The sequence below is a fragment of the Enterobacter asburiae genome, assembly GCF_007035645.1.
GTDB classification, from domain to species: Bacteria; Pseudomonadota; Gammaproteobacteria; order Enterobacterales; family Enterobacteriaceae; genus Enterobacter; species Enterobacter asburiae_B.
In genome coordinates this window covers 3,550,875-3,781,560 of record NZ_AP019632.1, presented here as the reverse complement: position 1 = coordinate 3,781,560, position 230,686 = coordinate 3,550,875, and the positions used below count along the sequence as shown (strand labels likewise).

Genomic DNA, 230,686 nt, shown 5'->3' with positions numbered 1-230,686 from the left:
CTTGCGGGATCGTAATCGCCTATTTTTTTAATTCATTCTGGCTTTTAAATTGTCCTTTTAAAGAACATGCGGGCGATTTTAAACAGCTATCTTTGTATTATTTTGTTACAAACCCTCTTCGGTCGATGAATATTCAGACGTTTTTCCTCTTACTGCTTCAGCTTACGTGGCAACCTCCGCGCTTACCGGGCACCTGGATGAATCTGGCGCTGTTATCCCCTGAGAATCTGTCATAAAATGCTGCCCGCGTCGCAAACTGACACTTTATATTTATCTGCGATGATATTGAGTGAGCTTTAACGCTAGTGTGCATATTCGGTTTTTTTCTTACAAATATTCATAACGTTAATTTTGCCTCGCCAGTTGTGCAGTTATTAACCAGGACTGTTTATCTCTGTAAATAGAGGGCTTTCGGGTCCTTATAGGGAGAGTCCTGGCTTGACAAGCTTTTCCCTCGCTCCGTAAACTCCTTTAGGTGGGAATTTGTGGGTTAAAGTGGTGAGGAGGGGTGAGACTGGCATGTTCCGTGGAGCTACGTTAGTCAATCTCGACAGCAAAGGGCGTTTATCGGTACCAACCCGATACCGCGACCAGCTGATTGAGAACGCTGCGGGTCAAATGGTTTGCACCATTGACATTAACTCCCCCTGCCTGCTGCTTTACCCCTTGCCTGAATGGGAAATTATTGAGCAAAAGCTGTCGCGACTGTCGAGCATGAACCCGCAGGAACGCCGCGTGCAGCGGCTGTTATTGGGACATGCCAGTGAATGTCAGATGGATAACGCAGGGCGGTTACTGATTGCCCCTGTGTTGCGGCAACATGCCGGTCTGACCAAAGAAGTGATGCTGGTCGGGCAGTTCAACAAGTTTGAACTGTGGGATGAAACGACCTGGTATCAACAGGTCAAGGAAGATATCGACGCTGAGCAGTCTGATTCCGCGACATTATCGGAACGGCTGCAGGACTTGTCTCTATAAATATGATGGAAAATTATAAACACAAAACGGTGTTACTGGACGAGGCCGTAAACGGTCTGAATATTCGTCCGGATGGCATCTACATTGATGGCACGTTTGGTCGCGGTGGTCACTCGCGTTTGATTCTCTCCCAGCTTGGAGAGGAAGGACGTCTGCTGGCAATCGATCGCGATCCGCAGGCAATTGCCGTTGCACAAACCATCAATGACCCACGCTTTTCCATCGTGCATGGACCTTTCTCTGCGCTCGCGGATTATGTTGCCGAGCGTGGCCTGACGGGCAAGATCGACGGGATTCTTCTCGATCTTGGCGTCTCTTCACCCCAACTTGATGATGCTGAACGTGGTTTCTCCTTTATGCGTGATGGTCCGCTGGACATGCGTATGGACCCGACGCGCGGTCAGTCTGCCGCTGAGTGGTTACAGACCGCTGACGAAGCCGATATTGCATGGGTCATCAAAACGTTTGGCGAAGAGCGCTTTGGCAAACGTATTGCGCGCGCCATCGTTGAGCGCAATCGCATTGAGCCCATGACCCGTACCAAAGAGTTGGCCGAAGTGATCGCGGCGGCGACACCGGTGAAGGATAAGCACAAACATCCCGCGACCCGTACCTTCCAGGCGGTTCGCATCTGGGTAAACAGTGAACTGGAGGAAATAGAGCTGGCGCTAAAAAGCTCGCTCGACGTGCTGGCCCCGGGTGGGCGGTTATCCATCATCAGCTTCCATTCGCTGGAAGACCGTATTGTGAAACGCTTTATGCGTGAGCAAAGCCGCGGTCCACAGGTGCCAGCGGGGCTGCCGATGACGGAAGAACAACTCAGGAAACTGGGTGGCCGTCAGTTGCGAGCATTAGGCAAGTTGATGCCGGGCGAAGAAGAAGTGGCAGAGAATCCACGCGCCCGTAGTTCAGTGCTGCGTGTTGCAGAGAGGACGAACGCATGATCGGCAGAGTGACAGAGACCCTAAGCAAAGTTAAGGATTCGTTAGGAAGCAACGAGCGCCATGCCTTGCCTGGCGTGATCGGCGACGATCTTTTGCGGTTTGGGAAACTGCCACTCTGTCTGTTCATTTGCATCATTGTCACGGCAGTTACGGTGGTGACCACCGCCCACCATACACGTTTATTGACTGCGCAACGCGAGCAGATGGTACTGGAACGCGATGCGCTGGATATTGAATGGCGAAATCTGATCCTTGAAGAAAACGCGCTCGGCGATCACAGCCGGGTTGAACGGATCGCAACGGAAAAGCTGCAGCTGCAGCATGTTGATCCTTCGCAGGAAAATATCGTAGTACAAAAATAAGGGAAAACGCGACGCATGAAAGCAGCGGCAAAAACGCTAAAACCAAAACGTCAGGAAGAACAGGCCAACTTTGTCAGTTGGCGTTTTGCGTTGCTTTGCGGCTGCATTTTACTCGCTCTGGGTTTTCTGCTGGGACGCGTGGCCTGGCTGCAAATCATCGCCCCTGACATGCTGGTGCGTCAGGGCGACATGCGCTCCCTGCGCGTCCAGGAAGTGTCGACATCCCGCGGGATGATCACCGACCGTTCGGGTCGTCCGCTGGCGGTGAGCGTGCCGGTGAAGGCGATCTGGGCCGATCCGAAAGAGCTGCACGACGCTGGCGGTATCACGCTTGATAACCGCTGGAAGGCGCTTGCGGATGCGCTGAAGATGCCGCTGGACCAGTTAGCTTCACGCGTAAATACGAACCCGCGAGGGCGCTTTATCTATCTGGCGCGTCAGGTGAACCCTGACATGGCGGACTACATCAAAAAATTGAAGCTGCCTGGGATCCATCTGCGTGAAGAATCCCGTCGTTACTATCCATCCGGCGAAGTGACTGCTCACCTCATTGGCTTTACTAACGTTGATAGCCAGGGGATTGAAGGCGTTGAAAAAAGCTTTGATAAATGGCTCACCGGCCAGCCCGGCGAGCGCATTGTGCGTAAGGACCGCTATGGTCGCGTGATCGAGGATATTTCCTCTACGGACAGCCAGGCCGCACACAATCTGGCCCTGAGTATTGATGAGCGGTTACAGGCGCTGGTTTACCGCGAGCTGAACAATGCCGTGGCCTTCAACAAAGCGGAATCGGGCAGTGCCGTGTTAGTCGATGTCAACACGGGTGAAGTGCTGGCGATGGCCAATAGCCCGTCCTACAACCCTAACAATCTTACCGGTACGCAGAAGGATATTATGCGTAACCGTACCATCACCGACGTGTTCGAACCGGGTTCGACCGTTAAGCCGATGGTGGTCATGACTGCCCTTCAGCGCGGTATCGTCAATGAAAACACCGTCCTGAATACCATCCCATACCGAATTAACGGCCATGAGATCAAAGACGTGGCGCGCTACAGCGAATTGACCCTGACCGGGGTGTTACAGAAGTCGAGTAACGTCGGTGTTTCAAAGCTGGCGTTAGCGATGCCGTCCTCAGCGTTAGTAGAGACTTACTCACGTTTTGGGCTTGGAAAGGCGACCAATTTGGGGTTGGTCGGAGAACGCAGTGGCTTATATCCTCAAAAACAACGGTGGTCTGACATAGAGAGGGCCACCTTCTCTTTCGGCTACGGGCTAATGGTGACACCGTTACAGTTAGCGCGAGTCTACGCAACGATCGGCAGCTATGGCGTTTATCGTCCGCTGTCGATTACCAAAGTTGATCCACCGGTTCCCGGCGAGCGTATCTTCCCGGAATCAACCGTCCGTACGGTTGTTCATATGATGGAAAGCGTGGCGCTGCCCGGCGGCGGCGGCGTGAAGGCGGCAATCAAAGGTTATCGCATCGCCATCAAGACCGGCACGGCGAAAAAAGTAGGGCCGGACGGCCGCTATATCAACAAATACATTGCCTATACCGCAGGCGTTGCGCCTGCAAGCAATCCGCGTTTTGCGCTGGTGGTCGTGATAAACGATCCACAGGCGGGGAAATACTACGGCGGCGCCGTCTCCGCGCCTGTGTTCGGGGCTATCATGGGCGGCGTGTTACGCACCATGAACATCGAACCGGATGCGCTGGCGACGGGCGAAAAAAGTGAATTTGTAATTAATCAAGGCGAGGGTACAGGTGGCAGATCGTAATTTGCGCGACCTTCTCGCTCCGTGGGTGCCAAATGCACCGGAGCGAGCACTGCGAGAGATGGTACTGGACAGCCGCGTGGCTGCTTCTGGCGATCTTTTTGTGGCGGTGGTCGGTCATCAGGCGGACGGGCGTCGTTATATCCCGCAGGCGATTGCGCAAGGTGTGGCTGCCATTATTGCTGAGGCCAAAGATGAGGCAACCGACGGTGAGATCCGTGAAATGCACGGGGTGCCGGTCATCTATCTCAGCCAGTTAAACGAGCGTCTTTCCGCGCTGGCGGGACGTTTTTATCACGAACCTTCCGACCAGCTGCGCCTGGTAGGCGTCACGGGTACGAACGGTAAAACCACTACCACGCAGCTGATGGCGCAGTGGGCCCAGCTGCTGGGTGAAACCGGTGCGGTGATGGGTACCGTGGGTAACGGCCTGCTGGGCAAAGTGAGCCCGACGGAAAACACCACCGGCTCGGCCGTAGACGTACAGCATGTGCTTGCCGGTCTGGCAGGGCAGGGGGCAACCTTTGCTGCGATGGAAGTCTCTTCGCACGGTCTGGTTCAGCACCGCGTCGCGGCGCTGAAATTTGCCGCTTCCGTGTTTACCAACCTGAGCCGCGATCATCTTGATTATCACGGTGATATGGAGCATTACGAAGCCGCGAAATGGCTGCTGTTCTCTACTCACCATTACGGACAAGCCATCATCAACGCCGACGACGAAGTGGGCCGCCGCTGGCTGGCGAAGCTGCCGGATGCGGTTGCGGTGTCGATGGAAGACCATATCAATCCGAACTGCCACGGCCGCTGGCTGAAGGCGGTTGAGGTGAATTATCACGACAGCGGGGCGACAATCCGCTTTGCCTCTTCCTGGGGTGAAGGCGAAATTGAAAGCCGCCTGATGGGCGCGTTTAACGTCAGCAACCTGCTGCTGGCGTTGGCAACGCTGCTGGCGCTGGGTTATCCGATGGCTGAACTGCTGAAAACCTCAGCGCGTCTGCAGCCGGTTTGCGGCCGTATGGAAGTGTTCAGCGCGCCGGGGAAACCGACCGTTGTGGTTGATTATGCCCACACGCCGGATGCGCTGGAAAAAGCGCTGGAAGCGGCGCGCCTGCACTGCGCCGGTAAGCTCTGGTGCGTGTTTGGCTGCGGCGGCGATCGCGATAAAGGCAAACGCCCGCTGATGGGGGCTATTGCCGAGCAGTTCGCAGATATTCCGGTTGTGACCGATGACAACCCGCGTACCGAAGAGCCGCGCGCCATCATTAATGACATTCTGGCGGGCATGCTGGACGCGGGCCGCGCTCGCGTGGTGGAAGGGCGTGCGGAAGCCGTGACCAACACCATCATGCAGGCGCAGGAGAATGATGTTGTCCTGCTGGCGGGCAAAGGCCATGAAGATTATCAGATCGTTGGCAATCGCCGTCTGGACTACTCGGACCGCGTAACGGCAGCTCGTCTGCTGGGAGTCGTGGCATGATTAGCATCACGTTAAGCCAGGCAGCTGCCATTCTTAAGAGCGACCTGCACGGGCTGGACCTGACCATTGATGCCGTAACGACGGACACCCGCAAAATCACCGCAGGCTGTCTGTTTGTGGCGCTGAAAGGCGAGCGTTTTGACGCGCATGATTTTGCGGAACAGGCCAAAGAGAACGGCGCCGGTGCGCTGCTCGTCAGCCGCAAGCTCGATATCGATCTGCCACAAATTGTGGTGAAAGATACGCGTCTCGCGTTCGGTGAGCTGGCCGCCTGGGTTCGCCAGCAAGTCCCTACGCGCGTTGTCGCCTTGACCGGTTCATCAGGCAAGACGTCGGTGAAAGAGATGACGGCGGCGATCCTCAGCCAGTGCGGGAATACGCTTTATACCGCGGGCAACCTCAATAATGACATCGGCGTGCCGATGACATTACTCCGCCTGACCAAAGAACATGAATTTGCGGTAATCGAGTTAGGGGCAAACCACCAAGGCGAAATCGCCTGGACCGTGAGCCTGACTCGCCCGGAAGCCGCGCTGGTGAATAACCTCGCGGCGGCGCATCTGGAAGGCTTTGGCTCGCTGGAAGGCGTAGCGAAAGCCAAAGGTGAGATTTACACCGGTCTGCCGGATGACGGTATCGCCATCCTGAACGCCGACAACAACGACTGGCTGAACTGGCAAAGCATCATTGGTTCGCGTAAAACCTGGCGCTTCTCGCCGAATGCGGCAAACAGTGATTTTACCGCGACCAATATCCACGTGACGTCGCACGGCACGGAGTTCACCCTCACCACCCCAACGGGTGGCGTCGATGTGCTGCTGCCGCTGCCGGGTCGCCATAACATCGCCAATGCGCTTGCGGCGGCGGCGTTGTCGACGGCGGTGGGCGCGTCGCATGAAGCGATTAAGACCGGGCTGGCGAACCTGAAAGCCGTGCCGGGGCGTCTGTTCCCGATTCAGCTTTCGGAAAACAAGCTGCTGCTGGATGACTCCTACAACGCGAACGTGGGCTCGATGACGGCGGCGGTGCAGGTGTTATCTGAAATGCCGGGCTACCGCATCATGGTGGTGGGCGATATGGCAGAGCTGGGCGACGAAAGCGAAGCCTGCCATTCCCAGGTCGGTGAAGCGGCGAAAGCGGCAGGGCTGGACTGCGTGCTGAGCGCAGGAAAACTGAGCCAGGCGATTAGCCAAGCCAGCGGCGTTGGCGAGCATTTTGCTGATAAAACCGCGTTGATAGCGCGCCTTAAGGCGTTGATTACCGAAAAACAAATTGTGACTGTGTTAGTGAAAGGTTCACGTAGTGCCGCCATGGAAGAGGTTGTGCACGCATTACAGGAGAACGGGACATGTTAGTTTGGCTGGCCGAACATTTGGTCAAATATTATTCAGGCTTTAACGTCTTTTCGTATCTGACGTTTCGCGCCATCGTCAGCCTGCTGACTGCGCTGTTCATCTCATTGTGGATGGGCCCGCGCATGATTGCCCGTCTGCAAAAACTCTCTTTCGGCCAGGTTGTGCGTAACGACGGTCCGGAATCGCACTTCAGCAAGCGCGGCACGCCGACCATGGGCGGGATCATGATCCTGACCGCCATCGTCGTTTCCGTGTTGCTGTGGGCCTATCCCTCCAACCCGTACGTCTGGTGCGTTCTGACAGTACTGGTGGGTTATGGGATCATCGGTTTTGTGGACGATTACCGCAAAGTCGTCCGCAAAGATACCAAAGGCCTGATCGCGCGCTGGAAGTATTTCTGGATGTCGGTGATCGCGCTGGGCGTGGCCTTCGCGCTGTATCTGGCAGGCAAAGACACGCCTGCCACCGAGCTGGTCGTGCCGTTCTTTAAAGACGTGATGCCGCAGCTGGGGCTGTTCTACATCCTGCTGGCCTACTTTGTGATTGTCGGTACCGGTAACGCCGTTAACCTGACCGACGGTCTGGATGGCCTGGCCATTATGCCAACCGTCTTTGTGGCCGCCGGTTTTGCGCTGGTGGCGTGGGCGACCGGTAACATGAACTTTGCGAACTACCTGCACATCCCTTATCTGCGCCATGCGGGTGAGCTGGTGATCGTCTGTACGGCGATTGTCGGCGCGGGGCTGGGCTTCCTGTGGTTCAACACCTATCCGGCGCAGGTCTTTATGGGTGACGTCGGTTCTCTGGCCTTGGGCGGTGCGCTCGGCATTATCGCCGTACTGCTGCGTCAGGAGTTCCTGCTGGTGATCATGGGCGGCGTGTTTGTGGTTGAAACCCTGTCGGTGATTTTGCAGGTCGGTTCCTTCAAGCTGCGCGGTCAGCGCATCTTCCGTATGGCGCCGATTCACCACCACTATGAACTGAAAGGCTGGCCGGAGCCGCGCGTTATTGTGCGCTTCTGGATTATTTCGCTGATGCTGGTGCTGATTGGCCTGGCAACGCTGAAGGTACGTTAATCATGGCAGATTACCAGGGCAAAAAAGTCGTTATCATCGGGTTGGGCCTCACGGGGCTCTCCTGCGTGGACTTTTTCCTCGCACGCGGCGTGACGCCACGCGTGATGGATACGCGTGTCTCTCCGCCGGGTCTGGACAAACTGCCGGAACAGGTTGAACGCCACCTTGGTGGTCTGAATGATGACTGGCTGCTGGCAGCCGATCTGATTGTCGCAAGCCCGGGTATGGCGCTGGCGCATCCTTCGCTGAGCGCTGCTGCGGATGCGGGCGTTGAGATTGTCGGCGATATCGAGCTGTTCTGCCGCGAAGCGCAGGCACCTATTATCGCCATTACCGGTTCTAACGGTAAAAGCACCGTCACCACCCTGGTGGGTGAAATGGCGAAAGCGGCGGGCATGAACGTCGGCGTTGGCGGTAACATTGGTTTACCCGCTCTGATGCTGCTGGATAAAGGCTGCGAGCTGTATGTTCTCGAGCTTTCCAGCTTCCAGCTGGAAACGACCTCCAGCCTGCACGCTGCGGCTGCGACGATCCTCAACGTGACTGAAGATCATATGGACAGGTATCCATTTGGTCTGCAGCAGTACCGTGCCGCCAAGCTGCGCGTTTATGAAAATGCCAAAGTCTGCGTTGTAAACGCCGATGACGCGCTGACCATGCCCGTACGCGGTGCAGACGATCGCTGTATCAGCTTCGGTATCACGATGGGGGATTACCACCTGAACCGTCAGCTGGGCGAAACCTGGCTGCGCGTGAAGGGTGAGAAAGTGCTGAACGTGAAAGAGATGAAGCTCACTGGTCAGCACAACTATACCAATGCCCTGGCGGCGCTGGCGCTGGCGGATGCAGTAGGGCTGCCGCGCTCCTCCAGCCTGAAAGCGTTAACCACGTTTTCTGGTCTGGCGCACCGTTTCCAGCTGGCGCTGGAGCACAACGGCGTGCGCTGGATTAACGACTCCAAAGCTACCAACGTCGGAAGCACGGAGGCCGCGCTGAACGGTCTGCACGTTGACGGCACCCTGCATTTACTGCTGGGCGGCGACGGTAAATCAGCTGATTTTTCCTCCCTGAAGCCGTATCTCGCCGGAGATAACGTCCGCCTGTACTGCTTCGGCCGTGACGGCAGGGAGCTGGCTGAACTGCGCCCTGAGGTTGCCGAGCAAACTGAAACCATGGAACAGGCGATGCGGCTGATTGCCCCTCGCGTGAAGCCAGGCGATATGGTGCTGCTCTCTCCGGCCTGTGCCAGCCTCGATCAATTCAAGAATTTCGAACAGCGTGGTGATGTCTTTACCCGCCTGGCGAAGGAGTTAGGCTGATGCGTTTATCTCTCCCTCGCCTGAAAATGCCGCGCCTGCCAGGATTTGGGATCCTGGCATGGGTGTTTGCGGCGCTCAAAGGCTGGGTGATGGGCTCTCGTCAAAAAGATAACGACAGCCTGGTCATGTACGATCGCACGCTGTTCTGGCTCACGATGGGGCTGGCGGCGGTCGGCTTCATTATGGTGACGTCAGCCTCAATGCCCGTCGGGCAGCGTCTGGCGAACGATCCTTTCCTGTTTGCCAAGCGAGATGGTCTTTACATCATCCTGGCGTTCTGCCTGGCGCTGGTGACCTTGCGCCTGCCGATGGAGTTCTGGCAGCGGCACAGTACGGCGATGCTGATCGCCTCGATTATTATGCTGCTGATCGTACTGGTGGTGGGGAGCTCTGTTAACGGGGCTTCACGCTGGATCGCCTTTGGCCCGCTGCGCATTCAGCCTGCAGAATTTACCAAGCTCTCCCTGTTCTGCTACCTGGCTAACTACCTGGTGCGTAAGGTAGATGAAGTGCGTAACAACCTCCGCGGCTTCTTAAAACCGATGGGCGTGATTCTGGTGCTGGCGGTATTACTGCTGGCGCAGCCTGACCTCGGTACCGTTGTCGTGCTGTTCGTTACCACCCTGGCCATGCTGTTCCTGGCGGGCGCGAAGCTGTGGCAGTTCATCGCTATCATCGGGATGGGGATTTCGGCGGTTGTGCTGCTGATCCTCGCCGAGCCTTACCGTATTCGCCGTGTGACCTCGTTCTGGAACCCGTGGGAAGATCCGTTCGGCAGCGGTTATCAGCTGACGCAGTCGCTGATGGCCTTTGGTCGCGGTGAAGTCTGGGGACAGGGGCTGGGTAACTCGGTACAGAAACTGGAGTATTTACCGGAAGCGCACACTGACTTCATCTTCTCCATTATTGCGGAAGAACTGGGTTATATCGGTGTGGTATTAGCGCTATTAATGGTATTCTTCGTCGCTTTCCGCGCCATGTCTATCGGCCGGAAAGCGCTGGAGATCGATCACCGCTTCTCAGGATTCTTAGCCTGTTCAATTGGTATCTGGTTTAGCTTCCAGGCATTGGTTAACGTCGGGGCCGCAGCGGGTATGCTGCCGACCAAAGGTCTGACGCTGCCGTTGATCAGTTATGGTGGTTCGAGTCTGTTGATTATGTCGACGGCCATCATGTTTTTGTTGCGTATAGATTATGAGACGCGTCTGGAAAAAGCCCAGGCGTTTACACGAGGTTCACGATGAATCAACCGAAGCGGTTAATGGTGATGGCAGGCGGTACCGGTGGACACGTGTTCCCGGGGCTGGCGGTTGCGCACCATTTAATGGATCAGGGCTGGCAGGTACGCTGGCTGGGAACCGCAGACCGCATGGAAGCCGATCTGGTACCGAAGCACGGTATCGAGATCGACTTTATTCGTATTTCCGGCCTTCGGGGCAAAGGCCTCAAGGCAATGCTGCTGGCTCCGGTGCGTATTTTTAACGCCTGGCGTCAGGCGCGCACCATCATGAAGCGCTTTAAGCCAGATGTGGTGCTGGGCATGGGCGGCTATGTCTCTGGTCCTGGCGGGCTGGCGGCGTGGTCGTTAGGCATTCCCGTTGTGCTACATGAACAGAACGGTATTGCTGGTCTGACCAACAAGTGGCTGGCGAAAATCGCTACCAAAGTTATGCAGGCGTTTCCCGGTGCGTTCCCGAAAGCGGACGTGGTGGGTAACCCGGTGCGTGTGGACGTGCTGGCGCTCCCGCTGCCGGACGCTCGCCTGACGGGCCGTGAAGGGCCGGTTCGTGTACTGGTCGTCGGCGGCTCTCAGGGGGCGCGTGTTCTAAACCAGACGATGCCGCAGGTTGCCGCAAAGCTGGGGGATACCGTGACCATCTGGCACCAGAGCGGAAAAGGCGCTCAGCAGACCGTTGAGCAAGCTTACGCAGACGAAGGCCAGCCGCAGCATAAAGTCACAGAATTTATCGACGACATGGCGGCAGCGTATGCCTGGGCCGATGTCGTGGTCTGTCGTTCAGGCGCGCTGACGGTGAGCGAGATCGCCGCCGCCGGTCTGCCGGCCCTTTTTGTGCCGTTCCAGCACAAAGACAGACAGCAGTACTGGAATGCGCTGCCGCTTGAGAAAGCCGGTGCCGCGAAGATTTTTGAACAGCCACAATTTACCGCCGACGCGGTCGCCACCACCCTGGCGGGCTGGAACAGAGACGCACTGCTGGAGATGGCGCAACGCGCACGCGCGGCCGCTATCCCTGATGCGACGGAACGGGTGGCAAAAGAAGTGAGCCTGGCAGCCCAGGCTTAACCCTCGCAGCGCGTTTTGCGCTGCACGAATTTTAAGTAGTCGATGGCGTTTAGAGAATGAATACACAACAACTGGCAAAACTGCGTTCAATCGTGCCCGAGATGCGTCGCGTCCGGCACATTCACTTTGTTGGCATCGGTGGTGCTGGCATGGGCGGTATTGCCGAAGTGTTAGCTAACGAAGGTTATCAGATCAGCGGGTCTGACCTGGCGCCAAACCCTGTTACGCAGCAGCTGGCGTCGCTTGGGGCGACTATCTATTTCAACCATCGTCCGGAAAACGTGCGCGATGCGAGCGTGGTGGTGGTCTCCAGCGCCATCTCCTCTGACAACCCGGAAATCGTTGCCGCGCACGAAGCGCGCATTCCGGTGATCCGCCGTGCAGAAATGCTGGCGGAACTGATGCGTTTCCGTCACGGCATCGCCATTGCCGGGACCCACGGTAAAACCACGACCACGGCGATGGTCTCCAGTATTTATGCGGAAGCGGGTCTCGACCCGACGTTCGTCAACGGCGGTCTGGTCAAAGCCGCAGGCGTACACGCGCGTCTGGGCCACAGTCGTTATCTGATTGCCGAAGCGGATGAGAGCGACGCGTCGTTCCTGCACCTGCAGCCGATGGTGGCGATTGTCACTAACATCGAAGCTGACCATATGGATACCTACCAGGGCGACTTCGAGAACTTAAAGCAGACCTTCATCAACTTCCTGCACAACCTGCCATTCTATGGACGCGCGGTGATGTGCGTAGACGATCCGGTGATCCGCGAGCTGCTGCCGCGCGTGGGTCGTCAAATCACCACTTACGGCTTCAGCGAAGACGCTGACGTCCGCGTGGAAGAGTACAAACAGATTGGTGCGCAGGGGCATTTCACGCTGGCGCGTCAGGACAAAGAACTGCTGCACGTCACGCTGAATGCGCCAGGTCGCCATAACGCCCTCAATGCCGCAGCGGCTGTGGCCGTCGCGACGGAAGAAGGCATTGATGATGATGCCATTCTGCGCGCGCTGGAAAGCTTCCAGGGCACCGGCCGTCGCTTCGACTTCCTCGGTGAATTCCCGCTGGACGCCGTGAACGGTAAAGCCGGCACTGCGATGCTGGTGGACGACTATGGCCACCATCCGACCGAAGTCGACGCCACCATTAAAGCCGCACGTGCAGGCTGGCCGGACAAAAATCTGGTGATGGTCTTCCAGCCGCACCGCTTCACGCGTACGCGCGATCTGTACGACGATTTCGCCAGCGTCCTGTCACAGGTAGACACCCTGTTAATGCTGGACGTGTACGCCGCAGGCGAGACGCCGATTCCGGGGGCCGACAGCCGTTCCCTGTGTCGTACCATCCGTGGACGCGGTAAAGTTGACCCTATTCTGGTTTCTGACCCAGCACAGGTGGCGGAAATTCTGGCACCGGTCCTGACAGGTAATGATTTGATTCTGATTCAGGGCGCGGGAAATATCGGCAAAATCGCCCGTACCTTAGCTGAAATCAAACTGAAGCCGCAAACCCAGGAGGATGAGCATCATGGCTGATAAGATTGCTGTCCTGTCTGGCGGCACCTCCGCCGAGCGCGAGGTTTCCCTGAATTCCGGCGCGGCTGTGCTGGCGGGCCTGCGCGAAGGTGGCGTCAATGCGCACCTGGTCGACCCAAAAGAGGTCGACGTGACGCAATTAAAAGCCATGGGTTTCGATAAAGTCTTTATCGCTTTGCATGGTCGCGGCGGCGAAGACGGCACCCTGCAGGGGCTTCTGGATTTGCTCGGCATGCCGTACACCGGCAGCGGCGTGATGGCCTCCGCTATCTCTATGGACAAACTGCGCAGCAAGCTTCTGTGGCAGGGCGCGGGGTTACCCGTTGCGCCATGGGTAGCACTGACGCGTCGCGAATTTGAATTGGGCCTGCCGGATAGCGTTAATACACGCATTGCTGAGCTGGGCTTACCGGTTATTGTAAAGCCCAGCCGGGAAGGTTCGAGCGTGGGAATGTCCAAAGTCGAGAAAGCTGAAGATCTTTCGTCCGCTTTAGCACTGGCATTTCAACATGATGAAGAAGTTCTGGTTGAAAAATGGCTCAGCGGGCCGGAATTTACCGTCGCGATGCTTGGCGAAGAAATTTTACCGTCAATTCGTATCCAACCGGCCGGAACCTTCTATGATTATGAGGCGAAGTATCTCTCTGATGAGACGCAATATTTCTGCCCTTGTGGTCTTGAAGCTGAGCGTGAAGCAGATTTACAGTCCCTGGTGCTTAAAGCCTGGCATATTCTGGGTTGTCAGGGCTGGGGACGCATCGACGTGATGCAGGACAGTGACGGACAATTTTATCTGCTGGAAGCGAATACCTCTCCGGGAATGACCAGCCACAGCCTTGTGCCGATGGCCGCGCGTCAGGCGGGGATGAGCTTCTCGCAGTTAGTCGTACGCATTCTGGACCAGGCGGGCTGATATGTCTCAGGCTGCATTGAACACGCGCAACCGCGATGACGAGGACGAATACGCCTCCTCACGCCGCAGTAATGGAACGCGTCTTGCAGGCATCATTTTCCTGCTCGGGGTGCTGTGCACCGTGTTTATCAGCGGCTGGATGGTCCTGGGCTGGATGGAAGATGCGCAGCGGTTGCCGCTTTCTAAGCTGGTGGTCACCGGTGAGCGTCACTACACGCGTAACGACGATATTCGCCAGTCAATTCTGGCGCTGGGCTCGCCTGGCACTTTTATGACGCAGGACGTCAACATTATCCAGAGCCAGATAGAACGTCTGCCATGGATAAAACAGGCGAGCGTAAGAAAGCAATGGCCTGATGAATTGAAGATTCATCTGGTTGAATATGTGCCCATTGCGCGTTGGAATGATCAGCACATGGTTGACGCAGACGGAAACTCCTTCAGCGTCCCGGCCGATCGTGTCAACAAGCAAAATTTACCGATGTTGTATGGCCCGGAAGGTAGCGAAAACGAGGTGTTACAAGGTTTTCGCGAAATGGGTCAGGTGCTGGCGAAGGACAGGTTTACGTTAAAAGATGCTGCCATGACGGCGCGCCGTTCCTGGCAGCTGACGTTAACGAACGGCATTAAGCTCAACCTGGGACGCGGCGACACAATGAAGCGTCTGGCGCGTTTTGTCGAACTTTACCCGGTTTTACAGCAGCAGGCACAGACTGACGGCAAACGGATAAGCTACGTTGATTTGCGCTATGACTCAGGCGCAGCAGTCGGTTGGGTACCGGCTCCGGTCGAGGAACCTAATCAGCAACAGAATCAGGCACAGGTACAGGCAGAACAACAATGATCAAGGCGACGGACAGAAAACTGGTAGTTGGACTGGAGATTGGCACCGCGAAGGTTGCCGCTTTAGTAGGGGAAGTTCTGCCCGACGGTATGGTCAATATCATTGGCGTAGGCAGTTGCCCGTCCCGTGGTATGGATAAAGGTGGGGTAAACGATCTTGAATCGGTGGTGAAATGCGTTCAGCGCGCCATCGATCAGGCTGAACTGATGGCAGATTGCCAGATTTCTTCTGTCTATCTGGCCCTTTCTGGTAAGCACATTAGCTGCCAGAACGAAATCGGTATGGTGCCGATTTCCGAAGAAGAAGTGACGCAGGAAGACGTTGAAAACGTCGTGCACACGGCGAAATCCGTGCGTGTCCGCGACGAGCATCGCGTGCTGCATGTCATTCCGCAGGAATATGCGATTGACTACCAGGAAGGGATCAAGAACCCGGTCGGTCTTTCTGGCGTACGTATGCAGGCAAAAGTGCACCTGATCACATGTCACAACGATATGGCGAAGAACATTGTAAAAGCCGTTGAACGTTGTGGCCTGAAAGTTGACCAACTTATTTTCGCCGGTCTGGCGGCAAGTTATTCCGTGCTGACCGAAGATGAACGTGAACTGGGTGTCTGTGTGGTCGATATTGGTGGTGGTACAATGGATATCGCCGTGTATACCGGCGGTGCGTTGCGCCACACGAAAGTGATCCCTTATGCCGGGAACGTTGTGACCAGCGATATTGCTTACGCTTTTGGTACGCCGCCGAGCGATGCAGAAGCGATTAAAGTGCGCCACGGCTGCGCGCTGGGGTCTATCGTTGGCAAAGATGAGAGCGTTGAAGTGCCGAGCGTCGGTGGTCGTCCACCGCGTAGCCTGCAGCGCCAGACGTTGGCAGAGGTGATAGAGCCGCGCTATACCGAGCTGCTCAACCTGGTCAACGAAGAGATTTTACAGTTACAGGAACAGCTTCGTCAGCAGGGCGTTAAACATCATCTTGCGGCGGGGATTGTATTAACCGGCGGTGCAGCGCAAATTGAAGGTCTTGCGGCCTGTGCTCAGCGCGTGTTCCATACGCAGGTGCGTATTGGTGCGCCGCTGAATATCACCGGTTTAACGGATTATGCTCAGGAGCCGTATTATTCAACGGCTGTGGGCCTGCTCCACTACGGGAAGGAATCTCATCTCAGTGGTGAAGCAGAAGTGGAAAAACGCGTCTCAGTGGGGTCGTGGGTCAAACGACTGAACAACTGGTTGCGAAAAGAGTTTTAATTTTTTTAAGAGACCGGAGAGAATTAGCGGTCTCGGGCGACAGGCACAACGGAGAGAGAAATTATGTTTGAACCTATGGAACTGACCAACGACGCGGTGATTAAAGTCATCGGCGTCGGTGGCGGCGGCGGTAACGCCGTAGAGCATATGGTGCGTGAACGCATTGAAGGTGTTGAATTCTTCGCAGTTAACACCGATGCGCAGGCACTGCGTAAGACAGCTGTTGGCCAGACTATCCAGATCGGCGGTGGTATCACCAAAGGGCTGGGAGCAGGGGCTAACCCGGAAGTCGGCCGTAATGCGGCTGAAGAAGATCGTGAAGCGCTGCGCGCTGCACTGGAAGGTGCGGACATGGTCTTCATCGCAGCAGGCATGGGTGGCGGTACCGGTACCGGCGCAGCACCTGTTGTGGCTGAAGTGGCAAAAGATTTAGGTATCCTGACCGTTGCTGTCGTGACCAAGCCTTTCAATTTTGAAGGCAAGAAGCGTATGGCCTTCGCGGAGCAGGGTATCACCGAGCTGTCCAAGCATGTGGACTCGCTGATCACCATCCCTAACGACAAGCTGTTGAAAGTTCTGGGTCGCGGTATTTCCCTGCTGGACGCATTCGGTGCAGCAAACGACGTGCTGAAAGGCGCGGTTCAGGGTATCGCTGAACTGATTACCCGTCCTGGCCTGATGAACGTTGACTTTGCAGACGTTCGCACCGTGATGTCCGAAATGGGCTACGCGATGATGGGCTCTGGCGTGGCGAGCGGTGAAGACCGTGCTGAAGAAGCGGCTGAAATGGCTATCTCTTCTCCACTGCTGGAAGATATCGATCTGTCTGGTGCGCGCGGCGTGCTGGTCAACATTACCGCTGGCTTTGACCTGCGTCTGGATGAGTTCGAAACCGTGGGGAACACCATCCGTGCGTTCGCCTCTGACAACGCTACCGTGGTAATCGGTACTTCCCTTGACCCTGAAATGAACGACGAGCTGCGTGTTACCGTTGTTGCGACCGGTATCGGTATGGACAAGCGTCCTGAGATCACCTTAGTGACCAACAAGCAGACTCAGCAACCGGTAATGGATCGTTACCAGCAGCACGGTATGTCTCCTCTGACTCAGGAGCAGAAACCGGCCGCGAAAGTGGTGAACGACCCAACGCCGCAAACGGCGAAAGAGCCAGATTATCTGGATATCCCGGCGTTCCTGCGTAAGCAAGCTGACTAAGAATTGGCTGGAATTAGGGGATTTGCGCTCTTTGTGCTAAACTGGCCCACCGTTAGTGATATACACTCTCGGTTGGATAGTTAATTTGGCGAGATTATACGATGATCAAACAAAGGACACTTAAACGTATCGTTCAGGCGACTGGTGTCGGTTTACATACCGGCAAGAAAGTCACGCTGACGTTACGCCCTGCGCCGGCCAATACCGGGGTCATCTATCGTCGCACCGACTTGAATCCACCGGTAGATTTTCCGGCCGATGCCAAATCTGTGCGTGATACTATGCTCTGTACTTGTCTGGTGAACGAGCATGACGTGCGGATTTCTACCGTAGAGCACCTGAACGCCGCCCTGGCGGGTCTGGGTATCGACAACATTATTGTTGAAGTCGATGCGCCAGAAATCCCGATTATGGATGGCAGTGCTGCACCGTTCGTCTATCTGTTGCTGGATGCCGGCATCGAAGAACTGAACTGCGCGAAGAAATTTGTACGCATCAAAGAGACCGTTCGCGTCGAAGATGGCGACAAGTGGGCTGAATTCAAACCGTACAATGGTTTCTCGTTGGACTTTACCATCGACTTTAACCATCCGGCGATTGACTCCAGCACCCAGCGCTATGCGATGAACTTCTCTGCCGATGCGTTTATGCGCCAGATCAGCCGAGCCCGTACATTTGGCTTCATGCGTGATATCGAATATCTGCAGTCCCGCGGCCTGTGCCTGGGCGGCAGCTTCGATTGTGCCATCGTTGTTGACGATTATCGCGTACTGAACGAAGACGGCCTGCGTTTCGAAGATGAATTCGTTCGTCACAAAATGCTGGATGCTATCGGCGACCTGTTCATGTGTGGTCACAACATCATTGGTGCATTTACCGCGTTCAAATCCGGTCATGCGCTGAACAACAAACTGTTGCAAGCCGTCCTGGCAAAACAGGAAGCCTGGGAATATGTGACCTTCGAAGACGAAGCTGAACTGCCGCTGGCTTTCAAAGCACCAAGCATGGTTCTGGCGTAACGGTTCAAACCGTTTCGTAAAAAAATCGACTGGTTAACCTGGTACTCTCTCCGACCAGGAAGACCAGTCGTTTTTATTTTTACCCTTCTTCGTTTACCCCTGCGGTATCTCTCGTTTGTCTTACTCAGAAAATTATGTGCGTTAGCTGCATTCTTGACCGTTTTTCTCCGCGGCGGCACCTCATTCCTGCTGATGTATATTGGCTTTAGTGGTACTATCTGGGCGCTAAAATGAATAACTGAACTCAGCCTCTGCAAGGCTGGCTTATTGGGTGGAGCAGGTGAGCGGAATACTGACGCGCTGGCGACAATTTGGCAGACGTTACTTCTGGCCGCATCTCTTATTAGGGATGGTCGCGGCGAGTTTCGGCTTGCCTGCGCTCAGCAACAGTGCCGAAGCGGCGGCGCCCGCAAAAACCTCCACCACTAAACACGATCTCAACACGCGGGTTAACTTTACTAACCTCGCGTGGCTTGAAGCCAGTCGCCGCCCAAACTTCACCGTCGATTACTGGCACCAGCACGCTATCCGCACCGTTATCCGCCATCTGTCCTTTGCGATGGCACCGCAGGCCATGCCTGTTGCGGAAGAGGCGCTGCCGGTGCAGGCTCAGCATCTTGCCCTGCTGGACACGCTCAACGCGCTGCTCACGCAGGACAGCCAGCCGCCGGTCATGGTTCGTCAGACAACGCAGCGTGCGTTTGTTTCACCAGCTTCATTCTCTGTTTCAACCTGGATTAGCCAGGCTCACGGCATTCGTGCCGGGCCGCAACGCCTCAGCTAAATTAACTTTTTCAATACCTTAATTTATCTGCCCACAATGGGGCGTTTGAGAATTTATTATGCTAATCAAATTGTTAACTAAAGTTTTTGGTAGTCGTAACGATCGTACCCTGCGCCGTATGCGCAAAGCTGTTGCCGTCATCAACGGTATGGAACCGGCGATGGAGAAGCTCTCTGATGACGAGCTAAAAGCGAAAACGGCGGAATTCCGTGCGCGTCTGGAAAAAGGTGAAACCTTAGAAAGTCTGATCCCGGAAGCGTTTGCTGTCGTGCGCGAAGCGAGTAAGCGCGTATTCGGCATGCGTCACTTCGACGTCCAGCTGCTGGGTGGTATGGTGCTCAACGAGCGCTGCATCGCGGAAATGCGTACCGGTGAAGGTAAAACCCTGACCGCAACGCTGCCGGCTTACCTGAACGCGCTGACCGGTAAAGGCGTTCACGTGGTTACCGTCAACGACTATCTGGCGCAGCGTGACGCCGAAAACAACCGTCCACTGTTCGAATTCCTCGGTATGACCGTCGGCATCAACATGTCCGGCCTGCCTGCGCCAGCCAAGCGCGAAGCGTATAACGCGGACATCACCTACGGCACCAACAACGAATACGGCTTCGACTACCTGCGTGACAACATGGCGTTCAGCCCGGAAGAGCGCGTACAGCGTAAGCTGCACTATGCGCTGGTGGATGAGGTTGACTCCATCCTGATCGATGAAGCGCGTACCCCGCTGATCATCTCCGGCCCGGCTGAAGACAGCTCCGAGATGTACCGTAAAGTCGACAAAATCATTCCACACCTGCTGCGCCAGGAGAAAGAGGACTCGGATACCTTCCAGGGTGAAGGTCACTTCTCCGTAGATGAAAAAGCGCGCCAGGTGAACCTGACCGAACGTGGTCTGGTGAAAATTGAAGAGCTGCTGGTAGCTGAAGGCATCATGGAAGAGGGCGAGTCCCTGTACTCCCCGAGCAACATCATGCTGATGCACCACGTGACCGCTGCACTGCGCGCCCACGCGCTGTTCACCCGCGACGTCGATTACATCGTTAAAGACGGCGAAGTGATCATCGTCGATGAACACACCGGCCGTACCATGCAGGGACGTCGCTGGTCTGACGGTCTGCATCAGGCTGTGGAAGCCAAAGAAGGTGTGGATATTCAGAATGAAAACCAGACGCTGGCGTCTATCACCTTCCAGAACTACTTCCGTCTGTACGAGAAGCTGGCGGGGATGACCGGTACTGCTGATACCGAAGCGTTTGAATTCAGCTCCATCTACAAGCTGGATACCGTGGTCGTTCCAACCAACCGTCCGATGATCCGTAAGGATATGCCGGATCTGGTGTACATGACCGAAGCGGAAAAAATTCAGGCGATCATCGAAGATATTCGCGACCGCACTGCCAATGGCCAGCCGGTTCTGGTGGGGACCATCTCCATCGAGAAATCTGAAGTGGTTTCTCACGAGCTGACTAAAGCAGGTATCAAACATAACGTTCTGAACGCCAAATTCCACGCCAAAGAAGCGGACATTGTTGCGCAGGCGGGTTATCCGGCTGCCGTAACCATTGCCACCAACATGGCGGGTCGTGGTACCGATATTATGCTGGGCGGTAGCTGGCAGGCTGAAGTGGCGGAGCTTGAAAACCCAACGCCAGAACAGATTGCGCAGATCAAAGCCGACTGGCAGGTTCGTCATGACGCCGTCCTGGCTTCCGGCGGTCTGCACATCATCGGTACAGAGCGTCACGAGTCTCGTCGTATCGATAACCAGCTGCGTGGCCGTGCGGGTCGTCAGGGTGATGCCGGTTCATCCCGCTTCTACCTGTCTATGGAAGATGCGCTGATGCGTATTTTCGCCTCCGACCGCGTGTCCGGCATGATGCGTAAGCTGGGGATGAAACCTGGCGAAGCCATTGAGCACCCGTGGGTGACTAAAGCGATCGCTAACGCACAGCGTAAAGTGGAAAGCCGCAACTTTGATATTCGTAAGCAGCTGCTGGAATATGATGATGTGGCTAACGATCAGCGTCGTGCAATCTATACTCAGCGTAACGAACTGCTGGACGTGTCCGACGTGAGCGAAACCATCAACAGCATTCGTGAAGATGTGTTTAAAGCCACCATCGACGCGCATATTCCACCGCAGTCTCTGGAAGAGATGTGGGATATCGAAGGCCTGCAGGAACGTCTGAAAAATGACTTTGACCTCGATCTGCCAATCAAAGAGTGGCTGGATAAAGAGCCTGAGCTGCACGAAGAGACCCTGCGCGAACGTATCTTTGAAACCGCGCTGGACGTCTACAAGCGTAAGGAAGAGGTTGTTGGCGCTGAAATGATGCGTCATTTCGAAAAAGGCGTAATGCTGCAGACGCTCGACTCCCTGTGGAAAGAGCACCTGGCGGCGATGGACTACCTGCGTCAGGGTATTCACCTGCGTGGCTATGCGCAGAAAGATCCGAAGCAGGAATACAAGCGTGAATCCTTCTCCATGTTTGCCTCGATGCTGGAATCACTGAAGTACGAAGTGATCAGCACCCTGAGCAAGGTTCAGGTGCGTATGCCGGAAGAAGTGGAAGCGATGGAGCAGCAGCGTCGTGAAGAAGCCGAGCGTCTGGCACAGATGCAACAGCTGAGTCATCAGACCGACGACAGCGAAGCCGCAGCGGCGATCGCCGCGCAGACCGGCGATCGTAAAGTGGGTCGTAACGATCCTTGCCCGTGTGGTTCCGGTAAAAAGTACAAGGCGTGCCACGGCCGCCTGAGCTAAGTTCATAAAAAAACAAAAAGGCGCAGATATCTGCGCCTTTTTTATGGAAGTGACAATATGAAAATACTGCAAATTGCCGTCGGGATTATTCGCAACCCGCAAAACCAAATCTTCATCACTCAGCGCGCCGCCGACGCCCATATGGCGAACAAGTGGGAGTTTCCAGGCGGTAAAATCGAGTCAGGTGAAACGCCGGAAGAGGCGCTGGTTCGGGAGCTTCAGGAAGAGGTGGGGATCACGCCGCTTAGCGCAACGCTGTTTGATAAGCTTGAGTACCAGTTTCCGGACAGGCACATTACGCTGTGGTTCTGGCTGGTGGAAAACTGGGAGGGAGAACCCTGGGGAAAAGAGGGACAGCCGGGTAACTGGGTGGAACTTCAGGCAAGTGATGCCGAAAAATTCCCGCCAGCTAATGAACCCGTGATCCTGCGGTTAGTCGCACAACCGTAGGCCTGCTGAGCGAAGCGCCAGCAGGCTTTACAGATTACTGCTGGGTTTCACTCCAGTCATCGCTGTCCGAGAGATCGCCTTCGCTAGGTATGCGTTTCTCTTCCGCCGCCCATTCGCCCAGGTCAATGAGCTGGCAGCGCTTGCAGCAGAATGGGCGGAACGGACTGACTTCGCCCCAGACAACGGTTTTGCCACAGGTTGGGCAGCTTACGGTGGTGACATCAGACATCGGCACTCCTTAACAACAGGCCAGTTCAAAATCGAGACGTTCCGGCACGGTGCCATTTTCACTGTCCAGCGGCATAAAGCGAATCGCAAAGCGGCTCTTATGCCCGGAAATCTGTGGGTAAAGCTGTTCGCCGAGAGACAGGTTGAGACGCAGAAGATCGGCATCATCACCGTTATCCTGGAAGAAACCATTCAGGCTGGTTTGCTTGCGGAACGGCGCAGAGTTACGGATCAGATCGAGGATCAGCGACAGCGTCTGGTGCATTGGCTCCAGGCTTGCCAGCCAGCTGTTTACTTGTGCGTCACGCTGCGCCTGTGGCATATGTAGCCACATATGCAGCGTCGGCAGGTCGAAGCTACAGCAGCCGCCAGGGATGCTCAGACGCTGGCGCACCAGGCCAATCAGGCGGTCTTCACGCAAAAACTGCCCGACGCGCGGCGCGGCCATCAGGACGGCACTGCTGCTTTTCAACTGCTGGCGGAGCGCGTCGATACGGCTCTGATCTACGCCGGGGACCTCCGTCCATGCCTGTAATTTACGCTGCTGGCGCTCCAGCTCTTTGAGTAATTCTGTGCGGACATCGCCGCGTTCAATCACATCCAGCAGATCGCCTACGTTGCGGAAGAAGTGCAGCGCGGTGGCATGATCGTTAACAGGCAGATGTTGTGAAAGTTGTTGAATAAGGAATTCGATGCGCAGCCAGGTGCGCATTTTTTCGTTGAGCGGATGCTCAAAAAGGATGTGTGTCGACATTATGGTTTTTCCTGTGCAACGGCCTGCGCGGCGAACGTCAGATACTGCGCGTGCAGACGGGCAACATCCGATGCAATGGCATCTGGTGCGCCGTTATTATCAATAACATCATCCGCCACGGCAAGGCGCTGAGCGCGCGTAGCCTGAGCGGCAAGAATTTGTTCAGCATGCTCCCGCGAGACGCGATCGCGCGTCATGGTTCTCTGGATTTGCGTTTCGGGTGCGACATCAATCACCAGCACACGATCGGCTTTCTTCTGCAGCTGATTTTCAACCAGTAGCGGAACCACCCACAGGACATAGGGCGAGCGGGCTGCGGCTATCTGACGTTGAGTTTCCTGGTGGATGATGGGGTGGAGCAGGGCATTAAGCCAGTCTTTTTCCGCAGAATCAGAAAAAATACATTCGCGAAGCTGACGGCGATTCAGTGTGCCATCGGCACTGATGACTGCCTGACCAAAATGTTCTGCGATGGCCTTTAGCGCGGGTGTATTGGGCTCTACCACCTGGCGGGCAATGATATCGGCATCAATAATCGTGATACCCAAACGAGAGAACGCGTCCGCAACGGTACTTTTGCCACTACCGATGCCGCCGGTTAATGCGACGATATACCCCATTAATTCAAATCCTGGGAATTATTCATTATTAAAATCAATTAATTAAAACGCTTAGGTGCGCCGGCAACTGTTTGGCCCTATTTACCTGCTTTTTACCAGGTAAATTTATAGGATTGTAGCGTAAAAAAAGAGAATTTCGCAGTCTTGCGGAGCAGGTATTAGTGCGTATGATAACGTCACTGGAGTTGTGCTTTTAACATATTTGCCTCTAACCCCAGGAATCCGCACATGCGTATCGAAGAAGATCTGAAGTTAGGTTTCAAAGACGTTCTTATCCGCCCTAAACGCTCTACACTGAAAAGTCGCTCAGACGTTGAACTCGAACGTCAATTCACCTTTAAGCATTCCGGTCAGACCTGGTCTGGCGTGCCGATCATCGCTGCCAACATGGATACTGTGGGAACCTTTGAGATGGCAACCGCCCTGGCACAGTTCGACATTCTCACCGCCGTGCACAAACATTACAGCCCTGAAGAGTGGAATGCGTTTGTTGCGTCCGCGCCTGCTGACGTGGTGAAGCATGTGATGGTTTCTACCGGCACTTCCGATGCGGATTTCGAGAAGACCAAACAGATCCTGAACGCTAACCCGGCGCTCAACTTCGTTTGTATTGACGTGGCGAACGGTTACTCCGAGCACTTCGTGCAGTTCGTCAGCAAGGCGCGTGAAGCCTGGCCGACGAAAACCATCATCGCGGGCAACGTGGTGACCGGTGAAATGTGTGAAGAGCTGATCCTTTCCGGTGCAGATATCGTGAAAGTGGGTATTGGCCCGGGCTCCGTGTGCACGACCCGCGTCAAAACCGGCGTCGGTTATCCGCAGCTCTCTGCAGTCATTGAATGCGCCGACGCGGCGCACGGTCTGGGCGGCCAGATCATCAGCGATGGCGGCTGCACCATGCCGGGCGACGTTGCGAAAGCTTTCGGCGGCGGCGCCGACTTTGTGATGCTCGGCGGTATGCTGGCTGGACACGAAGAGAGCGGTGGTACCGTTGTTGAAGAAAATGGAGAGAAATTTATGCTGTTCTACGGCATGAGCTCTGAATCCGCGATGACCCGTCACGTCGGGGGCGTGGCAAAATACCGTGCGGCAGAAGGCAAAACCGTGAAGCTGCCTCTGCGCGGCCCGGTTGAATACACCGCGCGCGATATCCTCGGCGGCCTGCGCTCGGCCTGCACCTACGTTGGGGCATCCCGCCTGAAAGAGCTGACGAAACGTACGACGTTTATTCGCGTTCAGGAACAGGAAAACCGCGTATTCAATAGTCTGTAATGGCTTCTGCTGGCGCATGCCCGTGCGCCAGCACTGTTTAGCACTAACCCGCGCTCATCGCATCTCCCAGATGGAAAATCGGCAGGTACATTGCCACCACCAGCGTGCCGATGATGACCCCTGTCACAATCAGAAGCACTGGCTCGAGAAGTGCCGCCAGATTATCTGCCCGTTGAAAGGTCTGTTCCGTGTGGTGCCGGGCGAGATTTTCCAGCATGATGTCCAGCGCACCTGACATTTCGCCGGTTCGTAAAAGCTGAATACACAGCGGGGTAAAGATGGCCGCTTTCTGAAAGGATGACCAGACGGGGAGACCTTTTTCAATGTCCTCGCGAACGCTGCGGAGTATTCCCCGCCAATAGCGACTTTCAACGGTCTCCTCTGCGCTCTCCAGGCCCTGTAAAAAGGGGATACCTGCCTGCTGCGTGAGTGACAGCACGGTAAAGATGTGTCCCAGCTTTTGGCCTTTTGCCAGCGCGCCCATCACGGGCGTATGGATCAGCATGCGCTGCCAGCGAGGGTTCTGCCTCAAAGCCCAGGCGGCGGCTAAGGGCATTAATAACGCGACGAACAACGCGAGGGCATAGGACTGGATAAATGCGGCCATCCCCATGACCATTTGTGTCAGCATCGGAAGCGGCGTGTTAAACGTTTTGTAGATCGCGGCAAACTCGGGCAAGACCAGAATGACCATCGCCAGCACCACGAGTACGGCCAGCGTCAGGACGATCGCCGGATAGCGCAGGGCCTTTTTCACCTTATCTCTGAGCTGCTGCTGCGCTTTTTGCTGCTGCGCGAGCTGGCGGCAGCACTCCTCCAGTTTCCCTGTGAGCTCACCGGTTTTCACCATCGAGACATGCAGTGGGCTAAACACCGCTGGCCACTTTTTTAGCGACTCAGAAAAGGGGGATCCCTCACTGAGCTCATCGGCAATGCTTTGCAGCAGCGCCTGCCACGGTTTTAACGGATGTTGCTCTGCCAGCATCTGCAGGCTGTGGGACAACGTCAGCCCCGCCTGCAGAAGCGTTGCGAGCTGGCGAAACATCTCGTAGCAGTGATGCGGCCGCCAGCGGTGCCGCTGAGCGCATCGGGTAAGCGCCAGAGGATGGAGATCGCTACGCATCAGCCTGGTGAAGGCGGCATTGCGGTCTGTGGCCCAGAGTGTTCCGCTTTGGGGTTCACCTTCTTTGGTGAGCGCTCGCCAGCGCCAGAGCTGATTAGCAGCCATCCGGCATTCCCAGCACGCGCACCAGCTCTTCGATCGTGGTCAGCCCTTTTTCGACGGCCATGCAGCCGTGCTCAAAAAGAGAAATCATTCCCGCCTGCCGGGCACTCGCCTCTATCACTTCGATTCCCGCCCCGCTGGCAATGGCCTGGCGCAGGGCATTGTCGATCGCCAGTACTTCAAAAATGGCAACGCGGCCATAAAAACCGTGATAACAGCGATCGCAGCCGGTGGGCTGCCAGCGTGGAAGCGGTCTGGACCATACGGCGCGCGGTAATTCAGCATGCTCGCTGGCTTCCCGGCGACAGTGCGGACACAAACGCCGGACCAGTCTCTGGGCAATCACCATCGACAGCGCGGAAGATATCATCCAGCGCGCGACGCCCATCTGCTCCAGGCGAATCAGGGTTTCCGTCGTCGAGTTGGTGTGCAGCGTTGACAGCACCAGATGACCGGTCTGGGCGGCATTAATGGCAATTTCTGCCGTTTCACCGTCACGGATTTCGCCGACCATAATGATGTCTGGATCCTGACGCAGCAGCGCCCTCAGCACGCTCTGGAATGTTAAACCCGCCCGGGGATTAATCTGCGTCTGGTTTAATCCCGCAAGGGGGATCTCAATCGGATCCTCCACGCTACAGATGTTGACGTCAGGGGTATTACGCGCCTGCAGCGCGCTGTACAGCGTCACGGTTTTGCCGCTGCCGGTAGGGCCGGTGACCAGAATCAGCCCCTGCGGCTGGTGGAGAACCTCATTGAAAAAGGCCAGTTGTTCTGCGCTCATGCCAAGCGCTTTCGGCTCAAGAGCCTGTTGAACCTGATGCAGGAGACGCAGCACAATTTTCTCGCCACCGCTGCAGGGAAGCGTCGCGATCCGAAACGAGACCGGCTCGTTTGCCAGCTCAATCGTAAACTGACCGTCCTGAGGTAAACGACGTTCAGCAATATCCAGGTTACCCAGCACCTTTAAACGTGCGCTGAACAGGCTTGCCAGCGAGGCGGAAAGCGGAGGCTGGGGGCAAAGAACCCCGTCGATGCGTAACCGAATCTGGCATGCATGCTCCATCGGTTCGATATGAATGTCGGAGGCGCGCTGGTTGATTGCCTGCTGCAGCGTGTGGTTGAGGATATCCACCGTCGAGTGTGTTTGCGAAACGACGGGCAGATGCGATTGTGACGTTAGCTGCCGGTGTTTTTCCATGCGCTCAGCGCTCCAGCACTCAATATCAATCCGTTTCTGGGTCGCGAAGCGCAGCGCCTCCATGAGTTCAGCCGCGGGGCTGCCCACGACGGCGATGCTGACCATGTCACTGTCGCTGGTGAGCAGCAGTGCGTGATGGCGCTGACAAAGCGCCACGAGTTGATCGGTATTCATTATCCGCTCCTCAGTTATTGTCGAAGCGGAAAACGTCTTCGCAGGCCTGTTTCAGGGCGCTGTCAGCACTGATGTTGCAGTCGCGCGTCCAGCCCGTCATACCGTTGCCGTCGCTCCACCGTGGCGTCATGGTTACCGTCAGCCCGTTAAGACTCTCCTGTCCTGTTAAGGTCACGGTCCCTTTCGCCACGCTCATTCCTGAAACGTAGCGTGTCGTGGTGGGGGAAGGGATACCGTTACTGCCGGCGTCGCAGCTCTCCACGCCACCGTGATCCAGCGCGCAAAGCTCGATGGCCGTGCGGTAGGGAACGAAGGTTTGCAGCATATCGGTCAGCGCCGCCTTGCGCAGGTAGTTCTGATAGGCGGGAACGCCGATAGCGCTCAGAATCGCAATGATGCCAATGACCACCATCAGCTCAATGAGTGTGAAGCCTTGTTGTCTGTCCATATCTGCTCCTTATGCAAAGTGGCGCTACTTTGTCAGCGAGAAAGAGCAGAAACGAGAGGCAAAAAGGGGAACGGGAAGGAGGCTTCAGAGAATTTATTCAGTGTTGCAGGGAAGAACAGCGGATCTGCGAGCGGGGCTGAAATTCCCCTCTCCGGGTGGAGAGGGGAGAATGCGTTATTTGAAGCGCATTGAGAGGTCGAGGGCGCGAACGTGTTTGGTCAACGCGCCGACGGAGATGTAATCCACGCCGGTTTCGGCGAATTCACGGATCGTTTCGAAAGTGACGTTCCCGGACACTTCAAGCTGGGCCCGGCCGTTAGTCAGTTTTACCGCCTCGCGCATCTGCTCTGTTTCGAAGTTATCGAGCATGATGATATCGGCCCCGGCCTTAATCGCCTGCTCCAGCTCTTCCAGACTTTCGACCTCTACCTCGACAGGCACATCCGGGTGCAGCCAGAAGGCTTTCTCCACCGCCTGACGCACGGAGCCAGAGGCAATAATGTGGTTCTCTTTAATCAGGAAGGCGTCGGATAAGCCCAGGCGATGGTTTGCGCCGCCGCCGCACAGCACCGCATACTTCAGCGCGGTGCGCAGGCCCGGCAGCGTTTTGCGGGTATCCAGCAGCTGGGTGCGGGTACCGGCCAGCAGGTCAACGTAGCGACGCACTTCGCTGGCCACGCCAGAGAGCGTTTGTACAAAATTGAGCGCGGTACGTTCGCCGGTCAGCAAGACGCGGGAAGGACCGTCCAGTTCAAACAGCGGCTGGTTTGCCGTAATTGCATCGCCGTCTTCAACGTGCCAGATAATCTGCACATCATCACCCGCCAGCTGGGTAAAGACCTCTTCAACCCAACGCTTGCCGCAAAAAACGCCGTCTTCACGGGTGATAATGACCGCGTGCGAGCGCGTCTCTTTTGGCAACAATTGTGCGGTAATATCCTTATCAGCGTTAACGTCACCGCCCAGATCTTCTTTCAAAGCATGGGAGACGCTTGCCGGAATATCCATATTAATACGTTCCAGAAGCGCTTCACGTCGGTGGTCGGGGTTGTAGCGGCGAGGCGGCATGATAAAACTCCAAATTGGTAACGAATCATAATATTGAAACATGCTACTCTGAACCGAGTCATTGCACCATACAGAAGGAGTTCCAGCATGTTGTTAGAAAACGGATGGCTGGTGGATGCGCGGCACGTGCCCTCGCCGCACCACGATTGCCGCCCGGAGGATGAAAAGCCCACACTGCTGGTGGTTCATAATATTAGTCTCCCGCCGGGTGAATTTGGCGGCCCGTGGATCGATGCGTTATTCACAGGAACGATTGATCCCGATGCTCATCCCTTCTTTGCTGAAATTGCACATCTGCGCGTATCGGCTCACTGCCTGATTCGTCGCGATGGTGAAGTGGTTCAGTATGTTCCCTTTGATAAGCGCGCCTGGCATGCCGGCGTGTCGATGTATCACGGGCGCGAACGGTGCAACGATTTTTCTATCGGAATCGAACTGGAAGGCACGGATACGACGCCCTACACCGATTCACAGTATCAACAGCTAGCGGCAGTGACCCGCACGCTTATCGGACTCTACCCGGCTATCGCCGAAAATATCACGGGACACAGTGATATAGCCCCGGAGAGAAAAACCGATCCCGGCCCGGCCTTTGACTGGTCCCGGTTTCGCGCCATGCTCACCGCGTCGTCAGAATAAGGAGATACCATGACGTTGTTTACCATGCTGCTGGTTATCATCGCTGAACGCCTGTTTAAGCTCGGCGAGCACTGGCATCTGGATCACCGGCTGGAGGTATTATTCCGCCGTATCAAACATTTTTCCATGCTGCGCACGCTGCTGATGATGGCAGGGGTGATGGCCATTACGTTCCTGCTCCTGCGTTCGCTGTACGGACTCTTTTTCAACGTGCCGCTGCTGGTGGTATGGATCCTGCTTGGGGTGCTGTGCATTGGCGCAGGCAAGGTGCGTTTACACTATCACGCATACCTGAAAGCCGCCTCCCGTGACGATGCCCATGCGCGCGGTGCCATGGCGAGCGAGCTGACGATGATCCACGGCGTGCCGCCGGACTGTGACGAGCGCGAATTCCTGCGCGAGCTGCAAAACGCGCTGCTGTGGATTAACTTCCGTTACTATCTTGCGCCGCTGTTCTGGTTTGTAGTGGGGGGCCCGCTGGGGCCGGTACTGCTGATGGGATATGCGTTCCTGCGCGCCTGGCAGACCTGGCTTGCCCGTTATCTGACGCCGCATGAACGCCTGCAGTCCGGTATTGATGCCATCCTGCACGTGATCGACTGGCTCCCGGTGCGTCTGGTAGGCGTGGTGTACGCGTTAATTGGTCACGGTGAAAAAGCGCTGCCCGCATGGTTCGCTTCTCTTGCCGATCGCCATACGTCGCAGTACCAGGTGCTAACGCGTCTGGCGCAGTTCTCGCTGGCGCGTGAGCCGCATACCGACAAGATTGAAACGCCGAAAGCCGCTGTTTCCATGGCGAAGAAAACGTCGTTTGTGGTGGTGGTTATCGTGGCGCTGCTGACTATCTACGGCACGCTGGTGTAGGCCAGCGCGCCGCAAAGGCTAAAGCGTATCCGCGGGCGGGATGCCGAAATCAGGCATCCCGCTTTCATTCCAGCGGACAAGCTTCAGTCGGGTATGGCGATTCGGATCGTACAGCGAGTCGCCCTCAATTTCGGTGTAATTCCGCGCGTGATACACCAGCACATCGTCCCCTTCCGGCGTTTGCGTAAAGCTGTTATGGCCCGGGCCGTACTGGCGATTTTCGTAGCTGGTCACGAATACGGGATGCGGAGATTTTTGCCAGTTCAATGGGTTTTGCGGATCCGCGTTCAGGTCTATCCACAGCAGCCCCATGCAGTAGTTCTCGTCGGTAGCGCTGGCGGAATAGCTGATAAACAGCTTATCGCCGTGAACCAGTACCGCCGGGCCTTCGTTGACCCAAAACCCGCGACGCTCCCAGTCGTATTCCGGCTTGCTGAGCATCACCGGCTCGCCTTTCAGCGTACACGGGTCCGCCATTTCACACAGATAAAGGTTGGAGTTTCCGGTGATATCCGGCGCTTTTTGCGCCCACAGATACCAGCGTTTCCCCTGATGCAAAAAGGTGGTGGCGTCCAGGGCGAAGGTATCGAAAGGCGTTTTGATCTGCCCTTTTTCCACCCACGTGCCGGTAAGCGGATCGCTGTCGGCACATTCAATGGCAAACATGCGGTGCTGGAACATCCCGAGCGCGTCGAGCGCCTGGGTGTGCGCCGCAGCAAAATAGATGTACCACTTCCCGTCAATGTGGTGCAGTTCCGGCGCCCAAATCAGCTGGCTCATTGGTCCGGTCTCGGGTTTACACCAGACCACCACTTCTTCGGCATGACGTAAGCCTTCCAGCGACGCTGCGCGGCGGATCGCCAGCCTGTCGTACTCCGGCACGGAGGCGATAAAATAGTACTGCCCCTCGTGATGTAAAATGTACGGATCGGCGCGTTGTTCGATAAACGGGTTTGGCCAGGTTTGCATTCGGCTTTCCTTATTTAGTCTCAGCAGCTTTCAGTTCCTGATAATCGTTCAGCTCTTGATAGTTGTTGCGGCGTTTTTCCAGATCGGACTGGATCTGCTTCATGGTTTCACGATCCACCTTCAGCAGTCGTACTACACCCGCGGTAATTAAGTATCCAATGCCGGGAATGACGGTAAAGAGCAGCACGATCCCGTTAATGGCGTCCGCGCTCTGCGCTTTTGCTCCCGCATCATAACCGTACCAGGAGAGCAGGAAGCCGACCATCGCCCCGGCAATCGCTAGCCCCAGCTTCAGGAAGAAGATGTTGCCGGAGAAGCTGATCCCGGTGATGCGCTTACCGGTCTTCCACTCGCCGTAGTCGTCCACGTCGGCCATCAGCGACCAGTGCAGCGGAGACGGGATCTGGTGCAGGATGTTCAGCAGGAAGTAGAGCACCACGATGGTGGCGGTGGCTTTCGGGTCGAAGAAATAAAAGGCGGTTGAGAAAATCGCCAGAACGATATTGGTCCAGAAGAAGACCTTGAGCTTGCACCAGCGGTCGGTCAGCACTTTTGCCAGCACGCTGCCGAGCATCATGCCGACCACGCCCAGGCTGATAAACAGCGTGGCGAAATGGGTGCTCTGGCCCATCACCCAGGTGACGTAATACATGGTGGCTGCCATGCGGATAAAGCCCGGGCAGACGTTGCACAGGGTCAGGAGCAGAATACGTACCCACTGGTCGTTCTTCCACACGTCTTTCAGATCGTTTTTCAGCTCGTCGTTGGTCTGTACCGCCGGGCGCACGCGCTCGCGCACGGTGGCGAAGCAGAACAGGAACATGCAGGTTCCAATCAGCGCCAGGACGGTCATCGCCATCTGGTAACCTTTGGCTTTGTTATCCCCGCCAAACCAGTCGGCCATCGGCAGCAGCGTTAATGAGAGCAGCAGCGTGGCGATGCCGACCAGCACGAAGCGATACGACTGGCAGGCCACGCGTTCTTTTGGATCGTTGGTGATCACCCCGCCCAGCGAGCAGTAGGGAATGTTGATGGCCGTATAGGTCAAAGAGAGCAGGAAGTAGGTGACAAACGCATAGATAACTTTGCTGTTATAGCTCCACTCCGGTGTGGTGAACATCAGAATGCTGAACAGCGCGTAGGGGAAAGCGATCCACAGCAGCCATGGACGAAACCGACCATATTTGCTGCGGGTACGGTCAGCAATCGCGCCCATGATCGGGTCCGTTACGGCGTCAATCACTCGCACGGAAAGCAGCAGCACGCCAACCAGCGCAGGGGCGAGGCCAAAAATATCCGTATAAAAATAGTTAACAAACAGCATGATGGCACCGAAGATGATGTTGCATCCCGCGTCGCCCATCCCATAGCCGATCTTTTCTTTTACTGACAGTGTGTTGTTATCCATCGACAGCTCTCCGGTTTACGGTATGGAGAGAATTATTTGCTGGCAAAGGAATATATGCGTTGCAGTATCAGGGCGGTGATATGGATAAATGGGCTGTGGGCGTGAAAGTGTGAGGGAGGTAACAACGCGCGGCACCCGCAAAAGCAGGCGCCGCGGAGAGAGGCTTAGTGTGCTTTCATGGCATTACGACTTTTCTGGCTGAAGAGATAGCCTACGCCAAGGATCGCAATCCAGACCGGGATCAGGTAGACGGAAATCGCCATACCCGGGGTGATCAGCATGATCACCAGCACGGCCGCCATGAACACCAGGCACACCCAGTTGCCCAGCGGATAGAGCAGGGCAGGGAAGCGGGTGGTGACGCCCTGCTGCTGCTTGGCGCGGCGAAACTTCATGTGCGCCAGGCTGATCATCGCCCAGTTGATGACCAGGGCAGAGACCACCAGTGCCATCAGCAGGCCAAACGCCGATTCCGGTGCCATATAGTTAATGAGCACGCACAGCGCGGTCACAACCGCCGAAACCAGAATTGTGTTTACCGGCACGCCGCGTTTATCGACGTTGAGCAGCGCTTTAGGCGCGTTGCCCTGCTGGGCCAGGCCGAACAGCATGCGGCTGTTGCAGTATACGCAGCTGTTGTAAACGGAGAGCGCTGCTGTCAGAACAACCACGTTGAGTGCGTTTGCTACAAAGGTATCGCCCAGCTCGTGGAAGATCAGCACAAACGGGCTGGTGTCGGCGGTCACGCGCGTCCACGGCAGCAGGGAGAGCAGCACGGCCAGCGAGCCCACATAGAAGATCAGAATGCGGTAGATAACCTGGTTAGTGGCTTTTGGAATGCTCTGCTCCGGGTTGTCGGCTTCAGCGGCGGTGATGCCCACCAGCTCGAGTCCGCCGAAGGAGAACATGATGATGGCCATCATCATCACCAGGCCCGTCATGCCGTGAGGCAGGAAGCCGCCCTGTTCCCAGAGGTTGCGCACGGTTGCCTGCGGGCCGCCGTTGCCGCTGAACAGCAGCCAGCCGCCGAAGATGATCATCGCCACAACGGCAATGACCTTGATGATAGCGAACCAGAACTCCATCTCACCGAACACTTTTACGTTGGTCAGGTTAATGGCGTTAATAATGACGAAGAAAGCCGCTGCGGAGGCCCAGGTTGGGATCTCGGGATACCAGAACTGAATGTATTTCCCGACGGCGGTAAGCTCGGCCATGGCAACCAGAACGTACAGCACCCAGTAGTTCCAGCCCGAGGCGAAACCGGCAAAGCTGCCCCAATATTTATAGGCAAAGTGGCTGAAGGAGCCTGCGACCGGCTCTTCAACGACCATTTCACCCAGCTGGCGCATAATCAGAAAGGCAATAAAGCCGGCAATCGCGTAACCCAAAATAATGCCGGGACCGGCTGACTGGATAACGGATGCGCTGCCCAGAAACAGGCCGGTACCAATCGCACCGCCCAGTGCGATGAGCTGTATATGGCGGTTTTTAAGCCCGCGCTTTAGCTGATCGCCGTGCTGTTGAGCTTCCATTTGAAACCTCGTGTGTGGTTGTTATGTTCACGCTGTGCGTGTGTAATTATGAAAATCCATATTCTGTATTTATTTCTTTACGGTTAACGAGACCGAAAAAAGCGGACATGACTTCCGTAAGCGCAAGAATAGTGGTAAGCGCCTGCGAATGCACCTGCTTTATGAAGGGGTGATGACGACTTGAATAAAAAGAAAGCATTTGTAAATCGGCCCGCTCATTCTTCCTAACCCAACCTATAGAATAGAAATGCTCCATAAGTGGGCGAATTTTCATTATTTGCCTTGTTGAATCGCTTCAGATTGCAAAAGCCCTCGTTTCATTATGGTTAAAACTCCCTCTTTGGGAGTAATCAACTCATTTGTGCAAAGTTACATTTCTGAAACGTTATTTCTGTAAGGTTGTTAAAATGTGCAGGGTTTACTGATTTCAATCAAAACCAATATGGACAGAAGGTGAATACTTTGTTACTTTAGCGATACGAAATAGAAATTGGTAAGACCAATTGACTCCGGGCAAAAAGGCGTAAGACAGGGAATATGGCCTACAGCAAAATTCGCCAACCAAAACTATCTGATGTGATTGAGCAGCAGCTGGAGTTTTTAATCCTCGAAGGGACTCTGCGCCCGGGTGAGAAACTTCCGCCAGAACGCGAGCTGGCAAAACAGTTCGACGTTTCACGTCCCTCTCTGCGTGAGGCGATTCAACGTCTCGAAGCAAAGGGCTTGCTGCTTCGTCGCCAGGGCGGCGGAACCTTTGTGCAAAACAGCCTGTGGCAGAGCTTCAGCGATCCGCTGGTAGAACTTCTCTCTGACCACCCAGAATCCCAGTTTGACCTGCTTGAGACCCGTCACGCGCTTGAAGGTATTGCGGCCTATTACGCCGCCCTTCGCAGCACTGATGAAGATCGCGTGCGTATCCGCGAACTGCATCAGGCCATTGAACGGGCACAGCAGTCCGGCGATCTAGACGCCGAGTCCAGCGCCGTCGTCCAGTATCAAATCGCCGTCACCGAAGCGGCCCACAACGTGGTGCTCCTCCATCTGCTACGCTGCATGGAGCCGATGCTGGCCCAGAACGTTCGTCAGAATTTTGAATTGTTGTATGCCCGTCGGGACATGCTCCCACTGGTAAGCAACCATCGCACCCGAGTATTCGAGGCGATAATGGCCGGGGAACCGGAGCAGGCGCGCGAAGCGTCGCACCGACATCTGGCTTTCATTGAGGAAATCTTGCTGGACCGCAGCCGTGAACAATCGCGTCGCGAACGTTCATTACGCCGCATACAGCAACGAAAGGATTAAGCGCCAGGTACTTTTAGAGCGCGGCAACTAAACGCAGAACCTGTCTTATTGTGCTTTTGGTTGTTCAAATAGTTCGGGTTATATCGCGGCGGCAAGCGCGCGAATCCCCGGGAGCATAGCGAACTATGTGACCGGGGTGAGAAAGCGCAGCCAACAAAGAGATAACCCGAAATATTAAGAACAAAGAGCACAATGGGACAGGTTCCAGACAAATCAACGTATTAGATAGATAAGGAATACCCCCATGTCAGAACGTCTCCAAAATGACGTGGATCCGATCGAAACTCGCGACTGGCTACAGGCGATCGAATCGGTCATCCGTGAAGAAGGTGTTGAGCGCGCTCAGTATCTGATTGATCAGCTGCTTTCTGAAGCCCGCAAAGGCGGTGTGAAGGTTGCTTCAGGTGCAGGGGCTAGCAACTACGTAAACACGATTGCCGTCGAAGACGAACCGGAATACCCGGGCAATCTGGATCTGGAACGTCGTATCCGTTCTGCAATCCGCTGGAACGCCATCATGACCGTTCTGCGCGCATCCAAGAAAGACCTGGAACTGGGTGGCCACATGGCGTCCTTCCAGTCTTCTGCAACCGTTTACGAAGTGTGCTTCAACCACTTCTTCCGTGCAGCGAACGAGAAAGACGGCGGCGATCTGGTGTACTTCCAGGGCCACATCTCTCCGGGCATCTATGCACGTGCATTCCTGGAAGGTCGTCTGACTGAAGAGCAGATGAACAACTTCCGTCAGGAAGTACACGGTAAAGGTCTGTCTTCTTACCCGCACCCTAAACTGATGCCTGAATTCTGGCAGTTCCCGACCGTATCTATGGGTCTGGGGCCAATCGGTGCGATCTATCAGGCTAAATTCCTGAAATACCTGGAACACCGTGGTCTGAAAGACACCTCTGAGCAGACCGTTTACGCCTTCCTGGGCGACGGCGAAATGGATGAGCCAGAATCCAAAGGTGCGATCACCATCGCAACCCGTGAGAAGCTGGACAACCTGTGCTTCATCATCAACTGTAACCTGCAGCGTCTGGATGGTCCGGTAACCGGTAACGGCAAGATCATCAACGAACTGGAAGGCATCTTCGCTGGTGCTGGCTGGAACGTGATCAAAGTCATGTGGGGCGGTCGTTGGGATGAGCTGCTGCGTAAAGACACCAGCGGTAAGCTGATCCAGCTGATGAACGAAACCGTTGACGGTGACTACCAGACCTTCAAATCCAAAGACGGTGCCTACGTGCGTGAGCACTTCTTCGGCAAATACCCTGAAACCGCAGCACTGGTTGCAGACTGGACTGATGAGCAGATCTGGGCTCTGAACCGCGGTGGTCACGATCCGAAGAAAGTCTACGCTGCACTGAAAAAAGCGCGCGAAACCAAAGGTAAAGCGACTGTAATCCTGGCCCATACCATCAAAGGTTACGGCATGGGTGATACCGCAGAAGGTAAAAACATCGCTCACCAGGTTAAGAAAATGAACATGGACGGCGTGCGTTATATCCGCGACCGTTTCAACGTTCCAGTGACCGATGAGCAGGTAGAAAACCTGTCTTACATCACCTTCCCGGAAGGTTCTGAAGAGCACAAGTACCTGCACGAACGTCGTCAGGCGCTGAAAGGCTACCTGCCAGCTCGTCAGCCTAACTTCACCGAGAAGCTGGAACTGCCGGCGCTGGAAGACTTCTCTCAGCTGCTGGAAGAGCAGAACAAAGAGATCTCCACCACTATCGCTTTCGTTCGTGCCCTGAACGTGATGCTGAAGAACAAGTCGATCAAAGATCGTCTGGTTCCAATCATCGCCGACGAAGCGCGTACTTTCGGTATGGAAGGTCTGTTCCGTCAGATCGGTATCTACAGCCCGAACGGCCAGCAGTACACCCCGCAGGACCGTGAGCAGGTTGCATACTACAAAGAAGACGAGAAAGGTCAGATCCTGCAGGAAGGTATCAACGAGCTGGGCGCAGGCGCATCCTGGCTGGCTGCTGCGACCTCTTACAGCACCAACAACCTGCCGATGATCCCGTTCTACATCTACTACTCCATGTTCGGGTTCCAGCGTATCGGTGACCTGTGCTGGCAGGCAGGCGACCAGCAGGCTCGCGGCTTCCTGGTAGGCGGTACCTCCGGTCGTACGACTCTGAACGGTGAAGGTCTGCAGCACGAAGATGGCCACAGCCACATTCAGTCTCTGACTATCCCTAACTGTATCTCTTACGATCCGTCTTACGCATACGAAGTGGCAGTCATCATGCATGACGGTCTGCAGCGCATGTACGGTGAAGCGCAAGAGAACATTTACTACTACATCACCACCCTGAACGAAAACTACCACATGCCGGCAATGCCAGCAGGTGCCGAGGAAGGTATCCGTAAAGGTATCTACAAACTCGAAACCATCGAAGGTAGCAAAGGTAAAGTTCAGCTGCTGGGCTCCGGCTCTATCCTGCGTCACGTACGTGAAGCAGCGCAGATTCTGGCGAAAGACTACGGCGTGGGTTCCGACGTGTACTCTGTGACCTCCTTCACCGAACTGGCGCGTGATGGCCAGGATTGTGAGCGCTGGAACATGCTGCACCCACTGGAAACTCCACGCGTTCCGTACATCGCTCAGGTGATGAACGACGCGCCAGCGGTGGCGTCTACTGACTATATGAAACTGTTCGCTGAGCAGGTTCGTACTTACGTTCCAGCTGATGATTATCGCGTTCTGGGTACTGACGGCTTCGGTCGTTCTGACAGCCGCGAAAACCTGCGTCACCACTTCGAAGTTGATGCTTCTTACGTGGTTGTAGCAGCACTGGGCGAACTGGCTAAACGTGGCGAAATCGATAAGAAAGTGGTTGCGGACGCAATCACCAAATTCAACATCGATGCAGAAAAAGTTAACCCGCGTCTGGCGTAAGAGGTAAAAGAATAATGGCTATCGAAATCAATGTACCGGACATCGGGGCTGATGAAGTTGAAATCACCGAGATCCTGGTCAAAGTAGGCGACAAAGTTGAAGCTGAACAGTCGCTGATCACCGTAGAAGGCGACAAAGCCTCTATGGAAGTCCCGTCTCCTCAGGCTGGCATCGTTAAAGAGATCAAAGTCTCTGTTGGCGATAAAACCGAGACCGGCAAACTGATCATGATTTTCGATTCCGCCGACGGTGCAGCAGCTGCTGCACCTGCGCAGGAAGAGAAGAAAGCCGCTCCGGCCGCCGCTGCTCCAGCAGCTGCCGCGAGCGCGAAAGAAGTGAACGTGCCTGACATCGGCGGTGACGAAGTTGAAGTCACTGAAATCCTGGTGAAAGTGGGCGACACCGTTGCGGCTGAGCAGTCACTGATCACCGTAGAAGGCGACAAAGCCTCTATGGAAGTGCCGGCTCCGTTCGCGGGTACCGTTAAAGAGATCAAGATCAACACCGGCGACAAAGTGTCTACCGGCTCCCTGATCATGGTCTTCGAAGTGGCGGGTGCTGCACCTGCTGCAGCGCCTGCGCAGGCCGCTGCTCCGGCTCCGGCTGCTGCACCAGCAGCTGCTGGCGGCGCGAAAGATGTTAACGTACCGGACATCGGCGGTGACGAAGTTGAAGTGACCGAAGTGATGGTGAAAGTGGGCGACAAAGTTGCCGCTGAACAGTCACTGATCACCGTTGAAGGCGACAAAGCTTCTATGGAAGTGCCTGCGCCGTTCGCGGGTACCGTTAAAGAGATCAAGATCAGCACCGGCGACAAAGTGTCTACCGGCTCTCTGATCATGGTCTTCGAAGTGGAAGGCGCTGCGCCTGCCGCAGCTCCGGCTGCCGCGGCTGCTCCAGCACCGGCTGCTGCACCGGCTCAGGCTGCTAAACCAGCCGCTGCCCCTGCTGCTAAAGCAGAAAAATCTGAGTTCGCTGAAAACGACGCTTACGTCCACGCTACCCCGCTGATTCGTCGCCTGGCGCGCGAGTTCGGTGTGAACCTGGCGAAAGTGAAAGGGACCGGCCGTAAGGGTCGTATCCTGCGCGAAGACGTTCAGACCTACGTGAAAGACGCGGTGAAACGCGCCGAAGCTGCACCAGCTGCAGCCGCTGGCGGCGGTATCCCGGGCATGCTGCCATGGCCGAAAGTGGACTTCAGCAAGTTCGGCGAAATCGAAGAAGTGGAGCTGGGCCGTATCCAGAAAATCTCTGGTGCTAACCTGAGCCGTAACTGGGTGATGATCCCGCACGTTACGCACTTCGACAAAACCGATATCACCGATCTGGAAGCGTTCCGTAAACAGCAGAACGCTGAAGCTGAGAAGCGCAAACTGGACGTGAAATTCACCCCAGTGGTCTTCATCATGAAAGCCGTTGCCGCTGCCCTTGAGCAGATGCCACGCTTCAACAGCTCCCTGTCCGAAGACGGCCAGAAGCTGACGCTGAAGAAATACATCAACATCGGTGTTGCGGTTGATACGCCAAATGGTCTGGTTGTTCCGGTCTTCAAAGACGTGAACAAGAAGAGCATCACTGAGCTGTCCCGTGAACTGACCGTGATCTCCAAGAAAGCGCGTGATGGTAAGCTGACTGCCGGCGAAATGCAGGGTGGCTGCTTCACTATCTCCAGCATCGGCGGCCTGGGTACCACCCACTTCGCGCCGATCGTTAACGCGCCGGAAGTGGCTATCCTCGGTGTGTCCAAGTCCGCGATGGAGCCGGTGTGGAACGGCAAAGAGTTCGTGCCGCGTCTGATGATGCCAATCTCTCTGTCCTTCGACCACCGCGTGATCGACGGTGCTGATGGTGCGCGCTTCATCACCATCATCAACAACATGCTGAGCGACATTCGCCGCCTGGTGATGTAATCGAAAAGCCGGCCAGTCGGCCGGCTTTTTTCTGATAATCTCATGGTGTTTGTGAGGTTATTGGCGAAAGCGACAATTCGTGAGCCGTTTGTTGTTTCAAAATTGTTAACAATTTTGTAAACTGCGGGCGGATAGAACGACCCGGTGGACGACGGGTATAAATTAAGAGGTCATGATGAGCACAGAAATCAAAACTCAGGTCGTAGTACTTGGGGCAGGCCCGGCAGGTTACTCCGCAGCATTCCGTGCAGCGGATTTAGGTCTGGAAACCGTCATCGTAGAACGTTACAGCACCCTCGGCGGTGTTTGTCTGAACGTCGGCTGTATCCCTTCTAAAGCGCTGCTGCACGTAGCGAAAGTTATCGAAGAAGCCAAAGCGCTGGCTGAACACGGTATCGTCTTCGGCGAGCCGAAAACCGATATCGACAAAATTCGTACCTGGAAAGAGAAAGTTATCACTCAGCTGACCGGCGGTCTGGCGGGTATGGCCAAAGGCCGTAAAGTGAAAGTGGTAAACGGTCTGGGTAAATTCACCGGTGCGAACACCCTGGAAGTGGAAGGCGAAAACGGCAAAACCGTGATCAACTTCGACAACGCGATCATCGCGGCAGGCTCTCGCCCAATCGAACTGCCATTCATTCCGCATGAAGATCCACGCGTGTGGGATTCCACCGATGCGCTGGAGCTGAAAACCGTTCCTAAGCGTCTGCTGGTCATGGGCGGCGGTATCATCGGTCTGGAAATGGGTACCGTGTACCATGCGCTGGGTTCAGAGATCGACGTGGTTGAAATGTTCGACCAGGTTATCCCGGCTGCCGACAAAGACATCGTTAAAGTCTTCACCAAACGCATCAGCAAGAAATTCAACCTGATGCTGGAAACCAAAGTGACTGCCGTTGAAGCGAAAGAAGACGGTATTTACGTTTCCATGGAAGGCAAAAAAGCCCCATCCGAACCACAGCGTTACGACGCCGTGCTGGTGGCTATCGGCCGTGTGCCGAACGGTAAAAACCTCGACGCGGGCAAAGCTGGCGTGGAAGTGGATGACCGTGGCTTTATCCGCGTTGACAAGCAGCTGCGCACTAACGTGCCGCACATCTTTGCTATCGGCGATATCGTCGGTCAGCCAATGCTGGCGCACAAAGGTGTCCACGAAGGTCACGTTGCCGCTGAAGTTATCGCCGGCATGAAGCACTACTTCGATCCGAAAGTCATTCCATCTATCGCGTACACCGAGCCAGAAGTGGCATGGGTGGGTCTGACTGAGAAAGAAGCGAAAGAGAAAGGCATCAGCTACGAAACCGCCACCTTCCCGTGGGCTGCTTCTGGCCGTGCTATCGCGTCCGACTGCGCTGACGGTATGACCAAACTGATCTTCGACAAAGAGACTCACCGCGTCATCGGTGGTGCGATTGTCGGTACCAACGGCGGCGAGCTGCTGGGTGAAATCGGTCTGGCTATCGAAATGGGCTGTGACGCTGAAGACATCGCGCTGACCATCCACGCTCACCCGACTCTGCACGAGTCCGTGGGCCTGGCGGCAGAAGTGTTTGAAGGCAGCATCACCGACCTGCCAAACGCGAAAGCGAAGAAGAAATAAGTTTCTTCAGATGAAAAAAAGCGGCCAATGGCCGCTTTTTTTATGCGCTGCGTTCAGGGGGCCACAGGCTGCCAGGTTTTATCAGGGTTATAGGCGGCTAGCGCCCGGGCTTTCTGCTCTGAATCGCTGCCGAGATCGGACTGGTACACCTTGTCGTCCTGGTTTATCACAAAGCTCATGACGCCCGTCTGACCATAGCTGACCGGCCAGGCCACCATCGCGAAACCGTGATTGTCCGGCAGGATGCGGAAGCGATAGCCGTGATAGCCGGTACCTGGCTCTTTTGGGCTAAATGCCGGGCCGAGCGGGCTGGGCGCTTCGCCGGGCGAGGCAGGCCAGTACAAACCGTCTTTTTTGCCTTTCGAGCTGACAATCTTCTGCGCATATTTCTGGTTCATCGCAAAATAGCTTTGCTGCGCATCAACATAGGCATGCAAGGCTTCAATGGCGGCGAGCTCGTTACGCCCGATTTCACGGGTCAGGATCTCTTCAGCGCCTTCTTTGATGTCGAACTGCCAGCCTGCCGAGGTTTTGATCACCGGGATGGGAAGCTGCCAGCCGCTGTCTCCGACAACCAGATGCGCCGTATCTCCCTCGACAACCGTGGTATGACGGACGTTCCAGTCGCGCAGGAAGCGATCGACAGCATCCGGATCAACGCCCTCAGGCGGGAGAAAATCGCGCCAGTTCTCTCCAAGCAGGTTGGTCATCGCGCTCTCATTTTGCTCACTGATGGCTTTGGTCAGCGCATCGGTTGCCTGAGCGGGTGTGCTAAAAGACTGCTGCGCCATCACCGGGGCCGAAAGCATAAATAACACCATTCCGCTGAGTAGTTTACGTTTCATGTCGGTTCCCTTAGCGATGTCGAATTTCACGGCGTTCAGCACGTCCACCAGACGCCTGACGCGGCTGCTGCTGGCGAGCTGCGAGCTGTCTGCTTTGCGCACCGCGCTGCTGCTGCGCCTGCCAGTTCGCCGAGCGGCTGTCGTTACCGCTCAGCGCATTGGCCCGCGGCTGGCTGCTTCGCTGCTGGAGCGTGCGTTGCTGCGCGGGCTGCGAAGCCCGCTTCTCTTGTCTCTGCGCGGTGGTCTGGCGGTTTTCTCGCTGCTGCGCGGTGCTCCGCTTCGCCATCTGCGGTTTAGTGTCGTAGCCACGGTAGTTATTGCGCTGCGAAATCTGCTTCAGCTGTTCGCCTGAGGCCTGACGCTGCACGTCTTTCGTTCCGGTGCGCGCCGTTTGGGGGAAGGTTTTGCCCGTGGATTTCTCCATCTGGCTCAGCGCGGCCTGACGCTGGCTATCGCGATTTACCGGTTTTTGCTGCGCTGAGCTGAGCCCTGTGGCCGTGTTGGTGGCGTGGAAGCGAGTGTTAAGCTGGTTAGTCGGGTAGGGCACGCCTTCCCGATAGGCCGGGTTGTGCTGCCAGGTGCGGTTGGCGTCCGTCAGGCGCTGTCCGCTGATTTTATTGAAGTTCTCAACGTTGATATTGATATTGTTATCGCCGTTGCGGTTATAGCCGCCGTGATTATCCCAGTCGCCATGGTGATGATCCCAGTCATCGTCATCATCCCAGTCGATGTTGCTGAAGATGGCATAGGTTGTGGCGACGCCCAGGCTGAAGCCTAAACCGTTTACGAAGCTGTTGCCAAACTGCTCCCCGGGTGCAGGCGGGAGATAGGTGGGCGGATAGGCGGCGTTTGGCCAGGTCCCGTAAACCGTATTGGGGTTATAGGTCGGGACGTAAACAACCTGCGGGTCGGCAGATTCAATTTTGATTACCGTTGGGGCGGGCGCGGACGTCTTGGTTGTCGTTGCCTCGGCGGTGCTGGTTTTCGCTGGCGCCGGTTTAGTCACGGTGGTGACGGTCTGCTGGGGCGTGGATTGTAAAGCGCCGGTCTTCTGCGCCAGCGCGCGCAGGCGCTGAACGGAATCCATCACGTCCTTCGGCTGCGCGAGAAACGCATCACCCAGATTTTGTACCCACGGCGGGTTTTCACCCATCAGGGACATAAGCTGAGGAAACGCGACCAGCGATTTTACGCTGGGATCCCAGGGCTGGCTGGCAACGGCCTGAATCGCGGCGTCCCCTTCCATTTTAGGGTTGTCTTTGGACCACTGCGCCGCCTGGATCACGTTGGCCGGATAGGTCGACGCCATTAAAATTTGCGACAGCAGGGCATCCGGGTAGAGCGCGATGGGAGCAACCCATTGATCGATTTGCGCGGCAGTGTAGGCTGGCGCGACAACAGGGGCGGGCTGGGCTGCTGCAGGCGCAGGTGCAGCCTGTTGTTGTGCGACGGGAGCCGGCGCAGCGGGCTCCGTGGCGCGGCCTTTGACAAACATGACGCCCGAGGCGGCAAACAGCCCGGCACTGCACACAAGGACGAGCAGATGTGGCTTAAAGGGCAACTTCATAAAATGACTCCAACGAGACAAGCGCTGTGCCGTGAGGCGTTACGGTTGGCGTGAGTATTATTCACCCGTCTTTTACTGTTTTGACTTTTATTGGGAAGCGTCCGGGACGTCCGGATAAAGAGAGTGAGTATTTATTACACAATTATATCTGATGAAGAAAAAACTGAAGCGTCACGGTGCAGAAGATATCGCAAAAAGATGCCCTGAATCCCCGCTACACCATGCTTAACGATTCAGCAAATTTTTTAATGTTGCTTTTTTGTAAACGGATTAACACTGTGCAGAAATCCTGCTATGCTGCCCGACGCGGTATCGGGCATTTACCCTACAAACTGCTGTCTCACAGGAGCGTGAAGAGAACGCCCGCCGCATATGACAATGAGAGCGAGGAGAACCGTCGTGCTAGAAGAATACCGTAAGCACGTAGCAGAACGTGCCGCCGAGGGAATTGTACCCAAACCTTTAGATGCAACCCAAATGGCCGCGCTCGTCGAGCTGCTGAAGAACCCGCCTAAGGGCGAAGAAGAATTCCTGTTAGATCTGCTGATCAACCGCGTACCGCCTGGCGTAGATGAAGCTGCCTACGTAAAAGCCGGATTCCTTGCTGCTATCGCCAAAGGCGAAGCCACCTCCCCACTGGTTACTCCTGAAAAAGCCATTGAACTGCTCGGCACCATGCAGGGTGGTTACAACATTCATCCGCTGATTGACGCGCTGGATAACGACAAGCTGGCACCGATTGCCGCTAAAGCGCTCTCTTCCACGCTGCTGATGTTCGATAACTTCTACGATGTGGAAGAAAAAGCCAAAGCAGGCAACGTCTATGCGAAGCAGGTGATGCAGTCCTGGGCTGATGCCGAATGGTTCCTGAACCGCCCTGCGCTGGCTGAAAAAATCACCGTTACCGTCTTTAAAGTGACCGGTGAAACCAACACCGATGACCTCTCTCCGGCACCGGACGCGTGGTCTCGCCCGGATATCCCTCTGCACGCTCTGGCGATGCTGAAAAACGCCCGTGAAGGTATTGAGCCGGATCAGCCGGGCAGCGTCGGCCCGATCAAACAGATCGAAGCCCTGCAGAAAAAAGGGTTCCCGCTGGCCTATGTGGGTGACGTTGTGGGTACCGGTTCTTCCCGTAAGTCCGCAACCAACTCCGTGCTGTGGTTCATGGGCGACGACATTCCGCACGTGCCGAACAAGCGCGGCGGCGGCCTGTGCCTCGGCGGCAAAATTGCGCCAATCTTCTTCAACACCATGGAAGATGCGGGCGCCCTGCCGATCGAAGTGGACGTTTCTAACCTGAACATGGGTGACGTGATTGACGTTTACCCGTACAAAGGCGAAGTGCGCAACCACGAGACCAACGAGCTGCTGGCAAGCTTCGAGCTGAAAACCGACGTGCTGATCGACGAAGTGCGCGCCGGTGGCCGTATCCCGCTGATCATCGGCCGTGGCCTGACCACCAAAGCGCGCGAAGCGCTGGGGCTGCCGCACTCAGACGTGTTCCGTCAGGCGAAAGACGTTGCTGAAAGCAACCGCGGTTATTCTCTGGCACAGAAAATGGTGGGGCGCGCGTGCGGCGTAGCCGGTATTCGTCCTGGCGCGTACTGCGAGCCTAAGATGACCTCCGTGGGCTCTCAGGACACCACTGGCCCAATGACCCGTGACGAACTGAAAGACCTGGCGTGCCTGGGCTTCTCTTCTGACCTGGTGATGCAGTCCTTCTGCCACACGGCGGCCTATCCGAAGCCGGTTGACGTGACCACGCACCACACGCTGCCAGACTTCATCATGAACCGCGGCGGCGTTTCCCTGCGTCCGGGTGACGGCGTAATCCACTCCTGGCTGAACCGCATGCTGCTGCCGGATACCGTCGGTACCGGCGGTGACTCCCATACCCGTTTCCCAATCGGTATCTCCTTCCCGGCGGGCTCCGGTCTGGTGGCGTTTGCTGCTGCGACCGGCGTGATGCCGCTGGATATGCCGGAATCGGTGCTGGTGCGCTTCAAAGGTAAAATGCAGCCGGGCATCACCCTGCGCGACCTGGTTCACGCGATCCCGCTGTATGCGATTAAACAGGGCCTGCTGACCGTTGAGAAGAAAGGGAAGAAAAACATCTTCTCTGGCCGTATCCTGGAAATTGAAGGTCTGCCGGATCTGAAAGTGGAGCAGGCGTTCGAGCTGACCGATGCTTCCGCCGAGCGCTCTGCGGCTGGCTGTACCATCAAGCTGAACAAAGAGCCGATTATCGAGTATCTGACCTCCAACATCGTGCTGCTGAAGTGGATGATTGCAGAAGGCTACGGCGACCGTCGTACGCTGGAGCGTCGTATCCAGGGCATGGAAAAATGGCTGGCCGATCCGCAGCTGCTGGAAGCCGATGCTGACGCAGAGTACGCGGCGGTGATCGACATCGATCTGGCGGATATCAAAGAGCCAATCCTGTGTGCGCCGAACGATCCGGACGACGCGCGTCCGCTGTCTGAGGTTCAGGGCGAGAAGATCGACGAAGTGTTCATCGGATCCTGTATGACCAACATCGGTCACTTCCGTGCTGCCGGTAAGCTGCTGGATACCCACAAAGGCCAGCTGCCAACCCGTCTGTGGGTAGCGCCGCCAACCCGTATGGACGCGGCTCAGCTGACCGAAGAGGGCTACTACAGCGTGTTTGGTAAGAGCGGGGCGCGTATCGAAATCCCTGGCTGTTCCCTGTGTATGGGCAACCAGGCGCGCGTAGCCGACGGTGCGACGGTGGTTTCCACCTCTACCCGTAACTTCCCGAACCGTTTAGGTACCGGTGCGAACGTCTTCCTGGCCTCTGCGGAGCTGGCGGCGGTTGCGGCGCTGATTGGCAAACTGCCAACGCCGGAAGAGTACCAGACCTTTGTGGCTCAGGTGGATAAGACCGCGGTGGATACCTATCGCTATCTGAACTTCGATCAGCTTTCTCAGTACACCGAGAAGGCCGACGGGGTTATCTTCCAGACGGCGGTATAAACAGCAAAACCGTCTCCATGAGACGGTTTTTAGTGTTTGCACCCTCTCCCGTGGGAGAGGGACGGGGTGAGGGCATCAGGCCGCAGGGTCTTGCTCTCACCTTTTTATTTTCATTCCTCCCACCTCTCCCGCTTTTTTTCTTCCTCGCTGCTGCGATAATTACCTTAATGGCTTTGCAGAGGAAAACACTATGGATTACGAATTTCTGCGCGACATCACCGGAGTGGTGAAAGTGCGTATGTCGATGGGCCACGAAGCCGTTGGACACTGGTTTAACGAAGAGGTGAAAGAAAATCTCGCACTTCTTGATGAGGTTGAACAGGCGGCAAATACGGTGAAAGGCAGTGAACGATCCTGGCAGCGCGCCGGGCATGAATATACGCTGTGGATGGACGGTGAAGAGGTCATGGTGCGTGCCAACCAGCTCGAGTTTTCAGGTGACGAGATGGAAGAGGGGATGAGCTACTATGACGAAGAAAGCCTGTCGATGTGCGGCGTAGAGGATTTCCTTCAGGTGGTAAATGCCTACCGCGACTTTATGAAACAGAAATAACAGCCCGGAGCATCCCTGCTCCGGCTTGCTTTTACACGGCCGGAATATTGCGGCCGTAGTAAATCTCGCGCATCTCTTTCCAGAGCAGGTCAGTAATCGCCTTACGCTCTTCTTCGCTCAAATCTTCCGGCTTCGTGTGGAACATATAGTGCTTAAGGTCGAATTCCTTAAGTAACATCTTGGTATGGAAGATATTTTCCTGATACACGTTCACGTCCATCATGTCGTACAGCGATTTCATGTCCTCGGACATAAAGTTCTGGATGGAGTTGATTTCGTGGTCGATGAAATGCTTCATGCCGTTGATATCGCGGGTAAAACCACGCACGCGATAGTCAATGGTGACGATGTCCGATTCCAGCTGGTGGATTAAATAGTTCAGCGCGTTCAGCGGTGAAATCACGCCGCAGGTCGACACTTCAATATCGGCGCGGAACGTGCACAGCCCGCCTTCCGGGTGACTCTCCGGGTAGGTGTGCACGCAGATATGGCTTTTATCCAGGTGGGCCACGACCACTTCCGGCAGCGGGCCCGGATGTTCAGTTTTGTCGATAAGCTTCGGGTCGACCGGCTCTTCGCTGACCAGAATAGTCACGCTGGCGCCCTGAGGTTCATAATCCTGTCGGGCGATGTTCAGGATGTTTGCGCCAATAATGGAACAGGTTTCTGACAGGATCTCGGTCAGACGGTTGGCGTTGTAGAGTTCGTCGATATAGGCGATGTAACCATCGCGTTCTTCCGCTGTTTTGGCATAGCAGATATCGTAAATACAAAAACTCAGGCTTTTCGTCAGGTTGTTAAAGCCATGCAGTTTAAGCTTTTTCAATTAGCTCACCCCCTTAGTGGATAATGCGTCTTGCAGGTACTGCGGCAGAGCAAACGCTGCGGTATGGATAGCCGGATTGTAGTATCGGCACTGAAGACCGGCCTGATGGAAGCGGGCCTGAATAATTTCGGTGGAGAGATGGCGTAATACGTCGTTATCGGTCGCCCAGGCAAAGGTCATGATCCCGCCGTAGTACGTCGGAATAGCGGCCTGATAGAAGCTGACATCATCGAAATAGGTGCTCAGCTTACGATGGCTGTCGAGCGCTTCATCCTGCTGCAGGAAGCAGACGCCATTTTGTGCGACGAAGATCCCGCCCGGGTTCAGGCAGCGCTTGCAGCCTTCGTAGAAGGAGGAGGTAAACAGCGACGCGCCGGGGCCGATTGGGTCGGTGCAGTCGGAGATAATGACGTCAAAGGTCTGCGAGGTCTGGTTAACAAAGTTAACGCCGTCGTCAATCACCAGGCTAAAGCGCGGATCGTCATAGCTACCGGCATTGTGGTTGGGCAGATACTGGCGGCAGAAAGAGACGACGCCCGCATCGATTTCCACCATGGTGATGGTTTCAATGGAACGATGGCGGGACACTTCACGCAGCATTGCGCCGTCGCCGCCGCCGATAATCAGAATATGCTTCGCGTGTCCGTGCGCCAGCAGCGGAACGTGGGTCATCATTTCGTGATAGATAAACTCGTCGCGCTCGGTGGTTTGCACCACGCCGTCCAGCGCCATCACGCGGCCAAAGGCGGCGTTTTCGAAGATAATGAGATCCTGGTGATCGGTTTTCTCATGATAGAGCACGTTATCAACGGCAAAGTACTGACCAAACTGGTCATGCAGTGTTTCATGCCACAACGTGTGGTCGGCCATACGCGGACTCCTCCTTTGTTAACATCCGTTACGCTCACAAAAAATGAGCGAAACATGATAGCTAACTATAACCGTGGTTGCACGGCTATAGGTTCAACAGGGGGCGTCGGGAAGGTTATTTGACGTAGGCGAGCAGGCTGAGTGAGTCGCGAGCCAGCGCTTTACATTTTTTGGCGGTGGGAATACCAATACCGCTCAAGTCACGGTAGCTGTCTTCGCCGAGGGCCTTCATGTCGAAGCTGTCGTAGTTGCTGAGATCCCACTGGTTTTGCTGGGCAAAAAAGACCAGCGCGCGGCGAATCTGCCCGTTGGGTAAATTCTGGTAGCCACAATCATTTTTCAGGAATACAAAAACCGCCGTTAAATCGGCCATATCTTCCGCTTCATTTTCACTTAGCGCATAGCTGTTCGCACACATTGCCATCAGGCTTCCGAACAAAATTGTCCTGAAAAACGTCTTCATTGCTTCTACCACTTCTTCACGGAAAATTAACGTTAGCATACTTGATGCCGGTGCGACGATCTTTATTATTGCCGCTTTACTTGACCTTCCGGTAAGGGGAGGGTTTATGCTCAAAAGATCGCCTGCTGGAAATAAGGAAATGAACATGCAACGTCGTGATTTTTTAAAATATTCCGCTGTGCTGGGGGCTGCCAGCGCATTACCTCTCTGGAGCCGCGCGGTTTTCGCGGCCGACAGGCCTGCCTTACCCATCCCTGACTTACTGACCGCTGACGCCCGCAGCCGTATCCAGCTTGTGGTTCAGGCCGGTAAAACGACGTTCGGCGAGCACAACGCCACGACATGGGGCTATAACGGCAATTTGCTCGGTCCGGCGCTTCAGCTACGTAAAGGGAAAGCGGTGACGGTGGATATCCACAACACGCTCGCCGAAGAGACGACGCTGCACTGGCACGGGCTGGAAGTGCCGGGCGAGGTGGACGGCGGGCCGCAGGGCATCATCAAAGCGGGCGGTACGCGCAGCGTGACCTTTACGCCCGATCAGCGCGCGGCGACCTGCTGGTTCCATCCGCATCAGCATGGCAAAACGGGCCATCAGGTGGCGATGGGGCTGGCGGGGCTGGTGCTGATTGAAGACGACGAAAGCCGCCTGCTGCGCCTGCCGAAACAGTGGGGCATTGACGACGTACCGGTGATTGTGCAGGACAAGAAATTCAACGCTGACGGGCAAATTGACTATCAGCTGGACGTGATGAGCGCGGCGGTAGGCTGGTTTGGCGACACGTTGCTGACCAACGGAGCCATTTACCCTCAGCATGCCGCGCCGAAAGGCTGGCTGCGCCTGCGCCTGCTCAACGGCTGTAACGCGCGCTCGCTGAATTTCGCCGCCAGCGATAAACGCCCGCTGTATGTGGTCGCCAGCGACGGCGGGCTGCTGCCGGAGCCGGTGAAGGTGAGCGAGCTGCCGATGCTCATGGGCGAACGCTTTGAGGTGCTGGTGGATATCAGCGACGGCAAGCCGTTTGACCTCGTAACCCTGCCGGTGAGCCAGATGGGGATGGCGGTCGCACCGTTTGATAAGCCGCATCCGGTGCTGCGTATTCAGCCGCTGCTGGTGGCCGCTTCCGGCACGCTGCCTGATACGTTAACCACCCTGCCAGCCCTCCCGTCGCTGGATGGGCTTACGCAGCGCAAGCTGCAGCTCTCCATGAACCCGATGCTCGATATGATGGGCATGCAGGCGCTGATGGCGAAATATGGCGATAAGGCGATGGCGGGGATGCAGCACGGCCAGATGATGGGCCACATGAATATGGACCACGGCAAAATGGGCGGCATGGGGAACATGAATCACGGCGACCATGGCTTTGATTTCCACAACGCCAACATGATCAACGGTAAAGCGTTCGACATGAATACGCCGATGTTTACTGCGACAAAGGGTCAGCTTGAGCGCTGGGTGATTTCAGGCGAAGGGGATATGATGCTGCATCCGTTCCATATCCACGGCACACAGTTCCGCATTCTCACAGAAAACGGTAAAGCGCCGGATGCGCATCGCGCGGGCTGGAAAGATACGGTGAGAGTGGAGGGCGGCGTCAGCGAGGTGCTGGTGAAGTTTGACCATGAGGCGCCGAAAGAGTTTGCCTATATGGCGCACTGCCACCTGCTGGAGCATGAAGATACGGGGATGATGCTCGGCTTTACCGTATAAAAAAAGCCGGGTGGCGGCTTCACCTTACCCGGCCTGGATTTCGCAGGTGCGGCCTGATGCCCTCACCCTGACCCTCTCCCACAGGGAGAGGGAACAAACACAAAAACGGCAACCGAAGTTGCCGTTTTGCTTTTATTTGCCTTCGTCAGGCAACGCATACGCGACGATATAGTCGCCCATCTTCGTGCCAAACGAACCGTGACCACCCGCTGAGATGACAACGTACTGCTTGCCATTCACTTCATAGGTCATCGGCGTGGCCTGTCCACCCGCCGGCAGACGGCCCTGCCACAGTTTTTCACCGTTGGTCATGTTGTACGCGCGCAGGTAGTTATCTGCGGTTGCCGCGATGAACAGCACGTTACCGGCGGTGGAGATTGGGCCACCCAGCATTGGCATACCCATATTGAACGGCACCGGAACAGGCATCGGGAACGGCATGCTGTCCTGTGGCGTACCAATACGTTTTTTCCATACGATCTGGTTAGTTTTCAGATCCAGACCGGAGATATAACCCCAGGCAGGCTGTTTACACGGCAGACCAAACGGCGACAGGAACGGGTTCAGCGTTACGCCAAACGGCACGCCGTACTGCGGCTGAATGCCGGCTTCGGTACCGCTGCCTTTCGCGTCTTTCGGCTGCTCCATTGGGTTGCCCGGACCGCGTGGGATCAGGCGGGAAACGAACGGCAGCGCCATCGGGTTGGCAATCGCCACCTGACGGTTAGGGTCAACGGAGATCCCGCCCCACTCGAACATCCCCAGGTTACCCGGGAAGACCAGCGTGCCCTGCTCAGACGGCGGCGTGAAGATGCCTTCATAGCGCAGCTGGTGGAACATCACGCGGCACACCAGCTGGTCAAACATGGTGGCGCCCCACATGTCCGCACCGCTGAGGTCTTTCTTCGGACGGAAGCTCAGGTCAGAGAACGGCTGGGTTTTGCTGACGTAATCGCCTTTCGCCGCGCCCTGCGGAACCGGTTTTTCCGGTGCTGGCACAACCAGCTTACCGTTGCTGCGATCCAGCACGAAGATGTTGCCCGTCTTGGCCGGCGCGTAAATCACCGGAACGGTTTTGCCATCAACGGTAATGTCCGCCAGCGTCGGCTGGGACGGCATATCCATATCCCACAGATCGTGGTGAACGGTCTGGTAGCTCCATGCCAACTTGCCGGTGGTCGCGTTCAGCGCCACGATAGCGCTCGCATAACGCTCCTGCTCCGGCGTGCGGTTACCGCCCCAGATATCTGGCGTGGTCACACCCATTGGCAGATAGACAAGGTCCAGCTTCGCGTCATACGCCGCGGGTGCCCAGGAGTTTGGCGAGTTAAAGGTAAAGGTGTGCTCGTCCGACGGGATCGCGTTGGGATCTTTCGCGCCCGGGTCGAAGGCCCACAGCAGTTTACCGGTGTTCACGTCGAAACCACGGATTACGCCGGAGGTTTCACGCGTGGAGAAGTTATCCGTTACCGAACCGGCAATCACGATAGTTTTATCGGTGATGATTGGCGGTGAGGTTGGCTCATACAGACCCGGCGTGGTGTCCGGCATGTTGGTCTGCAGGTTCAGGATCCCTTTGTTGGCAAAGGTTTCACACAGCTTGCCCGTTTCGGCATTGATGGCGAACAGACGGCCATCGTTCACCGGCAGCATGATGCGGCGAGGACAGTCGGCAATGACTTCCGGGCTCGCATTATCGGCACGCGCTTCGTGGTAAGAGACGCCGCGGCAGGTGACGTGCTGGAAGGACGGGTTGGAATTCAGCTGCGGATCGAAGTGCCATTTCTCTTTACCGGTGGCCGCGTCGAGCGCGAACAGACGCTGGTGCGCCGTACACAGGTAGAGCATATTGCCGACTTTAATCGGCGTGACTTCGTTGGTCAGTTCACCCGGATCGTTCGGCATCTTCAGATCGCCGGTACGGAATACCCAGGCTTCCTTCAGGTTTTTAACGTTGTCCGCGTTGATCTGCTTCAGCGGGGAGTAACGTTGACCTTCCTGGTTACGACCATACGCTGGCCAGTCGCCGTCAGCGACCTGGGAGATAGCTGCCGCAGGCGTGGATTCCGCGTTCAGCGTACCGTTGATTTCCTGCGGGTCATTAAAGCCGGCCCAGGTCAGAATGCCGCCGGTAATCAGCAGGGCAACAACCAGGCCCGCCACAGCACCGCTGGAAGGCACAATCAGGCGACGCCAGACGAACGGCAGGATCAGCCAGATACCGAAGAAGACCAGGATGTCGCTGCGCGGCGTCAGTGCCCAGAAGTCAAAACCAACTTCCCAGACGCCCCAGATCATGGTGGCAAGGAGGAGGGCGGCATACAGCCACAGTGCAGATTGTTTTCTACGCAACAGCAGGACGGTTACGCCAACCATAACCAGACCCGCAATCGGGTAGTACCAGGAGCCGCCTAAAGCGACCAGCCAGACGCCACCGATTAACAGATACAGCGCGCAGAAGGCTGCGAATGCGGCTGTTAATGTCACCAGTAGACGCGGCTGTTTAGAGTTTGTTTCAGCCATAGAAAGTGTACTCGTCAGTTTTTGTTAATAATTTGCTAGCAACTAATTATAGGTATTAACAAGTGTGATCGGAATCACAATATTTGCTTTTTATAACTCATACGCCAGGCTTATCCATTTGCTGATATAATGGCTGGCTTGCGTATCAGTGCTGGATATTAACTCATCCGTATTGAGAGATTTTCACTAAAATCATTTGGTTAGTAATATGAAACATACTGTTGAAGTGATGATCCCGGAAGCCGAGATCAAAGCGCGTATCGCCGAACTGGGTCGTCAAATCACCGAACATTACAAGGACAGCGGCAGCGAAATGGTGCTGGTCGGTCTGTTGCGCGGCTCTTTCATGTTCATGGCAGACCTGTGCCGTGAGGTGCATGTGCCCCATGAGGTCGATTTTATGACCGCCTCCAGCTACGGCAGCGGCATGTCCACTACCCGTGATGTGAAAATCCTGAAAGATCTGGATGAAGATATTCGTGGCAAAGATGTGTTGATCGTTGAGGACATCATCGACTCCGGCAACACGCTGTCAAAAGTGCGCGAGATCCTGAGCCTGCGCGAGCCAAAATCTCTGGCGATTTGTACGCTGCTGGACAAACCCGACCGTCGTGAAGTGCAGGTGCCGGTAGAGTTCGTGGGCTTCTCGATTCCTGACGAATTCGTCGTCGGTTACGGCATTGACTACGCGCAGCGCTATCGTCATCTGCCGTATGTTGGGAAAGTAGTATTGCTGGACGAGTAATCGAGGGCTGATGCCCTCACCCCGGCCCTCTCCCACAGGGAGAGGGAGAAAATCCCCGGCTTTATTTATGATTTACATGCTTAAGCTGAAGGTTGGCAATCCCCGAACGGTAACGCTGCTCCAGCGTTTCGCGGTTGGTGGCGGTCACTTCCAGATTGCGCAGCAGGCCATCGTGAATCCCGTACGCCCAGCCGTGGATAGAGACCTTCTGCCCGCGTTTCCACGCTGATTGCATGATCGTTGAGTGGCCCAGGTTATACACCTGCTCCATCACGTTGAGTTCGCAAAGGGTATCCATACGACGCTCCTGCGGCATTTCGCCCAGCAGTGAGCTATGTTTGAACCAGATATCGCGGATGTGCAGTAGCCAGTTATCAATGAGCCCCAGTTCCGTGTTTTCAACCGCCGCCTGCACGCCGCCGCAGCCATAATGGCCGCAAATGATGATGTGCTCGACTTGCAGAACGTCCACGGCATACTGAACAACAGAAAGACAGTTGAGATCGGTGTGAATCACGAGATTGGCGACATTGCGGTGAACAAACAGTTCACCGGGTTCAAGGCCGGTCAGGCGCTCCGCCGGTACGCGGCTGTCGGAACATCCAATCCAGAGAAAGCGTGGGTTCTGAGCCTGCGCGAGTTTTCCAAAAAATCCGGGGTCTTCCTCCACCAGCATTTTTGACCATAGTGCATTGTTGCTGATGAGTGTATCTATGTTGTTCATGGAGGTTAGCGACCTGTAACCGAGTTATTGCGTTGCGCTACTATAGGGTAACCCGACTTTTAATGAAACCACACAACGTGTGTAAGAACTGAAGGTAAGTTAATTTCATGGCAATTGCACTGGAGCTTGAGCAGCTTAAAAAAACCTATCCGGGTGGCGTTCAGGCGCTACGCGGAATAGATCTGAAAGTAGAGGCCGGCGATTTTTACGCGCTTCTGGGGCCGAACGGGGCCGGGAAATCGACCACCATTGGGATTATCAGCTCGCTGGTCAATAAAACGTCCGGCCGGGTGAGCGTCTTTGGGTACGACCTGCAAAAAGACGTGGTGAACGCCAAGCGCCAGCTGGGGCTGGTTCCGCAGGAGTTCAACTTCAACCCGTTCGAGACGGTGCAGCAGATTGTGGTTAACCAGGCGGGCTATTACGGCGTTGAGCGTAAAGAGGCCCTGGAGCGTAGCGAAAAATACCTTAAGCAGCTCGATCTGTGGGAAAAGCGTAACGAACGCGCGCGCATGTTGTCCGGCGGGATGAAGCGCCGCCTGATGATTGCCCGTGCGCTGATGCACGAGCCAAAGCTGCTGATCCTCGATGAACCGACAGCGGGTGTTGATATCGAACTTCGTCGCTCCATGTGGGGCTTCCTGAAAGATCTCAACGACAAAGGCACCACCATTATTCTGACCACCCACTATCTGGAAGAGGCTGAAATGCTGTGCCGCAATATCGGCATCATTCAGAACGGCGAGCTGGTGGAAAACACCTCGATGAAGAATCTGCTCTCCAAGCTGAAATCCGAAACCTTCATTCTCGATCTGGCGGCGAAAAGCGCGCTGCCAAAACTTGAAGGCTACAACTATCGTCTGGTAGATACCTCGACGCTGGAAGTGGAAGTGCTGCGCGAGCAGGGGATTAACAGCGTGTTCTCGCAGCTGAGCGCGCAGGGGATTCAGGTTTTAAGTATGCGTAACAAAGCGAACCGACTGGAAGAGCTGTTTGTCTCTCTGGTGCATGACAAACAAGGAGACAAGGCATGACGCATCTTTACTGGGTCGCGCTGAAAAGTATCTGGGCGAAAGAGATCAACCGCTTTATGCGTATCTGGGTGCAAACCCTGGTGCCGCCGGTCATCACGATGACGCTCTATTTCATCATCTTCGGTAACCTGATTGGTTCCCGGATTGGTGAAATGCACGGCTTTACCTATATGCAGTTTATCGTGCCGGGCCTGATTATGATGGCGGTGATCACCAACGCCTATGCCAACGTGGCGTCGTCATTCTTCAGCGCTAAGTTCCAGCGCAATATTGAAGAGCTTCTGGTCGCGCCTGTGCCGACGCACGTCATTATCGCGGGCTATGTTGGCGGCGGCGTGGCGCGCGGGCTGTGCGTGGGGATCCTGGTCACGGCGATTTCGCTGTTCTTCGTGCCGTTCCAGGTCCACTCGTGGCTGTTTGTCGCGCTGACGCTGCTCCTGACGGCGATCCTCTTCTCGCTGGCCGGTCTGCTGAACGCCGTGTTCGCCAAAACGTTTGACGACATCAGCCTGATCCCGACCTTCGTGCTGACGCCGCTGACCTATCTCGGCGGGGTGTTCTACTCCCTGACGCTGCTGCCACCGTTCTGGCAGGCGCTGTCGCACCTGAACCCGATTGTCTACATGATCAGCGGGTTCCGCTTTGGCTTCCTCGGCATCACCGATGTGCCGCTGTTTACCACGGTGGCGGTGCTGGTGGTGTTCATCATCGCCTTCTACCTGCTCTGCTGGTCGCTGATTCAGCGCGGACGCGGGCTGCGCAGCTAATCTTTTGCCCGGCGACGCTCTGTTTGCCGGGCACTTTCTTTGACAGTTATCACCGTAAGCTAACCTTCACTCCGCTAAACTACTTGCCTGCTAAGGAGGGAGTTATGCTGGGATGGGTTATCACCTGCCACGATGAACAGGCGCAGGAAATGCTGGATAAGCTTGAAGCCAGATTTGGCCCGCTGGTGCAATGCCGGGCGGTAAACTACTGGCGCGGGTTGAGCACCAACATGCTGAGCCGCATGATGTGCGATGCCCTGCATGAAACGGACACCGGGGATGGCGTGATTTTTCTTACCGATAAATCGGGCGCGGCGCCTTACCGCGCAGCCGCGTTGCTGAGCCATAAGCACGCGTGCTGTGAAGTGATCTCGGGTATTAACCTCTCCCTGCTGGCGTTAATGTATCCGCAGCGTGGATCCTTAAGCAGCGCAGAGTTTCGCCAGGCCATCGTGGCGCAGGGCGTTCCGGGCGTCAGCAGCTTGTGGCATCAGCAGCAAAAAAATCCTCCCTTCGTCCTGCTCCACGATTTGTATAAGAATTAAACGTGGGTATTGATGTCTCATTTGTTACAATAGCGGCAGTTTTCCGCACCGATTAAGACACCATGCTACCGCGCATTCTTTTCTTGCTATTGATGCTCATTTCCGGCGTCAGCTCAGCCAGTTTACTCAGTCAGCAAACGCTGCCTGCCCAGTACATGCAAACCACCGAAGACGCGGCGATCTGGGCGCAGGTGGGGAACAGCGTGATCAACGTCGGTAACGTCCGCGCCGGGCAGATCCTGGCCGTCGTGCCCGCGGCGGCGGACTACTACGAATTTCGCTTCGGTTTTGGCACGGGGTTTATCGACAAGGGGCACCTGGAGCCGGTTCAGGGGAAACAGCGCGTCGAGGACAGCCTTGGGGATCTCAATAAGCCCCTGAGCAATCAGAACCTCATTACCTGGAAAGACACGCCGGTGTATAACGCGCCGTCGAGCGGCAGCGCGCCGTTCGGTACATTAAGCGCCAATCTGCGCTATCCCATACTGAATAAACTGAGAGACCGTCTGAATCAGACCTGGTTCCAGATCCGCATCGGCAATCGTCTGGCGTGGATCAGCAGCCTGGACGCGCAGGAAGATAACGGACTTCCGGTTCTGACCTACCACCATATTTTGCGTGATGAAGAAAACACGCGCTTTCGACATACGTCCACAACGACCAGCGTACGTGCGTTCAACAACCAGATGGCCTGGTTACGCGATCAGGGCTATACCACCCTGACGATGTACCAGCTTGAAGGGTACGTGCGTAACAAAATGAACCTGCCTGCAAAATCGGTGGTGATTACCTTTGACGACGGCCTGAAATCCGTCAGCCGCTATGCCTATCCTGTGCTGAAAGAGTACGGCTTCAAGGCAACCGCGTTTATTATCTCTTCCCGCATAAAAGGCCATCCGCAGAAGTGGGATCCAAAATCGCTGCAGTTTATGAGCGTGCAGGAGATTAAGGGGATTCAGGATGTGTTCGATATTCAGTCCCACACCCACTTCCTGCACCGCGTGGATGGGTATAAGCACCCGATTTTACTGAGCCGCAGCTATCACGTGATTTTGTTTGATTTTGAACGCTCGCGTCGCGCGCTGGCGCAGTTTAATCCACGCGTGCTCTATCTTTCCTATCCGTTTGGCGGCTACGACAATAAAGCGATAAAGGCGGCGAATGATGCCGGTTTCCATCTGGCGGTGACGACGGTGAAAGGGAAGGTGAAGCCGGGGGATAATCCGTTCTTACTGAAACGCCTGTACATCTTAAGAACGGATTCGCTGGAGACAATGTCGCGGCTGATCAGCAATCAGCCGCAGGGATAGTGCTTATGCAACCTGAACCGGAATCGCCTTCGCGGTACGTTTCATGTCGTTGTCGCCTTCAAAGTAGGCAACTTTCGGCTGCCAGCGGCGCGCTTCTTCATCAGACATCATCACGAAGCTGGCGATAATCACAATATCGCCCACGTCCGCGCAGTGCGCTGCCGCGCCGTTAACGGAGATGATTTTAGACCCGCGCTCGGCGGCGATGGCGTAGGTTGAGAAACGTTTGCCGTTGTTAACGTTCCAGATATCAATCGCTTCGTTTTCAAGGATGCCCGCAGCATCAAGGAAATCCTGGTCGATGGCGCAGGAGCCTTCATAGTGCAGGTCGGCCTGGGTGACTTTCACACGGTGAAGCTTACCTTGCAGCATTTTGCGAATCATTACGTTTACCTTTCATCTTCCGGGTAGAGAAACCTACGCCAGTTCAACCACTTTGTTGTCGATTAGGCGGGCCTGACCAAGCCATGCCGCCACCAGAATGACCGCACGTTTGCTGGTCTGTGTAAGCTCCAGAAGCGTATCGGCATCGCGAATTTGAATATCATCAGCGCGGAAGCCTTTATCGTTCAGCGCCTGTTCAGCCAGAGCAATAATCTCTTCGGCCGTTAACTCTTTCGCCAGCAGCTGTTCTGCCATGGTGTTCATGACCTTGCTTAAGCCCGGCGCGATTTTACGCTGGTCCGCGGTCAGATAGCCATTTCGCGAGCTGAGCGCCAGACCGTCTTTGGCGCGTACAATCGGTACGCCGACAATCTCGATATCGTAGCCCATATCCGCAACCATCTTGCGGATCAGCGCCAGCTGCTGGAAATCTTTCTCACCGAAGCAGGCAACGTCCGGCTGCACCAGGTTGAACAGCTTGCTGACGATGGTCGATACGCCGCGGAAATGACCCGGGCGGCTTGCGCCTTCCAGCATGGTGGAAATGCCCGGTACGTCAACGTAAGTGGCCTCATCGGTACCCTGAGGATAGACATCCGCCGGTGCCGGAGAGAAGACAATATCCGCATGGCGTTTTTTGAGCTTCTCGCAATCTTCCTGCAGGGTGCGCGGATAGCGTGCCAGATCGTCGGCGCGGTCAAACTGCATTGGGTTAACGAAGATACTGACCACCACGATATCTGCACGGGCTCTTGCTTCGTCAACCAGCTTCATATGGCCGTCATGCAGGTTGCCCATGGTCGGGACCAATGCGATACGTTTACCTTCCTGACGCGCACGACGGATATGCTGGCGCAGCAGCGGCAGGGTTTCAATGATTAGCACAACGAGACTCCTTAATGGAAACTGTGTTCTTCACCCGGGTAAACACCGGATTCAACGTCGGCAATATACTGCCTGACCGCAGCGCGCATGTCGCCCGCTTCGGTGAGGAAATTTTTGGCAAACTTCGGAATATGCCCGCCGGTGATGCCAAAGGCGTCGTGCATCACCAGGATCTGACCGTCGGTCACGTTGCCTGCGCCAATACCAATCACCGGAATCGACAGGGCTTCAGTAATACGCTTCGCCAGCTCAACCGGCACGCACTCCAGCACCAGCAGCTGGGCGCCTGCGGCTTCCAGCGCCAGGGCATCATCAAACAGCGTCTGGGCGGCGTCACCGCGGCCCTGCACTTTATATCCACCAAAGATGTTGACGGACTGCGGCGTCAGGCCCAAATGGCCGCACACCGGCACGGCGCGCTCGGTGAGCATCTTCACCGTATCCACCAGCCAGGCGCCGCCTTCAATTTTGACCATGTTAGCGCCAGCACGCATGACCGCTGCCGCGTTTTCGAATGCCTGCTCCGGCGTGGCATAGGCCATAAACGGCAGATCGGAAAGCAGCAGGCAGGCTGGAGCCCCGCGGCGCACCGCACGCGTGTGGTAAGCGATATCCTCAACCGTGACCGGCAGGGTGGAATCATGTCCTTGTACCGTCATCCCTAACGAATCTCCGACCAGCATGACGTTGATACCCTCTTCGGCAAAGAGTTTGGCGAAGCTGTAGTCATACGCGGTGATGGTGGCGAAGCGTTTTTTTTCCTGTTTGCATTTCTGCAGTAAGGAGATGGTGGTTGGTTTCATACTGTTTCCTGATAGCCCAAAAGCGAATCTTTGCGCATTCTAACAGTAACATTCGGGGGAACAATGATTTTAGGTAACCGATTAGCCACAATTATTTTGAGGTTAATCGGCAGGGGAACCGGATCACCAGCGGGCGGGTCTTTCCGCGCTGAGGTTGTCCAGAATGGTCCGGAGTGGGATGCCATCCGGGAAGATGAGATCGGGGGCCACTTCAAACAGCGGCCAGAGCATAAACCCGCGGTTTTTCATGTCGTAATGCGGAACGGTGAGACGTTCAGTGTTAATGGTTTCGTGACCAAACAGCATAATGTCGAGGTCCAGCGTGCGCGGTCCCCAGCGCTCGGCTTTGCGTACGCGGCCCTGCTGCAGTTCGATGCGCTGGGTGTTATCCAGCAGCGTTTCGGCATCAAGGACAGTTTCCAGCACCACGGCGGCATTGAGATAATCAGGCTGATCCTGCGGACCCAGCGGCGGCGTGCGGTAGAAAGAGGAGACCGCCACGATCTTGCTTTGCGGGATCTCCCCCAGCGCCTGTACGGCAGCGTTCACCTGCTCCAGCGGAGAGGCTAAATTGCTGCCGATGGCGATATACGCGAGGGTCATGCTGTCCCTTCACGACGCGGCGCGCGTTTGCGCGGACGGCGATGGCGGCGACGCGGTTCCGGCTCTTCATCCAGCCCGGTGAGCATATCTTTTTGCTCCGGCGGGGCGGAAACCTGGAATTCGGCCCACCACTGCGCCAGGCGCTGCAGTTCCTGATTGCGTTCAATTTCAGCACGCAGCGACAGCAGATCGAAGGCGGCGCGGAATTTTGGATGCTCCATCAGCTTCCAGGCGCGTTTGCCCTGACGACGGGACATGCGCAGCTGAAGCTGCCAGATATCGCGCACCAGCGTGGTAATGCGTTTTGGAATAGCGAGCGTACGGCACCCTTCGTCCAGCACGTCGTTTGCGGCCAGCGCGAAGGCGTCATAATAGGCAAGCCCGCTCTCCTGGGTAATTCGCTGGGCCGTTTCCAGCAGCGGATACCAGAACATCGCCGCAAACAGGAACGCCGGATTGACGCGCATGTCGTTGCGAATACGGGTATCGGTATTTTTCAGCACCTGCGCAATCATCCGCTCCATTGGGCTGTCACCGCTTTCGGTGAAGTAGCGGGTAATGGTCGGGAACAGGGGCTGGAAAAGGTTGTATTCGCGCAGCAGATTGTAGGTTTCAAAGCCGTGGCCGGCCTGCAGCAGCTTCAGCGCCTCTTCAAACAGGCGGGCAGGCGGCACGTCGTTAATCAGCGTCGCCAGGCGCGGAATCGGCTCTGCCGTTTCCGGGCTGATGCGCATATTGAGCTTGGCGGCGAAACGCACGGCGCGCAGCATACGCACGGGATCTTCGCGATAGCGCGTTTCCGGCGTGCCGATCAGACGGATCAGACCTTCTTTCAGGTCCTGCATGCCGCCGACGTAATCACGCACGGTGAAATCCGCCACGCTGTAATAAAGGCTGTTGATGGTGAAGTCGCGACGCTGGGCATCTTCTTCGATAGAGCCGAAGATATTGTCGCGCAGCAGCATGCCGTTCTGGCCGCGCTGTGACGTGGTGCGATCGGATGCGCCCGCTTCGTGGTGGCCGCGGAAGGTCGCCACTTCGATAATTTCCGGGCCAAACATCACGTGAGCCAGACGGAAACGGCGGCCAACGAGACGGCAGTTGCGGAATAATTTGCGCACCTGCTCAGGCGTGGCGCTGGTCGTCACGTCGAAATCTTTTGGTTTTTTGCCCAGCAGTAAATCACGCACTCCACCGCCCACGAGATAGGCCTCGTAGCCCGCTTTATTCAGACGATAGAGCACCTTGAGGGCATTTTCACTGATATCTTTGCGGGAAATAGTGTGCTGCTCACGCGGAATAACCGACATGTGTGGCTGTGCAATAGCATCGTTCGCCATGCTCTCTTCGCGGCTTAGCACTTTACGGCAAAAATTAGCGACTCGGGTAAAAATGGTACACCTCGTAGTGTGTTTTGTTATGAAAAAAGCGGCTAATCATAGCTCAGCGCAACGCATTTGAGAATGCTGGATTTTTGGCACTGCCGCGAGCGTCCAGTTGGCAACGGCCATTTTCAGCAGTTCGTCAATACGCTGATCCTGCCATTCGTTGGTTACATTCTGGTTGAGAAATCGCAGCGCGTCGATCAAAACAGGACGCGGATCGCCGTCTGGCAGGGCCGGGGCGTGGTTCTGCTTTGACAATTTAAAGCCCTGCGCATTGACCGCCAGCGGCAGATGAATGTAGTCCGGGGCCGTCCAGCCAAACTGGCGATACAGCGATATTTGTCGCACGGTCGGTTCGACCAGATCCGCCCCGCGCACAATTTCCGTCACGCCCTGAAAACGATCGTCGACGACCACCGCCAGGTTATAGGCGAAAAGGCCGTCACGGCGGTGAATAATAAAATCCTCACGCGCCAGACGTTCATCGGCATGAATCTCACCGGAGAGGAGATCGGTAAAGCGCGTCACCGGGGAGCGCTGCTTTATACGTACGGCGGCATTTTCCGGGGGAAGATTAAGCGTGCGGCAGTGGCCGTCATAGACGCCACCCACGCTCTGGATACGCGCGCGGGTGCAGGTGCAGTTATAGGAAAGCCCCCGATCGCGAAGCCAGGCCAGACGTTCCCGATAGGCATCGTGACGTTTTGACTGCCAGAGCACCTCGTCATCCCAGTGAAGACCGTAATGTTCCAGCTGACGCAGAATAGTGTCTGCAGCACCGGGAACTTCACGAGGAGGGTCAATATCTTCAATGCGTACGAGCCATTTTCCCAGGCGGGCGCGAGCCTGCAGGTAGCTGCCGAGCGCGGCAATCAATGAGCCGAAGTGTAATTCACCGGAAGGAGATGGCGCGAAGCGCCCAATATAGTGTGATTCAGACATATCAACAGTAACAAGGCGGGAGAGACTCCCGCCTTTGGAGTGTGTAAACAGCGCTGGTATTAACCGGCCATCTGTTTTTCGCGGATTTCGGCCAGCGTTTTACAGTCGATGCACAGATCGGCGGTTGGACGCGCTTCCAGGCGACGAATACCGATTTCAACACCGCAGGATTCGCAGTAGCCAAAATCTTCGTCTTCGACTTTTTTCAGCGTTTTCTCGATCTTTTTGATCAGTTTGCGTTCGCGGTCACGGTTACGCAGTTCGAGGCTGAACTCTTCTTCCTGAGCGGCACGGTCTACCGGATCCGGGAAGTTGGCAGCTTCATCCTGCATATGAGTAACGGTGCGATCGACTTCATCCCTGAGTTGATTACGCCATGCTTCAAGAATACGCTTGAAGTGCGACAGCTGGGCTTCGTTCATATACTCTTCGCCCGGCTTCTCTTGATACGGCTCCACCCCAGCGATGGCGAGAATACTCAGGGACGATGTTTTACGGTTTTGCCCTTCTTGCATGTTGCTTCTCCTTAACACGCACTATCGATCCCCGTGTTGGGGGAAAAATCAGGTCGCTATAAATAGCAGATGCTTTTCCGTAAGGCAATTATCTAAACGTAACACTTGACAAGCCTGTGAGGAAAAGCGTATTTGCGCACGCGGCCAGAACACTTATTCGACAATCGTCTAATCCCTTACAAGACAATGGGAAGAGAGGATCTCAGAGTCATATTATCGGCAGAAAGTTCCGCTTTATAAGCGAAAACCTCTACCCCCTGCTTTTGTGCCTCATTCAACAATTGCGCGTATTTAGGATCAATATGGCGGGCAGGGGAGAAACGTTCAATGGCTGAATGCAACACCGCGAACAGCAATACGGCGCGTTTGCCCGCCGCCGCAACACTCATTAGCTCTCGCAGATGCTTCTGGCCACGCAGCGTTACCGCATCCGGGAAGTAGCCATTTTCCTGTTCCGCTAACGTCACTGATTTTACTTCAATATAGCACTCGGGCCTGTCTTCCGCCTGTAACATGAAGTCAATTCTGCTGCCTTCATCGCCATATTTCACTTCACTTTTATGCGTGCCATATCCCACCAGTTCGGGAATGGCGCCAAGGGTCAGCGCTTCCTTAACCAGCTGATTTGCGCGCTGGGTATTAACGCAAATAAATGCCCCGTTTTGGGTTTCGGTCACTTCCCAGGTATGGGCATATTTGCGTTTACTATTTTCTGAAGTGGAATACCAGACCCTGTCACCCGGCGTCGCACACCCCGTCATGGCGCCGGTATTGGGGCAGTGCAGGGTGAGCTGAACCCCCTCGGGGGTGATCACGTCGGCGAGGAAGCGTTTGTAGCGCTGGATAAGCGTAGCGTGCTGCAGGGGAGGACTAAACTTCATCAGAATTCCTTTCAGTGTTGCCCAGCGTCCAGCGCTGTAGCGGCGTATAGCGGGTGCGTCCCTGTGCAAAGACGGATTCGTAAAGCGCGAATGCGTTGACCGGAAAGGCCCAGTGAAAACCCGGCGGCGGGATGGCAACGGCCTGACCGGCATCGCGCAACAGCGTGATATGTGGATGAAACGGCTGTGGGCTCTGATAACAGCCGCTGCGCGCCGCCTGGGCGCGCAGCATATTCGCCAGCTGCAATAATCCGCGCGGCGGCTGGCGCGTTCCCAGCCACACCACGCGCGAACGCGGCCACTGGCCCGCGTCGTCGAGGTGCAGCGTAAATTCCGGCTGGGCAATACGCCCGGCCATTGCGGCTAACGCCCGCTGTTTTTCGGCACTGACGTCGCCCAAAAAGGCCAGCGTCAGGTGCAGGTTGGCCGCCGCGACAGGGCGGCCCGCTTCCGGCGAAAAGCAATCGGCGCGCCAGCGAACAATTTGACGCTGTATGGTGGTGGGCAATTCAATGGCAAAAAACAGCCGTTTCGACTCAGGCATACGGAGGACTCGGTAATGATATGCGCCGATGCTACAATGTACGCCGACTAATGTTAACCCTCTGGAGCTGTTAGTGTCCTCATTGCCGGTCGCCGTCATTCTTCCTGAGCTTCTCGCTGCCTTATTCCATGCCCCGCAGGTTTTGCTGAATGCCCCTACGGGCGCGGGCAAGTCCACCTGGCTGCCGCTGCAGATTCTGAAAGACGGAAATATCCGCGGGAAAATTATCCTGCTGGAGCCGCGCAGGCTGGCCGCGCGCAACGTGGCGCAGCGTCTGGCGGAGCTGCTGAATGAAAAACCGGGCGAAACGGTAGGTTACAGGATGCGTGCCGAGACCTGCATTGGCCCGACCACGCGTCTTGAAGTGGTCACCGAGGGTATTCTCACCCGCATGCTGCAAAACGATCCGGAGCTGACCGGCGTCGGGCTGGTGATCCTCGATGAATTCCACGAGCGCAGCCTGCAGGCGGATCTGGCCCTCGCGCTGTTGCTGGACGTGCAGCAGGGGCTACGCGACGATCTCCGGCTGCTTATTATGTCGGCCACGCTGGATAACGAGCGGCTACGACAGGCATTACCCGATGCGCCGGTCATCAGCTCGGAAGGGCGGGCGTTTCCGGTTGAACGCCGCTATCAGCCGCTTCCCTCCCACCAGCGTTTTGACGAGGCCGTCGCCATTGCCACCGCTGAGCTGCTGCGCCAGGAAGCCGGTTCCCTGCTGCTGTTTTTGCCGGGCGTGGGCGAAATTCAGCGCGTGCAGGAGCAGCTTTCTACCCGCGCAGGCGCCGACGTGCTGCTTTGCCCGCTCTACGGCGCGTTGTCGCTGCAGGATCAGCGTAAAGCGATTCTTCCCGCACCGGCGGGGCAGCGCAAGGTGGTGCTGGCAACCAACATTGCTGAAACCAGTTTGACCATTGAAGGGATTCGCCTGGTGGTGGATAGCGCGCAGGAGAGAGTGGCAAGCTTTGACCCTCGTACCGGGCTGACTAAACTCCTGACGCAGCGCATCAGCCAGGCGTCGATGGTGCAGCGCGCGGGCCGTGCGGGGCGTCTTGAGCCGGGCATCTGCCTGCATTTGACCAGCGCGGAGCAGGCTGAACGCGCTGCACAGCAAAGCACGCCGGAAATTTTACAAAGCGATTTGTCTGGTCTGGTGATGGACCTGCTCCAGTGGGGCTGTCCGAACCCTGAGCAGCTCACCTGGCTTAATCCACCTCCTGTCGTAAACCTCACCGCTGCGCGCACGTTGCTGACCCAGCTTGGCGCGCTGGAAGGCGAGCGTCTGACGGCGCGCGGCCAGAAAATGGCGGCGCTGGGCAACGATCCGCGTCTGGCCGCGATGCTGGTGGCCGCGCAAGGGGATGATGAAATTGCCACGGCGGCAAAACTGGCGGCTATTCTTGAGGAGCCGCCTCGCGGTGGCAGCAGCGATCTGGGGCAGGCGTTTTCGCGCAGCCAGGGGAACTGGCAGCAGCGGGGGCAGCAGCTGAGTAAACGCCTGAATAGCCGGGGAGGTGCGCCTGACAGCGACAAGATTGCCTTCCTGCTGGCCCAGGCTTTCCCGGACAGGATTGCGCGTCGGCGCGGGCTGGACGGTCGCTACCAGCTGGCAAACGGCATGGGGGCGATGCTGGACAGCGATGATGCGCTGACGCGTCACGAATGGCTGATCGCCCCGCTGTTGCTGCAGGGCAGCCATTCTCCGGATGCGCGTATCCTGCTGGCGATTGCCGTAGAGATTGACGCCCTGACGCGTGCCTGTCCGCAGCTGCTTCAGCAATCTGATACCGTGGAATGGGATGACGCCCAGGGCACGCTGAAGGCCTTTCGTCGCAGCCAGATTGGCAAGTTGACGCTTGGGACGAAGCCGCTGGCGAAGCCGTCGGAAGACGAGCTTCATCAGGCGATGCTGAACGGAATTCGGGAAAAAGGGCTGAGCGCCCTGAACTGGACGCCGGAAGCGGAGCAGTACCGCATTCGTCTGCACTGCGCCGCGAAGTGGCTACCGGAATACGGTTGGCCTGCGGTGGATGACGAGACGCTGCTCGCTACGCTTGAGCGCTGGCTACTGCCGCAAATGAGCGGCGTACACTCTCTGCGAGCCCTTAAGGCGCTTGATGTTAAGACCGCGTTACAGAATTTACTGGACTGGTCATTACGTCAACGTCTGGATAGTGAACTGCCAGGGCATTACACTGTGCCGACCGGAAGCCGGATTGCCATCCGTTATCATGAGGATAATCCGCCGGCGCTGGCGGTTCGGATGCAGGAGATGTTTGGTGAAGCCACCACGCCGTCCATTGCGGAAGGGCGTGTGCCGTTAGTGCTTGAGCTGCTGTCGCCTGCGCATCGTCCATTACAAATCACCCGAGATTTGGGAGCGTTCTGGGCGGGAAGCTACCGTGAAGTGCAGAAAGAGATGAAGGGGCGATATCCCAAACATGTCTGGCCGGACGATCCGGCGAATACGGCGCCGACGCGGCGAACGAAGAAATATTCGTAGGTTAGGTGAAAGAGGGAGTGCGGCCTGATGCCCTCACCCCGGCCCTCTCCCACGGGGAGAGGGAGAAAACACTAAAGACTTTCCTGACAGGAAAGTCTTGCTGTTTATTTTGAGAGATTTCTTCTTTCACAGGCCTGTGAAAGAAAAGAAAATCTGGCCTTTGCGCCTGAAAGTTGCGGAGAAAAAGCATGGCGGGGAATGACCGCGAGCCAATAGGACGTAAGGGAAAACCAACGCGTCCGGCGAAAGAAAAGGTAAGCCGTCGTCGCCTCAGAGATGAGGACTATGACGATGACTATGAAGACGATTATGAGGATGAAGAACCGATGCCGCGTAATGGAAAAGGCAAAGGGCGTAAGCCTCGGGGCAAGCGCGGCTGGTTCTGGCTGCTGCTGAAGCTGTTTATTGTTTTTGTTGTCCTGATGGCGATTTACGGCGTGTATCTGGATCAGAAGATCCGTAGCCGTATCGACGGTAAAGTCTGGCAGCTCCCTGCGGCAGTGTATGGCCGTATGGTGAACCTTGAGCCAGATATGTCCATCACCAAAAACGAGATGGTTAAACTGCTGGAAGCCACCCAGTATCGTCAGGTGTCAAAAATGACGCGGCCTGGCGAATTTACCGTGCAGTCCAACAGCATTGAGATGATTCGTCGTCCGTTTGATTTCCCGGACAGCAAAGAGGGGCAGGTGCGCGCGCGTCTGACCTTTGACGGCGATCGTCTGGACACCATCGAGAACATGGATAACAACCGTCAGTTCGGTTTCTTCCGTCTCGATCCGCGTCTGATCACCATGCTTTCGTCAGCAAACGGCGAGCAGCGCCTGTTCGTGGCGCGTAACGGCTTCCCGGATCTGCTGGTTGATACGCTGCTGGCAACCGAAGACCGTCACTTCTACGAGCACGATGGCATCAGCCTCTACTCGATTGGCCGTGCGGTACTGGCTAACCTGACTGCCGGTCGCACCGTGCAGGGAGCGAGTACGCTGACCCAGCAGCTGGTGAAAAACCTGTTCCTCTCCAGCGAACGCTCTTACTGGCGTAAAGCGAACGAAGCCTACATGGCCGTGCTGATGGATGCGCGCTACAGCAAGGATCGTATCCTTGAGCTGTACATGAACGAGGTGTACCTCGGTCAGAGCGGCGATAACGAAATCCGCGGCTTCCCGCTGGCGAGCCTGTACTACTTTGGTCGCCCGGTAGAAGAGCTGAGCCTGGACCAGCAGGCGCTGCTGGTGGGCATGGTGAAAGGGGCGTCCATTTATAACCCGTGGCGTAACCCGAAACTGGCGCTGGAGCGTCGTAACCTCGTTCTGCGTCTGCTGCAACAGCAGCAGGTGATTGACCAGGAGCTGTACGACATGCTGAGCGCGCGTCCGCTGGGCGTTCAGCCGCGCGGCGGCGTGATTTCGCCTCAGCCTGCGTTTATGCAGCTGGTGCGTCAGGAGCTGCAAAGCAAGCTCGGTGATAAGGTCAAAGATCTCTCCGGCGTGAAGATCTTCACCACCTTTGACTCCGTGGCGCAGGATGCGGCCGAAAAAGCGGCGGTGGAAGGCATTCCGGCACTGAAGAAACAGCGTAAGCTCTCCGATCTGGAAACCGCGATGGTGGTGGTTGACCGTAACACCGGCGAAGTGCGCGCGATGGTGGGCGGGGCCGAGCCGCAGTTTGCGGGCTACAACCGTGCGATGCAGGCGCGTCGCTCAATCGGCTCTCTGGCAAAACCGGCAACCTACCTCACAGCCCTGAGCCAGCCAAATCAGTATCGCCTGAATACCTGGATTGCGGATGCGCCGATCTCCCTGCGCCAGCCTAACGGCCAGGTCTGGTCACCGCAGAACGATGATAAACAGTTCAGCGGCCAGGTCATGCTGGTGGATGCGTTGACCCGTTCCATGAACGTGCCAACGGTGAACCTGGGCATGTCGCTGGGACTGCCGGCGATTGTCGATACCTGGCAAAAATTGGGCGTGTCGAAAGATCAGCTGCACCCGGTGCCGGCGATGATCCTCGGCGCGCTTAACCTGACGCCGATCGAAGTGGCGCAGGCGTTCCAGACCATTGCCAGCGGGGGCAACCGCGCGCCGCTGTCTGCCCTGCGCTCAGTGATTGCCGAAGATGGTTCCGTGCTGTATCAGAGCTTCCCGCAGGCGGAGCGTGCCGTTCCCGCTCAGGCCGCCTATATGACGCTGTGGACGATGCAGCAGGTCGTGCAGCGCGGTACCGGCCGTCAGCTGGGCGCGAAGTATCCGGGTCTGCATCTGGCGGGTAAAACCGGGACCACCAACAACAACGTCGATACCTGGTTCGCCGGTATTGATGGCCGTGAAGTGGTGATCACCTGGGTAGGCCGCGACAACAACCAGCCGACCAAACTGTACGGGGCGAGCGGGGCGATGTCGATTTACCAGCGCTATCTGGCAAATCAGTCTCCTGTGCCGCTGAATCTGGTTGCGCCGGAAGATATCGTCGATATGGGCGTTGACAGCTCCGGTAACTTCGTCTGCGGCGGCGGGATGCGTACGCTGCCTGTCTGGACCGCAAACCCGGACTCGCTGTGCCAGCAAAGCCAGCCAGAACAGCCAACGGGTAACCCGTTCGACCAGTCTTCTCAGCCACAGCAGCCGCAGCAGCAACAGCCGCAGCAGCAGAATGAGAAGAAAGACAGCGACGGTGTCGCGGGCTGGATTAAAGACATGTTCGGCGGTAACTAACCTTTTAAAGCCCTCTTCCCTGGAAGGGGGCTTTTTTTACCCGTAAACCTCATTTCGTTAACCCTCGCTTTAACTCTGATTAACCCTTCGTTTTCTCTTGATGATTTCTTAAACCCTTAATTCTCATAGGGCCGCTTACTGCTTGCTATGCAACCAGCGTTTCGCATATTATTCTGGCGCTCATAATAATAATTCTCGTTTACGTTATCATTCACTTTCACATCAGAGATTCAACATGGCGCTTTCCAATACTGCTCAGCCAATGAACACGTCGCTGCGTAAGCTCGCGGTCGTCGTCGCCACAGCGGTTGCCGGCATGTCTGCTTATGCTCACGCGGCCGAAACCCCGAAAAAAGAAGAAACCATTACGGTTACCGCAGCACCTGCGGCACAGGAAAGTGCCTGGGGGCCTGCTGCGACCATCGCCGCACGGCAATCCGCGACCGGAACCAAAACGGATACCCCTATTCAAAAGGTTCCGCAGTCTATTTCGGTAGTCACTGCCGAAGAGATGGCGCTGCATCAGCCGCGCTCGGTGAAAGAAGCCCTGAGCTACACGCCGGGCGTTGCGGTAGGCACGCGCGGCGCGTCTAACACCTATGACTATTTGATCATCCGCGGCTTCGCGGCCGATGGCCAGACGCAGAATAACTACCTCGACGGCATGAAAATGCAGGGGAACTTCTATAACGACGCGGTGATTGATCCTTATATGCTGGAGCGCGCCGAAATCATGCGCGGTCCGGTTTCCGTTCTGTACGGCAAAAGCAGCCCGGGCGGTTTGCTGAACATGGTCAGTAAGCGCCCAACAACCGAGCCGCTGAAAGAGATCCAGTTCAAAGTCGGCACGGATAGCCTGTTCCAGACCGGGTTTGACTTTAGCGATGCGATCGACGACGACGGCGTTTACTCTTATCGCTTAACGGGCGTTGCGCGTTCTAATAACGCTCAGCAGGAGCGTGCGGAAGAGCAGCGTTACGCCATCGCGCCATCGTTCTCCTGGCGTCCGGATGATAAAACCACCTTCACGTTCCTCTCCTACTTCCAGAACGAGCCTGAAACGGGCTACTACGGCTGGCTGCCAAAAGAGGGAACGGTTGAGCCGCTGCCGAACGGCGATCGTCTGCCGACGAACTTCAACGAAGGCGCGAAGAACAATACCTATTCCCGTAACCAGAAAATGGTGGGATATAGCTTCGACCACGAGTTCAACGATACCTTTACCGTGCGTCAGAACCTGCGCTTTGCCGAGAACAAAACCTCGCAAAACAGCGTATATGGTTATGGCGTCTGTACCGATCCGGCAAACAGCGGCAACAAACAGTGTGCCGCGTTAGCGCCATCGGACAAAGGCCATTATCTGGCGCGTAAATACGTTGTCGATAACGAAAAGCTGCAGAACTTTACCGTTGATACCCAGCTGCAGAGCAAATTCTCAACCGGCGAGGTGGACCACGTCCTGCTGACCGGCGTTGACTTTATGCGCATGCGGAATGACATCAACTCCTGGTTCGGTTACGACGACTCTGTTCCGCTGCTGGATCTCTACAACCCGGTGAACAGCGATTTTGATTTCGGCTCAAAAGATCCCGCGACCTCCGGCCCATATCAGATCCTCAACCGTCAGAAACAGACGGGGCTGTACGTTCAGGATCAGGCGCAGTGGGATAAAGTGCTGGTAACCCTGGGCGGCCGTTATGACTGGGCCGATCAGGAATCCTACAACCGCGTGACGAACACCACCTCCAAACGTGATGATACCCAGTTCACCTGGCGCGGTGGCGTTAACTATCTGTTTGATAACGGTGTAACTCCGTACTTTAGCTACAGCGAATCGTTTGAACCGGCTTCGCAGACCGATGCCCAGGGCAAGCTGTTCTCCCCGTCTAAAGGCAAACAGTACGAAGCGGGCGTGAAATACGTGCCGAACGATCGTCCGATCGTCGTCACCGGTGCGTTGTACCAGCTGACCAAAACCAACAACCTGATGGCGGACCCGGCGGGCTCCTTCTTCTCGGTTCAGGGCGGTGAAATCCGCGCGCGTGGCGTAGAACTGGAAGCGAAAGCGGCCCTGTCTGCAAGCGTCAACCTGGTGGGTTCTTATACCTATACCGATGCGGAATACACCACGGACACCACCTACAAAGGCAACACGCCTGCTCAGGTGCCAAAACACATGGCATCGTTGTGGGGCGATTACACCCTGTTTGACGGTGCGCTGTCGGGTCTGACGCTGGGTACCGGCGTGCGTTACACGGGCTCAAGCTATGGCGATCCGGCGAACTCCTTCAAGGTGGGCAGCTATACCGTTGTCGATGCGCTGGTCAGATACGATCTGGCACGCGTTGGCATGGCGGGCTCAAACGTGGCGCTGCACGTGAACAACCTGTTCGATCGTGAGTACGTTGCCAGCTGCTTCAATACCTACGGCTGCTTCTGGGGTGCTGAACGTCAGGTTGTTGCCACCGCGACCTTCCGCTTCTAATCTCTCTTCGGGCACGGTTCGCCGTGCCCTTTTTATTTAAGTTGGCTGATATGCAGGATATTCAAACGCAACCCGACACCACCTTTACGCTCAATCATCTCTCCTTTCGCGTACCCGGGCGCACGCTGCTGCATCCGCTCTCTCTGACGTTCCCTGCCGGTAAAGTGACGGGCCTGATTGGTCACAACGGTTCCGGTAAATCCACGCTGCTCAAAATGCTGGGGCGCCATCAGCCGCCTTCAGAAGGCGATATTCTGCTGGATGACCAACCGCTGGAGAGCTGGAGCAGTAAAGCCTTTGCCCGCAAAGTGGCCTATCTGCCGCAGCAGCTGCCACAGGCGGAAGGGATGACGGTGCGCGAGCTGGTGGCGATTGGGCGTTATCCGTGGCACGGAGCGCTTGGGCGTTTCGGCGTCGCCGACAGAGAGAAGGTGGAAGAGGCGATTGCGCTGGTCGGGCTAAAACCGCTGGCGCACCGTCTGGTGGATAGCCTGTCCGGCGGCGAACGTCAGCGCGCGTGGATCGCGATGCTGGTGGCGCAGGACAGCCGCTGTCTGCTGCTGGATGAACCGACCTCTGCGCTGGATATCGCCCATCAGGTCGACGTCCTGGCGCTGGTGCATCGCCTGAGCCAGCAGCGTGGCCTGACGGTCATTGCGGTCCTGCACGACATCAACATGGCCGCGCGCTATTGTGACTACCTCGTCGCGCTGCGCGGGGGCGAGATGATTGCCCAGGGGACACCGGCAGAGCTGATGCGCAGCGAAACGCTGGAACATATTTACGGTATTCCGATGGGTATTCTGCCTCACCCGGCCGGGGCTGCACCGGTGAGCTTTGTCTACTGATGCTGAATAACACACGCATTAGCCGCCGTCGCCTGCTGACGGCGATGGCGCTCTCGCCGCTGCTGTTAAAAATGAATACGGCGCGTGCCGCCGCCGTCGATCCGCACCGTATTGTGGCCCTGGAATGGCTGCCGGTCGAACTGATGATGGCGCTCGGCGTCACGCCCTATGGCGTGGCGGACATTCCTAACTATAACCTCTGGGTGAACGAGCCAAAGCTGCCGGACTCGGTGATCGACGTCGGCCTGCGAACGGAGCCAAACCTTGAGCTGCTCACCCAGATGAAACCCTCGTTCCTGTTCTGGTCCGCGGGCTACGGCCCGTCAGAGGAGACCATGGCGCACATTGCGCCGGGACGTGGATTTGCTTTCAGCGACGGTAAAAAACCGCTGGCCGTGGCGAAAAACTCGATTAACGAGATGGCGCACTTTCTCAACCGCGAAGCGGAGGCCAAAAAGCATCTCGACGAATTTGATGCCCTGATAGACTCCCTGAAGCCGCGCTTTGCTCACCGGGGCGATCGTCCGCTGCTGATGGTGACGCTGCTGGATGCCCGCCATATGCTGGTCTTCGGTAAAAACTGTCTGTTCCAGGAGGTGCTGGACAGCTTCGGCATTCGCAACGCCTGGGAAGGGGAAATGACCTTCTGGGGCAGTACCGCCGTGGGTATCGACCGCCTGGCGGCGTTTCGCGATGTGGACGTGCTCTGTTTCGACCACGGTAATGAACGCGACATGCAAACCCTGATGGCGACCCCGCTCTGGCAGGCGATGCCGTTTGTACGCGAGAAGCGCTTCCAGCGCGCCCCGGCTGTCTGGTTCTACGGCGCGACGCTGTCGGCCATGCATTTTGCCCGCGTGCTGGATAACGCCCTGGGAGGTAAAGCATGAGTACGCGTATCGCCCGCTTCCCGGCGCTGCTGTTATCCCTGCTTTTTCTGGTTGCGCTGGTATTAACCGGCTTCAATCTCTCCGCGGCCTTACCGCGCGCGCAGTGGGGGGCCGCTCTGGCCTCGCCGGATATCGACAATATTCAGCAGATGCTGTTCCACTACAGCCTGCTGCCGCGTCTGGCGATCTCCCTTTTGGTCGGGGCCGGCTTAGGGCTGGTGGGCGTGCTGTTCCAGCAGGTTTTACGTAACCCGCTGGCAGAGCCAACCACGCTCGGCGTCGCGACCGGCGCGCAGCTTGGGATCACCATCACCACGCTGTGGGCGCTGCCGGGAGCGTTAACCTCGCAGTTTGCGGCACTCGCGGGGGCGTGCGTGGTGGGCGCGCTGGTCTTTGGCGTGGCCTGGGGCAAGCGCCTTTCTCCTGTGACGCTTATTCTGGCCGGGCTGGTGGTGAGCCTGTACTGCGGGGCGATTAACCAGCTGCTGGTGCTGTTCCATCACGATCGGCTGCAAAGCATGTTTCTGTGGAGTACCGGCACGCTCACCCAGACCGACTGGAGCGTTGTAGAGCACCTCTGGCCGCAGCTGGCTGGCGGCGTCGTGCTGACGCTGCTGCTCCTGCGCCCTCTGACGCTCATGGGGCTGGATGATGGCGTGGCGCGTAACCTGGGGCTGGCGCTGTCGCTGGCTCGTCTGGCGGCGCTGACGCTGGCGATTGTATTGAGTGCCCTGCTGGTCAACGCGGTCGGCATCATCGGGTTTATCGGCCTGTTTGCGCCGCTGCTGGCGAAAATGCTCGGGGCGCGTCGCCTGCTGGCGCGTCTGATGCTGGCGCCGCTGATTGGAGCGCTGATCCTCTGGCTTTCCGATCAGCTTATTCTCTGGCTGGCGCAGGTCTGGAGGGAAGTCTCCACCGGCTCTGTGACCGCGCTTATCGGGGCGCCGCTGCTGCTGTGGCTGCTCCCGCGCCTGCGCAGCATGAGCGCACCGGCGATGGACGCCGGCGATAAAGTCTACGCTGAACGTCAGTCGGTGCTGTGGTTTAGCCTTGCCGGTCTGGCGGTGCTGATTATCGCCTCGTTTGCGGCGCTCTCATTCGGACGCGATGCCATGGGCTGGCACTGGGCAACGGGTGATTTACTCAATGAACTAGTGCAATGGCGCTGGCCGCGTATCTTCGCTGCGCTGATCGCAGGGGTGATGCTGGCGGTGGCGGGGTGCATTATTCAGCGTCTGACCGGCAACCCGATGGCAAGCCCTGAAGTGCTCGGGATCAGCTCTGGCGCCGCCTTTGGCGTGGTGCTGATGCTGTTCTTTGTGCCGGGGAATGCATTTGGCTGGCTGATGCCTGCCGGCAGTATCGGCGCGGCAATCACGCTGATGATTATCCTGATTGCCGCCGGTCGCGGCGGGTTTTCGCCGCACCGCATGCTGCTGGCCGGGATGGCGCTCAGCACCGCATTTACCATGCTGCTGATGATGCTGCAGGCCAGCGGCGATCCGCGTATGGCGAAGATCCTGACATGGATTTCCGGCTCAACCTACAACGCCACCGGCAGCCAGGTGGTCTGGTCCGGGATCGCGATGCTCGTGCTGCTGGCGATGGTGCCGCTGTGCCGCCGCTGGATGACCATTCTGCCGCTCGGCGGCGAAACCGCGCGTGCGGTGGGAATGGCGCTGACGCCAGCGCGCGTGGCCCTGCTGCTGCTGGCGGCGTGCCTGACGGCTGTGGCAACCCTGACGATTGGACCGCTGAGTTTTGTCGGATTAATGGCGCCGCACATTGCCAGAATGATGGGATTCCGCCGGACGATGCCGCATATCGTCATGTCGGCCCTGACGGGCGGGGTGATGCTGGTGTTCGCGGACTGGTGCGGAAGAATGGTGCTGTTCCCGTATCAGATCCCGGCGGGTCTGCTGTCGACCTTTATCGGTGCGCCGTACTTTATTTATCTGTTGAGAAAGCAGAGTCGGTAGTCAGGTGCGGCCTGTTGCCCTCACCCCGACCCTCTCCCACGGGGAGAGGGAGAACATCGTAGGCCGGGTAAGCGTTAGCGCCACCCGGCAATGCCCTTACAGCTTCGCAAACACCTTGCGCGCCGCGTCGATGGTGTTGTTGATATCATCTTCGCTGTGCGCCACGGACATAAAGCCCGCTTCGAACGCGGACGGCGCCAGGTACACGCCTTCTTCCAGCATCAGGTGGAAGAAGCGCTTGAAGCGTTCAACGTCGCACTTCACCACGTCCTGATAGCAGGTCACGGTTTTCGCATCGGTGAAGAAAATCCCGAACATGCCGCCCACGTGGTTAACCACCAGCGGAATACCCGCTTCTTCTGCCGTTTCCAGCAGACCGTTTGCCAGCTGCGAGGTCAGGTCGGTCAGGGTTTCGTGAATGCCTGGCTGAGCCACTTCGGTCAGGCAGGCAAAGCCCGCCGCCATGGCGATAGGGTTACCGGAAAGCGTGCCCGCCTGGTAAACCGGGCCGGTTGGGGCCAGGGCTTCCATCACGTCTTTGCGTCCACCGAATGCGCCGACCGGCATGCCGCCGCCGATGATTTTGCCGAGGCAGGTCAGGTCCGGCACGACGTCGTAGTAAGACTGAGCACCCGCCAGCGCCACGCGGAAGCCGGTCATGACTTCATCGATGATCAGCAGCGCGCCGAACTCGTCGCACAGGGCACGCAGACCCGGCAGGAAGTCAGGCTGCGGTGGGATGCAGTTCATGTTGCCGGCAACCGGCTCAACGATGATGCAGGCGATCTCCTGCGGATACTGCTCGAACGCCGCGCGAACGGTAGCAAGATCGTTGTAGGTGCAGGTCAGGGTGTGCTTCGCGAAATCTGCCGGTACGCCAGGCGAGTTCGGCTGGCCGAGCGTCAGCGCGCCGGAACCGGCTTTCACCAGCAGGCAGTCCGCATGGCCGTGGTAACAGCCTTCAAACTTGATGATTTTATCGCGACCGGTAAAACCGCGCGCCAGGCGGATGGCGCTCATGGTCGCTTCGGTACCGGAGTTCACCATACGCACCATGTCCATGGTCGGCACCAGTTCGGTCACCAGCTCCGCCATTTTCACTTCCATTTCGGTTGGCGCACCGAAGCTCAGGCCGCGCTGGGCGGCTTCAATTACCGCGTTACGAATGGCCGGGTGGTTGTGCCCCAGCACCATCGGTCCCCAGGAACCCACATAATCGATATAGGCTTTGCCATCGACATCATACAGATACGCGCCGTCAGCACGTTCGATAAACAGCGGCGTACCGCCCACGCCGGTGAAGGCGCGCACAGGTGAGTTCACGCCACCCGGAATAAGCTCGCGGGCTGCACTGTAGAGGTTTTCAGACTTGCTCATGGCGTCGTTCCTGGTTCGAATAAAATGGTTAAGCCCACTATTCTATGTGATTCGGGGAAGGTTATGAAATTTTTAGCCGGGCAATGCTTTAAGATTTGTTAAGTAATTTTCAGGAGACGGTAGGGCCGTCTCTGGTAAAATCCTCGCGGCTTTTTGTGTGACAAATAAGAACAGGACATGAAATCAGATTCTCCGTCTTTTGAAGAACAACAGTTTACGCGCGCCCAGCACCGAATCAGCATTCGGCGGCTGCTCAATCGCGATAAAACGCCGCTGGCGATCCTGCTGGCCGCTGCCGTGGTGGGCACTCTCGCGGGCCTGGTTGGCGTAGCGTTTGAAAAAGCGGTTAATGCCGTACTCAACTGGCGAGTGGGCACCGTGGCCGGTTTCGCCGACAGCGAATGGCTGGTCTGGGTGTGGGCATTCGGGCTGTCCGCGCTGTTTGCCATGGTGGGGTATTTTCTGGTGCGTAAATTCGCGCCGGAAGCGGGGGGATCGGGCATCCCGGAAATTGAAGGCGCGCTGGAGGAGCTGCGTCCGGTACGCTGGTGGCGGGTGATTCCGGTTAAGTTCATCGGCGGCATGGGGACTCTGGGCGCGGGAATGGTGCTTGGACGGGAAGGACCCACGGTACAGCTGGGGGGGAACGTGGGCCGCATGGTGGGCGATCTGTTTCGGATGCGAAGCGCCGAAGCGCGCCATACGCTGCTGGCAACCGGCGCGGCGGCGGGGCTTTCCGCCGCGTTTAACGCGCCGCTGGCGGGCATTTTATTCATTATCGAAGAGATGCGCGCGCAGTTCCGCTACAACCTGATCTCAATTAAAGCGGTATTCACCGGCGTCATTATGTCGAGCATCGTGTTTCGCATCTTTAATGGCGAGGGAGCGGTCATTGAGGTGGGTAAACTGACCAACGCGCCGGTCAACACCCTGTGGCTTTACCTGATCCTCGGCATGATTTTTGGCGTGGTGGGGCCGCTGTTTAACACCTTTATCCTGCGCGCTCAGGATATGTTCCAGCGCATTCACGGCGGGAACACCACGAAATGGGTGCTGATGGGCGGTTTGCTGGGTGGAATGTGCGGCGTACTCGGGTTTATCGAGCCGAATGCCGCAGGCGGCGGGTTCGGGCTGATTCCCATTGCGGCGGCGGGGAATTTCAGCGTGGGTCTGCTGCTGCTTATGTTTATCTCCCGGGTTATCACGACGGTACTGTGCTTCTCTTCCGGCGCGCCCGGGGGGATTTTTGCCCCGATGCTGGCGCTGGGTACGCTGCTCGGCACCGCGTTTGGTATGGCGGCTGAAGTGGGCTTTCCCGCCTATCATCTTGAAGCCGGGACCTTTGCCGTGGCCGGAATGGGGGCGCTGCTGGCCGCGTCCCTGCGCGCGCCCTTAACCGGGATCGTGCTGGTGCTGGAGATGACGGACAATTACCAGCTCATTTTGCCAATGATCATTACCTGTCTCGGCGCGACACTATTAGCCCAGTTCCTGGGTGGAAAACCGCTATACTCCACCATCCTCGCGCGTACCCTGGCGAAACAAGAGGCTGAGCGGGCCGCCACGTAGAATACTTGAATGAATTACCAGGGTATTAGATAATGAGACAAAGAATTGGGTGAATTTTACCCAATAGCAGTATTCATGGGAGCATAAGATGAGTGATGACGTAGTAGCTGTACCGCTCGAATTTACCGAAGCAGCAGCCAACAAAGTGAAAGTCCTGATTGCCGACGAAGACAATCCGGATCTGAAACTGCGTGTTTATATTACCGGTGGCGGCTGCAGCGGCTTCCAGTATGGTTTTACCTTTGACGATCAGGTTAACGATGGCGATATGACCATCGAGAAACAGGGCGTCGCGCTGGTGGTTGACCCGATGAGCCTGCAATATCTGGTGGGTGGCTCGGTGGATTACACCGAGGGTCTGGAAGGTTCGCGCTTTGTGGTCACGAACCCGAATGCGACAAGCACCTGCGGGTGTGGATCTTCGTTCAGCATCTAAGAGAGTGCGGGCTGATGCCGTTACTCCGTCCCTCTCCCACAGGGAGAGGGTGAAAAGACTAAAAACGGTAACCTTGCGGTTACCGTTTTGCTTTTACCTGCCATTATCATCCAGCGCAAACGTCGGCAGCTTCAGGTGCCAGCGTATCGCCGCTAAGCGTATCACCAGCGTCACGACCATCCCCAGCATCGCGGCATTTTCCAGCGGGAGGGCAAAGGTGTAGTACGCGGTAGCGTGAACAATCCCGCCCACGATGCAGGCCGTCGCGTAAATTTCAGTACGCAGGATCATCGGCACTTCACGCGCCAGAATGTCGCGAATGATCCCACCGCCCACGCCGGTTAATACGCCCATGCAGATTGCCACCATCGGACCGGTACCGGCATTAAACGCCTTGTTGACGCCAATACCGACAAACACGGCCAGACCCACGGCATCCAGTACCGGCAATATCCACTTGGGTAAGCGGCGGGGCTGGCGAACCAGCACAATGGTTAACAGGCAGGTGACCATCGCGACCACCAGATCGGTAGGATCTTTCACCCAAAACACCGGGCCATTTGCCAGCGCCATATCGCGGATAGTCCCGCCGCCGACGGCGGTCACGACGCCCAGCACCAGCACACCAAACGGATCCATGCGTAGTTTTCCGGCGAGCAGAACGCCGGAGATAGCAAAAACGGCTGTGCCAAGAATATCCAGCCAATAAACGAGCATCGTTAAATCCTCGAAAAGGGTCTTATGTTAGTGACTCTCTGCCAGCGCGGCACAGAGCTGTTTTGCGGCGAGGATAATACGCGGGCTGGCGCGTTCAAACCAGTCGCTGTTGAGTGGGATCACCGGAATTTTTAGCTGTCTTTGCCAGAATTGTTCAATTTTAGGAATCTCGCTCGCATTTCCGACCACGACGATGGCCTGCGGCTGGCGCGCCAGCACCTGTTCGCGGCTCACCTGAGGCCACGGCACCCGGCTGGCAGCAAAAATGTTTTCACCGCCACAGACTTCCAGCACCTGGTTCTGAATCGACCCTTTTCCGGTGGTGAACAGCGGCTGGCTGCCAAACTGCAGGAAGATGCGCTTTTTAACAGGGGTATCGTATCGGGATTTCAGCGCGGCATAGTCGCTCAGCATCTGTTTCGCCGCAGTCTCGGCTTTTTTGGGCGTCGGGCTATAGGGGGCCAGGGCGCGTAGCGCCTGAGCGACCTGCTCAATACTGACGGCATCAATCCACATGACCTTTATGCCAAGCGAGGTGAGCTGGTTGACCTGCCGCTCGGCGTTGCCGCCGCGCCAGGCCAGCACGAGATCCGGTTTAAGCGCCACGATGCGCTCAAGGTTCATCCCCTGCCAGGTTGCCACCTGTTCAATACCCGCGGCTTGCGGTGGGTAATCCGAATAACTACTCACGCCAACGGGCGTGATCCCGGCGGCAAACGCCAGTTCCGTATTTGCGGGAGAGAGGGTAATCACGCGCGGTAACGCATAGAGCCACAGCGGTGCGAGAAGAAGCAGGGCGGCCAGCGCCCTGACGGTATGTTTAGCCACGTGCCAGATTCTGCACCAGGCGCTCCACCATCACGGTGGACTGTTTTGCCGCAACGGTCAGGAACTCGTCGAAGCTGATGTGGGACTGCTGGTCTGCCACGTCAGAGATGGCGCGAACCACCACGAACGGTACGCTGAAGTTATGGCAAACGTGAGCGATCGCGGTCGCTTCCATCTCAACGGCAACCGCCTGAGGGAAGTTATGACGGATTTTCGCCAGCCCAACGGAGCCGTTGATGAAGGCATCACCGCTGACAATCAGACCGCGTACCGCGTTGAGGTTGAGTTCTGCGATGCAGGTCTCTGCCGCCGCAATCAGTTTGTCGTCAGCTTTAAAACCAGCAGGGCAGCCCGGGAGCTGGCCGTACTCGTAACCGAACGCGGTGACGTCGGCATCGTGGTAACGCGCTTCGTCGGAAACAACGATATCGCCCACTTTCAGCGTCGGCGCCAGGCCGCCCGCAGAGCCGGTATTCACGATCACGTCCGGCTTGCAGCGCTCAAGCAGCAGGGTTGCACCCAGCGCGGCAGCCACTTTACCGATGCCTGATTTCAGCAGAGCCACGTCAACACCGTTCAGCTGGCCTGTATAGATCTCACAACCTCCCAGAGAGAGGGTCTGACGGTTCTCAATTTTGTCACGCAGCAGCGTAACTTCTTCTTCCATTGCACCAATAATGCCGATTTTCATAGATTTACTCGCGATGTGCCTTGTTAAGATGCATAGTCTATCATGCGGTTAAGGGGAAACGCATTCTCACGCGGGGGAGCACATGTCACCAATCGATTTTCGCACCAAAATAAACTGGCACCGACGTTTCCGTTCGCCGCAGGGCGACAAGAGCGAACATGAGATCCTGCGTATCTTCGAAAGCGATCGCGGGCGGATCGTTAACTCGCCTGCCATCCGCCGTCTGCAGCAAAAAACTCAGGTGTTCCCGCTGGAGCGTAACGCCGCGGTGCGCACGCGCTTAACCCACTCGATGGAAGTGCAGCAGGTCGGGCGCTACATTGCCAAAGAGATTTTGAGCCGTCTCAAAGAGCAGCGTTTACTGGAAACCTATGGTCTGGACGAGCTGACGGGGCCCTTCGAGAGCATCGTTGAGATGGCCTGCCTGATGCATGACATCGGCAACCCGCCTTTCGGCCACTTTGGTGAGGCGGCTATCAATGACTGGTTTAAGCAGCGGCTTTATCCTTCGGATGCGGTAAGCCAGCCCCTCAGCGATGATCGCTGCATCGTACGCGATTTACGCCTGCGTGAAGGTGAAGAGGGGCTGAACGATCTGCGCCGCAAAGTGCGCCAGGATTTGTGTCACTTCGAGGGCAACGCGCAGGGGATCCGGCTGGTTCATTCCCTGATGCGCATGAACCTGACCTGGGCACAGGTCGGCTGCATTCTGAAATACACGCGTCCCGCGTGGTGGATGGGGGATACGCCCGCGTCCCACAGCTATTTAATGAAAAAACCGGGCTATTACCTTTCCGAAGAGGTCTATATTGAACGGTTACGTAAAGAACTTTCATTGACGCCAAACGGCCGCTTTCCATTGACGTGGATTATGGAAGCCGCCGATGATATTTCCTATTGCGTGGCCGATCTGGAAGATGCCGTGGAGAAAAGAATCTTCAGCGTCGAGGAGCTTTATCAACATCTTTATGCGGCCTGGGGTACCCATGAAAAAGGTTCGCTGTTTGCGCAGGTTGTCGAAAATGCCTGGGAAAAATCGCGCTCAAATACATTAAGCCGCAGTACGGAAGACCAGTTCTTTATGTATTTGCGGGTCAATACATTAAATAAACTGGTGCCGTATGCGGCGTCGCGTTTTATTGATAATTTGCCGCTCATTTTCAGCGGGGAATTCAACCACGCGTTGCTGGAAGATGACAGCAGTTTCAGTCAACTCCTTGAGCTTTATAAACATGTGGCGATGCGGCATGTATTCAGCCATCCGGATGTCGAGCAGCTGGAACTGCAGGGCTATCGGGTAATCAGTGGGTTACTGGAAATTTATTCCCCGTTGCTTCAGCTGTCGGTCGATGAATTCAGCGAACTGGTGGAACACGAGCGCGTGCGCAGAATACCCATCGAATCGCGGCTTTATCAGAAACTTTCTACCCGGCATCGTCTGGCGTATGTCGAAGCGATTGGCAAGCTGGAACGCAACTCTCCCCAATGGCCGGTGATGGAATATTATTATCGCTGCCGTCTTATCCAGGACTATATCAGCGGCATGACGGATTTGTATGCCTGGGATGAATACCGCAAGCTCATGGCGGTGGAATAATTCCGGAGTTTTGTAAAGACGGCCAATAAATTTTTACCTTTTCCATAAACTTATCGCCGGAACTAAGCGGTATAAAATGAATCTGAGTTACACAGCAATTTTGCGTTACCTGTAAATCGAGATTGAGAAACATGAAAAAAACCACATTAGCAATGAGTGCACTGGCTCTGAGTTTAGGTTTAGCGCTGTCTCCTCTGACTGCTACTGCAGCCGAGACCGCGTCGTCGGCAGCAACCGCGCAGCAGATGCCAAGCCTGGCACCGATGCTCGAAAAAGTGATGCCATCGGTGGTGAGTATTAACGTTGAGGGCAGCACGACCGTCAATACGCCGCGTATGCCGCGTAACTTCCAGCAGTTCTTCGGCGACAACTCGCCGTTCTGCCAGGACGGTTCGCCATTCCAGAGCTCTCCGTTCTGTCAGGGCGGCGGTGCCGGGGATGACAGCCAGGGCGGCGGCCAGCAGCAGAAATTCATGGCGCTTGGCTCGGGGGTAATTATTGATGCGGCGAAAGGCTACGTCGTCACTAACAACCACGTTGTCGATAACGCGAACAGCATTAAGGTTCAGCTGAGCGATGGCCGCAAGTTCGATGCCAAAGTGGTGGGTAAAGACCCGCGTTCCGACATCGCGCTGATCCAGATTCAGGATCCGAAAAACCTGACGGCGATTAAAATTGCCGACTCCGATGCGCTGCGCGTGGGCGACTATACCGTGGCGATCGGTAACCCGTTCGGTCTGGGTGAAACCGTGACATCCGGTATCGTCTCAGCGCTGGGCCGTAGCGGCCTCAACGCTGAGAACTACGAAAACTTCATCCAGACGGATGCGGCGATCAACCGCGGTAACTCCGGCGGTGCGCTGGTGAACCTGAACGGTGAGCTGATCGGTATCAACACCGCTATCCTGGCACCGGACGGCGGCAACATCGGGATCGGTTTTGCTATCCCAAGTAACATGGTGAAAAACCTGACCGCGCAGATGGTGCAGTATGGCCAGGTGAAACGCGGCGAGCTGGGTATCCTCGGTACGGAGCTGAACTCCGAACTGGCTAAGGCGATGAAAGTTGACGCTCAGCGCGGGGCATTCGTCAGCCAGGTGATGCCAAATTCTTCTGCGGCGAAAGCGGGCATTAAAGCGGGGGATGTAATCACCTCCCTGAACGGTAAACCGATCAGCAGCTTTGCCGCCCTGCGTGCCGAAGTGGGCTCGATGCCGATTGGCAGTAAAGTGACCCTCGGCCTGCTGCGCGACGGTAAGCCGGTTAACGTGAGCCTGGAGCTGCAGCAGAGCAGCCAGAATCAGGTGGATTCCAGCACCATCTTCAGCGGTATTGAAGGTGCCGAGATGAGCAATAAAGGCGCAGACAAAGGCGTGGTGGTGAACAACGTGAAAGCGAATTCACCGGCAGCCCGTATCGGCCTGAAAAAAGGCGATGTGATCATGGGTGCTAACCAGCAGCCGGTGAAAAACATCGCTGAACTGCGCAAAATTCTCGACAGCAAGCCTTCCGTGCTGGCGCTGAATATCCAGCGTGGTGATACCTCTCTTTATCTGCTGATGCAGTAATCCTCTGAAGCCCCTGTTCGCAGGGGCTTTCTCGTTTCTGTGATTCTTGCCACAACTCCATACTTCTTCCTCTCTCTTTGTGCATTCGCACAATGCAGCCGTCGCTGAACTTCCCTATGCTTGAGCTCTGCTCACGGGAGGGTTACATGGCTGGCTGGCATCTTGATACCAAAATGGCGCAGGATATCGTGGCGCGCACCATGCGCATTATTGATACCAATATCAACGTAATGGATGCCCGCGGGCGCATTATTGGCAGCGGCGATCGCGAGCGTATTGGGGAATTGCACGAAGGTGCGCTGCTGGTGCTTTCTCAGGGGCGGGTCGTGGATATCGACGATGCGGTAGCGAAACACCTGCACGGCGTACGTCAGGGCATCAATTTACCGCTGCGTCTTGAAGGCGAAATTGTGGGGGTAATCGGCCTCACCGGCGAGCCCGAGTCACTGCGAAAATACGGTGAGCTGGTCTGTATGACGGCAGAGATGATGCTGGAGCAGTCGCGCCTGATGCACCTGCTCGCTCAGGACAGCCGCCTGCGTGAAGAGCTGGTAATGAACCTTATTCAGGCGGAAGAGCATACGCCTGCGCTCAGCGAATGGGCGCAGCGTCTGGGGATCGATTTAAACCAGCCGCGCGTGGTGGCGGTCATTGAGGTCGATAGCGGCCAGCTTGGCGTGGACAGCGCGATGGCCGAGCTGCAGCAGCTGCAAAATGCGCTGGCGACGCCGGAGCGCGATAACCTGGTGGCGATCGTTTCTCTGACGGAAATGGTGGTCCTCAAACCGGCGCTCAATGCGTTCGGCCGCTGGGATGCCGACGATCATCGTCGTCGCGTGGAGCAGCTGATCTCCCGGATGGAGGAGAATGGCCAGCTGCGTTTTCGCGTTGCGCTGGGCAACTACTTTACCGGGCCGGGCAGTATCGCCCGCTCCTGGCGTACCGCGCGCACCACCATGATGGTGGGCAAGCAGCGGATGCCGGAGAGCCGCTGCTATTTCTATCAGGATCTGATGCTGCCGGTGCTGCTCGACAGCCTGCGCGGGGGCTGGCAGGCCAATGAGCTGGCGCGGCCATTAGCGCGTCTGAAAGCCATGGACAACAATGGTCTGCTGCGCCGGACGCTGCAGGCGTGGTTCCGCCATAACGTGCAGCCGCTGGCGACCTCGAAGGCGCTGTTTATTCACCGCAATACGCTTGAGTATCGGTTAAACCGGATTTCAGAGCTGACGGGTCTGGATCTAGGAAACTTTGACGACAGGCTGCTGCTGTATGTGGCGCTGCAGCTGGACGAACAGAGATGACTGAGTGCGGTCTGGTGCCCTCACCCCATCCCTCTCCCACGGGGAGAGGGCGCAAACACTAAAAACGGCAATCAAGGATTGCCGTTTTGCTTTTATTTCCGCGTTAATTTCTCAAGATCCGCTTCAATCTCGCTGATCTTATTCGTCACAACGCTTTCAAGGTGACGCAGATCGTCAAGGATCTTACGCTTGAGATCGACTTCGGTGCGGTCGCGCTGGCAGATCTGATCGAGTTCATCAATCACATAGCGCAGGTTAGGGCTGATTTCCTGTACTTCTTTGTAGCCCTGTCCTACACCGTCAGCCACAACGGTCTTACGCTGGCGTGGATATTTAAACTTCACGCTTTTGGCGAAAAACTCTCCTTTGTCCTTGTGAAAATAGATTTTCAGAATATCGTTATTGGCTTCCTGACGGAGGCTGTAACGATCAATTTCATCAGGATTGGTAATGCCCAGACTTTTCAGATTATCGTACATAGCGGTACCCTTGATCTCAACATAACCTTTGAATAATTAACGAAAAAATCTATTTTCGCCACCCTCAGATATAAAAAAAGCGGGGTTGCCCCCGCTTTTTGTTATACCCGATTAATCGATGGTGCGCAGCAATTCGTTGATGCCCACTTTACCGCGCGTTTTCGCATCCACTTTCTTCACGATAACCGCACAGTACAGGCTGTATTTGCCATCTTTTGACGGCAGGTTGCCGGAAACCACCACGGAGCCCGCCGGAACGCGACCGTAGTGAACTTCACCGGTTTCACGGTCGTAAATACGAGTGCTCTGACCGATGTAAACGCCCATGGAGATCACGGAGCCTTCTTCAACGATCACGCCTTCAACCACTTCAGAGCGCGCGCCGATGAAGCAGTTGTCTTCGATGATGGTCGGGTTAGCCTGCAGTGGCTCCAGAACACCACCGATGCCCACGCCGCCGGACAGGTGAACGTTTTTACCGATCTGCGCGCAGGAACCGACGGTCGCCCAGGTGTCAACCATGGTGCCTTCGTCAACGTAGGCACCGATGTTCACGTAGGATGGCATCAGCACGGTGTTGCGTGCGATGAATGCGCCCTGACGAACCGCCGCAGGCGGTACCACGCGGAAGCCTTCTTTCTGGAAACGCGCTTCGTCGTAGTCAGCGAATTTCATTGGCACTTTATCGAAGTAGCGGCTTTCTGCTCCGTCGATAACCTGGTTATCGTTGATACGGAAAGAGAGCAGCACGGCTTTCTTCAGCCATTGATGAGTGACCCACTGACCGTCGATTTTTTCTGCCACGCGCAGCGCGCCGGAATCCAGAAGGGAAATCACCTGGTTTACCGCTTCACGGGTCACGGTATCCACATTTGCCGGGGTAATCTCGGCGCGACGCTCAAAAGCGGACTCAATAACGTTCTGTAACTGCTGCATTGTTTACTCTTTCCATTTCACTAAAAAACATATCACCCTTTATCGTTTGGATTGAGGGCTGCTGTCAACCGTTGTTGCACTTCAAGCTGCAGGTCATTATTAAGGGCACGCCGGTCCGCTGTTGCGATTATAAATAAATCTTCTACTCGCTCGCCAATCGTTGTAATTCGGGCGCCGTGGAGCGAAATTCCCAGATCGGCAAAAACCTGGCCGACGCGGGCAAGCAGCCCTGGCTGGTCGAGCGCGATCAGCTCCAGGAACGATTTACGGTCGGTGTGGGTCGGCAGGAAATTGACCTCGGTATCGACGGTAAAGTGGCGCAATTTCGCCGGCTGGCGACGCGGCTGCGGGGGCTGCCAGCTGCGCTGGGTAATCGCCTGTTCCAGACCAAAACGTATCCCTTCATGCCTGTCCGACGAGAGCGGGCTGCCGTCCGGCTCAAGCACGATAAAGGTGTCCATCGCCATGCCGTCGCGGGTGGTGAAAATCTGCGCGTCGTGAACGCTCAGGTTACGCCTGTCCAGTTCGGCGCAGACCGCAGCAAACAGATAAGGTCGGTCCGGGCTCCAGATGAAAATCTCCGTCCCGCCGCGGGTAGCCTGCGGGCTCAGCAGGATCATCGGCTGGGACAGATCGTGCTTGAGCAGATGCCGCGCGTGCCACGCAAGCTGGTTTGGGCTATGGCGGACAAAATAGTTGGCGCGGCAGCGGGCCCAAATCTGATGCAGTGCCTCTTCATCAATATTATCCATCCGCAGCAGCGCCAGCGCCTGCAGCTGGTGATGACGCACGCGTTCGCGCATGTCCGGGGTGTTTTGCATCCCGCGACGCAGCTGTTTTTCGGTGGCGAAGTACAGCTCGCGCAACAGGCTCTGCTTCCAGCTGTTCCACAGGGTCTCGTTGGTGGCGCAGATATCGGCCACCGTCAGGCAGACCAGATAGCGCAGACGGTTTTCCGTCTGAACCTCTTCCGCGAACTGCTTGATCACTTCCGGATCCTGAATGTCACGACGCTGCGCGGTGACCGACATCAGCAGGTGATGGCGCACCAGCCAGGCCACCAGCTGCGTTTCACGCGAGTTCAGGCCGTGCAGTTCGGCAAATTTCAGCACGTCCTGCGCGCCCAGCACCGAATGGTCACCGCCGCGACCTTTGGCGATATCGTGGAACAGGGCGGCAATCAGGATCAGTTCCGGATGGGTCAGGCGCGGCCACAGTTCGACGCAGAGCGGGTGGCGGGAGCGCGTCTCTTCTCTCGCAAAGCTTTCCAGCTTTAGCATCACGCGGATCGTGTGTTCATCCACCGTGTAGGCGTGGAACAGATCGAACTGCATTTGCCCGACAATGTGCGACCACTGCGGCATATAGGCCCACAGCACGCTGTGGCGGTGCATCGGCAGCAGGCCGCGGCTGACGGCGCCCGGGTGGCGGAGCATGCTCAGGAACAGCGAACGCGCTTCCGGGATATAGCACAGCGGCTGCGTCAGATGACGGCGCGCATGGCGCAGATGGCGCAGAGTGGTGGAGTAGATCCCGGTGATGGTGCTGTTGCGCACCATGGTATAGAACATCCGCAGAATCGCTTCCGGCTCGCGGATGAACAGCGTTTCGTCGCGCAGGTCGATAAGCGTGCCGCGCAGCTGGAATTCGTCATCAATCGGGCGCGGTTTTTCGTCCGCCGTCAGGGCCAGAATGGCCTCGTCGAACAGCTGCAACAGCATCTGGTTCAGCTCGGTCACCCGGCGGGTGACGCGGAAGAAATCCTTCATCATGTGCTCAACCGGCTCGTTGCCTTCGCCCTGATAATTCAGACGCTGAGCCACGCTGAGCTGGCGGTCAAACAGCAGGCGGTTATCGTAGCGGGTGACTTCCAGATGCAGGGCAAACCGGATGCGCCACAGCAGGTGCAGGCACTCGTTCAGCTCGTTACGCTCGGCCTCGGTTAAAAAGCCGAAGCCGACCATCTCGTCCATCGAGGTGGCGCCAAAATGGCGGCGGGCGACCCACTGCAGGGTGTGGATGTCGCGCAGGCCGCCGGGGCTGCTTTTAATATCGGGTTCAAGATTATAGCTGGTGCCGTGGTAGCGCTGGTGGCGCTGATTTTGCTCCTCGACCTTCGCGGCGAAGAACTTTTCTGACGGCCAGAAGCCGTCGCTGAAGATGTGTTTTTGCAGCTCCAGGAACAGGGCGACGTCACCAATCAGCAGGCGGGTTTCAATCAGGTTGGTGGCGACGGTCAGGTCCGATAACCCTTCCAGCAGACACTCTTCCAGGGTGCGCACGCTGTGGCCGACTTCCAGCTTTACGTCCCAGAGCAGCGTCAGCAGTTCGCCAATTTTTTGCGCCTGTTCGTCCGGCAGCTTTTTGCGGCTTAAGATCAGCAGATCGATATCGGAAAGCGGATGCAGCTCACCGCGGCCATAGCCCCCGACGGCAACCAGCGCAACATCACTGATTTGCCCAAACCCGTAATCGATCCACAGGCGCTGCAGCAGCTGGTCGATAAATTCGGTGCGCGCTTCAATGAGCTGCTCGGCCGACACGCCTGCGTCAAACGCGCTGCCCAGCCAGCGATGGAAAACATCCATATGGGCTTTAATATGCGCGCAGGTCAGCTCGTGCGACGGCCAGACGCCCGGGTTATCGGGCTGGTCGGGGAGGGTGGGAAGTGCTGTGTTAGCATACTGTTCGGGTAAAAGATTACTCATCGTGCGCCACCCATAAGAAAAAGCTATAGCCATTAAAAAAGCCGGCATTTGCCGGCTTTTTTATCATTCATCGTGCGTCAGTATCGCCGGGATGGTGTCATCCTTGCGCAACGTCATAATTTCGCAGCCGTTGTCTGTTACCACAATAGTATGCTCGTACTGCGCAGACAAGCTTCTGTCTTTGGTTTTCACCGTCCAGCCGTCTTTCATGGTACGGATGCGGTAGTCACCCGCGTTGACCATCGGCTCAATGGTAAAGGTCATGCCTTTTTGCAGCACCACGCCGCCGTCATCTGCATCATAGTGCAGGACCTGCGGTTCTTCATGGAAGACGCGACCAATGCCGTGACCGCAGTACTCGCGCACCACGGAGAAACCTTCTGCTTCCACAAACTTCTGGATTGCCGCACCGAGGGTACGCAGGCGAATACCCGGTTTAACCATTTTCAGCGCCAGGTAGAGGCTCTCTTGCGTCACTTTGCACAGACGCTCGCCAAGAATCGTCGGCTTGCCAACGATGAACATTTTTGAGGTGTCACCGTGGTATTCGTCTTTAATAACGGTCACGTCGATGTTGACGATGTCGCCATCTTTCAGCAGTTTTTCGTCATCAGGGATGCCGTGGCAAACCACTTCATTAATAGAAATGCAGACGGATTTCGGGAAACCGTGGTAGCCGAGGCAGGCGGAAACCGCGTGCTGCTCGTTCACGATATAGTCGTTACAGATACGGTCCAGTTCACCGGTGCTGACGCCCGGCTTCACGAACGGCTCGATCATTTCCAGCACTTCCGCGGCCAGACGACCGGCGACGCGCATCTTTTCAATTTCTTCAGGTGTCTTAATAGAGATAGCCATGTAATCTGTCCATCGGTGTCGATTTTTTCGACAATACTAGTCTAAGTGTCGTCAATGGTATCAGTCAGGCACGCTCCGTGCCAAATTGAGAATCATTAACAGCACACTCCGCCAACAACTGTTGGTTTCTGGTCGTGTTTTGTGGTATAAAGCGCGCCGGACTTCCGATCCATCTCAGATACACAGGCTGGACGGAAGCGACAAATCTCACTTTGTGTAACAACACACACGTATCGGCACATATTCCGGGGTGCCCTTCGGGGTCGGTAATATGGGATACGTGGAGGCATAACCCCAACTTTCAATATAGAGGTTTTAAACATGGCAACTGTTTCCATGCGCGACATGCTCAAGGCTGGTGTTCACTTTGGTCACCAGACCCGTTACTGGAACCCGAAAATGAAGCCTTTCATCTTCGGCGCGCGTAACAAAGTTCACATCATCAACCTTGAGAAAACTGTACCAATGTTCAACGAAGCCCTGGCTGAGCTGAACAAGATCTCTTCCCGTAAAGGTAAGATTCTGTTCGTTGGTACTAAGCGCGCTGCAAGCGAAGCTGTGAAAGATGCTGCTAACAGCTGCGACCAGTTCTTCGTGAACCATCGCTGGTTGGGCGGCATGCTGACCAACTGGAAAACTGTTCGTCAGTCCATCAAACGCCTGAAAGATCTGGAAACCCAGTCTCAGGACGGTACTTTCGACAAGCTGACTAAGAAAGAAGCGCTGATGCGCACTCGTGAACTGGACAAGCTGGAAAACAGCCTGGGCGGTATCAAAGATATGGGCGGCCTGCCAGACGCGCTGTTCGTAATCGATGCAGACCACGAGCACATCGCAATCAAAGAAGCTAACAACCTGGGTATCCCGGTATTCGCTATCGTTGATACCAACTCCGATCCGGACGGTGTTGACTTCGTTATCCCGGGTAACGACGACGCAATCCGTGCTGTTAGCCTGTACCTGAGCGCTGTAGCTGCTACCGTTCGTGAAGGCCGTTCCCAGGATCTGGCTTCTCAGGCGGAAGAAAGCTTCGTAGAAGCTGAATAATAAGGTTTTACCCCTTATTAGTACCGTGTATGAATAGGGGCCCATTACCGGCCCCTTTTTTCAATTTACACTGTTTGGCCCCCGGCCGGGCAGTTCACATCTCCCGAGGATTTAAGAATGGCTGAAATTACCGCATCCCTGGTAAAAGAGCTGCGCGAGCGTACTGGCGCAGGCATGATGGATTGCAAAAAAGCGCTGACTGAAGCGAACGGCGACATCGAGCTGGCAATCGAAAACATGCGTAAATCCGGTGCGATCAAAGCAGCTAAAAAAGCAGGCAACGTTGCTGCTGACGGCGTGATCATCACTAAGATCGACGGCAACTACGGCATCATTCTGGAAGTTAACTGCCAGACTGACTTCGTTGCTAAAGATGGCGGTTTCCAGGCATTTGCTAACAAAGTTCTGGACGCAGCTGTTGCGGGTAAAATCACTGACGTTGAAGTTCTGAAAGCACAGTTCGAAGAAGAACGTGTTGCGCTGGTTGCTAAAATCGGTGAGAACATCAACATCCGTCGCGTATCTTCTCTGGAAGGCGACGTTCTGGGCTCTTACCAGCACGGTGCACGTATCGGTGTTCTGGTTGCGGCTAAAGGCGCTGACGAAGAGCTGGTTAAACAGCTGGCTATGCACATCGCTGCAAGCAAACCAGAATTCGTTAAGCCAGAAGACGTGTCTGCTGAAGTGGTAGAGAAAGAGTACCAGGTTCAGCTGGACATCGCGATGCAGTCTGGTAAGCCAAAAGAAATCGCAGAGAAAATGGTTGAAGGCCGCATGAAGAAATTCACCGGCGAAGTTTCTCTGACTGGCCAGCCATTCGTAATGGACCCAAGCAAGTCTGTTGCTCAGCTGCTGAAAGAGCACAACGCTGACGTAACTGGCTTCATCCGCTTCGAAGTGGGCGAAGGCATCGAGAAAGTTGAGACTGACTTCGCAGCAGAAGTTGCTGCAATGTCCAAGCAGTCTTAATGATTGAAAAGGAGCCGCCTGAGGGCGGCTTCTTTTTGTCACCCGTCACAGGAAATCAGACAGGCTCCAGTATCGCTGTGCTGATTTGCGGCATATCATGTCGCCAGAATTAACCCCCATCTTAATCGTTGACAGTCTCAGGAAAGAAACATGGCTACCAATGCAAAACCCGTGTACAAACGCATTCTGCTTAAGCTGAGTGGCGAAGCGCTGCAGGGATCGGAAGGCTTCGGTATTGACGCAAGCATCCTTGATCGCATGGCACAGGAAATCAAAGAACTGGTCGAACTGGGTATCCAGGTTGGCGTGGTCATTGGCGGTGGCAACCTTTTCCGTGGTGCTGGTCTGGCGAAAGCGGGGATGAACCGCGTTGTGGGCGACCACATGGGTATGCTGGCAACCGTCATGAATGGCCTGGCAATGCGTGATGCCCTGCACCGCGCTTATGTGAATGCCCGCCTGATGTCCGCGATTCCGCTGAATGGCGTTTGCGATAATTACAGCTGGGCAGAAGCCATCAGCCTGCTGCGCAATAACCGCGTGGTGATCCTCTCCGCCGGTACGGGTAACCCGTTCTTTACAACCGATTCCGCTGCCTGCCTGCGCGGTATCGAGATCGAAGCCGATGTGGTACTGAAAGCGACCAAAGTAGACGGCGTGTTTACTGCCGATCCGGCAAAAGATCCTTCTGCCACCATGTACGATCAGCTGAGCTACAGCGAAGTGCTGGATAAAGAGCTGAAAGTGATGGATCTTGCCGCCTTCACGCTGGCTCGCGACCACAAACTGCCGATCCGTGTCTTCAACATGAACAAGCCTGGCGCACTGCGTCGCGTGGTCATGGGCGAAAAAGAAGGCACTTTGATCACGGAATAATTTCCGTTGACGATAAATACAGGTAAGATTCCGCTTTATTTTGTAGTGGTATCTTACCCGGGCGCGCCTTTGGCGTTGTCATGAATTAAACGCGACTATACTTAGCACACCTGTAGCGCTGTGCTGGCGGATAGTCTGCCTGAGACAAGTTTTCAAGGATTCGTAACGTGATTAACGACATCAGAAAAGATGCTGAAGTACGCATGGACAAATGCGTAGAAGCGTTCAAAAACCAAATCAGCAAAATCCGTACTGGCCGTGCTTCCCCAAGCCTGCTGGATGGCATCATCGTAGAATATTACGGTACGCCAACCCCTCTGCGCCAGCTGGCGAGCGTGACGGTTGAAGATACCCGTACGCTGAAAATCAACGTCTTCGACCGCTCTATGAGCCCGGCCGTTGAGAAAGCGATTATGGCCTCTGACCTCGGACTGAACCCAAGCTCTGCGGGCGCAGATATCCGCGTTCCACTGCCTCCGCTGACGGAAGAACGTCGTAAAGATCTTATCAAAGTGGTTCGTGGCGAAGCTGAGCAGGGTCGTGTATCCGTGCGTAACGTCCGTCGCGACGCGAACGATAAAGTGAAAGCACTGCTGAAAGAAAAAGAGATCAGCGAAGATGACGATCGTCGTTCTCAGGACGACATTCAGAAAATGACCGACGCGGCCATCAAGAAAATTGATGCGGCGCTGGCAGAAAAAGAAGCGGAACTGATGCAGTTCTGATTTCTGTCGTACACTGATAAACGCCGTTCAGAAGGACTTCGGGTCTTGCTGGCGGCGTTTTGCTTTTATCTGGTCTAACTTTTTTCGGGCATCTCATGAAGCATTTAACACTCCTCGGCTCAACCGGCTCTATCGGTTGCAGCACTCTCGACGTCGTTCGCCATAATCCTGAACTTTACACCGTGACAGCGCTGGTGGCCGGTAAGAATGTGCAGCGAATGGTCGAACAGTGCCTGGAGTTTGCGCCCCGCTATGCGGTGATGGATGACGAAGAGAGCGCGCGTCTGCTAAAAGCACAGCTGCGTGAAAAGGGCAGCCGAACCGAAGTGCTGAGCGGCCAGCAGGCGGCCTGCGAGATGGCGGCGCTGGATGAGGTGGATCAGGTCATGGCGGCCATTGTCGGCGCGGCAGGGCTGCTGCCGACGCTTGCTGCGATTGATGCCGGTAAGGATGTTTTGCTGGCCAATAAAGAGTCGCTGGTCACCTGTGGACGCCTGTTTATGGATGCGGTGAAGCAGCACGGCGCGCGTCTTCTGCCGGTCGACAGCGAACACAACGCGATTTTTCAGAGTTTACCGCAACCTTTTCAACAGAACCTGGGGTACGCTGACCTGGAGCAGAATGGCGTGGTGTCTATTCTGCTTACCGGGTCTGGTGGCCCGTTCCGTGAAACGCCACTGTCTGAACTGCGTGCGATGACACCGGATCAGGCGTGCCGTCATCCGAACTGGTCGATGGGGCGTAAAATCTCCGTTGATTCTGCCACCATGATGAACAAAGGTCTGGAATACATTGAAGCGCGCTGGCTGTTTAATGCGTCAGCGAAACAGATGGAAGTACTGATTCACCCGCAATCGGTGATTCACTCGATGGTGCGTTATCAGGATGGCAGCGTGCTGGCACAGCTGGGCGAGCCGGACATGCGTACGCCGATTGCCCATTCAATGGCGTGGCCAAATCGAGTGAAATCCGGCGTGAAGCCGCTTGATTTCTGCAAGCTAAGTTCCCTGACGTTCAGTGAACCAGACTACGACCGCTATCCTTGTCTGAAGCTTGCGATGAATGCCTTTGACCAGGGGCAGGCGGCGACGACGGCACTTAATGCAGCCAATGAAATTACCGTTGAGGCATTTCTGAATCAGCAAATTCGTTTTACCGATATCGCGTCGCTTAATTTATCGGTACTTGAGATGATGGATTTGCGCGAACCACAAAGCGTGGAAGAGGTGCTGGCGGTGGATGCAGCTGCGCGTAATATTGCGCGCCAACAGGTGACACGTCTCGCAAGCTGGTGATAAAGCAAGCACTAGTCGTCGTGCTATTTGTTAGCGTTGGGCTTCAGTGATATAGTCTGCGCCACCTGATCGCAGGTATTTGACTTAATGTGGTCAGGTGAGCCGTGGTTTGACACGGCTTTTTTATGTATAGGCTTCAGTATTCCTGAGTACCGTTAAATCCTTTTCAGGGACAAAAAACGCGTTATGTTGTCTGCGAATCAACCAATAAGCGAAAATTTGCCAGCTCATGGCTGCCGTCATGTAGCAATCATTATGGATGGCAATGGCCGCTGGGCGAAAAGACAAGGGAAGATACGAGCCTTTGGGCATAAAGCGGGGGCGAAATCCGTTCGCCGCGCCGTTTCTTTTGCCGCCAACAACGGCATTGATGCGTTAACGCTCTATGCTTTTAGCAGTGAAAACTGGAATCGACCTCTGCAGGAAGTGACTGCGTTGATGGAATTGTTTGTGTGGGCGCTAGACAGCGAAGTAAAAAGCCTGCACCGCCACAACGTCCGCCTGCGTATCATTGGCGATACCAGTCGTTTTAACTCACGTTTGCAGGAACGGATTCGCAAAGCTGAAGCGCTGACGGAAAATAATACCGGTTTGACGCTGAATATTGCGGCGAATTACGGTGGACGCTGGGATATTATCCAGGGCGTTCGGCATCTGGCCGAACAGGTTCAGGAAGGGCTGTTGAGACCCGACCAAATTGATGAAGAGGCGCTGAGCAAGCAAATCTGCATGAATGAACAGGCACCTGTGGATTTGGTAATTAGGACAGGGGGGGAACATCGCATAAGTAACTTTTTGATATGGCAAATTGCCTATGCCGAACTTTACTTTACGGATGTTCTTTGGCCCGATTTTGATGAACAAGACTTTGAAGGTGCGCTGCATGCCTTTGCCAATCGAGAGCGTCGTTTCGGCGGCACCGAGCCTGGTGGCGACAAAGCCTGATGGGGGTAGCTTTTGCTGAAGTATCGCCTGATTTCCGCTTTTGTATTAATACCCATTGTCATTGCGGCGCTGTTTTTACTGCCCCCGGTGGGATTCGCTATTGTCACGCTGGTGGTGTGCATGCTCGCCGCGTGGGAATGGGGACAGTTTAGCGGCTTTACCTCGCGCACTCAGCGAGTATGGCTTGCGGTACTTTGTGGCTTTATCCTGGCCATAATGCTGTTTACGTTGCCTGAATATCACCATGATATTCATCAGCCCCTGGTTGCCGGTTCTTTGTGGATATCGCTGGCCTGGTGGGTTGCCGCGCTGTTGCTGGTTCTTTTTTATCCGGGTTCCGCGGCATTGTGGCGTAATTCAAAAGTGCTGCGACTGATTTTTGGCTTGCTCACAATTATTCCTTTTTTCTGGGGTATGGTTGCGCTGCGAGCCTGGCACTACGACGAAAACCACTACAGCGGTGCGATCTGGCTGCTTTATGTGATGATTCTGGTCTGGGGGGCTGACTCCGGGGCCTATATGTTTGGTAAACTGTTTGGCAAACATAAGCTGGCACCGAAGGTTTCTCCGGGCAAAACCTGGCAAGGATTCATCGGCGGCCTGTTTACGGCAGCGATCATCTCCTGGGGCTACGGCGTCTGGGCGAATCTTGAAGTGGCACCGTCAATACTGCTGGTGTGCTCGATTTTTGCTGCGCTTGCCTCCGTGCTCGGTGATTTAACCGAAAGTATGTTTAAGCGTGAAGCAGGGATTAAGGACAGCGGACACCTGATTCCAGGGCATGGCGGTATACTGGATCGCATTGATAGCCTGACAGCGGCTGTTCCAGTGTTTGCGTGTTTGCTTTTACTGGTATTCGGGACGATTTAACGGAAGGTTTTATGCTGAGCATTCTCTGGAATCTGGCGGCGTTCATTGTTGCACTGGGTGTACTGATTACCGTGCATGAATTTGGCCATTTCTGGGTTGCTCGCCGCTGTGGCGTGCGCGTAGAGCGATTTTCCATCGGTTTTGGTAAATCACTCTGGATGCGCACCGACCGCCACGGCACGGAATTTGTCATCGCCCTTATCCCGCTGGGCGGCTACGTCAAAATGCTCGACGAACGCGTCGAGCCTGTCGCTCCTGAGCTGCGACACAGCGCATTCAACAATAAAACCGTTGGACAACGCGCCGCCATCATTGCTGCCGGACCGGTAGCCAACTTCATCTTTGCGATTGTCGCTTACTGGCTGGTGTTTATCATCGGCGTCCCTGGCGTACGTCCGGTGGTGGGTGAAATTGCCCCCAATTCCATCGCGGCGAGTGCGCAAATTACATCCGGGATGGAACTTAAAGCGATTGATGGTATCGAAACCCCTGATTGGGATGCCGTGCGACTGCAGCTGGTAGCCAAAATTGGCGATGCGCAGACCACCATCAGCGTATCGCCGTTTGGTTCAGATACGCGTCAGGACAAAGTACTCGATTTACGTCACTGGCGTTTCGAGCCAGACAAAGAGGATCCCGTCGCTGCGCTGGGTATTCGTCCACGCGGCGCGCAGATTGAGCCGGTATTAGCCGAAGTACAGGCAAATTCGGCGGCGAGCAAAGCGGGTTTGCAAGCGGGCGACAGGATCGTTAAAGTCGATGGTCAACCATTAACAGAGTGGATGACCTTTGTTACTCTGGTGCGCGATAATCCGGGAACGTCTCTCGCGCTGGAAGTTGAAAGGCAGGGCAGTCCGCTTTCGCTGACGCTGATCCCGGATACGAAGTCGGTCGGCAAAAAGGCAGAAGGGTTTGCAGGCGTTGTGCCAAAAGTGATCCCGCTGCCAGATGAGTACAAGACAATACGCCAGTATGGGCCGTTCAGCGCCATCCTTGAAGCCACGGATAAAACATGGCAACTGATGAAGCTGACGGTCAACATGTTGGGGAAATTGATAACCGGTGATGTGAAACTGAACAACCTCAGTGGGCCAATTTCGATTGCTCAGGGGGCTGGGATGTCAGCGGAATTCGGGGTGATTTACTATCTCATGTTCCTCGCGCTCATTAGCGTGAACCTTGGGATAATCAACCTGTTCCCGCTTCCCGTTTTAGACGGGGGTCATCTGCTGTTTTTGGCGATTGAAAAGCTAAAAGGCGGACCGGTATCCGAGCGAGTTCAAGACTTTAGTTATCGCATTGGCTCGATTTTGCTGGTGCTGTTAATGGGGCTTGCACTTTTCAATGATTTCTCTCGGTTGTAAGAGAGTGTTAGGAAGAACGCATAATAACGATGGCGATGAAAAAGTTGCTCATAGCGTCGCTGCTGTTTAGCAGCGCCACCGTATACGGTGCTGACGGGTTCGTAGTGAAAGACATTCATTTCGAAGGCCTCCAGCGTGTCGCCGTTGGTGCGGCCCTCCTCAGTATGCCTGTACGCCCCGGCGATACGGTTAATGATGATGATATCAGTAACACCATCCGTGCTCTGTTTGCCACCGGCAACTTTGAGGACGTCCGCGTCCTGCGCGATGGTGATACGCTGCTGGTACAGGTAAAAGAACGTCCGACGATCGCCAGTATCACTTTCTCCGGTAACAAGTCGGTGAAAGATGACATGCTCAAGCAGAACCTTGAAGCATCTGGTGTTCGTGTGGGTGAGTCCCTGGACCGCACAACCCTTTCAGACATTGAAAAAGGTCTGGAAGACTTCTACTACAGCGTCGGTAAATACAGCGCCAGCGTGAAAGCGGTTGTCACTCCGCTGCCACGTAACCGTGTTGACCTGAAGCTGGTCTTCCAGGAAGGTGTTTCTGCGAAGATCCAGCAGATCAACATTGTCGGCAACCACGCGTTCAGCACCGACGAACTGATCTCCACCTTCCAGCTGCGCGATGAAGTGCCATGGTGGAACGTGGTGGGCGATCGCAAATACCAGAAACAGAAACTGGCGGGCGACCTCGAAACCCTGCGCAGCTACTATCTCGATCGTGGCTATGCGCGTTTCAACATCGACTCGACTCAGGTCAGTCTGACTCCGGACAAGAAAGGTATCTACATTACGGTTAACATCACTGAAGGCGAGCAGTACAAGCTTTCTGGTGTTGAAGTGAGTGGTAACCTGGCGGGGCATTCTGCTGAAATCGAATCGCTGACCAAAATTCAGCCGGGCGATCTGTATAGCGGTTCCAAGGTAACCAAAATGGAAGACAGCATTAAGAAGCTGCTCGGCCGCTACGGTTATGCCTATCCGCGCGTACAGACTCAGCCGGAAATCAATGACGCGGATAAAACCGTTAAGCTGCACGTGAATGTTGATGCGGGCAACCGTTTCTACGTGCGTAAGATCCGCTTCGTCGGTAACGACACCTCCAAAGATTCCGTTCTGCGTCGCGAAATGCGTCAGATGGAAGGCGCATGGTTGGGAAGCGACCTCGTTGATCAGGGTAAAGAGCGTCTGAACCGTCTGGGCTATTTTGAAACGGTGGATACCGATACCCAGCGCGTACCGGGCAGCCCGGATCAGGTTGATGTCGTATATAAAGTGAAAGAGCGCAACACCGGTAGCTTCAACTTCGGTGTGGGCTACGGTACTGAAAGCGGCGTCAGCTTCCAGGTCGGCGTACAGCAGGATAACTGGCTGGGTACGGGTTACTCTGTCGGTATTAACGGCACCAAAAACGACTACCAGACCTACTCTGAGTTCTCTGTGACTAACCCATACTTCACCGTAGACGGTGTGAGCCTGGGCGGTCGTATCTTCTATAACGACTTTAAAGCAGATGACGCGGACCTGTCTTCATACACCAACAAGAGTTACGGTGTAGACGGTACGCTTGGCTTCCCGGTTAACGAATACAACACCCTGCGTGCAGGCTTGGGTTACGTGCATAACGACCTGTCCAACATGCAACCGCAGGTGGCGATGTGGCGTTATCTGGACTCTATCGGCCAGTCAACCAGTAAAAATGGTAATGACAATGGCTTCGCGGCGGATGACTTCACCTTTAACTACGGCTGGACCTATAACCGTCTCGACCGTGGTTACTTCCCAACGGAAGGTTCTCGCGTCAACCTGAACGGTAAAGTTACCGTGCCGGGTTCCGATAACGAGTTCTATAAGGTCACGCTGGATACCGCGTCCTACTTCCCGATCGATGACGACCATAAGTGGGTGGTTCTGGGTCGTACCCGTTGGGGCTATGGAGATGGTCTGGGTAGCAAAGAACTGCCGTTCTATGAAAACTTCTATGCGGGTGGCTCCAGCACCGTTCGTGGTTTCCAGTCCAACAACATTGGTCCGAAAGCGGTTTACTACGGCGGAAACGACAAAGATAACTGTGATAAGTCTTCCTCGTCAGAAGTCTGTAGCTCCAATGACGCGGTGGGCGGTAACGCCATGGCCGTTGCCAGCCTGGAGTTCATCACGCCAACGCCGTTTATCAGTGATAAATATGCGAACTCGGTCCGTACGTCCTTCTTCTGGGATGCCGGTACCGTGTGGGATACCAACTGGCAGAATACTGCCCAGATGCGCGCAGAAGGCATTCCTGACTACAGCGATCCGAGCAATATTCGCATGTCTGCCGGTATCGCATTACAATGGATGTCACCGCTGGGGCCGTTGGTCTTCTCCTACGCCCAGCCGTTTAAGAAATATGATGGAGACAAAGCGGAGCAATTCCAGTTTAACATTGGTAAAACCTGGTAATAATCCGCTGCAAAGGAATGCGTTGGCAGTGTAGCGCTGACAACTGGCGATCGGTAACACGGTCGCCTTGCCACGCAAAGAACGGTACCTTCTGGTGCCAATGGGATGGTAAGGAGTTAATTGTGAAAAAGTGGTTATTAGCTGCAGGTCTCGGTTTAGCGATGGCAACTTCTGCTCAGGCAGCAGACAAAATTGCAATCGTCAACATGGGTAATTTGTTCCAGCAGGTTGCACAGAAAACGGGTGTTTCTGCGACTCTGGAAAACGAATTCAAAGGCCGTGCAAGCGAACTGCAGGGTATGGAAAACGATCTTCAGTCCAAAATGCAGCGTCTGCAGCGTGATGGTTCTACCATGAAAGCAAGCGATCGCAGCAAGCTGGAAAAAGACGTAATGGCTCAGCGCCAGACGTTCTCCCAGAAAGCGCAGGCTTTCGAGCAGGATCGTCAGCGTCGTTCTAACGAAGAACGCGGCAAGCTGGTAACTCGCATTCAGACTGCTGTTAAAGCAGTGGCTGCCGATCAGAGTATCGATCTGGTTGTAGATGCGAACGCCGTTGCTTATAACAGCAAAGATGTTAAAGACATCACTGCTGATGTTCTGAAACAGGTTAAATAAGTAATGCCTTCAATTCGACTGGCTGATTTAGCTCAGCAGTTGGATGCAGAATTACACGGTGATGGCGATATCGTCATCACCGCTGTTGCGTCCATGCAATCTGCTAAAGCTGGCACGATTACCTTCATGGTAAGCCCTAAGTACCGTGAGCAACTGGCTCAATGCCAGGCGTCAGCTGTTGTACTGACGCAGGACGATCTTCCATTTGCCACTGTAAGCGCGCTGGTAGTGAAAAACCCCTACCTGACGTATGCACGCATGGCTCAAATTCTTGATACCACGCCGCAGCCGGCCCAGAACATTGCGGCCAGTGCAGCGATTGATGCGACGGCCAGGCTTGGTAACAACGTCGCCGTTGGCGCGAATGCAGTTATCGAATCCGGCGTTGTGCTGGGCGATAACGTCGTCATTGGCCCGGGCTGCTTCGTTGGGAAAAATACGAAAATCGGCGCCGGAACCCGTTTATGGGCCAATGTGTCCGTTTATCATGATGTTGAAATTGGCGAAAATTGCCTCGTCCAGTCCAGCACCGTTATTGGTTCTGATGGCTTTGGTTACGCTAACGATCGTGGTAACTGGGTTAAGATCCCGCAGCTTGGTCGCGTTATTATTGGCGATCGCGTAGAGATCGGCGCCTGTACCACCATTGACCGTGGCGCGCTTGACGACACGATCATTGGGAATGGTGTTATCATCGATAACCAGTGCCAGATTGCGCATAACGTTGTGATTGGCGACAATACCGCGGTTGCGGGTGGCGTCATCATGGCAGGCAGCCTGAAAATTGGCCGTTATTGCATGATTGGCGGCGCGAGCGTGATTAATGGCCATATGGAAATATGCGACAAGGTGACTGTGACGGGAATGGGCATGGTAATGCGTCCTATCACTGAACCTGGCGTCTATTCCTCAGGTATTCCGCTACAACCCAACAAGGTATGGCGTAAAACAGCAGCTCTGGTGATGAACATTGATGATATGAGCAAGCGCCTCAAGTCTCTTGAGCGTAAGATCGATCAACAAGATTAAGCGTCATCCGTTGAACGCTATTTTTCCCGGCCTGTCGGCTTTCTAATAAACCGGCAGGCCGTGTTATTATTGTTATCAGTACATTTTGACAGGAAGAGTATTTTGACTACTGACACTCATACTCTGCATATTGAAGAGATTTTAGAACTTCTGCCGCACCGCTACCCGTTTCTGCTGGTAGACCGTGTGCTGGATTTTGAAGAAGGTCGTTTTCTGCGCGCAGTGAAAAATGTTTCCGTGAACGAGCCGTTTTTCCAGGGACACTTCCCTGGTAAGCCTATCTTCCCGGGTGTGTTGATTCTGGAAGCGATGGCTCAGGCTACCGGTATTCTGGCGTTTAAAAGCGTTGGCAAACTGGAGCCAGGTGAGCTGTATTACTTCGCGGGTATTGATGAAGCGCGCTTTAAGCGCCCTGTCGTGCCTGGTGATCAGATGATCATGGAAGTCACTTTTGAAAAAACGCGTCGTGGCCTGACTCGCTTCAAAGGCGTAGCGCTGGTTGACGGCAAAGTTGTTTGCGAAGCGACGATGATGTGTGCTCGTAGCCGGGAGTCCTGATACGTGATTGATAAATCCGCCTTTATTCATCCTACTGCTATTGTGGAAACCGGTGCCATCATTGGCGCTAACGTCCACATTGGCCCGTTTTGTATTGTTGGACCCCATGTCGAAATTGGTGAGGGTACAGTACTGAAATCTCATGTTGTCGTGAATGGTCACACGACCATTGGCTGCAATAACGAGATCTATCAGTTCGCTTCCATCGGCGAAGTTAACCAGGATCTGAAATATGCTGGTGAGTCGACCCGTCTGGAAATTGGCGATCGTAACCGTATTCGCGAAAGCGTCACTATTCATCGTGGAACAGTACAGGGTGGTGGGTTGACGAAGGTGGGCAGCGATAACCTGTTTATGGTTAATGCGCACATCGCGCACGACTGTACCGTGGGTGACCGCTGTATTCTTGCCAACAACGCAACGCTGGCAGGACACGTATCGGTTGATGACTTCGCAATTATTGGCGGCATGACCGCAGTCCATCAGTTCTGCATCATTGGTGCGCACGTGATGGTTGGCGGATGCTCCGGTGTGGCGCAGGACGTCCCACCGTATGTGATTGCGCAGGGCAACCATGCCACGCCGTTTGGCGTGAACATCGAAGGCCTCAAGCGTCGTGGTTTTAGTCGCGAAGCGATTACTGCCATCCGCAACGCGTACAAACTGCTGTACCGTAGCGGTAAAACGCTGGAAGAGGCGAAGCCGGAAATTGCCGAGCTGGCGAATAAGCACCCGGAAGTGAACGCGTTCATGGAATTCTTTGACCGTTCAACAAGGGGTCTGATTCGTTAATGGTCGACAGTCGTCCGCTTACGATAGCCCTGGTCGCCGGAGAAACCTCCGGCGATATTCTTGGTGCCGGTCTCATCCGCGCGCTTAAGGCGCGTGTACCCAATGCTCGCTTTGTCGGCGTTGCTGGCCCGCTGATGCAGGCCGAAGGCTGTGAAGCCTGGTATGAAATGGAAGAACTCGCCGTGATGGGCATCGTTGAGGTGCTGGGACGGCTACGCCGTTTGCTGCACATCCGCGCCGATCTCACCCGCCGTTTTACCGAACTCAAACCCGATGTGTTTGTCGGTATCGATGCGCCTGATTTCAACATTACCCTCGAAGGGAATCTGAAAAAGCAGGGTATCAAAACAATTCACTACGTCAGTCCGTCCGTCTGGGCGTGGCGACAGAAACGCGTTTTCAAAATCGGACGGTCCACCAACCTGGTGCTGGCTTTCCTGCCTTTCGAAAAAGCGTTTTACGACAGATTTAATGTTCCGTGCCGTTTTATCGGTCATACCATGGCGGATGCGATGCCATTGGATCCGGATAAAAACGCGGCGCGCGACGCGCTGGGCATCCCGCACGATGTGCACTGTCTGGCACTGCTACCGGGCAGCCGTGGCGCAGAAGTTGAGATGCTGAGCGCCGATTTCCTCAAAACTGCGCAAATTCTTCGCCAGACCTATCCGGATCTTGAAGTGGTTGTTCCGCTGGTAAATGCGAAACGCCGTGAGCAGTTTGAGCGCATCAAAGCGGAAGTCGCCCCGGATCTTCACGTCCGTCTTCTGGACGGGAAAGGGCGGGAAGCGATGTATGCGAGCGATGCCGCGCTGCTGGCCTCCGGCACGGCGGCGCTGGAATGCATGCTGGCGAAATGCCCGATGGTGGTCGGTTATCGCATGAAGCCGTTCACTTTCTGGCTGGCAAAACGTCTGGTTAAAACGGATTATGTCTCCCTGCCAAACCTGCTTGCCGGGCGCGAGCTGGTGAAAGAGCTGCTGCAGGATGAGTGCCAGCCGCAGGCGCTTGCCGATGCACTACTGCCGCTGCTCGCGAACGGCAAGACCAGCCACCAGATGCACGATACCTTCCGCGAACTGCATCAACTGATCCGCTGTAATGCTGATGAGCAAGCGGCTGATGCGGTGCTGGAGTTAGCAAAATGATGGAATTTGTTTATCCTCACACTCGCCTTGTGGCGGGCGTGGACGAAGTGGGTCGTGGCCCGTTGGTCGGGGCTGTGGTGACTGCCGCGGTGATCCTCGATCCGGCTCGCCCGATTATCGGGCTGAACGACTCAAAAAAATTGTCTGAAAAACGCCGTCTGGCGCTGTTCAGTGAGATTCAGGAGAAGGCGCTGGCCTGGAGCCTGGGGCGCGCTGAACCGCATGAAATAGACGAGCTGAATATTTTGCATGCCACGATGCTGGCGATGCAGCGTGCGGTAGCAGGTCTGAAAATTTCCCCGGAATATGTCCTGATTGACGGCAACCGCTGTCCGGCATTGCCCATGCCTTCAATGGCGGTCGTCAAAGGCGATAGCCGGGTCGCAGAAATTAGCGCAGCTTCTATTATTGCCAAAGTGACGCGCGACGCCGAAATGGCCGCGCTGGACCTCACTTATCCTCAGTATGGTTTCGCCCAGCATAAGGGGTATCCCACACCTTTCCATCTGGAAAGGCTGGCTGAACATGGCGCAACCGAACATCACCGGCGCAGTTTTGGCCCGGTGAAGCGCGCGCTGGGACGGGTGTCCTGAATCAATACGCAAGCAATTAAGTAACGCGGAATCTGAAGATGGCTGAACCACGTTTCGTACACCTGCGGGTGCATAGCGACTACTCCATGATCGATGGGCTGGCGAAGACCGGGCCGCTGGTAAAAAAGGCGGCCTCCCTTGGCATGCCCGCGCTGGCGATCACCGATTTTACCAACCTGTGTGGCCTGGTGAAGTTCTACGGAACGGCGCACGGCGCGGGGATAAAGCCCATCGTCGGGGCGGATTTTCATGTGCAGAGCGATCTCATCGGCGATGAAATGACGCAAATCTCCGTGCTGGCGATGAACAACACGGGCTATCAAAACCTCACTCTGCTTATCTCAAAAGCCTATCAGCGCGGATATGGTGCGCTGGGCCCGTGGATCGACAGGGACTGGCTGGCTGAGCTGAACGAAGGGCTGCTGCTGATCTCTGGCGGCCGTATGGGCGATGTCGGTAAATGTCTGCTGCGCGGCAATAGCGCGCTGGTGGATCAATGCGTCTCGTTCTATGAGGAGTATTTCCCGGATCGTTATTATCTGGAGTTGATCCGCACCGGTCGCCAGGACGAAGAGAGCTATCTCCATGCGGCGGTCGCACTTGCGGAAGAACGCGGGCTGCCCGTCGTCGCGACAAACGATGTACGCTTCCTCGAGCCGGGAGATTTTGACGCTCACGAAATTCGCGTGGCGATCCACGATGGCTTCACGCTCGACGATCCGAAACGGCCGCGTAATTACTCCGCTCAACAGTACATGCGCAGCGAGGAGGAGATGTGTGAACTCTTCTCCGATATCCCCGAAGCGCTGGAAAACAGCGTAGAGATCGCCAGGCGCTGTAACGTTACCGTCCGCCTCGGTGAATACTTCCTGCCGCAGTTCCCGACGGGTGACATGACCACGGAAGATTTCCTGGTCGTGAAATCAAAGGAAGGTCTGGAAGAGCGTCTGGAATTCCTGTTCCCGGATGAGGCCGTTCGCAAAGAGAAGCGGCCGCCGTACGATGAGCGCCTGGATATTGAACTCCAGGTCATCAACCAGATGGGCTTCCCGGGCTACTTCCTGATCGTAATGGAGTTTATCCAGTGGTCAAAGGATAACGGCGTACCGGTCGGACCGGGGCGTGGCTCCGGTGCGGGATCGCTTGTGGCCTATGCGCTTAAAATTACCGACCTCGATCCGCTGGAATTCGACCTGCTGTTCGAACGTTTCCTTAACCCGGAACGTGTCTCCATGCCCGACTTTGACGTCGACTTCTGCATGGAGAAACGCGACCAGGTGATCGAGCACGTTGCCGATATGTACGGCCGTGATGCGGTATCGCAGATTATTACGTTCGGTACGATGGCGGCGAAAGCGGTTATCCGCGACGTCGGCCGCGTGCTGGGCCACCCGTACGGGTTTGTCGATCGCATTTCTAAGCTGGTGCCGCCCGATCCGGGCATGACGCTGGCAAAAGCGTTTGAAGCCGAACCTCAGCTGCCGGAAATCTACGAAGCTGACGAAGAAGTGAAAGCGCTGATCGACATGGCGCGAAAGCTGGAAGGCGTCACGCGTAACGCCGGCAAGCATGCGGGGGGCGTGGTTATCGCCCCGACCAAAATTACCGACTTCGCGCCGCTCTACTGCGATGAAGCGGGTGAGCACCCGGTTACTCAGTTTGATAAGAACGACGTAGAATACGCCGGGCTGGTGAAGTTTGACTTCCTCGGCCTGCGTACGCTGACGATCATCGACTGGGCGCTGAAGATGATCAACCCGCGCCGGGAAAAGCAGGGCCTTGAGCCGATAGACATTGCCGCCATCCCGCTGGATGACAAGAAAAGTTTCGACATGCTGCAGCGCTCGGAGACGACGGCCGTCTTCCAGCTTGAATCCCGCGGCATGAAAGATCTGATTAAACGCCTGCAGCCCGACTGCTTCGAAGATATGATCGCACTGGTCGCCCTGTTCCGTCCGGGCCCACTGCAGTCAGGGATGGTAGATAACTTTATCGACCGTAAGCACGGTCGCGAAGAGATTTCTTACCCGGACGTTCAGTGGCAGCATGAAAGCCTGAAGCCGGTGCTGGAGCCAACCTACGGCATTATCCTGTATCAGGAACAGGTCATGCAGATTGCTCAGGTGCTTTCCGGCTATACGCTCGGCGGCGCGGACATGCTGCGTCGTGCGATGGGTAAGAAAAAGCCGGAAGAGATGGCCAAGCAGCGTTCCATCTTTGAAGACGGGGCGAAGAAAAACGGCGTTGACGGCGAGCTGGCGATGAAAATCTTCGACCTGGTGGAGAAATTCGCCGGGTACGGATTTAACAAATCCCACTCAGCCGCCTATGCTTTGGTGTCGTATCAAACGCTGTGGCTGAAAGCGCACTATCCTGCTGAATTTATGGCGGCGGTAATGACGGCCGATATGGACAACACCGAGAAGGTGGTGGGCCTGGTGGATGAGTGCTGGCGTATGGGCCTTAAGATCCTGCCGCCGGATATTAACTCAGGGCTCTACCACTTCCACGTCAACGACGACGGAGAGATCGTTTACGGGATCGGCGCGATCAAAGGCGTGGGCGAAGGTCCGATCGAGGCGATCATCGAAGCGCGTAACAACGGCGGGTATTTCCGCGAGCTGTTCGATCTTTGCGCCCGTACCGATACCAAAAAACTGAACCGTCGCGTGCTGGAAAAACTGATCATGTCCGGCGCGTTTGACAGGCTGGGGCCGCACCGCGCCGCGCTGATGAATTCCCTCGGCGACGCCCTGAAAGCGGCGGATCAGCACGCAAAAGCGGAAGCCATTGGTCAGGCGGATATGTTCGGGGTGCTGGCGGAAGAGCCAGAGCAGATCGAGCAATCTTATTCCAACTGCCAGCCGTGGCCAGAACAGGTGGTATTGGATGGGGAGCGTGAGACGTTAGGCTTGTACCTGACGGGGCACCCGATCAACCAGTACATCAAAGAAATTGAGCGCTATGTCGGCGGCCACAGGCTTAAAGACATGCATCCGACAGAACGTGGTAAAATCACCACGGCTGCGGGGCTCGTGATTGCCGCAAGGGTTATGGTCACCAAGCGCGGTAATCGTATCGGCATCTGTACGTTGGATGACCGTTCCGGGCGTCTGGAGGTGATGTTGTTCACCGACGCGCTGGATAAATACCAGCAATTGCTGGAAAAAGACCGCATACTTATCGTCAGCGGACAGGTCAGCTTTGATGACTTCAGTGGGGGGCTTAAAATGACCGCCCGCGAAGTGATGGACATTGACGAAGCCCGGGAAAAATATGCTCGCGGGCTTGCTATCTCGCTGACGGACAGGCAAATTGATGACCAGCTTTTAAACCGACTCCGTCAGTCTCTGGAACCCCACCGCTCGGGGACAATTCCAGTACATCTCTACTATCAGAGGGCGGATGCACGTGCGCGGTTGCGCTTTGGTGCAACGTGGCGTGTCTCTCCGAGCGATCGTTTACTGAACGATCTCCGTGGCCTCATTGGTTCGGAGCAGGTGGAACTGGAGTTTGACTAATACAGGAATACTATGAGTCTGAATTTCCTTGATTTCGAACAGCCGATTGCTGAGCTGGAAGCGAAAATCGATTCTCTGACAGCGGTAAGCCGTCAGGATGAAAAACTGGATATTAACATCGACGAAGAAGTGCATCGTCTGCGCGAGAAAAGCGTAGAGCTGACGCGCAAAATCTTTGCCGATCTCGGCGCATGGCAGGTGGCCCAGCTGGCTCGCCATCCACAGCGTCCGTACACCCTGGATTATGTCCGCCTGGCGTTTGACGAATTTGACGAACTGGCAGGCGATCGCGCATACGCTGACGATAAAGCTATCGTTGGTGGTATCGCGCGTCTGGACGGACGCCCGGTGATGATCATTGGTCATCAGAAAGGTCGTGAAACCAAAGAGAAAATCCGTCGTAACTTCGGTATGCCAGCACCAGAAGGCTACCGTAAAGCCCTGCGTCTGATGGAGATGGCTGAGCGTTTCAACATGCCAATCATCACCTTCATCGACACCCCGGGTGCATACCCTGGCGTGGGCGCGGAAGAGCGCGGTCAGTCTGAAGCTATCGCGCGCAACCTGCGCGAGATGTCTCGTCTGAAGGTGCCGGTCATCTGTACCGTTATCGGTGAGGGTGGTTCCGGCGGTGCGCTGGCGATTGGCGTGGGCGATAAAGTGAATATGCTGCAGTACAGCACCTATTCCGTTATCTCCCCGGAAGGCTGTGCGTCCATTCTGTGGAAAAGCGCCGACAAAGCGCCGCTGGCTGCAGAAGCAATGGGCATCATTGCGCCACGCCTGAAAGAGCTGAAGCTGATCGACTCCATCATTCCGGAACCGCTGGGTGGTGCGCATCGTAAGCCGGAAGTAATGGCGGCTTCTCTGAAAGCGCAGCTGCTGGCTGACCTGGCAGATCTGGACGTGCTGAGCAAAGACGATCTGCTCAACCGCCGCTACCAGCGTCTGATGACCTACGGTTACGCGTAAGCTTCACAATTATCTGAAAAGCCGCACAATGTTGCGGCTTTTTTTATACCTGCGGTTTAGCCGGACTATGCTTAGCTAATGTTTTTTAAGGAGGAAGCCCATGAATATCATTGCCATTATGGGGCCACACGGCGTCTTTTATAAAGATGAGCCGATTAAGGAGCTGGAGCAATCCCTGCAGTCGCGCGGGTATCAGCTAATCTGGCCGCACAACAGCGCCGATCTGCTGAAGTTCATCGAGCATAACCCGCGTATCTGCGGCGTGATCTTCGACTGGGACGAATACGATCTCGAACTGTGCAGCGACATCAACAAGCTGAACGAATACCTCCCGCTGTACGCGTTTATCAATACCCACTCAACCATGGACGTCAGCGCCAATGATATGCGTATGGCGCTGTGGTTCTTTGAATATTCCCTCGGCGTTGCGGAAGATATTGCGACCCGCATTCAGCAATACACGAATGAATATCTCGATAACATCACTCCCCCCTTTACCCGCGCGCTCTTCACCTACGTGAAGGAGGGCAAATATACCTTCTGTACGCCTGGTCATATGGCGGGAACGGCCTATCAAAAAAGCCCGGTGGGCTGCCTGTTCTATGATTTCTTCGGTGGCAACACGCTAAAAGCGGACGTGTCGATTTCAGTCACCGAACTAGGCTCCCTGCTGGATCACACCGGCCCGCATCTTGAAGCCGAAGAGTATATCGCCCGCACCTTTGGCGCCGAGCAGAGCTATATGGTGACCAACGGCACCTCGACCTCGAACAAAATTGTCGGGATGTACGCTGCGCCTGCTGGCAGCACCTTGCTGATTGACCGTAACTGCCATAAATCGCTGGCACACCTGCTGATGATGAGCGACGTCGTACCGCTCTGGCTGTCGCCCACGCGTAACGCGCTCGGTATTCTTGGCGGCATTCCGCGCCGTGAGTTCACCCATGACGCCATTGAAAGTAAGGTCGCGGTAATTCCTGGCGCAAGCTGGCCTGTCCATGCGGTGATTACCAACTCCACCTACGACGGTTTGCTGTACAACACAAACTGGATCAAACAGACGCTGGACGTGCCGTCGATCCACTTCGATTCCGCATGGGTGCCTTACACTAATTTCCATCCGATTTACGCCGGTAAAAGCGGCATGAGCGGTGAACGCGTGCCGGGTAAAGTGTTCTTCGAAACGCAGTCGACGCATAAAATGCTGGCGGCGTTTTCCCAGGCTTCGCTTATTCACATCAAAGGCGAGTACGACGAAGACACGTTCAACGAAGCCTTTATGATGCACACCACCACCTCGCCGAGCTACCCGCTGGTGGCCTCTATTGAAACGGCCGCGGCGATGCTGCGCGGCAATCCCGGTAAGCGTCTCATCAATCGTTCGGTGGAACGCGCGCTGCATTTCCGCAAAGAGGTTCAGCGGCTTAAAGATGAAGCCGACGGCTGGTTCTTTGATATCTGGCAGCCGGAAGAGATTGATGAAGCCGAATGCTGGCCCGTCTCGCCCGGCGAAGACTGGCATGGCTTCCGGGATGCCGATAGCGACCATATGTTCCTCGACCCGGTAAAAGTGACGATCCTGACGCCGGGCATGGATGAACAGGGCAAGATGAGCGATGAAGGTATTCCGGCCGCGCTGGTCGCGAAATTCCTTGATGAACGTGGCGTGGTGGTAGAGAAAACCGGCCCCTATAACCTGCTGTTCCTGTTCAGCATCGGGATCGACAAAACCCGCGCGATGGGGTTGTTGCGCGGCCTGATGGAGTTTAAGCGCGCCTACGATCTTAACCTGCGGGTGAAGAACATGCTGCCGGATCTCTACGCTGAGGATCCTGACTTCTATCGAAATATGCGCATTCAGGATCTGGCCCAGGGGATCCACAGGCTGATCCGTCAGCACGATCTGCCGCGTCTGATGCTTCAGGCGTTCGATGTCTTACCGGAGATGAAGTTTACCCCGCACAAGGCATGGCAGCGCCAGGTGAAAGGGGAGGTCGAAACCGTCGAGCTGGAAAACCTGGTCGGGCGCGTATCGGCTAACATGATCCTGCCTTACCCACCGGGCGTTCCGCTCCTGATGCCGGGAGAGATGATTACCGAAGAGAGTCGGGCCGTGCTCGATTTCCTGCTAATGCTCTGCTCTGTCGGGCGCCACTATCCCGGTTTTGAGACGGATATCCACGGTGCGAAGCGCGACGAGAGCGGCGTTTACTGGGTGCGAGTCCTAAAATAAGGGTGACCGCTTGCCAGGCGCGGGTTATCGGTTGTAACGTTCAGGCATCATAAAAAGGAGAAGCTATGCTGGGTTTAAAAGCTGTTCATCATATTGCGATCATTGCGACCGATTACGCGAAAAGTAAGGCCTTCTACTGCGACATCCTGGGCTTTACGCTCATGAGCGAGGCCTACCGCGAGGAGCGCGACTCCTGGAAGGGCGACCTGGCGTTAAACGGGCAATATGTGATTGAGCTCTTCTCTTTTCCTTTTCCGCCTGCACGTCCGTCCCGCCCGGAAGCCTGCGGCCTGCGTCATCTTGCCTTCAGCGTCGATGACCTGGATAGCGCAGTTAAGCATCTGGAAGCGCACGGCGTGACGTGCGAAGCGATACGCGTCGATCCGTTCACCGACAAGCGCTTTACTTTTTTCAACGATCCGGACGGCCTGCCGCTGGAGCTTTATCAGCAGTAATGGTTGTCCTGTGTGATAATGCCCGCTCAGTTCGGGCATTTTTTATGTGTAATCTCCTATGACCTCACCCGCTATCGCACAAGCCGTTTCACCGTACCGCCAGCTGCTGGTGGGGTTTAGCGGTGGCCTGGATTCTACCGTGTTGCTGCATCGCCTTAAGCTTTGGCGCGATCGGGAGCCTGACGTCCAGCTTCGGGCGATGCATATTCACCACGGATTAAGTCCTCACGCAGAGGCGTGGGTGGTGCACTGTGAAGCCTTGTGTGCGGCCTGGGCGATCCCGCTCATCGTTGAGCGCGTCACGCTTGCGAAGGAAGGGCTGGGCATCGAAGCGCAGGCGCGGAAAGCCCGCTATGCCGCGTTTGCCGGGGCATTACGTCCTGGAGAAGCGCTGGTCACGGCCCAGCATCTGGACGATCAGTGTGAAACCTTTCTGCTGGCCCTTAAGCGGGGCAGCGGCCCGGCGGGACTTTCTGCCATGCCGACGCGTTCTGAATTTGCCGGCACAACGCTACTGCGTCCGCTGCTTGGCGAGACGCGTGCCTCGCTGGAAGCCTGGGCGCGAGAACATCAGCTGAACTGGATCGAAGATGAGAGTAACCAGGATGACGGCTATGACCGTAACTTCCTGCGTCTGCGCGTCCTCCCGCTTTTAGGCGAGCGCTGGCCGCATTTCGCCGACGCGACGGCAAGAAGCGCCATGCTGTGCGCCGAACAGGAATCGTTGCTGGATGAACTGTTGAGCGACGAGCTGGCTGCACTCATTTCTGCCGACGGGGCGCTGGCGATCGCACCGATGAAAGCGATGAGCCCGGTACGTCGCGCCGCGCTGCTACGGCGCTGGCTGGCCTTTCATCGCGCCGCGATGCCGTCGCGGACAATGCTGAGCCGTATCTGGGACGAAGTCGCACTGGCGCGGGATGATGCTTCCCCGTGCGTCCACCTGAACGGTTTTGAGGTGAGACGCTATAAAGGGGAGCTCTGGTGGATAAAATCCATGCCCTCGCTGACCGATGTGGTGCTCGACTGGCTTTCTCCTGACGCGCCCCTGATATTGCCCTGTGAGGCAGGACGCGTTTCTCTTCTGTCGTCTGGTCATGTGCGGCTGCCGAAGCCCGATGAACTGGTCACCGTGCGCTTTAAGGCTGGCGGCCTGCTGCATATCGTCGGGCGCAACGGGGGACGGAAGCTGAAGAAAATATGGCAGGAGTGTAACGTGCCGCCGTGGCTGCGCGACACCACGCCGCTACTGTTCTACGGTGAAACGCTTATCGCTGCTGCAGGGGTGTTCATCACGGAAGAGGGGTGGTCAGAAGAGGGCGTTCGTTTTGAGTGGCAGAAAGCGTAACGGGCAGCCAGGCTGCCCGTTAGTGTCATCAGGATTCGCTCACCACGACGGTGCCGATTTGCGGGTGGCTGAAGCTGGCTATTTTGTCCAGACGCAGCTCACGCGTCGCACCGGCGTCTTCCACTATCAGGTATTCCACATTCTTTCGTGAAACCAGATCGCTGGCTTTCGCCTTCAACACTTCGCCATCTTTTAGCTCCAGCGTCAGTAATAAATGATGCTGGCAGGCGAGTTCGAGGTTGTCATAGTCATCACAATTGATGGGTTGATAAGTATCATTCATCGACATAATCGCTCACCAGTAAATTCGCCGCAGCATACGCTGCTTTTTCCCTGACCGACTCTGAAAGGCTCTCATCAGAGGCCACTTCATTAAGCACCTTCAATACACAGCCCAACGCGTCCGGGATATACCCCAGATCTCCGCTGGCGATTTCCGCATACCGTTTGCGAATTAACTCACAATAATTATTCACATCCCCTCCCGCCAGCGCACTGACTTACTGTGAGATATCATTAAGCCTACGAAGATAAACTCGGTTTAGCAAGGTGACTATACCATACTCATTTAAGCAATATCAGAGCCTTGATAGCGGTGTATTTAACACCCTGTAACAGCCTTTTGCCGCGGTTTTCGCTACAATGTGCGCCTGATTCGAATGGAGTTCTCTCATGGCGCTGAAAGCGACAATTTATAAAGCAGTGGTCAATGTGGCCGATCTGGATCGCAACCAGTTCCTCGACGCGTCGCTTACGCTGGCACGCCACCCCTCCGAAACCCAGGAGCGCATGATGCTGCGCCTGCTGGCGTGGATCAAGTATGCCGACGAGCGTCTGCAGTTTTCCCGAGGGTTAAGCGCAGAAGACGAGCCTGAAGCCTGGCTGCGCAACGATCATCTGGGTATCGATTTGTGGATCGAACTCGGCCTGCCTGACGAGCGCAGAATTAAGAAGGCCTGCACCCAGTCCGCTGAAGTGGCCTTATTCGCGTATAATCAGCGCGCTGCGGAGATTTGGTGGCAGCAAAACAAGAGCAAGTGCGGACAGTTTAAAAATCTCACGGTCTGGTATCTGGATGATGAGCAACTGGCGCAGTTGAGCGAGTTCGCCAGCCGGACCATGGTTTTGCAGGCGACAATTCAGGATGGCGCCATCTGGCTCTCTGATTCTCAGAATAATCTGGAAATTCATTTAACGGCGTGGCAACCCGCGTCATGATCGTCTTGTCCCGAAACGTCAGCATCCCTGACAGCGAGCTGGAGATCACCGCCATCCGTGCGCAGGGGGCTGGCGGGCAGCACGTCAACAAGGCGTCGACGGCTATCCATTTGCGTTTTGACATTCGGGCCTCAAGCCTGCCAGAGTATTATAAAGAAAGCCTGCTTGCCGCCAGCCATCACCTGATCACCAGCGATGGCGTGATTGTGATCAAAGCCCAGGAGTACCGCAGCCAGGAGCTCAACCGGGAAGCGGCGCTAGCCAGGCTAGTGGCGGTCATCAAAGAGCTAACGGCAGTACAAAAAAGCCGCCGGGCAACGCGGCCAACCCGCGCATCGAAAGAGCGTCGGTTGTCCTCGAAGGCCCAAAAATCCACAGTGAAAGCACTACGCGGTAAAGTTCGTCGCCCGACAGAGTGACGAAAGGGAACACACTTTTCATAAGGAATTCATTGTGAAAAAAGCATTATGGTCAGCGCTGGCAGTGAGTACGCTGTTTGCGCTTTTTGGGTGTAACAACCGCTCCGAAACGCAGGTTTTACAACCCACGCAAACGGAAGAATTAAAACCGATGCAGCAAAGCTGGCGCGGCGTATTGCCTTGCGCGGACTGCGAAGGCATTGAAACGTCGCTGTTCCTGCAAAAAGATGGCACCTGGGTGATGAATCAGCGCTATCAGGGCGTTAAAGAGCCTTCTTCTTTTGCCACTTATGGCACCTGGGCGCGTACGGCGGAGAAGCTGGTCCTGACGGATACCTCCGGTGAGAAAACCTTTTTCCGCGCCAAAGGTGAGGGGATGGAGATGCTTGACCGCGAAGGCAACCCGATTGAATCCCAGTTCAACTACACGCTGGCGCCGGTAAAAGCGGCTCTGCCTGCCACGCCGATGGCAATGCGGGGGATGTACTTCTATATGGCGGATGCGGCGATCTTTACCGACTGCGCAACCGGCAGGAAGGTCAGCGTGGCAAACAATGCGCAGCTTGAACGTGATTACGCTGTGGCACGCGGCAATGACAGCAAGCCGGTATTGCTGACGGTTGACGGTCACTTTACGCTGGAGCCAAACCCGGATAGCGGGGAGATGGTGAAAACGCTGGTGGCAGATAAAGACGCGAAGTTTGTTGCGGGTAAAGACTGTAACAGTAAATAAGCCGACGCTGAGCCATTAAAAAACCCCGCCTGAGCGGGGTTTTTTGTTTAGCCTTTGATGGCTTTCACCAGGTAATCAAGAATGTCGCCGGTCTTGATCATCTGTTTCTCGCCGCTGCGACGGTATTTGTATTCAATCTCATCGCTGTCGAGGTTACGGTCGCCGATGACGACGGTGTGCGGGATACCGATCAGTTCCATATCGGCAAACATCACGCCCGGACGCTCTTTACGGTCATCCATCAGCACTTCGATACCCTGAGCGCGCAGCTCGGCATACAGCTTCTCGGCCAGCTCCTGCACGCGGTAAGACTTGTGCATGTTCATTGGCAGAATAGCCACCTGGAACGGCGCAATATTGTCCGGCCAGACGATGCCGCGTTCGTCGTAGTTCTGCTCAATCGCCGCAGCCACCACGCGCGTCACCCCGATACCGTAGCAACCCATGGTCAGGATCTGGTTACGGCCATCTTCACCCTGAACGGCCGCGTTCAGCGCGCGAGAGTATTTATCACCCAGCTGGAAGATATGACCCACTTCGATGCCGCGCTTAATCATCAGGGTACCCTGGCCGTCCGGGCTTGGATCGCCTGCAACCACGTTACGGATGTCAGCCACTTCCGGCGTCGCCACGTCGCGATCCCAGTTGATGCCGAAGTAATGTTTACCGTCGATGTTCGCACCTGCGGAGAAGTCGCTCATTGCCGCAACCGTGCGGTCAATGACAACAGGCACCGGTAGATTGACTGGACCCAGTGAACCTGGACCCGCATTCACCACGGCGCGGATTTCCGCTTCCGTTGCGAAGGTCAGCGGGCTGGCTACCTGCGGCAGCTTCTCGGTTTTCACTTCGTTCAGCTCATGATCGCCACGCACCAGCAGGGCAACCAGCGGATAAGCGCTACCTTCGGTAGATTTCACCAGCAGGGTTTTCACGGTTTTTTCGACTGGCAGATTGAACTGCTCAACCAGCTCGGCAATGGTTTTAGCGTTTGGCGTATCAACCAGCGTCATCTCTTGCGTTGCCGCCCCGCGTGGTTCTTTTGGCGCCAGCGCTTCTGCAAATTCGATATTCGCCGCGTAATCTGAAGAGTCAGAGAAGATCACATCGTCTTCACCGCTCTGCGCCAGGACCTGGAACTCATGGGAGGCGCTACCGCCGATGGAGCCGGTATCGGCCTGCACAGCACGGAAATCCAGACCCATGCGGGAGAAGATTTTGCTGTACGCCGCGTACATTGCGTCGTAAGTCTCTTGCAGTGATTCCTGAGAGGTATGGAATGAGTAAGCATCTTTCATCAGGAATTCGCGAGAGCGCATTACGCCGAAACGTGGGCGAACTTCGTCACGGAACTTGGTCTGGATCTGGAAGAAGTTCAGCGGCAGCTGTTTGTAAGAGCTCAGCTCATTACGAATCAGGTCGGTAATGACTTCTTCATGCGTTGGGCCGAGAACGAAAGGACGCTCGCCGCGATCGACAAAGCGCAGCAGTTCAGGACCATATTGTTCCCAACGGCCGCTCTCCTGCCACAGGTCAGCGGGCTGAACCACAGGCATGGACACCTCGATAGCACCGGCGTTGTTCATCTCTTCACGCACGATGTTTTCGACTTTTTTCAGGACGCGCACGCCGGTCGGCAGCCAGGTGTATAACCCGGAGGCCAGCTTGCGGATCATCCCGGCGCGCAGCATCAGCTGATGGCTGATCACTTCGGCGTCGGCAGGCGTCTCCTTCAGAGTGGAGAGCAGATATTGGCTAGTACGCATGTTGTTACGGTTCCATTTCGACGATTGGAACAGGCTGAAACACCAGCCTGACACAAAAAAGTGGTTTAGTTTACCAGTGTGGCAAAGATGCCAAAAGAGAGGAGAACAAAATTACCTGGGTTCAAGGGCAAACACTTCAAAACCTGCCCCGGTGACGCGCCATCGAACGTTGAAATCGAGCAGCCAGACGGCGTACGTTTTTCCTTCTTCCTCATCTTTACGGTAGGCCGGACGAGGGTCCTGTGCCAGAACTTCAGTGATGAAATCCCGTAAGCGAGGATAGCGTTTCTCCAGCTGACCGATCTGCGCGGTTATCTCTGGCGTAAAATAAACAGGCATGTCCGCCTGCGGTGCGTCCTGAGCATAACTTGCACGCGCGTCCGGGAGCGCTTCGGCGAAGGGCAAATAGGGTTTGATGTCGATTACCGGCGTGCCGTCTACCAGGTCCAGACTACCTAACTCCAGTATCACCCGATCTTTCTGGCAGCGTATGCCTTTCAGTTCAACCAGCGACATGCCAACCGGGTTTGGGCGGAAGGTCGAGCGAGTCGCAAACACGCCCATTCTCGCATTTCCGCCAAGACGAGGAGGGCGCACGGTAGGACGCCAGCCGCCTTCCATCGTCTGGTGAAACACGAACACCACCCATAAATGGCTGAAAGCCTCGAGCCCGCGTACAGCATCGGCCTGATTGTAAGGCGCAATCAGGTGAAGCTCACCGCTTCCGCTGGTGACCAGACCGGGCTGGCGGGGGACGGCGAACTTCTCTTTATAAGGAGAATGGATAACGCCTATCTGCTCGAACTGAAATGCACTCATTTCGCCGTGATGTTCAGCGCAGAACCGATGCAAACCGCCTGACGATAGCAGCCCGGCGTGCCGCTGGTGACTTCACAGCTGTGCAGCAGGACCGCGTTGGCTTTCATTTTTGCGGCATTAATCTGCATACGTTTACGCGCTGTCGGAATATTCGGTGGTGAGTCCTGATTGGTTGCCTGACAGGATTCGCCGCTCACTTCGCCCAGTTCACGGAACGGTTTACCGACGAGTTCGTCTGCTTTCGTGATAATGCGAACCGGCGCAGGGCGAACCACTTTCGGTTTTGCAGGCTCGGTTTTTGGCGGGGTTGCCGTGCTTTGAACAGGTTCAACGGGAGATCTGCTTAGCATAGAACAGCCGCTCAGCATGAGTGCTAAAAGACAGATCGGTAAAGCACGCATAATAGTTCCTCAATGGATAATCAAAACGTCAGATATTGAATCAGTTGACTGCACAAATGACAAGACGGGCATAAGCCCGTCCTGATGATATTACACTGAGGTGAGATTACCAGCCTTTAACAGCGCCGCCGTTAAACACTTTGTTGGCTTCCTGGTAAACTTCATCAGACTGATAAGCCTGAACGAATTTCTTCACGTTTTCCGCGTCCTTGTTGTCTTCGCGAGTCACGATCAGGTTAACGTACGGGGAGTCTTTATCTTCAACGAAGATACCGTCTTTAGCTGGCGTCAGGCCAATCTGGCTGGCGTAAGTGGTGTTGATAACGGCCAGGGCAATCTGCGCATCGTCCAGAGAACGAGGCAGCTGCGGTGCTTCCAGTTCAACAATTTTCAGATTTTTCGGGTTCTCGGTGACATCCAGAACGGTTGGCAGCAGGCCAACACCGTCTTTCAGTTTTATCAGGCCCACTTTCTGCAGCAGCAGCAGGGAACGACCAAGGTTGGTTGGGTCGTTAGGCACGGCAACCTGAGAGCCCGGCTGCAGCTCGTCCAGCGATTTAATTTTCTTAGAGTAACCGGCAATTGGATAAACGAAGGTGTTACCAACACCCACCAGTTTATAGCCACGATCTTTGATCTGCTGATCCAGGTATGGCTTATGCTGGAAGGCGTTAGCGTCGATATCGCCTTTGCTCAGCGCTTCGTTCGGCAGAACGTAATCGTTGAAGGTCACCAGCTCAACGTCCAGGCCATACTTCTCTTTCGCCACTTTCTGAGCAACTTCAGCAACCTGTTGTTCTGCACCCACGATAACGCCCACTTTAATGTGGTTTGGATCTTTTTCGTCCTGACCGCAACCCACCAGTGCCAGAGAGCCGATCAGCGCGCCTACTGCTGCAAAGGTCTTTAATTTAAACGCCATGTTTTATCCTTAACTCGTAGAGTTTGTGTTGTGTGTAACGTTATTTGTGAGTAACGGTCCGGACGATGCGATCGCCAGAGAACTGGATTAAATAAACCAGAACAACCAGCAATACCAGAACGGTATTCATCACGGTAGCGTTATATCCAATATAGCCGTACTGGTAACCAATCTGGCCTAAACCGCCAGCGCCAACTGCGCCACCCATTGCGGAATAACCGACCAGCGTGATGAGCGTGATGGTTGCCGCGTTCACCAGGCCCGGCAGTGCTTCCGGGAGCAGAACTTTGCGGACGATCTGCATCGGCGTTGCGCCCATTGCGCGGGAAGCCTCAATCAGACCTGTCGGGATTTCCAGCAGGGCGTTTTCCACCATACGGGCGATAAACGGCGCTGCGCCTACGGTCAGCGGAACGATGGCCGCCTGCAGGCCGATAGACGTTCCGACGATCACGCGGGTAAACGGAATCATCCACACCAGCAGAATAATGAAGGGGATAGAACGGAAGATGTTCACCAGCGCAGAGAGCGTACGGTACAGCTTCGCGTTCTCAATGATTTGACCCGGACGCGTCACGTACAGCAATACGCCGACCGGCAGGCCAATCACAAAACCAAAGAAGCCAGAAACAAAGGTCATTGCCAGCGTTTCCCAAACGCCGCGAACCAGCAGCCACATCATCGGCTCAGACATAACCCAGTACCTCTACTTTTACATGGTGTTCTTGCAGCCAGGCAATCGCGGCCTGGGTTTCTTCTTGTGTGCCGTGCATTTCTGTCAACATGATGCCGAACTTCACGCCACCGGCGTAATCCATCTGCGCGCTGATGATGTTGTTGTTTACGTTAAAGCGACGCGCGGTTTCGGAAAGCAGGGGAGCGTCAACGGACTGACCGGTGAACTCCATGCGCAGCATCGGGACGCTGTCTGCTGCGGGTTCGGTTTTCAAACGCTCCAGATAATCTTCCGGAATATCCAGATGCAGCGTGGACTGGATGAACTGCTGTGCCAGCGGCGTCTTCGGATGCGAGAACACTTCACTTACCGTGTCCTGCTCGATCAGTTCACCGTTGCTGATGACCGCCACGCAGTCGCAGATGCGTTTCACCACGTCCATCTCATGTGTAATAAGGAGGATCGTCAGGCCCAGGCGACGGTTAATGTCTTTCAGCAGTTCCAGAATCGAACGCGTGGTTGCCGGATCCAGTGCGCTGGTGGCTTCATCACACAGCAGTACCTTAGGATTGCTTGCCAGCGCGCGGGCAATGGCCACACGCTGCTTTTGCCCACCGGACAGATTTGCCGGGTAGCTATCATGCTTGTCGCCCAGACCCACGAGATCGAGCAGTTCGGTGACGCGACGCTTCACTTCTTCTTTTGGCGTGTTATCCAGCTCAAGCGGCAGGGCAACGTTGCCGAATACGGTGCGGGAAGCCAGCAGGTTAAAGTGCTGGAAGATCATGCCAATCTGACGACGCGCTTTGGTGAGTTCTTTCTCTGAAAGGGCGGTAAGTTCCTGGCCGCCAACTTCTACGCTGCCCTGGGTTGGGCGCTCAAGCAGGTTAACACAACGAATCAGCGTGCTTTTACCTGCACCCGATGCGCCAATGACGCCATAAATTTGACCAGCAGGAACATGCAGGCTGACGTTGTTCAGCGCCTGAATGGTTCGGTTCCCCTGCTGGAACACTTTGGTGATATTGGAAAGTTTAATCATTAGATTATTTTTATCGTATGTAAGTTAGCCGTGGCATTTTCTTCTGCCAGATACGGGTGATGGCCGTAAACAAAACGGATGTTAAGGCATCCAGACGTCTAAATCAATCCAACTCTGTACGATGAGCACTTTATTGCGCTGCGATTCATGAGATACTAGTCGAACATGCCTTTTTCAGGAGCAAACCGGTGGCAAAATCAGTACCCGCAATTTTTCTCGATCGTGACGGCACTATTAATGTGGATCACGGTTATGTTCATGAGATTGATGAGTTCGAGTTTATCGAGGGCGTAATAGATGCCATGCGCCAGCTGAAAGAGATGGGTTATGCGCTGGTGGTTGTGACGAACCAGTCCGGTATTGCACGCGGTAAATTCACCGAGGCGCAGTTCGAGACGCTGACGGAATGGATGGACTGGTCGCTAGCCGACCGCGGTGTGGATCTCGACGGCATCTACTATTGTCCGCACCACCCGCAGGGAACCGTTGAAGCGTATCGTCAGACCTGTGACTGCCGTAAGCCGCATCCCGGGATGTTCATCTCTGCACAGGAGTTCCTGCACATTGATATGTCTGCTTCTTATATGGTGGGCGATAAACTGGAAGATATGCAGGCAGCCGCCGCAGCGGGTGTAGGAACCAAAATATTAGTTCGCACCGGTAAGCCAGTGACGCCAGAAGCAGAAAATGCAGCGGATTGGGTGATTAATAGTCTGGCCGATCTGCCAAAAGAGATTAAAAAGCACCAAAAATAGCCTTTTTGGTGAAAAGATGAGCGGTTGAAATAAAAATGCATTTTTCCGCTTGTCATTCCTCGGCGGCCCCCTATAATGCGCCTCCATCGACACGGCGGATGTGAATCACTTCACAAACAACCCGGTCGGTTGAAGAGAAAAATTCTGAAATAACGGGTTGACTCTGAAAGAGGAAAGCGTAATATACGCCACCTCGCAACGGTGAGCGAAAGCCGCGTTGCAACTGCTCTTTAACAATTTATCAGACAATCTGTGTGGGCACTCAAAGTGACATGGATTCTTAATGTCTTCGGACAATAAATGAATACCAAGTCTCTGAGTGAACATACGTAATTCATTACGAAGTTTAATTCACGAGCATCAAACTTAAATTGAAGAGTTTGATCATGGCTCAGATTGAACGCTGGCGGCAGGCCTAACACATGCAAGTCGAGCGGTAACACGGGGAGCTTGCTCCTGGGTGACGAGCGGCGGACGGGTGAGTAATGTCTGGGAAACTGCCTGATGGAGGGGGATAACTACTGGAAACGGTAGCTAATACCGCATAACGTCGCAAGACCAAAGAGGGGGACCTTCGGGCCTCTTGCCATCAGATGTGCCCAGATGGGATTAGCTAGTAGGTGGGGTAACGGCTCACCTAGGCGACGATCCCTAGCTGGTCTGAGAGGATGACCAGCCACACTGGAACTGAGACACGGTCCAGACTCCTACGGGAGGCAGCAGTGGGGAATATTGCACAATGGGCGCAAGCCTGATGCAGCCATGCCGCGTGTATGAAGAAGGCCTTCGGGTTGTAAAGTACTTTCAGCGGGGAGGAAGGTGTTGTGGTTAATAACCACAGCAATTGACGTTACCCGCAGAAGAAGCACCGGCTAACTCCGTGCCAGCAGCCGCGGTAATACGGAGGGTGCAAGCGTTAATCGGAATTACTGGGCGTAAAGCGCACGCAGGCGGTCTGTCAAGTCGGATGTGAAATCCCCGGGCTCAACCTGGGAACTGCATTCGAAACTGGCAGGCTAGAGTCTTGTAGAGGGGGGTAGAATTCCAGGTGTAGCGGTGAAATGCGTAGAGATCTGGAGGAATACCGGTGGCGAAGGCGGCCCCCTGGACAAAGACTGACGCTCAGGTGCGAAAGCGTGGGGAGCAAACAGGATTAGATACCCTGGTAGTCCACGCCGTAAACGATGTCGACTTGGAGGTTGTGCCCTTGAGGCGTGGCTTCCGGAGCTAACGCGTTAAGTCGACCGCCTGGGGAGTACGGCCGCAAGGTTAAAACTCAAATGAATTGACGGGGGCCCGCACAAGCGGTGGAGCATGTGGTTTAATTCGATGCAACGCGAAGAACCTTACCTACTCTTGACATCCAGAGAACTTTCCAGAGATGGATTGGTGCCTTCGGGAACTCTGAGACAGGTGCTGCATGGCTGTCGTCAGCTCGTGTTGTGAAATGTTGGGTTAAGTCCCGCAACGAGCGCAACCCTTATCCTTTGTTGCCAGCGGTTCGGCCGGGAACTCAAAGGAGACTGCCAGTGATAAACTGGAGGAAGGTGGGGATGACGTCAAGTCATCATGGCCCTTACGAGTAGGGCTACACACGTGCTACAATGGCGCATACAAAGAGAAGCGACCTCGCGAGAGCAAGCGGACCTCATAAAGTGCGTCGTAGTCCGGATTGGAGTCTGCAACTCGACTCCATGAAGTCGGAATCGCTAGTAATCGTAGATCAGAATGCTACGGTGAATACGTTCCCGGGCCTTGTACACACCGCCCGTCACACCATGGGAGTGGGTTGCAAAAGAAGTAGGTAGCTTAACCTTCGGGAGGGCGCTTACCACTTTGTGATTCATGACTGGGGTGAAGTCGTAACAAGGTAACCGTAGGGGAACCTGCGGTTGGATCACCTCCTTACCTTAAAGAACCTGCCTTTGTAGTGCTCACACAGATTGTCTGATGAAAAACAGCAGTAAAAATCTCTGCAGGCTTGTAGCTCAGGTGGTTAGAGCGCACCCCTGATAAGGGTGAGGTCGGTGGTTCAAGTCCACTCAGGCCTACCAAACTCCTTTTAAAGGATGAGCGGTACAGAGATTGCAAACGATGGGGCTATAGCTCAGCTGGGAGAGCGCCTGCTTTGCACGCAGGAGGTCTGCGGTTCGATCCCGCATAGCTCCACCATCTTTTACTGCGAACACAAGAAAACTTCAGAGTGAACCTGAAAAGGTGCACTGCGAAGTTTTGCTCTTTAAAAATCTGGATCAAGCTGAAAATTGAAACGACACACATGTTATGTGTGTTCGAGTCTCTCAAATTTTCGCAATCAGAAGTGAAACATCTTCGGGTTGTGAGGTTAAGCGACTAAGCGTACACGGTGGATGCCCTGGCAGTCAGAGGCGATGAAGGACGTGCTAATCTGCGAAAAGCGCCGGCGAGGTGATATGAACCTTTGACCCGGCGATGTCCGAATGGGGAAACCCAGTGTGATCCGTCACACTATCGTTAACTGAATACATAGGTTAACGAGGCGAACCGGGGGAACTGAAACATCTAAGTACCCCGAGGAAAAGAAATCAACCGAGATTCCCCCAGTAGCGGCGAGCGAACGGGGAGCAGCCCAGAGTCTGAATCAGCTTGTGTGTTAGTGGAAGCGTCTGGAAAGTCGCACGGTACAGGGTGACAGTCCCGTACACGAAAGCACACAGGTTGTGAACTCGAAGAGTAGGGCGGGACACGTGGTATCCTGTCTGAATATGGGGGGACCATCCTCCAAGGCTAAATACTCCTGACTGACCGATAGTGAACCAGTACCGTGAGGGAAAGGCGAAAAGAACCCCGGCGAGGGGAGTGAAAAAGAACCTGAAACCGTGTACGTACAAGCAGTGGGAGCACCCTTGTGGTGTGACTGCGTACCTTTTGTATAATGGGTCAGCGACTTATATTCTGTAGCAAGGTTAACCGTATAGGGGAGCCGAAGGGAAACCGAGTCTTAACTGGGCGTTAAGTTGCAGGGTATAGACCCGAAACCCGGTGATCTAGCCATGGGCAGGTTGAAGGTTGGGTAACACTAACTGGAGGACCGAACCGACTAATGTTGAAAAATTAGCGGATGACTTGTGGCTGGGGGTGAAAGGCCAATCAAACCGGGAGATAGCTGGTTCTCCCCGAAAGCTATTTAGGTAGCGCCTCGTGAACTCATCTTCGGGGGTAGAGCACTGTTTCGGCTAGGGGGCCATCCCGGCTTACCAACCCGATGCAAACTACGAATACCGAAGAATGTTATCACGGGAGACACACGGCGGGTGCTAACGTCCGTCGTGAAGAGGGAAACAACCCAGACCGCCAGCTAAGGTCCCAAAGTCATGGTTAAGTGGGAAACGATGTGGGAAGGCACAGACAGCCAGGATGTTGGCTTAGAAGCAGCCATCATTTAAAGAAAGCGTAATAGCTCACTGGTCGAGTCGGCCTGCGCGGAAGATGTAACGGGGCTAAACCATGCACCGAAGCTGCGGCAGCGACGCTTATGCGTTGTTGGGTAGGGGAGCGTTCTGTAAGCCGTTGAAGGTGTGCTGTGAGGCATGCTGGAGGTATCAGAAGTGCGAATGCTGACATAAGTAACGATAAAGCGGGTGAAAAGCCCGCTCGCCGGAAGACCAAGGGTTCCTGTCCAACGTTAATCGGGGCAGGGTGAGTCGACCCCTAAGGCGAGGCCGAAAGGCGTAGTCGATGGGAAACAGGTTAATATTCCTGTACTTGGTGTTACTGCGAAGGGGGGACGGAGAAGGCTATGTTAGCCGGGCGACGGTTGTCCCGGTTTAAGCATGTAGGCGGAACGATTAGGTAAATCCGGTCGTTTATTAACGCTGAGGTGTGATGACGAGGCACTACGGTGCTGAAGTAACAAATGCCCTGCTTCCAGGAAAAGCCTCTAAGCATCAGGTAACACGAAATCGTACCCCAAACCGACACAGGTGGTCAGGTAGAGAATACCAAGGCGCTTGAGAGAACTCGGGTGAAGGAACTAGGCAAAATGGTGCCGTAACTTCGGGAGAAGGCACGCTGATATGTAGGTGAAGCCCCTGCGGGTGGAGCTGAAATCAGTCGAAGATACCAGCTGGCTGCAACTGTTTATTAAAAACACAGCACTGTGCAAACACGAAAGTGGACGTATACGGTGTGACGCCTGCCCGGTGCCGGAAGGTTAATTGATGGGGTTAGCGGCAACGCGAAGCTCTTGATCGAAGCCCCGGTAAACGGCGGCCGTAACTATAACGGTCCTAAGGTAGCGAAATTCCTTGTCGGGTAAGTTCCGACCTGCACGAATGGCGTAATGATGGCCAGGCTGTCTCCACCCGAGACTCAGTGAAATTGAACTCGCTGTGAAGATGCAGTGTACCCGCGGCAAGACGGAAAGACCCCGTGAACCTTTACTATAGCTTGACACTGAACACTGGTCCTTGATGTGTAGGATAGGTGGGAGGCTTTGAAGCGTGGACGCCAGTCTGCGTGGAGCCAACCTTGAAATACCACCCTTTAATGGCTGGTGTTCTAACGTAGACCCGTGATCCGGGTTGCGGACAGTGTCTGGTGGGTAGTTTGACTGGGGCGGTCTCCTCCCAAAGAGTAACGGAGGAGCACGAAGGTTAGCTAATCCTGGTCGGACATCAGGAGGTTAGTGCAATGGCATAAGCTAGCTTGACTGCGAGAGTGACGGCTCGAGCAGGTGCGAAAGCAGGTCATAGTGATCCGGTGGTTCTGAATGGAAGGGCCATCGCTCAACGGATAAAAGGTACTCCGGGGATAACAGGCTGATACCGCCCAAGAGTTCATATCGACGGCGGTGTTTGGCACCTCGATGTCGGCTCATCACATCCTGGGGCTGAAGTAGGTCCCAAGGGTATGGCTGTTCGCCATTTAAAGTGGTACGCGAGCTGGGTTTAGAACGTCGTGAGACAGTTCGGTCCCTATCTGCCGTGGGCGCTGGAGAATTGAGGGGGGCTGCTCCTAGTACGAGAGGACCGGAGTGGACGCATCACTGGTGTTCGGGTTGTCATGCCAATGGCACTGCCCGGTAGCTAAATGCGGAAAAGATAAGTGCTGAAAGCATCTAAGCACGAAACTTGCCCCGAGATGAGTTCTCCCTGACCCTTTAAGGGTCCTGAAGGAACGTTGAAGACTACGACGTTGATAGGTCGGGTGTGTAAGCGCAGCGATGCGTTGAGCTAACCGATACTAATGAACCGTGAGGCTTAACCTTACAACGCCGAAGCTGTTTCGGCGAAGAGAGAGACAGGATTTTCAGCCTGATACAGATTAACAGAATTTGCCTGGCGGCTTTAGCGCGGTGGTCCCACCTGACCCCATGCCGAACTCAGAAGTGAAACGCCGTAGCGCCGATGGTAGTGTGGGGTCTCCCCATGTGAGAGTAGGGAACTGCCAGGCATCAAATTAAGTAGTAAGCCGGTGCATAAATCCGGTGGTTACAGCAGTCTTCGGTGGAGCGGTAGTTCAGTCGGTTAGAATACCTGCCTGTCACGCAGGGGGTCGCGGGTTCGAGTCCCGTCCGTTCCGCCACTTATTAAAAGCCCTGAGCTCACGCTCAGGGCTTTTTTCTTATCTGACGTTTAATTATTGCGAAATTAGCAAAAATCCTCTGCGTTTTGCGATCTTTTTCTCTATAACAACGCCAGCGATAATCTTCCTCAGTTTACGAACATAATGATTGAGGAATAGTATGACTCTCCCTGCATTTGGTCTGGGCACTTTCCGCCTGAAAGACGACGTTGTTATCGCATCTGTTAAAACCGCACTCGAACTGGGCTATCGTGCAGTTGATACGGCACAGATCTATGAAAACGAAGCTGCCGTTGGACAAGCTCTCGAAGAGAGTGGTGTGCCGCGTAACGAACTGTTTATCACCACGAAAATCTGGATTGAGAATCTCAGCAAAGATAAGCTGATCCCTAGCCTGAAAGAGAGTCTGAAAAAACTGCGTACTGACTACGTAGATCTGACTCTTATCCACTGGCCTTCACCGAATGATGCCGTCTCAGTAGAAGAATTCATGCAGGCGCTGCTGGAGGCGAAAGAGCAGGGCTTAACCCGCGAAATAGGGATCTCCAACTTCACCATTCCGGTGATGGAAAAAGCCATTGCTGCTGTTGGTGCAGAAAATATTGCAACCAACCAGATTGAGCTGTCTCCATACCTTCAAAACCGCAAAGTCGTGGACTGGGCAAAACAGCACGGGATCCACATCACCTCATACATGACGCTGGCCTACGGTAAGGCGCTGAAAGATGGAGTGATTACGCGTATCGCAGAGAAACATAACGCGACTGCTGCGCAGGTCATTCTGGCATGGGCAATGGGTGAAGGTTATGCCGTGATCCCATCATCGACTAAGCGTGAAAACCTGGCCAGCAACCTGTTAGCAGCGGATCTTCATCTGGATGCAGACGATAAAAAAGCGATCGCAGCGCTGGAGTGCAACGATCGCCTGGTCAGCCCGGAAGGTTTAGCTCCTGACTGGGATTAAGTTTGACCCGCCCTCTGTAACCTGAACCCTCACACAGCTCCTCCGGGAGCTGTTTTTATATGTTCACTCAGGAAGTCAATAAAGGCACGAATACGCGTACTTACCGCTCTGTCACTGTAATACACCGCGCTAAAAGGCATTTCGACCGGCAGACGTTTATCGGCCATTAGCTCCACCAGTTCACCCCGGGCTATCTCCTTATCAATCATATAGTCTGACAAGCAGGCGATACCATTTCCTTCGAGACACAGCTGCTTCAGCGTTTCCCCGCTGTTTGACGATATTCCGCAGGTAATTTCATGAAGTTGACCATCATGACAGGCGACAGGCCAGGTGTTCAGCGACACCGGCTCCGTAAAGCCAAGGCACAGATGCTGCTTCAATTCTTCAACCGTCTCCGGTTTCCCATGTTCGGCAATATACTCTGGCGATGCGATAATTTTGCGGTAGCTGGCAAATAGAGGGCGGGCACGCAAGCTTGAATCTGTCAGGGTTCCCGCCCGGATAGCCACATCCACTTTCCGCTCGATGAGGTTGATAAACGTCTCTGAGGAGACCAGCGATAGCGTCATCTCCGGATAGCGTTCGCGGAAAGGTTTGATCAGCGGCATCAGAAAATGGAGCACAACCGGCGTGGCCGCATCAATGCGCAGCAATCCACGCGGCGTGCTGCGGGTCTCCATAATCTCCGTCTCTGCTGCAGCCATCTCCTGCAGTACCGACTGCACGCGGCGGAAGTAACGCTCTCCTTCTTCCGTCAGGCTCAACTGCCGCGTCGTTCGGTTGAGCAGACTCACTCCAAGCTTCATCTCCAGTTTTTTTACCGAACGGCTGATGGCTGAGTTAGCCTGACCCAGCTGTTCGGCCGCGCGGCTAAAGCTACCGCTTTCAACGACGGCGACAAAGGTTGTCAGCTCTTCCGATGTTGCTTTCATTGTTGCACCACCTGCAAAATTCTATTGAGATTTTGACCATTTTTGTTATTTAAGCACTGGCGCATACTGCCTGTCATCTTAATCCTGATGATACGGAGTATTTTATGCCACTGGCGCTACTTGCCCTGACGATCAGTGCCTTCGCAATTGGCACGACCGAATTTGTTATCGTGGGTCTGGTTCCCACTATTGCTAACCAGCTTGCGATCTCGTTGCCCTCAGCCGGATTGCTGGTGTCATCTACGCCCTGGGCGTCGCCGTCGGTGCGCCAGTGCTGACGGCCCTGACCGGACGTTTTCCGCGTAAGCAGCTGTTAGTCGCGCTGATGGTGCTGTTCACCGCTGGCAACATTCTGGCCTGGCAGGCGCCGGACTACACCACGCTGGTGATTGCGCGTCTGTTAACCGGCCTTGCACACGGCGTGTTCTTCTCGATTGGTTCCACCATTGCAACCAGCCTGGTGCCCAAAGAGAAAGCGGCTTCAGCGATTGCGATCATGTTTGGTGGACTGACCGTCGCACTCGTTACGGGCGTACCGCTGGGAACGTTTATCGGACAACACTTCGGCTGGCGTGAAACGTTCCTTGCCGTCTCCTTACTGGGTGCCATCGCCCTGGTGACCAGCCTGCTGCTGGTACCGTCGAATATCCCAGGCCGGGCGAGCGCCAGCCTGCGCGATCAGCTGAAGGTGCTCACGCATCCGCGTTTGCTGATTATCTACGCGGTAACTGCATTGGGCTATGGCGGCGTATTCACGGCTTTCACCTTCCTGGCGCCGATGATGCAGGACCTGGCAGGCTTTTCACCCAATGCCGTGAGCTGGATTTTGCTGGGATACGGTATTTCCGTTGCCATTGGCAATATCTGGGGCGGCAAGCTTGCAGATAAGCATGGTGCGGTACCGGCGCTGAAATTCATCTTCGCCGCCCTAGTGGTTCTGCTGATGATTTTCCAGTTCACGGCTTCGGTACACTACGCCGCGCTGGTCACTGTGCTGGCCATGGGGATCTTTGCCTTTGGTAATGTCCCCGGGCTTCAGGTTTACGTTGTCCAGAAAGCCGAGCTCTATACGCCAAATGCGGTGGATGTGGCGTCCGGTCTGAACATTGCCGCATTTAATATTGGCATCGCGCTGGGCTCCATCATTGGCGGACAAACTGTAGCGCATATTGGATTAGCCCAGACCCCGTGGATTGGCGCGGTGATTGTCCTGGTCGCCTTCCTGCTGATTGGCCTGAGTGGACGTCTCGATAAGCCAGCCAGGGTCGCGCTGGGTTAACATCAGTAAGTGCTTGCTTACAAAACTGGAAAGCGGTTTCTCAGAAATTGCGTTGAAAGTATGACCTAAAGTCCCTATAACATTAGAACCAGTCCGTTTTCCGGGCTGGTTCATGTTACAGAGGCTGTTTCCAAAAGTGCGAAAAAATACCTATGCCATGCGTTATGTTGCCGGAATGCCCGCGGAGAGGATCTTGCCTCCGGGGTCATTTGCGAGCATAAGCCAGGCATTACCCGCCGGCACACTGTTAAGCAGCGATGAGAAAATCCGTGTACTGGTGTGGAATATCTTTAAGCAGCAGCGTGCCGAATGGTTATCGGTACTCAAGAATTTTGGAAAAGATGCCCACCTGGTTCTGCTCCAGGAGGCGCAAACTACTCCTGAGCTGGTACGGTTTGCCACCACGAACTATCTTGCCGCCGACCAGGTGCCTGCATTTGTCCTGCCGCAACACCCCTCAGGTGTGATGACGCTTTCAGCAGCACATCCGGTCTATTGCTGTCCACTGCGCGAACGTGAACCTATCCTGCGTCTGGCAAAATCGGCGCTGGTGACGGTCTATCCGCTGCCGGATACCCGAATGCTGATGGTCGTGAATATCCATGCGGTAAATTTCAGTCTGGGCGTGGATGTCTACAGTAAGCAGTTACTTCCGATCGGCGATCAGATTGCCCATCACAGCGGGCCCATCATTATGGCCGGTGATTTCAATGCCTGGAGCCGTCCGCGCATGAATGCGCTGTATCGCTTTGCGCGCGAAATGTCGCTGCGTGAAGTTCGTTTTAGCGATGACCAGCGCAAAAAAGCCTTTGGTCGTCCTCTCGATTTTGTCTTCTATCGTGGTTTGAGCGTGCACGACGCCTCGGTTCTGGTGACGCGCGCCTCGGATCATAATCCTCTACTAGTCGAATTCAGTCCCGGCAAACCTGATAAATAATGGTGTGTCAGGTCTGCCGTGGGGCAGGCCTGTGCGGGTGCTGCCCTTTATTTTTCACTCACAAAGGACAGTACGATGACAACAACACGCTCCCATCATGACAACGTAGAAAAACAGTTTGGTTCTCAGGCAAGTGCCTATCTGAGCAGTGCCGTGCATGCTTCTGGCCGCGATCTGGTGCGTCTCGGTGAACGTCTGGCGGCGTTCCCGCAGGCGCACGTGCTGGATTTAGGCTGCGGGGCAGGGCATGCCAGCTATACGGCTGCGCAGCAGGTCGCGCACGTTACCGCGTATGACTTATCCAGCCAGATGCTGGACGTCGTTGCCGGGGCGGCAAAAGCGAAGGGACTGGACAACATCGATACGCAACAGGGCTATGCCGAATCCTTACCGTTCGATGATGCGTCGTTTGAGGTGGTGATCAGCCGTTATTCCGCGCACCACTGGCACGATGTCGGCCAGGCATTACGCGAGGTCAAACGTGTTCTGAAGCCGGGCGGCACCTTCATCATTATGGATGTGATGTCTCCCGGACACCCGGTGCGCAATATCTGGCTGCAGACGGTAGAAGCGCTGCGCGATACCTCGCACGTGCAAAATTACGCCAGCGGAGAGTGGTTGTCGCTTATCACTGAAGCGGGGCTGATCGCGCGCGCGTTGATTACCGATCGTTTACCGCTGGAGTTCAGCTCCTGGATCGCGCGTATGCGCACCCCGGAAGCATTGAGCCAGGCGATCAGACTGTATCAGGAGAGTGCGTCCGCTGAGGTAAAGGCGTACTTTGAACTGCAGGACGATGGCTCGTTTACCAGCGATACCATCATGGCTGAAGCGCAAAAAGCGGAATAAACAAAAAAGGCACCGAGGGGAATCGGTGCCTTTTTATCTTTCGATCGTGTTATCAGGAATCTGGCGTCGCGCTGTTCTTCACAAACAGCGTCAGCTGGTCGCCAGGTTTCAGATTGTCAGTATCATTGTTCCAGCGCATCACATCCTTGATGTTCACGCCGTGCCGTTTTGCGATACTGGACAGTGAATCGCCCTTGCGTACGCGATAGGTAATGCTATCGCTGTTGCTGGCAAGACGCTGTGCGCTGCTACCTGCACCTACCGTCAGAGTCTGACCCACTTTCAGGCCGGAACTGCGCAGATTATTCCACTGCTGCAGATCTTTCGCATTCACGCCAAGACGTGACGCGATGCCCGAAAGCGTATCACCTGAACGAACCTTATAGCTGCGGCTGTTAACTGATGATGCATCCGCGATCAGCGTTGACTGAACGGCGGCGATTTCACCAGAAGCTAAAGACTCACGTAACTGCTCGGCATGTTTCTGCGGAACCATTACATACTGCGGGCCACTTGCCCCCAGGGTTGAGCCTTTAACGCCAGCATTAAAGGTTTTCAATTTACTTACCGACATACCCGTCATATCAGCAACCTGTTGAATATCAACTGGATTGCTGAGGCGAACACGCGCCAGTGCACGACTTTCGTCTGGTGTTGGCAGTTGTACACCGTAACGCTTGCTGTTCTTGAGAATATCGCTCAATGCCAGCATTTTCGGTACGTAAATCTTTGTTTCCTGTGGCAGTGAGAGCGACCAAAAATCGGTGGATTTACCCCGTGCTTTATTCGCTTTCATTGCCTTCAGTACACGACCTTCGCCACTATTATACGCTGCGACCGTTAACAGCCAGTCGCCGTCAAACATCTTGTTCAGACGTTGCATCATGTCGAGAGCGGCTGTCGTTGAAGCGACAACATCGCGACGCGCATCATAGTTGCGGGTCTGTTTCAGACCATAGTTTCGCCCGGTGCTCGGAATGATCTGCCAAATGCCTGCGGCATTGGCGCCAGACGTCGCGTGTGGGTCAAAAGCGCTCTCCACTATGGGTAGGAGTACCAGCTCCATAGGCATGTTACGTTTCTTAACTTGCCCGGCTATCCAGTACATATACGGCTCTGCCCGTAACGTTACATCGTGGAGATAGCTCTTATTACTTAAATACTTCTGTTTCTGTTCGCGAATCCGGGGATTTTCCGGAATTCCCATCTTTAGCTCGTCGCCAATAGAGGTCCACAAGTCTTGATCCTGCGCGTAAGATGTTCCATCGTCCATCCAGCGCGCCGAACTTGCAAACTTCCCTGCTTCCCCTTGACCAGCTGCAGAAAGGCTCTGTGCGTGCTGTTGTACGTTGCTGCCGTTTTGCGACTGGCAACCTACAAGCAGGACAGAGGCGAGTAATATCGCTTTTGCCTTCATGTGTGTGTCAATAGTTGCTTAAAAGACGAGCGATGATAACGGCGAAATTTTGAAAAGGCAACCCGCAATTATCTGAAGTTATCTTTCTTTGACCTTAACCATGCAAATCGCTGTTCTGGTTGTTGCAAATTTGTTTCTTGGTTAATTTTATTAATTAAATCAACATCATCTGTGCGTAAAAATAAATTAATTTGCCGCTCATTTTTCAGAATTACGGGGAGTGTTTTTTGGTTTTTTGCACGTAACTCCTTCACTTTGTGATAATAATCCTGAATCGCTCGATCCTCGGGTAAGAGGCTCACTGCAAACTTCATATTTCCTAATGTATACTCATGGGCGCAACAAATGAGCGTCTCATCGGGTAGCGCGTTAATTTTCTGTAAAGACTGATACATTTGAGCTGGCGTGCCTTCAAATAGTCTTCCGCAGCCTCCAGAGAACAGCGTATCGCCGCAAAAAAGATAAGGCTTACTGTAGAAACACAGATGTCCCAAAGTGTGACCCGGTGTAGCAAATACGGAAAACTCCCACTCGCGTATGAGGATATTTTCGCCTTCTTCGACTACATGCGTGATTCCCTTATCTTGTGCCTCTGCCGGTCCGTAAACCACAAGATGCGGAAAATGAGCGCGCAGTTCAGGCACGCCGCCAGTGTGATCGCTATGATGATGCGTCAACAGAATGGCTTCTGGCTGCCAGCCGTTCTCTTTTATGGCGTGCAGTAAAGGGGCGGATTCTCCGGGATCGACAATGACGCAGCGGCGATCGTCGTCAACCAAAACCCAGATGTAATTGTCCTGAAACGCTGGAATACTGATAAGATTCATACATTACCTCTTAGAGCGTGGCGGGTGTTTTGATGAAACCGGCAAGGATACCTCAGACTGTCGCAGCACCGGAACGTTGGGCGGAATTGCCCTGGGGTGAATACTATCGCGAAGCGTTAGAACAGCAGCTGAAGCCCTGGCTCGCGAAAATGTATGGCTTTCACCTGCTTAAGATTGGCAATCTCAGCGCGGAAATCAATACCGAAAGCTGCGCTATCTCGCATCAGGTTAACGTCTCTCTCGGCGGATCGCCGGTTCAGGTGAAAGCAGACCCGTTGCATCTGCCGTTTGCGGAAAAATCCGTCGATGCGTGTTTGCTCGCACATACGCTACCCTGGTGCAGCGATCCGCATCGTCTGCTTCGCGAAGCCGATCGCGTGCTGATTGATGACGGCTGGCTGGTACTTAGCGGATTCAATCCGCTAAGCCTGATGGGCCTGCGTAAGCTGGTACCGGTGCTACGCCGGACTCCACCTTACAACAGCCGGATGTTCACCATGATGCGCCAGCTCGACTGGCTTTCACTGCTGAACTTTGAAGTGCTTTGCTACGGAGGTTTTCAGGTGCTGCCCTGGGCGCGGCAGGGGGGCGTGGTACTGAGCACCCATCTCCCCGCGTTGGGCTGTTTGCAGTTTATCGTTGCGCGTAAGCGAACCATTCCCCTTACGCTTAACCCCATGAAGCAGAGCAAGTCGAAAACGCCCATCCGCCAGACCGTGGGCGCCACGCGGCAGTACAAAAAAACCGATTAGGCGTCGGGCTGATAGCCCGCATCTTCATGTGCGGGATTGGATGCCGCAGCACGCGCCAGTTCGTCGCAGCGTTCGTTTTCCGGGTGGCCTGCGTGGCCTTTAACCCACTCCCACTTAATCTGGTGCTGGCCCAGCGCAGCATCAAGACGTTTCCAGAGATCGACGTTCTTGACCGGCTTCTTATCGGCGGTTTTCCAGCCGCGTTTTTTCCAGTTATGGATCCACTGGGTGATCCCCTGACGCACGTACTGACTGTCGGTGCTTAGCACCACGTCACAATGTTCTTTTAACGCCTCCAGCGCTACGATGGCCGCCATCAACTCCATCCGGTTGTTGGTGGTCAGAAAATAGCCTTCGCTAAAGGTTTTTTCGTGCTGGCGATAGCGCATAATCGCGCCGTAGCCGCCGGGTCCTGGGTTACCGAGACAAGATCCATCGGTGAAAATTTCTACCTGTTTACGCATCTCTGGTAGACTTCCTGTATTCGAAACGTTCAGTTAAACGATAAGTCTGACATAAATGACCGCTATGAGCACTGCAATTACTCGCCAGATTGTCCTCGATACCGAAACCACCGGTATGAACCAGATCGGCGCGCACTACGAAGGGCATAAGATCATCGAGATCGGCGCCGTTGAAGTGGTGAACCGTCGTCTTACTGGGAACAACTTCCACGTCTACCTCAAACCCGATCGGCTGGTGGATCCGGAAGCGTTCGGCGTTCACGGTATTGCCGATGAGTTCTTGCTGGATAAGCCGACTTTTGCGGATGTCGCTGACGAGTTCCTGGAGTACATCAAGGGTGCCGAGCTTGTCATCCATAACGCATCGTTCGATATCGGCTTTATGGATTATGAATTCAGCAAGCTTAATCGTGATATTCCGAAGACGAACACCTTCTGTAAGGTGACGGACAGCCTGGCGCTGGCAAGGAAGATGTTCCCCGGCAAGCGTAACAGCCTGGATGCACTCTGCTCGCGCTACGAGATAGACAATACCAAGCGAACGCTCCACGGGGCGTTGCTCGATGCCCAGATCCTGGCCGATGTCTATCTGACGATGACCGGCGGGCAGACGTCAATGAAGTTCAGTATGGAAAATGAATCCCAGCAGACGCAAGGCGAAGCGGGCATTCAGCGTGTTGTCCGTCAGGCCAGTCGGTTGCGGGTTATTTTAGCCAGTGACGAAGAGCTTCTTAACCACGAATCCCGGCTTGATCTGGTCCAGAAGAAGGGCGGCAGCTGTTTGTGGCGCGCCTGAAAAAACGCCTTAATGCCTGTAAAATCATCGTTTGGGCGATTTTTGCAGCAAACGATTCAAAACGTGAGAAAAAGCGTTGACGAGATCGGAGGCGCACCGTAATATGCGCCTCGTTCCCCAAACGGGAACAGTGGAGCGGTAGTTCAGTCGGTTAGAATACCTGCCTGTCACGCAGGGGGTCGCGGGTTCGAGTCCCGTCCGTTCCGCCACTATTCAGAAAGCCTGAATCAGAAATGATTCAGGCTTTCGTCGTTTCAGCCTTCAGTAATCTCATTCTCTCTCTTATCGTTAACAAAAAGTTAATATTCATAGTGCAATTTATTAACAATTGCACGGATGTAGTGCATAATTTGCACTGTAATTGTGCATTTCTCCATCACTCCTCTCTTCGCACCTCATTCAGAATGTTTCTTTCTGTAAAAATAATTCACGCAGAATCATCTGGTTATCTCCTGCTTTCCAAAAATATACCGAACCAATTTCGTATTGGTTTGGTTATTGCTTAATCATTAGCACGATAAGCTTCATTCCATATCAATAACTTATCGTTAATAAAAATAAAGTCATGATGAAAGCGAGCGAACCAATATGGAAAAACCGTCACGGTTTCTGGCCAATTCCAGCACCGCGCTTGAGCAGTTGCGCGGGCTTATCAACCAGCATGAGTCAACACCAGGCATACCGCTGCCCACGGAACGTGAGCTGTCGGACACTCTCGGCGTAGGACGACGTGAAGTACGTCGTGCGCTGGACGTGCTGGAAGAAGAGGGGCGCATCTGGCGTAAGCAGGGCAAAGGGACCTTTATTGGCCCGGCGGCACCTGTTGAACCGCTGGCCCTTCAGGGATTGGTTCAGCAAACCAACCTTCTGGAAGTGATGGAAGCTCGTCTGCAGCTCGAACCCGGCTTAGCCCGGCTTGCGGCACTGCGTGCCACCAGGGAAAACCTCGCGCTCATGCAGCGCATGCTGGAACGCATCGACAAGGTCAGCCCGGACGACCGCGATCTCAACGAACTCTGGGACAGCGCCTTTCACCGGGCGATTGCCGAGGCGGCGGGCAACCGTCTGATGCTCGGCCTGTTTGATGCCATTGATGCCGTTCGGCGCGAACCGGGCTGGCAGCATCTGCGCGAGCTGGCACGCACCCCCGAACGTGTCGACAGCTATAACGACCACCACCATAAGATCATGTCTGCGATTATCCATCGCCAGCCTAATGAAGCCGCGGCCGCCATGCGCGAACACTTGCTCAGCCTGCAAACCGCCCTGATTCAGGCGATCCACCTTGAGGACGACTTCACGCCATGACGACAATACCCTTTAAGGACGCCACACCCGTATTGCGAGTGCAAAACCTCAACGTTACGTTTGCTGGCTCGCCGGTTAGCGTGCTTGATGGTATCTCGCTGACCGTCAGGGCGGGCGAAACGCTGGCGCTGGTGGGGGAGTCCGGCTGCGGGAAAAGTATCACCTCCCTGGCGCTGATGGGATTACTGCCCGCCAGCGCGCAGATTGTCAGCGGTGAGATGCAGTTTCGCCGCCACAATCTGCGAAAGCTCTCACCGCGGGAGTATGCCGATCTGCGCGGCAGCGAGCTGGCGATGATTTTTCAGGAGCCGATGACCTCGCTCAATCCGGCGTTCACGCTGGGGGATCAGCTGAGCGAGGCGGTTATGCGACACCAGAACGTCTCGCGCGCAGAGGCGATGAAGGTCGCGCTGCAGATCCTCGAGAAGGTGCAGATCCCGGCGGCAGAGATGCGCCTGAAAGCATATCCCCACCAGCTTTCCGGCGGCATGCGCCAGCGCGTGATGATTGCGATGGCGTTGATTAACCACCCCAAACTGCTGATTGCCGACGAGCCGACCACAGCGCTCGACGTCACCATCCAGGCGCAAATCCTCGCCTTGCTCAACGCCTTAAAAGAGGAAACCGGCACGGCGGTGCTGATGATCACCCACGATTTAGGCGTGGTGGCAGAAGTCGCCCAGCAGGTCGCGGTGATGTATGCCGGGCAGGTGGTGGAGCAGGGGAGCGTGGAGGCAATATTCGCCGACCCGCAGCACCCGTACACCATCGGCCTGATGGGGTCGATCCCCTCGCTGGGCGCACGCAAGGGCCAGCTCTCCACCATTCCCGGCGCGGTCCCGCTCCCGGAATCCATGCCGAAAGGCTGCCGTTTTGCCACCCGCTGCCCGTTTGCGCAGTCGCGCTGCCATGCTGAAAAACCGCCGCTCACCGCGCTCGGCGCGGGCCATCAGGTCGCCTGCTTCCGCGTACCGCTCGAACAGCACATTGCCCTGGGAGAAATCGCATGACCACGCCCATTCTTGAAGCCCGTGACCTCAGCAAGCTTTTCCCCGGCCCCAAAAAGCTCTTTACTCCGGCACGGTTTGTCACGGCGGTCGATCGCGTTTCGCTTGCCGTGATGCCGGGCGAAACGCTGGCGATCGTCGGCGAGTCCGGCTCCGGGAAATCTACGCTCGGTCGTCTGCTGCTGCGCCTGCTGGCCGCCAGCGAAGGGCGCGTGTTTTATCAGGGGGAGGAGATCACCGACGCCTCCGGTGCCCGCCTGAACCAGCTCCGGCGCGAGCTGCAAATCATCTTTCAGGATCCCTTCGCCTCGCTCAACCCGCGCATGACGGTGGAGCAAATCGTCGGGGAGCCGCTGTGGCTGCATCAGAACATGAAAAAAGCGGATCGCCAGTACCGCGTTGCCGAGCTGCTTAAAACCGTGGGCCTGCCTGCCGCCTGGGCCGGGCGCTATCCGCACGAGTTTTCCGGCGGGCAGCGCCAGCGTATCGGCATTGCGCGTGCGCTGGCTTCCGGGCCGAAGCTGCTGCTGGGCGATGAGCCGGTATCCGCGCTGGATGTGTCCGTCCAGGCGCAGGTGGTTAATCTGCTGGAGAGCCTGAAGCACCAACTGGGGCTGACGATGGTGATTGTCGCCCACGGTCTGGCGGTGATCCGCCATATGAGCGACCGCGTGGCGGTCATGTATCTCGGGCAAATCGTCGAGCTTGCCAACGTCGACGAGATTTTTGACGCGCCGCTGCATCCCTATACTCAGGCGCTGATCGCCTCGGCACCGCAGATGCAGCCGGGCGTTGAGCGCGACGCACTGCTGCTGCAGGGGGATCTGCCCAACCCGGCCAGCCCGCCGTCCGGCTGCCGTTTCCACACCCGCTGCCCGTACGTCACCGATGAATGCCGCCAGGTTGAGCCGATCAATCAGGTGCTCGACGGCGGGCGTCAGGTTGCCTGTCATCGCTGGCAGGAGATCAACCGCGATCGCAGCGTTATTCAGATCGCACCGCCATCCGCCGCCTTTCTGCGCCGCCGCGCGCTGTTTGAACACGCGGCCACTCACTCGTCCCTTCCTTCAAGGAACTCATGATAATGACAATGCGTAATTCTCTTTTGACCGTAATGGGAAGTGTTATGTTGCTTGGCGCGGCGCTGCCCGCCCATTCTGAAAGCGTGCTGCGAATCGGCCTGGGCGCTGACCCGGACATGCTCGACCCGCATCTGGCGCGCACCTACTATGGCCGCTTCGTGTTTGCCTCCCTGTGCGACAGGCTGGTGGACGTGGATGAAAACCTGAAGGTCGTCCCCGGCCTGGCTAAAGACTGGGCGTGGAGTGACGACGGTAAAACCCTGACGCTCAATCTGCGCGAAGGCGTCACCTTCCACGACGGTGAGAAATTCGATGCCGCCGCGGCAAAATACAACCTCGACCGCGCCCTGACCCTGAAAGGCTCCCTGCGTAAGAGCGAGATCTCCTCCGTTGAATCGGTCGAGGTCACCGGCCCGATGCAGATTGCGCTGCACCTGAAGACCCCCGATGCCGCGCTGCTGATGCAGCTCACCGACCGCGCGGGCGCGATGATGGCCCCCGAGGCGGCGAAAAAGCCTGACTTTGCCGCCCACCCGGTCTGTTCCGGCCCGTACAAGTTTGACAGCCGCGTGTCGCAGGACCGCATCGTTCTGACCCGTTTCGACAACTACTGGAACAAAGACGCCTACCACTTCGACAAAATCATCTATCTGCCGATCCCGGATGCCTCCGTGCGCCTCGCGAACCTGCGCGCGGGCGATCTTGACTTGACCGAAGGCATCGCCGCCAGCGACGTTAAAACGGTCGAAGCCGACAGCAAGCTGGCGCTGGCGAAGGTAACCGGTCTCGGCTATCAGGGCATCACCTTCAACATCAACAACGGCAAGGTGCCGGCCAACGATCCGTTCAAGGACGCCCGCGTGCGCGAGGCGTTTTCTCAGGCCATCGACCGCGATGCGTTAAACCAGGTGGTCTTCGAAGGGCTTTACACCCCGGCAAACCAGGCGTTTTCCCCGGTCAGCCCGTATCACGTTAACCTGCCGGTTCCGCCGCGTGACGTCGACAAAGCCAAAGCGCTGCTGAAGGCGGCAGGCGTCACCGCGCCGCTGACCGTCAACCTGCTGGTGCCGAACAACCCAACCTCGCAGCAGGTGGGCCAGGTATTGCAGGCTATGGTCGCCGAGGCCGGATTTAACCTGAACCTGCAGATGACCGAATTCGCCACGCTGCTCGACCGCCAGCAGAGCGGCGACTATCAGCTGAGCTTCTCCGGCTGGTCGGGACGCCCGGATCCGGACGGCAGCATCTACGGCTTTATCAACAGCAAAGGCACGCTCAACGACGGCCGCTACAGCAACGCGCAGGTCGATGAGTGGCTGACCCAGGCGCGCCAGAGCACCGACCAGGCCGCACGCCAGCCGCTGTACGACAAGGTGGTGAAGCAGCTGCAAACCGACATGCCGATTGCCTACCTCTACTTCGAGCCGCGCATTTTCGGTCTGAACAAAAGCGTGCAGGGCTTTAAGCCGTACCCGGACGGCATCGTGCGTCTGGCGGGTTTAACGCTGGCGAAATAACCGTCCTGAGGAGAACCCATGCTGGAACTGATTTGCAAACGTCTGCTGCTGGCTATACCAACCCTGCTGCTGGTGAGCATGATGGTCTTCGGGCTGCAAAAGCTGCTGCCCGGCGACCCGCTAATCGCCATGGCCGGGGAGGAGCGCGATCCGGCGGTCATCGCCCAGCTGCGTGCGGAACTGAACCTCGATGCGCCAATCCCCGTGCAGTATTTCCACTGGCTGACGCGGGCGCTGCAGGGCGATCTGGGCGTCTCCTTACGCACGCACGAACCGGTGACGCAGCTGATCGCCAGCAAGCTGCCGGTCACGCTGGAGCTGTCTCTGCTGGCGATGATTATCGCGCTGGTGTTTGGCATCAGCATGGGGATCCTCGCGGCGGTGAACAAAAATAGCTGGGTCGATCACGGGGCGAATTTCGTGGCGATCTCGGGGATCTCGATCCCGCACTTCTGGCTGGGGATCCTGCTGATTCTGGTCTTTTCGGTGAACCTGCAGTGGCTGCCCGCGTCCGGCTACGTGCCGTTCAGTGAAGATCCGCTCCAGAACCTGCGCACGCTGCTGCTGCCCGCGTCCGTGCTCGGAACGGGCCTCGCGGCGACGCTGATGCGCCATACCCGCGCTTCGATGATTGCGGTCCTGAAGGCGGATTACATCCGCACCGCGCGCGCTAAGGGGCTGCTGCCAAAGGCGGTGATCCTGAAGCATGCGTTTCGCAACGCGCTGGTACCGGTCATCACCCTCACCACGCTGCTGTTCGGCGAGCTGCTGGGCGGCGCGGTGCTGACCGAGCAGGTCTTCACTATTCCGGGCTTCGGCAAGATGATCGTCGACTCGGTATTTAACCGTGACTACGCGGTGGTGCAGGGCGTAGTGCTGATCGTGGCGATCGGCTTCCTGATGCTGAACCTGCTGGCCGACGTGCTTTACGTCCTTATCAACCCGAAAATGCGAGGTTAACCATGGCGGAACTGACGACGCAAACCGTTACGCCCGCGCTGCCGCGCGCGCAGAACCGGGTGCTGAAGAAATTCCTTGCCAACAAAAGTGCGGTGATTGGCGCGGTGGTGGTGGGATTCTTTGTGCTGGTGGCGCTGCTGGCGCCGTGGATTGCCCCGTTCGACCCGGTCAAAGCCAACTTCCTGGCGGTGCGCAAAGCGCCGTCGGCGATGTACTGGTTCGGCACCGACGAGCTGGGGCGCGACATTTTATCCCGCATTATCTGGGGGGCTCGCACCTCGCTGATGGCAGGTTGTATGTCTGTGGTGATTGCCGTGGTCATCGGCGTGCCGCTGGGGCTGGTGGCGGGTTACTTCCAGAAGATGTGGGACGGCGTGATCTCGCGGTTTATCGAGGCGCTGCTGGCCTGTCCGTTCCTGATCATGGCGATCGCGCTGGGGGCATTTTTGGGTCCGAGCCTGACCAACGCGATGATCGCCATCGGTCTTTCGGCGATGCCGATCTTCGCCCGCCTGACGCGCGGGCAGGTGATCGCCATTCGCAACGAAGAGTACATCGACGGCGCGCGGGCGATTGGCCTGCCGGACCGCTGGATCATCATCAAATACGTCCTGCCAAACGTGATGTCGCCGATCCTGGTGCAGGCCACGCTGGCCATCGCCTCGGCAATTATCGCCGAAGCCAGCCTGTCGTTTTTGGGGCTGGGGCAGCAGCCGCCCAATCCTTCCTGGGGCTCTATGCTCAACACCGCGAAAGGGTTTCTTGAGCAGGCGCCGTGGATGTCCGTTTTCCCCGGCGTGGCGATTTTCCTTGCCGTGCAGGGCTTTAATTTACTCGGTGACGGGCTGCGCGATGCGCTCGATCCGCGCCACGACTAAGGAGTCATGATGACCAAAGCGCTTGATTTTACATCCGGTTACGCTTCACGCCGCCCGCCAATGATGGGCCGTAACGCCGTCGCCACGTCGCAACCGCTGGCGGCGCAGGCGGGAATGAAAATGCTGCAGCTGGGCGGCAACGCCGTGGATGCGGCGATTGCCACCGCGATGGCGCTGACGGTGGTTGAGCCGACCGGCAACGGGATCGGCAGCGACGCCTTTGCCATCGTCTGGGACGGCGAAAAGCTGCACGGCCTCAACGCGTCCGGTCGTTCGCCTGCGAGCTGGCATGCGGATCTGTTTGCCGGTAAAACCGCGGTGCCGGAAATTGGCTGGGACGCGGTGACCGTGCCGGGTGCGGTATCCGGCTGGGTCGCGCTGGCGGAACGCTTCGGCACGCTGCCGCTGACCACCCTGGCGCAGCCAGCCATTGACTACGCGCGCAACGGTTTCCCTGTCTCCCCGCTGATTGGCCATCTCTGGCAGCGCGGCTATAGCAAGCTGAAAGATCAGCCGGGCTTCAGCGCCTGCTTCGCGCCGGAAGGCCGCGCCCCGCGCGTGGGGGAAATCTTCCGTAACCCGGCGCAGGCGAACTCGCTGGAGCTGATTGCCCGCACCAACGGTGAAGCCTTTTACCGCGGCGAGCTGGCGCAGAAAATTGCCGCTTTCGCCAAAGAACACGGCGCGCACCTGACGGCTGAAGATCTGGCAAACCATCGTGTGGACTGGGTAGAGCTGCTGTCGCGCGACTTCGCGGGCGGTTCGGTGCAGGAATTGCCACCAAACGGCCAGGGGATCGCCACGCTGATTGCGCTCGGTATTCTGGAGCAGTGCGGCATTGAGAAGCATCATCCGGATTCAGTGCAGTCCCTGCACCTGTCCATTGAGGCGATGAAGCTGGCGCTGGCGGATCTCGACCGCTACGTGGCGGATGAAGACCATATGGCGTTCGCGGCGAAAGAGCTGCTGAGCGACCATTATCTGAAGTCGCGCGCGGCGCTTATCAATCACGAGCACGCCTCTGATTTCGTTTACGGTTCCCCGACGCAGAGCGGCACGGTCTACATCAGCACCGCCGACGCCAGCGGGATGATGGTTTCGTTTATTCAGTCCAACTACATGGGCTTCGGTTCAGGCATTGTGGTGCCGGATACGGGGATTAGCCTGCAAAACCGGGGCTGCGGGTTTGTGCTGGATCCCAATCACCCGAACGCGCTGGCGGGCAGCAAGCGACCGTTCCACACCATCATTCCGGGCTTTGCGATGGACGGCAACGGCCAGCCGCTGATGTCTTTCGGCGTGATGGGCGGGCCGATGCAGGCGCAGGGGCACATGCAGATGGCGCTGCGCATTATGCTGCACGGGCAAAACCCGCAGGCGGCAATTGATGCCCCGCGCTGGCGCGTGGTGCAGGGCAGGGAGGTGATCGTTGAATCGACCTTCGATCGCAATACCATCGCCGCGCTGCGCGAGCGGGGTCACCAGATCGTGGTGGAAGATCCGCTTCAGGATTACAACTTCGGCGGGGCGCAGGTGATTTACCGTCTGCCGGAAGGGCACTACGTTGCCGCGACGGAAAGCCGCAAAGACGGGCAGGCGCTGGTGAGTTAATGTTTTATCCTCCCTCTCCCGTTGGGAGAGGGGCGGAGTGAGGGGAAAATTTCAGCCAATGCTAAACGGATCCGCATCCTGCCAGGCCGGAAACTTCTCGCGGTACTCCTGCAGCGCCGTCAGCGACAGCTCGGCATCAATGCGCGTCGCCTGATGCGGCTCGGCGGTGGCAATGATCTCGCCCTGCGGATTCACCACCCGGCTGTCGCCGCGGTAGTGATGCCCGTTGCCGTCGGTTCCCACGCGGTTACAGCCCACCACGTACGCCTGGTTCTCAATCGCGCGCGCTACCAGCAGCGATTGCCAGTGGAGGGAGCGCGGTGCAGGCCAGTTGGCAACATACAGCGCCAGGTCGTAATCGTTGCGGTTGCGCGACCACACCGGGAAGCGCAGGTCGTAGCAGACCAGCGGCAAAATACGCCAGCCGCGCCACTCGAACACCACGCGCTCGTGACCCGCTTCATAGTGATGATGCTCATCCGCCATGCGGAACAGGTGGCGTTTATCGTAAAAATGCACTTTCCCTTCCGGCTCCACCAGCAGGAAGCGGTTCACCGGCCCGCGATCCGTTTGCAGGGCGGCGCTCCCGGCGATCAGCGCGTTGGTCTGCTGCGCTTTGGCATGCATCCAGGCCACCACCTCATCCTGCGGCATTGACTGTTGTGCCGCTTCCATGGCGAAGCCGGTCGTGAACATCTCCGGCAGGACAATCACATCGCGCCCGGTAATCTCTTCCAGTTGACGATCAAAGTGGCGCAGGTTGGCGGGGCCATCCATCCACACTAAAGGTTGCTGCAAAATAGAAATCTTCAAACCAGGCACGATACAGACTCCTCAAAAGACCGCTTTTTGACACTGTAGCACGTCATTACGAGAAAATGTGGCAATAAAAAACCCCGCGAGAGGCGGGGTTTGTATAAGCGAAACGCGTTACGCCGCTTCAGGTTTGCGGTGCTTCTCCGGGAGCTTTACCGGCTGCGTCGCCAGCTCGTCCGGCTCGAAATCATCCACGTTAATGCTGCGCAGACGGCTCTCTTCGGCTTTCACCAGCAGCGCGGCTTCATCTTTATTGATAATGCCGCCGGCGAGCGCCTGTTTTGCCAGTTCGTCCAGACGGGTAAACGGCAGGTTTTTGCCCAGCTGTTTACAGATCTTCTGGTGAATCGGATCGGCAGCCATCACGTCCAGCAGCGCCTCTTCCAGCAGACCCACCGGGTTATGCGGCGTCGGCGTCAGATACTGACCACGACCGATACGGGAGCGGGTTGCGCTCGGTACCTGCAGGATCTTCGCCACCTTGTGGTCCAGCTTGTCGGACGGCGCAAGGTGGTGACGTCCGGTCGGGAAGATCACCGCGCGCAGGGCTCCCGCCACGAAGCGGTTCGGGAAGTTCGCCAGCAGGTCGTCAATCGCCTGTTCAGCCTGATACATCGCATCCTGAACGCCCCAGTGCACCAGCGGCAGATCCGCTTCCTGACGGCCTTCGTCGTCGTAGCGCTTCAGGACCGCAGAGGCCAGGAAGATCTGGCTCAGTACATCCCCCAGACGGGCAGAGATACGCTCGCGACGCTTCAGGCTTCCGCCCAACACCGCCATGGAGACGTCAGACAGCAGAGCCAGGTTGGCGCTCAGACGGTTCAGATGCTGGTAGTAACGTTTGGTCGCATCGCCGGTCGGCGTCGCGCTGGTAAGGCCGCGCGTCAGGCCCAGCCAGAAGCTGCGTACCTTGTTGCTGCCCACGTGACCGATATGTTTGAACAGCAGCTTATCGAAGGCATCCACGTCGTTGTTCTGCGCGGCGGCCATCTCTTCCAGCACGTACGGATGGCAGCGGATTGCGCCCTGACCAAAGATCATCATGCTGCGGGTCAGGATGTTTGCCCCTTCCACGGTGATGGCAATCGGTGCGCCCTGGTAGCCGCGCGCCAGGAAGTTGCCTTCGCCGAGCATAATGCCTTTACCGCCCGCGATATCCATAGCGTCAATGATCGACTGCTGCGCGCGGTGGGTACAGTGGTACTTCACAATTGCGGACAGCACGGCCGGTTTTTCGCCCAGCATAATGCCGTAGGTAATCAGAGAAGCCGCGGCATCCATTACGTAGGCGTTGCCCGCGATACGCGCCAGCGGCTCTTCGATACCTTCCATCTTGCCGATGGAGATTTTGAACTGACGGCGGATGTGGGCGTAAGCGCCAATCCCCATCGCGACCGACTTCAGACCGCCGGTTGAGTTCGACGGCAGGGTAATGCCGCGGCCCACAGACAGACATTCCACCAGCATACGCCAGCCCTGACCGGCCATTTTCGGACCGCCGATGATGTAGTCAATCGGCACAAAAATGTCCTGACCGCGGGTCGGACCGTTCTGGAACGGCACGTTCAGCGGGAAGTGACGGCGACCAATTTCAACGCCTGGGGTAGAGGTTGGGATCAGCGCACAGGTAATGCCCAGATCTTCTTCGCCGCCCAGCAGTTTTTCCGGGTCAGAGAGCTTAAAGGCCAGACCCAGAACGGTGGCGATTGGCGCCAGGGTGATATAACGCTTGTTCCAGGTCAGGCGCATGCCCAGCACCTGCTCGCCCTGCCACTCGCCCATGCAGACCACGCCGGTATCCGGGATCGCGCCTGCATCGGAACCCGCTTCCGGGCTGGTCAGCGCGAAGCAAGGGATTTCCTGACCGCGTGCCAGACGCGGCAAGTAGTGATCTTTCTGCTCTTCCGTACCGTAATGCTGCAGCAGTTCGCCCGGGCCTAAGGAGTTAGGCACGCCAACGGTAATCGCCAGGATCCCGGAGACGCCCGCCAGCTTTTGCAGGACGCGAGCCTGAGCGTAAGCGGAGAATTCCAGGCCGCCATACTCTTTCTTGATGATCATCGCGAAGAAGCGATGTTCTTTCAGATACGCCCACAGCTCTGGCGGCAGATCGGCCATTTCATGGGTGATGGCAAAGTCGTTTGCCATGCGGCACGCTTCTTCCACCGGGCCGTCAATAAAGGCCTGCTCTTCAGCGGTCAGACGCGGCTGCGGATAGTTATGCAGCTTTTTCCAGTCCGGGTTGCCCTGGAACAGATCGCCTTCCCACCAGGTGGTGCCCGCGTCAATCGCTTCTTTTTCAGTACGCGACATGGGCGGCATCACTTTGCGAAAGCCCTTGAACACCGGCGCAGAGATCATTGATTTACGCATCGGGGCCAGGTTAAACGGCAGAAGGATGATGGCAAGAGGGACTAAAAGCCAGATATTCCAGAGACCTGCGACGCCAAGCGCAGCCGTCCAGGCCAGAAGAATCAGGCTGCTCAGGAATAAACTTACGCGGTGATAGAACAACACACCGAGCAGTACAACGGTTGCGAGAATGCTCAAAATCATCATAAAGAAAAGCTCCCTTGCTTGTAGGAGGTCTGACCACTTGTGATGATATGGTTGTAGTTGATGTTATTTCCTTTAGCAATGTGTTTACAAAATAATTACAACCTGGTTCACATTGTTCGCGTTTTAGCCGGCACAAAAAATCAAAACGCCGGACGATTCGCATGGCTTTAGCTTCTCGCTTTTCCCGCTATCCGGTACACTCCACTGTGTTATTTCATCAATACTGAAGGATTATCCTCATGTACCAGGATCTTATTCGTAACGAACTGAACGAAGCGGCGGAAACGCTGGCGAACTTTCTGAAAGATGATGCCAATATTCACGCTATTCAGCGCGCAGCGGTCCTGCTTGCCGACAGCTTCAAAGCCGGTGGCAAAGTGCTTTCCTGCGGTAACGGCGGTTCCCACTGCGACGCTATGCACTTCGCAGAAGAGCTGACCGGACGCTATCGCGAAAACCGCCCGGGCTACCCGGCGATTGCGATTTCAGACGTGAGCCACATCTCCTGCGTAGGCAACGACTTCGGTTACGACCACATCTTCTCCCGCTACGTTGAAGCGGTAGGCCGTGAAGGCGACGTGCTGCTGGGGATCTCTACCTCTGGTAACTCCGGTAACGTGATCAAAGCGATCGCCGCCGCGCGTGAAAAAGGGATGAAAGTCATCACCCTGACCGGTAAAGATGGCGGTAAGATGGACGGTACGGCGGATGTCGAAATTCGCGTTCCGCACTTCGGTTATGCTGACCGTATTCAGGAAATTCACATCAAAGTGATCCACATCCTGATCCAGCTGATCGAAAAAGAGATGGTTAAGTAAGACTTCGCTGGGGGGCTCCGGTGCCCCCCGCTGTTGTGGAGGTGTTGTATGTGCGAACTGCTCGGGATGAGCGCCAATGTGCCAACCGATATCTGCTTTAGCTTCACCGGGCTGGTTCAGCGCGGTGGAGGAACCGGGCCGCATAAAGACGGCTGGGGCATCACCTTTTACGAAGGCAAAGGGTGTCGCACGTTCAAAGATCCACAGCCCAGCTTTAACTCACCGATTGCCAAACTGGTTCAGGACTACCCGATCAAGTCCCGCTCGGTAATCGCCCACATCCGTCAGGCCAACCGTGGCGAAGTGGCGCTGGAAAATACCCATCCGTTTACCCGTGAACTGTGGGGCCGTAACTGGACCTACGCGCACAACGGGCAGCTCACGGGCTATAAGTCGCTGGAGACGGGCAATTTCCGCCCGGTCGGCGAGACGGACAGCGAAAAAGCCTTCTGCTGGCTGCTGCACAAGCTGACGGAGCGCTATCCCCGTACGCCCGGCAACATGACTGCCGTGTTCAAATACATCGCGACGCTGGCGTCTGAACTGCGTGAAAAAGGCGTGTTCAACATGCTGCTCTCTGATGGCCGCTATGTGATGGCGTTCTGCTCGACGAATCTGTTCTGGATCACCCGCCGTGCGCCGTTTGGCGTTGCGACGCTGCTCGATCAGGATGTGGAGATAGACTTTCAGAAGGAGACCACACCGAACGATGTGGTCACTGTTATCGCAACGCAGCCGCTGACGGGCAACGAAACCTGGCAAAAGATTATGCCAGGCGAGTGGGTGCTATTTTGTCTCGGGGACCGTGTAATTTGACGCCAGCTGTGGATGGACGACTTCGTGGCTCAGCGGTTTGCTGACCACGTAACGGCCATCGACGATAGAGACCACGGGTGGCTTGTGGGTCTGCTCAAAGTAGTCGTAACCCGGCTTCAGCTGTTTCCAGAAATCCGCGTAGTATGAGTACTTGTGACGCGTCATGTTGGCGTCCGTCATGCGGAACGGATAGATGCTGACCTGTACGTTAGGCTGCCCAAAGACCAGCGCGCCCGTCACGAACTGGAAAATCTCATCAATGCCGGAGTCGGTCATCGCATAACAGCCGATAGACACGCAGGCGCCGTGGATCATCAGATATTTACCTTCATAACCGTGTGCACGGTCATAGGCATTCGGGAAGCCGATGTTAATGGCTTTATAGAAGCGGCTGTCAGGCTTGAGCTGGCTGCGCTGAACGTTGTAGAACCCTTCCGGACTTTTGAAGTCGCCCTGACGCTGTTTTGGCCCCAGTCCGCCGGAGTAGTTACAAATTTTGTAACTATCAAGCAGCTGATATGTCTCGCCCATTTTGACAAACAGATCGAGAGTGCGCTCTTCCTTGAAGATCTGAATATAAACCGGCGATCCCATTAACTGCTGTTTATATTCCTTGCTGACCGGCGTCGTTGAGCTATTACTGCTGAGCAGTCCGGCAAACGACATGCACGGCATCAGAAGCATCGCAATGAACAATGCGATTTTACGCATACTACTAGTTCCTTGATAAAACCATGACCAACTTGCCAGGACGGCAAAAGAGACCCGAAATCAGATTATTCTGTTAGGAGCGCTCACATTAGCACCGCTATAGATTTTCGCAAGAGCCGGGCGGTGAGTTTACAAATTAGTTTTACTTTATAAACCATCAAAATTGCGATGGCTCCAGGAACTTTGCGCATTAGCTCGCAATTTGGCGCGCGCGACGGCGGATTCCCTGCCCGCGTGAAGGGGAAAATGCTACACTTCGCGCCCACTGGATTGTTGTTCATGGAAACCTGCTAACCACATGTTTAAAATTAAAAAAGGACTTGATCTGCCGATTGCAGGCGTGCCAGCGCAGCACGTTTCGACAGGCGCAAGTGTCCGTCATGTCGCCATTGTGGGCGAAGACTACCTGGGTATGCGTCCTTCAATGCTGGTACAGGAGGGCGATCGCGTTATCAAAGGACAGACGCTCTTTGAGGACAAAAAAAATCCCGGCGTGATGTTCACGGCCCCCGCGAGCGGCACCGTTGTGGCCATCAACCGTGGCGAACGGCGCGTTCTGCAGTCGGTGGTTATCCGCATTGAGGGCGATGAAAAGCGTGAATTTGCCCATTACGATATAGCAGAACTCGCGTCGCTGAACCGCGACGCCGTTCAGGATCAGCTCCTGGCATCCGGTTTATGGACCGCGCTTCGTACGCGCCCCTTCAGCAAATCCCCTGTTCCGGGCACGGAACCGGCCGCGATTTTCGTCACGGCCATCGACACCAACCCGCTCAGCGTGGACCCGGAACCGGTTATCCTGGCGCAGCGAAAAGCTTTTGATGCAGGACTCACTATTCTAACCCGCCTCACGCCCGGAAAAGTGCACGTTTGCCAGGCCGGCGGCGGCAAGCCTGGCGGGCATCCGCAGGGGCAGGTCACGTTTAATGAATTTTCTGGCCCGCATCCGGCGGGGCTGGTCGGGACGCACATCCATTTCCTTGAGCCAGTCAGCCTGACGAAACAGGTCTGGCACCTTAACTATCAGGACGTCATCGCCATCGGTAAGCTCTTTACTACGGGTGAGCTCTGCGCTGAACGGATAATCGCCATCGGCGGACCGCAGGCTGCAAATCCGCGCCTGGTGAAGACGCTGCTGGGTGCTGACATCAACGAACTGCTGGTGGGGGAAACGAAAGAGGGCGAAAACCGCCTGATTTCCGGCTCGGTCCTCAGCGGCCGCCATGCGGCCAATGCGCACGCGTACCTGGGACGCTTCCATTTGCAGGTCAGCATTGTGCAGGAAGGGCGTGAGAAAGAGCTGTTTGGCTGGGTTCTGCCAGGCGCGGAAAAATACTCCGTCACCCGAACAACGTTGGGCCACTTCCTGCGTAATAAGCTGTTTAGCTTCTCAACCAGTACGCACGGCGGCGAGCGCGCCATGGTCCCGATTGGCAACTACGAGCGCGTCATGCCGCTGGATATTCTGCCCACCGTGCTGCTGCGCGATCTGCTTGCTGGCGATACCGACGGCGCGCAGGCTCTGGGCTGTCTGGAGCTTGACGAAGAAGATCTGGCGCTCTGTACCTATGTCTGTCCGGGCAAATATGAATATGGACCGGTATTGCGCGAGGTGTTAACCCGCATTGAGCAGGAAGGATAACCGATGGGCTTAAAACACCTCTTTGAAAAAATTGAGCCGCACTTTACCGAAGGAAAGCTCAAAAAGTACTACCCGCTGTATGAAGCAACGACGACCATTTTCTACACGCCGGGGCTGGTGACGAAAGGGGCGGCGCACGTTCGTGATGCTATCGACCTGAAACGCATGATGATCCTGGTGTGGTTTGCGGTCTTCCCGGCGATGTTCTGGGGAATGTACAACGTCGGCCTGCAGACCATTCCGGCGCTGCACCACATGTACGATGCACAGCAGCTGGCGCAGGTGATCCAGTCCGACTGGCACTACCGTCTGGCCCAGTCGTTAGGGGTGAGCTTCGCCGCAGACGCGGGCTGGCTGAGCATGATGACGCTGGGCGCGGTGTTCTTCCTGCCGATTTACATCACGGTATTTGTCGTGGGCGGCTTCTGGGAAGTGCTGTTTGCCATCATCCGTAAACATGAGATCAACGAAGGCTTCTTCGTGACCTCTATTCTGTTTGCCCTGATTGTTCCCCCGACGCTACCGCTCTGGCAGGCGGCGCTTGGCATCAGCTTCGGCGTGGTGATTGCCAAAGAGATCTTCGGCGGCACCGGGCGGAACTTCCTCAACCCGGCGCTGGCGGGACGCGCGTTTCTGTTCTTTGCTTATCCGGCGCAAATCTCGGGCGACCTCGTGTGGACGGCGGCAGACGGTTTTTCCGGCGCGACGCCGCTTTCACAGTGGGCGGCACACGGCGGCGAAACGCTGGTTAACAACGCGACGGGTCAGCCAGTCACCTGGTTTGATGCCTTTATTGGCAACATTCCGGGCTCCATCGGAGAAGTCTCTACGCTGATGATTTTGCTTGGCGGCGCGATCATTCTTTTTGGTCGCGTGGCCTCCTGGCGGATCGTTGCGGGCGTGATGATCGGCATGGTGCTGACCGCCACCCTGTTCAACGTTATCGGTTCGACCACCAATCCGATGTTCTCCATGCCGTGGTACTGGCATCTGGTGCTGGGTGGCTTCGCGTTCGGCATGATGTTCATGGCGACGGACCCCGTCTCTGCCTCGTTTACAGACAAAGGTAAATGGAGCTATGGCGTGCTCATTGGCGCGATGTGCGTTCTGATCCGCGTGGTCAACCCGGCGTATCCGGAAGGGATGATGTTGGCCATTCTGTTTGCCAACCTGTTTGCACCGCTCTTCGATTACCTGGTGGTGCGGGCCAACATTAAGCGGAGGAAGGCGCGTGGCTGAGGTTAAAAATAACGACAGCATCAGCAAAACGCTGCTGGTGGTGCTGGTGCTCTGTCTGGTCTGTTCTATTGTCGTGGCCGGCTCTGCCGTGGGGTTAAAACCCCTGCAGCAGGAGCAACGTGCGCTGGATAAACAGCGCAACATCCTGGCCGTCGCCGGGCTGATGCAGGAAGGAATGAGCGCGGACGACGTTTCGGCCGTCTTTGCTGAACGTATTTCGGCGCGTCTGGTGGATTTAAAAACGGGTGAACTGCTGGATAAAGACCCGGCAAAATTCAACCAGGCGCTGGCGCTTAAAGATCCGCAGATGAGCCTGACGCTGGAGGCATCGCAAGATCCCGCCGGGATTAAGCGTCGCAGCAACCTGGCCGAAATCTATCTGGTTCGCGATCCCCAAAAACGCATTCAGGAAGTGGTACTGCCTGTTTACGGTAACGGTCTGTGGTCAATGATGTACGCGTTTGTGGCCCTTGATACCGATGGGCGCACGGTCAAAGGCATTACGTATTACGACCAGGGCGAAACGCCGGGGCTGGGTGGCGAAGTTGAAAACCCTAACTGGCGGGCACAGTTTGTCGGCAAAAAAGTGCTCGACGATAACGGCCTGCCTGCGCTGAAGGTGATGAAAGGGGCGGCACGTCCCGGTGACGACTACGCCGTTGACGGGCTTTCCGGCGCTACGCTCACCTCAAAAGGCGTGCAGCACAGTTTTGATTTCTGGATGGGCGAGCTGGGCTTTGGTCCTTTCCTGAAAAACGTACGTGAAGGAGCGCTGAACAATGGCTGATACCGGTGAACTGAAAGAAGTTAAAAAGGTGCTCGTTGGCCCACTGTTAGCCAATAACCCGATCACGCTCCAGGTGCTGGGTGTCTGTTCGGCTCTGGCTGTGACGACCAAGCTGGAAACGGCGGTTGTGATGACGCTGGCGGTCACGCTGGTCACGGCGTTCTCCAGCATGTTTATCTCGATGATCCGCCACCATATCCCCAACAGCGTGAGGATCATCGTACAGATGGCGATCATCGCCTCGCTGGTGATCGTGGTCGATCAGCTGCTGCGCGCCTTCGCCTATGAAACCTCCAAACAGCTCTCGGTGTTTGTCGGGCTGATTATCACCAACTGTATCGTCATGGGGCGTGCGGAAGCCTACGCCATGAAAATGCCGCCGCTGGCGAGCTTTATGGACGGCATCGGCAACGGCCTGGGCTACGGCGTGATCCTGCTGACCGTTGGGTTCCTGCGCGAGCTGATTGGCAGCGGCAAGCTGTTTGGCATCACGGTGCTGGACACGGTGCAGAACGGCGGCTGGTATCTGCCAAACGGCCTGTTCCTGCTGGCCCCTAGCGCATTTTTCATTATCGGTTTGTTGATCTGGCTGATTCGTACGCTGAAGCCAGAACAGCAGGAAAAGGAGTAACCGACGATGGCTCATTACCTGAGTTTGTTTGTGCGGGCGGTGTTTGTTGAAAACATGGCGCTCGCGTTTTTCCTCGGCATGTGTACGTTCCTTGCGGTTTCCAAAAAAGTGTCGACGGCATTTGGTCTCGGTATCGCGGTCACCGTGGTGCTCGGCTTATCTGTACCGATCAACAATCTGGTGTACAACTTTGTGCTGCGGGACGGCGCGCTGGTGGAAGGGGTTGATCTCAGCTTCCTGAACTTCATCACCTTTATCGGGGTGATCGCGGCGCTGGTGCAAATCCTCGAGATGATCCTCGATAAGTATTTCCCGTCGCTCTACAACGCGCTGGGGATCTTCCTGCCGCTGATCGCGGTGAACTGCGCCATCTTTGGCGGCGTCTCGTTTATGGTTCAGCGTGATTACAACTTCAGCGAATCCGTGGTGTACGGTTTTGGTTCCGGCATCGGCTGGATGCTGGCGATTGTCACCATGGCGGGGATCCGCGAGAAAATGAAATATGCCAACGTGCCTGCGGGTCTGCGTGGCCTGGGGATCACCTTTATCACCACCGGGCTGATGGCGCTGGGCTTTATGTCCTTCTCCGGTGTGCAGCTATAAGGGCAAACAGATGGAAATTATCCTTGGCGTGGTGATGTTCACGCTGATTGTACTGGTGCTGTCAGGGCTTATTCTGGCGGCGCGCGCGAAGCTGGTGAATTCCGGCGACGTGGTCATTGATATTAACGACGAGCCGCAGAATCAGATCCGCACGCCGGCCGGAGACAAGCTGCTCAACACGCTCTCCGGTAACGGCATTTTTGTCTCCTCAGCCTGCGGCGGCGGCGGTTCCTGCGGGCAGTGCCGCGTGACGGTAAAAGAGGGCGGCGGCGATATTCTGCCAACCGAACTGGCGCATATCACAAAGCGTGAGGCAAAAGAGGGCTGTCGTCTGGCCTGCCAGGTCGCGGTACGCCAGAACATGAAGATTGAGCTGCCGGAAGAGATCTTCGGCGTCAAAAAATGGGAGTGCGAGGTTATCTCTAATGATAACAAAGCCACCTTTATAAAAGAGCTGAAGCTGCGGGTGCCGGAAGGCGAGCATGTCCCGTTCCGCGCCGGAGGCTACATTCAGATCGAGTGCCCGGAGCACGCTGTGGCCTATGCGGACTTTGACGTTCCGCATGAGTACCGCGCCGACTGGGACAAATTCAATCTCTTCCGCTTTGTATCTGAGGTGAAAGAGCCGACGCTGCGCGCCTACTCGATGGCCAACTATCCGGAAGAGAAGGGCATTATCATGCTCAACGTGCGTATCGCCACGCCGCCACCGAATGTGCCGGATGCACCGCCGGGCGTCATGTCGTCATACATCTGGTCCCTGAAGCCTGGTGATAAGGTGACGATCTCCGGCCCGTTCGGGGAGTTCTTTGCGAAAGATACCGATGCGGAAATGGTCTTTATCGGCGGCGGTGCCGGTATGGCCCCGATGCGCTCGCACATCTTTGACCAGCTCAAGCGGCTGGGTAGCCAGCGTAAGATCAGCTTCTGGTACGGGGCGCGCTCGCTGCGCGAGATGTTCTATGAAGATGAGTTTGAACAGCTGGCGCGTGAAAACCCGAACTTTACCTTCCATGTGGCGCTTTCCGATCCGCAGCCGGAAGATAACTGGACGGGCTATACGGGGTTCATCCACAACGTGCTGTATGAAAACTACCTCAAACAGCACCCGGCGCCTGAGGACTGCGAGTTCTATATGTGTGGTCCGCCGATGATGAACGCCGCCGTGATTAAGATGCTGAAAGGTCTCGGTGTCGAAGATGAGAACATCATGCTCGATGACTTTGGAGGCTGATGATGCTGACGTTTCTGGCAACCTTTGTGGTGTTTGTGCTTGTCATCTTCGGCATGTCGTTAGGCTGGATCGTTAAGCGGAAAAGCATTCAGGGTAGCTGCGGCGGTATTTCATCTATTGGGATGGAAAAGGTTTGCGACTGTCCGGAACCGTGCGATGCGCGGAAGAAAAGGATGGCCCGCGAACAGCAGCGCATTATTTAATCTTTTGCAGGCCGGGTAAGGCAAAGCCGCCACCCGGCGTTCTCACATCTGCTTCTCAACCCTTATTTGTTTACTGTATACTTATCCAGTGATGAGTGAGGGCTTACTATGCGCAAAATAATCCATGTCGATATGGACTGCTTTTTTGCCGCAGTGGAGATGCGTGACAACCCGGCGCTGCGGGACATTCCCATCGCCATTGGCGGCAGCCGCGTTCAGCGTGGTGTCATCAGCACCGCCAACTATCCTGCGCGCAAATTTGGCGTGCGCAGCGCGATGCCGACGGCGATGGCCTTAAAGCTTTGCCCTCATCTCACGCTTCTGCCCGGCCGGTTTGAAGCCTATAAAGAGGCTTCCCTCCATATTCGGGAAATCTTCTCCCGCTATACCTCTCTGATAGAGCCGCTGTCGCTGGACGAAGCCTATCTGGATGTGACCGACAGCGTGCACTGCCACGGCTCCGCCACGCTGATGGCGCAGGAGATCCGCCAGACGATTTTCAACGAGCTGAATCTGACGGCATCGGCGGGCGTCGCGCCCGTTAAATTCCTCGCCAAAATTGCCTCCGATTTAAATAAGCCCAACGGTCAATACGTCATCACGCCTGACGAGGTGCCGGCGTTTTTGAAAACGCTGCCGCTCGGCAAAATCCCCGGCGTGGGAAAAGTCTCCGCCGCAAAGCTGGAAAGCATGGGGCTACGGACCTGCGAAGACGTGCAGCGAAGCGATCTCGCCATGCTGCTCAAGCGCTTTGGAAAGTTTGGCCGCGTGCTGTGGGAGCGCAGCCAGGGAATTGACGATCGCGATGTGAACAGCGAGCGGCTGCGTAAATCCGTCGGCGTTGAGCGCACCCTCATTGAAGATATTCATGACTGGTCCGAATGCGAAACCATTATCACGGAACAGCTTTACCCTGAGCTGGAACGACGCTTAAGCAAGGTGAAGCCGGATCTGCTCATTGCCCGTCAGGGCATCAAGCTTAAATTCAACGACTTCCAGCAGACCACGCAGGAACACGTCTGGCCGCGTCTGAATAAAGACGATCTTATCGCGACGGCGAAAAAGGCATGGGAAGAGCGCCGGGGCGGGCGAGGGGTGAGGCTGGTGGGATTACACGTTACGCTGCTGGATCCGCAGCTAGAGCGCCAGCTGGTTCTGGGATTGTAAAAAAGCCCGGTGGCGCTACGCTTACCGGGCCTACGTTTTTCACCCTCTCCCTGAGGGAGAGGGCTGGGGTGAGGGTATTACTTAACTGGGATCGCTTTCAGCAGCTCAGTCAGCAGCGTCCAGTAGTGACCGACGCTTTCGATATGAACCTGCTCATCCGGCGAGTGCGGACCGGTAATGGTTGGCCCGATGGACACCATGTCCATGTCCGGATACGGTTTCTTGAACAGACCACATTCCAGACCGGCGTGGATCACCTGAATGTTCGGCGTGCTGTTGAACAGACGCTGATAGGTTTCACGCACCAGCGCCATCACCGGAGAACTTGCATCCGGCTGCCAGCCCGGGTAGCTGCCTTTGGCAGACGTTTTTGCGCCCGCCAGCGTGCCCAGAGATTCCAGCATGCTCACCACGTACTCTTTACCGCTGTCGATAAGGGAGCGGATCAGGCAGATGATTTCCGCGCTGTCGTCGCTCATGGTCACCACGCCCACGTTCAGTGAGGTTTCCACCACGCCTTTCGCCACGTCAGAGTTGCGGATCACGCCGTTTGGCGTCGCGTTCAGCAGCTGAACGAAGGTGTCACGAGACTGCGCGGTCAGCGCGGCTTTATCTGTAGAAACAGATTCCAGCACCACGGTCAGGTTTTTCTCTTTCGCCGACAGTTCGTTCTTCAGGATATCCAGGTATATGGTGGAGAGTTTTTTCAGCTCGTCCGCTTTTGCCGCTGGAACCGCTACGGTGGCGAAGGCTTCACGCGGGATCGCGTTACGCAGTGTACCGCCGTTGAAGTCTACCAGACGCAGATCCAGCTCGGCCGCATGGCCTGCCAGGAAGCGCGCCAGCAGCTTGTTGGCGTTACCCAGACCCAGGTGAATATCACCGCCGGAGTGGCCGCCTTTCAGCCCTTTCAGCGTCAGCTTGAAGGTCTGGAAGCCAGCAGGAATCGCTTCGCGCTTCAGCGGCAGGGTAGAGATGAAATCAATCCCGCCCGCGCAGCCCATGTAGATCTCGCCTTCTTCTTCAGAGTCGGTGTTGATCAGGATGTCCGCCTGCAGCCAGTTCGCCTGCAGACCGAACGCGCCGTCCATGCCCGCTTCTTCGGTCATGGTCAGCAGCACTTCCAGCGGACCGTGCTCAACGCTGTCGTCGGCCAGCACGGCCAGCGCAGAGGCCATACCGATGCCGTTATCCGCGCCCAGCGTGGTGCCGCGTGCTTTCACCCAGTCGCCGTCGATGTACGGTTGAATCGGGTCTTTGGTGAAGTCGTGAACGGTGTCGTTGTTCTTCTGTGGCACCATGTCCAGGTGCGCCTGCAGCACAACCGGTTTGCGGTTTTCCATGCCTGCGGTAGCCGGTTTGCGGATCAGAATGTTGCCAACATGGTCACGTTCAGCATGCAGACCTTTTTCCTTCGCCCAGCCCATAATATGTTCGGCAAGCTGTTCTTCGTGGTAGGAAGGGTGTGGAATGGAGCAGATTTTCGCAAAAATATCCCACAGCGGCTGCGGAGATAATTGAGACAGTTCAGACACGATAAGTCTCCTTGTCGAGGCGCTGCAAACAGGGTTGCAGGTCACAGGGTTAGCAGGTTAATAGTTACCACAAGTCAGGCTTGCGAGATGAAACTGAGAATACCACTTTCTCTGCTGGCTGGTAGCATAAAGCATGTAAAAACTCAGGCAGAGGGCGCTAAACACTGGTTTTTAGTGCGTCAGATCTCTATAATCTCGCGCAACCTATTTCCCCCTCGAACACTTTTTAAGCCGTATAAAAACAGGCTGGGACACTTCACATGAGCGAAAAATACGTCGTCACCTGGGACATGTTGCAGATTCACGCACGCAAACTGGCTGCGCGTCTGATGCCTTCCGAACAGTGGAAAGGCATTATTGCCGTCAGCCGTGGCGGTCTGGTACCGGGGGCGCTGCTGGCACGTGAGCTGGGTATTCGTCATGTCGATACCGTTTGCATCTCCAGCTATGACCATGACAACCAGCGCGAGCTGACCGTGCTGAAACGTGCGGAAGGCGACGGCGAAGGTTTCATCGTTATTGATGACCTGGTAGATACCGGTGGTACTGCGGTCGCTATCCGCGAAATGTATCCGAAAGCACATTTCGTCACTATCTTCGCGAAGCCTGCTGGCCGCCCGCTGGTTGACGATTACGTGATTGATATCCCGCAGGACACCTGGATTGAACAGCCATGGGATATGGGCGTGGTCTTCGTACCGCCTATTTCAGGCCGTTAATACCAGTACGTAACTTTACACGCCCGACTATGTCGGGCGTTGTTCTTTTTGGCCTGCCACGCGTTACAATAGTCTCTATACGACGTATTCATGGAGGCAACGCAATGACGCAGGCGAATCTCACCGAGACTCTCTTCAAACCCCGTTTCAAACACCCTGAAACGTCGACGCTGGTGCGTCGCTTCAATCCGGGTACCCAGCCTGCCGTCCAGTCCGCGTTAGACGGTAAAAACGTGCCTCACTGGTATCGCATGATTAACCGCCTGATGTGGATCTGGCGCGGTATTGACCCTCGTGAAATCCTTGATGTGCAGGCACGTATCGTGATGAGTGAATCTGAACGGACCGACAGCGAGCTTTACGATACGGTGGTGGGCTACCGTGGCGGAAACTGGATCTACGAGTGGTCTAAGCAGGCGATGCTCTGGCAGCAAAAAGCCAGCCAGGAAGAGGACGCCACGCGCAGCGGCAAGCACTGGCTGCATGCGGCCAATCTCTACGCCATCGCCGCGTATCCGCATCTGAAAGGTGATGAGCTGGCAGAGCAGGCCCAGGCGCTGGCGAACCGTGCTTATGAAGAGGCGGCGCAGCGTTTGCCGGGTCAAATGCGCGAGCTTGAGTTCAGCATTCCAGGTGGCGCACCCGTCACCGGGTTCCTGCATATGCCGGAAGGCGACGGCCCGTTCCCGACCGTCCTCATGTGCGGCGGGCTGGATTCGCTGCAAATTGATTATTACAGCCTGTATGAGCGCTACTTCGCACCAAAAGGGATCGCGATGCTGACGCTTGATATGCCTTCAATTGGTTTCTCATCCAAATGGAAACTGACTCAGGATTCGAGCCTGCTGCACCAGCATGCGCTCAAAGCGCTGGAAAACATTCCGTGGGTTGACCACACGCGCGTGGCGGCATTCGGCTTCCGTTTCGGCGCGAACGTCGCGGTGCGTCTGGCTTACCTTGAATCTTCTCGTCTGAAAGCCGTCGCCTGCCTCGGCCCGGTCGTACACGCTCTGCTCAGCGATCCTGCCCGCCAGGGGAGCGTACCTGAAATGTACCTTGATGTGCTGGCCAGTCGCCTTGGCATGCATGATGCATCAGACGAAGCGCTGCGCGTTGAGCTCAATCGCTACTCGTTAAAAACGCAGGGATTGCTGGGACGTCGCTGCCCAACGCCGATGCTGTCAGGGTTCTGGAAAAACGATCCGTTCAGCCCGGAAGAAGAGTCGCGATTAATCACTTCGTCATCTGCGGATGGCAAATTGCTTGAGGTGCCGTTCAGCCCGGTCTATCAGAATTTCGACAAATCGCTGAAAGAGATTACGCGCTGGATCGCTCAGAGATTGTGTTAATAGATTGCTAAATTTCGCTGGTTTGGTAAAACAGTGGCTTCACAAAAGGAGATCGCAATGACGTTACCGAGTGGACACCCGAAAAGTAGACTGATTAAGAAGTTTATGGCTCTCGGCCCGTATATTCGAGAAGAGCAGTGTGAAGAGAATCGCTTTTTTTTCGACTGCCTGGCTGTATGCGTCAACGTGAAGCCTGCACCCGAAAAACGTGAATTCTGGGGCTGGTGGATGGAAATGGAAGCAGAGGAAAAACGCTTTACGTATAGCTACCAGTTTGGCCTGTTTAATAAAGACGGCAACTGGCAGGCGACCACGATTAAAGATCAGGAAGTTATTGACCGCCTGGAATATACGCTAAAAGAGTTTCACGATAAGGCACGCGCACTGCTGGCTACCCTGGATCTCAAGTTCGAACCGGCGGATGACTTTTCCAGCGAAGCGGTGAAGCTGACTGCCTGATGGTCTTCTCCCTCTCCCCGTGGGAGAGGGTCGGGGTGAGGGCACCAGACCGCAAGAATCCCCGACAAAAAAAACCGGCATCAAGCCGGTTTTTTTATTTCACATCATCAGAACTGGTAGGTCATACCTACAGCAACGATGTCATCGCTGCTCACGCCCAGTTTATTTTTGTCGTCAATCTGGTTGATTTTATAATCAACAAAGGTGGACATATTTTTGTTGAAGTAATAGGTCGCGCCAACGTCAATATATTTCACCAGATCTTCGTCGCCAATACCTTCGATATCTTTGCCTTTAGACTGGACATAGCCCAGGGACGGGCGCAGACCAAAGTCGAACTGATATTGTGCGACAACTTCAAAGTTCTGCGCTTTATTTGCAAAGCCGCCGGAAATTGGCGTCATATTGCGGGTTTCAGAATACATTGCAGCCAGATAAATATCGTTCGCATCATATTTCAGACCGGTTGCCCAGGCTTCTGCTTTCTGACCCTGGCCACGTGCCAGCAGGTTCTGAGCATTGGTGCGGTCAGAGTTGGTGTAGGCGCCGCTGACGGCGAAATCGCTGCCGCCGAAGTCATAGGTCAGAGAGGTACCAAAACCGTCACCGTTCTGTTTTTTGGCGTCACGGTTTTCGTTTTTGCCCTGGTACTGCAGCGTCATGTCCAGACCGTCAACCGCGCCGAAGAAATCGGTGTTACGGTAGGTGGCCAGGCCGGTAGCACGCTTGGTCATGAAGTTATCGGTCTGCGCGGAAGAGTCGCCGCCGAACTCAGGGAACATATCGGTCCATGCTTCGACGTCATACAGGGCGCCCAGGTTACGACCATAATCCAGTGAACCAAAGTTTTTCAGCTTCAGGCCCGCAAACGCCAGACGCGTTTTCTGAGTAGAGTCGCTCTCGGCTTTGTTACCTGCAAATTCAGATTCCCAACGGCCATAGCCCGTCAGCTGATCGTTAATCTGCGTTTCGCCTTTAAAACCGAAACGAACGTAAGTCTGATCGCCATCTTTGGTGGCATCATCACTGATGTAGTGCATGGCTTTCACTTTGCCGTACACGTCCAGTTTATTACCATCTTTATTATAAACTTCAGCTGCGTGAACGGATGCAGAAGCCACTACGCCCATAACCATTAATGCCAGAGTGCTCTTTTTCATTTTCGATCCTGTCTTATAAACGCGCTAAAAAATTCGCTGGACGATAAGCTCATGCTTAAGTCCCGTGAAAAAACAGGAAGGGTTTTATCGTTCTGGAATGAAACTTTTATGACAAACTAAGAATAATTTTAAAAAACTGTGATTTATTATTTCGGTAATAAAATTGTCAAAATTTCCCGCTAGGCTTCCTGATCCCGCGCAACAAAGTGTTTCGCGATGTGCTAAGGCAGTTGGCAACGGGGCTGACTCCTGTTAAAACGTTCGTTCGACATTACTTTCCCTTATCGTTGAACGGCAGAGAATCATGAGTGACAGCCAGACGCTGGTGGTAAAACTCGGTACCAGTGTTTTAACAGGCGGATCGCGCCGCCTAAATCGCGCCCACATTGTTGAGCTTGTACGTCAGTGCGCTCAGCTACATGCCGCAGGGCATCGTATTGTGATTGTGACCTCCGGGGCGATTGCCGCCGGGCGTGAACACCTGGGTTACCCCGAACTCCCCGCGACGATCGCTTCCAAACAGCTGCTGGCCGCCGTGGGGCAAAGCCGACTCATTCAACTCTGGGAACAGCTGTTCTCCATATATGGTATTCACGTCGGGCAGATGCTGCTGACGCGTGCGGATATGGAAGACAGAGAGCGCTTCCTGAACGCCCGCGATACTCTGCGCGCGCTGCTGGACAACAACATTGTTCCGGTCATTAACGAGAACGATGCCGTTGCTACCGCTGAAATCAAAGTGGGTGATAACGATAACCTCTCGGCGCTGGCTGGGATTCTGGCCGGTGCCGATAAATTACTGCTTCTGACCGATCAGCAGGGGCTGTTTACCGCCGACCCGCGCTCGAATCCGGAAGCCGAGCTGATTACCGACGTTCAAGGCATCGACGATGCGCTGCGCGCCATCGCCGGTGACAGCGTTTCAGGCCTCGGAACGGGCGGAATGGGGACCAAGCTGCAGGCCGCTGACGTCGCGTGCCGCGCCGGTATCGACACCATCATTGCAGCGGGCAGCCGCCCTGGCGTGATTGGCGACGTAATGGAAGGCATCTCCGTCGGCACCCGCTTCCACGCCCAGGAATCCCCGCTGGAAAACCGCAAGCGCTGGATATTTGGCGCGCCTCCTGCTGGCGAACTCGTTGTCGATGAAGGGGCAACCGCCGCGATTCTGGAACGAGGAAGTTCATTGCTTCCTAAAGGAATTAAAAGCGTGACAGGCAACTTCTCCCGTGGTGAAGTGATCCGTATCCGTAACCTCGAAGGCCGCGACATCGCCCACGGCGTAAGCCGTTACAACAGCGACGCGCTGCGCCGCATCGCGGGTCACCACTCGCAGCAGATCGACGCCATTCTGGGCTATGAATATGGCCCGGTTGCCGTGCATCGCGATGACATGATTATTCGTTAAGGAGCCAGAACATGCTGGAACAAATGGGCGCTGCCGCGAAGGCTGCCTCTTACAAACTGGCGCTCCTTTCCAGCCGCGAGAAAAACCGCGTGCTGGAAAAAATCGCTGATTATCTGGAATCCCAGTCTCAGGAAATTTTGCTCTCCAACGAGCAGGATCTGCTGGAAGCCCGTCGTAACGGCTTGAGCGAAGCGATGCTCGACCGTCTGGCGCTGACGCCAGCACGCCTGAAAGGCATCGCCGACGATGTGCGTCAGGTCTGTAATCTGGCCGACCCGGTAGGGCAGGTGATCGACGGCGGGCTGCTCGACAGCGGTTTACGCCTGGAGCGCCGTCGCGTGCCGCTCGGCGTCATTGGCGTTATTTATGAAGCCCGTCCAAACGTGACGGTGGATGTCGCCTCCCTGTGCCTGAAAACCGGTAACGCCGCTATTCTGCGCGGTGGGAAAGAGACCTGGCGCACCAACGCCGCGACGGTGAAAGTCATTCAGCAGGCGCTGGAAGAGTGTGGCTTACCGGCGGGGGCCGTACAGGCGATCGAGAGCCCAGACCGCGCGCTGGTCAACGAAATGCTGCGCATGGACAAATACATCGACATGCTGATCCCACGCGGTGGCGCGGGCCTGCACAAGCTGTGCCGCGAGCAGTCGACGATCCCGGTGATCACCGGCGGTATCGGCGTGTGCCATATCGTGGTGGATGACAGCGCGGAGATTGAACCGGCGCTGAAGATTATCGTTAACGCGAAAACCCAGCGTCCAAGCACCTGTAACACCGTAGAAACGCTGCTGGTGCATCAGGATATTGCGAACAGCTTCCTGCCGGCCCTGAGCAAACAGATGGCAGAGAGCGGCGTGACGCTGCATGCTGACGCCAGCGCGCTCGCACTGCTTCAGGATGGCCCGGCTAACGTTGTTCCCGTAAAAGTGGAGCAGTACGACGACGAGTTCCTGTCACTGGATCTAAACGTGAAAATCGTTGCCGATCTCGACGACGCCATTGCGCACATCCGTGAACACGGGACGCAGCATTCTGACGCGATCCTGACGCGCACCTTGCGCAATGCCGATCGCTTCGTGAACGAAGTGGATTCTTCAGCAGTATATGTGAATGCCTCCACCCGCTTCACCGACGGTGGCCAGTTCGGCCTCGGCGCTGAGGTGGCGGTCAGCACGCAGAAACTGCACGCGCGCGGCCCGATGGGGCTGGAAGCGTTGACCACGTACAAGTGGATCGGCTTTGGCGACGATACGATTCGTGCGTAAATAATCACGGGTGATGCAAAAATAGCCGTTTGATTCAAAAGGGCATTGACGCATCACCCGGTTAGATCTAACCTTTTGCCCCGTGGTTACGCTCGTAACCGGCCTCTCAGGGCCGATATAGCTCAGTTGGTAGAGCAGCGCATTCGTAATGCGAAGGTCGTAGGTTCGACTCCTATTATCGGCACCATCCTCAATTCACACACGATTAATCCCACGCTTTGCGCGGCCAGGGACGGATTAAAGAGCTAATGGATGCTCTGCCACCGGACGAGCGACAAAAAGCATTAGAACTCCTACTGGCAGCCAAAGAGAGCCAGTGAACGGCTCGCCGGGAGTTACTGAAATTTTCCCGGCTTCGGTTCATTAAATTTCAGCTGCTTAAGAAAAAGTGTATATAAGAATCAGTTTGTTAAATTTTAAGTGTACCGTTAGTTAACATAAAAAATCTCACCTAAAATTTTATATCTCTTTACTATCAATATCTTAACTCAATTGATGAAGATGTTGGAGTAAAGCTAAACTGAAAAAAGCTGAAATTCTTTTCACTTTTTTCAGTTCCCTGCTCGCTGTATATCCCCAGTTGTGGCGCGGTCTGGCGCTATCATTTGTAAAAAATCCCAACTGAAAAATTTTTGCGATCTGAAAACCGCAGGCGGGTGCGGTGTAGTGCGATTTTTGTGTGCGGCGAGAGAGCCTATCGAGCTGGGTTTGGTTAAGGGGGCGTATTTTGTTTTGATAGGTATGTAATTGTTCTGTGGGCTTAGAGCGTGCTTTAAACGCGGGTTACGAGTTTGATTATGTCACTTCGCTTCTTTTTATCTTCTTCAGGCCTTCTGGAAAAAACTTCAAATCCGGCTAAGTTTGAAGTAATCTCAGGCTGTAATATTGAATAATAAAGTTACTAATTTACCATTGAAACTATTAGCTTTATGGTTTCCTCACAGTAGAAAGGATTTAAGATGAAAGTCAGACGAATTGGAATTTCTTTAACTAATAAAAATAAAACAATTCGCTTTTCGGATTTCATTAATTACTTGATCTCATTTAATGGAGAAAGAATGGGGTTTGAGGGAGGGGAGCGATTTTTCCTTTTCCATGAAGATGATGTGTTTTTTTCAGGTGTAGTATTATCCTTTAAGGATCAGCGAAGAGATTGTAGAGCAAGATTTCAGGATGGACAATTTACTATCCACACGGCTGATATTCTTGATGATGAAAAGTTGATTGATTTTAATTTTTTTGTTGTTAAGAAAAACTCTTTGAAAGGCCTTTACGAGTACTATCATAACTCTTGCAGTATACATATCTTGTTTGCTTTGCTTCGTAATAAATTCAATGCATTGAAAGCGGATAAAATTTCTAATTACATTGTTGATAATCTAGCATTGGGGCGTGAAAAAGCTGAGGCTAAGGGTAAAAGGGAATATGCAGGAAGACTTTCTACATCTATTTTAATAGATAATAGAGATATACCTACTGTGCTGGCTGAATATGCTAAGGTTAAGAAAATAGAAATGTTGTTCGATGCTCAGCAATTCGCTGTTGGGCATGCAGTTGCACTACAAAGAAGTTCGCGCGAGGTTAAAGTATCTTTTAATATAACGGATTCTGAGCAATCTAATATTGATAGACTAACCCAAGGTGTCGTTGAGCTTGCTGGAAATGTGGGTTTCAAAAAAGGAAGCGTTAGCACTGTAGATAGTGATGATATAGAGCGAACTATTTCTATATTAAATTGTCCTAAAAGATTAGGAGAGTGTGAGTTCGAAGATTTAGCTCATAGGATTGATGGCTTGACAGTGGAAAATTTCCATGAGAATGAGATACTTGTTGAGCTCAAAAGGGAAATAAATGAGGGGGAGTATCGTGCGCTCTTTAATTAGATATATAGCTCAGTTCCCTATGGCTAGTATTTTTAAACAAATGCTGGGTATTTTTATTTTATCAATAATTCTAGTCTGTGGCATTGTATTTCTCCATTATAAGTATGGATTCAGTATTACCCTAGAGAAAGATACTACTTTCTTTAATTATTATGAGTCAAAAATCAGAGGGTATCTTTTTTCAGGCTTCATTTCTGTTGGGTCTTTTTTGTTGTCATTGCACACTTTTGTTATAGTAAATCTTAAAGATAAACTTTTTGATTCAGAAGCATATAAAAAGAATTATATAGATTTCAAAAGTCAGCAGATTAGAAATTTTACTGATGATATGATTAAGGCATCTGAATACTATGCTCCTTTGAATGTTCTATCAGTCTTCCTTAACGTTTCGATATGGTTATCGATTATTACAGCTGTTATACAGTTTACACTTGGCTTTTATGATAATTCATATACAGCTCTATTTTGTATGTACCTTGCTCTTTTGACTGTCCTCTTCCTCCTGAACTGCCTGATACTTATACGCTGTAACATTAAGGTTTGGCTGACACTTGAGCAGAAAAATAAACCTAAATGAGCTATGCCCCTACCATTTAGGCATGGACTAAGTAGGGGCACATTTGGGGGCAGGTGAACAAATCAGGCATAGAAAGGCGTTTAATTTCAATTGATTATGCTTTTTTTTGTTCCTATTATCGCACCTTCTTTTAAAATTGCCTTCGGCGTATCAGCTATTTAGCCCCTCTGACAGCTCCGGCAAACCATCACACATCTCCTGCAGCTCATTAAACATCCTTGCCACATGGAAACCATCGCACACCGAGTGATGTACCTGTACCGCCATGGGCAACAACACTTTCCCATCCTGCTCGTAGTATTTTCCAAACGTGAACATAGGGGAAAAGAAGTTCTTCATGTGCGCAATGTTCATCGTAAAGTTCGTAAACGTTACCCAGGGAATAGACGATACGAAAAAGACATTTTCCCGGGACTCTTCCTTCGGCCAGTAAGAAAGGTTATTGCCATAGCGGGCAACGTCTTCCGCATACGTATTCTGGAAGTGCTGAATATTGCCGTCGAAGTGGCTCCACAATGATGAAAAGGTCTCTGTTTCAGGGTGGAAAATGGTATAGCTGGGATGAATTTCATTCCATATGACAAGCTCATTATCCTTCATGGCCATACGGAATTCCGGATGCCGGTTCATGATTTTAGAGAGGAGGAAAATAATCGTCGGGTAAAACTTCCAGCCGACCTCTTTGATATGTTTTCGCAGTGCGGTGATGTCGATCAGAACCGTTTGGTTAATTGTACACTCAGCAAATGACTGGAATACTTCAAAATGCTCCTTCCTGGCCCAACGAGATAAATCAACAGGCGTATATTCCGGGGCTGTTTTTTTCATTGTTTAACCTTTGATTATCAATCGATTAAAGGGTTTTGGGCCAGAAAAAGCCGCGCAACCATTTCAACCGTATCTAATCTTCCTGTCAATCTCAGCCTGTGGTTTTCCGAACAGATATCCCTGCACGAGATCGCAGCCTAGCGCCTGAAGACGTTCGAGCTGCGCTTCGGTTTCAACACCTTCTGCAATGACCCTCATATTGAGGCTCTTCGCCATGCCGGTTATCAATTTAACGATATTAAGGGCATCATCCTGCGTGGATATCGGGTTCACAAAGGATTTGTCGATTTTAATTTTATCAAAATTCAGTTCACTCAGACGTGAGAGCGACGAATAACCTGTCCCGAAATCATCGATTGAAATTCTTACACCCAGCGTTCTCAGCTTTTTGAGAATAGTGATCGGCGTGTTGCTGTCGCTGAAGAGCGATGACTCCGTAACCTCTAATTCAAGACGGTTCGCCGGAAGTCCTGTCTCCTTCAGGATGGACTGTACCATTGCCGTAAAGGATTTCGTGCCCAGCTGAACGGGTGAGACGTTCACAGAGATCCTTGCCGGAACCGCCCAGGAAACCGCTTCCCGGCAGGCAAGCTCCAGCACGGTTTTGCCGATCTGGTTGATCATCCCCGTTTTCTCAGCGACGGAAATAAAGTAATCGGGTGACAGCATCCCCTTCACCGGGTGTATCCAGCGAATAAGCGCTTCATAGCCGTAAATTTCATTGCTGAATGAATCGACAATAGGCTGGTAATAAACAACGAATTCATGGTTATCGATCGCCAGTGCCATATCATGTTCAAGGGTTCTGCTTTCCTGTAACTTTTGCAGCATCCACTGACGGAAAACTTTTATCTGCTGTGAACCCTCTTTTTTGGCTTCGTAGAGTGCCAGATCGGCAAATTTATAAAGGTAGTCAGAGCGCCGTTCATTATCAGATAAAACGATCCCCACACAGGTGGCGATTTTTATCAGCTGGTTATTAATTGTATAGGGCTGGCTGATATGTTCGCTGATTTCTTTGGCGCGCGAAACGGCGGCTGCTTCAGTGAGGCCACTGGAAAGCAGGGCAAACTCGTCTCCGCCCAAACGGTAAAACGTATCAGTGGCGCTGCTCATTGAGGTGAGGCGTCTGGATACCTGATTCAACAGCAAATCTCCGGCATCATGGCCATAGGTATCGTTGACCTCTTTGAAGCGGTCTAAATCAAATAACATCACCGTGACGGGGATGTGGTTTTTATCTGCCTGAAGATTAATTTTGTTGAGATCGTCCCAGAAGAAAAGGCGGTTTTTCATGCCGGTGAGGGAGTCATGATAAACATCATATTCCAGCTTCGAGTTCTGAATTTGCAGCGTTTCTTTTGATATCTGAAGCTCGTCAGCAAGGCTTTTAACCTGCATGTGCGCTTTGAGAATGTTTTTATTCTGGTAGATCATTAAGAAACCCAGAATAAAGCTTAATATCACCAGTAATAATGAAAGCACCGAATAAATATAATAAAGAATCTGTATTTTATGGTTGGATTCATTAACCGTGTTAATATCTTTCGTCAATGCCGTTGCTGAAAGCTGGCTCAGTGGCGCATCAAGGTCATGCATATTTGTCAGGTATGCCTGTAGCTCTGGGTGGCTCATTTTTTCAAGATGGCTATCCAGATAGGCCAGTATTTTCTCTAAGCGCAAAGCGAGCTCCTGATGCGCTTTATCACTGTCAATATAGCGACCTAAATCACCCCCTTTCATTAAATCGCTCTGGCTTAGCATAATTTCAAGACGCATGCGGACCTGGTCTATCGTAACGTCATCGGTATCGGTTGCGTATAGACCAAGCCATGATTCAAAACGGTAATACTCTGATACCAGTTGTGCCACGGACCAGGACTCAGTGTATTGAGTCAGTTTTTGCAATTCCTGCTGGCGATCGTAAACAAGGAATGCAATATATCCTGTCGTGATAAAAAGAGAAAAAATGATACCAACCAGTATCCTGTTCATTATGTTCTCCTGAACGACTACTCAATCTTCATTTTGCTAACCTGCCATGCTGATCGTGAGTAATAAATCTGATTATTCAACTCAGGAAGACTGTCATAGGGGTATACAATGAACGATGGGCCTTTATCGCGGATGCGCATATATTCGCCATTGACCTTTAAGGCAAGTATGGCGTTGTATTTTTTAAAGTCACTGAGAGGGATCACGGTAGAGTAATCATTGAGCGCAATAACATTAACGTTAGTTCCCTTCGCACCCACATACTCCATGAGTTTGTTCATTGGAACACCCTCAAACTTCGTACGACCATTATACCAGGGAGATGTCGTCTCGAAACTCACTACTCCGAGTTTTTCAAGGCTGGCGAGATCAAACACTGCTTTTCCATTTTCATTGGTATTTTCTATATTACCGTAAATCGTTAAAATGGGTTTACCAACTGGTTTTGGCAGGTCGCCAGCCCAGGTTACACTTTGTACGAGACAGCATAACAGCAGTAGGGTTAATCGCATTTTGACCTCCACCTTTTGAACATAAGTATAAGAATTATAATTTAGATATCACACGAGTTTATATATTTTGTTGAGGAGTAAGGGGTTTTATCGTTTTTGTTGATATAAACCCATTTTAATCAATGGGTTAGGTGTTGCGGGTGACAGGGTGTTTGATACTAGAGCGACGCTTAACTTTTTGATAAAAGCTAAAATTGCGGGCATAAATGCTCTTCTGTTTAAAAAATAACCGCTTTAATTGATGGATATTAACTTCCGCGACAATTTTAGGATGTCCTTGGCTTTTTGGGGCGCGAATCTGGAGACTAAATACGCACCCCGGTTGTGTCCGTTGTTTCAGGATGACGACGATAAGCGAGAACACGACCATTCTGATGGTGCGTGTCCCATATCGCTTGCCTTACTTCATGTCATCCTGGATGGCTGACGCCGACTTCCCGCCTTTCGCCATGCTGGAAAACACTGCGTCCCGGTAGATCCACGCATGAACGAGTGCGGCAGAGATATGGACCAGCACCACAGCAAAAAGCAACTTTGCCAGAAGGCTATGGGCGTCGTGACACCAGGCATACAGTGCTGGGCTGTTCGGGGCAATCGCCGGCAGGTTGACGCCACTAAACATCACAATCGGCAGCCCGGCTGCCGACAGTTGCGCCCAGCCCAGCAGCGGCATTGCCAGCATTAACCCATACAGCATCCAGTGTGATGCCTTTGCTGCAAGCACCTGCCAGACGGGCAAATCAGCAGGAAGTGGGGGCGTCCGGCTAAGGAGCCGGTTGACCAGACGCACCAGTGCCAGCAGTAAAATGGCGACACCCAGCGGCCGGTGCAGGTCGATTAACCAAATCCGGTGATGTAACGACGTCATCATTGCGGCACCGATGAAAAGCATGGCCAGGATCATCACCGCCATCAGCCAATGCAGGCTTCGCGCCAGGATATTGAAATGCTGCGGCGCGTGCTCTCGCATATCTTTATTCGAGCTCATTTTACCTCCTGCTTTTGCACAGCTTCGGTGGCCTTGCCGTAGCCGATTTCCCGCTCACGGCGACTGAAAGAGTGGGAATAGGCAGCGGAACGGGCGTTTAAGATGGGATCATCAGACACTGCAACGCCTGCAGGAACAATCGAAGGGTCAAAGTTAACGTCGCGGCACGCGCCCTCGGATTGTGCTTCGACACGCGTCACTTCCAGCGTGCCGGCAACCATCTGTTTGCGATCGTCCGGCCATGGCTGGGAAGGATCATCCACCGGATCGCCCCGCTGTGCGAGCTGCAAAACGTAATCCCAATAGAGTGGCTTCTGCGCCAGGCGCTGACGCAGGTTTTCGAACAGGAAGTTGTCATCGGCTTTCTGTCGTTGTTCATCGCTCATAGAAAGGAAAGGCTCGTGCGGACGCATCATCCAGCGAACGGCCTGGCGATCTCCCTGCGAGTTCACAAGATAAAAGGCGTTAATGCTGTAAAACGTCGCGCCCGCGAAGCTGCCGGGCGCGGGTTTTTGTGCCGCCCATTTAAGGTATTTCTCCGCCTCCGGGTACGCTTTCAAAAAGTCTGCGAGACGCTGTGGATCCGGTTTGCCAGTGGCTGCATCGACAGCCGTGGCTTTTCGCAAGGCCAGAAAACCTTCCGGACTGTGCGTGGCGAAGAAAGGCTCGTTGTTCATCGCCATTCGCCATTGCTGCTTGTCATCTGTCTTCAGCAGCAGCGCCATGCTCAGGGTTTTGGTCGTACTATCCGGGGCATGGGGATCGCCAGTACCAATAGAGAATCGGCCCACCACGGGCACTTCCTGCTGTGAGAAGAGGCGGGAGGTTGAAAGAGAATTTGCCGAGCCGTTTGGCGTAAAGGTGCCAGCAAAGCAGATGCCTTTTCCATGCGCGCGGCGAAAACCCGGCGGGAAGGGTTTCGGTGTTTCACCCACCAGTGCCTGGCTGACCGTGCGTGAACCAAGCCAGCCCGCCGTCCATGCAAAAGCAAATGCCAGCGTACCGGCGACAACGGCGATCGATGCCAGCGCGCCCCAGGTTTTTTTGGATCTCAAATCCAGTTTCGACATAGACGTTTTTCCATAACAAAATATCTTCACATGTCATGCACAACGTATTGCGCGTGACATGTGTTAATACAGTGGCGAATATGGTTTGAGTATAAAAATTAAGGGGCGTAAAGAAAGAATATCACGAAAAGTTTAAACCTTTTCGCCGTCACAAAGGAGGGCTACTTATCACAACGGTAATTGTGGCAGGACAGGTTCTTACTGAGAAATAGCGACGAAATATGTAATTTAAAGTTTTCTATTTCTCAAGCGAGAACGTGTAAGGTTTGTTGTTCCTGACGAATTAGATTCATTGATGTAAATCAGATTATCTCTTTCATTCGCCGCTTATCGTGTGCACACCCTTCCTTAAAACGAATCAAAAAATGAAAAAAAGACCATTCTTGATGGTGCTTTGCGCTGTGTGCTGCTTTTTTGTTGCGGACATCGCTATGGCAAAAAACAGTTCAGTTTCCAGTGAACAGGTTAAAGAGAACGTTATTGCAGAGTCGATCGCATCTTATCCCGGAGTATGCGCCTGTCCTTTTAACCGGGCCAGAAACGGAAGCGCCTGCGGCAGACGCAGCGCATGGAGTAAAGCGGGAGGCTATGCTCCCATTTGTTATAAAAATGAAGTTACGGATGAGATGGTAAAGCAGTGGCGTGAAAAAAATAGCTAACCCGCCTCCAGCATCCCAAAGCTCACAATCCGCGCGCGGCCCAGCTCTTTCGCCCGGTACAAGGCCACATCCGCGGCGCGCAGCAGGTTGTCAGTCTGGGCATGTTGCGGGTAGCTGGCAATGCCAATCGACACATCCACCGGCCCAATCTCGGTCAGCCCGTAGCGAAGCGACAGCTCATGCACGCTATTGTAAATCTTCTGCGCGCAGGCGTGCGCCTCTGGTTCATCGGCACCGGGAAGCAGGACCAGAAACTCCTCGCCCCCGTAGCGGAATGCGAGTCCGTTGTCATGTGCGGCCCGCTGAACAATTGACGCCACGCTTTTAATCACCTGATCGCCCGCTTCATGGCCGAAGCGGTCATTGATGCTCTTGAAGTGATCGATGTCGATCATCATGCAGCTTAACGGCTCGCCGGTACGCAACGCCTGTGCCGTTTGGGTTTGCAGGGTATCTTCCAGATGATGACGATTACGCAGGCCGGTGAGCGGGTCGAACAAGGCTTTTTCCAGCAACGCGTCGCGCAGACGCTGGTTGGCCAGCGCCAGCCCGAGCGCTTCGGCCATCAGCTCCAGATAGGCGCGGGAAGGGGCGTTGTCCGCCGTAATATTCTGGAAGGAGAGCAGGCCAATGGCCTCGCCCTGGGCGATAAGCGGCACGCACAGCGAGCTTTCAGCTTGCGATGCCGGAAGATGGTAGCAGGCGATATCCGGCTCACCGTTTACCGGCGGGTGGCTCTGCCCGCGGCGCACGGCCCAGCACTCGTCCGGGTGGAAGCTCGTCTCTTCCCCAACCGGTGAAAGCCAGTGTGCGACGCAGCGCATCTGCCATGGCTCCCGGTCAAGGACGTAAAGTCGCCCCGCGATCCCCGGCGCGATATTAGGCGCAAACAGCTCCGCCACGTTAATCACATCGTTAAAGTTCTCACACCCCTGCAGCCGCTGGGTCATGCGCGCCAGCAGCTCGCGGATGGCCCAGTCGGCATCGCGTTCTCTTTCCAGACGCTGTCGCGCCAGGCCGTTTTCGCGGAAGATGCGGATGGCCTGAGCCATGTCGCCAATCTCATCAATCTGGTTGAAATTGGGCGTTTCAACTGCGTAATCCTGGGATGCCAGGCGGTGCACCACGTCGCTCAGGCGCACCACGGGGCGCAGCACGCGGCGCTTTAATATAAAGCCGAGAACAAACAGGAACAGCAGGGCGGTCAGGCCGACCATCAGCTCAGAGGCCGTACGCAGCGCTTTCGATTTTTTTGTCGCGTCCTGAACGGAGGCGATGACGCGTTTGTCGAGTATCTGGCGGAAGTGATCGAGCTGGCTCTGCGCGCGCTCCAGCTCCTGCTCATAGGGCGCACCGTAGAGTAGCGCAACGGCCTGCGCGTCTTCTCCTCGCTCAAGGCTGGAAAGGGCGGTTTGCTGTTCGTCCTGCAGCTCATCGACGATCTTTATTCCTTCATGCAGCAGGGCCAGTTCTTCATCCGATGCGCCGTTATCCTGCAACTTTTCCAGCCGAAGCTCGATGCTCTTCAGGCTGTTTTCCGCCTGGTCATATTCCTTGAGAACCTGAGGATCTTTTTTAATGACGTACAGCCGTGCTAAATCAGACTGGGCCCAGATATCGGTTTCGATATCTTCCGTTAGCTGATCAAATTTCTGCCGTTGTTCAACGGCCTGACGCTCGAGGGTATCAGCGCTGGACGCCATCAGCATGATGATGCCGGAGGCGATGGTCAGGCAGACCGTGGCACCATAGGCCCAGTTTGTTATCGTTGCGATTCGCACCTGATGATCCTTTTACGACATGAGTAGGATGGCGTTCTTTCAAATTATAGAAAACGTTTGATTTAAGGCGAAAAAAAAGGCGGCACAGCGCCGCCTGGTGTGGTCTATATCGTCACATCCTCACAATTCTGGAGGATTTTTTCCTTCTTCGATGAAGTCGGGGTCCAGCTCTTCGGCGTTACCTTCGTGATCGCGCCCTGAGAAGAGGTTCCAGCAGGCGATAAACAGCGCGGCAATGAGCGGCCCAATCACAAAGCCGTTGATGCCGTACAGCTCCATGCCGCCGAGGGTGGAGATCAGAATCAGATAGTCCGGCATTTTGGTGTCTTTCCCGACCAGCAGCGGGCGCAGGATATTGTCCACCAGCCCGACGATAATCACGAAGAAGCCGACAATAAACAGCCCTTGCCAAAGCTGATGGGTGGCGAACAGGAAGATGGCGGCGGGAACCCAGACAATCGCCGAGCCGATGGCGGGCACCAGCGAGAGGAAGGCCATCAGCGCGCCCCAGAGCACGCTGCCGTCAATACCGGCAATAGCAAACGCAATCCCGCCGAGGATGCCCTGAACCACCGCTACCGCCGCCGTTCCTTTTACCGTGGCACGCGACACGCCGACGAATTTGGCGAACAGGTGTTGCTTGGCGAAATCAGACAGCGGCAGGGAGTCGAGGATCTGGCGCACCAGATACGGGCCGTCTTTCAGCAGGAAGAACAGCAGATAAAGCATGATGCCGAAGCTAATCGCAAAGCCAAACGTGCCCTTGCCAATCAGGAACGCGCTGCCGGCGAGATATTGCCCGCCCTGCAGGGCGACATCAGAGAGTTTTTTCTGGATCTGCGCCGCGTTGGTGAGGTTGTGATCCGCCAGGAAGCCGCTGGCCCAGTCAGGCAGATGGTTGAAGATGCTCGCCACCACTTCCGGAAACTGGGTGTTGTTCTCCTGAAGCTTCGTGTAAACCACGTTCAGCTCAATGGCGAGCGAGGAGAGGATAACCATCAACGGTATAAAGACGATCAGGCAGATAATGCCAATGGTCAACAGCGAGGCAAGCCCGTTGCGATCCCCCAGCGCGGCGCGCAGCCTGTTTTTTACCGGGTTAAAGATGACGGTCAGAATGGCGGCCCACAGTATCGCGGAGAAGTAGGGCGACAGTATGTCGAAGAAGGCCCAGGTGACGAGGGCGAGAATAAAAATGAAGAAACCTTTGGTCAGTCCGTTAAAGCGCATCAGTCAGTCCTGTTACTAAGAAACTGTGTCGACTATAGAACTGATTGTGAGAATTACCAACCCTGTACCGGGTAGCGGCTGCGCCTTACCCGTCCTGCGGGCAGTGTTGCGGTATGAATCCGCTCTTCGCGGATACCACTTTCGACTGACCGAAGTTCGCCGCTTCCCGCACCATGCTGTAAGTATCTGCTTGCGGAGGTGCTTATGGCCTGGCGTCCGATTCTCTATGTGATCCTCACAACCCACCCCAGACTCAGCGCGCGGCGCGCCCGTTTGCGTCTGGTCATCTAGCTTTTTATTAACAATCGCGGTATAACACACCTTCTTTGGATGTTTAGATGTCCATACGTATAGAAGGTAATATGCAAACACAACAAGAAAATGGGCAGCTTAAGCGCACCATGAAAACACGCCACCTGATTATGCTCTCGCTGGGTGGCGTGATTGGGACAGGGTTATTCTTCAATACCGGATACATCATTTCAACGACCGGGGCGGCGGGCACGTTGCTGGCGTACCTGATAGGCGCGCTGGTGGTCTGGCTGGTGATGCAGTGTCTGGGCGAGCTTTCCGTGGCGATGCCGGAAACCGGCGCGTTCCACGTCTATGCCGCCCGCTATCTTGGCCCGGCGACGGGCTACACCGTGGCGTGGCTCTACTGGCTCACCTGGACGGTGGCGCTTGGCTCGAGCTTCACCGCCGCGGGCTTTTGCATGCAGTACTGGTTCCCGCAGGTGCCCGTCTGGGCGTGGTGCGTGGTCTTCTGCGTGGTGATTTTTGGCCTGAACGTCATCTCGACGCGCTTCTTTGCGGAAGGCGAATTCTGGTTCTCCCTGGTGAAAGTCATCACCATCATCGCCTTTATTATCCTTGGCGGGGCGGCGGTCTTTGGCTTTATCCCGATGCAGGACGGTTCCCCCGCGCCGGGCTTAAGCAACATCACTGCCGAAGGCTGGTTCCCGCACGGCGGCCTGCCGATCCTGATGACCATGGTGGCGGTGAACTTTGCCTTCTCCGGGACGGAGCTCATCGGTATCGCGGCGGGCGAAACGGAAAATCCGCACAAGGTGATTCCGGTTGCGATCCGCACCACCATTGCGCGCCTGATTATCTTCTTTATCGGCACCGTGTTTGTGCTGGCGGCGCTGATCCCGATGCAGCAGGCGGGCGTGGAAAAGAGCCCGTTCGTGCTGGTGTTTGAAAAGGTCGGTATTCCTTACGCGGCTGACATCGTTAACTTCGTGATCCTGACGGCGATCCTCTCGGCGGCGAACTCGGGCCTGTACGCTTCCGGGCGCATGCTGTGGTCGCTGTCGAATGAGAAAACGCTGCCGCGCTGCTTTGCCCGCGTGAACAAAAACGGCGTGCCGCTGACGGCGCTCTCGGTCTCTATGCTCGGCGGCGTGCTGGCGCTGTTCTCCAGCGTCGTGGCCCCGGACACGGTGTTTGTCGCGCTCTCGGCGATTTCTGGCTTTGCGGTGGTGGCGGTGTGGATCAGCATCTGCGCGTCGCACTTCGTTTTCCGTCGCCGTCATCTGCAGCCCGGCCAGCCGCTCTCTGCGCTGCAGTATCGCGCGCCGTGGTATCCGCTGGTGCCGGTGCTCGGTTTTATCCTCTGCGTGGTGGCCTGTGTCGGCCTGTGGTTTGACCCGAGCCAGCGCATTGCCCTTTATTGCGGGCTTCCGTTTGTCGCCCTGTGTTATGGTGCGTACTACCTGACCCGAAATATGACATCGCAGGAGCCTGAACATGTCGCAGAATAACCCGCTTACCGCCATCCTTGAAAAACAGCCGTTTGTGGTGCTGGATGGCGCGATGGCGACGGAGCTGGAAGCGCGCGGCTGTAACCTGGCAGACAGCCTCTGGTCAGCCAAAGTGCTGGTGGAAAACCCGGAACTCATTCGCGAAGTGCATCTCGATTACTACCGCGCGGGGGCACAGGTGGCGATCACCGCCAGCTATCAGGCCACGCCTGCGGGCTTTGCGGCGCGCGGTCTGGACGAGGCGCAGTCCCGCGCGCTGATCGGTAAAAGCGTGGAGCTGGCGCGTAAGGCGCGCGAAGCGTATCTGGCCGAAAACCCGCACGCGGGCACGCTGCTGGTGGCGGGATCCGTTGGGCCGTATGGCGCGTATCTGGCGGATGGCTCAGAATATCGCGGCGACTACGTGCGCAGCGCCGGGGAGTTTACTGCCTTCCACCGCCCGCGCGTGGAAGCGCTGCTGGATGCGGGCGCTGACCTGCTGGCCTGCGAAACGCTGCCTTCGTTTGTGGAGATCAAGGCGCTGGCGGCGCTTCTGGCCGGGTACCCCCGCGCCCGGGCGTGGTTCTCCTTTACCCTGCGCGACAGCGAACACCTGAGCGACGGCACGCCGCTGCGCGAGGTGGTCAGCGCGCTGGCAAACTCTCCGCAGATTGTCGCGCTGGGCATTAACTGCATCGCCCTGGAAAACACTACGGCAGCGCTGAAGCATCTGCAAAGCCTGACGACGCTGCCGCTGGTGGTCTATCCGAACTCGGGCGAGCATTATGATGCGGTAACCAAAACCTGGCACCACCACGGTGAAGCGTGCGAGACGCTGGTAGGGTATCTGCCGCAGTGGTTGGAAGCCGGCGCGAAGCTGATTGGCGGATGCTGTCGCACCACGCCGAAAGACATTGCTGAGCTGAACGCGCAGCGCTGAGTGCTTTGCCGGGTGGCGGCTACGCCTTACCCGGCCTACATCTAAGGTTTGTGCGCCTGATGCCCTCACCCTGATCCTCTCCCACGGGGCTGAGGGATCCCCACATAATAATACCTCCACGGACGGCTCCCTCTCCCTCAAGGGAGAGGGCTGGGGTGAGGGGGAACATACGGCTGTGGTGGTCATTCCGTTCACTTCATGTTCCTTGCTGCTTTGTAACGACATGGCCTGTGAACGTGCCAGGGCGGCTCAATCGCCGCCGCCCTGGCGACCCGGGCTCCCGGCGGTAAATCGCCGCTTCGCGGTGCCCTCAGCTTATTCCTTCAGGCTATCGGGTCGGGCATGAGCCTGCATCCCTGCAGGCCACGCCCTCTCGGCGCATCCGTGCGCCTCGCCCCGGCCTTACGGAAACGCTTCGGCGATTTACAGCCGGACCGAAACATCGCTTTAAGCCATTTATTTTCCAGATACCACATGCATCGCTTCAGGTGAAAAAATTACTGGGCAACCCTCCGCCCACGGGGAGAGGGAAAAAAACGAACCGCACAAAACCAACTATCCTTTCCCGTTTTTTATCTAAAAACGAATCGTTATGAGCGATTCATTTTTATTCCTTTATCAAAATTCCCGCGCCGGAAATACTGCCCTCATAACAACAAGGGGAGCAGACATTATGGCAATTTCATCGCGAATCACACTTCTCGGCGCACTGGCGCTGTGGGCATTTCAGGCGCAGGCGGTGGACGTCACCGTCGCGTATCAAACTTCTGCGGAACCGGCGAAAGTCGCGCAGGCGGACAACACCTTTGCCAAAGAGAGCGGCGCGAAAGTCGACTGGCGTAAGTTCGACAGCGGGGCGTCCGTTGTGCGTGCGCTAGCCTCCGGCGACGTGCAGATCGGCAATATCGGCTCCAGCCCGCTGGCGGTTGCGGCCAGCCAGCAGGTGCCGATCGAGGTTTTCCTGCTCGCCTCACAGCTCGGTAACTCTGAAGCGCTGGTGGTGAAGAAAAACATCACCAAACCCGAAGATCTGATCGGCAAACGCATCGCCGTGCCGTTTATCTCCACCACCCACTACAGCCTGCTGGCGGCGCTCAAACACTGGGGCATCAAGCCGGGTCAGGTACAAATTATCAACCTGCAGCCGCCGGCAATTATCGCCGCCTGGCAGCGCGGCGATATTGACGGGGCCTATGTGTGGGCACCGGCAGTGAACGAGCTGGAAAAAGACGGCACCGTGCTGACCGACTCTGAAAAAGTGGGCCAGTGGGGCGCTCCAACTCTCGACGTGTGGGTCGTGCGCAAAGACTTTGCCGAGAAACATCCCGAAGTGGTGAAAGCCTTCGCCAAAAGCGCGATTGACGCCCAGCAGCCGTACATCTCTAACCCGGATGAATGGCTGAAGCAGCCCGCCAACCTGGAAAAACTCTCCCGCCTGAGCGGCGTGCCGGAAGCGGACGTGCCGGGGCTGGTGAAAGGCAATATCTATCTGACCCCCGCGCAGCAGGTGCAGCAGCTGACCGGGCCGGTGAACAAAGCGATTGTGGATACCGCCACCTTCCTGAAAGAGCAGGGCAAAGTGCCTGCGGTAGCGGCGGATTACAGCCAGTACGTGACAGATCGTTTTGTGAAATAAGGAGTCCGCCATGCTGAATATTACGAACCTGTACGCCGATTACGGTGGTAAGCCCGCGCTGGAGGACATCAACCTAACGCTGGACAGCGGTGAACTGCTGGTGGTGCTGGGCCCGTCCGGGTGCGGAAAAACCACGCTGCTGAATCTGATCGCCGGGTTTGTCCCTTATCAGCATGGCACCATTCAACTGGAAGGCAAAAAGGTGGAAGGCCCGGGCGCCGAGCGCGGCGTGGTCTTCCAGAACGAAGGGTTGCTTCCCTGGCGCAACGTGCAGGAAAACGTGGCGTTTGGGCTACAGCTTGCGGGCATCAACCGCGAACAGCGGCTGGAAACGGCGCGGGCGATGCTGAAAAAAGTGGGGCTGGAAGGGGCGGAAAAACGCTTTATCTGGCAGCTTTCCGGCGGCCAGCGTCAGCGCGTCGGTATTGCCCGCGCGCTGGCCGCGAATCCGCAGCTGTTGCTGCTGGACGAGCCGTTCGGGGCGCTGGATGCCTTCACCCGCGAGCAGATGCAAACCCTGCTGCTGCGCCTGTGGCACGAGACGGGCAAGCAGGTGCTGTTGATTACCCACGATATCGAAGAGGCGGTGTTTATGGCGACGGAGCTGGTGCTGCTCTCGCCGGGGCCGGGCCGCGTGCTGGAGCGCTTGCCGCTGGATTTCGCCCGCCGCTACGTCGCGGGAGAGCCCGTGCGCAGCATCAAATCCGATCCGCTGTTTATCGAACAGCGTGAATACGTTTTAAGCCGCGTGTTTGAACAACGGGAGGCTTTCTCATGAGCATCGTCTTCAGTGAAAAAACGCGCCGCACGCGTCTGGCGCTGCGCTGGCCTTTCTCGCGCCAAATCACACTGAGCGTCGGTACGCTGCTGGTGCTTCTGGCGGTGTGGTGGGCGGTTGCTGCCCAGCAGTGGGTCAGCCCGCTGTTTCTGCCGCCGCCGGGCCAGGTGCTGGCCAAACTCATTACCATCGCCGGGCCGCAGGGCTTTATGGATGCCACGCTCTGGCAGCACCTTGGAGCCAGTCTGGCGCGTATTCTGGTGGCGCTGCTGGCAGCGGTAATTATCGGGATACCGGTCGGGATCGCGATGGGCTTAAGCCCGACGGTGCGCGGTATTCTCGATCCGCTGATTGAGCTTTACCGTCCGGTGCCGCCGCTGGCCTATCTGCCGCTGATGGTGATCTGGTTTGGCATCGGTGAAACGTCAAAAATCCTGCTGATTTATCTGGCCATTTTCGCTCCGGTTGCCATGTCGGCGCTGGCGGGCGTGAAGAGCGCCCAGCAGGTGCGGATCCGCGCGGCGCAGTCGCTGGGTGCCAGCCGCACGCAGGTGCTGCTGTTCGTGATTTTACCGGGCGCGCTGCCGGAGATTTTAACCGGGCTGCGCATCGGCCTTGGCGTGGGCTGGTCCACGCTGGTGGCGGCAGAGCTGATTGCGGCCACGCGCGGCCTTGGGTTTATGGTGCAGTCGGCGGGAGAGTTCCTGGCGACTGACGTGGTGCTGGCAGGGATCGCGGTGATCGCCGCGATCGCCTTCGGATTAGAACTGGGGCTGCGCGCGTTACAGCGCCGCCTGACGCCCTGGCATGGAGAAATACAATGAGTGAACGTCTGACCATTACCCCGCTGGGGCCGTATATTGGCGCGCAGGTGTCGGGCCTGGATGTGACCCGTCCGCTGAGCGACAACCAGTTCGAGCAGCTGTACCACGCGGTGCTGCGTCATCAGGTTGTTTTCCTGCGCGAACAGGCGATCACCCCGCAGCAGCAGCGCGCGCTGGCCCTGCGCTTTGGCGATCTGCATATCCACCCCGTCTATCCGCATGCGGAAGGCGTGGAGGAGATTATCGTTCTGGACACCCACAACGATAACCCGCCGGACAACGACAACTGGCATACCGACGTGACCTTTATCGAGACGCCGCCCGCCGGGGCCATTCTGGCGGCGAAGCTGCTGCCGGAAACCGGCGGCGATACGCTGTGGACCAGCGGCATTGCGGCGTATGAGGCGCTCTCCGCGCCGTTCCGGACGCTGCTGAGCGGGCTGCGGGCGGAGCACGACTTCAAAAAATCGTTCCAGGAGTACAAGTACCGTAAAACGGAAGAGGAGCATCAGCGCTGGCAGGAGGCGGTTGCGAAACATCCTCCATTGCTGCACCCGGTCGTGCGGACCCATCCGGTCACCGGCAAGCAGGCGCTGTTCGTGAACGAAGGGTTCACGACGCGCATTGTGGATGTGACGGAGAAAGAGAGCGAGGCGCTGTTGAGCTTCCTGTTCGCGCATATCACCAGGCCGGAGTTTCAGGTGCGCTGGCGCTGGCAGGAGAATGACCTGGCGATCTGGGATAACCGCGTGACGCAGCACTATGCCAATGCGGACTATCTTCCGCAGCGCCGGATTATGCAGCGGGCGACGATCCTGGGGGATAAGCCGTTCTACCGTGCGCCTTGATCCCCTCACCCTAACCCTCTCCCCAAAGGGGCGAGGGGACTGCCCGGTGCGGTTTTCACCCTCTCCCTGTTAGGGAGAAGGCTGGGGTGAGGGTATTAAATGCGCCTCTATATACCGCTGATACCGGTTCGCCTTCAGGTAACACAAATCCACCAGCACCAGTCCGTCGACGCAGTCGTTAAACGCCGGGTCGCTGCCAAAATCAATAAACTGCACGCCGCCGGGTTCGCAAAGCTCGGAATACTGCTTGTAGAGCGGCGGAATGCCGCAGCCCAGATTACCGAGCAGGGATTTCAGCTTTGTCAGGTCGTCCACGTAATCCATGCCGCCAAACTGCGCGAGCACGTCCGGCAGTGATGCGGGATACGGCTGACGTGACGCGGCGAGCGGATGCGTTGCCGGGAACCACAGGCGGTAAAAGGCCACCAGCAGATCCCGCGCGGCAGGCGGTAAGCCGCCGGAAATGGAGACCGGGCCAAACAGGTAGCGGTAGTTCGGATAACGCGCCAGGTAGGCCCCAATGCCGGACCATAAATAGTCCAGGCCACGGCGTCCCCAGTAGCGCGGCTGAATAAAGCTGCGCCCCAGCTCAATGCCGTGCTCCAGTACGTCCTGCATTTTGTCGTCGTAGTGGAACAGGCTATAGCTATACAACCCTTCCAGACCGCGACGTTCAACCTGTCTGGCGGTCGGCATAAAGCGATACGCGCCGACGATCTCCAGATCCTCATCATCCCACAGGATCAGATGCATATAATCATCATCGTAGCAGTCGGTGTCACGGCGTTTGCCGCTCCCCTCCTCGACCGCGCGAAAGGCAATCTCGCGCAGGCGGCCCAGCTCGCGCAGCAGCGGGGCGTCTTCCTGACCGTTGCGCTGCCAAAGATAGATGGTTTTACCGTCGCTGGTATTGCCCAGACATTCGGCCTGCGCCAGCGCGCGTTTCAGGGTGGCCCGGTCTTCCGGACGGGCAATGGCGCACTGGGTTTTAAAGACGCCAGGCAATCCCTTGCCAAGACGCATCACGTGCTGACGGCACTGTTCGGCCATCTCACGCGACGAAAGGGTGGCGCTGTGCCAGTGATGCCAGGCAATCTGCTGGCCGATTTTAATCGGCAGCTGGCTGTGGCGGCGGCGGAACATCTGCTGCATCAGCAACAGCATCGACAGCGTCGGGGAGACCAGCGTGCTGGCATAGAAGAGCAGGCTGTTATGCGCCTGAATATGCACCGGCAGCAGCGGGGCGCGCAGCTTGCTGGCGAGTTTGATAAAGCCAGAGTGCCATTTTTTATCGCGAATGCCCTTGCGCGTGGGGCGGGAAACTTCTCCGGCCGGGAAGAAGATCAGCACGCCTGCGTTTTGCAGATGCTGTTCCATCTGCACCAGGGACGATTTCGCCGTCCTGCCGCCCATATTGTCCACCGGAATAAACAGCGAGCTGAGGGGCTCAAGGTGGGTCAGCATCCGGTTGGTCACGACTTTAACGTCGCGTCGCACGCGGGAGACGGCGTACATCAGCGCCAGGCCATCCAGCGTACCCGTCGGATGGTTGGCAATAATGACCAGCGGGCCATGTTCGGGGATTTGTTCAAGATCGCGGGCGGAAACGGTGCAGAGAATATCAAGGTGTTCCAGAACTTGCTCCACCATATCCAGTCCTTTCAGGTGGCGGTGTGCTGCGGCAAATTGCTGAAATTCGTCTTCGTAAAACAGTCTTTTTAACAGACTTTTTTGCCAGGGCGCAGGCCTCGCCTGAGGCCAAAGATCGTCGAGAACGCTATCGAGGCTAAACATGGTTACTCCTCCTGCCGTCTTGCGAAGACAGTAGAAGGAGCAGATGTCGGTTGTATTGCAGTTTGGTGAAGATTAGAGCAGGCCGGGTAAGGTGAAGCCGCTACCCGGCGCTAGAGCGGATTAACGCAGAATTTTTTTCTCAGCCAGATCCAGCGCGAAGTAGCTGAAGATCAGATCCGCGCCTGCGCGTTTGATGGCGCCGAGGCTTTCGAGGACCACTTTCTCTTCGTCAATCGCACCGGCCAGCGCGGCGAATTTGATCATCGCGTACTCGCCGCTGACCTGGTAAGCGCCCAATGGCAGCTCGGTGCGCTCGCGGATGTCGCGCAGGATATCGAGATACGCGCCCGCTGGTTTCACCATCAGGCAGTCTGCGCCCTGGGCTTCGTCGAGCAGGGATTCGCGAATCGCTTCCCGACGGTTCAGCGGGTTCATCTGATAGGTTTTACGATCGCCCTTCAGCGCCGTACCGGCCGCTTCGCGGAACGGGCCGTAGAAGGAGGAGGCAAATTTGGTGGAGTAAGACATGATGGCGGTGTCGGTAAAGCCCGCCGCGTCCAGCGCCTGACGGATCGCCTGAACCTGTCCGTCCATTGCGGCAGAGGGCGCGATGAAGTCCGCACCCGCAGCAGCAGCCACGACCGCCTGTTTGCCGAGGTTCAGCAGGGTGGCATCGTTATCGACACCGTGATCGCACAGCACGCCGCAGTGGCCGTGAGAGGTATATTCGCAGAAGCAGGTGTCTGACATAACCACCATTTCCGGCACGGTCTCTTTGCAGATGCGCGACATGCGGGCAACGAGGCCATCTTCTTTCCACGCGTCGCTGCCGGTGGCATCGGTATGGTGAGAGATGCCGAAGGTCATCACCGAGCGGATCCCCGCGTTGGCGATGCGTTCAATCTCACGCGCCAGATATTTCTCCGGAATGCGCATTACGCCCGGCATGGCTTCGATGGCTTTGTAGTCATCGATCTCTTCTTCGACAAAAATCGGCAACACCAGATCGTTTAAGGTCAGGGTTGTCTCTTCAAACATAGCGCGCAGTGCAGGTGACTTGCGCAGGCGGCGGGGACGTGCAATTAAATCGGTCATGGTATGCCTGATGTTTGTGGAACAAAGAAGGCTAGTGTACCTCAAAGTGAAGACAGGTGTTTTGGTAAAAGTGGGCATTTTATTTTTGTAAAATGTGATGGGTCTGGCTTTCTGGCATCAATATATAATGCAGGGCAGTATAACGCCGAAATGGAGATGAGTTATTCATATTGTTTTTATATTAAATAGAAAACATCATTGAAAATGATTCATTATATATTTTTATATGTGTCTTATTGTTGTGTCTGTATTTTAATGCTTTGTTTTTATAATATTTATCTGTAGTGACAGATGCTTTCTCGGTTTTGATGTGTTATTAGTCTGGATACGGACTTAATGGAAACATTCATTGAACCTTTTCGAAATGAAAATGCATAATTCCCTCCGCAATTAAACATTGCAAAATCATTGATGGACAAACTTGCTTACGTCCCTGAGGAGGGATGACCCAATGCAAACATGGAAAAAGAAACTCGTTGTATCTCAACTTGCATTAGCCTGCACCCTGGCTATCGCTTCTCAGGCAAATGCGAAGGATATTTCCGGTACGACATATAATACATTCGGATACGATAATACCGCTTCCACTCCCTGGTATTATGGCTATACCGACTGGGATTACTCAGGCGCTACCCATGACGGTGATATTTATCCGGTGATTAATAAAAGCACCGTGAATGGTGTTATTTCAACATACTATCTGGATGATGGCATCAATGGTCGGGCGAATGCATTAAGCATTTCCAACAGTACCATTAATGGCATGATTACCTCTAAGTGTATGACCCCCTCGTGTGTTGACGGCGTGGATACCGATGGCACCAACCATTCTCAATACGATCGTTTTAGCCTGACCGTAGATAATTCCACCATTAACGATACCTATGAGCATTATGCGTATGATGTCGTGAATGGGGAAAATACGGAAAGACACTATCTGGATACGTATAATCTGGGTAATGCGATCACCCTGGATGTGGAGTCCGATATTGTTATCCAGAACAATTCCCACATTGCCGGTATTACCCTGACGCAGGGTTATCAGGAGCCGGATAATACCCCTTACGACGGTGTGGAAGGCGTAGCCAACAGCAGCAAAGTATTTACCGACACGCTGGTGGTGAAAGACTCCGTTCTGACCTCAGGCGCGTACCGCGATCTGGGGACCAGCGGGTTCTACGGTCAAACCGCGAAGCCGAGCGACTACGGTGAAACGAATGCCACGGCAGCAGATGATGCGGCGCTGATCGTTGCCGCTAGCGCGTCTGATAACGCGATGCAGACCACTGCCACGTTCGATCATTCCACCGTTACTGGCGATATTCTGTTCTCCAGCACCTTCGACAACAACTTTTATCCGAACGGCGATCCGGCAACGGATACGAGTGCAGACGGTGTCTATAACCCAACCACCAACGGCTGGGATGGCACCGATAAGCTGGATGTCACCCTGACCAACGGCAGCAAATGGGTCGGCGCAGCACAGTCCAGCGTCGAGGCTATCGGCCCAGCGCAGATGTATGGCCTGGGCTACAGTAACGTAGACTGGAGTAGCTTATCCCCTAACAGCATTTGGCCGGATTCCATTTATGACAGCAACGGACACGTTGCGGGTGAAGCGGTGTATCAGAGCGGGCTGTTTAACATCGCGCTGGATAATGGCTCTGAGTGGGATACCCGCAAGCTTTCTAATATCGACACGCTGACGGTAAACAACCAGTCTCAGGTTAACGTTGAAGACTCTGGTCTGCTGGCGGACTCCATCACCCTGACCAATGCTTCATCAATGAATATTGGAGACAGCGGTGCTGTGGCGACCGACCATCTGTATCTGGACAGCTATAGCCGTGCGGCACTGACGGAAGAAACGGCCGAACTGTATGCCAACACCATCACCGTGGATAACGGTGCTGAGCTGGCGCTGGGGCTGGGTCAGGTTGATACGCATAATATGGAACTGACCGATGGCGGGGTGCTGAACGTTGCCAGCCGTGATTACGTCCTGAACAGCGATCTGAACAACGCACGCTATATCACTAACGATAAGTACAATGCCGATTACGACTACGGTGTTGTGGCGATTAACTCTGATGGCCATCTGTCAGTAAACGGTGACGTTGCAGGTAACTACCAGGTGCGCATCGACGATGCGACCGGTGCCGGTTCCGTTGCCGATTACAAAAACAAAGAGATTATTCGCGTCTATGACAATAACGCGGATACCACAGCCAGCTTTACTGCCGCAAACAAAGCCGATTTAGGTGCTTACACCTACCAGGCACAGCAGCAGGGTGACGCCGTTTTACTCCAGCAGAAAGAGCTGACCGACTCTGCCAACATGGCGCTGAGCATCCCATCTGCCAATACCAATATCTGGAATCTGCAGCAGGATACCGTCGGCACGCGTCTGACCAACAGCCGTCACGGCCTGACGGATAACGGCGGGGCGTGGGTGAGCTACTTCGGTGGCAACTTCGACGGTGACAATAGCGTTATCAGCTACGATCAGGACGTGAGTGGTATTACGGTGGGTCTGGACACCCAGATTGACGGTAATAATGCGAAATGGTTCGTCGGTGGTGCGGCAGGTTTCGCGAAGGGTGATACCAGCGATCGTACCGGTCAGGTCGATCAGGATAGCCAGACAGCGATGATCTATGCGTCAGCGAAGTTCATGAACGATCTGTTCCTCGACAGCTCCCTGAGCTACACCCGCTTCAACAGCGATCTCTCTGCCAACATGAGCAACGGTAAGTATGTTGACGGCAATACCACGAATGATGCTGTTGGTTTTGGGCTGAAGCTGGGCTATGACTGGAAACCAAACCTCTCTGGCTACGTTACGCCATATGCAGCCGTATCTGGCCTGTTCCAGTCTGGCGATGATTATCGTCTGAGCAATGACATGCGCGTAGATGGACAATCATACGATAGCCTGCGTTATGAACTCGGTGTTGATACGGGTTACACCTTCAACTACGGCGGCGAACAGGCTCTGACGCCTTACTTCAAACTGGCCTACGTCTATGACGATGCCGATAACAATGCCGATATTAACGGTGACAGCATTGATAACGGCGTGAAAGGCTCCGCTGTGCGGGTAGGGCTGGGCACCCAGTTTAGCTTCACGAAGAACTTCAGTGCGTACACCGATGCCACTTATCTGGGCGGCGGCGACGTTGATCAGAACTGGGGCGCAAATCTGGGCGTGAAATATACCTGGTAATGAATAAAAGCGGGGGAGTGGTTATCTCCCCCGCTTTTTATAGAAGCAATAAAAATAATATTGGACCGAAAAATACGGATGACTTGAGGTCTGCATGAACGTTAATGCGAAACCGCTTTCTGAATTACGCCGGCTCGAACAGTATTTAACAGCGGCCAGCACCCCTTTTACATGTGCGCCCCAGCAATTAATTACGTCAGGGGAATGGAATGAGCCTTGTACGATCGTATTACAAACCGGCGTTATTGAGGTTTATCGAACTTCTGATGAATTGCTGGTGGGGATTGCGACTGCCCCTTTTATATTCGGGCTGTCTACGGTGGTGATTAATCACTCTCACGAATACAGGGTGATTGCTAAAACGGCCTGTACCGGTTTTTATTTGCCCACGGAAACCACCCGTCAACTCATCCAGCAGTATTCACTCTGGAAAGAGGCCTTCTGCTGGTTATCCTGGATAACTTACATTCTCGAGAAACGCGATAAGCAGCTGGTGGGAAATAACTCCTATCACCAGATCCGCTCGATGCTGCTGAATATGGCGGAATGGGATGAAACGCTGCGTTCAAAAATCGGTGTGATGAATCATATTCAACAGAGCACACGAATTTCACGCTCCGTTGTTGCCGAGGTGCTTGCCGCCCTGAGGCAGGGAAACTATATCAACATGAGCCGGGGCAAGCTGGTCAGCATCAACCGCTTGCCCACGGAATATTAAAATTAGTTAGACGCGGTGAGAACCTGGGCTTTATTGGCGCTCAGTTCAGCCACTAAGTTATTAATCCCGTCACTCATATTGACGAAACGCGTATGCGGGGAGCGGGTGACCACCACAAATGCGCCCACGTTTGACTGCGGGATCATGGCCATATAGGTGATGAATCCACCGCCGCCGCCGGTTTTCTGAATAATACCCGGACGGCCATTTTTCGGTGCCATATAGACCCAGCCCATACCGAGTGCGTCGGCTTTACCCGGCACGTCCATCCCGATGACGCGTTGCAGCTGAGTGCGCTGATAAATCAGGGTCTGCATGCGATCGGCCTGGCTGCTGCGTGCGTAGAAATCTGAGGAAAGGAACTGCTGCATCCAGCGCATCATGTCGCCAGGCGTGGAATAGACCCCGCCGCTGCCCACGGCCGCGAGCGTATTATTACAGGGGCTAGCACCTTTCTCAGCCACCATCAGGCGACGACACTGATCCGGAGACGGGGTAAAGGTGGTGTCTTTCATACCCAGCGGACGGGTTATCTGCTCTTCAAAAAGCTGCGAGTAGGGTTTGCCAGCCGCCGTTGAAAGGGCGTCCGCCAGTAGGTCAAAGGCCAGGTTTGAATAAGAGGCCTGCGAACCCGGCGCCGCCTTCAGCGTGGCGGTACTCAGGTAGCTCCAGCGCTGGTCGCGCGTTGGCCAGACAAATACGTCACGGTGCGCCGCCCCGCCTGGCTGCTCACGCGGCAGGGCGCTGGTGTGGGTGGCAAGGTTCACAAGCCGAATCGGCGTACCCTGATAGGTTGGAACCCGGGCGCCTGGAGGCGCGTATTTGCTGAGCGGATCGTCGAGTTTTACCACGCCCTGATCGAGCAGTTTCACCAGCATTTCGCTGGTCATCAGCTTGGTTAAGGACGCGATGCGAATAACGGAATCCAGCTGCGGGTGAACGTTATTTCCTGGGCGCGTCTCGCCAAAGCTGCGGAACACACGCTGGTTGCCGTCGATGACGACCATCGCCATCCCGGTCGCGCCGCTGCCGTAATAGATAAGGTTCGCGTAGCGGTCGGCAATATCTGAAGCTAAAACGGGCGCCGTCAGCGGTTGGGCTGCCTGGGCGGTAGAAAAGCTCACCGCACACAGCGCGGCAAAAGAGAGCAGACAACGTTTCAACGAAAAGCATCCATGAAGTGAATGAAGAAAGTAATGGGTATTTATACTACTAATCGGTACCGCGCAATGCCCCGAATTGCATAACGATAGCGAGAAAAACGTAACCATGGGTAAATATGAACAATTTACTGACGAGCCATCTCCCATTTTGTGACATCGGGCTTATGATAGGCACCAGTGTCACTCAATCTTACGGAGAACGGTATGTCTGAGAAGCGTGTGGTTATGGTTGTCGATATGCAGAACGGGGTATTTGAAACCCCTCGTCATCAGCGCGAAAAATGTGTCTCTCTGATCAACCAGCTTACGCAGGCAGCCGACAAGGTCATTTTTATTCAGCATACCGAGGCAGGGGGCCTGGAAGAGGGAAGTGAAGGGTTTGCGCTACTGCCTGAACTCCATCAGCCAGCTGACGCGCTATATGTGACCAAAACCGCCTGTGATGCCTTCTATAACACCGTGCTTGAGGCGCTGCTGCGTGAGCAGGGCATTCGCGAGTTTGTCATCTGCGGCTGCGCCACCGATTACTGCGTCGATGCGACGATCAAGAACGGCGTTAGCCGGGGTTATCACATCACCGTGGCGGAAGATGCCCATACTACCGCCAATCGCCCGGCGGCAGATGCGCGGATCCTGATTAACCACCACAACGACGTCTGGCGTAACTTCATCGCGCCGGCGAATCCTCTCGCGGTGAAACGCACCGAAACAATTCTCGAAAACTGGAAAGCGAACTAATAATCAACCCTCGGGTCTGACCTTTTTGCCCGGGCCGGGAGGCTGGCTTGGGCAGGTTTTTCGTGTGGTAACGTGTTGTGCACAGCAACAGCCATAACAACAAGAAGGAAGCATTATGTTTAAGTCTTTTTTCCCAAAGCCGGGGCCTTTTTTCCTGTCGGCATTTATTTGGGCACTCATCGCTGTCATTTTCTGGCAGGCGGGCGGCGGCGCATGGCTGACGCGCATCACGGGAGCAACGGGCGAGGTGCCGATTAGCGCGGCGCGCTTCTGGTCGCTCAGCTATCTGCTGTTTTACGCCTACTACACGGTGTGCGTAGGGCTGTTTGCCCTGTTCTGGTTTATGTATTCTCCGCACCGCTGGCAGTACTGGTCTATCCTCGGCACATCGCTAATTATCTTTGTCACCTGGTTTCTTGTCGAAGTGGGCGTGGCGGTTAACGCCTGGTATGCGCCGTTCTACGATCTGATCCAGACCGCGCTGAGCTCGCCGCATAAGGTGACCATCAACCAGTTCTATCATGAAGTCGGCGTCTTCCTCGGTATCGCCCTTATTGCGGTGATTATCGGCGTGATGAACAACTTCTTCGTCAGCCACTACGTTTTCCGCTGGCGTACCGCGATGAACGAACATTATATGGCGCACTGGCAGCACCTGCGCCATATCGAAGGTGCCGCACAGCGTGTGCAGGAAGACACCATGCGTTTTGCCTCCACCCTTGAAGACATGGGCGTCAGCTTTATCAACGCCATCATGACGCTAATCGCCTTCCTGCCGGTGCTGGTGACGCTCTCGGCGCACGTGCCGGATCTGCCGATTGTCGGCCATATTCCTTATGGTCTGGTGATTGCCGCGATCGTCTGGTCGCTGATGGGCACGGGCCTGCTGGCGGTGGTGGGGATCAAACTGCCGGGCCTGGAGTTTAAAAATCAACGCGTGGAAGCCGCTTACCGTAAAGAACTGGTTTACGGCGAAGATGACGCCAACCGCGCCTCGCCGCCAACCGTCCGCGAGCTGTTTGGCGCCGTGCGTCGTAACTACTTCCGACTCTACTTTCACTATATGTATTTCAACATTGCCCGTATTTTGTATCTGCAGGTGGATAACGTTTTCGGTTTGTTCCTGCTGTTCCCGTCGATTGTTGCGGGTACGATTACGCTCGGTCTGATGACGCAGATCACCAACGTGTTCGGTCAGGTTCGCGGGTCGTTCCAGTACCTGATCAGCTCCTGGACCACCCTGGTAGAACTGATGTCCATCTACAAACGTCTGCGCAGTTTTGAACGTGAGCTGGACGATCGTGACCTGCAGGAAGTCACCAACACATTTAGCTAATACAGGAAGTTGCTATGTCTTTTGCCGTACCGCGCGCGTTACCGTTGTCCTTGCTGGCCGCTCTTGTGCTGGCAGGCTGTGCCGAAAAAGGGGCCGCTCCGCTCAAAAAGGGGGAGAAGCCCGTCGATGTGGCGAGCGTTGTGCGGCAGAAAATGCCCGCCAGCGTGAAGGATCGCAACGCGTGGGCAGATGCGCTGGCAAAAACCTTTGAAAGCCAAAAGATTGCACCGACCGAGGAGAATATCTGCTCGGTGCTGGCGGTGGCGCAGCAGGAGTCGATGTACCAGTCAGACCCGGTGGTGCCGGGCCTGAACAAAATTGCCTGGAAAGAGATCGACCGCCGCGCGGAGTCCATGCATATCCCGGTTTTCCTCGTGCATACCGCGCTTAAAATCACCTCGCCGAACGGCAAAAGCTACAGCGAACGGCTGGACGCGGTGAAAACCGAAAAACAGCTCAGCGCCATCTTTGATGATTTCATCAGTATGGTCCCGATGGGGCAGAAGCTGTTTGGCTCGCTGAACCCGGTACATACCGGTGGCCCGATGCAGGTGAGCATTGCGTTCGCGGAGAAGCATACCGACGGCTACCCGTGGAAAATCGACGGTACGGTACGTCAGGAGGTCTTCTCCCTGCGCGGTGGGCTGTGGTTTGGCACGTATCATCTGCTGAACTATCCGGCGAACTACAATGAGCCGCTGTACCGCTTTGCCGACTTTAACGCGGGCTGGTACGCCAGCCGTAACGCGGCATTCCAGAGTGCGGTCAGCCGCGCAACCGGCGTCAAGCTCGCGCTGGACGGCGATCTCATCGCTTACGGCAGCAGCGAGGCGGGAAGCACCGAGCTGGCAGTACGGAAATTATCCACCACGCTTGGCTTGAGCAATAGCGACATTCGTCATCAGCTTGAGAAAGGCGATAGCCTGGCATTTGAGAAAACGGATCTGTACAACAAGGTGTTTGCGCTTGCAGAGAAGAAGAGTGGGAAAGCGTTACCGAGGGCTATCCTGCCGGGGATCCAGCTGGAAAGCCCGAAGATCACGCGTAACCTGACCACCGCATGGTTCGCAAAACGCGTGGACGATCGTCGGGCGCGCTGTATGGGGCTTTAACGGCGACGGCGAAAGCGCAACACTAACGCCACAACGCCCAGAATCATGCATCCCGCGAGGAAGGGGATCAGGCCGAACAGGGTGCTGACGCCAAAGCCAATCTCAACTCGCGGGCGTCCGTTATCCTGCACCTGCATCAGGTGTTCATAAACGCCAGGGGCATGGACCAGCATATTGAGCAGCTGGGAACCGGCCCAGAAGCAGAACAGGACAAACAGGGCATAAGCGATATTACCCGCCGTGGAGGTTTTTGGTTTGCCGCCAAAAATCGGTTTCGACAATGTAAAGTCAGCCATGTTGACCTCCCGTGGTATCACTCTGTTTTAATACGCGTCTTACGGGGTGAGTTTGACAGGTCATCGCATTTGTCAATATCAGAATCGTGGTAATTTGCGCGCCGGAATCCTCCTGGATTGCCGATTTCTGCAGCACATCACAATTTCATCACTTAAGTGAAATTGCGTCGCGTTTCAGAATTTCCGTATCTGCCACAGACCTGGCCGTAAAACTGTGAGAGGATGGCTTTTTTTCCTGCCGGAGTTGTTATGAAGCTCACGTCCAAACTACGCCGTGACTGGCACTATTACGCCTTTGCTATCGGGCTGATCTTTATTCTTAACGGTGTCGTGGGCCTGTTGGGGTTTGAAGCAAAAGGATGGCAAACCTATGCCGTCGGGCTGGTGACCTGGGTGATAAGTTTCTGGCTGGCGGGGTTGATTATCCGCCGTCGTCCTGAAGAGACGACAGCGGATGAGGCGAAGCGCGCCGATTAACCGTTTACGGAACTTTTAAGCGCGCTGTCGGCGGCGTGACGCTCCAGCGCCAGTTCGATCAGGCGGGTGATCAGTTCCGGGTAGCTCAGGCCGCTGGCCTGCCACAGTTTCGGATACATGCTGATGTTAGTGAACCCCGGCAGCGTGTTGATTTCATTGATCACCACTTCGTTTTCCGGCGTCAGGAACACATCCACGCGCGCCATGCCGCAGCAGCCGAGCGTCTGATAAGCGCGAATGGCGATCGCCCGGATCTTATCGTTAATCGCCGGATCGATATCCGCAGGAACGACAACCTGCGCGCCTTTGTCATCAATGTATTTGGTGTCGTACGAGTAGAAGTCGCTGTTTAAGACCACTTCGCCGCAGGTGCTCGCCTGTGGAAAATCGTTGCCCAGCACGGCGCACTCAATTTCACGGCCTTTGATGCCCTGCTCAACCACCACTTTATGGTCGAACTCAAACGCCAGACGGACGGCCTGCGTGAACTCTGCTTCGCTGGTGACTTTGCTGACGCCCACGGAGGAGCCCTGGTTTGCCGGCTTCACAAACAGCGGCAGACCCAGTTCTCCGCTAATTTGTGCGAAGCTGTACTTGTCGCGGTTGGCGCGGGTGAGGGTCACGAATGGCGCAATATTCAGCCCGGCATCGCGCAGCAGGCGTTTGGTGACGTCTTTGTCCATGCACGCGGCAGAGCCGAGGACGTCCGAGCCGACGAACGGCAGGTTGGCCATGCGCAGCATTCCCTGCAGGGAACCATCTTCGCCCAGGGTGCCGTGAACGATAGGGAAGACAACGTCGATCTGGGCGAGAGCCTGTGCGTTGCCGGCGTCGATGAGCTGCCCCTTCGCGACGCCGGGTACGGTGGCGACGCTCACTTCCGAAGGATTAAGGGCGATATGCGCCGGATCGTGAGCATTCAGCAGATACTGGCTGGCATCGTTAACGTGCCACTGGCCCTGTTTATCAATGCCCAGCAGCACCACGTCGAAACGGCTTTTATCGATCGCATCAACGATATTTTTGGCCGATTGCAATGACACTTCGTGCTCCGCTGATTTTCCCCCAAAGACAATACCTACGCGCTGCTTAGCCATCTCACTCTCTTCCAGTCTGACGAAAAGCCAATAACATACCACGATGCCCGGCGGGTTTCGCGGCCTTCTGCCATAATGTTTTTGGGGAGTGTTGAGGGGGGAGAGTGAAAGGAAAAACGCTGCTGACCGTATTCATCATTGTGGCCGTTGCAACGGTGGGTTACCGCTGGTTGCCGCCTTACTACAACCCTTTCATACCGCTGACGCTTGACGACCCGCCGGGCCGTATCACCCAGTATAAGCTCCGGCGCTTAACTCCCGAGGCGTGCGCGACGCTGCTTTCGCAGGCTAACCAAAGAGGTCTTATCCGCACCCAGCCGGTGGCCGACAGCGGCGGCGCGTGCCCGCTCAACAACGTTGTGCGCGTGCGTGACTTCGGCCCGGTCGGCCTGAACAGCAGCTTTCTTGCCAGCTGTCCGCTGGCGCTCAGCTCTGCGCTGTTTATCAGCCAGCAGGCCCGGCCGCTGACAAAACGCTATACGGGCAGCGACCTGGCGCGTATCGACCATCTCGGCAGCTTTGCCTGCCGCAATATTTACCACCGCCCTGACGCGCGACGCAGTGAGCATGCCACGGCGGAGGCGCTGGATATCGCCGCTTTTCGTCTGGCGAACGGGGAGCGCGTCACGGTACTGAACGGCTGGAAGGCGGCAACAACTCAGCCATGGCTGAAGGCCATGCTGGCGGCAAGCTGCGGCTACTACGGAAACGGCCTGGGGCCGGAGTATAACGCGGCGCATGCCAACCATTTTCATCTGGGAATGCGCGGTTTCGGACTCTGTCGGTGAAGCATAATATTCCGCCAGAAAATGGATGAATTGTGACTTATTTCACAAATATGATGACTGGGAAGATAAAACACCAAAGTCAGTCAGGCCGCATCTCTGGTGCGACGTCAAAACGCGTAACTTGCTAATCTGTCGGCGAATTCGCCTAAAAATGAAGACTATTTCTTTATGGAATCCTGGAAAGTTAATCTCATCTCGGTCTGGTTCGGCTGCTTCTTTACCGGGCTGGCCATCAGCCAGATCCTGCCGTTCCTGCCTCTGTACGTCTCGCAGCTGGGGGTGACCTCGCATGAAGCGCTCTCCATGTGGTCCGGCCTGACGTTCAGCGTCACGTTTCTGGTCTCCGCCATTGTGTCACCGATGTGGGGCAGCCTGGCGGATCGTAAAGGCCGAAAACTGATGCTGCTGCGCGCCTCGCTCGGGATGGCGATTGCCATTCTGCTCCAGGCCTTCGCCACCAACGTCTGGCAGCTGTTTTTCCTGCGTGCGGTGATGGGGCTGACGTCCGGGTACATTCCAAATGCCATGGCGCTGGTCGCCTCTCAGGTGCCGCGCGAGCGTAGCGGCTGGGCGCTGAGTACGCTCTCCACGGCCCAAATAAGCGGCGTCATCGGCGGTCCGCTGCTGGGCGGTTTTCTGGCGGACCACGTCGGGCTGCGCGCGGTATTTATCATCACCGCGATCCTGCTGGTGGTCAGTTTTCTGGTCACGCTCTTTCTTATCAAAGAGGGAGGCCGCCCGGTTATCAGTAAATCTGAACGCCTGAGCGGCAAGGCCGTTTTCGCCTCGCTGCCCTATCCGGGACTGATGATCAGCCTGTTTGTGACCACTATGGTTATCCAGCTTTGTAACGGTTCGGTCGGTCCGATTCTGGCGCTGTTTATCAAGTCGATGGAGCCGGAAAGTACAAATATCGCTTTTCTGAGCGGCATGATTGCCGCCGTGCCGGGCGTATCCGCCCTGATTTCCGCGCCGCGTCTGGGAAAGCTGGGTGACAGGATCGGCACGGCGCGCATCCTGATGGCGACGCTGATCTTTGCGGTCGTGCTCTTCTTCGCGATGTCGTTTGTCACCTCTCCGCTTCAGCTTGGCGTATTGCGATTTCTGCTCGGGTTTGCTGATGGAGCAATGTTGCCTGCGGTGCAGACCCTGCTGGTTAAATATTCCAGCGACCAGGTGACAGGGCGTATTTTTGGATATAACCAGTCATTTATGTATCTGGGGAATGTTGCCGGTCCGCTTATAGGCGCATCCGTTTCCGCGATGGCCGGTTTTCGTTGGGTATTTGCGGCCACGGCGATTGTCGTTTTAATCAATATTATCCAGCTGGCTATTGCGCTGCGTCGCCGCAGACAAATGGCGGAAGCGAAATCGGCGAGATAATCGTTTCGTTAATGTATTATATATTCTTATGGTAGCCGCATTTTTATATAACAAAATGCGGCGCTTCTTTATAGAAAAACGTTTCGCTCACCGCGGCGGTCCTTTATTTTCATTCCTGCATCACTTTTGCATACCATAATAAATTTCTTCTCTTTGCATTATGGATTCAGAATGCTAACTTCAGACAAAACTGAAAAAGGAACTGGCACGATGAAAAATCTCATTGCTGAATTGCTGGTCAAGCTGGCACAAAAGGAAGAGGAGTCAAAAGAGCTGGTTGCTCAGGTCGAAGCGCTGGAAATTGTGGTCACCGCGCTGCTGCGACAAATGGCGAAAACCGAACAACAGGCGTTGATTGAGAGCGTGGAAGGCGCGCTGGACAGCGTCAGGCCTGAATCGCAGGTTCCGGTTGAGGATGCCGAGATGCTCCACCAGTACGTAAAGAAGCTGTTAAGGCATCCGCGCAGCTAAACCGTCACAGGACGTAACGACGTGTCATAGAATTGTCATGCAGGATGCCTATAGTCGCTCTGTTTTTATTTTTATGTATTTGTACATGGAGAAAATAAATTGAAACAGAGCGCACTTTTCATCGCATTACTTCCCCTGTTAATTACCCCTGCCGTTTATGCCGATACTGCCCAAACCAGCGTGCTGGATAATCGCGCGGCAAAAGGGGATATCACCCAGCCTGGCGGCGCACGCCGTTTATCAGAAGATCAAACTGCCGCTATTCGCGCTTCGCTGAATGATAAGCCAGCGAAAAATATTATTCTGCTTATTGGCGATGGAATGGGGGATTCCGAAATCACGGCGGCGCGAAATTATGCCGAGGGTGCGGGCGGCTTTTTTAAAGGCATCGACGCATTACCGCTGACCGGACAATATACCCATTACGCGCTGGATAAAAAAACCGGTAAACCGGATTACGTCACGGACTCCGCGGCCTCTGCTACGGCGTGGTCCACCGGCGTGAAAACCTATAATGGCGCGCTGGGTGTGGATATTCACGAAAAAGATCATCAAACCCTTCTTGAGATGGCAAAAGCGGCGGGCCTGGCGACCGGCAACGTCTCCACCGCTGAACTTCAGGATGCAACGCCCGCGGCGCTGGTGGCGCACGTGACCTCGCGTAAATGCTACGGTCCGTCAGTGACCAGCGAAAAATGCCCGACGAACGCGCTGGAAAAAGGCGGCAAAGGCTCTATTACGGAACAGCTGCTGAACGCGCGTCCTGACGTGACCCTGGGCGGCGGCGCGAAAACCTTCGCAGAAACCGCAACGGCGGGCGAGTGGCAGGGCAAAACGCTGCGCGAGCAGGCGCAGGCCCGCGGCTATCAGCTGGTGAGTGACGCAAATTCTCTGGCAGCCATCACCGAGGCGAACCAGGACAAGCCGCTGCTGGGGCTATTCTCTGACGGCAACATGCCCGTGCGCTGGGAAGGACCAAAAGCCTCTTATCACGGCAATATCGATAAACCTGCCGTGACCTGTACGCCTAACCCGAAACGCACGGACAGCGTACCGACGCTGGCGGCGATGACTGATAAAGCCATCTCTCTGCTGAGCAAGAGCGAAAAAGGGTTCTTCCTGCAGGTTGAGGGCGCGTCGATCGATAAGCAGGATCATGCGGCGAATCCGTGCGGCCAGATTGGCGAAACCGTCGATCTGGACGAAGCGGTGCAGAAGGCGCTTGAGTTCGCGAAAAAAGACGGCAACACCCTGGTGATCGTCACCGCGGACCATGCCCATGCCAGCCAGATCATCCCGCCAGATACCAAAGCTCCGGGCCTGACGCAGGCGCTGAATACCAAAGATGGCGCCGTTATGGTGTTGAGCTACGGCAACTCTGAGGAAGAGTCCATGGAGCACACCGGCACCCAGCTGCGCATTGCTGCCTATGGCCCGCATGCGGCAAACGTGGTAGGCCTGACCGATCAAACGGATCTGTTCTACACCATGAAGGCGGCGCTGGGTTTTAAATGATAAAATCCTGGCGGAAATCACATCTGTCGGCTGGTTTTTTTCCTGTCAAGAACCAGACTTACAGGGAATGTTCACAAAAGGATGGTGCAATGAAAACAACATTACTGGTTACTCTGCTCTCCGGCCTGTTCCTGGTCGCATCGGCGAACGCGGAAGAGAAAACGCTAACGCCGCAACAACAGCGTATGACCACCTGTAATCAACAGGCGACGTCGCAGAGTCTGAAGGGAGATGCCCGCAAGACCTACATGAGCGACTGCCTTAAAAATGGCGCCGCGAAGCCAGCTGAAAAAAGCCTGACGCCGCAGCAGCAAAAAATGCGCGAGTGTAATGCGAAAGCAACCGAACAGTCCCTGAAGGGGGACGACCGCAGCAAGTTCATGAGCGCGTGCCTGAAGAAAAAAGTGTAGTTCAAACGGGTGAGCGGCTTCGGCGGCTCACCCGAAATTTCATACTTTCCCCGCAGACCCCCTCTCTATAATTTGGGAAAATGTTTCAGAATATTCCCAAAAATGATGAATGATGAAACGTATTACAACAAAAAGCGCATTCGGGAAGAGTGGAATTTAACCCTTTCTCAGGATGACCCTCACCGCGCCGGCATTCAGTTTGCCCGGCGAGTTCGGCTGGCGCGCGCCGTCGGGCTGGCGGCGATGTTTTTCCCCGTTGCGGGGATGCTGGTCACCCATTTTTTACCCGGTGGCTGGTGGCTTTTACTGGTGGGGTGGGCGTTCGTCTGGCCCCATTTTGCCTGGCAGCTGTCCTGCCGTGCCGCTTCACCTCATCAGCAGGAAATTTTCAATCTTAAAATCGATGCCATTATCGCCGGGCTCTGGATAGGCGTGATGGGGATGAATGCATTACCCACCGCAGCGCTGGTGATGATGGTGGGGATGAATATGATGGGTTCCGGCGGCTGTCGTCTGTTTATCCCGGGGATCGCGTTGACGCTGCTCTCCGCGCTGGTGACCCTGCCACTCGTCGGGAAAGTGGCCGTCTTCAACCCCGACCTCGTGGAGTGGGGCTTAACGTTACCCGTGCTCGTGCTGTATCCCATGCTGTTTGCCTGGCTCAGCCACCGAACCGCCGTCAGGCTTGCGGAACATAAGCAGCGGCTGGAAATGATGAGCACCCGCGACGGGATGACCGGGGTCTTTAACCGTCGGCACTGGGAAATGCTGCTGCGAAATGAATTTGAGCATTGTCGGCGCGACCACAGCACCGCCACGATATTGCTGATTGATATCGACCACTTTAAAAACATCAACGACACCTGGGGGCACGACGTGGGCGACGAGGCGATCATTGCTATTACGCGTCAGCTCCAGCGGTCGGTACGGTCAGGCGATGCGATCGGTCGGTTTGGCGGGGATGAGTTTGCGGTGATCATGTCGCAGACCGCGGCGGAAAGCGCCATCGCCGTGATGTCGCGACTGCATGAGCGGCTGGAAAAACTGACGTTACCGTGCGCGCCAAAAGAAGCGCTGCGCATCAGCGTAGGCGTTGCCCCCTGGGGGCCGCAGTTTGGACATTATCGGGAATGGCTGAAGGCGGCGGACGTGGCGCTGTACAGGGCGAAAAATGCCGGGCGCGGCCGCACCGAAGTGGCCGCCTGACGCCCGGTCAGAAATCAGGATTTACTCAGCTTCTCTGATTTTTCCATGCATTTTGCCATCGCTTCAATGACGGCCGAGCGGAATCCGCGCTCTTCCAGCACCCGCACCGCTTCGATGGTGGTACCGCCCGGGGAGCAGACCATATCTTTCAGTTCACCCGGGTGTTTGCCGGTTTCCAGCACCATTTTGGCGGAGCCCATGACGGCCTGCGCGGCGAACTTATACGCCTGCGCGCGCGGCATTCCGCCAAGCACGGCGGCGTCGGCCATCGCTTCTAAAAACATGAACACATAGGCAGGGGCTGAGCCACTCACGCCGACCACCGGATGGATCATCGATTCGGCAATCACTTCTGCTTCACCGAAGCAGCGGAAAATATTCAGAACATCGGCCACTTCTTCTGTGGTCACCAGCGCGTTAGGCGTGACGGAGGTCATGCCGGCATTGACCAGCGAGGGGGTGTTGGGCATGGCGCGGACGATTTTACGATCGTGACCCAGCGCGCGCGCCAGCTGATCGAGCGTGACGCCTGCGGCAATCGACACGACCAGCGTCTCTTTATTCAGGCTGGAGGTGATATCGCTCAGCACTTTGATCATGATGTTCGGCTTGACGGCGCCAAAGACGATATCGGCGACCTGGGCGACTTCCTGCGCGCTTTCGGCGGCGTTGATCCCATATTGATCGCGCAACTCGGCGACTTTGTCCGGTGACGGGGTATAGACCCAAATCTGACCCGGCAGCACCTGCCCGCTGGCGATCAGACCGCCCAGGATGGCTTTGCCCATGTTACCGCAGCCGATAAACCCGATTTTCTTGTCCATCACGATTCTCCGTCATTATGCGTTGTTTTCTCTGATTGATAGCTTAACAACGAAATGCAGGCGACAATAGTCGGCAGACTCATTATGGGGAGACAATATGGCGATTTGGGTTGATGCGGACGCGTGTCCGAACGTGATTAAAGAGATTTTATTTCGCGCCGCCGAGCGCGTTCAGATGCCGCTGACGCTGGTGGCGAACCAGAATATTCGCGTACCGCCTTCGCGGTTCATCCGCTCCTTGCGCGTGCCGGCCGGGTTCGACGTGGCGGATAACGAAATTGTTCGCCTGTGCAGCGTGGAGGATCTGGTGATCACGGCGGATATTCCGCTGGCTGCCGAAGTGCTGGAGAAAGGGGCGGCGGCGCTCAATCCGCGCGGGGAGCGTTACTTGCCTTCGACCATTCGGGAAAAGCTCACCATGCGCGATTTTATGGATACGATGCGGGCCAGCGGCGTGCAGACCGGTGGACCGGACAGCCTGTCCCAGCGCGATCGCCAGCAGTTCGCTGCCGAGCTGGATAAATGGCTGCTGGAAGTGAAGCGCCGCACAGCGTAATGATAATTATTGTCAATTTGTGGTACAGTGTGGCCTCCACAGGGTTGTCATCCCGTACCGCTTTGCAGTAAAGTAATCGCAACATCTTCTGCAATTATTTCTTTACACTCTTCAGCCATTCGGCATCAAGGGGAACACCTGGCATGACCCAACCCATCTTTTTAGTTGGCCCCCGCGGCTGTGGGAAAACCACCGTTGGCCTGGAGCTGGCACGCGTGTGTCATCGCCAGTTTGTTGATACCGACCACTGGCTGCAAACCGAGGCCGGAAAAACCATCGCCGAGATTGTTGAGCAAGAGGGATGGGAGAGCTTTCGCGCGCGCGAAACCGCCGCGCTGAAAGCGGTCACGACCCCGTCTGCCGTGATCGCGACCGGCGGAGGCATCGTTCTGGCGGAGTGCAATCGTCACTTTATGCGCGAAAAGGGGATTGTGATTTATCTCAGCGCGCCGGTGTCGGCTCTGGTAGGGCGGCTGGAAGCCTTTCCGGAAGAGGGGCAACGTCCCGCGCTGACCTCCAGGCCGCTCAACGAAGAGGTGAGCGAAGTGCTGGCCGAACGCGATGCGCTATACCGCGAAGCGGCTCACCACGTGGTGGATGCGTCAGCCTCTCCCGAAGACGTTGTGATTCAGATTATTACCGCCCTGCGTTTGGCTTGTGCCAGCTAACCGGCGTCTATACTTATAGCTCAGACATAAAAAAAGGATGAGCTATGCCAACCAGACCTCCCTATCCGCGTGAAGCACGTATTGTTACCGTTGAAAAAGGCCAGACGGGTCATACCGTGACCTGGTATCAACTGCGTGCCGATCACCCCAAGCCGGACTCGCTGATCAGTGAACACGAGACTGAACAGGAAGCGCTGGATGCGAAACGGCGCTATGAAGATCCCGATAAAACCTGACCCTTTTCCTAAACGTTCCAGTATCGTGCCTGAATCACACTTTTTACTCATCGGGAAAGTTAAGCAGGAGTTAATATTTAGTTATTACAAGTAACTCCGGTATCGGCAGGCGATCTTTACATTTCGATGTCGGGATCACCTGCTACGCTTGGTGCTGTTTTGTTGAAAAAATGAACTGTGCAGCGTAGTGAGCCTGTACCTGTGTGCACGATGTTGGAGTAATGGAAGGCGATCAAGATGAAGGCAACGTTGGCGATCCTCACCATTGGTGTGGTCCCTGTAAGCGAAGTGTTACCGCTCTTAACCGAGCATGTATCTGAACAACAGATAACGCATCTTAGCCTGCTGGGGAAGATGAGTCGGGAAGAGGTCATGGAAGACTACGCTGTCGAGGCGGGGGAGGATCCCCTGGCGACGTTATTAAGCGACGGTAAACTGGCGCACGTTTCGCGTCAGAAAATCGAGCGCTCGCTGCAGGGCGTAATAGAAGTGCTCGATAATCAAGGTTATGACGTTATTTTGCTGATGAGCACCGCGCCCATTAAGGGGCTTACGGCGCGTAATGCGATTTTGCTTGAGCCGATGCGGATCATTCCACCGCTGGTGGCCTCCATCGTGGATGGTCATCAGGTGGGGGTGATTGTGCCCATTGAGGAGCTCATGGATAACCAGGAAGCAAAATGGCACGTGCTGGAAAAAGTGCCCTTGTATGCGCTGGCAAATCCGTTCTGGGACAGTGAGGCAAAACTTATTGCTGCCGGGAAGGAACTGCTTGAGAGAGGAGCAGATGTCTTGATTCTGGACTGCCTCGGTTTCCATCAGCACCATCGTGATCTGCTGCAAAAAGCGCTGGATGTTCCCGTGCTGTTATCCAACGTTCTGATGGCTCGCCTGGCCTCGGAACTTCTCATGTAATGATTTTGCGTGACAGGTGATGAGCATGGCCCCTATAGTGAATTTTTATCTAAAAATATAAGGGCCAGTTCATGCTTCAAAGTAACGAATACTTTTCCGGTAAAGTGAAATCCATTGGTTTTACCAGCAGCAGCACTGGTCGCGCCAGTGTCGGCGTTATGGCGGAAGGGGAATACACCTTTGGCACGGCGGAAGCTGAAGAAATGACGGTCGTCAGCGGGGCGCTGAACGTCTTACTGCCGGGTGAAACGGAATGGAAAGTTTACGCTGCCGGGCAAGTTTTCAACGTCCCTGGCCACAGCGAGTTTCATTTGCAGGTCGCTGAACCTACCTCTTATCTGTGCCGCTACCTGAAATAAAAAATAAGCCGGGTGGCGCTAACGCTTACCCGGCCTGCGTTTTGCCTGTTATCTCTGCGCTTCGCCGCCGAGACCTTCCACCAGATTCTGAATCAACGCGGCCAGCTCGCCGGTCATCAGGATGAAGTCCGCGTCAAAGCGCTGGGCGTAATCTTCCCTGTCGATATCTTCGTTCTGATCGCGCAGCTCGTCGCAGAACTTCAGACGCTTCACAGAGCCGTCGTCGCACATCACGAACTGAATGCGCTGCTGCCAGTCGAGCGCCAGTTTAGTGACCACTTTACCCGCTTCGATGTGGACGGCGATCTCGTCGCTCACCAGATCCTGCTTCTTCGCGCGGATCACGCCGCCATCTTCCAGCAGGGCTTTCAGCTCGGCTTCATCAAGGATCTGGAAACCCTGAGCCGCAGCGCCGCTGCGTACCCATTCGGTCAGCGTCAGCTCGATCGGCGTTTCCAGCGCCAGCGGAACGACCGGTAAAGATCCGATGCTTTTACGCAGCAGGGCCAGCGTATCTTCTGCTTTCTTGGCGCTGGCGCAGTCCACCATGATCAGCCCGTTGACGGTGTCGATCCACATCATGGTCTGGCTGAAGCGGCTGAAGGCGCGCGGCAGCAGGGAGTGCAGCACTTCGTCTTTCAGCGAATCTTTTTCGGTCTTTTTCAGCTTGCGGCCCTGTTCGGCTTCCAGCTTGAAAATTTTCGCTTCGAGCGCCTGCTTAACCACCGGCGTCGGCAGGATTTTCTCTTCTTTACGGGCGCAGACGATGATTTGACCCGTGCTGCTGGCGTGGGTCAGTGCATCGCTTTGTGAACCCATTGGCGGAACCCAGCCGGTTTTCGCCATATCCTGGCTACCGCAAGGGGAAAAGGTATAAGCGGCTAACTGTTTTTCCATCTCTTCTGCACGCAGCGAAACGTCGCGGCTGAGACGGTAAACCATCAAATTTTTGAACCACAGCATGATAATTTCCACGGCCTTGTCGTTAAATCAGCGGGCATGATAACGAATTGTCGCATCGCTTGCATTGCTAATCGGGAAGCGTGCTTCTACTCTGTTGATAATCAAAATAATGAGGAGAGTCTTGTGCGTATTGGGATCGATTTGGGCGGCACCAAAACAGAAGTTATCGCACTGAGCGAGCAGGGGGAGCAGCTGTTCCGCCACCGTCTGCCGACGCCGCGCGATGATTATCACCAGACTATCGAGACGATTGCCAGCCTGGTTGAGATGGCAGAGCAGGCGACAGGGCAAACCGGCAGCGTCGGGATGGGGATCCCGGGGTCGATCTCGCCGTATACCGGGGTGGTTAAAAATGCCAACTCCACCTGGCTCAACGGTCAGCCGTTTGATAAAGATTTGAGCCAACGTCTGAACCGGGAAGTGCGTCTGGCCAACGACGCCAACTGCCTGGCGGTCTCTGAGGCCATCGACGGCGCGGCGGCCGGTGCTCAGACCGTGTTTGCCGTGATTATCGGTACCGGCTGCGGAGCGGGCGTGGCGTTCGGCGGGCGCGCCCATATCGGCGGTAACGGCACCGCGGGCGAGTGGGGACACAACCCGCTGCCGTGGATGGATGAAGACGAGCTTAAATACCGCGCTGAGGTGCCGTGCTACTGCGGAAAGCAGGGCTGTATTGAGACGTTTATCTCCGGCACCGGTTTTGCGACCGACTACCACCGCTTAAGCGGCCAGCCGCTCAGGGGCAACGAAATCATGCGTCTGGTCGAAGAACAGGATCCGGTCGCCGAGCTGGCCCTTAGCCGCTACGAAATGCGGCTGGCGAAATCCCTGGCGCACGTGGTAAATATTCTCGATCCGGACGTGATTGTGCTCGGCGGCGGCATGAGCAACGTCGACCGGCTGTACGCCACGGTACCGAATCTGGTGAAACAGTGGGTGTTTGGCGGCGAGTGTGAAACCCCGATCCGCAAAGCTGTCCACGGTGACTCCAGCGGCGTGCGCGGCGCGGCGTGGCTGTGGCCGGAATAAAAGCAAATAATGTTTATTCCCTCTCCCTGTGGGAGAGGGCCAGGGTGGGGCAAGGTAAAAGCAAAACAGCAACGCAAGTTGCTGTTTTTGGTGTTTTTACCCTCTCCCTGTGGGAGAGGGCTAGGGTGAGGGCATCAGACCGCACCGACCTACCATTCAGCCCACCGCAAATTCCTTATCCAGCCTGCTGTACCCCAGCCCGTTGATTTTCTTCACCTTGATCTGCACCGGAATGCGCTCTTTCATCGCCTCTACGTGGCTGATCACGCCGATGGTTTTCCCGGTGGCGTTCAGCGCGTCGAGCGCATCCAGCGCGGTATCCAGCGTTTCACTGTCGAGCGTGCCGAACCCCTCATCCAGGAACAGGGAATCGATCCGCGTCTTATGACTCACCAGATCGGAAAGAGCCAGCGCCAGCGCCAGGCTGACCAGGAAGCTCTCGCCGCCCGAGAGCGTTCGGGTATCGCGAACCGCATCCGCCTGCCAGGTATCGACCACTTCCAGCTCCAGCGCGTCGCTGGCCTTGCGCTGCAGCAGATAACGCCCGTGCAGACGGTTAAGCTGCTGGTTAGCAAGCCAGACGAGATTGTCCAGCGTTAGCCCCTGCGCGAATTTACGGAACTTGTCGCCGGTGCTGGAGCCGATCAGCGCGTTCAGATAACCCCAGTCGTCCGCCTGGCGCGCGGCCTCTTCAATTTGCTGCATCAACGCCAGCTGGTGCTGACGGTTATCGCTGTCCTGCTTAAGCTGCTGGCGGATCTCGCCCTGATGCGTGGTGTTCTCGCGAAGCCGTTGCGCCAGCTGCTGCAGCTGGCTTTGCAGCGCAGGAGCATCGGCGTTGAGCCCTTCCGGCCGCAGCGCCAGATGAGCCTGCAGCTGCTGGTTAGCCTGGCCGGAAAGGGCTGCGGCCTGCTGTATCTGGCTTTCCAGCGACTGCTTCAGCTGTTCGAGGCGACGAATAGCGTCGTCATCCAGCAGCGCGGCAAGGAACGCGTCCCGATCGGCAAAGCAGCTCGCTGCGAGCGCCGCGGTGAACTGCGTCTGCGACTGCTGCAGGCGCTCTTGCTCCAGCTTTTCCTGCTGCTGCTGCGCGCTGAGCTGGCTTTGTAGCGACACGCATTCATCGTGAACGTCGCGCCAGCCGTCAGGAATGGCCGGTTCGGCCTCTTCGCCGTTCGTTTCCGGAAGCGTGTCGAGCAGCGGCTTCAGCGCGTTTATGCGTTCCAGAAGCACGCCGTGCTGCGTTTGTTTCTCCTGCCACTGCGCGAATTCCGCTTCGCGGGCGTGCAGCCAGGCGGCTTCATTGCCGTCTTCAGGTACGTTAAGCGATAGCGAGAGCAGGGTGTTTTCCAGCGCCTGACGCGCGGCCGTCAGCTGCTGCTGATACTGTCGCTCCAGCACTTCCTGCTCGTTTAGCTGGTTTTGCAGGGTCAGACGCTGGCTCAACTGATAAAGCTGGCGCTCGTACTGTTCCTGCTCGTTCATCCATGGCGTGATATCTTCCTGAATATTCAACGCGATGTTCAGGGAAGCGCAGGCCTCCATCCACTCTTTAGTGAGCACTTGCTCTTCCTGAGAGAGAGTCTGCGCTTCGTCTGACTCGCGCTGGATCTGCTGCGTCAGGGCATTAACCTGTCCCAGCACCAGCAGCCCTTCCTCTTTAAGGGCGGCGACCTCTTTTTCCAGGACATCGCGGCGGCGCTGGTTATCCGTCAGCTCAAGCGACTGGTATTGCGCAACGGCGGGGTGCTCGCTGGAGCCGCACAGCGGACAGGGTTTGCCGGCCTCAAGCCGGGAACGATAGCTTTCCAGGTCTTTAATCGTCGCTTCGCGTTCGCAGAGGGCTTTAAGATCCAGAAAGTGCTGGTGTTTCTCTTTGTACTGCTGGCGACGCAGCGTCAGCGTTTCATTGAGTTTATTTTGATCGGCCTGGGCCTTCTGCACGCTTTCACCGCTCTGGCGCAGGCGCTTTTGCAGCGGCTGATAGCGGGCATGCAGCGACGTCAGCCGCTGGCGCAACGTGCGTGACCGGGACTGCTGCTCCATGGCCGCGCTGACCTCATCCGCCGTCAGCGTAAGCGCATTTTCCGGCATCTCAGCCAGCCTGTTGCGTAATTCACCCATCCGCGCAGCAAGCGAGGATAACTGCGTTTTGTCGCGGTTAAGCTGTGAGAACTGGGCACGCCAGCCGGCAATCTCCTGCCCCAGCAGGCGATAGCGCTCGTGCTCCGCCAGCCACTGCGCCAGCGCCTTCAGTTCGGTCTGAAGCTGCTCATGATTACGCTGGGCGGTATGACGGATCCGCGCGCGCAGTGCGGTTTTGGCTTGTAAGCGAGTATTTACTTCAATAATTCGCTGCTGGGTTTGCGTCAGGCGCGCGGTCTGCTCCTGCTGGTGCTCCCAAAGCGGTCGAAGCTGGGCGGCGGGCAGAGCAAGCTGGAGCTTTGCCAGCTCTGGCGCAGCGTTCGTCAGCGCCTGTTGCGCCTGCTGCTGCATCGCGGCGACGCGCTGTTGCTCAAGCACGAGCTCATCATGGCGCGTAAGCCACTGAAAATCTTTCTGCTGGCTTTGCTGCTGAACCAGCAGGGTTTTCTCTTCATCAGTAAGCGCCTGCAAACTTTGCTGCAACTGCTGCTGTTGCTCTTCGCTCAACAGCACGACGCCCGCCGCCTGCGCCTCGCACTTTTCAAGCACGCTGCGGGCGGCTTTATGTTTTTCAAACACCATGGCGGAAATCTGTCCGTAGATCTCGGTGCCGGTCAGCTCTTCCAGCAGCTCGGCGCGATCGCTCGGCCTGGCATTAAGGAAGGCGGCAAACTGCCCCTGTGAGAGCAGCATGGAGCGGGTAAAGCGGCCATAGTCCAGCCCGGTGAGCGCGGCGGTTTGCTCCAGTTTATCCGTCACTTTATCGGCCAGGATTTTGCCATCTTCACAGCGCGCCAGCTCCACGCGCGGCGCCTGCAGGTTTCCGTCCGGCTGGTTGCGCGCGCGGTTCTGGCTCCAGAAGGCGCGATAGGCGGTGCCTTTTACCTCGAACTCCACTTCCGCCAGGCACTCGGCGGTGTCGCGCGTCATCAGGTCGTTTTGCGCCTGAGAGACCTTCTGCAGTCGCGGCGTTTCGTGATAAAGCGCCAGGCAGATGGCGTCGAGCAGGGTGGTTTTACCTGCCCCGGTCGCGCCGGTAATGGCAAACAGCCCGTTGCTGGCAAACGGCTCCGCGGTAAAGTCAATTTTCCACTCGCCCTTGAGGGAGTTGAGGTTTTTCAGGCGCAGGCTCAAAATTTTCATGCGTTTTCTTCCTCATCATTGAGCGCATGCAGGGTATGGCTGAACAGTTCGCTGAGTCTTGCGCGCTTCGCGTCGTCAATTTCCTCCTGCGAGAGCCTGCGTTCAAACACCTCTTCAACCCGAAGCTCACTGAGCGTTTCGCGTTGAGCGCTTAACAGAATTTTCTCGCGCTGCTCGCGGCTGCGGCGTACCAGTAAAACTTCGACGGGTAAATCTTCCGTCAGCGCCTGAATTTTACGCTGCATATCGTGCAGGTAGTCGTCGGTGGTGATTTCGATATCCAGCCAGACGGGCGGGTTAAGCGCTGTTCCACGCCACTGCTCAAGCTGGGCGGTAATGGCGTCAAGATCGCCCTTCAGCACCGCCAGCGGCTGGGTGACCGGGACCTCCAGCGTCTCGACGGCGTGAAGTTTTCCGTCGGAGAAGCTCACCAGATGGACGGACTTGGCTTTGCCCGTTTCGTCAAAGCTGAGCGAAATTGGCGAGCCGCAGTAGCGGATGTGCTCGCTGCCCCCGACGATCTGCGCCCGGTGAATATGTCCGAGCGCAATGTAGTCGGCTGGCGGGAAGTTCTGCGCCGGAAAGGCATCCAGCGTGCCGATATAGATGTCACGTACGGCGTCACTTTTACTGGCCCCGACGGTGGTGAGATGGCCGGTCGCAATCACCGGAATCGGCTGGTCGCCGCGCAGGGCGCAGGCATCGACGTGCTGCTGGTGATAATAGTCGGTGATGGCCTGCAGGAGATGCTGCTGTTTTTCCGCGCCCGACAGCCCCGCCTGACTTTGCACGATGTCCCGCGGACGCAAAAAAGGAATGGGGCACAGCACCGCCCCCGGCGTGCCGTCGCGTTTTTTCAGGATCTGCGGGGCGTGCCCGGCGCTGGCGACCACGGTGGTATTGAGAAATGCCAGGATGTCGCGGGATTCATTGAGCGTCGCGACGGAATCATGGTTGCCGGCGACAATCACCAGATGACAGCCGGTTTGCTGCAAATTCACCACGAAGCGGTTGTAAAGCTCACGCGCATAGCTGGGGGGCGAGCCGGTATCAAAGATGTCACCCGCCACAATAATCGCGTCCACCTCGTGCGTCCGGGCCGTTTCCAGCAGCCAGTTCAGGAAAGCTTCATGTTCAGCCGCACGGCTTTTGCTGTAAAAATTTTGACCCAGATGCCAGTCCGAGGTGTGAAGTATGCGCATAGCTGATCCGTGGCAAAAAAGAGAAAGCAGGATTATAAACGTTCAGAGACGGGAAAATAACCGCTGTAATAAAACAACGGTTTGCCCGTTATCGTGGTACTGTTTTTCATAAATCTGTCATAAATCTGACGCATAATGGCGCCGAATTACAAACTTGTAACTTAAATAAGATAAGACAGGGCAAAGTATGGCGAGACGTATTCTGGTCGTAGAAGATGAAGCTCCAATTCGTGAAATGGTGTGCTTCGTGCTCGAGCAAAACGGCTTCCAGCCGGTTGAAGCGGAAGATTATGACAGCGCAGTGAACCAGCTGAATGAACCCTGGCCCGATCTGATTCTGCTGGACTGGATGTTGCCCGGCGGCTCCGGACTGCAGTTTATCAAACACCTGAAGCGTGAAGCGCTGACCCGCGACATCCCGGTTGTGATGCTCACGGCGCGCGGAGAAGAAGAGGATCGCGTGCGCGGTCTGGAGACCGGCGCGGACGATTACATTACTAAACCGTTCTCCCCAAAAGAGCTGGTTGCCCGCATTAAAGCCGTGATGCGCCGTATTTCGCCGATGGCGGTGGAAGAGGTGATAGAGATGCAGGGGCTGAGCCTTGACCCCACCTCACACCGCGTCATGACCGGTGAAAATCCCCTCGACATGGGGCCTACCGAATTTAAACTCCTGCACTTCTTTATGACTCACCCGGAACGCGTTTACAGCCGCGAGCAGTTGCTGAATAACGTCTGGGGAACTAACGTGTATGTCGAAGACCGGACGGTTGACGTACATATTCGCCGCCTGCGAAAAGCACTGGAACTGAGCGGCCACGATCGCATGGTGCAGACGGTCCGCGGCACGGGTTATCGTTTTTCTACCCGTTTCTGAACAATGACAGGAGTGTGACGCGTGCTGGAACGTCTGTCATGGAAAAGGCTCGTCTTTGAACTGATCTTATGCTGTATTCCGGCCTTCCTTCTGGGGGCCTTTCTTGGACACCTGCCGTGGTTTCTGCTGGCGTCGGTCACCGGGCTGCTGATCTGGCACTTCTGGAACCTGCTGCGCCTCTCCTGGTGGCTGTGGGTTGACCGAAGTATGACGCCGCCGCCGGGAAGCGGCAGCTGGGAGCCGCTGCTGTACGGTCTGCATCAGATGCAGATGCGTAATAAAAAGCGTCGCCGCGAGCTGGGAAGCCTGATTAAGCGTTTTCGCAGCGGTGCAGAGTCGCTGCCGGATGCCGTTATTCTGACGACCGAAGAAGGGACGATCTTCTGGTGTAACGGCCTTGCGCAACAGCTGCTGGGCCTGCGCTGGCCCGATGATAATGGTCAGAATATCCTCAACCTTCTGCGCTATCCCGAGTTCACGCTGTATCTGAAAAAGCGTGATTTTACCCGCCCGCACAATCTGAAGCTCAATAATGGTCGCCATCTGGAAATCCGCGTGATGCCCTACAGCGATAAGCAGTGGCTGATGGTGGCGCGCGATGTCACCCAGATGCACCAGCTGGAAGGGGCGCGTCGCAACTTCTTCGCCAACGTCAGTCACGAACTGCGTACCCCGCTGACCGTGCTTCAGGGCTACCTGGAGATGATGCAGGAGCAAACGCTTGAAGGCGCGCCGCGTGAAAAAGCGCTGCACACCATGCGCGAGCAAACGCACCGGATGGAAGGGCTGGTGAAGCAGCTGCTGACGCTCTCGAAGATTGAAGCGGCGCCAACGCTCGCGCTAAATGAGACCATTGATGTCCCGATGATGCTGCGGGTAGTTGAGCGTGAAGCGCAGACGCTAAGCCACAAAAAGCATCACCTGACCTTTGAGGTCGACAATACGCTGAAGGTGCTGGGCAGCGAAGATGAACTGCGGAGCGCCATTTCCAACCTGGTGTATAACGCGGTGAATCATACGCCGGAGGGGACGAATATCGTGGTGCGCTGGCACCATGCCCCAACGGGGGCTGAGTTTAGCGTGGAAGACAACGGGCCGGGGATCGCGCCTGAGCATATTCCGCGTCTGACCGAGCGCTTTTACCGTGTGGATAAAGCGCGATCCCGGCAAACAGGCGGAAGCGGCCTGGGGCTGGCAATTGTGAAACACGCGGTGAATCACCATGAAAGCCGTCTCGATATTCAGAGTACGCTGGGTAAAGGAACCCGCTTCAGTTTCGTTATTCCGGAACGATTAATTGCCAAAAAGATCGCCTGACGGCAGGCGTGTCATTTTACCTTTCCACGGGTCAGCGTCTGCTGGCCCGTTTGCTTTGCAGTCAAGCGAAACGCGGATGAATTTTATACGGCTGACTGTTTTTTGTTCGCATGATTAGCCATGGGTTTTTCTTATAAATAGCGTATTGTTCTGACGTGTATTTTCATGCTGGCATATTGTTCTGGTTTTACGATCCCACCTTGCCTTTAAACGTTATAAGCGTTTAAATTGCGCCCCAGATACTGTCAGACCGACTGTATTTGCGTGGTAAATCGAAAAACTATTCTTCTCCACGCCAGGACGGGAGCATTTCCCGCTGAAATTGAGCAAATTTTCGGCTGTATCGTCCCGTCAGGGATATCGAAAATCTCAATGTTTTCAACACCACATCCACAGGCAGTAAGGTTTTATGACCCATCACTTAAAATCGCGTGACATCATCGCGCTGGGCTTTATGACATTTGCGCTGTTCGTTGGCGCAGGCAACATCATTTTCCCTCCAATGGTTGGCTTACAGGCGGGTGAACACGTCTGGACCGCCGCGTTTGGTTTCCTGATTACTGCCGTGGGTCTGCCGGTTCTGACCGTCGTCGCGCTGGCGAAAGTCGGCGGCGGTGTGGATAGCCTCAGCACCCCGATTGGCAAAGTGGCGGGCGTTCTGCTGGCAACCGTCTGCTATCTGGCCGTTGGCCCGCTGTTTGCGACCCCGCGTACGGCAACCGTGTCCTTCGAAGTGGGTATTGCTCCCCTGACCGGTGACGGTGCGATGCCGCTGTTTATCTACAGCCTGATCTACTTCGCGATCGTGATTCTGGTTTCCCTCTATCCGGGCAAGCTGCTGGATACCGTGGGTAACTTCCTGGCTCCGCTGAAAATTGTGGCGCTGATTGTTCTGGCTGTTGCGGCCATCGTCTGGCCAGCGGGCCCGATTAGCGACGCGATGGACGCCTATAAAAATGCCGCGTTCTCTAACGGCTTTGTGAACGGCTACCTGACGATGGATACGCTGGGCGCGATGGTGTTTGGTATCGTTATCGTTAACGCCGCGCGTTCCCGCGGTGTGACCGAAGCGCGTCTGCTGACCCGCTATACCATCTGGGCTGGCCTGATGGCCGGCGTGGGGCTGACGCTGCTTTATCTGGCGCTGTTCCGTCTGGGCTCCGACAGCGCCATGCTGGTCGATCAGAACGCCAACGGTGCGGCTATCCTGCACGCCTACGTTCAGCACACCTTCGGCGGTGCGGGCAGTATGCTGCTGGCAGCGCTCATCTTCCTTGCCTGTCTGGTGACGGCGGTTGGCCTGACCTGCGCCTGCGCAGAGTTCTTTGCACAGTATCTGCCGCTCTCTTACCGCACCCTGGTGTTTATCCTCGGTATCTTCTCCATGGCGGTGTCCAACCTCGGTCTGAGCCACCTGATTCAGGTCTCTATTCCGGTGCTGACGGCTATTTACCCGCCGTGTATCGTGCTGGTGGTGCTGAGCTTTACTCGCCCGTGGTGGAACAACTCTTCACGAATTATTGCGCCAGCCATGTTTATCAGCCTGATTTTTGGTATCCTTGACGGGATTAAAGCATCAGCTTTCGCGCACATACTGCCGGCATGGACACAGCGTCTGCCGCTGTCCGAGCAGGGTCTGGCCTGGCTGATGCCTACCGTTGTTGCACTGGTTCTGGCGATTATCTGGGACCGTGCTGCAGGGCGTCAGGTTGCATCGAACGCTCATTAATCAACGGCAACAAACTGTTTAACCACGGGGCTTAAGGCCCCGTGGTTTTTTGTTTTTTTCGTGTTGAATGGCAAGATTTAAATGGAAAGCACTAACAAACTTAAACGTGGATTGAGCACGCGCCACATCCGCTTTATGGCGCTGGGCTCTGCTATCGGCACCGGTCTTTTTTATGGCTCGGCAGATGCCATCAAAATGGCCGGTCCCAGCGTTCTGCTGGCGTACATCATCGGCGGCGTGGCGGCGTATATCATCATGCGCGCCCTCGGCGAAATGTCGGTTCACAACCCGTCCGCCAGCTCCTTCTCCCGCTACGCGCAGGAAAACCTCGGCCCGCTGGCCGGGTTTATCACCGGCTGGACCTACTGCTTTGAAATCCTGATTGTGGCGATTGCCGACGTGACGGCGTTTGGCATCTATATGGGCGTCTGGTTCCCGGCGGTGCCGCACTGGATTTGGGTGCTGAGCGTGGTGCTGATCATTTGCGCCGTCAACCTGATGAGCGTGAAGGTGTTCGGCGAGCTCGAATTCTGGTTCTCCTTCTTCAAGGTCGCCACCATCATCATCATGATCGTGGCCGGTTTCGGCATCATCATCTGGGGAATCGGCAACGGCGGGCAGCCGACCGGCATCCATAACCTCTGGAGCAACGGTGGCTTCTTCAGCAACGGCTGGCTCGGGATGGTCATGTCGCTGCAGATGGTGATGTTCGCCTACGGCGGCATCGAGATTATCGGTATTACCGCCGGTGAAGCGAAAGATCCGGAGAAATCCATTCCGCGCGCCATCAACTCGGTGCCGATGCGTATTCTGGTGTTCTACGTGGGCACGCTGTTCGTGATTATGTCCATCTACCCGTGGAATCAGGTCGGCACCAACGGTAGCCCGTTTGTTCTGACCTTCCAGCATATGGGAATTGCCTTTGCGGCCAGCATTCTGAACTTTGTGGTGCTCACCGCGTCACTCTCCGCGATCAACAGTGACGTCTTTGGCGTGGGCCGTATGCTGCACGGCATGGCGGAGCAGGGCAGTGCGCCGAAGGTGTTCGCCAAAACCTCACGCCGCGGCACGCCGTGGGTAACCGTTGTGGTGATGACCGTAGCGCTGCTGTTCTCGGTTTACCTGAACTACATCATGCCGGAGAACGTCTTCCTGGTGATCGCATCGCTGGCGACCTTCGCGACGGTGTGGGTGTGGATTATGATCCTGCTGTCGCAGATTGCGTTCCGCCGTCGTCTGTCGCCGGATGAGGCAAAAGCGCTGAAGTTCAAAGTACCGGGCGGCGTTGCGACGACCGTCGTCGGGCTGATCTTCCTGGTGTTTATCATTGCCCTGATTGGCTACCATCCGGATACCCGCATTTCCCTGTACGTGGGCTGCGCGTGGATCGTCCTGCTGCTGGTGGGCTGGATGTTTAAATGCCGCCGTGACCGTCAGCTGGCGGAAGCGCAGTAATCTTTTTTCTCCCTCTCCCTGTGGGAGAGGGTTGGGGTGAGGGCATCAGGCCGCACTGATGCCTCCTCCTCCTTTCTCCTCCCCCAATAATCCCGAACGTGATGAGCTATCCTTAACCACCCTGTGGCAAGGTGACGTCAATTTCATCAGAGGGGATTCGTGATGTTAAACGCCTGGCACCTTCCGGTTGCCCCATTTGTTAAGCAAAACAAAGACAACCTTGTGATTACGCTCTGGCTGGCGGGGGAAAATCAGCCTGAACGCGTGACGCTCCGCGCCGAAATAGATAACGAAGAGACCGGCCTGAAAATGCACAAGCTGCGCAGCCAGCCGCAGCCGGGGATCACGGCGTGGCGGGCGAATATCGACCTGAATAGCGGGCAGCCGCGCCGCCGTTACAGCTTTAAGCTTTTGTGGAATAACCGCCAGCTGTGGTTTACCCCGCAGGGGTTTAGCCGTTTCCCGCCCGCACGGCTGGAGCAGTTTGCGGTCGATTACCCGGATAACGGCCCGCAGTGGGTTAACGATCAGGTGTTTTACCAGATTTTCCCGGACCGTTTTGCGCGCAGCGAAAAACGCACCGCCGACCAGGATAAGATCTATCACCACCATGCGGCGGGCCACGACATTATCCTGAAAGCGTGGGACGAGCCGTTAACCGCGCAGGCGGGTGGATCCACTTTTTACGGCGGCGATCTCGACGGCATCAGCGAAAAGCTGCCGTACCTGAAAAAGCTCGGCGTGACGGCGCTGTATCTCAACCCGGTGTTTAAAGCCCCGAGCGTGCACAAATACGATACCGAAGATTATCGCCACGTTGACGAACAGTTTGGTGGTGACGAGGCGCTGCTGCGCCTGCGTAAGAACACTCAAAACGAAGGCATGCGCCTGATTCTGGACGGCGTGTTCAACCACAGTGGAGATTCGCACGCCTGGTTTGACCGCCATAACCAGTCGATGGGCGGGGCGTGTCATAACCCGGACTCGCCGCAGCGCGACTGGTACAGCTTTAACGAGGAGGGCCGCGCGCTGGACTGGCTGGGCTACGCGAGCCTGCCGAAGCTGGATTTCCAGTCGCCAACGCTCGTGAATGAAATCTACGGCGGCGAAGACAGCATCGTCCGTCACTGGCTGAAGGCGCCGTGGAATATGGACGGCTGGCGGCTGGACGTGGTGCATATGCTCGGTGAAGCCGGCGGAGCGCGGAATAACCTTCAGCACGTCGCCGGGATTACGCGCTCGGCGAAAGCGGCCCAGCCGGAGGCGTTCGTCTTTGGCGAGCACTTTGGCGACGCGCGCCAGTGGCTGCAGAACGATGCGGAAGATGCGGCGATGAACTATCGCGGCTTTACCTTCCCGCTGTGGGGATTCCTCGCTAACACCGACATCTCCTACGATCCGAATCATATCGACGCTGAAACCTGCATGGCGTGGATGGAGAACTATCGCGCCGGTCTGTCCCATCAGCAGCAGCTGCGGATGTTCAACCAGCTCGATAGCCACGATACCGCCCGCTTTAAATCCCTGCTCGGCAAGGATGTGGCGCGTCTGCCGCTGGCGGTGACCTGGCTCTTCACCTGGCCGGGCGTGCCGTGCATCTATTATGGAGACGAAGTGGGGCTGGACGGCAACAACGATCCGTTCTGCCGTAAAACCTTCCCGTGGGAGCCAGAGAAGCATGACAAGGTGCTGTTCAGCCTGTATCAGCGGCTGGCGAAGCTGCGTAAGCAGAGTCTCGCTCTGCGCTACGGCGGCTGTCAGGTGGTCTATGCGCACGATAACGTCGTGGTGTTTGCTCGCGTCTATAACCAGCAGCGCGTGCTCGTGGCGATCAACCGGGGCGAGGCCTGCGAAGTGGTGCTGGATGATTCACCGCTGCTGAAGGTGGCTGCGTGGAAGAATAAAGAGGGCAAGGCGACGATACAGGACGGCGTGCTGGCGCTGCCTGCGGTATCCGCGACAATCTGGTTCGGCAGTTAAGACCTGCTAATGTTTCCACCTTTTAAGATGGCGCAAATGCAACTATTTGTGTCAATCTTAACGGATCGTTTACGGTGAAGGTGGAAACATGGACGAGCTTTACATCCTTGGCTGTTTGTTCCTGGTTTTTGCGCTGGTGGTGGCACCCGTGCTTGCGGTTATTGGCTTTAATCGAAGTACGGCGGCGCGACAGGAGATCGCCCGGCTACGCCAGCGCATTGAGGCGCTTGAGCAGCGCGACGTACCTGAAAGCGCGCCGGAGCCCGTGCAGCCTACCGCGCCAGTGGCTGTGACCGCGCCGGTGGTTGAGGACGCTCCCGCGCCTGTCGACCCCTGGCGTTCCGATATTCCCGCAGCCGTGGCAGAACCCGCTCCGGCCCCGACGCCTGCGGCAAAACAGCCTTCTGCCTTTGGCGGTATCCTGACGTCGCTGGCGCGCTGGTTTATGCAGGGTAATCCGCTGGCGAAGCTTGGGATCCTGCTGCTTTTCCTCGGTCTTTCATTCCTGTTGCGCTATACCGTTGAACATTCCCTGTTCCCGCTTGAGCTGCGCCTCGTGGCAACGGCGCTGTTTGCCATCGTTCTGCTGGCGGTGGGGTGGCGGCTGCGGCATAAGCAGCGTGTCTATGCGCTGATCCTCCAGGGCGGGGCGACCGGCGTGCTCTACCTGACGGTGTTTGGCGCATTCCGGCTCTGGCAAATGCTGCCGATGACGCTGGCCTTTGCGCTTCTGGTGGTGATTTGCGCGGCGAGCGTCGGGCTGGCGGTGCTGCAGAAGGCGCTGAGCCTGGCCATGCTGGCGAGCCTCGGCGGGTATCTTGCGCCGCTGCTGTTGTCCACCGGGGGCGGCAGCTTTGTGGCGCTGTTCTCATTCTATCTCCTGCTTTCCATCGGGATTCTCGCTATCAGCATCTGGCAGCACTGGCGCGAGCTGAACCTGCTCGGGCTGCTGTTTACGTTCGGCGTGGGCGGCCTGTGGGGGCTGAATGACTACCAGCCTGAAGACTATTGGATCTGCCAGCTGTTCCTGATTGCCAATACGCTGATATTCGGCGTCCTGAGCGTGGCGCTGTCGCTGCGGGCGCAGGAGAAAGGGAAGCAGATTATCGACGGCGTGCTGCTGTTTGCCCCGCCGCTGATCGGTTTCGGGATGCAGTACGGCATGACCCGGCACTGGGAGTATGGCCCGGCCCTGAGCGCGCTGGGATACGGCGCATTTTATCTTACCCTCGCGTTCCTTGCGCTGCGGCGCTATCCCTCCATCGGACGACCGCTGGTCATGGCGGCGCTGGCCATCGGCGGCGGATTTGCCACGCTCGCCATTCCGCTGGCGCTGTCGGCGCGCTGGACGGCGATGGCCTGGGCGCTGGAAGGGCTGGGTATCCTCTGGCTGGGCGTACAGCAGCACCAGCGTCGCATGTGCTATAGCGGGACGGCGCTGCTGGTGCTGGCGCTCGGCAGCGCGCTGTGGGCGCAAACGAACGGCGTTACGTCCCTCAGCCTGCTGCTGATCTTCATCATCCTCAGCCTTTGCTGGCTGGCTGCGGCCTGGCTGTGGCGGACTCTCTTTCTGCCGGTCAGCTGGGCGCTGCTGGCAGGCGGGCTGCTGTTCTGGCTCGTGGCGCTATTGGGCGCATCGCGGCTGGCACTGACGAAGGAATTACCCATTCTGGCGGGCGTGCTGGCGCTGACGGCGGCGTCGGTCTGGGGCTGGCGGCAGGCGGCTGCTCGTCTGGCGTGGCGGGAGCTGGATGCCAGCAAATGGCTGCTGTGGCCGGTTATGCTGCTGATGGTGGGTTATCAGCTCTGGCACCAGCAGATCGTTGCCGCCGGCTGGTCAAATCTCGCCTGGTGCGTAGCGCTTCCTGCCGCGCTGATGCTGCTGCGGCGCGACGGTGAAAGACTCCTGCCGCGCATCGCGATGGGGCTGCATTTGTCGCTGTTCTGGATGATTTTGCTGGCGCTGGCCGCGGAGCTTTACTGGTTTGCCCGGTCGCTGCCGTGGGGCATGGCGGCCTGGGGCAGCGGACTGGCGATGGCAGCAGGCGGCGGGGTGATTATGGGGCTCTCTGCAGCCGTACGGCGTCGGGGGTGGCCGTTCCGGGAGTGGCCTGCGCTCTACGCCTGCCTGGCACCGATCCCTGTGGTCGTGGCGCTGCTGGTACTGCTGGCGGTGACCAATTTCCAGGACGGCGTGGTCTATCGTCAGACCTGGCTGCCGCTGGTAAACCCGCTTGAGGAAGGCGCGGCGTTCGCATTGCTGGGGCTGGTGGTCTTTTATCGGGCGGCGGATCGCTACTACCCGGCGTGGCTCTCGCAGGCCCGCCCGTGGCCTGCCGTCGCGATGATGGCGTTTGGCTTCTGGTGGCTTAATGGTGCGCTGATGCGCGCCCTGGCCTGGTACGGCGACGTGGCCTGGAATATGGCATCGCTGTGGGATTCGCGGCTTATCCAGACCAGTTTTGCCCTGTTCTGGATGCTGAGCGCGCTGGTGGTCATGATCCATGCCACCCGTCGGGCTTCCCGGCAGGAGTGGCTCTGCGGTGCCGCGCTGCTGGGCGTGGTGATGGTTAAACTGATGCTGGTGGACAGCGCGGGCGGAGGCGGTTTGTCGCGCGCGGTGGCGTTTATCGGCGTGGCGATACTGGTTCTGATCGTGGGGTATTTCTCCCCGCTGCCGCCCAAAACAGGAGAAGAAAAATGAAATGGATGAAAGCGGTAGCCTGTACCGCGCTGCTGGCGCTTTCCGGCCCGGCGTTCTGCGACGAGGGACAAACGGAATCGCCCCGGGACTATGCCTTTGGTCTTTCACTGGATACGTCTGTTCCTTCCCAGTGGTATCGGGTGATGCTGCCGCTCGCCGTCTATGAGCAAAGCACGTCGCCGGATCTGCATGATGTCCGCGTCTTTAACCAGTCGGGCGAGGCGGTTCCCTTCAGCCTGGTCAGCGCGACGCGTCCGCAGACGCCAGCGCAATCCACCGCGCTGCGCCTCTTCCCGCTGGACGCCTCGCCGCTAGCGGCTTCGCAAGGATCCGGTGATAGCGATAAGATCCTGCTTCGTTCCGGAAGCGGCGTTGAGATTGTGCTGGAGGGGCAAAAAGCCGCCGCAGCCGGGCAACATTATCTGCTGACCCTGCCGGAACAGGCGACGGGCGAGATCGCTATATCCCAGCTGCAGCTGCTCTGGAATACCCCGCAGACGCCGTGGCAGGGAACGGCGTCGGTTTATTACAGCGAGGATCTTAAGCGCTGGTATACCCTGCGCGAGGATATGCCATTGCTGGACGTCATCAGCGGTCAGGATCGTCTTAAGCTCGATCGGATCGATACCGATACGGTTTTATCTCCCGATGCGAATCGCTATCTCATGGTGGTGCTGAATGCGCCGAGCCAGGGGATAACCTTGACCGGCGTAAACGCAATCAGCGCACCTGCGCAGGCGGCCCCGGAAGCTATCGACCTTGAGGGGGAAGGGGAGCTGCTATCGACAAGCGAAGCACAGTGGCACTGGGCGCGCCCGCAGCCGCTGAGTGCTGTCAGCCTCTCACTGAATGGCGATGGCGTCCTTCCCGTGGAGATCGCGTGGCGGAGTACGGAAAAAGACGCATGGCATCCTCTGAAGAAAGAGGTCCTTTACCGTCTTGAGGGAAAAACGTCGCCACCGGTTTCGCTTAACGGGGGGCTGGTGCAGGCCGTGAAAATCACGACGCTGAATGCGCGTCTGCCAGAATACCTGCCGGGCGTCACGGGACATCGCGACCGCTATGACCTGGTGTTCAACGCGCAGGGGAAAGCGCCGTACGTACTCGCCTGGGGCAACGGTGCCGCGAAGCCTGCCAGCGTGGAGCCCGGCATGCTGATCCCGTCCGACCTGCGCAAGACTTATGATATGGCGAACCTGCCGCAGGCCGACATGCTGGATGATGTCGCATTAGGCGGCCAGGAGCGTCTGACCGCTACCTCTGCGGCCGAGCGGGAGAGCAGGATGAACACGCTGCTGGTATGGGGCGTGCTGATTGCGGGGGTGATTCTGCTGGCGGGCATGGCCTGGCGTATCTGGCGAGAGACGCAGCGTAAGGCATAAAAAAAGGCCCGCATAAGCGGGCCTTTTTCGTAAACCGTGCCGATTACAGGCTGGATACGTTCTCAGACAGGTATTTAGCCACGCCGTCTGGAGACGCGTTCATGCCTTCTTTACCTTTTTCCCACTGAGCCGGGCACACTTCGCCGTGCTCTTCGTGGAACTGCAGCGCGTCAACCATGCGCAGCATTTCGTCGATGTTACGACCCAGCGGCAGATCGTTCACAACCTGGTGACGAACGATGCCGTTTGCGTCGATCAGGAAGGAGCCACGCAGCGCAACGCCAGCGTCCGGATGTTCGATACCGTAAGCCTGCTGGATTTCGCGTTTGATGTCCGCAACCATTGCGTATTTCACCGCACCGATGCCGCCTTTGTCGACAGGGGTGTTACGCCATGCGTTGTGTACAAATTCAGAGTCGAAGGAGACGCCAACAACTTCCACGCCACGCTTCTGGAATTCTTCATAACGTTTGTCGAAGGCAATCAGCTCAGACGGGCAAACGAAAGTGAAGTCCATTGGCCAGAAGAACAGAACGGTCGCTTTACCGTTGGTGTGCTGTTTGAAGTTGAAGTTTTCAACGATTTCACCGTTGCCCAGAACTGCTGCAGCTGTAAAATCCGGAGCCGGACGAGTTACCAGAACCATATGATTCTCCTGTAGATACTAAGGTTATTTGGAACGCAACGCGAGCCAGTATAGAGAGTGTTCATGGATAAGACAAAGAGGTGGTGACAATCGTTCCGCCAGCTTTTACCTATCAATGTGAATTCTGTCAGAGCTGTTTGTTTTTCGCCTGCACCATCATCCGCGGGTAAAACTGCCAGAAACGCGCTTCCAGGGCATCGTAATGTTCATCCAGGTCATACCAGGAATCCCGCAGCGCATCCAGTCGCGGTCGGCGGCTCGCCATCCCGTTCAGCACGTTCTGGATGAAATCCATCTCGCGATAGCGCTCCAGCCAGCGTTCCGACCATAAATAGTTATTCAGATTCACAAAGCGCGGCGGCGAGTCGGGCAGAATGATCGACACCTGCTGGTGGGCATAGCGCACAAACGCCGGCAAGGGCATCTCCGGCGACAGCTGTTCCCAGTGGCGCGACAGAAAGTGATCCCACATCACGTCGAGCGTGATCGGCGCAACGCGGCGCGTTTCAGGGCGAAACCACGCTTTGGCTTCCGTCACTTCCGGCAGCTTATCCGTCAGCACGTCGATGCGGCGGTGCATAAAAATCCCGTCGACAACCTCAGGGGAATAGTCCTCAGCGGGGTTGCCGCGTACGAAATCGGCCAGCAAATTGCCGGACAGGGAGCTGTCAGCGAGGTGAGCGAGATGCAGGTGAGCGAGAAAATTCATGCGTTTTATTTGTCCGGGGGCGGCTAGTTGTTGCAGCAAAAGGGTGTGAGCACTAGACTATGCCGCCTGTTTTTAAGTCACGAGTATACGTCATGCGCGTCGCCGATTTCTCCTTTGAACTACCTGAATCCCTGATTGCTCACTATCCCATGCCTGAGCGCAGCAGCTGTCGCTTACTGTCACTGGATGGGCCAACGGGCGAGCTGACGCACGGTACTTTCACCGATTTGCTCGACAAGCTCAACCCTGGCGATCTGCTGGTCTTTAACAATACCCGCGTGATCCCGGCGCGCCTGTTTGGCCGTAAAGCCAGCGGCGGCAAGATTGAAGTGCTGGTCGAACGTATGCTCGATGATAAACGTATTCTGGCACATATTCGCGCGTCTAAGGCGCCGAAGCCGGGCGCTGAGCTGCTGCTGGGCGATGATGAGAGCATCAAAGCGACCATGACCGCGCGCCACGATGCGCTGTTTGAGGTGGCGTTCGATGACGAACGCACGG

General features: G+C 55.7%; 201 protein-coding genes, 5 tRNA genes, 3 rRNA genes and 1 pseudogene (1 of these 210 running past the window's edge). 140 read left to right on the top strand and 70 right to left on the bottom strand.

Annotation, left to right across the window (positions count from 1 at the left end; genetic code table 11):
- Positions 1-519: 519 nt before the first annotated feature.
- The 19 genes from mraZ to mutT all read left to right on the top strand — a co-directional run bounded on the left by mraZ (position 520) and on the right by mutT (position 22,369).
- On the top strand, positions 520-978 hold the full coding sequence (mraZ, locus tag FOY96_RS18070; protein ID WP_021240528.1) for a division/cell wall cluster transcriptional repressor MraZ: 459 nt from the start codon (positions 520-522) through the stop codon (positions 976-978).
- Positions 979-980: 2 nt separating this feature from the next.
- A complete protein-coding gene (rsmH, locus tag FOY96_RS18065; RefSeq protein ID WP_021240527.1) occupies positions 981-1,922 on the top strand; it encodes a 16S rRNA (cytosine(1402)-N(4))-methyltransferase RsmH in 942 nt (313 codons plus the stop codon).
- On the top strand, positions 1,919-2,284 hold the full coding sequence (gene ftsL, locus FOY96_RS18060; protein ID WP_008501989.1) for a cell division protein FtsL: 366 nt from the start codon (positions 1,919-1,921) through the stop codon (positions 2,282-2,284). The genes rsmH and ftsL overlap by 4 nt, the downstream gene beginning before the upstream one ends.
- A gap of 15 nt (positions 2,285-2,299) precedes the next feature.
- The gene (locus FOY96_RS18055; RefSeq protein ID WP_033144627.1) at positions 2,300-4,066 is read left to right on the top strand and encodes a peptidoglycan glycosyltransferase FtsI; all 1,767 of its coding nucleotides are present in this window, start codon (positions 2,300-2,302) and stop codon (positions 4,064-4,066) included.
- Positions 4,053-5,540: a UDP-N-acetylmuramoyl-L-alanyl-D-glutamate--2,6-diaminopimelate ligase gene (gene murE / locus FOY96_RS18050; protein WP_048979011.1), complete on the top strand. Its 1,488-nt coding sequence runs from the start codon at positions 4,053-4,055 to the stop codon at positions 5,538-5,540. The genes FOY96_RS18055 and murE overlap by 14 nt, the downstream gene beginning before the upstream one ends.
- Positions 5,537-6,895, top strand: a complete 1,359-nt coding sequence (gene murF, locus FOY96_RS18045) for a UDP-N-acetylmuramoyl-tripeptide--D-alanyl-D-alanine ligase (RefSeq protein ID WP_143347531.1) — start codon at positions 5,537-5,539, stop codon at positions 6,893-6,895. Before murE ends, murF begins: the two co-directional genes overlap by 4 nt.
- Positions 6,889-7,971, top strand: coding sequence for a phospho-N-acetylmuramoyl-pentapeptide-transferase (gene mraY / locus FOY96_RS18040; RefSeq protein ID WP_008501985.1), 1,083 nt, complete (start codon positions 6,889-6,891; stop codon positions 7,969-7,971). Before murF ends, mraY begins: the two co-directional genes overlap by 7 nt.
- A gap of 2 nt (positions 7,972-7,973) precedes the next feature.
- Positions 7,974-9,290: a UDP-N-acetylmuramoyl-L-alanine--D-glutamate ligase gene (murD, locus tag FOY96_RS18035; protein ID WP_143347530.1), complete on the top strand. Its 1,317-nt coding sequence runs from the start codon at positions 7,974-7,976 to the stop codon at positions 9,288-9,290.
- Entirely contained in the window at positions 9,290-10,534 is a 1,245-nt protein-coding gene (gene ftsW, locus FOY96_RS18030) for a cell division protein FtsW (RefSeq protein WP_023310395.1), read from the top strand. Before murD ends, ftsW begins: the two co-directional genes overlap by 1 nt.
- Positions 10,531-11,595, top strand: a complete 1,065-nt coding sequence (murG, locus tag FOY96_RS18025; RefSeq protein WP_029741228.1) for an undecaprenyldiphospho-muramoylpentapeptide beta-N-acetylglucosaminyltransferase — start codon at positions 10,531-10,533, stop codon at positions 11,593-11,595. The genes ftsW and murG overlap by 4 nt, the downstream gene beginning before the upstream one ends.
- A 56-nt stretch (positions 11,596-11,651) precedes the next feature.
- Positions 11,652-13,127 (top strand): UDP-N-acetylmuramate--L-alanine ligase, encoded by a 1,476-nt coding sequence (gene murC, locus FOY96_RS18020; protein ID WP_033144631.1) that lies wholly within the window; start codon positions 11,652-11,654, stop codon positions 13,125-13,127.
- Positions 13,120-14,040 (top strand): D-alanine--D-alanine ligase, encoded by a 921-nt coding sequence (locus FOY96_RS18015; protein WP_094934516.1) that lies wholly within the window; start codon positions 13,120-13,122, stop codon positions 14,038-14,040. Before murC ends, FOY96_RS18015 begins: the two co-directional genes overlap by 8 nt.
- Before the next feature lies 1 nt (position 14,041).
- Positions 14,042-14,884, top strand: coding sequence for a cell division protein FtsQ (gene ftsQ, locus FOY96_RS18010; RefSeq protein ID WP_023310399.1), 843 nt, complete (start codon positions 14,042-14,044; stop codon positions 14,882-14,884).
- Entirely contained in the window at positions 14,881-16,137 is a 1,257-nt protein-coding gene (gene ftsA, locus FOY96_RS18005; protein ID WP_023334508.1) for a cell division protein FtsA, read from the top strand. Before ftsQ ends, ftsA begins: the two co-directional genes overlap by 4 nt.
- 63 nt (positions 16,138-16,200) lie before the next feature.
- Positions 16,201-17,352 (top strand): cell division protein FtsZ, encoded by a 1,152-nt coding sequence (gene ftsZ, locus FOY96_RS18000; protein WP_008501978.1) that lies wholly within the window; start codon positions 16,201-16,203, stop codon positions 17,350-17,352.
- A 101-nt stretch (positions 17,353-17,453) separates the two neighbouring features.
- Positions 17,454-18,371, top strand: a complete 918-nt coding sequence (lpxC, locus tag FOY96_RS17995; protein ID WP_008501977.1) for a UDP-3-O-acyl-N-acetylglucosamine deacetylase — start codon at positions 17,454-17,456, stop codon at positions 18,369-18,371.
- A gap of 280 nt (positions 18,372-18,651) precedes the next feature.
- The gene (gene secM, locus FOY96_RS17990) at positions 18,652-19,155 is read left to right on the top strand and encodes a secA translation cis-regulator SecM (protein WP_058840578.1); all 504 of its coding nucleotides are present in this window, start codon (positions 18,652-18,654) and stop codon (positions 19,153-19,155) included.
- Positions 19,156-19,213: 58 nt separating this feature from the next.
- Entirely contained in the window at positions 19,214-21,919 is a 2,706-nt protein-coding gene (gene secA / locus FOY96_RS17985) for a preprotein translocase subunit SecA (protein ID WP_023310402.1), read from the top strand.
- Positions 21,920-21,976: 57 nt separating this feature from the next.
- Positions 21,977-22,369 (top strand): 8-oxo-dGTP diphosphatase MutT, encoded by a 393-nt coding sequence (mutT, locus tag FOY96_RS17980; protein ID WP_045888157.1) that lies wholly within the window; start codon positions 21,977-21,979, stop codon positions 22,367-22,369.
- Between the two features lie 34 nt (positions 22,370-22,403).
- On the opposite strand, the gene yacG is transcribed toward mutT, so the two are convergent.
- From yacG to coaE, 3 genes are read right to left on the bottom strand one after another with little or no spacing between them, the layout of a single operon-like run.
- Positions 22,404-22,598 carry a DNA gyrase inhibitor YacG gene (gene yacG, locus FOY96_RS17975; RefSeq protein ID WP_023310404.1) on the bottom strand — a complete coding sequence of 65 codons (195 nt, stop codon included), beginning with the start codon at positions 22,596-22,598 and terminating at the stop codon, positions 22,404-22,406.
- Between the two features lie 9 nt (positions 22,599-22,607).
- Entirely contained in the window at positions 22,608-23,351 is a 744-nt protein-coding gene (gene zapD, locus FOY96_RS17970; RefSeq protein ID WP_023310405.1) for a cell division protein ZapD, read from the bottom strand.
- On the bottom strand, positions 23,351-23,971 hold the full coding sequence (gene coaE / locus FOY96_RS17965) for a dephospho-CoA kinase (RefSeq protein ID WP_039260810.1): 621 nt from the start codon (positions 23,969-23,971) through the stop codon (positions 23,351-23,353). The genes zapD and coaE overlap by 1 nt, the downstream gene beginning before the upstream one ends.
- A gap of 228 nt (positions 23,972-24,199) precedes the next feature.
- Between coaE and FOY96_RS17960 the strand changes: the two genes are divergently transcribed.
- Complete coding sequence (locus FOY96_RS17960) at positions 24,200-25,243, top strand: GMP reductase (protein WP_033144634.1); 1,044 nt, start codon at positions 24,200-24,202, stop codon at positions 25,241-25,243.
- A gap of 43 nt (positions 25,244-25,286) precedes the next feature.
- Here FOY96_RS17960 and hofC read toward each other — a convergent pair whose 3' ends face one another.
- The 4 genes from hofC to nadC form a co-directional block, all read right to left on the bottom strand.
- A complete protein-coding gene (gene hofC / locus FOY96_RS17955; protein ID WP_143347529.1) occupies positions 25,287-26,471 on the bottom strand; it encodes a protein transport protein HofC in 1,185 nt (394 codons plus the stop codon).
- Entirely contained in the window at positions 26,461-27,843 is a 1,383-nt protein-coding gene (gene gspE / locus FOY96_RS17950; protein WP_143347528.1) for a type II secretion system protein GspE, read from the bottom strand. The genes hofC and gspE overlap by 11 nt, the downstream gene beginning before the upstream one ends.
- Before the next feature lie 10 nt (positions 27,844-27,853).
- Complete coding sequence (ppdD, locus tag FOY96_RS17945; protein ID WP_058840541.1) at positions 27,854-28,291, bottom strand: prepilin peptidase-dependent pilin; 438 nt, start codon at positions 28,289-28,291, stop codon at positions 27,854-27,856.
- Between the two features lie 174 nt (positions 28,292-28,465).
- Complete coding sequence (nadC, locus tag FOY96_RS17940; RefSeq protein WP_033144643.1) at positions 28,466-29,359, bottom strand: carboxylating nicotinate-nucleotide diphosphorylase; 894 nt, start codon at positions 29,357-29,359, stop codon at positions 28,466-28,468.
- Between the two features lie 87 nt (positions 29,360-29,446).
- Between nadC and ampD the strand changes: the two genes are divergently transcribed.
- Both ampD and ampE read left to right on the top strand, forming a co-directional pair.
- Positions 29,447-29,998 (top strand): 1,6-anhydro-N-acetylmuramyl-L-alanine amidase AmpD, encoded by a 552-nt coding sequence (ampD, locus tag FOY96_RS17935; RefSeq protein ID WP_143347527.1) that lies wholly within the window; start codon positions 29,447-29,449, stop codon positions 29,996-29,998.
- A 9-nt stretch (positions 29,999-30,007) separates the two neighbouring features.
- Positions 30,008-30,862, top strand: a complete 855-nt coding sequence (gene ampE / locus FOY96_RS17930; protein WP_094934530.1) for a beta-lactamase regulator AmpE — start codon at positions 30,008-30,010, stop codon at positions 30,860-30,862.
- An 18-nt stretch (positions 30,863-30,880) separates the two neighbouring features.
- Here ampE and FOY96_RS17925 read toward each other — a convergent pair whose 3' ends face one another.
- The 4 genes from FOY96_RS17925 to FOY96_RS17910 all read right to left on the bottom strand — a co-directional run bounded on the left by FOY96_RS17925 (position 30,881) and on the right by FOY96_RS17910 (position 35,048).
- The gene (locus FOY96_RS17925; RefSeq protein ID WP_143347526.1) at positions 30,881-31,831 is read right to left on the bottom strand and encodes a glycoside hydrolase family 43 protein; all 951 of its coding nucleotides are present in this window, start codon (positions 31,829-31,831) and stop codon (positions 30,881-30,883) included.
- A 10-nt stretch (positions 31,832-31,841) separates the two neighbouring features.
- On the bottom strand, positions 31,842-33,239 hold the full coding sequence (locus FOY96_RS17920) for a glycoside-pentoside-hexuronide (GPH):cation symporter (protein ID WP_143347525.1): 1,398 nt from the start codon (positions 33,237-33,239) through the stop codon (positions 31,842-31,844).
- 164 nt (positions 33,240-33,403) lie between these two features.
- Positions 33,404-34,774, bottom strand: a complete 1,371-nt coding sequence (gene aroP, locus FOY96_RS17915; RefSeq protein WP_029739677.1) for an aromatic amino acid transporter AroP — start codon at positions 34,772-34,774, stop codon at positions 33,404-33,406.
- A 46-nt stretch (positions 34,775-34,820) separates the two neighbouring features.
- Positions 34,821-35,048 carry a hypothetical protein gene (locus FOY96_RS17910; RefSeq protein ID WP_143347524.1) on the bottom strand — a complete coding sequence of 76 codons (228 nt, stop codon included), beginning with the start codon at positions 35,046-35,048 and terminating at the stop codon, positions 34,821-34,823.
- 263 nt (positions 35,049-35,311) lie between these two features.
- Here FOY96_RS17910 and pdhR point away from each other — a divergent pair, with 263 nt between their 5' ends.
- From pdhR to lpdA, 4 genes are all read left to right on the top strand, one after another.
- Positions 35,312-36,076: a pyruvate dehydrogenase complex transcriptional repressor PdhR gene (gene pdhR / locus FOY96_RS17905; RefSeq protein WP_008501960.1), complete on the top strand. Its 765-nt coding sequence runs from the start codon at positions 35,312-35,314 to the stop codon at positions 36,074-36,076.
- Positions 36,077-36,320: 244 nt separating this feature from the next.
- Positions 36,321-38,984, top strand: a complete 2,664-nt coding sequence (aceE, locus tag FOY96_RS17900) for a pyruvate dehydrogenase (acetyl-transferring), homodimeric type (RefSeq protein WP_023310418.1) — start codon at positions 36,321-36,323, stop codon at positions 38,982-38,984.
- A gap of 14 nt (positions 38,985-38,998) precedes the next feature.
- On the top strand, positions 38,999-40,894 hold the full coding sequence (aceF, locus tag FOY96_RS17895) for a pyruvate dehydrogenase complex dihydrolipoyllysine-residue acetyltransferase (protein ID WP_039260787.1): 1,896 nt from the start codon (positions 38,999-39,001) through the stop codon (positions 40,892-40,894).
- Between the two features lie 175 nt (positions 40,895-41,069).
- A complete protein-coding gene (lpdA, locus tag FOY96_RS17890) occupies positions 41,070-42,494 on the top strand; it encodes a dihydrolipoyl dehydrogenase (RefSeq protein ID WP_003856313.1) in 1,425 nt (474 codons plus the stop codon).
- 53 nt (positions 42,495-42,547) lie between these two features.
- On the opposite strand, the gene FOY96_RS17885 is transcribed toward lpdA, so the two are convergent.
- Complete coding sequence (locus tag FOY96_RS17885; RefSeq protein ID WP_143347523.1) at positions 42,548-43,339, bottom strand: DUF2950 family protein; 792 nt, start codon at positions 43,337-43,339, stop codon at positions 42,548-42,550.
- A gap of 10 nt (positions 43,340-43,349) precedes the next feature.
- Positions 43,350-44,906 carry a DUF3300 domain-containing protein gene (locus FOY96_RS17880; protein WP_143347522.1) on the bottom strand — a complete coding sequence of 519 codons (1,557 nt, stop codon included), beginning with the start codon at positions 44,904-44,906 and terminating at the stop codon, positions 43,350-43,352.
- Positions 44,907-45,305: 399 nt separating this feature from the next.
- On the opposite strand from FOY96_RS17880, the gene acnB reads away from it, so the two are divergent.
- Entirely contained in the window at positions 45,306-47,903 is a 2,598-nt protein-coding gene (gene acnB / locus FOY96_RS17875) for a bifunctional aconitate hydratase 2/2-methylisocitrate dehydratase (RefSeq protein ID WP_033144650.1), read from the top strand.
- Between the two features lie 190 nt (positions 47,904-48,093).
- On the top strand, positions 48,094-48,456 hold the full coding sequence (yacL, locus tag FOY96_RS17870; protein ID WP_023310423.1) for a protein YacL: 363 nt from the start codon (positions 48,094-48,096) through the stop codon (positions 48,454-48,456).
- 31 nt (positions 48,457-48,487) lie between these two features.
- Here yacL and speD read toward each other — a convergent pair whose 3' ends face one another.
- The 3 genes from speD to FOY96_RS17855 form a co-directional block, all read right to left on the bottom strand.
- Complete coding sequence (gene speD, locus FOY96_RS17865; RefSeq protein WP_032649781.1) at positions 48,488-49,282, bottom strand: adenosylmethionine decarboxylase; 795 nt, start codon at positions 49,280-49,282, stop codon at positions 48,488-48,490.
- Positions 49,283-50,152, bottom strand: a complete 870-nt coding sequence (gene speE, locus FOY96_RS17860; protein ID WP_047060116.1) for a polyamine aminopropyltransferase — start codon at positions 50,150-50,152, stop codon at positions 49,283-49,285. It lies immediately after the preceding gene.
- A 115-nt stretch (positions 50,153-50,267) separates the two neighbouring features.
- Entirely contained in the window at positions 50,268-50,615 is a 348-nt protein-coding gene (locus FOY96_RS17855; protein WP_014882582.1) for a YacC family pilotin-like protein, read from the bottom strand.
- 145 nt (positions 50,616-50,760) lie between these two features.
- On the opposite strand from FOY96_RS17855, the gene cueO reads away from it, so the two are divergent.
- Positions 50,761-52,329: a multicopper oxidase CueO gene (gene cueO, locus FOY96_RS17850; protein ID WP_143347521.1), complete on the top strand. Its 1,569-nt coding sequence runs from the start codon at positions 50,761-50,763 to the stop codon at positions 52,327-52,329.
- 132 nt (positions 52,330-52,461) lie between these two features.
- Here cueO and FOY96_RS17845 read toward each other — a convergent pair whose 3' ends face one another.
- Positions 52,462-54,852 carry a glucose/quinate/shikimate family membrane-bound PQQ-dependent dehydrogenase gene (locus FOY96_RS17845; RefSeq protein WP_033144652.1) on the bottom strand — a complete coding sequence of 797 codons (2,391 nt, stop codon included), beginning with the start codon at positions 54,850-54,852 and terminating at the stop codon, positions 52,462-52,464.
- 208 nt (positions 54,853-55,060) lie between these two features.
- Between FOY96_RS17845 and hpt the strand changes: the two genes are divergently transcribed.
- Positions 55,061-55,597: a hypoxanthine phosphoribosyltransferase gene (hpt, locus tag FOY96_RS17840; protein ID WP_008501948.1), complete on the top strand. Its 537-nt coding sequence runs from the start codon at positions 55,061-55,063 to the stop codon at positions 55,595-55,597.
- A gap of 61 nt (positions 55,598-55,658) precedes the next feature.
- Here hpt and can read toward each other — a convergent pair whose 3' ends face one another.
- Complete coding sequence (gene can / locus FOY96_RS17835) at positions 55,659-56,321, bottom strand: carbonate dehydratase (protein WP_008501947.1); 663 nt, start codon at positions 56,319-56,321, stop codon at positions 55,659-55,661.
- Positions 56,322-56,428: 107 nt separating this feature from the next.
- On the opposite strand from can, the gene FOY96_RS17830 reads away from it, so the two are divergent.
- From FOY96_RS17830 to FOY96_RS17815, 4 genes are all read left to right on the top strand, one after another.
- Positions 56,429-57,355, top strand: a complete 927-nt coding sequence (locus tag FOY96_RS17830; protein WP_032660633.1) for an ABC transporter ATP-binding protein — start codon at positions 56,429-56,431, stop codon at positions 57,353-57,355.
- The gene (locus tag FOY96_RS17825; protein ID WP_023310428.1) at positions 57,352-58,122 is read left to right on the top strand and encodes an ABC transporter permease; all 771 of its coding nucleotides are present in this window, start codon (positions 57,352-57,354) and stop codon (positions 58,120-58,122) included. The genes FOY96_RS17830 and FOY96_RS17825 overlap by 4 nt, the downstream gene beginning before the upstream one ends.
- Before the next feature lie 104 nt (positions 58,123-58,226).
- Positions 58,227-58,667 (top strand): PTS sugar transporter subunit IIA, encoded by a 441-nt coding sequence (locus FOY96_RS17820; protein WP_023310429.1) that lies wholly within the window; start codon positions 58,227-58,229, stop codon positions 58,665-58,667.
- A 62-nt stretch (positions 58,668-58,729) separates the two neighbouring features.
- Positions 58,730-59,977, top strand: a complete 1,248-nt coding sequence (locus FOY96_RS17815; RefSeq protein WP_143347520.1) for a polysaccharide deacetylase family protein — start codon at positions 58,730-58,732, stop codon at positions 59,975-59,977.
- A 3-nt stretch (positions 59,978-59,980) separates the two neighbouring features.
- Here the strand turns inward: FOY96_RS17815 and panD are convergent, their stop codons facing one another.
- The 9 genes from panD to thpR form a co-directional block, all read right to left on the bottom strand.
- Complete coding sequence (gene panD, locus FOY96_RS17810) at positions 59,981-60,361, bottom strand: aspartate 1-decarboxylase (RefSeq protein ID WP_006810068.1); 381 nt, start codon at positions 60,359-60,361, stop codon at positions 59,981-59,983.
- 33 nt (positions 60,362-60,394) lie between these two features.
- On the bottom strand, positions 60,395-61,246 hold the full coding sequence (panC, locus tag FOY96_RS17805; protein ID WP_023310431.1) for a pantoate--beta-alanine ligase: 852 nt from the start codon (positions 61,244-61,246) through the stop codon (positions 60,395-60,397).
- 11 nt (positions 61,247-61,257) lie between these two features.
- Positions 61,258-62,049, bottom strand: coding sequence for a 3-methyl-2-oxobutanoate hydroxymethyltransferase (gene panB, locus FOY96_RS17800; protein WP_014882600.1), 792 nt, complete (start codon positions 62,047-62,049; stop codon positions 61,258-61,260).
- A 123-nt stretch (positions 62,050-62,172) separates the two neighbouring features.
- Complete coding sequence (gene folK / locus FOY96_RS17795) at positions 62,173-62,652, bottom strand: 2-amino-4-hydroxy-6-hydroxymethyldihydropteridine diphosphokinase (RefSeq protein ID WP_143347519.1); 480 nt, start codon at positions 62,650-62,652, stop codon at positions 62,173-62,175.
- Complete coding sequence (gene pcnB, locus FOY96_RS17790) at positions 62,649-64,046, bottom strand: polynucleotide adenylyltransferase PcnB (protein ID WP_072162357.1); 1,398 nt, start codon at positions 64,044-64,046, stop codon at positions 62,649-62,651. The genes folK and pcnB overlap by 4 nt, the downstream gene beginning before the upstream one ends.
- A 42-nt stretch (positions 64,047-64,088) precedes the next feature.
- The gene (gene gluQRS, locus FOY96_RS17785) at positions 64,089-64,979 is read right to left on the bottom strand and encodes a tRNA glutamyl-Q(34) synthetase GluQRS (RefSeq protein WP_143347518.1); all 891 of its coding nucleotides are present in this window, start codon (positions 64,977-64,979) and stop codon (positions 64,089-64,091) included.
- A gap of 59 nt (positions 64,980-65,038) precedes the next feature.
- The gene (gene dksA / locus FOY96_RS17780; RefSeq protein ID WP_001155232.1) at positions 65,039-65,494 is read right to left on the bottom strand and encodes an RNA polymerase-binding protein DksA; all 456 of its coding nucleotides are present in this window, start codon (positions 65,492-65,494) and stop codon (positions 65,039-65,041) included.
- Positions 65,495-65,670: 176 nt separating this feature from the next.
- Positions 65,671-66,375, bottom strand: a complete 705-nt coding sequence (sfsA, locus tag FOY96_RS17775) for a DNA/RNA nuclease SfsA (protein ID WP_039260626.1) — start codon at positions 66,373-66,375, stop codon at positions 65,671-65,673.
- Positions 66,365-66,919 (bottom strand): RNA 2',3'-cyclic phosphodiesterase, encoded by a 555-nt coding sequence (gene thpR / locus FOY96_RS17770; RefSeq protein ID WP_033144659.1) that lies wholly within the window; start codon positions 66,917-66,919, stop codon positions 66,365-66,367. Before thpR ends, sfsA begins: the two co-directional genes overlap by 11 nt.
- Before the next feature lie 73 nt (positions 66,920-66,992).
- Here thpR and hrpB point away from each other — a divergent pair, with 73 nt between their 5' ends.
- The 6 genes from hrpB to fhuB all read left to right on the top strand — a co-directional run bounded on the left by hrpB (position 66,993) and on the right by fhuB (position 78,338).
- Positions 66,993-69,422: an ATP-dependent helicase HrpB gene (hrpB, locus tag FOY96_RS17765; protein WP_143347517.1), complete on the top strand. Its 2,430-nt coding sequence runs from the start codon at positions 66,993-66,995 to the stop codon at positions 69,420-69,422.
- Positions 69,423-69,610: 188 nt separating this feature from the next.
- Positions 69,611-72,136, top strand: coding sequence for a bifunctional glycosyl transferase/transpeptidase (gene mrcB / locus FOY96_RS17760; protein ID WP_029741214.1), 2,526 nt, complete (start codon positions 69,611-69,613; stop codon positions 72,134-72,136).
- 235 nt (positions 72,137-72,371) lie between these two features.
- Complete coding sequence (gene fhuA, locus FOY96_RS17755) at positions 72,372-74,621, top strand: ferrichrome porin FhuA (protein ID WP_033144662.1); 2,250 nt, start codon at positions 72,372-72,374, stop codon at positions 74,619-74,621.
- A 50-nt stretch (positions 74,622-74,671) separates the two neighbouring features.
- Complete coding sequence (fhuC, locus tag FOY96_RS17750) at positions 74,672-75,469, top strand: Fe3+-hydroxamate ABC transporter ATP-binding protein FhuC (RefSeq protein WP_033144663.1); 798 nt, start codon at positions 74,672-74,674, stop codon at positions 75,467-75,469.
- Positions 75,469-76,359 (top strand): Fe(3+)-hydroxamate ABC transporter substrate-binding protein FhuD, encoded by an 891-nt coding sequence (gene fhuD / locus FOY96_RS17745; protein ID WP_143347516.1) that lies wholly within the window; start codon positions 75,469-75,471, stop codon positions 76,357-76,359. Before fhuC ends, fhuD begins: the two co-directional genes overlap by 1 nt.
- Positions 76,356-78,338 (top strand): Fe(3+)-hydroxamate ABC transporter permease FhuB, encoded by a 1,983-nt coding sequence (fhuB, locus tag FOY96_RS17740; protein ID WP_094934546.1) that lies wholly within the window; start codon positions 76,356-76,358, stop codon positions 78,336-78,338. The genes fhuD and fhuB overlap by 4 nt, the downstream gene beginning before the upstream one ends.
- Positions 78,339-78,434: 96 nt before the next feature.
- Here fhuB and hemL read toward each other — a convergent pair whose 3' ends face one another.
- Positions 78,435-79,715 (bottom strand): glutamate-1-semialdehyde 2,1-aminomutase, encoded by a 1,281-nt coding sequence (hemL, locus tag FOY96_RS17735; protein ID WP_143347515.1) that lies wholly within the window; start codon positions 79,713-79,715, stop codon positions 78,435-78,437.
- 177 nt (positions 79,716-79,892) lie between these two features.
- Between hemL and clcA the strand changes: the two genes are divergently transcribed.
- Complete coding sequence (gene clcA / locus FOY96_RS17730; protein ID WP_143347514.1) at positions 79,893-81,284, top strand: H(+)/Cl(-) exchange transporter ClcA; 1,392 nt, start codon at positions 79,893-79,895, stop codon at positions 81,282-81,284.
- Between the two features lie 88 nt (positions 81,285-81,372).
- Complete coding sequence (gene erpA, locus FOY96_RS17725) at positions 81,373-81,720, top strand: iron-sulfur cluster insertion protein ErpA (RefSeq protein ID WP_023310446.1); 348 nt, start codon at positions 81,373-81,375, stop codon at positions 81,718-81,720.
- 93 nt (positions 81,721-81,813) lie between these two features.
- Here the strand turns inward: erpA and FOY96_RS17720 are convergent, their stop codons facing one another.
- From FOY96_RS17720 to mtnN, 3 genes are read right to left on the bottom strand one after another with little or no spacing between them, the layout of a single operon-like run.
- Positions 81,814-82,437: a TRIC cation channel family protein gene (locus FOY96_RS17720; protein ID WP_023310447.1), complete on the bottom strand. Its 624-nt coding sequence runs from the start codon at positions 82,435-82,437 to the stop codon at positions 81,814-81,816.
- A gap of 27 nt (positions 82,438-82,464) precedes the next feature.
- A complete protein-coding gene (gene btuF, locus FOY96_RS17715) occupies positions 82,465-83,265 on the bottom strand; it encodes a vitamin B12 ABC transporter substrate-binding protein BtuF (RefSeq protein WP_143347513.1) in 801 nt (266 codons plus the stop codon).
- Positions 83,258-83,956 (bottom strand): 5'-methylthioadenosine/S-adenosylhomocysteine nucleosidase, encoded by a 699-nt coding sequence (mtnN, locus tag FOY96_RS17710; protein ID WP_014882620.1) that lies wholly within the window; start codon positions 83,954-83,956, stop codon positions 83,258-83,260. The genes btuF and mtnN overlap by 8 nt, the downstream gene beginning before the upstream one ends.
- Positions 83,957-84,038: 82 nt before the next feature.
- Here mtnN and dgt point away from each other — a divergent pair, with 82 nt between their 5' ends.
- The 3 genes from dgt to cdaR all read left to right on the top strand — a co-directional run bounded on the left by dgt (position 84,039) and on the right by cdaR (position 88,425).
- Positions 84,039-85,553, top strand: a complete 1,515-nt coding sequence (dgt, locus tag FOY96_RS17705) for a dGTPase (RefSeq protein ID WP_143347512.1) — start codon at positions 84,039-84,041, stop codon at positions 85,551-85,553.
- Between the two features lie 131 nt (positions 85,554-85,684).
- Positions 85,685-87,121: a serine endoprotease DegP gene (gene degP, locus FOY96_RS17700; protein ID WP_024907518.1), complete on the top strand. Its 1,437-nt coding sequence runs from the start codon at positions 85,685-85,687 to the stop codon at positions 87,119-87,121.
- 146 nt (positions 87,122-87,267) lie between these two features.
- On the top strand, positions 87,268-88,425 hold the full coding sequence (gene cdaR, locus FOY96_RS17695; protein ID WP_047060086.1) for a DNA-binding transcriptional regulator CdaR: 1,158 nt from the start codon (positions 87,268-87,270) through the stop codon (positions 88,423-88,425).
- A gap of 92 nt (positions 88,426-88,517) precedes the next feature.
- Here the strand turns inward: cdaR and FOY96_RS17690 are convergent, their stop codons facing one another.
- The 4 genes from FOY96_RS17690 to map all read right to left on the bottom strand — a co-directional run bounded on the left by FOY96_RS17690 (position 88,518) and on the right by map (position 93,406).
- Entirely contained in the window at positions 88,518-88,904 is a 387-nt protein-coding gene (locus tag FOY96_RS17690; protein WP_014168696.1) for a DUF3461 family protein, read from the bottom strand.
- Positions 88,905-89,015: 111 nt separating this feature from the next.
- Positions 89,016-89,840: a 2,3,4,5-tetrahydropyridine-2,6-dicarboxylate N-succinyltransferase gene (gene dapD, locus FOY96_RS17685; RefSeq protein WP_008501915.1), complete on the bottom strand. Its 825-nt coding sequence runs from the start codon at positions 89,838-89,840 to the stop codon at positions 89,016-89,018.
- A gap of 32 nt (positions 89,841-89,872) precedes the next feature.
- Entirely contained in the window at positions 89,873-92,548 is a 2,676-nt protein-coding gene (gene glnD / locus FOY96_RS17680) for a bifunctional uridylyltransferase/uridylyl-removing protein GlnD (RefSeq protein WP_039260604.1), read from the bottom strand.
- 63 nt (positions 92,549-92,611) lie between these two features.
- Complete coding sequence (gene map / locus FOY96_RS17675; RefSeq protein ID WP_047060083.1) at positions 92,612-93,406, bottom strand: type I methionyl aminopeptidase; 795 nt, start codon at positions 93,404-93,406, stop codon at positions 92,612-92,614.
- Between the two features lie 321 nt (positions 93,407-93,727).
- Between map and rpsB the strand changes: the two genes are divergently transcribed.
- The 20 genes from rpsB (at position 93,728) to tilS (ending at position 117,210) form a co-directional block, all read left to right on the top strand.
- Positions 93,728-94,453, top strand: a complete 726-nt coding sequence (gene rpsB, locus FOY96_RS17670) for a 30S ribosomal protein S2 (RefSeq protein WP_003856207.1) — start codon at positions 93,728-93,730, stop codon at positions 94,451-94,453.
- A 117-nt stretch (positions 94,454-94,570) separates the two neighbouring features.
- Complete coding sequence (gene tsf, locus FOY96_RS17665) at positions 94,571-95,422, top strand: translation elongation factor Ts (RefSeq protein WP_014882627.1); 852 nt, start codon at positions 94,571-94,573, stop codon at positions 95,420-95,422.
- Between the two features lie 150 nt (positions 95,423-95,572).
- A complete protein-coding gene (gene pyrH / locus FOY96_RS17660; RefSeq protein WP_008501910.1) occupies positions 95,573-96,298 on the top strand; it encodes a UMP kinase in 726 nt (241 codons plus the stop codon).
- 167 nt (positions 96,299-96,465) lie between these two features.
- Entirely contained in the window at positions 96,466-97,023 is a 558-nt protein-coding gene (gene frr / locus FOY96_RS17655) for a ribosome recycling factor (protein ID WP_003856180.1), read from the top strand.
- Positions 97,024-97,118: 95 nt separating this feature from the next.
- Positions 97,119-98,318 (top strand): 1-deoxy-D-xylulose-5-phosphate reductoisomerase, encoded by a 1,200-nt coding sequence (gene ispC, locus FOY96_RS17650; RefSeq protein ID WP_143347511.1) that lies wholly within the window; start codon positions 97,119-97,121, stop codon positions 98,316-98,318.
- A gap of 186 nt (positions 98,319-98,504) precedes the next feature.
- Positions 98,505-99,263 carry a (2E,6E)-farnesyl-diphosphate-specific ditrans,polycis-undecaprenyl-diphosphate synthase gene (gene ispU, locus FOY96_RS17645; protein WP_024907522.1) on the top strand — a complete coding sequence of 253 codons (759 nt, stop codon included), beginning with the start codon at positions 98,505-98,507 and terminating at the stop codon, positions 99,261-99,263.
- Positions 99,264-99,275: 12 nt separating this feature from the next.
- Positions 99,276-100,133: a phosphatidate cytidylyltransferase gene (cdsA, locus tag FOY96_RS17640; RefSeq protein WP_023310457.1), complete on the top strand. Its 858-nt coding sequence runs from the start codon at positions 99,276-99,278 to the stop codon at positions 100,131-100,133.
- Positions 100,134-100,144: 11 nt separating this feature from the next.
- Positions 100,145-101,497 carry a sigma E protease regulator RseP gene (gene rseP, locus FOY96_RS17635; protein ID WP_143347510.1) on the top strand — a complete coding sequence of 451 codons (1,353 nt, stop codon included), beginning with the start codon at positions 100,145-100,147 and terminating at the stop codon, positions 101,495-101,497.
- Between the two features lie 29 nt (positions 101,498-101,526).
- On the top strand, positions 101,527-103,944 hold the full coding sequence (bamA, locus tag FOY96_RS17630) for an outer membrane protein assembly factor BamA (RefSeq protein ID WP_033144673.1): 2,418 nt from the start codon (positions 101,527-101,529) through the stop codon (positions 103,942-103,944).
- 122 nt (positions 103,945-104,066) lie between these two features.
- The gene (gene skp, locus FOY96_RS17625; RefSeq protein WP_032644135.1) at positions 104,067-104,561 is read left to right on the top strand and encodes a molecular chaperone Skp; all 495 of its coding nucleotides are present in this window, start codon (positions 104,067-104,069) and stop codon (positions 104,559-104,561) included.
- 3 nt (positions 104,562-104,564) lie between these two features.
- The gene (gene lpxD, locus FOY96_RS17620) at positions 104,565-105,590 is read left to right on the top strand and encodes a UDP-3-O-(3-hydroxymyristoyl)glucosamine N-acyltransferase (RefSeq protein WP_032644136.1); all 1,026 of its coding nucleotides are present in this window, start codon (positions 104,565-104,567) and stop codon (positions 105,588-105,590) included.
- Between the two features lie 102 nt (positions 105,591-105,692).
- Positions 105,693-106,148 carry a 3-hydroxyacyl-ACP dehydratase FabZ gene (gene fabZ, locus FOY96_RS17615; protein WP_010426706.1) on the top strand — a complete coding sequence of 152 codons (456 nt, stop codon included), beginning with the start codon at positions 105,693-105,695 and terminating at the stop codon, positions 106,146-106,148.
- Positions 106,149-106,151: 3 nt separating this feature from the next.
- Entirely contained in the window at positions 106,152-106,940 is a 789-nt protein-coding gene (gene lpxA / locus FOY96_RS17610) for an acyl-ACP--UDP-N-acetylglucosamine O-acyltransferase (RefSeq protein WP_023310462.1), read from the top strand.
- Positions 106,940-108,088, top strand: a complete 1,149-nt coding sequence (lpxB, locus tag FOY96_RS17605) for a lipid-A-disaccharide synthase (RefSeq protein WP_023334578.1) — start codon at positions 106,940-106,942, stop codon at positions 108,086-108,088. The genes lpxA and lpxB overlap by 1 nt, the downstream gene beginning before the upstream one ends.
- On the top strand, positions 108,085-108,681 hold the full coding sequence (gene rnhB / locus FOY96_RS17600; protein ID WP_024907528.1) for a ribonuclease HII: 597 nt from the start codon (positions 108,085-108,087) through the stop codon (positions 108,679-108,681). Before lpxB ends, rnhB begins: the two co-directional genes overlap by 4 nt.
- A gap of 38 nt (positions 108,682-108,719) precedes the next feature.
- Positions 108,720-112,202, top strand: coding sequence for a DNA polymerase III subunit alpha (gene dnaE / locus FOY96_RS17595; RefSeq protein WP_143347509.1), 3,483 nt, complete (start codon positions 108,720-108,722; stop codon positions 112,200-112,202).
- 12 nt (positions 112,203-112,214) lie between these two features.
- Positions 112,215-113,174 (top strand): acetyl-CoA carboxylase carboxyl transferase subunit alpha, encoded by a 960-nt coding sequence (gene accA, locus FOY96_RS17590; RefSeq protein ID WP_023310466.1) that lies wholly within the window; start codon positions 112,215-112,217, stop codon positions 113,172-113,174.
- A gap of 100 nt (positions 113,175-113,274) precedes the next feature.
- Positions 113,275-115,407 (top strand): lysine decarboxylase LdcC, encoded by a 2,133-nt coding sequence (locus FOY96_RS17585; RefSeq protein WP_143347508.1) that lies wholly within the window; start codon positions 113,275-113,277, stop codon positions 115,405-115,407.
- A gap of 65 nt (positions 115,408-115,472) precedes the next feature.
- Complete coding sequence (locus FOY96_RS17580) at positions 115,473-115,862, top strand: VOC family protein (RefSeq protein ID WP_023334583.1); 390 nt, start codon at positions 115,473-115,475, stop codon at positions 115,860-115,862.
- A 58-nt stretch (positions 115,863-115,920) separates the two neighbouring features.
- Positions 115,921-117,210 carry a tRNA lysidine(34) synthetase TilS gene (tilS, locus tag FOY96_RS17575; RefSeq protein ID WP_143347507.1) on the top strand — a complete coding sequence of 430 codons (1,290 nt, stop codon included), beginning with the start codon at positions 115,921-115,923 and terminating at the stop codon, positions 117,208-117,210.
- A gap of 28 nt (positions 117,211-117,238) precedes the next feature.
- Here the strand turns inward: tilS and rof are convergent, their stop codons facing one another.
- Both rof and FOY96_RS17565 read right to left on the bottom strand, forming a co-directional pair.
- The gene (gene rof / locus FOY96_RS17570) at positions 117,239-117,499 is read right to left on the bottom strand and encodes a Rho-binding antiterminator (RefSeq protein WP_008501890.1); all 261 of its coding nucleotides are present in this window, start codon (positions 117,497-117,499) and stop codon (positions 117,239-117,241) included.
- Entirely contained in the window at positions 117,486-117,686 is a 201-nt protein-coding gene (locus FOY96_RS17565) for a YaeP family protein (protein WP_006173580.1), read from the bottom strand. The genes rof and FOY96_RS17565 overlap by 14 nt, the downstream gene beginning before the upstream one ends.
- A 196-nt stretch (positions 117,687-117,882) precedes the next feature.
- Between FOY96_RS17565 and FOY96_RS17560 the strand changes: the two genes are divergently transcribed.
- Genes FOY96_RS17560 through nlpE form a run of 3 tightly spaced genes read left to right on the top strand, consistent with a single transcriptional unit; the run spans position 117,883 to position 119,580 of the window.
- A complete protein-coding gene (locus FOY96_RS17560; RefSeq protein WP_033144678.1) occupies positions 117,883-118,428 on the top strand; it encodes a YaeQ family protein in 546 nt (181 codons plus the stop codon).
- On the top strand, positions 118,425-118,847 hold the full coding sequence (arfB, locus tag FOY96_RS17555) for an alternative ribosome rescue aminoacyl-tRNA hydrolase ArfB (RefSeq protein WP_048974973.1): 423 nt from the start codon (positions 118,425-118,427) through the stop codon (positions 118,845-118,847). The genes FOY96_RS17560 and arfB overlap by 4 nt, the downstream gene beginning before the upstream one ends.
- A 34-nt stretch (positions 118,848-118,881) precedes the next feature.
- A complete protein-coding gene (nlpE, locus tag FOY96_RS17550; RefSeq protein ID WP_143347506.1) occupies positions 118,882-119,580 on the top strand; it encodes an envelope stress response activation lipoprotein NlpE in 699 nt (232 codons plus the stop codon).
- 47 nt (positions 119,581-119,627) lie between these two features.
- Here nlpE and proS read toward each other — a convergent pair whose 3' ends face one another.
- The 6 genes from proS to metN form a co-directional block, all read right to left on the bottom strand.
- Positions 119,628-121,346, bottom strand: a complete 1,719-nt coding sequence (proS, locus tag FOY96_RS17545; RefSeq protein ID WP_143347505.1) for a proline--tRNA ligase — start codon at positions 121,344-121,346, stop codon at positions 119,628-119,630.
- 111 nt (positions 121,347-121,457) lie between these two features.
- On the bottom strand, positions 121,458-122,165 hold the full coding sequence (gene tsaA, locus FOY96_RS17540) for a tRNA (N6-threonylcarbamoyladenosine(37)-N6)-methyltransferase TrmO (protein ID WP_143347504.1): 708 nt from the start codon (positions 122,163-122,165) through the stop codon (positions 121,458-121,460).
- Entirely contained in the window at positions 122,162-122,566 is a 405-nt protein-coding gene (gene rcsF, locus FOY96_RS17535; protein ID WP_008501883.1) for an Rcs stress response system protein RcsF, read from the bottom strand. The genes tsaA and rcsF overlap by 4 nt, the downstream gene beginning before the upstream one ends.
- 106 nt (positions 122,567-122,672) lie before the next feature.
- Positions 122,673-123,488 carry a methionine ABC transporter substrate-binding lipoprotein MetQ gene (metQ, locus tag FOY96_RS17530; protein WP_014168729.1) on the bottom strand — a complete coding sequence of 272 codons (816 nt, stop codon included), beginning with the start codon at positions 123,486-123,488 and terminating at the stop codon, positions 122,673-122,675.
- A gap of 40 nt (positions 123,489-123,528) precedes the next feature.
- Positions 123,529-124,182: a methionine ABC transporter permease MetI gene (locus FOY96_RS17525; RefSeq protein ID WP_014168730.1), complete on the bottom strand. Its 654-nt coding sequence runs from the start codon at positions 124,180-124,182 to the stop codon at positions 123,529-123,531.
- Positions 124,175-125,206 (bottom strand): methionine ABC transporter ATP-binding protein MetN, encoded by a 1,032-nt coding sequence (metN, locus tag FOY96_RS17520; protein ID WP_023310475.1) that lies wholly within the window; start codon positions 125,204-125,206, stop codon positions 124,175-124,177. The genes FOY96_RS17525 and metN overlap by 8 nt, the downstream gene beginning before the upstream one ends.
- 188 nt (positions 125,207-125,394) lie before the next feature.
- Between metN and gmhB the strand changes: the two genes are divergently transcribed.
- The 8 genes from gmhB (at position 125,395) to dkgB (ending at position 132,490) form a co-directional block, all read left to right on the top strand.
- Entirely contained in the window at positions 125,395-125,961 is a 567-nt protein-coding gene (gene gmhB, locus FOY96_RS17515; protein WP_029741186.1) for a D-glycero-beta-D-manno-heptose 1,7-bisphosphate 7-phosphatase, read from the top strand.
- A gap of 368 nt (positions 125,962-126,329) precedes the next feature.
- Positions 126,330-127,869, top strand: a 16S ribosomal RNA gene (locus FOY96_RS17510).
- A gap of 69 nt (positions 127,870-127,938) precedes the next feature.
- Positions 127,939-128,015: transfer RNA gene (locus tag FOY96_RS17505), tRNA-Ile, on the top strand.
- A 42-nt stretch (positions 128,016-128,057) separates the two neighbouring features.
- Positions 128,058-128,133: transfer RNA gene (locus tag FOY96_RS17500), tRNA-Ala, on the top strand.
- A 170-nt stretch (positions 128,134-128,303) separates the two neighbouring features.
- Positions 128,304-131,209: ribosomal RNA gene (locus tag FOY96_RS17495) — 23S ribosomal RNA — on the top strand.
- Between the two features lie 69 nt (positions 131,210-131,278).
- Positions 131,279-131,394 (top strand): 5S ribosomal RNA (rrf, locus tag FOY96_RS17490).
- The 16S, 23S and 5S rRNA genes sit together here with 3 tRNA genes alongside, the layout of an rRNA operon.
- 55 nt (positions 131,395-131,449) lie before the next feature.
- Positions 131,450-131,526: transfer RNA gene (locus FOY96_RS17485), tRNA-Asp, on the top strand.
- A 160-nt stretch (positions 131,527-131,686) separates the two neighbouring features.
- Complete coding sequence (gene dkgB, locus FOY96_RS17480) at positions 131,687-132,490, top strand: 2,5-didehydrogluconate reductase DkgB (RefSeq protein WP_143347503.1); 804 nt, start codon at positions 131,687-131,689, stop codon at positions 132,488-132,490.
- A 29-nt stretch (positions 132,491-132,519) separates the two neighbouring features.
- Here dkgB and yafC read toward each other — a convergent pair whose 3' ends face one another.
- On the bottom strand, positions 132,520-133,425 hold the full coding sequence (gene yafC, locus FOY96_RS17475) for a DNA-binding transcriptional regulator YafC (protein WP_143347502.1): 906 nt from the start codon (positions 133,423-133,425) through the stop codon (positions 132,520-132,522).
- Positions 133,426-133,529: 104 nt separating this feature from the next.
- Between yafC and FOY96_RS17470 the strand changes: the two are divergent.
- The 3 genes and pseudogenes from FOY96_RS17470 (at position 133,530) to FOY96_RS17460 (ending at position 136,490) form a co-directional block, all read left to right on the top strand.
- A pseudogene (locus FOY96_RS17470) lies at positions 133,530-134,704 on the top strand (MFS transporter).
- A gap of 136 nt (positions 134,705-134,840) precedes the next feature.
- Positions 134,841-135,641 (top strand): endonuclease/exonuclease/phosphatase family protein, encoded by an 801-nt coding sequence (locus FOY96_RS17465; RefSeq protein WP_143347785.1) that lies wholly within the window; start codon positions 134,841-134,843, stop codon positions 135,639-135,641.
- 75 nt (positions 135,642-135,716) lie between these two features.
- Positions 135,717-136,490 carry a class I SAM-dependent methyltransferase gene (locus tag FOY96_RS17460; RefSeq protein ID WP_143347501.1) on the top strand — a complete coding sequence of 258 codons (774 nt, stop codon included), beginning with the start codon at positions 135,717-135,719 and terminating at the stop codon, positions 136,488-136,490.
- A gap of 52 nt (positions 136,491-136,542) precedes the next feature.
- Here FOY96_RS17460 and mltD read toward each other — a convergent pair whose 3' ends face one another.
- Both mltD and gloB read right to left on the bottom strand, forming a co-directional pair.
- Positions 136,543-137,907, bottom strand: coding sequence for a murein transglycosylase D (gene mltD, locus FOY96_RS17455; protein WP_032661729.1), 1,365 nt, complete (start codon positions 137,905-137,907; stop codon positions 136,543-136,545).
- Between the two features lie 68 nt (positions 137,908-137,975).
- Positions 137,976-138,734 (bottom strand): hydroxyacylglutathione hydrolase, encoded by a 759-nt coding sequence (gloB, locus tag FOY96_RS17450; protein ID WP_143347500.1) that lies wholly within the window; start codon positions 138,732-138,734, stop codon positions 137,976-137,978.
- Between the two features lie 32 nt (positions 138,735-138,766).
- Between gloB and FOY96_RS17445 the strand changes: the two genes are divergently transcribed.
- On the top strand, positions 138,767-139,486 hold the full coding sequence (locus FOY96_RS17445) for a class I SAM-dependent methyltransferase (RefSeq protein ID WP_023310484.1): 720 nt from the start codon (positions 138,767-138,769) through the stop codon (positions 139,484-139,486).
- Here the strand turns inward: FOY96_RS17445 and rnhA are convergent.
- Positions 139,483-139,950 carry a ribonuclease HI gene (gene rnhA, locus FOY96_RS17440; protein WP_023310485.1) on the bottom strand — a complete coding sequence of 156 codons (468 nt, stop codon included), beginning with the start codon at positions 139,948-139,950 and terminating at the stop codon, positions 139,483-139,485. The genes FOY96_RS17445 and rnhA overlap by 4 nt on opposite strands.
- A gap of 64 nt (positions 139,951-140,014) precedes the next feature.
- Between rnhA and dnaQ the strand changes: the two genes are divergently transcribed.
- The 9 genes from dnaQ to FOY96_RS17395 all read left to right on the top strand — a co-directional run bounded on the left by dnaQ (position 140,015) and on the right by FOY96_RS17395 (position 149,109).
- Positions 140,015-140,746, top strand: coding sequence for a DNA polymerase III subunit epsilon (gene dnaQ / locus FOY96_RS17435; RefSeq protein ID WP_055703371.1), 732 nt, complete (start codon positions 140,015-140,017; stop codon positions 140,744-140,746).
- Positions 140,747-140,878: 132 nt separating this feature from the next.
- A tRNA-Asp gene (locus FOY96_RS17430) sits at positions 140,879-140,955 on the top strand.
- 379 nt (positions 140,956-141,334) lie between these two features.
- Entirely contained in the window at positions 141,335-142,054 is a 720-nt protein-coding gene (locus tag FOY96_RS17425; protein ID WP_023334601.1) for a FadR/GntR family transcriptional regulator, read from the top strand.
- Positions 142,051-143,064, top strand: coding sequence for an ABC transporter ATP-binding protein (locus tag FOY96_RS17420; protein ID WP_048979298.1), 1,014 nt, complete (start codon positions 142,051-142,053; stop codon positions 143,062-143,064). The genes FOY96_RS17425 and FOY96_RS17420 overlap by 4 nt, the downstream gene beginning before the upstream one ends.
- Positions 143,061-144,143 (top strand): ABC transporter ATP-binding protein, encoded by a 1,083-nt coding sequence (locus FOY96_RS17415; protein WP_069303692.1) that lies wholly within the window; start codon positions 143,061-143,063, stop codon positions 144,141-144,143. Before FOY96_RS17420 ends, FOY96_RS17415 begins: the two co-directional genes overlap by 4 nt.
- A 2-nt stretch (positions 144,144-144,145) precedes the next feature.
- Positions 144,146-145,660 (top strand): ABC transporter substrate-binding protein, encoded by a 1,515-nt coding sequence (locus FOY96_RS17410; protein WP_172620525.1) that lies wholly within the window; start codon positions 144,146-144,148, stop codon positions 145,658-145,660.
- An 18-nt stretch (positions 145,661-145,678) separates the two neighbouring features.
- Entirely contained in the window at positions 145,679-146,620 is a 942-nt protein-coding gene (locus FOY96_RS17405; protein ID WP_023310491.1) for an ABC transporter permease, read from the top strand.
- A gap of 2 nt (positions 146,621-146,622) precedes the next feature.
- On the top strand, positions 146,623-147,498 hold the full coding sequence (locus FOY96_RS17400; protein WP_029739694.1) for an ABC transporter permease: 876 nt from the start codon (positions 146,623-146,625) through the stop codon (positions 147,496-147,498).
- A gap of 9 nt (positions 147,499-147,507) precedes the next feature.
- The gene (locus FOY96_RS17395) at positions 147,508-149,109 is read left to right on the top strand and encodes a gamma-glutamyltransferase family protein (protein ID WP_126786076.1); all 1,602 of its coding nucleotides are present in this window, start codon (positions 147,508-147,510) and stop codon (positions 149,107-149,109) included.
- Between the two features lie 51 nt (positions 149,110-149,160).
- Here the strand turns inward: FOY96_RS17395 and FOY96_RS17390 are convergent, their stop codons facing one another.
- Both FOY96_RS17390 and fadE read right to left on the bottom strand, forming a co-directional pair.
- Positions 149,161-149,931, bottom strand: coding sequence for an amidohydrolase (locus FOY96_RS17390; RefSeq protein ID WP_039263863.1), 771 nt, complete (start codon positions 149,929-149,931; stop codon positions 149,161-149,163).
- 108 nt (positions 149,932-150,039) lie between these two features.
- Positions 150,040-152,484 carry an acyl-CoA dehydrogenase FadE gene (gene fadE / locus FOY96_RS17385; protein ID WP_029739697.1) on the bottom strand — a complete coding sequence of 815 codons (2,445 nt, stop codon included), beginning with the start codon at positions 152,482-152,484 and terminating at the stop codon, positions 150,040-150,042.
- A 239-nt stretch (positions 152,485-152,723) separates the two neighbouring features.
- Here fadE and lpcA point away from each other — a divergent pair, with 239 nt between their 5' ends.
- Positions 152,724-153,302, top strand: a complete 579-nt coding sequence (gene lpcA, locus FOY96_RS17380) for a D-sedoheptulose 7-phosphate isomerase (protein ID WP_010427884.1) — start codon at positions 152,724-152,726, stop codon at positions 153,300-153,302.
- A 48-nt stretch (positions 153,303-153,350) separates the two neighbouring features.
- Positions 153,351-154,118, top strand: coding sequence for a class II glutamine amidotransferase (locus FOY96_RS17375; RefSeq protein ID WP_023310496.1), 768 nt, complete (start codon positions 153,351-153,353; stop codon positions 154,116-154,118).
- Here the strand turns inward: FOY96_RS17375 and dpaA are convergent.
- Entirely contained in the window at positions 154,089-154,829 is a 741-nt protein-coding gene (gene dpaA / locus FOY96_RS17370) for a peptidoglycan meso-diaminopimelic acid protein amidase (RefSeq protein ID WP_033144698.1), read from the bottom strand. The two genes, FOY96_RS17375 and dpaA, sit on opposite strands and share 30 nt — an antisense overlap.
- Positions 154,830-155,127: 298 nt before the next feature.
- Between dpaA and FOY96_RS17365 the strand changes: the two genes are divergently transcribed.
- From FOY96_RS17365 to dinB, 8 genes are all read left to right on the top strand, one after another.
- On the top strand, positions 155,128-156,471 hold the full coding sequence (locus tag FOY96_RS17365) for a Na(+)-translocating NADH-quinone reductase subunit A (protein WP_143347499.1): 1,344 nt from the start codon (positions 155,128-155,130) through the stop codon (positions 156,469-156,471).
- Between the two features lie 3 nt (positions 156,472-156,474).
- Positions 156,475-157,710, top strand: a complete 1,236-nt coding sequence (locus tag FOY96_RS17360) for an NADH:ubiquinone reductase (Na(+)-transporting) subunit B (RefSeq protein WP_029739701.1) — start codon at positions 156,475-156,477, stop codon at positions 157,708-157,710.
- Positions 157,703-158,497 (top strand): Na(+)-translocating NADH-quinone reductase subunit C, encoded by a 795-nt coding sequence (locus FOY96_RS17355; protein WP_033144700.1) that lies wholly within the window; start codon positions 157,703-157,705, stop codon positions 158,495-158,497. The genes FOY96_RS17360 and FOY96_RS17355 overlap by 8 nt, the downstream gene beginning before the upstream one ends.
- Positions 158,490-159,128 (top strand): NADH:ubiquinone reductase (Na(+)-transporting) subunit D, encoded by a 639-nt coding sequence (locus FOY96_RS17350; protein ID WP_033144701.1) that lies wholly within the window; start codon positions 158,490-158,492, stop codon positions 159,126-159,128. Before FOY96_RS17355 ends, FOY96_RS17350 begins: the two co-directional genes overlap by 8 nt.
- Positions 159,129-159,134: 6 nt before the next feature.
- Entirely contained in the window at positions 159,135-159,731 is a 597-nt protein-coding gene (nqrE, locus tag FOY96_RS17345) for an NADH:ubiquinone reductase (Na(+)-transporting) subunit E (RefSeq protein ID WP_008500255.1), read from the top strand.
- Positions 159,732-159,741: 10 nt separating this feature from the next.
- Positions 159,742-160,965, top strand: coding sequence for an NADH:ubiquinone reductase (Na(+)-transporting) subunit F (nqrF, locus tag FOY96_RS17340; RefSeq protein WP_047061186.1), 1,224 nt, complete (start codon positions 159,742-159,744; stop codon positions 160,963-160,965).
- Entirely contained in the window at positions 160,965-161,168 is a 204-nt protein-coding gene (nqrM, locus tag FOY96_RS17335; RefSeq protein WP_023615899.1) for a (Na+)-NQR maturation NqrM, read from the top strand. The genes nqrF and nqrM overlap by 1 nt, the downstream gene beginning before the upstream one ends.
- Before the next feature lie 108 nt (positions 161,169-161,276).
- Positions 161,277-162,335, top strand: coding sequence for a DNA polymerase IV (gene dinB, locus FOY96_RS17330; protein ID WP_023334616.1), 1,059 nt, complete (start codon positions 161,277-161,279; stop codon positions 162,333-162,335).
- A 77-nt stretch (positions 162,336-162,412) separates the two neighbouring features.
- Here the strand turns inward: dinB and pepD are convergent, their stop codons facing one another.
- A complete protein-coding gene (gene pepD, locus FOY96_RS17325) occupies positions 162,413-163,870 on the bottom strand; it encodes a cytosol nonspecific dipeptidase (RefSeq protein ID WP_143347498.1) in 1,458 nt (485 codons plus the stop codon).
- Between the two features lie 260 nt (positions 163,871-164,130).
- On the opposite strand from pepD, the gene gpt reads away from it, so the two are divergent.
- The 3 genes from gpt to crl all read left to right on the top strand — a co-directional run bounded on the left by gpt (position 164,131) and on the right by crl (position 166,397).
- On the top strand, positions 164,131-164,589 hold the full coding sequence (gene gpt, locus FOY96_RS17320; RefSeq protein WP_010427903.1) for a xanthine phosphoribosyltransferase: 459 nt from the start codon (positions 164,131-164,133) through the stop codon (positions 164,587-164,589).
- 104 nt (positions 164,590-164,693) lie between these two features.
- Positions 164,694-165,938, top strand: a complete 1,245-nt coding sequence (gene frsA / locus FOY96_RS17315) for an esterase FrsA (protein ID WP_109846588.1) — start codon at positions 164,694-164,696, stop codon at positions 165,936-165,938.
- Positions 165,939-165,995: 57 nt separating this feature from the next.
- The gene (gene crl / locus FOY96_RS17310; protein ID WP_023310506.1) at positions 165,996-166,397 is read left to right on the top strand and encodes a sigma factor-binding protein Crl; all 402 of its coding nucleotides are present in this window, start codon (positions 165,996-165,998) and stop codon (positions 166,395-166,397) included.
- A 107-nt stretch (positions 166,398-166,504) separates the two neighbouring features.
- Here the strand turns inward: crl and phoE are convergent, their stop codons facing one another.
- Positions 166,505-167,557 (bottom strand): phosphoporin PhoE, encoded by a 1,053-nt coding sequence (phoE, locus tag FOY96_RS17305; protein ID WP_033144705.1) that lies wholly within the window; start codon positions 167,555-167,557, stop codon positions 166,505-166,507.
- Positions 167,558-167,861: 304 nt separating this feature from the next.
- On the opposite strand from phoE, the gene proB reads away from it, so the two are divergent.
- From proB to FOY96_RS17280, 5 genes are all read left to right on the top strand, one after another.
- The gene (gene proB, locus FOY96_RS17300; protein WP_143347497.1) at positions 167,862-168,965 is read left to right on the top strand and encodes a glutamate 5-kinase; all 1,104 of its coding nucleotides are present in this window, start codon (positions 167,862-167,864) and stop codon (positions 168,963-168,965) included.
- Positions 168,966-168,976: 11 nt separating this feature from the next.
- A complete protein-coding gene (gene proA / locus FOY96_RS17295) occupies positions 168,977-170,230 on the top strand; it encodes a glutamate-5-semialdehyde dehydrogenase (protein WP_143347496.1) in 1,254 nt (417 codons plus the stop codon).
- 111 nt (positions 170,231-170,341) lie between these two features.
- A tRNA-Thr gene (locus tag FOY96_RS17290) sits at positions 170,342-170,417 on the top strand.
- 772 nt (positions 170,418-171,189) lie between these two features.
- Positions 171,190-172,113 (top strand): hypothetical protein, encoded by a 924-nt coding sequence (locus tag FOY96_RS17285; protein WP_143347495.1) that lies wholly within the window; start codon positions 171,190-171,192, stop codon positions 172,111-172,113.
- On the top strand, positions 172,097-172,690 hold the full coding sequence (locus tag FOY96_RS17280; RefSeq protein WP_269473756.1) for a hypothetical protein: 594 nt from the start codon (positions 172,097-172,099) through the stop codon (positions 172,688-172,690). The genes FOY96_RS17285 and FOY96_RS17280 overlap by 17 nt, the downstream gene beginning before the upstream one ends.
- Positions 172,691-172,840: 150 nt before the next feature.
- On the opposite strand, the gene catA is transcribed toward FOY96_RS17280, so the two are convergent.
- The 5 genes from catA to FOY96_RS17255 all read right to left on the bottom strand — a co-directional run bounded on the left by catA (position 172,841) and on the right by FOY96_RS17255 (position 178,083).
- The gene (catA, locus tag FOY96_RS17275; RefSeq protein WP_143347493.1) at positions 172,841-173,518 is read right to left on the bottom strand and encodes a type A chloramphenicol O-acetyltransferase; all 678 of its coding nucleotides are present in this window, start codon (positions 173,516-173,518) and stop codon (positions 172,841-172,843) included.
- A gap of 63 nt (positions 173,519-173,581) precedes the next feature.
- On the bottom strand, positions 173,582-175,513 hold the full coding sequence (locus tag FOY96_RS17270) for a putative bifunctional diguanylate cyclase/phosphodiesterase (protein WP_143347492.1): 1,932 nt from the start codon (positions 175,511-175,513) through the stop codon (positions 173,582-173,584).
- 17 nt (positions 175,514-175,530) lie between these two features.
- A complete protein-coding gene (locus FOY96_RS17265; protein ID WP_039263874.1) occupies positions 175,531-176,025 on the bottom strand; it encodes a putative pterin-binding protein in 495 nt (164 codons plus the stop codon).
- Between the two features lie 400 nt (positions 176,026-176,425).
- Complete coding sequence (locus FOY96_RS17260) at positions 176,426-177,013, bottom strand: cytochrome b (RefSeq protein ID WP_045143162.1); 588 nt, start codon at positions 177,011-177,013, stop codon at positions 176,426-176,428.
- Entirely contained in the window at positions 177,010-178,083 is a 1,074-nt protein-coding gene (locus FOY96_RS17255; RefSeq protein ID WP_047061213.1) for a catalase family peroxidase, read from the bottom strand. Before FOY96_RS17255 ends, FOY96_RS17260 begins: the two co-directional genes overlap by 4 nt.
- Positions 178,084-178,448: 365 nt before the next feature.
- Between FOY96_RS17255 and FOY96_RS17250 the strand changes: the two genes are divergently transcribed.
- Positions 178,449-178,742 carry a hypothetical protein gene (locus FOY96_RS17250; RefSeq protein ID WP_143347491.1) on the top strand — a complete coding sequence of 98 codons (294 nt, stop codon included), beginning with the start codon at positions 178,449-178,451 and terminating at the stop codon, positions 178,740-178,742.
- Here the strand turns inward: FOY96_RS17250 and FOY96_RS17245 are convergent.
- Together FOY96_RS17245 and FOY96_RS17240 are read right to left on the bottom strand one after the other, a co-directional pair.
- Positions 178,739-180,523, bottom strand: a complete 1,785-nt coding sequence (locus FOY96_RS17245; RefSeq protein ID WP_058842175.1) for a diguanylate cyclase — start codon at positions 180,521-180,523, stop codon at positions 178,739-178,741. The two genes, FOY96_RS17250 and FOY96_RS17245, sit on opposite strands and share 4 nt — an antisense overlap.
- A gap of 120 nt (positions 180,524-180,643) precedes the next feature.
- Positions 180,644-181,753: an AI-2E family transporter gene (locus FOY96_RS17240; protein WP_033144729.1), complete on the bottom strand. Its 1,110-nt coding sequence runs from the start codon at positions 181,751-181,753 to the stop codon at positions 180,644-180,646.
- Between the two features lie 362 nt (positions 181,754-182,115).
- Here FOY96_RS17240 and mmuP point away from each other — a divergent pair, with 362 nt between their 5' ends.
- From mmuP to tauD, 6 genes are all read left to right on the top strand, one after another.
- Positions 182,116-183,516, top strand: coding sequence for an S-methylmethionine permease (gene mmuP / locus FOY96_RS17235; protein WP_143347490.1), 1,401 nt, complete (start codon positions 182,116-182,118; stop codon positions 183,514-183,516).
- Complete coding sequence (gene mmuM / locus FOY96_RS17230) at positions 183,503-184,435, top strand: homocysteine S-methyltransferase (RefSeq protein ID WP_094935823.1); 933 nt, start codon at positions 183,503-183,505, stop codon at positions 184,433-184,435. The genes mmuP and mmuM overlap by 14 nt, the downstream gene beginning before the upstream one ends.
- A 673-nt stretch (positions 184,436-185,108) precedes the next feature.
- Positions 185,109-186,071, top strand: coding sequence for a taurine ABC transporter substrate-binding protein (tauA, locus tag FOY96_RS17225; protein ID WP_143347489.1), 963 nt, complete (start codon positions 185,109-185,111; stop codon positions 186,069-186,071).
- A 10-nt stretch (positions 186,072-186,081) separates the two neighbouring features.
- Positions 186,082-186,849, top strand: a complete 768-nt coding sequence (gene tauB / locus FOY96_RS17220; protein WP_023334655.1) for a taurine ABC transporter ATP-binding subunit — start codon at positions 186,082-186,084, stop codon at positions 186,847-186,849.
- A complete protein-coding gene (gene tauC, locus FOY96_RS17215) occupies positions 186,846-187,673 on the top strand; it encodes a taurine ABC transporter permease TauC (protein WP_010427972.1) in 828 nt (275 codons plus the stop codon). Before tauB ends, tauC begins: the two co-directional genes overlap by 4 nt.
- Complete coding sequence (tauD, locus tag FOY96_RS17210) at positions 187,670-188,521, top strand: taurine dioxygenase (protein ID WP_033144732.1); 852 nt, start codon at positions 187,670-187,672, stop codon at positions 188,519-188,521. The genes tauC and tauD overlap by 4 nt, the downstream gene beginning before the upstream one ends.
- A gap of 69 nt (positions 188,522-188,590) precedes the next feature.
- Here the strand turns inward: tauD and olsF are convergent, their stop codons facing one another.
- The gene (gene olsF, locus FOY96_RS17205) at positions 188,591-190,315 is read right to left on the bottom strand and encodes a bifunctional ornithine lipid synthase OlsF (RefSeq protein ID WP_143347488.1); all 1,725 of its coding nucleotides are present in this window, start codon (positions 190,313-190,315) and stop codon (positions 188,591-188,593) included.
- 120 nt (positions 190,316-190,435) lie between these two features.
- On the bottom strand, positions 190,436-191,410 hold the full coding sequence (gene hemB / locus FOY96_RS17200) for a porphobilinogen synthase (RefSeq protein WP_028017695.1): 975 nt from the start codon (positions 191,408-191,410) through the stop codon (positions 190,436-190,438).
- A gap of 451 nt (positions 191,411-191,861) precedes the next feature.
- On the opposite strand from hemB, the gene FOY96_RS17195 reads away from it, so the two are divergent.
- The gene (locus FOY96_RS17195) at positions 191,862-194,636 is read left to right on the top strand and encodes an autotransporter outer membrane beta-barrel domain-containing protein (RefSeq protein WP_143347487.1); all 2,775 of its coding nucleotides are present in this window, start codon (positions 191,862-191,864) and stop codon (positions 194,634-194,636) included.
- Positions 194,637-194,730: 94 nt separating this feature from the next.
- Positions 194,731-195,354, top strand: a complete 624-nt coding sequence (locus FOY96_RS17190) for a helix-turn-helix domain-containing protein (RefSeq protein WP_033144736.1) — start codon at positions 194,731-194,733, stop codon at positions 195,352-195,354.
- Positions 195,355-195,356: 2 nt separating this feature from the next.
- Here the strand turns inward: FOY96_RS17190 and ampH are convergent, their stop codons facing one another.
- The gene (gene ampH / locus FOY96_RS17185; protein WP_143347486.1) at positions 195,357-196,517 is read right to left on the bottom strand and encodes a D-alanyl-D-alanine-carboxypeptidase/endopeptidase AmpH; all 1,161 of its coding nucleotides are present in this window, start codon (positions 196,515-196,517) and stop codon (positions 195,357-195,359) included.
- 204 nt (positions 196,518-196,721) lie between these two features.
- Between ampH and FOY96_RS17180 the strand changes: the two genes are divergently transcribed.
- The 3 genes from FOY96_RS17180 to FOY96_RS17170 all read left to right on the top strand — a co-directional run bounded on the left by FOY96_RS17180 (position 196,722) and on the right by FOY96_RS17170 (position 199,703).
- On the top strand, positions 196,722-197,255 hold the full coding sequence (locus FOY96_RS17180; RefSeq protein ID WP_033144738.1) for an isochorismatase family protein: 534 nt from the start codon (positions 196,722-196,724) through the stop codon (positions 197,253-197,255).
- 115 nt (positions 197,256-197,370) lie between these two features.
- On the top strand, positions 197,371-198,591 hold the full coding sequence (gene sbmA / locus FOY96_RS17175; RefSeq protein WP_033144739.1) for a peptide antibiotic transporter SbmA: 1,221 nt from the start codon (positions 197,371-197,373) through the stop codon (positions 198,589-198,591).
- 14 nt (positions 198,592-198,605) lie between these two features.
- Positions 198,606-199,703 (top strand): DUF1615 domain-containing protein, encoded by a 1,098-nt coding sequence (locus tag FOY96_RS17170; RefSeq protein WP_143347485.1) that lies wholly within the window; start codon positions 198,606-198,608, stop codon positions 199,701-199,703.
- Here FOY96_RS17170 and FOY96_RS17165 read toward each other — a convergent pair.
- Complete coding sequence (locus FOY96_RS17165; RefSeq protein WP_008503287.1) at positions 199,700-199,999, bottom strand: DUF2755 family protein; 300 nt, start codon at positions 199,997-199,999, stop codon at positions 199,700-199,702. The genes FOY96_RS17170 and FOY96_RS17165 overlap by 4 nt on opposite strands.
- Positions 200,000-200,248: 249 nt before the next feature.
- Here FOY96_RS17165 and FOY96_RS17160 point away from each other — a divergent pair, with 249 nt between their 5' ends.
- Positions 200,249-200,476 carry a DUF2754 domain-containing protein gene (locus FOY96_RS17160; protein ID WP_033144741.1) on the top strand — a complete coding sequence of 76 codons (228 nt, stop codon included), beginning with the start codon at positions 200,249-200,251 and terminating at the stop codon, positions 200,474-200,476.
- Here the strand turns inward: FOY96_RS17160 and ddlA are convergent.
- A complete protein-coding gene (ddlA, locus tag FOY96_RS17155; protein WP_143347484.1) occupies positions 200,473-201,573 on the bottom strand; it encodes a D-alanine--D-alanine ligase in 1,101 nt (366 codons plus the stop codon). The two genes, FOY96_RS17160 and ddlA, sit on opposite strands and share 4 nt — an antisense overlap.
- A gap of 104 nt (positions 201,574-201,677) precedes the next feature.
- On the opposite strand from ddlA, the gene FOY96_RS17150 reads away from it, so the two are divergent.
- From FOY96_RS17150 to adrA, 6 genes are all read left to right on the top strand, one after another.
- Positions 201,678-202,361 (top strand): extensin-like domain-containing protein, encoded by a 684-nt coding sequence (locus tag FOY96_RS17150; RefSeq protein WP_143347483.1) that lies wholly within the window; start codon positions 201,678-201,680, stop codon positions 202,359-202,361.
- Between the two features lie 168 nt (positions 202,362-202,529).
- Complete coding sequence (locus tag FOY96_RS17145; protein WP_039263891.1) at positions 202,530-203,744, top strand: multidrug efflux MFS transporter; 1,215 nt, start codon at positions 202,530-202,532, stop codon at positions 203,742-203,744.
- A 210-nt stretch (positions 203,745-203,954) separates the two neighbouring features.
- Positions 203,955-204,215 (top strand): anti-adapter protein IraP, encoded by a 261-nt coding sequence (gene iraP / locus FOY96_RS17140; RefSeq protein WP_069303723.1) that lies wholly within the window; start codon positions 203,955-203,957, stop codon positions 204,213-204,215.
- Between the two features lie 99 nt (positions 204,216-204,314).
- The gene (gene phoA, locus FOY96_RS17135) at positions 204,315-205,730 is read left to right on the top strand and encodes an alkaline phosphatase (protein WP_039263894.1); all 1,416 of its coding nucleotides are present in this window, start codon (positions 204,315-204,317) and stop codon (positions 205,728-205,730) included.
- An 89-nt stretch (positions 205,731-205,819) separates the two neighbouring features.
- Positions 205,820-206,140: a phosphate starvation-inducible protein PsiF gene (gene psiF, locus FOY96_RS17130; protein WP_023334671.1), complete on the top strand. Its 321-nt coding sequence runs from the start codon at positions 205,820-205,822 to the stop codon at positions 206,138-206,140.
- 102 nt (positions 206,141-206,242) lie between these two features.
- Positions 206,243-207,346, top strand: a complete 1,104-nt coding sequence (gene adrA, locus FOY96_RS17125; RefSeq protein ID WP_033144746.1) for a diguanylate cyclase AdrA — start codon at positions 206,243-206,245, stop codon at positions 207,344-207,346.
- 14 nt (positions 207,347-207,360) lie between these two features.
- Here adrA and proC read toward each other — a convergent pair whose 3' ends face one another.
- Entirely contained in the window at positions 207,361-208,170 is an 810-nt protein-coding gene (gene proC, locus FOY96_RS17120) for a pyrroline-5-carboxylate reductase (protein ID WP_023310536.1), read from the bottom strand.
- A 97-nt stretch (positions 208,171-208,267) separates the two neighbouring features.
- Here proC and FOY96_RS17115 point away from each other — a divergent pair, with 97 nt between their 5' ends.
- From FOY96_RS17115 to ppnP, 5 genes are all read left to right on the top strand, one after another.
- Positions 208,268-208,726, top strand: a complete 459-nt coding sequence (locus tag FOY96_RS17115; RefSeq protein WP_143347482.1) for a YaiI/YqxD family protein — start codon at positions 208,268-208,270, stop codon at positions 208,724-208,726.
- A gap of 143 nt (positions 208,727-208,869) precedes the next feature.
- Entirely contained in the window at positions 208,870-209,394 is a 525-nt protein-coding gene (gene aroL, locus FOY96_RS17110; RefSeq protein ID WP_032639634.1) for a shikimate kinase AroL, read from the top strand.
- Between the two features lie 44 nt (positions 209,395-209,438).
- Positions 209,439-209,630 carry a protein YaiA gene (yaiA, locus tag FOY96_RS17105; RefSeq protein ID WP_032638425.1) on the top strand — a complete coding sequence of 64 codons (192 nt, stop codon included), beginning with the start codon at positions 209,439-209,441 and terminating at the stop codon, positions 209,628-209,630.
- A 237-nt stretch (positions 209,631-209,867) separates the two neighbouring features.
- Entirely contained in the window at positions 209,868-210,545 is a 678-nt protein-coding gene (locus FOY96_RS17100) for an AroM family protein (protein WP_008503271.1), read from the top strand.
- Positions 210,546-210,616: 71 nt separating this feature from the next.
- Positions 210,617-210,904 carry a pyrimidine/purine nucleoside phosphorylase gene (ppnP, locus tag FOY96_RS17095; RefSeq protein ID WP_008503270.1) on the top strand — a complete coding sequence of 96 codons (288 nt, stop codon included), beginning with the start codon at positions 210,617-210,619 and terminating at the stop codon, positions 210,902-210,904.
- A 48-nt stretch (positions 210,905-210,952) separates the two neighbouring features.
- Here ppnP and rdgC read toward each other — a convergent pair whose 3' ends face one another.
- Positions 210,953-211,867, bottom strand: coding sequence for a recombination-associated protein RdgC (gene rdgC, locus FOY96_RS17090; protein WP_023310540.1), 915 nt, complete (start codon positions 211,865-211,867; stop codon positions 210,953-210,955).
- 123 nt (positions 211,868-211,990) lie between these two features.
- Between rdgC and mak the strand changes: the two genes are divergently transcribed.
- Complete coding sequence (mak, locus tag FOY96_RS17085; RefSeq protein WP_039263900.1) at positions 211,991-212,896, top strand: fructokinase; 906 nt, start codon at positions 211,991-211,993, stop codon at positions 212,894-212,896.
- A gap of 156 nt (positions 212,897-213,052) precedes the next feature.
- Here mak and sbcC read toward each other — a convergent pair whose 3' ends face one another.
- Positions 213,053-216,184: an exonuclease subunit SbcC gene (gene sbcC / locus FOY96_RS17080; RefSeq protein WP_143347481.1), complete on the bottom strand. Its 3,132-nt coding sequence runs from the start codon at positions 216,182-216,184 to the stop codon at positions 213,053-213,055.
- Positions 216,181-217,386: an exonuclease subunit SbcD gene (gene sbcD / locus FOY96_RS17075; protein ID WP_143347480.1), complete on the bottom strand. Its 1,206-nt coding sequence runs from the start codon at positions 217,384-217,386 to the stop codon at positions 216,181-216,183. The genes sbcC and sbcD overlap by 4 nt, the downstream gene beginning before the upstream one ends.
- Positions 217,387-217,573: 187 nt before the next feature.
- Between sbcD and phoB the strand changes: the two genes are divergently transcribed.
- From phoB to FOY96_RS17040, 7 genes are all read left to right on the top strand, one after another.
- Positions 217,574-218,263 carry a phosphate response regulator transcription factor PhoB gene (phoB, locus tag FOY96_RS17070; protein ID WP_008503265.1) on the top strand — a complete coding sequence of 230 codons (690 nt, stop codon included), beginning with the start codon at positions 217,574-217,576 and terminating at the stop codon, positions 218,261-218,263.
- 21 nt (positions 218,264-218,284) lie between these two features.
- Positions 218,285-219,580: a phosphate regulon sensor histidine kinase PhoR gene (phoR, locus tag FOY96_RS17065; protein ID WP_048975262.1), complete on the top strand. Its 1,296-nt coding sequence runs from the start codon at positions 218,285-218,287 to the stop codon at positions 219,578-219,580.
- Between the two features lie 409 nt (positions 219,581-219,989).
- Positions 219,990-221,309 (top strand): branched-chain amino acid transporter carrier protein BrnQ, encoded by a 1,320-nt coding sequence (brnQ, locus tag FOY96_RS17060; RefSeq protein WP_024906795.1) that lies wholly within the window; start codon positions 219,990-219,992, stop codon positions 221,307-221,309.
- An 81-nt stretch (positions 221,310-221,390) separates the two neighbouring features.
- Complete coding sequence (gene proY / locus FOY96_RS17055) at positions 221,391-222,764, top strand: proline-specific permease ProY (RefSeq protein WP_033144753.1); 1,374 nt, start codon at positions 221,391-221,393, stop codon at positions 222,762-222,764.
- A gap of 162 nt (positions 222,765-222,926) precedes the next feature.
- A complete protein-coding gene (gene malZ, locus FOY96_RS17050) occupies positions 222,927-224,744 on the top strand; it encodes a maltodextrin glucosidase (RefSeq protein ID WP_143347479.1) in 1,818 nt (605 codons plus the stop codon).
- Positions 224,745-224,832: 88 nt separating this feature from the next.
- Positions 224,833-227,448: a DUF2339 domain-containing protein gene (locus FOY96_RS17045; RefSeq protein ID WP_143347478.1), complete on the top strand. Its 2,616-nt coding sequence runs from the start codon at positions 224,833-224,835 to the stop codon at positions 227,446-227,448.
- Positions 227,445-228,830 carry a DUF3999 domain-containing protein gene (locus tag FOY96_RS17040; RefSeq protein WP_143347477.1) on the top strand — a complete coding sequence of 462 codons (1,386 nt, stop codon included), beginning with the start codon at positions 227,445-227,447 and terminating at the stop codon, positions 228,828-228,830. Before FOY96_RS17045 ends, FOY96_RS17040 begins: the two co-directional genes overlap by 4 nt.
- 43 nt (positions 228,831-228,873) lie before the next feature.
- On the opposite strand, the gene FOY96_RS17035 is transcribed toward FOY96_RS17040, so the two are convergent.
- Together FOY96_RS17035 and acpH are read right to left on the bottom strand one after the other, a co-directional pair.
- Positions 228,874-229,476 (bottom strand): peroxiredoxin, encoded by a 603-nt coding sequence (locus tag FOY96_RS17035; RefSeq protein ID WP_014168840.1) that lies wholly within the window; start codon positions 229,474-229,476, stop codon positions 228,874-228,876.
- A gap of 127 nt (positions 229,477-229,603) precedes the next feature.
- Entirely contained in the window at positions 229,604-230,185 is a 582-nt protein-coding gene (gene acpH, locus FOY96_RS17030) for an ACP phosphodiesterase (protein ID WP_029741678.1), read from the bottom strand.
- A gap of 92 nt (positions 230,186-230,277) precedes the next feature.
- Here acpH and queA point away from each other — a divergent pair, with 92 nt between their 5' ends.
- A protein-coding gene (gene queA / locus FOY96_RS17025; RefSeq protein ID WP_143347476.1) for a tRNA preQ1(34) S-adenosylmethionine ribosyltransferase-isomerase QueA crosses the window boundary here: on the top strand, positions 230,278-230,686 show its beginning. It continues 662 nt past the right edge of the window; only the first 409 of its 1,071 coding nucleotides appear in the window; its start codon is at positions 230,278-230,280; the stop codon falls past the right edge of the window.

Coding starts and splice junctions, on each gene's coding strand:
- mraZ (WP_021240528.1), top strand. CDS start 520: ATGTTCCGTGGAGCTACGTTAGTCAATCTCGACAGCAAAGGGCGTTTA.
- rsmH (WP_021240527.1), top strand. CDS start 981: ATGATGGAAAATTATAAACACAAAACGGTGTTACTGGACGAGGCCGTA.
- ftsL (WP_008501989.1), top strand. CDS start 1,919: ATGATCGGCAGAGTGACAGAGACCCTAAGCAAAGTTAAGGATTCGTTA.
- FOY96_RS18055 (WP_033144627.1), top strand. CDS start 2,300: ATGAAAGCAGCGGCAAAAACGCTAAAACCAAAACGTCAGGAAGAACAG.
- murF (WP_143347531.1), top strand. CDS start 5,537: ATGATTAGCATCACGTTAAGCCAGGCAGCTGCCATTCTTAAGAGCGAC.
- mraY (WP_008501985.1), top strand. CDS start 6,889: ATGTTAGTTTGGCTGGCCGAACATTTGGTCAAATATTATTCAGGCTTT.
- murD (WP_143347530.1), top strand. CDS start 7,974: ATGGCAGATTACCAGGGCAAAAAAGTCGTTATCATCGGGTTGGGCCTC.
- ftsW (WP_023310395.1), top strand. CDS start 9,290: ATGCGTTTATCTCTCCCTCGCCTGAAAATGCCGCGCCTGCCAGGATTT.
- murG (WP_029741228.1), top strand. CDS start 10,531: ATGAATCAACCGAAGCGGTTAATGGTGATGGCAGGCGGTACCGGTGGA.
- murC (WP_033144631.1), top strand. CDS start 11,652: ATGAATACACAACAACTGGCAAAACTGCGTTCAATCGTGCCCGAGATG.
- FOY96_RS18015 (WP_094934516.1), top strand. CDS start 13,120: ATGGCTGATAAGATTGCTGTCCTGTCTGGCGGCACCTCCGCCGAGCGC.
- ftsQ (WP_023310399.1), top strand. CDS start 14,042: ATGTCTCAGGCTGCATTGAACACGCGCAACCGCGATGACGAGGACGAA.
- ftsA (WP_023334508.1), top strand. CDS start 14,881: ATGATCAAGGCGACGGACAGAAAACTGGTAGTTGGACTGGAGATTGGC.
- ftsZ (WP_008501978.1), top strand. CDS start 16,201: ATGTTTGAACCTATGGAACTGACCAACGACGCGGTGATTAAAGTCATC.
- lpxC (WP_008501977.1), top strand. CDS start 17,454: ATGATCAAACAAAGGACACTTAAACGTATCGTTCAGGCGACTGGTGTC.
- secA (WP_023310402.1), top strand. CDS start 19,214: ATGCTAATCAAATTGTTAACTAAAGTTTTTGGTAGTCGTAACGATCGT.
- mutT (WP_045888157.1), top strand. CDS start 21,977: ATGAAAATACTGCAAATTGCCGTCGGGATTATTCGCAACCCGCAAAAC.
- yacG (WP_023310404.1), bottom strand. CDS start 22,598: ATGTCTGATGTCACCACCGTAAGCTGCCCAACCTGTGGCAAAACCGTT.
- zapD (WP_023310405.1), bottom strand. CDS start 23,351: ATGTCGACACACATCCTTTTTGAGCATCCGCTCAACGAAAAAATGCGC.
- coaE (WP_039260810.1), bottom strand. CDS start 23,971: ATGGGGTATATCGTCGCATTAACCGGCGGCATCGGTAGTGGCAAAAGT.
- FOY96_RS17960 (WP_033144634.1), top strand. CDS start 24,200: ATGCGTATCGAAGAAGATCTGAAGTTAGGTTTCAAAGACGTTCTTATC.
- hofC (WP_143347529.1), bottom strand. CDS start 26,471: ATGGCTGCTAATCAGCTCTGGCGCTGGCGAGCGCTCACCAAAGAAGGT.
- gspE (WP_143347528.1), bottom strand. CDS start 27,843: ATGAATACCGATCAACTCGTGGCGCTTTGTCAGCGCCATCACGCACTG.
- ppdD (WP_058840541.1), bottom strand. CDS start 28,291: ATGGACAGACAACAAGGCTTCACACTCATTGAGCTGATGGTGGTCATT.
- nadC (WP_033144643.1), bottom strand. CDS start 29,359: ATGCCGCCTCGCCGCTACAACCCCGACCACCGACGTGAAGCGCTTCTG.
- ampD (WP_143347527.1), top strand. CDS start 29,447: ATGTTGTTAGAAAACGGATGGCTGGTGGATGCGCGGCACGTGCCCTCG.
- ampE (WP_094934530.1), top strand. CDS start 30,008: ATGACGTTGTTTACCATGCTGCTGGTTATCATCGCTGAACGCCTGTTT.
- FOY96_RS17925 (WP_143347526.1), bottom strand. CDS start 31,831: ATGCAAACCTGGCCAAACCCGTTTATCGAACAACGCGCCGATCCGTAC.
- FOY96_RS17920 (WP_143347525.1), bottom strand. CDS start 33,239: ATGGATAACAACACACTGTCAGTAAAAGAAAAGATCGGCTATGGGATG.
- aroP (WP_029739677.1), bottom strand. CDS start 34,774: ATGGAAGCTCAACAGCACGGCGATCAGCTAAAGCGCGGGCTTAAAAAC.
- FOY96_RS17910 (WP_143347524.1), bottom strand. CDS start 35,048: ATGAAAATTCGCCCACTTATGGAGCATTTCTATTCTATAGGTTGGGTT.
- pdhR (WP_008501960.1), top strand. CDS start 35,312: ATGGCCTACAGCAAAATTCGCCAACCAAAACTATCTGATGTGATTGAG.
- aceE (WP_023310418.1), top strand. CDS start 36,321: ATGTCAGAACGTCTCCAAAATGACGTGGATCCGATCGAAACTCGCGAC.
- aceF (WP_039260787.1), top strand. CDS start 38,999: ATGGCTATCGAAATCAATGTACCGGACATCGGGGCTGATGAAGTTGAA.
- lpdA (WP_003856313.1), top strand. CDS start 41,070: ATGAGCACAGAAATCAAAACTCAGGTCGTAGTACTTGGGGCAGGCCCG.
- FOY96_RS17885 (WP_143347523.1), bottom strand. CDS start 43,339: ATGAAACGTAAACTACTCAGCGGAATGGTGTTATTTATGCTTTCGGCC.
- FOY96_RS17880 (WP_143347522.1), bottom strand. CDS start 44,906: ATGAAGTTGCCCTTTAAGCCACATCTGCTCGTCCTTGTGTGCAGTGCC.
- yacL (WP_023310423.1), top strand. CDS start 48,094: ATGGATTACGAATTTCTGCGCGACATCACCGGAGTGGTGAAAGTGCGT.
- speE (WP_047060116.1), bottom strand. CDS start 50,152: ATGGCCGACCACACGTTGTGGCATGAAACACTGCATGACCAGTTTGGT.
- FOY96_RS17855 (WP_014882582.1), bottom strand. CDS start 50,615: ATGAAGACGTTTTTCAGGACAATTTTGTTCGGAAGCCTGATGGCAATG.
- cueO (WP_143347521.1), top strand. CDS start 50,761: ATGCAACGTCGTGATTTTTTAAAATATTCCGCTGTGCTGGGGGCTGCC.
- FOY96_RS17845 (WP_033144652.1), bottom strand. CDS start 54,852: ATGGCTGAAACAAACTCTAAACAGCCGCGTCTACTGGTGACATTAACA.
- hpt (WP_008501948.1), top strand. CDS start 55,061: ATGAAACATACTGTTGAAGTGATGATCCCGGAAGCCGAGATCAAAGCG.
- can (WP_008501947.1), bottom strand. CDS start 56,321: ATGAACAACATAGATACACTCATCAGCAACAATGCACTATGGTCAAAA.
- FOY96_RS17830 (WP_032660633.1), top strand. CDS start 56,429: ATGGCAATTGCACTGGAGCTTGAGCAGCTTAAAAAAACCTATCCGGGT.
- FOY96_RS17825 (WP_023310428.1), top strand. CDS start 57,352: ATGACGCATCTTTACTGGGTCGCGCTGAAAAGTATCTGGGCGAAAGAG.
- FOY96_RS17820 (WP_023310429.1), top strand. CDS start 58,227: ATGCTGGGATGGGTTATCACCTGCCACGATGAACAGGCGCAGGAAATG.
- FOY96_RS17815 (WP_143347520.1), top strand. CDS start 58,730: ATGCTACCGCGCATTCTTTTCTTGCTATTGATGCTCATTTCCGGCGTC.
- panD (WP_006810068.1), bottom strand. CDS start 60,361: ATGATTCGCAAAATGCTGCAAGGTAAGCTTCACCGTGTGAAAGTCACC.
- panB (WP_014882600.1), bottom strand. CDS start 62,049: ATGAAACCAACCACCATCTCCTTACTGCAGAAATGCAAACAGGAAAAA.
- folK (WP_143347519.1), bottom strand. CDS start 62,652: ATGACCCTCGCGTATATCGCCATCGGCAGCAATTTAGCCTCTCCGCTG.
- gluQRS (WP_143347518.1), bottom strand. CDS start 64,979: ATGTCTGAATCACACTATATTGGGCGCTTCGCGCCATCTCCTTCCGGT.
- dksA (WP_001155232.1), bottom strand. CDS start 65,494: ATGCAAGAAGGGCAAAACCGTAAAACATCGTCCCTGAGTATTCTCGCC.
- sfsA (WP_039260626.1), bottom strand. CDS start 66,375: ATGAAGTTTAGTCCTCCCCTGCAGCACGCTACGCTTATCCAGCGCTAC.
- thpR (WP_033144659.1), bottom strand. CDS start 66,919: ATGCCTGAGTCGAAACGGCTGTTTTTTGCCATTGAATTGCCCACCACC.
- mrcB (WP_029741214.1), top strand. CDS start 69,611: ATGGCGGGGAATGACCGCGAGCCAATAGGACGTAAGGGAAAACCAACG.
- fhuA (WP_033144662.1), top strand. CDS start 72,372: ATGGCGCTTTCCAATACTGCTCAGCCAATGAACACGTCGCTGCGTAAG.
- fhuC (WP_033144663.1), top strand. CDS start 74,672: ATGCAGGATATTCAAACGCAACCCGACACCACCTTTACGCTCAATCAT.
- fhuD (WP_143347516.1), top strand. CDS start 75,469: ATGCTGAATAACACACGCATTAGCCGCCGTCGCCTGCTGACGGCGATG.
- fhuB (WP_094934546.1), top strand. CDS start 76,356: ATGAGTACGCGTATCGCCCGCTTCCCGGCGCTGCTGTTATCCCTGCTT.
- hemL (WP_143347515.1), bottom strand. CDS start 79,715: ATGAGCAAGTCTGAAAACCTCTACAGTGCAGCCCGCGAGCTTATTCCG.
- clcA (WP_143347514.1), top strand. CDS start 79,893: ATGAAATCAGATTCTCCGTCTTTTGAAGAACAACAGTTTACGCGCGCC.
- erpA (WP_023310446.1), top strand. CDS start 81,373: ATGAGTGATGACGTAGTAGCTGTACCGCTCGAATTTACCGAAGCAGCA.
- FOY96_RS17720 (WP_023310447.1), bottom strand. CDS start 82,437: ATGCTCGTTTATTGGCTGGATATTCTTGGCACAGCCGTTTTTGCTATC.
- mtnN (WP_014882620.1), bottom strand. CDS start 83,956: ATGAAAATCGGCATTATTGGTGCAATGGAAGAAGAAGTTACGCTGCTG.
- dgt (WP_143347512.1), top strand. CDS start 84,039: ATGTCACCAATCGATTTTCGCACCAAAATAAACTGGCACCGACGTTTC.
- degP (WP_024907518.1), top strand. CDS start 85,685: ATGAAAAAAACCACATTAGCAATGAGTGCACTGGCTCTGAGTTTAGGT.
- cdaR (WP_047060086.1), top strand. CDS start 87,268: ATGGCTGGCTGGCATCTTGATACCAAAATGGCGCAGGATATCGTGGCG.
- FOY96_RS17690 (WP_014168696.1), bottom strand. CDS start 88,904: ATGTACGATAATCTGAAAAGTCTGGGCATTACCAATCCTGATGAAATT.
- dapD (WP_008501915.1), bottom strand. CDS start 89,840: ATGCAGCAGTTACAGAACGTTATTGAGTCCGCTTTTGAGCGTCGCGCC.
- glnD (WP_039260604.1), bottom strand. CDS start 92,548: ATGAGTAATCTTTTACCCGAACAGTATGCTAACACAGCACTTCCCACC.
- map (WP_047060083.1), bottom strand. CDS start 93,406: ATGGCTATCTCTATTAAGACACCTGAAGAAATTGAAAAGATGCGCGTC.
- rpsB (WP_003856207.1), top strand. CDS start 93,728: ATGGCAACTGTTTCCATGCGCGACATGCTCAAGGCTGGTGTTCACTTT.
- tsf (WP_014882627.1), top strand. CDS start 94,571: ATGGCTGAAATTACCGCATCCCTGGTAAAAGAGCTGCGCGAGCGTACT.
- pyrH (WP_008501910.1), top strand. CDS start 95,573: ATGGCTACCAATGCAAAACCCGTGTACAAACGCATTCTGCTTAAGCTG.
- ispC (WP_143347511.1), top strand. CDS start 97,119: ATGAAGCATTTAACACTCCTCGGCTCAACCGGCTCTATCGGTTGCAGC.
- ispU (WP_024907522.1), top strand. CDS start 98,505: ATGTTGTCTGCGAATCAACCAATAAGCGAAAATTTGCCAGCTCATGGC.
- rseP (WP_143347510.1), top strand. CDS start 100,145: ATGCTGAGCATTCTCTGGAATCTGGCGGCGTTCATTGTTGCACTGGGT.
- bamA (WP_033144673.1), top strand. CDS start 101,527: ATGGCGATGAAAAAGTTGCTCATAGCGTCGCTGCTGTTTAGCAGCGCC.
- lpxD (WP_032644136.1), top strand. CDS start 104,565: ATGCCTTCAATTCGACTGGCTGATTTAGCTCAGCAGTTGGATGCAGAA.
- lpxB (WP_023334578.1), top strand. CDS start 106,940: ATGGTCGACAGTCGTCCGCTTACGATAGCCCTGGTCGCCGGAGAAACC.
- rnhB (WP_024907528.1), top strand. CDS start 108,085: ATGATGGAATTTGTTTATCCTCACACTCGCCTTGTGGCGGGCGTGGAC.
- dnaE (WP_143347509.1), top strand. CDS start 108,720: ATGGCTGAACCACGTTTCGTACACCTGCGGGTGCATAGCGACTACTCC.
- accA (WP_023310466.1), top strand. CDS start 112,215: ATGAGTCTGAATTTCCTTGATTTCGAACAGCCGATTGCTGAGCTGGAA.
- FOY96_RS17585 (WP_143347508.1), top strand. CDS start 113,275: ATGAATATCATTGCCATTATGGGGCCACACGGCGTCTTTTATAAAGAT.
- FOY96_RS17580 (WP_023334583.1), top strand. CDS start 115,473: ATGCTGGGTTTAAAAGCTGTTCATCATATTGCGATCATTGCGACCGAT.
- tilS (WP_143347507.1), top strand. CDS start 115,921: ATGACCTCACCCGCTATCGCACAAGCCGTTTCACCGTACCGCCAGCTG.
- rof (WP_008501890.1), bottom strand. CDS start 117,499: ATGTCGATGAATGATACTTATCAACCCATCAATTGTGATGACTATGAC.
- FOY96_RS17560 (WP_033144678.1), top strand. CDS start 117,883: ATGGCGCTGAAAGCGACAATTTATAAAGCAGTGGTCAATGTGGCCGAT.
- arfB (WP_048974973.1), top strand. CDS start 118,425: ATGATCGTCTTGTCCCGAAACGTCAGCATCCCTGACAGCGAGCTGGAG.
- proS (WP_143347505.1), bottom strand. CDS start 121,346: ATGCGTACTAGCCAATATCTGCTCTCCACTCTGAAGGAGACGCCTGCC.
- tsaA (WP_143347504.1), bottom strand. CDS start 122,165: ATGAGTGCATTTCAGTTCGAGCAGATAGGCGTTATCCATTCTCCTTAT.
- rcsF (WP_008501883.1), bottom strand. CDS start 122,566: ATGCGTGCTTTACCGATCTGTCTTTTAGCACTCATGCTGAGCGGCTGT.
- metQ (WP_014168729.1), bottom strand. CDS start 123,488: ATGGCGTTTAAATTAAAGACCTTTGCAGCAGTAGGCGCGCTGATCGGC.
- FOY96_RS17525 (WP_014168730.1), bottom strand. CDS start 124,182: ATGTCTGAGCCGATGATGTGGCTGCTGGTTCGCGGCGTTTGGGAAACG.
- metN (WP_023310475.1), bottom strand. CDS start 125,206: ATGATTAAACTTTCCAATATCACCAAAGTGTTCCAGCAGGGGAACCGA.
- dkgB (WP_143347503.1), top strand. CDS start 131,687: ATGACTCTCCCTGCATTTGGTCTGGGCACTTTCCGCCTGAAAGACGAC.
- yafC (WP_143347502.1), bottom strand. CDS start 133,425: ATGAAAGCAACATCGGAAGAGCTGACAACCTTTGTCGCCGTCGTTGAA.
- FOY96_RS17460 (WP_143347501.1), top strand. CDS start 135,717: ATGACAACAACACGCTCCCATCATGACAACGTAGAAAAACAGTTTGGT.
- mltD (WP_032661729.1), bottom strand. CDS start 137,907: ATGAAGGCAAAAGCGATATTACTCGCCTCTGTCCTGCTTGTAGGTTGC.
- gloB (WP_143347500.1), bottom strand. CDS start 138,734: ATGAATCTTATCAGTATTCCAGCGTTTCAGGACAATTACATCTGGGTT.
- FOY96_RS17445 (WP_023310484.1), top strand. CDS start 138,767: ATGAAACCGGCAAGGATACCTCAGACTGTCGCAGCACCGGAACGTTGG.
- rnhA (WP_023310485.1), bottom strand. CDS start 139,950: ATGCGTAAACAGGTAGAAATTTTCACCGATGGATCTTGTCTCGGTAAC.
- dnaQ (WP_055703371.1), top strand. CDS start 140,015: ATGAGCACTGCAATTACTCGCCAGATTGTCCTCGATACCGAAACCACC.
- FOY96_RS17425 (WP_023334601.1), top strand. CDS start 141,335: ATGGAAAAACCGTCACGGTTTCTGGCCAATTCCAGCACCGCGCTTGAG.
- FOY96_RS17420 (WP_048979298.1), top strand. CDS start 142,051: ATGACGACAATACCCTTTAAGGACGCCACACCCGTATTGCGAGTGCAA.
- FOY96_RS17415 (WP_069303692.1), top strand. CDS start 143,061: ATGACCACGCCCATTCTTGAAGCCCGTGACCTCAGCAAGCTTTTCCCC.
- FOY96_RS17410 (WP_172620525.1), top strand. CDS start 144,146: ATGACAATGCGTAATTCTCTTTTGACCGTAATGGGAAGTGTTATGTTG.
- FOY96_RS17405 (WP_023310491.1), top strand. CDS start 145,679: ATGCTGGAACTGATTTGCAAACGTCTGCTGCTGGCTATACCAACCCTG.
- FOY96_RS17400 (WP_029739694.1), top strand. CDS start 146,623: ATGGCGGAACTGACGACGCAAACCGTTACGCCCGCGCTGCCGCGCGCG.
- FOY96_RS17395 (WP_126786076.1), top strand. CDS start 147,508: ATGACCAAAGCGCTTGATTTTACATCCGGTTACGCTTCACGCCGCCCG.
- fadE (WP_029739697.1), bottom strand. CDS start 152,484: ATGATGATTTTGAGCATTCTCGCAACCGTTGTACTGCTCGGTGTGTTG.
- lpcA (WP_010427884.1), top strand. CDS start 152,724: ATGTACCAGGATCTTATTCGTAACGAACTGAACGAAGCGGCGGAAACG.
- FOY96_RS17375 (WP_023310496.1), top strand. CDS start 153,351: ATGTGCGAACTGCTCGGGATGAGCGCCAATGTGCCAACCGATATCTGC.
- dpaA (WP_033144698.1), bottom strand. CDS start 154,829: ATGCGTAAAATCGCATTGTTCATTGCGATGCTTCTGATGCCGTGCATG.
- FOY96_RS17365 (WP_143347499.1), top strand. CDS start 155,128: ATGTTTAAAATTAAAAAAGGACTTGATCTGCCGATTGCAGGCGTGCCA.
- FOY96_RS17360 (WP_029739701.1), top strand. CDS start 156,475: ATGGGCTTAAAACACCTCTTTGAAAAAATTGAGCCGCACTTTACCGAA.
- FOY96_RS17350 (WP_033144701.1), top strand. CDS start 158,490: ATGGCTGATACCGGTGAACTGAAAGAAGTTAAAAAGGTGCTCGTTGGC.
- nqrE (WP_008500255.1), top strand. CDS start 159,135: ATGGCTCATTACCTGAGTTTGTTTGTGCGGGCGGTGTTTGTTGAAAAC.
- nqrF (WP_047061186.1), top strand. CDS start 159,742: ATGGAAATTATCCTTGGCGTGGTGATGTTCACGCTGATTGTACTGGTG.
- nqrM (WP_023615899.1), top strand. CDS start 160,965: ATGATGCTGACGTTTCTGGCAACCTTTGTGGTGTTTGTGCTTGTCATC.
- dinB (WP_023334616.1), top strand. CDS start 161,277: ATGCGCAAAATAATCCATGTCGATATGGACTGCTTTTTTGCCGCAGTG.
- gpt (WP_010427903.1), top strand. CDS start 164,131: ATGAGCGAAAAATACGTCGTCACCTGGGACATGTTGCAGATTCACGCA.
- frsA (WP_109846588.1), top strand. CDS start 164,694: ATGACGCAGGCGAATCTCACCGAGACTCTCTTCAAACCCCGTTTCAAA.
- crl (WP_023310506.1), top strand. CDS start 165,996: ATGACGTTACCGAGTGGACACCCGAAAAGTAGACTGATTAAGAAGTTT.
- phoE (WP_033144705.1), bottom strand. CDS start 167,557: ATGAAAAAGAGCACTCTGGCATTAATGGTTATGGGCGTAGTGGCTTCT.
- proB (WP_143347497.1), top strand. CDS start 167,862: ATGAGTGACAGCCAGACGCTGGTGGTAAAACTCGGTACCAGTGTTTTA.
- proA (WP_143347496.1), top strand. CDS start 168,977: ATGCTGGAACAAATGGGCGCTGCCGCGAAGGCTGCCTCTTACAAACTG.
- FOY96_RS17285 (WP_143347495.1), top strand. CDS start 171,190: ATGAAAGTCAGACGAATTGGAATTTCTTTAACTAATAAAAATAAAACA.
- catA (WP_143347493.1), bottom strand. CDS start 173,518: ATGAAAAAAACAGCCCCGGAATATACGCCTGTTGATTTATCTCGTTGG.
- FOY96_RS17270 (WP_143347492.1), bottom strand. CDS start 175,513: ATGAACAGGATACTGGTTGGTATCATTTTTTCTCTTTTTATCACGACA.
- FOY96_RS17265 (WP_039263874.1), bottom strand. CDS start 176,025: ATGCGATTAACCCTACTGCTGTTATGCTGTCTCGTACAAAGTGTAACC.
- FOY96_RS17260 (WP_045143162.1), bottom strand. CDS start 177,013: ATGAGCTCGAATAAAGATATGCGAGAGCACGCGCCGCAGCATTTCAAT.
- FOY96_RS17255 (WP_047061213.1), bottom strand. CDS start 178,083: ATGTCGAAACTGGATTTGAGATCCAAAAAAACCTGGGGCGCGCTGGCA.
- FOY96_RS17250 (WP_143347491.1), top strand. CDS start 178,449: ATGAAAAAAAGACCATTCTTGATGGTGCTTTGCGCTGTGTGCTGCTTT.
- FOY96_RS17240 (WP_033144729.1), bottom strand. CDS start 181,753: ATGCGCTTTAACGGACTGACCAAAGGTTTCTTCATTTTTATTCTCGCC.
- mmuP (WP_143347490.1), top strand. CDS start 182,116: ATGCAAACACAACAAGAAAATGGGCAGCTTAAGCGCACCATGAAAACA.
- mmuM (WP_094935823.1), top strand. CDS start 183,503: ATGTCGCAGAATAACCCGCTTACCGCCATCCTTGAAAAACAGCCGTTT.
- tauA (WP_143347489.1), top strand. CDS start 185,109: ATGGCAATTTCATCGCGAATCACACTTCTCGGCGCACTGGCGCTGTGG.
- tauB (WP_023334655.1), top strand. CDS start 186,082: ATGCTGAATATTACGAACCTGTACGCCGATTACGGTGGTAAGCCCGCG.
- tauC (WP_010427972.1), top strand. CDS start 186,846: ATGAGCATCGTCTTCAGTGAAAAAACGCGCCGCACGCGTCTGGCGCTG.
- tauD (WP_033144732.1), top strand. CDS start 187,670: ATGAGTGAACGTCTGACCATTACCCCGCTGGGGCCGTATATTGGCGCG.
- olsF (WP_143347488.1), bottom strand. CDS start 190,315: ATGTTTAGCCTCGATAGCGTTCTCGACGATCTTTGGCCTCAGGCGAGG.
- hemB (WP_028017695.1), bottom strand. CDS start 191,410: ATGACCGATTTAATTGCACGTCCCCGCCGCCTGCGCAAGTCACCTGCA.
- FOY96_RS17195 (WP_143347487.1), top strand. CDS start 191,862: ATGCAAACATGGAAAAAGAAACTCGTTGTATCTCAACTTGCATTAGCC.
- FOY96_RS17190 (WP_033144736.1), top strand. CDS start 194,731: ATGAACGTTAATGCGAAACCGCTTTCTGAATTACGCCGGCTCGAACAG.
- FOY96_RS17180 (WP_033144738.1), top strand. CDS start 196,722: ATGTCTGAGAAGCGTGTGGTTATGGTTGTCGATATGCAGAACGGGGTA.
- sbmA (WP_033144739.1), top strand. CDS start 197,371: ATGTTTAAGTCTTTTTTCCCAAAGCCGGGGCCTTTTTTCCTGTCGGCA.
- FOY96_RS17170 (WP_143347485.1), top strand. CDS start 198,606: ATGTCTTTTGCCGTACCGCGCGCGTTACCGTTGTCCTTGCTGGCCGCT.
- FOY96_RS17165 (WP_008503287.1), bottom strand. CDS start 199,999: ATGGCTGACTTTACATTGTCGAAACCGATTTTTGGCGGCAAACCAAAA.
- FOY96_RS17160 (WP_033144741.1), top strand. CDS start 200,249: ATGAAGCTCACGTCCAAACTACGCCGTGACTGGCACTATTACGCCTTT.
- ddlA (WP_143347484.1), bottom strand. CDS start 201,573: ATGGCTAAGCAGCGCGTAGGTATTGTCTTTGGGGGAAAATCAGCGGAG.
- FOY96_RS17145 (WP_039263891.1), top strand. CDS start 202,530: ATGGAATCCTGGAAAGTTAATCTCATCTCGGTCTGGTTCGGCTGCTTC.
- iraP (WP_069303723.1), top strand. CDS start 203,955: ATGAAAAATCTCATTGCTGAATTGCTGGTCAAGCTGGCACAAAAGGAA.
- psiF (WP_023334671.1), top strand. CDS start 205,820: ATGAAAACAACATTACTGGTTACTCTGCTCTCCGGCCTGTTCCTGGTC.
- adrA (WP_033144746.1), top strand. CDS start 206,243: ATGATGAATGATGAAACGTATTACAACAAAAAGCGCATTCGGGAAGAG.
- proC (WP_023310536.1), bottom strand. CDS start 208,170: ATGGACAAGAAAATCGGGTTTATCGGCTGCGGTAACATGGGCAAAGCC.
- FOY96_RS17115 (WP_143347482.1), top strand. CDS start 208,268: ATGGCGATTTGGGTTGATGCGGACGCGTGTCCGAACGTGATTAAAGAG.
- aroL (WP_032639634.1), top strand. CDS start 208,870: ATGACCCAACCCATCTTTTTAGTTGGCCCCCGCGGCTGTGGGAAAACC.
- yaiA (WP_032638425.1), top strand. CDS start 209,439: ATGCCAACCAGACCTCCCTATCCGCGTGAAGCACGTATTGTTACCGTT.
- FOY96_RS17100 (WP_008503271.1), top strand. CDS start 209,868: ATGAAGGCAACGTTGGCGATCCTCACCATTGGTGTGGTCCCTGTAAGC.
- ppnP (WP_008503270.1), top strand. CDS start 210,617: ATGCTTCAAAGTAACGAATACTTTTCCGGTAAAGTGAAATCCATTGGT.
- rdgC (WP_023310540.1), bottom strand. CDS start 211,867: ATGCTGTGGTTCAAAAATTTGATGGTTTACCGTCTCAGCCGCGACGTT.
- sbcC (WP_143347481.1), bottom strand. CDS start 216,184: ATGAAAATTTTGAGCCTGCGCCTGAAAAACCTCAACTCCCTCAAGGGC.
- sbcD (WP_143347480.1), bottom strand. CDS start 217,386: ATGCGCATACTTCACACCTCGGACTGGCATCTGGGTCAAAATTTTTAC.
- phoB (WP_008503265.1), top strand. CDS start 217,574: ATGGCGAGACGTATTCTGGTCGTAGAAGATGAAGCTCCAATTCGTGAA.
- brnQ (WP_024906795.1), top strand. CDS start 219,990: ATGACCCATCACTTAAAATCGCGTGACATCATCGCGCTGGGCTTTATG.
- proY (WP_033144753.1), top strand. CDS start 221,391: ATGGAAAGCACTAACAAACTTAAACGTGGATTGAGCACGCGCCACATC.
- malZ (WP_143347479.1), top strand. CDS start 222,927: ATGTTAAACGCCTGGCACCTTCCGGTTGCCCCATTTGTTAAGCAAAAC.
- FOY96_RS17045 (WP_143347478.1), top strand. CDS start 224,833: ATGGACGAGCTTTACATCCTTGGCTGTTTGTTCCTGGTTTTTGCGCTG.
- FOY96_RS17040 (WP_143347477.1), top strand. CDS start 227,445: ATGAAATGGATGAAAGCGGTAGCCTGTACCGCGCTGCTGGCGCTTTCC.
- FOY96_RS17035 (WP_014168840.1), bottom strand. CDS start 229,476: ATGGTTCTGGTAACTCGTCCGGCTCCGGATTTTACAGCTGCAGCAGTT.
- acpH (WP_029741678.1), bottom strand. CDS start 230,185: ATGAATTTTCTCGCTCACCTGCATCTCGCTCACCTCGCTGACAGCTCC.